Here is a 193,981-nt window from a genome sequence, read left to right as displayed (position 1 = left end):
AAATGGTATCAAGGGGAAAACCGCCCTTGACACCATTTCACCCGCCTGTTGAAGAATGGTTAAGGTTGGAATGATAAATATCATCAGGTTTCTTTAAAAAGTGTTGCATTTAATATTGCAATTTAAGTACTATAATTTTAACCGGGCTTGAAGAAAAACTTTGGAGAATATATAATCTATGTTGTTGATTAATTTATAACGAGGCGATAAATGTCCCACCACTTCTTATAAGTGGTGGGTAACGGTTAGCCTTTCAGGCAGTGAGCTATCTTGCGCCTCGTTGAAACACCACCGAGGTAAGAAAATTTTTCTACAACCGAAAAATTTTCTTTGAACCGAGATGTTATAATACTTGGGAGAGTAAAATGAGTATAGATAAATTAAAGCTAGAAATAAAAAATGAAAACTTAAACAAGCTCTATCTTTTTTGTGGTGAGGAAGAATACCTAAAAAAATTCTACCTGGGCAAAATTGAAGAAATTATTCTAAGAGATGATCAAACGGGTTTAAATAAAATAGCAATAGAGGGAAGGGCCGAGAGTTCAAAGATAATTGAGGCCTGTGAAACAATGCCGTTTTTCGGAGAAAAAAAACTGGTCGTTGTTAAAAAGTCCGAACTATTTAACTCAAAAAAGTCAAGCTCCTCTAAAGATAATAAAAAGGATGAATTGATTGAGTATTTACAGAATATACCCCCTTATACCTGCCTTGTTTTTTATGAGGAGGATATTGACAAAAGGCTGAAGATGGTAGCTGCTGTGAAGAAGTATGGTATGATGGTGGAGTTTCCGTTTCAAAAGCCGCCGGAACTTGTAAAATGGGCTATGAAGGTTTTTAGGTCCTACAACAAGGTGATTGATGAGAATACCGCATCATACCTTATAGATATATGTGAAACCGGAATGACTGAAATACTAAATGAAATAAACAAGGTTATTCTTTATTTGGGCGATAGGCCGGAAGTGGCTATTGATGACATAAAAAAAGTCTGTACAAAGTCAATAAAGAGCAGAATATTTGACTTAATCGATGCTATAGCCGAAAGAAAGCTTGATACTGCCTTGAAGCTGTTAAACGATATGATGATTTTAAAAGAGCCACTGCCCAAGATTTTATTTATGATAGCAAAGCAATTGAGGCAATTATTAGAACTAAAGCTATTATGCAGTAAAGGTATGGATGGGAAGGAAGCCTGCTCTAAGATGGGTCTAAACCCTTATGTGGCAAAGAAAATGATCCGGCAGACTAGCTGTTTTTCTCAGGATAAACTGAAAAAAGCAATACAGGAGGCCCTTGAATTGGATCTTTCAATAAAGACGGGAAGGATAAATGACAGAACGGCTGTGGAAATACTAATTTGCAATCTGGCAGCTGAATAAAGCGGTAAATGTAAAAAAGCTCCGGGAAGAACCCGTGAGCTTTAATAATCAGGACTTAAGTAAAAAACGTACTTTCAAGTACATTTTTTATTTAGCGGCAGCATTTAATGCCTTAGCGAGCTTTGATTTTCTTCTCGCAGCGGTGTTTTTATGAATAATATTCTTTGCTGCTGATTTATCTATAGTCTTTATGGCAACTTTAAGAGCATTTGCAGCATCTGAATCATTGCTTGCAATAGCTTCTTTACATTTCTTTATATTTGTTCTAAGTACTGATTTTCTAATGCTGTTTTTAAGAGTTTTTGTCTCTGAAACACGTACTCTTTTAATAGCGGATTTAATATTTGGCAATTCCTTCACCTCCTGCGAGTTATTCGACAAAGAGTATTTTAACACGATATAAATCAAAATGCAAGGGCAAAATCACATTTTTTGCATAAATAAAGACGGATAGATCAAAATGCGCTGATTATTATAACAACTGGGTATCTGTCACTTAATAGGGACATTTATTACCTCGTTATAATGTAGGTATTTATTAATAATAATTGAGGAAAAATAATGTTTATGTGGGATAAGAGAAAATATTACTTTTTATTAAATAGGCAAGGGAGGATTATTGAGTGAAAAGGAATATAAGAACAGATCTTGTGCTGGAAGCCCATGAGCTATTGAAGGAAAATGAGTTTAACAATGAAAGAAGGGATCCGCCGGGAGTTGATATCGAAAATGCAGGTACAGAAGATATAAAGATAACCAGAGTGAAAGTAACATCACCTACCGGAGAAGTGGCTATTGGAAAACCGATGGGTAATTATATCACCCTTGAGGTGCCTAGGCTGAAGGAAAATGACCAGGTTTTGTACGAAGAAACCTGTAAGGCTCTTGCTATGGAATTGGTGCGTATATTGAAGCTTAGAGACGACTCGACAATCCTGGTTATAGGACTGGGAAACTGGAATGTTACACCGGACGCATTGGGGCCGAAAGCAGTCTCCGGGCTTATGGTCACAAGGCATTTGCTTGAATATGTTCCCGAACAGGTGGACAAAGGGGTAAGACCGGTGTGTGCAGTGTCGCCAGGTGTATTGGGTATTACCGGTATAGAGACGGGCGAAATTGTGAAAGGTATTGTAGATAGGGTTAAGCCCGATGTTGTAATTGCCATAGATGCATTGGCTTCCAGAAAGATGGAGAGAGTAAATACCACTATTCAGATTGCAGATACAGGAATTGCTCCGGGCTCCGGAGTTGGCAATAAAAGAATGGAGCTTTCCCGAGAAAGTCTAGGAGTCCCGGTTGTTGCAATAGGAGTTCCGACAGTAGTGGATGCCGCAACCATGGCAAATGATACAATTGACCTCGTTATAGACAACCTCATAAAAGAAGCAAAAGAGGATGCTCATTTCTACAATCTGCTTAAAAACATAGACAGAGGTGAGAAATACCAGTTAATACAGGAGGTGCTGCAGCCCTATGTCGGCAATCTTGTGGTAACTCCAAAAGAGATTGATGATGTTGTTGACAGAATTGCAAAGGTAATTGCCAACGGCCTCAATATTGCGCTTCATCAGGGCATTACATTAAATGATGTAAACCGATATGTCCAGTAAATATTAGACGGATTTCCAATAAAATATACATTATAATAAAACTGTTTTTATACGATAATATACACAACACAATTTATGTGTTGCATATTTCAGTTTTCTATGTTGTCTAGAGTATAAAAACAGTTTTTTATTTGGCCTCTTGGAATGAAATGAAAGAGGCCAAAGCGAAGGGACTCGATGTTCCGAGCTTTTAATGTAAAATGCTTGTGGCAAAATATTGGAGTTAAACGGTCAAATCTTTTAATTTGACTTAGAGGTCTTTTAATAGTATGATTTTTAATATGAATGGCTATAAGTGGGGAAGATTATGAACATAAAGGCTTTTCTTATGAAGATACGAAGGTTTTATTTACGCCTTCCACTAAGGATGAAGATAATCATTTTGGCAGTGGTTTTTGCAATTCTGGCCGTAGGGGGTATCGGTGTTTATAACCGAGAGCTGTCGATGGGGCCCAAGGACAGCAATGATTACTTAGGAGAGAATGGCAATAAAACGGCTATCAACCCTGGAAATATAGGTGGGATAGGCAATATAGATGAACCTAAACCTAAAGAGGTAATTGTGGTGATAGACCCGGGGCATGGAGGAGAGGATCTGGGAGCTTATAACGGGATTCTTTACGAAAAGGATATAAACCTTGATATTTCTTTAAAGCTGGGAAAGCTTCTTGAGGATATGGGGATCGAGGTAGTGTATACTAGGAAGACAGATGTATTTGTTGACCTTGAACCGAGAGTTGACCTTGCAAATAAGCTTGAGGCTACTCTTTTTATTAGTGTACACAGCAATTCTATGCCGGATAATTCGGAATACCGGGGGACGGAGACTCTTTACTGTCCTTCGTTGAATCCTAAATATAGTAAAATGGATGGGAGAAAGCTTGCCATAATTGTTCAGAAGGAATTGGTAAAGACACTTGGTACTGTAGATAACGGTATAATTGAAAGACCCAATCTGGCAGTATTAAGAAAGACTATGATGCCGGCAGTAATAGCTGAAATTGCCTATATTTCAAATCCGTCGGATAGAGCAAAGCTGTCTGATGATGCGTTCAGGAAGAAGTCTGCCCAAGCTCTGGCCAATGCGGTGATAAACGCACTTGATGAGATGGGTGCTGTTAAAGATGAAAATGGGACTTATACAATAATCGAGGATTAATGATCATAAGAATTTCACAAACAGATTTAATAAAAAAAGGAAGGGAAATCTCTTTCTTTTTTTGTTGTGTAAATGTATAATTTTATGTATAAGCTTGGTAAATAAATCTTTGCATCATAGATGAGGTTCATTTGGTGCGATTTATAAGGACTTGGTTCGTACAAACTATATAAAACTGTATGAGGTGAATATGAAAACTATATGGAAATACTTTATGATTCTTATTACTGTTGTTTTGTTATGGAATCAGGTTATACTTAAGCCATTTAGGATTCTATCCACATTCTTCCATAAAGCGGGACATGCTATTGTGGCGTTTCTTTTCGGTCATGGTTTTGATGCTTTTGGTGTTGCTTTTGGGTCAATGGGAGATTCAATGGTTAGTGCAGAAGGATGGTTTCCATCTTTTATGGTATCCAATGGAGGTTATTTGGGAAGTTTACTGTTTTTTGTACTAATTATGTTTTTAAAAAGGACGAGCGCTAGAAAATATCTTCTGGGGAGTTTGGCAATTATATACCTTTTTATTTCGATAAGCAGTCCTTCACTTAGGGGAACTGTTTTATATGCGGCAATATTTGTAGCAATTGCGGTTGTTCTGTATATGATTCAAAGAGACGGCATAGAAGAAATTGTTATTGATGTGGTAGCAATGTCTTCCATTGCATATATTATTTATGAGACATTGGTTTCCACTGTATTGTTTAAGATAAATCAGTATTTTTCGATTATACAGGGATGGAGTTCCGGTACACCTTTAGATATAACAAGATTGAGAAATATTACCGGGTTGCCGGAATTGTTGTGGGCAATAGTCTGGATTGCAATTTCGGTGCTGGTGTTGAATGCGGTGGTTTTAAAGACAGTTAAGACTAAAAAAAGATAAAAAGATAAAAAGAATTGTAAAGCAAATTGAAGAAAATAAATTAATTATATAGTATCAAAGATTATATAGTATTAAAGTTAAACAGATAAGCTGTTAGATTTACAATTGTTTGATGGAGGGAAAAAACAAGTGGAAATAGACAAGAGAATACTTGAGCTAAGGGAGGTTCTAAACTACCACAGCCATAAGTACTATGTGGAAGATGCACCGGAAATAAGTGATTTTGAATATGATGCTCTTTATAGGGAACTTGAGAAGCTTGAAGAGGAACGGCCGGATCTTATTACCCCGGATTCTCCTACCCAGAGGGTGGGGGATAAGCCCCTTGAAGGATTCAAAAAGGTGCTACATGCTGTGCAGATGCAAAGTCTTTCTGATGTATTCAGCAGGGAAGAGCTTTTGGCATTTGATAGAAGGGTTAGGGAAGCTATAGGAGATAACACAGAGTATGTTGTCGAGAAAAAAATTGATGGGTTGTCAGTTTCCCTAATTTATGAAAATGGTGTATTTACAAGGGGAGCAACCCGAGGTGATGGTTTGGTTGGAGAAGATGTGACGCAGAATCTCAAAACCATTAAATCAATACCTCTGAAATTAAAGAAACAGTTGCCTTTACTGGAGGTAAGGGGCGAGGTATTTATTTCGAAAAAGGATTTTATCAGAATAAATGAGGAGCAGGAGTCGGCAGGCCAACAGCTTTTTGCAAATCCAAGAAATGCCGCAGCCGGATCTTTGAGACAGTTAGACCCTAAAGTGGCTAATCTAAGAAAGCTTGATATATTTATTTTTAATATACAGAGAATTGAGGGTGAAAGTTTAGAAACCCATTCCGATACCCTTGATTTTCTAAAGGAGCTGGGATTTAAAGTAAGCCCGGGCTACAAGGTATGTCAGGATATAAATGCTGTTTGGGACGAAATAAACCGCATTGGCGATGAGCGGGGAGATATAGGCTTTGAAATTGATGGCGCTGTAGTTAAGGTAAACTCGTTATCCCATAGGGAAGTTTTGGGCTCCACAATCAAGACTCCAAGGTGGGCGGTGGCCTATAAATATCCTGCGGAAGTGAAAGAGACTGTTGTTACGAAGATATGGGTAAACGTAGGGAGGACGGGAGTGTTGACACCAAATGCTGTTTTTGATCCGGTTAGACTTGCCGGTTCTACCGTGAGCAGAGCAACACTTCACAATATGGATTATATAAGGGAAAAGGATATAAGAATAGGTGATACGGTACGTATTAGAAAGGCAGGAGACATAATTCCCGAAGTTGTGGATGTGGTTTTTGAAAAGCGCAGCGGAAATGAAGTTGTGTTTAATATGCCTGAGCAATGTCCTGTATGCGGTGCAGATGTAGTGAGAGAAGATGGGGAAGCGGCATACAGATGTACCGGGATAGAATGTTCTGCCCAGCTTTACAGGAATATAGTCCATTTTGCTTCAAGGGATGCAATGAATATTGAAGGTCTTGGACCTGCGATTATTGAGTCTCTTCTTGGAAAAGGACTCATAAAGGAAATAGCAGATTTGTATTATTTATATAAAGAGAAAGAAACCCTTATTAAAATGGAAAGAATGGGCAAAAAGTCTATCGAAAATCTCCTTACTTCGATAGAAAAATCAAAGCAAAATAATATCGATAGATTGATATTTGGCTTTGGGATTAGGCACATAGGACTTCGGGCAGCGCAGCTATTAAGCGAAAATTTTGAGTCTCTTGATGCCATTATGAATGCATCTTCTGAAGACATTGAGGCAATACCTGAGTTTGGCAGCAAGATGGCAAAAAGTGTTGAACAGTTTTTCAGTCAGAAGCAGATTAGGGATACTATAGAAAAGCTTAAAGCCGCTGGAGTAAATACCATAAGCTTTGGCAAAAAGAAAATTAAAGACAACAGGTTTGAGGGAAAAACCTTTGTGCTTACCGGTACACTTCCGAGCCTTACTCGAAAAGAAGCAGAAGAGATTATAAAGAGTTTTGGAGGAAAGACTTCAGGGAGTGTGTCTAAAAAGACCGATTATGTACTGGCTGGCGAGGAAGCAGGAAGCAAGCTGGAAAAGGCTAAAGACTTGGGCATTGAAATAATTGATGAGAATAGCTTCAGACAAATGATAGAGTAGCACACACCTTTAGTCTTCATTATATTATATAGAGATATTAAAAAGAGTATAATTTTTTCTTATATATATATATATATATTAATAAATTTTTATTAAGGGGGTACATATGTTTAAAACTGGTATTAGTTGTAACTCAGAGGGGAAAAGAATCGAAAAACACTTTAAACGAGGTGGAGGAGAAGCTTTTAATGGTGATTGCGGGAAACTTCTTTATTTGAGGTGCGATATATCTGTGCCATTGGTGTCGCACTCCAACTTTTGGAGTTAGGGAATAGGGTGTTGGTTATGGAAAATGAGTTTTTATTGTATCTATTCTATTGTTCAGCAATAGTATTATTACTGATACTTGTATTTATCCTGCTAACCATTAAAAGGAAAAGGAAGCTCAAGAAAGCAATTAATACTATGAGTATTAATTACGGTAATGTATGTGTGTTTTTCGATGAGAACAACAATGTGACTGTAATTCCTTACGCAAGAGACAAACATGGGGTTGGAAGAGCTGTGGAAAGTCCTATATTCTTAAAGGCACCCTATAAACCTTTAGAACTTGGAGAAGCAGTAAGGTCTTCTATGGCAATGTGCAAAGGCAAGATAATTCATTCCGACGATCAGCTTATGAGCAAGCTTAAATGCAAGTCATGGAATGAATTTTCAAAAGGGAAAAGGAACATCTCCATTTACTACAAGGAAGAGCTTGGCATCGTACTTAATACAACAAAAAAAGGTTCTGATGGTTCATACAGTTTTAACTTTAGGGGCTATGAGAAGGTTCTTAAGAATGATGTAAGTGACAATGAGCTGGGAGTTGTTATAATGAATCTGCTTGAAAGATGTAGATCTTGATGGCTGGCATGCAATAAGTTACATATAATGCATATAATGGTTGACAATATATAGGGTGTCACATATAATTATTATGTGTACACTCAAACGTATCAACATAAGTTCTCCTCTTTGTTGGAGGGAACCGGCGGTCTTTTTTGAGGCCGCTTTTTTATTTAATCCATCCGGTTCTCATAATTGACGCATTATTGCTCATTATATATAATAATCAATATATTGATGCATATTTCAAGAAGCTTATAGAATGCAGCATTTCGAAGAAATTTATGCCACAGACAGCTAATTAAACATTGTCTTTCGACATTAGGAAGGGAATATTATTGGATCAAAGCTTAATTTAATAATAAAATATAAATTGTGTATCAATAAAAAGCTTGATTTACTAACATGATTTGATGTCTAATATAGGAGGAACAAAGATGAGGGTTAACAAAAAAACATTGGAACATGTGGCAAACCTTGCAAGGCTGAACTTTACTGATAAAGAAAAGGAAAAGCTTATGCTGGATATGGAAAATATTATATCCTATATAGACAAATTGAATGAACTTGATACGTCGGAAATTATTCCAACAGATCATGTCATACCAATAAAGAACATTTTTAGAGATGATGAGGTTCTAGATTCATATCCTAAAGACAAAATGCTGATGAATGCGCCGTCAAAAGAGGACGGATGTTTTAAGGTGCCCAAGGTGGTTGAATAGCTGTATTCTCGGATAAGGGATAAAAATGGGGAGGGCAAGCAGTGGAACTTTACCAACTTACGGTTCACGAGATGTGTGACCTTATAAGAAGTAAAAAGGTCAGTGTTGTAGAGCTTACACAGTCGCTACTTGATAGAATAAATGCAGTTGATGCAAAGATCGAAAGCTATATAACAGTTCTTGGGGATGAGGCATTAAATAGGGCTAAGAAAGTGCAGGAGAGGATTGATAAGGGCGAAGCAGTATCACCTCTTGCAGGTATTCCAATGGCATTAAAGGATAATATTTGTACCAAGAATGTAAAAACAACCTGTGCTTCGAAAATGCTGAATAATTTTATACCGCCCTATGATGCAACAGTATCGAAAAAGCTTTATAATGAGGATACGGTACTTTTGGGCAAGCTCAATATGGATGAGTTTGCCATGGGGTCATCTACTGAAAACTCCTACTTCAAGATTACACGAAATCCATGGAATGTTGAAAGGGTTCCGGGAGGCTCAAGCGGCGGTTCGGCTGCATCTGTTGCCGCTGGAATGACGGGATTTGCCCTAGGGTCGGATACAGGGGGGTCAATAAGACAGCCTGCCTCCTTTTGTGGTATTGTAGGGATGAAGCCTACCTATGGCGCGGTTTCGCGTTTTGGACTGGTGGCTTTTGCATCTTCCATGGATCAGATTGGCCCTTTGACTAAGGATGTGACAGATTGTGCCATTGTATTAAACGCCATAACTGGTTATGACCCGATGGACTCCACTTCTGCCAATATAAAGTATCCTGATTATTCAAAGGCCTTGATAAATGATGTAAAAGGGATTAGGATCGGAATACCAAAAGAATATATAGCAGAGGAGACAAATCCCGAGGTAAAAAAGGCTGTTTTGGATGCGGCGGAGACTTTGAGGAAGCTTGGGGCCCAATTGGAAGAGTTTTCTCTTCCCTTGACGGAGTATGCTATTCCGGCCTATTATCTTATCTCATCTGCTGAAGCTAGCTCCAATCTTGCAAGATACGATGGCATAAAGTATGGATACAGAGCTGAAAAATATACAGATTTATTGGACTTATACATACAAACAAGGAGTGAAGGGTTTGGTGTCGAAGTAAAGAGAAGGATATTGCTTGGGACATATGCATTAAGCTCCGGTTATTATGATGCATACTACAAAAAAGCACTTCAGGTAAGGACATTGATTAAGAATGCTTTTAATGAGGCATTTGCAAAATACGATGTTCTGCTCGGGCCTACGGCACCTACCACTGCCTATAAGATTGGGGAGAAGAAAGACAACCCTCTAGAAATGTATCTTGAAGATATATATACGGTATCGGTGAATATAGCGGGGCTGCCGGGACTTACAATACCATGCGGCTTTGACATTAGCAATCTTCCTATAGGGCTGCAGCTGATAGGAAAGCCCTTTGATGAAAGTACTTTACTGCGTGTAGGATATACTTTTGAGCAAAACACTGAGTATCATAAAAATAGGGCGAGAATTTGAGGTGAGTGTTGGTATGGAATATGAAATGATTATAGGATTGGAAGTTCATGTTGAGCTTTCGACAAAATCGAAAATATATTGTTCGTGCACCACAGATTTCGGAGGAGATGCCAATACCCACACATGCCCTATATGCACCGGTATGCCGGGAGTTCTTCCGATTCTTAATAAAAAGGTGGTGGAATATGCTGTAAAGACAGGTCTTGCTACAAACTGCACTATTGCAGAATATAGCAAGCAGGATAGGAAAAACTATTTTTATCCCGATCTTCCCAAAGCATATCAGATTTCTCAGTATGACCTCCCTATTTGCCAAAACGGATATATTGATATAGAGGTGGAAGGAAAGACAAAGAGAATTGGAATCACAAGAATACATATTGAGGAAGATGCCGGAAAGCTTATGCATGATGAGCATGAAATAGGAACACTTATTGATTATAATAGATGCGGTGTACCGCTTATTGAGATTGTTACCGAGCCGGACATGCAATCGGCACAAGAAGCCAAAGCTTTTGTCGAAAGCCTTAGGGCTATACTTCAATATATTGATGTTTCTGACTGCAAGATGCAGGAGGGTTCGTTGAGAGTCGATGTTAACCTTTCGGTAAGGCCTAAAGGTCAGAAGGAATTTGGTACTAGGACGGAAATGAAAAACTTAAACTCCCTAAGGTCAATAGTAAGAGCAGTTGAAAGTGAAGCAAAAAGACAGATTGCGGTTATCGAAGATGGCAAAATCATTGTTCAGGAAACCAGACGATGGGATGAACATAAGGGTATAAGCTACTCCATGAGGACCAAGGAGGAGGCCCATGACTATCGATATTTCCCCGAACCGGATCTTATGCCGATAGTAGTGGATGAAAAGTGGAAGGAAAAAATCAGAAAGAGTCTGCCTGAGCTTCCCGATGCGAGAAGAAGAAGGTATATTAATGAGTTTGGGCTTCCTGAGCACGATGCTTTGATTATTACAGGTTCAAAGGCCCTTGCCGATTTCTTTGAAGACGCGGCGATAAAAAGTAATAATCCAAAGGCTGTGAGCAATTTTATCCTGGGGGATGTTTCAAGAATCCTCAATGAAAAAGGTATGGAAGCTGAAGACATACCTTTTTCGGCAGAGGACTTAGCAAAGCTCGTGGGTTTGATTGAGAAGGGAACAATAAGCGGAACTATTGCCAAAAAGGTATTGGAAAAGATGTTTGAACAGAACAAGGATCCGGAGACCATTGTCAGGGAAGAGGGGCTCGAAGTCGTAAGTGATGAGAAAGTACTCGCAGAAGTTGTAAAAAAAATAATTTCAAATAATTCTCAATCGGTTGAGGACTACAGGAAGGGGAAGGACAAAGCCTTTGGGTTCTTGGTTGGACAGGCTATGAAGGAGACCCGGGGAAAAGCAAATCCTCAGCTTATAAACAAGCTTTTAAAAGCAGAACTTGATAATAAAATTCTTTAGTATGATATGCGCCGATATTTTTGATTTTGGCGCAGGAGGTTTGGTTATGAAAAAGAATGCATTAATTAAATATGTAGTTTGTACAGCGATAATCATTTTGGCTTTTTTAGTTAACAAAACAGCGGGATATATACTTCTTTTTGCATTTCTCGTCTATATGCTGTATATAGAAAGAAGTATTTTTTTCGAAGCGGCTGCAAGTCGGGCTTATCGAAAGGGAGATATCGATAAAGCAATCGGATGGCTTGAAAAGGCTTGCAGAGTTGCAAAAAACAAACCGTCAGTTAAAATCCTATATGGATATTTGCTTCTTAAGACAGCGAAGTTGGAAAAAGCCGAGAAGGTTTTTGAGGAGCTTATGAATTCAAATATTGACAGCAACAGTATGATGCAGGCAAAGTCCAATTATGCATTGGTTCTTTGGAAAAAAGGACAACTGAAAGATGGTATAAAAATGCTGGAGGATGTGTTTTCGAACTATAAAAACACAACGATATACGGCAGTCTAGGATATCTTCTTATTTTGGATGGAGATATGAACAAGGCGTTAAGTTTCAATAAAGAGGCTTATGAGTACAATAACTCCAACGCAGTTATACTTGATAATTTGGGGTATACATACTATAAAATCGGCAATATTAAAAAGGCTGAGGAATTATATGAAAATCTTGTCAGTCTTAATCCCTCTTTTCCTGAAGCATACTATAACTATAGTTGTATTTTAAAGGATTTAGGTAGGATGGAGAAAGCACTGGAAATAGGAAAAAAGGCCAAGGACTACAGGTTGTCGTATCTGAGCAATCTTGACGAGGAAGAGCTAAATAGACATTTAGAGGAATTGGAACATTTGACTTCTACAAATTCCAAATAATCAGAATGGTTCCAATATACAATGAAAGACTCTGTATTTCAAAGAAATATGTCATTAATTATGGCTAGATCCAAAAAAAATAGGAAGGAGACCTTGTATACAATAAACATTTTGTATATAATTAGAGTTGCTTGGAAGCCAGTAAATTAGCTGTTTATAGTTATCAGGTCTTATTACCTGGTGATAATATACTCATTAATTGAATGGTTAAAGTAAAGTGTTCATGATAATAGCATGTGGTATTATGAAAGGAGTAGAGTTTATGGGTTTCTTAGAACAAATAATTGAAAGGGCAAAATCAAACATTAAAACCATTGTTTTGCCGGAGAGTACCGATTTGAGAGTGATTAAAGCTGCATCTATGATAGTGAAGCAGGGAATTGCAAAGGTTGTACTTATAGGCAATGAAAATGAAATTAAGAATCTGGCGGGAGATATTGATCTTGAAGGAGTGATAATAGAAGACTCCGTAACCTCACAAAAGTCAGAGGATTATGCAAATACATTATATGAGATGAGAAAATCAAAGGGGATGACTATTGAGACTGCAAGGGAAACAATGAAGGATCCCCTTTATTATGGCGTCATGATGGTTAAGAAGGGCGAAGCGGATGGTATGGTGGCAGGTGCTGTCAATTCTACTGCAAACACTCTAAGACCTGCTCTACAGATATTGAAGACAGCTCCGGGAACCAAACTTGTATCATCCTTTTTTGTTATGGTTGTACCCGACTGTGAATATGGTCATAACGGAACTTTTGTATATTCCGATTGCGGTCTGGTGGAAAATCCGGATGCAGACCAGCTTTCAGAAATTGCGATATCTGCATCAAAATCCTTTGAGATTCTGGTGGATGCAGAACCTCAAGTGGCAATGCTTTCCTATTCATCTTATGGCAGCGCAAAGAGCGAGTTGACAGACAAGGTAATTAAGGCAACTCAGCTTGCGAAGGAGAAGGCTCCACACCTTGCCCTCGATGGAGAGCTTCAGGTAGATGCGGCCATTGTTCCGGAAATCGGACAGTCTAAGGCAAAAGGAAGCAATGTGGCAGGTAAGGCCAATGTTCTTATTTTCCCGGATCTTGATTCCGGAAATATTGCGTACAAGCTTACACAGAGATTGGCAAAGGCTGAAGCATACGGACCGATAACACAAGGTTTGGCAAGACCGGTAAATGACCTTTCAAGAGGATGCAGTGCTGAGGATATAGTTGGAGTTGCGGCAATTACTGCAGTTCAGGCCCAATATGTCAAGATATAAATCCTATACAAGCCTCAAAGGATTGAAGATGAAGCGTTTAATAGTAGAAACATGTATTTACCATATTTATAAAAAATAGAACAGGAGTGAGTTATTTAATGAATATTTTGGTTATTAATACCGGAAGTTCATCATTGAAGTATCAGCTGATTGATATGGCAAACGAATCTGTGCTTGCAAAAGGTGTGTGTGACAGAATTGGTCTTGAACACTCCTTTTTAAAGCATTCAAAGACTGGCGGAGAAACTACAGTTATAGAAAAGGACCTGTATAATCACAGGCTTGCTATACAAGAGGTAATTTCAGCTCTTACAGATGAAAAGATCGGAGTTATAAAGAGCATGTCGGAGATTTCTGCCGTTGGTCATCGTATTGTTCACGGCGGAGAGAAATTTAAGGAATCGGCTATAATTGATGAAAATGTAATGAAAGCAATCAACGATTGTGTTGAACTAGCGCCGCTTCACAACCCATCGAATATAGTCGGGATCGAGGCCTGCAAGCAGATAATGCCTGATGTTCCGATGGTTGCTGTGTTTGATACGGCTTTTCATCAGACAATGCCAAGACACGCATATGTTTATGCGCTTCCTTATGAAATATATGAGAAGTATAAGCTGAGAAAATACGGATTCCATGGGACCTCCCACAAATATGTGGCCCACAGGGCAGCGCAGATGCTGGGCAAGCCTATTGAGAGCTTAAAGCTGATAACCTGCCACGTTGGAAATGGAGCAAGTATTTGTGCTGTAGACGGTGGGAAATCTATTGATACTTCAATGGGATTTACTCCTCTTCAAGGTTTGTGTATGGGAACTAGAAGCGGAAACGTTGACCCGGCAGTTATAACATATTTGATGGAAAAGGAAAAAATGGATATTAGTGATATAAACAACTTCCTCAATAAAAAATCCGGTGTTCTTGGAATTTCAGGCGTAAGCAGTGACTTCAGAGATGTCCAGGAAGCAGCTGAGAATGGAGACGATAGATCACAGCTGTCATTAGATATTTTCTGCTATGGTGTTAAGAAGTATATAGGCAAATACATTGCCGTATTAAACGGCGTTGATGCGGTGGTGTTTACTGCAGGTATTGGTGAAAATAATGATTATATAAGAAGAGAAGTTTTAAAAGATATGGACTTTTTCGGAATTAAAGTAGATTGGGATAAAAATGAAGTAAAGGGCAAAGAAACTGATATTAGTGCTCCCGATGCAAGAGTAAAAACTCTAGTTATTCCAACCAATGAGGAACTGGAGATTGCAAGAGAAACTGTAAGGCTAATAAAATAATGTTTTAAAGTTTACAAGCCTGTTTCTTCGGAAATGGGCTTTTAACTTTGCTTTCTTTTTTATCTGCAACCTTTCTAGTATGAATGCTTTAAATATGTTAATAATATTAAAATAATATTAAGAAGAAATTCTGAAAAAAGATGAGCAAAATTATTTTTGTTCGTGAGAGCTAATCTATCACATAATTCTTGACATGTGAGTTATTAGTTAGTATAATAATCTTTGTCGGTTTTAAGAGGTGACTTTTATGAAAATTGATATATCTAATATTCTAAAGCATAATGGAGCGTCATTGAATCTAGACTTTAATGAAACAGTTGGAGTCAATGAATTTATGCCCGAGGAGTTTGACTTTAGTGAGCCGATAAGCTTTAAAGGCACTTTGGTAAATGCGGGCGGAATTATAAATCTTGACGGTGTGCTTTGGGTAACTTACAGGACGAAATGTTCCAGATGTTTGAAGGATATTGAGTCGAAGATGCATATTGTTGTAAAAGAGGATTTTGTTGAAGAGGGTAATGACAAAGCCGAGGAAGAATATACATACCAAGGTAAGTTTCTTGAACTGGAAAAAGTGATGATAGATAATATCATATTGAACCTTCCGGTAAAACAGGTCTGTGATGAGGCCTGCAAGGGATATTGCCCGAAGTGTGGTGCGGATCTTAACGAAAACGAATGTAAATGCATAAATGAAGATATAGACCCGCGGATGGAAGTTTTTAAGAACTTTTTTATAGATAATTAATCATGGTTTTTATTTAAGTTAAAATTGAAACAAAATCGAGTACCTTCGATGTGTACAAGATTTTATTTATATACAAGGTTTGTTGTATTGTGACGAGGAGGTGTAATTCATGGCAAATCCAAAACGTAAATGGTCTAAAGCGAGAACAGGTAAGAGAAGGTCTCATTGGAAGTTATCAGCACCTAACTTAGTTGAATGTCCACATTGTCACTCCTTAAAGCTGCTCCATAGAGTATGCAAAGAGTGTGGGCATTATACAGTAAGGCATAAAGGTGAACGTAAGTCAATTGAGGTTCTCAACGTAGAATAGAGTAAAAGCAGCAGATACAACTGCTGCTTTTTGCTTATAGTATAATTTGCTATTCTTAAGCATACGTTTAGTAGAAAATGGGGAGGTTTTGGGTTGAAGTATAAACCTATACCAATTAAAAGGGTTTTGCCCGGAAGCATTGCAGAAGAATCAGGCCTTCAGGAAGGAGACTTTTTACTATCCGTTAATGGCGAAAAAATAAGTGATATCTTTGACTATAGGTTTTTAATTGCTGAGGAGAACCTTGTCCTTGAAATACAAAAGGAAGACGGGGAAATCTGGGAAATAGAGATTGAAAAGGATGAATACGAGGATTTGGGCATTGAATTTGAGAGCCTAATGATTGATGATGCCAAAAGCTGCAGGAATAAATGTATTTTTTGCTTTATAGACCAATTGCCCAAAGGGATGAGACAGACTCTTTATTTTAAGGATGATGACTCCAGGTTGTCATTTTTTATGGGAAATTATGTTACTCTGACAAATATGAGTTTTAATGACATAGATAGGATAATAAAATATAGAATGTCTCCTATTAATGTTTCGGTTCACACATCAAACCCCGATCTAAGGGTGCACATGTTAAGAAATAAGACGGCTGGGGACGTAATGGAGAAAATTAAGAGACTCATAGACGGAGGAATAACGGTTAATTCCCAGATAGTTTTGGTAAGGGGAGTAAATGATGAGAAAGAACTGGATAGGACTCTTGGGGATCTTGCGGCACTTTATCCTGGTCTAAACAGTATTTCTGTTGTGCCTGTAGGCATCACAAAGCATCGTGAGGGATTATCTAAGTTGAAGCCCTTTGATTCGGAGTCATCCCGGGAAGTCATAGAACAGGTTGAGGCTTGGCAAAGGAAGCTTCTTTCAAGATATGGGTCAAGGATAGTATATCTCGCGGATGAGTTTTATATCATGGGTGGGCTTGAGATACCGGATTATTGTGTTTACGAGGACTTCCCACAGATAGAAAATGGTGTCGGTCTTATTGCGATGTTTAAAAAGGAATTTTACGATTATATTGGAAAAGTAGAGTTTAAATCAGAAAAGAAAAGGGAAATAGCTATTGCGACTGGAGTTTCTTCTTATAAATATATAAAGGAATTGGTAGATATTCTTGAGAAAAAATATGAAAATTTGAACATTCACGTTTATAAAATAAAGAATCGTTTTTTTGGAGAAAATGTTACTGTGACTGGGCTTCTTACAGGACAGGATATAGAGGAACAACTATTGGGGAAAAATATCGGAGAAGAACTTTTGATCTCGGAATCTATGCTAAGGTCCGGTGAAAAGGTGTTTCTCGATGATTATACTGTTGAAATGCTTGAAGATAAATTAAAAACAAATATAACGATAGTTAGTAATAGTGGAAAAGAATTCATTGAAAAAATCCTTGGAATGGTTTTATAATATTATGGTTTGATTTTTAACTATTTTTATTTATATGGAGGGAGATAAGTTGCCAAAGCCTATTGTTGCGGTAGTAGGAAGGCCTAATGTGGGCAAATCGACTTTTTTTAATTACCTTGTAGGAAAAAGAATTTCCATTGTGGAAGATACACCGGGAGTAACCCGTGACAGAATATATGCAGAAGTTGAATGGAGAAACAGGAAATTTACACTGATAGATACGGGTGGTATAGAGCCTTATTCTGAAGATACGATAATGCAGCAGATGAAAAGGCAAGCTGAGATAGCGATTGATACAGCTGATGTCATTGTATTTATGGTGGATGTTAAGGATGGGATTACTGCCTCGGATAAAGAAGTAGCCACCATGCTTAGGAAAACCCAAAAGCCTATCATCTTGGCAGTTAATAAAGTGGATCAGGTTGGAGAACCTCCAGCAGATGTTTATGAGTTCTACAATCTGGGGATTGGTGAAATAATGACAATTTCGTCTATTCATGGATTGGGAATGGGAGACTTGCTAGATGAGATATTTAAATATTTGCCTGAGGAAGATATAGAGGATTACGAAGAGGATGTAATAAAGGTTGCGGTAGTAGGAAAACCTAATGTTGGTAAATCTTCCCTCATAAATAGGATTATTGGAGAGGATAGAGTTATTGTAAGCGACATTCCAGGTACAACACGAGACGCTATTGACACCTTTATTGAAAATGAGCATGGCAAATTTGTTTTTATTGATACTGCCGGTATTAGAAGGCAGAGTAAGATTAACGAAAAAATTGAAAAGTACAGCACCATAAGGTCTTGGACAGCAATTGAGAGAGCAGATGTTTGCTTAATATTAATAGATGCCCAAGAGGGTGTTACCGAGCAGGATACGAAAATAGCCGGATATGCTCACGAACAGGGAAAAGCTTCTGTTATAGTGGTGAACAAGTGGGACTTGGTGGAAAAGGAAACCGGAACGCTTGAGGAATACAGAAAAAAGGTTCATGAAAAACTAGGTTTTATGCTCTACGCTCCTGTAATTTTTATATCGGCTATGACAGGGCAAAGGGTTGATAAGACTTATGGACTTATAAAGTACGTATCCGAACAGGCAGCCATGAGAATTTCCACTGGAGTATTAAATGACCTTCTGAATGAAGCTACTGCAATGGTGCAGCCTCCGTCAGACAAGGGAAAAAGATTGAAAATTTATTATATGACTCAAGCATCTGTTAAGCCACCTACATTTATTCTTTTTATAAACGATATGAAGCTTATGCATTACTCCTATGAGAGATACCTTGAGAACCAGCTTAGAAAGAGTTTTGGATTTGAAGGTACACCTATAAGGTTCATATTGCGGGAAAAGGAAAGGGAGTGATAGCATTGCTTTGGCTGGTATTGAAGGCTGTATTGGCTGCTCTGATAGGGTATCTTCTAGGGAGCGCAAATACATCGCTTATTGTTGGCAAATTTTATGGTGTGGATGTAAGAAAGCACGGGAGTGGAAATGCCGGTATGACTAATACCTTGAGGACTCTCGGAAAGCTTCCGGCTTTGCTTGTAATTGTTGGGGATATGCTAAAGGGGATTTTGGCATGTATTATTGGATACTATATCTTCAGAATTGGATTGGATTTATCAGAGCTTAATTATGCTGTAGATATTAACAGAGTAGGATTGTTTGCCGGAGGTTTGGGAGCAATATTAGGGCATAACTGGCCGCTTTATTTTGGTTTTAGAGGCGGAAAGGGTGTATTGACCACTTTCGCAGTGGTGTTGCTTGCAGGACCGTATCAAGGGCTTATCCTCTTAGGTATATTTCTGGTAGTAGTTGCATTGACCAGATATGTGTCCTTAGGTTCAATAATGGCTGCATTGTGTTTTCCCTTTCTTGCTGCTTTTATGGAAAAAGATATTTTATTTACTTCGTTTGCTACTTTTGTAGCTCTTCTTGTTGTAATCAGGCATCGTTCCAACATTGTAAGACTGTGTAAAGGTACTGAAAACAAGTTTGGTGCAAAAAAAGAATGAGTAAGGAGAGGCGAAATATGGACAAAAAGATATCTATAATTGGTGCGGGAAGCTGGGGAACTGCTCTGGCGGTGTTGTTGGCCAACAAAGGTATAAGTGTTAACATGTGGTCAGTTTTTGAAGATGAGATTAAGATGCTGAACGAAAAGAGAGAGCATGTACATAAATTGCCGGGTACTATTATCCCGGAGAATGTTACATTCACCTCGGACCTAGAAAAAGCCGTAGGTGATGCTGAGGTTCTGGTCATGGTGGTTCCTGCTCAGACAGTGAGACAGACTTCAAAAGATATATCAAAGTATATAAGAAATGATACGATAATTGTGAGTTGTTCTAAAGGCTTGGAAGAGGGAACGGGGCTGAGAATGTCCGAGGTAATAGGGCAGGAAATAAAGAATGCAAAGACTGTTATACTATCGGGTCCAAGTCATGCCGAAGAGGTAGGAAAAGGCATACCTACAACAGTTGTGGCAGCATCTGAGGATATAGAAGCGGCGGAGCTTATTCAAGATATATTTATGGCTCCGGAATTTCGAGTGTACACCAATACAGATGTTGTTGGAGTTGAGCTTGGAGGAGCATTAAAAAACGTAATAGCGTTGTGTGCCGGAATATCGGATGGCTTGGGGTTTGGTGACAATACCAAAGCTGCTCTTATGACCAGAGGAATAACGGAAATATCAAGGATTGGCGTTTCTTTAGGAGCTAATCCGCAGACTTTTGCCGGACTTACAGGTATAGGTGACCTTATTGTAACATGTACCAGTATGCACAGTAGAAATCGGCGTGCCGGGATTTTAATCGGACAGGGAAAAACGGCAAAAGAAGCCATGGAGGAAGTAAAAATGGTTGTTGAGGGTGTTACAACGACTAAAGCTGCCTATGACCTTGCACAGAAGCAAAAGGTACCGATGCCCATAACCGTTGAAGCATATGAAGTATTGTTTAATGGCAAGGACCCAAGGCAGGCAGTGTACGACCTTATGATGAGAAACAAGAAAAATGAGGTTGAGGAATTGGATGCAAAATGGCTCTAATTAATGGCTAGCTAAAGCCAGTAAGAATTGTGTATTGCAAAGTGAGTAGATTTAAAGACAACTACTCACTTTTTTTTGTCCTTTTTGTAATAATAAAAGAATATAGACAATATATTTATAGTGATAAGAATACTAGTACTCAAAACTTAAGATGCGTTTTTTACGGTAAATGGTCAATAAAATGCTTGTTGATTATTAATGAACGCACTAAAAACGGTATTACCGCAATACTTGGCTTAAGTTTCGGGTGAAAAACAATTGATGGTAGCAGGTTTCAAATAAAAGTAAGGGGGGTTTGCGGGTGGAAAAATATAATATATACCAGCAAATAGCAGAAAGAACGCAGGGAGATATATATATAGGTGTTGTAGGTCCGGTGAGAACAGGAAAGTCCACATTCATAAAAAGGTTCATGGACTTATTGGTTATACCTAATATAGAAAATGAATTCTCAAGGGGAAGGGCAAAGGATGAACTTCCACAAAGTGCTTCAGGGCGTACGATAATGACAACAGAACCGAAATTCGTCCCAAATGAGGCCATTAGGATTGAGCTTGATGAAAATGTTCAGTTTAAGGTAAGACTAGTAGATTGTGTCGGGTATATGGTAAAAGGTGCTATGGGGCATATGGAAAACGATACTCCCCGAATGGTGTCCACACCTTGGTTTGATGAGCAGATTCCGTTTGTTCAGGCAGCAGAAATCGGCACGAGAAAGGTTATCAACGACCACTCTACCATTGGATTTGTAATTACAACTGATGGCAGTATAACTGATATTGATAGGGAGGACTATATTGAAGCCGAAGAGCGTGTAGTAAAGGAATTAAAGGAGATTAACAAACCTTTTGTAATACTTTTGAACTCAATAAATCCATCGAATCCTGAGACAGAAAGTTTAAGACAGGAGCTCGAATTAAAGTACAATGTTCCGGTAATAGGCACCAACTGTGCACAGCTTAGAATCGAGGACTTGAACAACATAATGGAGAGAGTTTTGCTTGAGTTCCCGATAAGCGAGATTGGAGTCAATATACCAAAATGGATTGAGTCCCTCGAAGATGACCACTGGCTCAAAGTTGACATGATAAATGCGGTTAAACAGGCTTTTGGCGGAATTACAAGGATTCGAGAGATTAAGGGAAGTGTAAGCAAGTTCGACGAATTTGAATTTATAAAGCGTGCTTATATTGACAGCGTAAACCTTGGCTCAGGAACTGCTTATGTGGAGATTAATGAACAGGACGGGTTGCTTTATCGCATATTGAGCGAAGTGACCGGGCTTGAAATTGATGGTGAACATAGGCTCATAGCACTTTTGACGGATCTTGCAAAGGTAAAGAAAGAATATGACAAGGTTCAAGATGCCCTTCGTGAGGTTAAACTTAAGGGATATGGTATAGTATCTCCCCAGATAGAAGAGATGTCTTTAGAAGAGCCTGAAATAATAAAGCAAGGAAGCCGTTTTGGGGTTAAACTTAGAGCAAGCGCACCTTCAATACATATGATAAGGGCAGATATTGAGACGGAAATAGCTCCTTTGGTGGGAACAGAAAAACAGTCGGAAGAACTGGTTAGCTATCTTCTCAAGGAGTTTGAAAGTGAACCGGAAAAACTGTGGCAATCAAATATCTTTGGAAAATCATTGCATGAACTGGTAAGTGAAGGACTCCAAAACAAGCTTTATAGAATGCCTGAGGACGCACAACTAAAACTACAGGAGACGCTGCAAAAAATAATTAACGAGGGAAGCGGAGGACTTATCTGTATTATTCTGTAAACTAATTATGCGAGGAAAGTAATCAAGAAGTCTTGATAAATGCTGCAAAGTGCTGCCATATACAAACTGTTATGGAAGTACTTTGCTTATTTGCTTTTAGCAAATTTAGAAAAAATGTTAATATAATATATGCAATAATATATACAAAACAAGGTGAGAAAATTTCTCGACAAACGAAGAATTTTCTTTGAACTGGGGTGTTATAATTGCAAAGTTCATTGGAAAAAAGTACATAGTAAAAGAATATGCATTAAAATATAGAATAAAGACTTAAACTATGATAATATATATAAAGTGAGCAGGTATTGTTTATACAAATATTAATCTAAAAAATATTTGCAGTTTAGCTACATAATGTATGTGCCAATTAATAGCAAAAATGTTTTTTACGATGCTCTAACCGGGCGAAATATCGGTATTTACTTAAGAAAATATATTGAACTCCAGGATATTTGAGCCTGACCAGTAAAATTAATACAATAAGTTAAAAAACGGACATAGAACAAGCAAAATGGCGCAATTTGAGCTATAACGTAATATTTTCACTAAAAATAGTAATTATTTCATGTTGTTTTTTTTTAGATTAATTTATAATATAATTTATTGTATAAGCAATATCTAATTATCATTAAAGGGGGAAAAAAACTATGCTCAAAAAGGTAATTGCGTTAATGTTGGTTGCTGTTATGGCTTTAAGTCTGGCAGCATGTGGTGGTGACGAACCACAGCCTCAGGGTTCTCCTGATGGTGGAAACACTCAAGCGTCACCAGATTCAGGTAATGCTGCAAAGGATCCAGTAACTTTGACACTCTGGATTATGCCTAACAGTAACACACCAGACCAGGATTTCCTCGGTGTAATCAAACCATTCACTGATGCTAATCCTCACATCACAGTTCAGCCTACAGTTGTAGACTGGGGTGCAGCTTGGACAAAGATCACAGCTGCTGCTACAAGTGGAGAAGCTCCTGATATTACTCAGTTAGGTTCAACTTGGACAGCTGCTATCGGAGCAATGGGTGCATTAGTAGACCTCAATGGAAAAATCCAAAAAGATATCTTCGTTGACTCAACTTTACAGTCAATCGGTATCAGAGGCAAAGATGAAATGTACGGTATGCCTTGGTTCTCCGAAACAAGAGCTCTTTTCTACAGAACTGATGCAGCTGAAAAAGCTGGTGTAAATCCTGAAGCAGATTTTGCAACATGGGATGGATACAAAGCAGCTCTTAAGAAACTTAACGGTATTGAAGTTGACGGTCAGAAATTACCTGCATTAGGTATGCCTGGTAAGAACGACTGGAACGTTATCCACAACTTCGCATGGTGGATTTACGGTGCTGGCGGAGACTTGATCAGCGAAGATGGCTTAACAGCTACATTCTCAACTGATGAAGCTCTTCAAGGTATCAAATTCTATTCAGAACTTGCTGTTGAAGGTTTAATGGATAAGCCTTCACTCGAAAAGAATACATCCGATATCGAGTCCACATTCACAACTGGTGGATACGCTACATCATTCCTCGGTCCTTGGAACATAGCTACTCTTAAGAGAAATAAAGCAGAACAAGGTATAGACATTGTTGACAAAGTAGCAGTTTCTATGGTTCCAGCAGGTCCAAAAGGAAGAGTAGCATTCTTGGGTGGAAGTAACATTTCCATATTCAAGTCATCAAAGAATCAGGAAGCAGCTCTTGAACTTCTCAAATACTTAAGCTCAAAAGAAGCTCAGGTTGAATACTCAAAAGTTACTGGTATGCTTCCAACTGTTAAAACAGCTTACGAAGATCCATACTTTGAGTCTGATGCTATGATGAAGGTATTCAAGGATCAGATGCAGTATGCTAAGCACTACGCATCAATTCCTGGTTGGGCTCCTTCAGAAACTTACTTCCAACAGGGTCTCAGCAAAATCTGGGATAACGCTATGGGAATCGAAGGTGCATACGACTACGAAAAGACTAAAGCAATCGTTAAAGAAGTTGAAACACAGATCAACACTGTATTGAAAGAAAACAAAGTTGACTAATACAAGTAAGTAGTAGTTCTTAGAAACAAATACTTTTAAAAGAGTATTTATAAAGTTAATTGAGTTTAGTGCAGAGCAGAAATGCTCTGCACATACTCAATACTTTTATTATATTCTGTATTGTCAAAATGTGATAATAATTGTGGGAGCTTGATTATATGGATATTCAATTAAAAAAATCTGGTATAGGGGTTAAAGAGAAGAAGTCAAGTCATCTGCTGTATTCTATAAAGCAGAATTTATTCGCATATGCTATGTTAATACCTGCCTTTGTGGCGATGCTGTGCATTCACTTTATTCCTATGATGCAGGGTATATATATATCATTTCTGAATCTTAATATGATGACAATGACTAAGTTTCTAGGAGCACCGTTCATAGGTCTTAGGAATTACTATGAAGTCCTTTTTAATCCAGATAGTTTAATTAGGACAGGTTTCTGGTATGCTCTTAGAAATACAGGTATTTATACCTTTATAGTTACATTTTCAACATTTGCTCTAGGAATTATATTGGCGATGTTGGTAAACAGGGAATTTAGAGGCAGGGGTATTGTAAGAACCGCACTTCTTATGCCATGGGTTGTACCTTCCTATGTTGTTGGTATAGTGTGGGGTTTTTTATGGAGACAGGACTCCGGTATGATAAATATTATTTTGCATGACTGGTTGCATATACTGTCCGAAAAGCCATATTGGTTGCTGGGACGTAATCAGATTTGGGCAATAATTATACCTACAATCTGGAGAGGGCTTCCTCTTTCAATGATTCTTATGTTGGCTGGTTTGCAGAGTATATCTCCTGACTATTATGAAGCAGCTGATATTGATGGTGCTAACGGTTGGCAGAAGTTCTGGAATATTACTCTGCCTTTGTTGAAACCGATTCTTGCTATCAACGTCATGTTTTCTCTTGTATCGAATATTTATTCCTACAACATCGTTGCAATGATGTTTGGTAATGGTGCCGGTATACCTGGTGACTGGGGAGATCTTCTGATGACAAATATTCAAAGAAACTCATTCCAGTTGTGGCAGTTTGGTCCGGGTGCAGCGGCATTAATGATTGTAATGTTCTTTGTTCTTGGCATTGTTGCGTTGTGGTATGCATTCTTTAAAGATGATTTGGTGGTGAAGTAATGGCAAAGACAGGTTATTTTGAATCGATGAAAAGAAAAAAGAAAATGAAAAATACCTTATCCAATATACTTCTTGCTATAATGGTGGTATTGTCATTGGGGCCGATAGTGTTTATGGTGATGACATCGCTGATGGATCATAATGCTATCGCAACGGGTAAATGGATTGTACCTAATCGTTTTTCAAACTATGTTGAAGTGTTTGAGAAACTGCCCTTTGGTATTTATTTTAGAAACAGTCTTATTGTATGTTCATGTGTTATGATTGTGGCACTTGTTATTGCAACTCTTGCAGGATATGCTTTGGCAAGATATAAATTCCCGGGTTCAGGCTTTTTCGGAATTCTTATTCTTTCAACACAGATGCTTCCTGGAATGATGTTCTTGCTTCCTCTTTATCTCGACTTCGTAAAAATAAAGGAAGCGACCGGAATACAATTGACAAACTCAATTCCTGGGCTTGTAATAATATATTCTGCGTTTTATGTTCCTTTTAGTATCTGGATAATTAGAGGATTTTTTGCATCTATACCGGGTGAGCTTGAAGAAGCTGCCAGAATAGATGGATGTAACAAGTTTTCAGCATTCATAAAGGTAATGCTTCCTTTGGCTGTTCCAGGAATTATTGCAACTGCAATATACATTTTCCTTATGGCTTGGGACGAATTGCTCTTTGCATGGGTACTGCTTAAAGACGCTAACGTGCTTACTATCCCTGTTGGTATCAGAGCATTTATTGCTTACACAACAGCAAGGTATGACTTGTTGATGGCAGCGGGTAGTGTAGTTACTGTTCCTGTACTCATCATGTTCTTCACTATGCAGAAGAAGTTTATCAGCGGTATGACTGCTGGAGCTGTTAAGGGTTAATCCCTAGTTTTATAAAAATAATATAATAATAAAAAAAATCAATTTCTTTTTGAAACATGATTTGTATTCAATAAAAAGCTTTAATTAATTTTATCTGGGCTTTGGCGAAATTTAATTTTGTCGAAGCCTAAACTTATATCTGGGGGTTGGGGAAATAGTTTGAAATTATTTCAATCGAGTATTACAATATATATTGTAGTTGAATAAATGGAATGTAGAAAGATTCAAAAATAGAAAGAACGGGTGTTGAGGTTTGAATACAGATTTAAGTGTTTCATATTCAATTGCAGTGTTTATTATAGTTCTTTTGGGGGCTTCTGTTTTAAACCTATTAAAACAACATTATATATTCCAGATTACAGGAATAGCTTTTCTGTTTATGGTCGGCATTATTAGAATGACATCAATCATTCAAAACGGTTCTGTTGCTTCACTATCACAATTGTATTTTACTTTACTTCCTATTCTTTCAGGAATAGGTGCCTGTCTTGTTTCAATGTCTCTTGGTTTTTGGATATTTCCGATTATTAGACGAAAAATTAATAACTGATCAATATATGGCAGTCTGCCCGAATAAGCTTTAAAATATACTTTATGTTAACTTATCCATCCGTATCCTATTTTTCCTTAGTATAAATTACATAGAGGAAGATTGTATTTCTTTATAGAATTATTATGTAAACCTGATATAATTGAAATTGAGGAAAGAGAGGAGGGGAGTTATGAAGAAGTTAGCATTTTTACTAGCTGTATTAACACTTGTATCACTCATGGCAGTTCCTGGGTTTGCCTCAAGCGGTCAGTATTATTCAGGTCTTTGGGGAATGACCTCTAATGCATTCATAGCTGTGGATGGAAGGATTTTGTCGCTCGAAAGGAATCCTGTCACTATCGAAGGAAGAATTTTAGTACCGGCAAGAACTACTTTTCAGGTAATGGGAGTTAGGACTGAATGGTATCCTTCTTATCAGGTAATAGAGATGACCAAAGGTAACAAGACCATTACAATGAGTATTGGAAATAGGGTAGCATATTCAGATGGTTCTATAAAGTATATGGAAGCCCCGCCTATTCTTGTAGACGGTACGGTCATGGTACCAATTAGATTTGTTGCTGAAAGCTTTGGAGAGAATGTAGGCTGGGATGCAAAAAATGTGATAGCTTATATAGGAAAACAACCGACAGAAATACCTTCAAGAGGTGGCCTTAATACTGATAGAACATACAAGGTTGTTATTGATGCCGGTCACGGGGGAACTCAATCAGGGGCTGCGTACGGAGGAGTAAAAGAAAAGGATTTGAATCTGGATATTGCCAAACGGCTAAATGCCCTGTTGCAAGCTGAAGGTATAAAAACATATATGACCAGAGATAATGATACAACATTGGATCTGTATTCAAGATCTGCTCTTGCAAACAAGGTCGGTGCTGATTTGCTTGTGAGTGTGCACAACAATGCAGGAAACAGTAAGACTTCAGGGTCTATGACGTTATACCATCCGGACAGAAGCAAGACAAAGGGCAATCTTTCTACGTATGAATTTGCACAAATAGTTCAGAAGAATTTGAATAAAACCTTGAAATCAAAAGATATGGGAGTTATTCAAAGACCAAATCTAGCGGTACTAAGAACAGCAAACATGCCTGCGGTGATAGCAGAAATAGGTTATATGACTAACAGTACAGAGCTTGCAAAACTAAAGACAGATTCATATAAGCAGCAAGCTGCAGAAGCATTAAAGGATGCTGTAATTGAGAGTTTGGAAAAAATGTACAAATAGTCAATTGCGAAATGGTAAGAACATATATTATCAATCCGCAATACTAAATGATAGAGCTTATCGTTTAGTGTTGCTTTTTTTTACTTATTGAAGTAAAATTTTAGCTGACATCTAATTGATATTTTCACTATGAGAGAAAATAAATTTATTTATGGATACAGAGGAGATGCAATGAAAGTAGCAGTTGTAGACGGACAGGGTGGAGGTATTGGAAAAACCATTGTTGAAAAACTGAGAAGGGAATTGCCTGAAGGTACGCAAATCATAGCTTTAGGAACAAATGCTCTTGCTACAACCCTTATGCTAAAGGCTGGAGCTAGTGAAGGTGCATCAGGGGAAAATGCAATAGTATTTAATGCTCCGAAGGTAGATGTTATTGTCGGTCCTATAGGGATAATTTCAGCAAATTCCATGATGGGAGAGCTTACTCCACTGATGGCTGGTGCAATAGCAGAAAGCCCTGCAAAAAAAATACTTATACCCCTTAATAGATGCAATATTGAAGTGGCAGGCGTGAAAAATGAGCCACTGCCATATTATATTGACACTGCTGTTAATATGATTAAAAAATATATAGAAGAGTAAGTGGGCGCAGCTTTTTAGTATATTTAGCAAGTATTTTTAGTTAATATTATTACTGTAGCATGTACATAAAGCTCGTGATATTTTCATGGAGCAAATCCGGATCCAACTTGCCGTTTTCGGCATCCTTATACAAATTTATATATGCCTCACGAGCCCTTCTTATATGCTTCTTCTTGCTTAAAGGCCAGTCATGGCTCTCTTCATATGCTTTTATATCGTCAATATAGGATTTTATTATCTCAAGCTTTTTTTCATTTGTCATTTGAAGAACCTCCTTTTTTATGAATGAGTATAAAAACTTAGCCAATTATAGGTTTTTCGTTTTAGTATTTATTTATTCAAGGCAAAGTTTTCTTTAATATATAGTGCTTCGAAAAAGAATTTATTAGGAAATTGTGCTAAGACATAACTTTCTTTTAAGACGGACCTATTTGTGTTATAATTATTAGGTGTTAATAAAGCATAAAAAACATATGAGGTAAGGGATAAATGAACGAAAAAACACTTAGAGTATTGGAGTTTGACAAAATAATTAATAAGCTGGTAAGTCTTACTGCATCTCCATTAGGCAAGGAATTGGCGGAGGAGCTGCTGCCCGAGGCTGACTTTAGCATGGTACAGAAGGCGTTGAAGGAAACCAGCGACGGTGTGACTTTTATAGCAAGAAGAGGAAGCCCTCCTATGGGGGGAATTCATGATATTAGGGATAGCTTAAGAAGGGTTGAAATTGGTTCAGTTCTAAGCCCCGGAGAGCTTTTAAAGACTGCTGGAGTTCTAAGAGTGGTAAGAAATCTTAAAAGCTATGCAAATGATGACAGGATTAAAACAGACGATGACAATGTGGTAAATGAGCTTATAAGGTGCCTTGAATCCAATAAACGGATAGAAGACAGGATTTACATGTCGATATTAAGCGAGGAAGAAATAGCCGATAATGCGAGTCCCACGCTTGCCAATATAAGAAGACAGATACGCAATGCTCAGGAGTCAATAAAAGAAAGACTCAATGATATCCTCAGATCATCCAAGTATCAGAAATATATGCAGGAGTCCATAGTTACTTTAAGAGGTGATAGATATGTAATTCCCGTTAAGCAGGAATATAGGTCTGAAATACCTGGACTTATACATGATTCATCGGCTAGTGGAGCGACTATTTTTATTGAACCTATGGCAGTTGTTGAAGCAAACAACAACATAAGAGAGCTAAAGATCAAGGAGCAGGCTGAGATTGAGAGAATATTAGGAGAATTGACGGAAGAGGTGAGGGGAATTGTTGATGCCCTTAAATCCAATGTTTCTCTTCTTGGTAGACTCGATTTTATTTTTGCAAAGTCAAAGCTCAGCCTTGATTATAACTGTGTTTGCCCTGTACTAAACGATGAACATAAAATATTAATAAAAAAGGGAAGACACCCACTTCTAGACAAAAAAGCTGTGGTTCCAACCGACTTCTGGATTGGAGAAGATTTTAACACCCTTGTAGTAACCGGACCTAATACCGGAGGAAAAACAGTTACTTTGAAAACAGTAGGTCTATTTACCCTCATGACCCAGGCAGGCCTTCATATTCCGGCAAATGAGGGAACTAGGATGAGTATTTTCAAAAAGATTTATGCGGATATAGGGGATGAGCAGAGTATTGAACAGAGTCTTAGTACTTTTTCCTCGCATATGAAGAATATAGTTGGAATAATGAACGATGTGGATGAAGACTCCCTTGTTCTATTTGATGAGCTTGGAGCTGGAACAGACCCGACGGAGGGGGCAGCTCTTGCGATGTCAATACTTGAGTATCTAAGAAACAGGGGCAGTACTACGGTTGCCACTACTCATTACAGTCAGCTGAAGGTGTATGCTGTCACCACAGAATTTGTGGAGAATGCCTGTTGCGAGTTTAATGTGGAGACTCTAAAGCCTACTTATAAGCTCTTGATTGGGGTTCCCGGAAAGAGCAATGCCTTTGCCATATCAAAGAGACTGGGACTTTTTGACGATATTATAGAGCGGGCGAAAGAGTTTTTGACAAAAGACGACATAAAGTTCGAAGACATGCTTATGTCCATTGAGAAAAACTTAAGTGAATCGGAAAATGAAAAGATGAGAGCAGAAAGCTACAGACTTGAAGCGGAAAAGCTGAAAAAAGAGGTGGAACAACAAAAAAAGAGGCTGGATGAAAATAGAGACAAAGTCTTACAGGAAGCCAAAGCAGAAGCAAGGAAAATCCTTCTTGAAGCGAGAAGGGAATCAGAAGAAATTATTTCAGAAATGAGAAGGCTTGAACAGGAGATCCAAAACGAACAGAGACAAAAGGAAGCGGAGGCTATGAGGCTCAAGCTAAAAAGAAAGATTGATTCTATTGAGGAAACATTGGCTATGCCTCTTATTCCAAAGAGCACTCTGGTAAAGCCTCCGGAAAATCTGAAGCCTGGGGATAGTGTTTTGATCGTGAACCTGAACCAGAAGGGAACAATTATTACTCCTCCAGACAAAGACGGAGAGGCAGTGGTGCAGGCAGGAATAATGAAAATAAATGTTCATATATCAAATCTAAAATTGGTAGATGAACAGAAAAGCGTGCTGAATAAGTCCGGGATCGGAAAGATAGGGACATCAAAGGCAAAAAACATATCAACTGAAATTGACCTTAGGGGATACAGCTTGGAAGAAGCCATCGAAAGTGTTGACAAATATTTGGATGACGCGGCTATTTCCGGGCTGGGGGAAGTATCTATTATTCACGGAAAGGGAACTGGGATACTGCGAAACGGCATACAGAAGTATTTAAAATCAAATTCCCGGGTTAAATCCTTCAGACTTGGAAAGTACGGGGAAGGTGAGTCGGGAGTTACGATAGTCGAACTGAAATGATGTTATTATTTTACTTGGAATTTTATAGTGTTATAACATGCTAAACATAAATTGTAGTGTGTGTAAAATAGAACATGCAGATATGTTGACAATCATATGTAAAATAAGGTATTTTATAATTAGTTCGACAAACGCACAATTCAATTTGAGTGCTTGCAGATTCCAGTAGCTGCAAGCACTCTTTAAGTTATTTCCTCTTTTTACCCACATATTTAATTAAAAATAGCTTGCATTATGATAAAGTGTTTAATATTATATAATATAAATATAAAAGTGTTATGTTTTTTAACTAATAAAATTCTTTTTTCTACATTTTTTCAATAGGATGGTTAGTATGGATAAGAGAGTGAAATTAATTATAAAGTTGGTTCTTATTTTTGGTGGAACATTTCTGGGAATATTGCTGGGGTTGAGGCTTGCAGTTTATCTGGCGCCGTTTGTTATTGCTTTTGCTATTGCTTCATCAATTGAGCCTGTGATCAAGTTCCTTATGAAAAAGCTAAAGCTTAGCAGAAAAATTGCAGCACTGGTATCCTTGCTTTTGGTCCTCTTGATTATAGCGGTACTGCTTCTCCTGTTGGTCTCAAAACTATATAAGGAAATAGCGAGTCTTTCAAACTCTCAGCCAGACTATTTTAAAGAAGTATATCAAAACATATCGAATTTGATAAACAGAGGCTTGAACATTTATTTCGGTCTTCCCAATGAGGTTATCGCCCAAATTTCAAATATGGTTTCAAACCTTTCGAATTCCATTTCCAGTGTGGTGGATTCATTTGTGAAGGGAATTTACAATACGGCAGTATCGATACCTCAGATGATGGTATTTGTGCTTGTGACAATTTTATCAACCTACTTTCTTTCCAGTGATAGAGACAAGATTTATGACTATATCAAGCATAATTTACCTGAAGCATTTTTAAATAATGTAATAAGTATAAAAGACAATATGTTTGTGGCCTTGTTTGGATATATTAAAGCGCAGCTAATACTAATGTCAATTACTTTTTGTGAGCTTTCTATCGGCTTTTCAATAATAGGTATAAAACACTCTATTCTCCTAGGGTTGGTTGTTAGCTTTATAGATGCCTTCCCGGTACTCGGGACAGGAGGAGTCCTGGTCCCCTGGGCCATATATGAGTTTTTAACCAAGGACATTAGGATGGGAGTGTCGCTGCTGATTTTGTATATTGTAGTGCTTGTTATAAGACAGATGATAGAGCCTAAGATAGTCGGCCACCAGATAGGGCTCCATCCTTTGGTGACGTTGATGACGATGTACCTTGGGATGCAGTTCTTGGGTTTATTCGGGCTTATTTTAGGGCCTATTGTGGTATTGCTTTTTAAAAATATTATTTCAGGAATGATAAAGCAAAAAAGCCTTAAAGAGCTAATAAACGATTTCAATAAAAAATAAAGGTGTTGTGGCAATAAAAAGTGTATTAAAAAGATAGAGAAGTCAGAAAGCCGAGAATAATTATTTACAGCTTTCTGATTTTAGCTCTTTTCCTAACTTCTTTATTGCTTTTTTTTCAATTCTTGAAACATAAGACCTTGAAATTCCCAACATTTTGGCTATTTCACGCTGAGTCTTACTTGTGCCGTTTAAAAGTCCATACCGTAGTTCCAAGACCATTTTTTCTCGAGCCTTCAACACGTCTTTCATTTTGTTGTAGAGACGTTTAACTTGCATCTTAAGCTCTACTTCTTCAACTACTGATTCCGATTCATTGCCGATAACGTCAATAAGAGCTATTTCGTTTCCATCCCTATCAACCCCAATAGGGTCCTGAAGGGAAACCTCGCTTTGAGTTTTCTTACTGGAACGGATATGCATTAAAATCTCGTTTTCGATGCATCGAGCTGCATAAGTTACAAGTCTTGTACCTTTTTCGTGATTAAACGTGCCGATCGCCTTTATTAATCCAATGGTTCCAATTGAAATTAAATCATCACTATCACCTATAGTAGAATTGTACTTTTTTACAATATGAGCAACGAGTCTTAAATTTCTTTCAATAAGTATGTTCTTTGCTTCTTCATCTCCGCTTTTTAAAAGCTTTAAATAGTGTTGCTCTTCTTCAGGACTTAAAGGATGGGGAAATGAATTGATATTGGAAATATAGCCTGAAAGAAAGAATATATTATTTAGTATCTCTATAAATGAGGAAAACAATATATAAAGCAAGATAAGGCACCTCCAATAAATTGGCTACCTTATAAGTATATGTAGCATAAATATTTTAGGTGCCAGTACAAAAATTAATTTAAAAACCCTTTTTCAAGATAGTTTTAGCAATTTCCTCGAAGACAGGAGCAGCTATTGTTCCTCCGCTTTTTCCATCTTCAATAAATACCGAGACCGAATATTTTGGATCAAGTCGTGGAAAATAGCCGGCAAACCATGCATGTACCACTTTTTCTCCATTAATGTATTGACCTGTTTCGGCACTTCCGGTCTTTCCGCCAGCACCACCGTATTCACTAAGGTTTGCTCTGGTTCCGGTACCGCTGACTGTAACTTCCTCCATGAGCTGCTTTATTTTATCGCATACCTCTTTGTCAATTATTCTTTCACCCTTGTTTTTCTTAATCACCTTTACAGTATTTCCTTTACTGTCAACTAGGGAATCTACAATGTTTACCTCATTCTTAATTCCACCGTTTGCAATAGTGGCAACCATGTCTGCAACCTGAAGGGGAGTCGCCAAGACATCCCCTTGACCTATGGAGATATTGGCGGTATCTCCGTAGGTGAAACTGTCGGGGGTGGGAAGGTTGCCGGCCGATTCTTCAACTCCTTGGGCATCAATGCCGGTGATTCTCCCAAAACCAAATTTACTTGCAGTGTCTATTATGTTTTTTGGACCAACTCTAATTCCCAGCTCAATAAAGTACGGGTTGCAGGAGGAAGCAAAGGCTTCATGCAGATCTATTAATCCATGGCCGCCTCTTCCAAAGGCAGAGCATCTAAACTCCTTATCTCCCAAAACCACATATCCCGGGCAGTAGTAATACATTGACGGATCAATATTTTTGCTGTAGGCACTTGCTAAGTCGATAATTTTGAATATGGAACCAAGATTGTAGGATGCAACTGCTCTGTTAAACAGCTCTTTATCTCGGCTCTCAAGATATTTCTCGACTTCGTTGGGGTTATAATCGGGCTTGCTTACCATAGCAACAATATCGCCGGACTTAACTTCTTCTATTACAACAGCACCTTTAAGATTATACCTGTCCATAACATCTTCCGCGGTTTTCTGGATATTATAATCAATGGTTAGTTTTACATTCAGCTTTTCATTTTTTTCGCCGGAATTTATAAATCGATAGCCAAAGCCTTTTAAAGGATTATCCTTGGCATCGGTTATGACTCCGACACTGCTTTTGGAGTCCTGCTTAAGATAATTCTCATATGCTTTTTCAAGGCCTGTTTCTCCCGTCATGTCAATTTTATTTAGATAGCCAAGGACATGCTTGGCAGGAGTGTTGTCATCGTACCTTTCAAGGGAGTATATAAAGGATATTCCATGAACTCTTTCTTTTATAAGAAGATCTTTTTTACTTTCATCGGCTCTAATTTTTATGGGTTCTTTACAAATTTGAACCTGTCTATTAATTTCGTTGAAATTAAGCTCTAAGATGTTTGATATATTTAGGAGATCGCTATCATTGTCCTTAAGGTAAAGCGGCTGTATTACCACATCTATTTTCTTTTTTCTGCTGGTAAGAGGAATGAGATTTCTGTCAAGTATATCTCCTCTCGGCACATCGATGGGGAGGTTGGATACCTTTTGGGCAGTTGCCTGTATGAAAAGCTTTTCCCCCAAAATCAGCTGTATATAGACTACCCTTAATATAAGCAGCATGATTGAAAGGGTAAACACTGTAAGAAGAATTTTATTGCGTTTAATAAACATAGGATGCCCCCTTTTTTTGATATTAGTATTATTAATTAATTTTTCCAAATGAAGGGGCTTTTATACTTCACTTGTATGAATGAAAGAGGCTAAAAAAACTGAAGTCCATGATAGGACTTCAGTTTAGGACAATTTTATTATATTAACCAACTATTTTTTAGCTCGTTAATTTAATTGATTTACTCATTAGAACTGCTTTTTCGTCGTAGCATTGTATACTCCTGTACATCCTCTTTCATAGGCATGTATACCGTCATTTGAGGGTGAGGGGCAATGTCTATATCTTCGCCGTCAATATTTTTCATCCATTCAATCTTTTGAACAAAGAAGTCGCCTTTGGGGTTTACCACTTCAATTTCTTCGCCTTTATACATTCGGTTTCTTTGTTCTATAGTTGCTATTTTTGTAGTCTTATCGTATTTTTGAACAACCCCTACAAAGTCATAATCCCTTATATATGAACTGGTGGCATAAATCTGATCGTTGGGTCCGGGCTTGTTGAAGAAAAAGCCGGTGGTGAATTCTCGGTGGCTGACTTTACAGACCTCTTCAAAAAGCCGAGGGTCAAATTTATAGCTGTCTTTATTTTGATAGTAGGCATCTAGCGCTTCGCGGTATGCCTTTACCACTGTTGCGACATAAAAGGAGCTTTTCATTCTTCCTTCAATCTTGAGACTGGATACTCCGGCTTCTATTAGCTCAGGTATATGTCCAATCATGCAAAGGTCTCTGGAATTGAAAATAAATGTTCCTCTTTCGTTTTCATATACTGGGAAGTATTCATCGGGTCTTTTTTCCTCCATCAAGTAGTATTTCCATCTGCAGGGATGGGCACATAGTCCTCTGTTAGAATCCCTGCCGGCCATGTAATTGCTCAGAAGGCACCTTCCGGAATAGGAGATGCACATAGCGCCGTGGACAAAAGCTTCAATCTCCAAAGAATCGGGAGTATTTTCTTTTATTTCCCGTATCTCATCAAGAGAGAGTTCTCTTGCAAGTATTACTCGCTTTACACCTTGGTCATGCCAGAATCTGGCGCTCATAAAGTTGGTATTGTTGGCCTGGGTACTTAAGTGTATTTCCATATCGGGGGCCATTTCTTTTACCATTGAGAGAATACCGGGGTCCGACAGTATTATGGCATCGACTCCAATACTACTGACTTCTTTTATATATTCGGGAATTTTCTTTAAATCTTGGTTGTGAGGAAATATATTCATGGTTATATATACTTTTTTTCCTTTATCGTGGGCAAATTCCACTCCAGATTTCAAATCATCAAATGTAAAATTGTCGGCATAGGCCCTGAGACTAAATTCTTCTCCACCGAGGTAAACGGCATCGGCACCATATAAAACAGCCATTTTTAGTTTTTCAAGGTTGCCGGCAGGCGCAAGCAGTTCAGCTTTTTTCATATACTTCACTCCTAATTTATTGGTAAAATTCTGCCATAGATACTTTGAAAGACGAAGTTATTTTTTGAAGCTTATTGCCACTCCATCGCCAATAGGCAGAATACTTGTCTCCAGTTCATCCATGCTGCAAATAGTCTTAAGATAGTCTCTCAATCTTTTTACAATGGTCTTTTTCCTTCTTACAACAAGTTCATCCTTTGCAATCATTCCCTTATATAGGATGTTGTCCGATATAAGAAGACCTCCGCTCCTCAAAAGCCTCAGACATTCGGGAAGGAACTCCGGGTACTGGCCCTTGGCAGCATCCAAAAAAACCATATCATATTCATGTTCAAGGCATTTCAGGACATCTAAAGCATCTCCTTCGATTATGTTTATTACATCCTGAAGACCGGCTTTTTTTATATTCTCTCTGGCTCTTTCTAGCATCAATTCATACCTGTCAATAGTATCAATTCTTCCTCCGGGCTCTAGCACAGTGGAGAAAAGGATGGCAGAATAACCAATGGCGGTCCCAACTTCTAAAATACGGGAGGGCCTGAGAGTAAGGCCTATTACCTTAAGAAGTGATGCAACTTCCGGATGCACAATGGGCACATGATTCTCTTTGGCGAAGTCTTCAAGCTCCGACAACAGCCCGTCATTTTTTTTAATTGTTTTTCTAATATAGTCGTTTATATAATCATAACAGATCATTTTATTCAGTCCTTATAAAAATTATAAAAATTGTGAGGATTTTGTTGAAATCCTCACAATAGTTTTATATGGTATTGCTTAATCCGCTTCGTATTTTTTAACAGCCTCCAGATGCTCAGCTAAGGTCTTTGAAAAATGGTGACTTCCATCTCCTTTAGCCACAAAGAACAGATACTCTGATTCTTCATCCGGGTACAGTGCTGCTTCTATAGCAGCAACACCTGGGGAGCATATAGGTCCCGGCGGTAGCCCTTCAAAAATATATGTGTTATATGGGTGGTTAATCTGGGTATCCTCATCGGATAACTTTTCTTTCATCTTGCCCTGAGTATTATATAGAATATACTGTATGGTAGCACAGGACTGAAGCTTTCTAAGCTCAGGGTTGGAAGACTTCATCCTGTTGTGAAATACGCTGGAAACGATTGCTCTTTCTTCGGAGAGAGCCGTTTCTCTCTCTATTATGGATGCAAGAATAATTACTTCATCTATTGTCATGTTCAACTCTTTTGCTCTTTCATAGTATTCCGGCTTGAATTTTGCATCGAAGTTGTCGAGAAACTTTTCAATTATTGCCCTCTCTCCTCCTTTTGGATCGAAGAAATAGGTGTCCGGGAAGAGATAACCTTCAAGTCTGTTTTCCCTTTCGGGGATATCTTTTAAAAACTCATAGTCGAACTCTTCGGTATTGCAGGCTTCAAGAAAGTCCTCTTTGTCGATAACCTTTTTTTCACTCAAAGTATCGGCAATTTGTGTTATATTTTTTCCTTCAATTATGGTGACAGTAGTTGTAACTGGGTTGCTGCAGAGGACTTCCATAATTTCTTTATAACTAAAGTTACTATTTACAATATGCTTACCCGATTTGTAACGGCCGTCATAACCATTGAATTTGGAAATGAACTTAAACCAAAAAGGATAACTTATTACGCCTTCTTTCTTAAGTATTTCTGCAATGTCGCTGGTATCAGAACCACGAGGAATTTCAACTTGAATGCCATTTTCAGGGTCTATTTTTGCAATAACCTCCTCGTAGTCAATTTCTTTCTCGTTTACGAAATATGTGTAAGAAGCCAGGGAGCTTATTGTAAATATAATAAGGAAGACAAGAAAGTACAGAAATAAAGACGCTAATCTATTCTTGCGCTTCTTTGCTTTCTTATTTGGTGCTACCTTACTGTTTCCACTCATTATTCTCACCACACAATAATTTTTTTATTACATAAATGTTCTTTATGCTGCATATTAATGGTATTACTCTTTTTTTCTTGACTTTGCCCTAAGGTCTGTATCGAGGATTTTTTTCCTTAACCGTATGTTCTTCGGAGTAATTTCCACCAGTTCGTCATCTTCAATGAACTCCAAACATTGCTCCAAACTGAGCGTTACAGGGGGCGTAAGTCTTAAGGCTTCATCGGAACCGGATGCCCTCATGTTTGTAACATGTTTCTTTTTGCAAACATTTATAACAATATCTTCATTCCTGGAGTTTTCTCCAACTATCATGCCCTCATATACCTTTGTCCCGGGCGAGATAAAAAGAGAACCTCTTTCCTGTGCATTATAAAGACCGTAGGTAACAGCTTCGCCGTCCTCCCATGCAACCATTGAGCCTCTTTGTCTTCTTGATATTTCTCCCTTTAAAGGTTCAAATCCATGGAAGACATGATTCATTATACCATTTCCTTTTGTATCAGTCAAAAATTCTGACCTATACCCGATAAGGCCCCTTGAAGGGATTTTAAACTCAAGCCTCATATAACCCTGCTGAGAAGAATGCATATTTATCATTTCAGCCTTGCGGGTACCCAACTTTTCCATAACGACGCCCATAAAGTCCTCAGGAACGTCAACAATCAGGTGTTCCATGGGCTCAAATACTTCGCCGTTGACTTCTTTATAAATAACATTTGGTTTGGACACTTGAAATTCGTAGCCTTGACGCCTCATAGTCTCAATCAATATTGAGAGATGAAGTTCGCCCCTTCCGGACACCTTGAAGGAATCCGGAGAATCAGTTTCTTCGACTCTAAGGCTTACGTTAGTTTCCAGCTCTCTAAAGAGCCTGTCCCTTAGATGTCTTGAAGTAACAAACGTTCCTTCACGCCCTGCGAAAGGGCTGTTGTTTACACTAAAGGTCATAGAAATCGTAGGCTCGTCAATATCAATAAAAGGTAATGGGTCAGGTTTATTGGCATCACAAACTGTTTCACCAATGTTAATATCGCTAATGCCGGATACTGCAATAATATCTCCCATCATCGCAGAGTCTGCTTCAATTCTTTTGAGGCCACTAAATACATAGAGCTTGCTTATCTTTACATTTTCAACACTTCCGTCCTTCGTACACAACACAGCAGACTGTCCTGTCTTAATGATGCCTCTTTCGACTCTTCCCACTGCTATTCTTCCCACATACTCATCATAATCTATATTTGAAACCAGGAACTGAAGCGGTTCGTCCATATAACCGCTAGGAGCAGGCACATGATTTATCAAGGTTTCAAACAGAGGAACAAGGTTTTTCGGTTCATCATCTAAGCTGTGTACAGCATAGCCTTCTCTCGAAGAAGCGTATACAATTGGGAAATCAAGCTGCTCATCATTTGCTCCAAGCTCAATGAACAACTCTAAGACTTCATCGATAACTTCGTTGGGTCTTGCTTCAGGCCTGTCAATTTTATTAATGACAACTATGGGTTTTAGGTTAAGCTGAAGAGCTTTCTTGAGTACGAATCTTGTTTGAGGCATGGTACCTTCAAAGGAGTCAACCAATAAAAGGACGCCGTCAACCATTCTAAGTACGCGTTCAACCTCTCCGCCGAAGTCAGCGTGACCCGGAGTATCTACAATGTTAATTTTGGTATCCTTATAAGTCACAGCAGTGTTTTTGGATAGAATAGTGATACCTCTTTCTCTTTCGAGGTCATTGGAGTCCATTACTCTCTCATGAATCTGTTCATTTTCTCTGAATATACCGCTTTGTCTCAGCATTGCATCTACGAGTGTTGTTTTCCCGTGATCAACATGGGCTATTATAGCGACATTTCTAATGTTTTCTCTAATATTTTCCACAAAAATCTCCCTCTAAATCGTTAAAAATTCATTATTTTATAATAACTATACTATTTTAAAATAGGGATTGTATCTTGTCAATAAAATAGGAATACTGAAAAAAAAGTGAAGCAAAAAATAAAAAAGTTATATTTATTATTGATAAAAAAACAACAATGTGTTATACTACTAGACGGAAAAAACGCACGCAAGCTTGATTTATGGGATAGTGCCGACAGGTTCCCCATAAAGATGAAGGTTGCGGAGGTGTAAAACTAACGGAGGTGTTTTAAATGTCAGTTATTTCAATGAAACAATTATTGGAAGCAGGTGTTCACTTCGGTCATCAGACTAGAAGATGGAACCCAAAAATGGCTGAATACATTTTCACAGAGAGGAACGGTATCTATATTATAGACCTTCAAAAGACTGTGAAAAAGGTTGAAGAGGCCTACTATTTTATCAGGGAAGTGGCAATGAACGGCCAAGGAATTCTCTTTGTAGGTACAAAGAAGCAGGCTCAGGATTCCATAAAGGAAGAAGCTCAAAGGGCAGATCAGTTCTTCGTAAATGCAAGGTGGTTGGGTGGAATGCTCACCAACTTTAACACAATTAAAGGAAGAATAAACAGATTAAAAGAGCTCACTAAGATGGAAGAAGAAGGCGTTTTTGACGTTCTACCAAAGAAAGAAGTTATAAAGCTTAAGGGTGAAATGGAAAAGCTCGAAAAGTATCTCGGTGGAATCAAAGACATGAAGCAGCTTCCAGGAGCATTGTTTGTAGTTGACCCTAGAAAAGAAAGAATTGCTATTCTCGAAGCAAGAAGGCTAGGCATTCCTGTAGTTGCAATTGTAGATACCAACTGTGACCCGGATGAAGTTGATTACGTAATTCCTGGAAACGACGATGCTATCAGAGCTGTTAAATTGATTGCATCAAAAATTGCAGATGCTATTATAGAGGGAAGACAGGGCGAACAGCTTTCAGTTCAAGGCAGTGCTGAAGAACAGGCTGAAGAAATCGTTGAGGAAGAAGTTGCTGCAGAAGTGTAAGAATTTTCCGACTTCAGCGGGTATGCTGCTGAAGTCGGATTTTAGGTTTCTTTATGTTGGAGCAAAAGCTTTTAGGTTGATGCTCTAAGCTTTTGTTAAAGGTATAAAAACATCTTTAATGAGAATAATATTCAAAAATCATTTTATAAATTGTGAGAAATTAATATTGTTTGGAGGAATTCAGAATGATTACTGCTGAAATGGTTAAGCAGCTTCGTGAAAGAACCGGTGCAGGCATGATGGATTGCAAGAAAGTTCTTTCAGAAGCAAATGGTGATATGGAAAAGGCTGTTGAGCTTTTAAGAGAAAAAGGATTGGCAGCAGCAGCTAAGAAAGCAGGAAGAATTGCTGCAGAAGGATTGGTTGATGCTTATATCCATGGTGATGGTAGAATAGGCGTATTGGTTGAGATTAATATTGAGACTGATTTTGCTGCAAAAAATGAAGATTTTAAGGCCTTTGTAAAGGACGTTGCAATGCATATTGCAGCAAGCAAGCCTGAATACATAAGCAGAGAAGAAGTTCCTGCCGATAAGCTTGAAAAAGAAAGGGAGATCCTCAGAGCTCAGGCACTAAATGAGGGTAAACCTGAAAAGATTGTTGATAAGATGGTAGAAGGAAGAATAGAAAAATATTATAAGGAAGTATGTCTTTTAGAACAGCCATTTATAAAAGACCCTGATAAGACAATACAACAACTTCTCAATGAGAAGATAGCTGTTATAGGCGAGAATATCAATATAAGAAGATTTGTAAGATTTGAAAGAGGCGAAGGTATAGAAAAGAAGGAAGATAACTTTGCTGAGGAAGTTATGAAGCAAATAGGTGGCTAAATGTAAGGTGATTAAGGGAACATATAAAGTTACTTTATATGTTCCCTTTTTAGGGATTTGGCCTCTTGGAATGAAATGAAAGAGACAAAAGCGAAGGGCCTCGATGTCCCGAGCTTTTATTGCTGCTATTTTTGGGATAATCACCGATTATATCAAAAACACCCTATTATTTTTAAAAATGGTTTTCAATTGTAAGGTTTGTGTGTTAGAATAACATTAAGGAGCGGAGGATTTTCTTTAATGCAAAAAGCAAAGTATAAAAGAGTCATGTTGAAAATAAGCGGTGAAGCTCTGGCCGGAGAAAAGAAGCTGGGAATTGATACCGATACTATAAATGAGATTTCAAAAAATATAAAAGAAGTGTACGATATGGGCGTTGAAGTTGCTATTGTTGTAGGAGGTGGCAATTTCTGGAGAGGGAGAAGCGGAAAGGGAATGGACCGTACCACAGCGGACCATATGGGTATGCTGGCAACTGTCATTAATTCTTTAGGGCTTCAGGATGCCCTTGAGTCCCAAGGGGTGCCTACTAGGGTTCAAACAGCCATCGAGATGCGGCAGATTGCAGAACCGTATATACGAAGGAAGGCTGTAAGGCATTTGGAAAAGAGAAGGATTGTTATTTTTGCCTGTGGAACAGGTAATCCGTACTTTTCAACCGATACTACCGCTGCTTTGCGTGCGGCTGAGATTGATGCAGAAGTTATATTGCTGGCAAAGAAGGTTGATGGAGTATATGACAGTGATCCTAACATAAACCCCGATGCAAAGAAGTTTGATAAGCTTTCCTTTATGGATGTGATTAACAAGGGTCTGGGTGTAATGGATTCTACTGCTGCTTCACTTTGCAAAGACAATAATATTCCAATAGTAGTTTTTGGTCTTAATGAGCCGGGAAATATTGTTAAAGCTGTACAGGGTGAGAACATCGGTACAATAGTAATGTAAATAGAGGAGGAATATGTCAATGGAAGAGTATAAGAATATTGAAGAAAAGATGAAGAAAACCATCAACGTATTAAAAGATGACCTTAATACTATCAGAGCAGGCAGGGCAAATGCATCGATATTGGATAAGATAATGGTTGAATATTACGGTGCTGCTACACCGATTAATCAGCTTGGCACTATTTCAATACCAGAGCCAAGGGTTATAATGATCCAGCCTTGGGATGCCCAAATACTGAAGGAAATTGAAAAGGAAATTCAGAAATCTGATATTGGCATAAATCCGAATAATGATGGCAAGGTTATTAGATTGGTATTCCCTCCGCTTACTGAGGAAAGAAGAAAAGAACTTACAAAGCTTGCCAAAAAGTACGGAGAAGACTCCAAGGTTGCCATAAGGTCAATAAGAAGAGACGGAATTGAAAAAATGAAGTCTATGAAAAAGAACAGCGAAATTACCGAAGATGATCTCAAGAACGCAGAAAAGGACATTCAGAACCTTACAGACAAGTATATTGCAGAAATTGATAATATAATTGAATTAAAAGAAAAAGAAATACTAGAGGTTTAGTCATGAAGGCCCAAACAGTTATTGGTTTCACATTGGGAGAGGCAAGAAAGATATTAAATTCCGCAGGAGGGAAAATTGCTTCTATCAGGGTGACATCTCCGCCTAAGGCTGAACTTGCCGATATTGACGACTATTACAGAGTGATAAATGCAATTGACAAAGGTGAAGAAGGTATTGAGCTTATTATTTGCAAACCCCTCTAATAATTAGAGGGGTTTTAAAATTCTGACGGTGAAATGAATTTATTGCGTTTACTGAAGCTTATATATATAATATAATAATAATCGGTAGCAAAAGTATTTTTGTCATCAGGTTTTGGAGGTTATAATGAATGTTTTGAAAAACATGTTTAATAAAAAAAATCAAAAGAAAAGCAATATAGATTATAATAGATTGCCGGCCCATATTGCCATTATAATGGATGGGAATGGAAGGTGGGCAAAGAAAAGAGCTCTTCCCCGTTCTGTCGGTCACAGAGAAGGTGCTAAAACTCTTAAGGAAATAAGTACATTTTGTGGAGAAATCGGAATTAAATATCTAACCGTCTATGCTTTTTCGACAGAAAATTGGAAAAGACCGAAAAGCGAAGTCGATGCTTTGATGAATCTCCTTTTAGACTATCTAAAAAATGCGGAGACTCATATTGGGGGCAAAAATGTACGAATACAAGTTGTTGGCGATATCAGTGTGTTTGACGATAAGATAAAGAAAGAAATAGACAGGGTAACAAAACTCACTTCCCAAAATACCGGGTTGACTTTGAACATTGCTTTAAATTATGGCAGTAGGGATGAGATTGTCCATGCGGTAAGAAAAATAGTACAGGAAGTTACCCTTGGCAAACTGGAAGTCGATAACATTAATGAAAAAGTATTAAATGATAGACTATATACCGCTACGACTCCGGACCCTGATTTATTGATACGTCCCGGAGGAGAGAAAAGGTTGAGCAATTTTCTGTTGTGGCAGTCTGCATATACTGAATTTTGGTATACCGATGTGCTCTGGCCCGATTTTAAAAAAGAGCATATCTTGGATGCTATTATTGAATATCAGAAGAGAAACAGACGATTTGGAGGGATATGAAGTTGCTAAAAACCAGAGTGGCAAGTGCTCTAATAGCAGTTATTATTTTGATCGCAGTTGTATGTTCGGGACAAATAATTCTTGGGATATCGGTTTTTTTGGTCTCCATTCTTGCTATGCATGAGTATTTTAAATCCTTGGAGAACGCCGGTTATAAGCCTGTCAGGGCAGTGGGGTATGTGGCGTGTGCCAGTATTCTTCTTCTTTGTTGTGAACGAGTATCGAAAATACTATGTCTTGAGCAGCTGGTATCTTTAGAAGCATTGATATTTGCTGTTTTTATTATGATTGTAGTTCTATTTTCCTTTATAATTTTTTTACATGGCAAATACAACATCGTGGATATTTCACTGACTTTTTTCGGTGTTTTTTATATAACATTTTTATTATCTTTTATAGTTCTTATACGGAACTTAAATAACGGTTTTTTCTTTGTCTGGCTAATATTTATCGGAGCTTTTTCCACTGACACCTTTGCATATTTTTCAGGACGTTTTTTCGGAAAACACAAGCTCATGCCAGCTATAAGCCCTAAAAAAACAGTAGAAGGGTCTATTGGCGGAGTAATAGGTTGTGCATTGACAACCATGCTTTATGGCTTGTATTTAAATAAAAGTGGCTCTATTGACTTTATTCCATATTATCACTTTTTGCTTATAGGGGTTTTGTGCGGCATTATATCCCAGATGGGAGATTGGGCAGCTTCTGCAATAAAACGATATGTGAAGGTTAAGGATTTCGGAAATATAATGCCGGGGCACGGCGGAGCCCTTGACAGGTTTGACAGTATATTATTTACTGCTCCTGCGGTATACTTCTATTTAAGCTGGATTATTTAGGTTGCTCAATGGATAAGCAGAAGGAGGAGAATATGGTAAACAGAATTTCAATTCTTGGCTCTACAGGTTCCATAGGTGTTCAGACCTTGGACGTAGCCAGAAATCTAAATATAAAAGTTGATGGATTGGCGGCAAATAAAAACATAGATTTGCTGGAAAAACAGGCCCGGGAGTTTTGTCCTAAGATAGTTGCAGTAAAGGATGAAGAGGGGGCAAAGATTTTAAGTGCGAGGCTTTCGGATACTGATTGTAAAGTGGTAAGTGGCATTGACGGGCTTAAAATGGTGGCATCCATTGATACTGTGGAGACTGTCGTTACCTCTATTGTGGGAATAGCCGGTCTTATTCCTACCATGGAGGCTATAAAGCATAAAAAGAATATAGCTTTGGCAAATAAGGAGACCCTTGTAACGGCAGGACATATTGTTATGTCTGAAGCCTCAAGGATGGGGGTTATGATTCTTCCGGTAGACAGTGAACATTCTGCTATTTTTCAAAGTTTAATGGGTAATAATAAAGAAGATGTGTCAAAAATTATTTTGACTGCATCAGGAGGTCCCTTCAGGGGCAAAAAAAGGGAGCAGCTTGAGAATGTCACGCTTAAGGAGGCACTAAAGCACCCAAACTGGAGCATGGGCAGCAAAATAACCATTGATTCGGCTACTATGATGAATAAAGGATTGGAAGTTATTGAGGCTCGATGGCTTTTTGAAATGCCCCTAGAGAGTATTGAGGTTCTGGTTCATCCTCAGAGCATCATTCATTCAATGGTTGAATACAAAGACGGTTCTATAATAGCCCAGTTGGGATCACCGGACATGAGACTTCCGATACAGTTTGCACTTACATACCCGGATAGGAGACCAAACAACTTTTCAAAGCTGGACATAATTAAGAACGGAAGTCTTACCTTTGAGGCTCCTGACCTTGAAGCTTTTCCATGCCTCGAACTTGCTTTTGAGGCATTAAGAGACGGAGGCACTATGCCAGCAGTGCTCAATGCAGCAAATGAAGAAGCTGTGGGGTTGTTTATGGAAGAGAAAATCAGGTTTTTGGATATTCCTCGGATCATAGAAAATGTAATGGGGAGACATTCAATTAAGTCGGAGCCGAACCTTGATGACATAATTGATATTGATTTATGGGCAAGAAATATGGTTAGAGAAGCAGTTAAATAAATATTCTCATATTATAGTTATTTATTGAGCTTATTTGTTGTAGATGTGCAATTTACACATATACATGATAATAGAAAGCTTTGTTCGCATAATATATTATTAATAATGGCTGATACAATCATTTTCAGGAGGTTTTTATGAGATTTTTATTGGTTATTCTGGCTTTTGATTTCATTATTATTATTCATGAGCTTGGACACTTTATTGTTGCTAAACTGTCAGACATAAAGGTTGAAGAGTTTTCTCTTTTTGTAGGTCCGAAGCTTTTTTCTATCAAACGCGGTGAGACGGCTTATACATTGCGCTTGTTTCCGATACTTGCGTATGTGAAGATGGAAGGAGAAGAGGAGGAATCGGATAGTGAACGGGCTTTTAATAACAAGCCTGCATGGGTGAGGGCTGCGGTGATAGCGGCAGGTCCGCTGGCCAATCTGATTTCCGCATTTCTGATAATATCAATAGTATATTTTACTACGGGCTATACCACAAGAACTGTAGGTAATGTTCAGGAAGGTTCTGCAGCTTATAATGCCGGTATCATGGAAGGAGACACTATTGTAAGCTACGACGGCAAGAGAATATATGATCCTTTAGAGGTTATTCAGTTTTTGTATATCTCAAAAGGAAAGGGCGCTGAGATTGAGTTTTTTAGAAATGGAACTAAGATTGAGAAGAGTATTCAGCCAACAATAGAAAGGGTTTACCAGTTGGGTTATTATCCTGAATCAGAGGCGAATTCTAACGTTATTGCTGAGTTGGTTAGCGGCGGTGCTTTAGAAAAGGTCGGTGCCCAACCCGGCGATAGGATTGAGAAGTTGAATGATGTCGAAGTTGATAATATTGACGAAATAAAGAATTTTTTGAAAGAAAACGGAGAACAACCGATTCGTGTAACTATTTTGAGGGACGGAAAGAATGAGATCTTTAATGTTGTGCCAAAATTCGTTGAGAATTATTATCTGGGAATAGCTTTTTCTCGGGAAGAGGGAGGCAATATTTTAGGTGGTATGAAAAATGGCGCACTATTTACCTATTCAAACATACGTATGGTGCCTTACAGCCTTTACTGGCTTGTGACAGGCCAGGTATCCATAAATCAAATGACAGGCCCGGTTGGGATTGTCAGTACTATGAATGATGTGGCACAGCAAAGCGAGACCTTTGGGGATGCATTCCTGAATATTCTTCTGTGGACTGCATTAATCAGTGCTGCTATTGGTGCTACAAACCTTGTGCCTTTCCCGGCACTCGACGGAAGCAAGCTTCTTATTCTTGCTATAGAGGCAGTGAGCAGAAGAAAAATTCCTGTGGAGAAGGAAGCAATTATTACATCAATAGGATTTGTTATTCTGATAGGCCTTTCAATATTTGTAATGGCTAATGACATAATGAGGTTTGTAATCAAATAGAAAAGTATAAATATTATTGGAGTTACAGGCAATATTTAGAAAAGGAAGAAGAGTATCAAAAATGGATTATATCAAAAGAAAACAAACAAGAATGGTTAGCGTAGGAGATGTATATATAGGCGGTGATGCCAAAATTACTGTTCAGTCCATGACCAACACCGATACGAGGGATGTTGCATCTACCGTCAATCAAATTAAAATGCTTGAGGATGCGGGTTGTGACATTATAAGGGTGGCTGTTGTGGATAAGGAAGCAGCTGATGCAATAAAGTTCATAAAAAAATCTATTAGGATTCCGCTGGTGGCCGATATTCATTTTGATTATCGGCTTGCCATATCCAGTATGGAAAATGGAGCTGACAAGATAAGACTCAATCCGGGGAATATAGGAGATAAGGAAAGGGTAAAGAAAGTTGTGGAGGTTGCAAAATCCAGGCAGATACCCATCCGCATAGGAGTAAATTCCGGATCTCTTGAAAAAAATATCGTCGACAAATATGGTGGAATTACTCCGGAAGCAATGGTAGAAAGTGCATTAGGGCATGCTCGAATATTGGAGGAACTGGACTTTTATGATATAGTGATTTCCTTAAAGGCCTCAAATGTACCCATGACCATTGCCGCCTATCGGTTGATATCCGAAAGAACCGATTACCCGTTGCACATCGGTGTTACCGAGGCTGGGACAGTTTTTAAGGGAACTATCAAATCCTGTGCCGGTTTGGGCTGTCTTTTGTCGGAAGGCATAGGGGACACAATGAGAGTATCACTGACTGGGGACCCGAAGGAAGAAGTTGTGGTAGGTCATGAACTGTTAAGAGCCTTAGGGATTGAAAAAGGTGGAGTTGAGTTTGTTTCATGCCCCACTTGCGGAAGATGCCAAATAGACCTGATCAGAATAGCAGATAAGATTGAGGAAGGCCTTGGAGGGCTAAGCAAAAATATCAAAGTAGCAGTTATGGGTTGTGCAGTAAACGGACCGGGTGAAGCTAAGGAAGCCGATATTGGAATAGCTGGAGGAAAAGGTGAGGTTCTACTATTCAAAAAGGGAGTAATAGTTCGTAAGATTCCTCAGGAAAGGGTAGTTGAAGAACTTATGGAGGAAATACTGAAGATGTAGGAAGGGGTTTGGGTGTATGCAAAATGTATCGATAAAGGATAAAAAGCTCTCGGATCTTTTCCCGGAAGTAATTAGTAATGACAGTGTTAGAGAGCTTTTTGATACTGCAAGGATTCAAAATATAAATGTCTATAAAAAATCCAGGAAACTGGAAATTTTTATTGTTTCGGACACTTTAATACCTGCAAAGACCCTCGACAGTGTGGAACAGAGCTTTAAAAGACTATTTGAGCTGGAACAGGTTCATATCAGGATTTCCTTTAATGTGGAGCTTTCAATAGAAGAGGTGCTCAATGAGTACTGGGACAGCATACTTTATATCGTCAAGAAAAACATTGCGTTATGTCGGGGGATATTAAGCGGATGCAAGTGGAAGATTGAGGATAATAAGCTGTGTATTTACCTCAAGACAAAGGGAACGGAGATTTTGAAATGCAAGAATTGCCATGCTTTGATTGAAAATATAATACAAGAGTGCTTTGGATTGCGAATAAGGGTTGAGTTTAAGGATTTTGAAATAAGTGAGGATAAAATAAACGAGTATATTGAGTTTAAGGAGAATGAGGAGGCAAAGGTTGTAACCAATACGGTTATTAAGAGTGCACCAAAGCCTGCGAAAACCTCCAGTGAAGCAAAGAGCAATACAACTTTTGCCACAGGGGACAAGTCGGAGGTTATTCTGGGTAAAAGCTTTAATGACAGCGTAATGATTATGTCCGAGGTGACACAGGATTCCGGTAGGATTGCTATTAGAGGTGAGATAATAAGCACGGAAACAAGGGAGTTAAAAAGCGGCAAGTTGCTATACATATTTGATGTAACAGACCTTACCAGTTCTATCACTGTTAAGATCTTTCTGGATAAGGACAAGTCCGGGAGCGTTATAGAAAGACTTAAGGAAAAGACTAATGTAAAGATTCGCGGAGAAGCCCAGTATGATAAATTCTCAAAAGAGCTGACAGTAATAGCTTCGGATATTGTTCAGGTTTCCACAGAAAGCAGAAGCGATAATGCTGATGAGAAGAGAGTTGAGCTTCATCTCCACACCCAGATGAGCGCAATGGATGGAGTTACGTCGGTTAAGGAACTGATAAAGCGTGCCGCCCAATGGGGCCACAAGGCAATTGCCATTACTGACCACGGAGTGGTTCAGGCTTATCCCGATGCCTGTGATACAGCTAAAAAGAACAAAATAAAGGTTATATACGGAATTGAAGCATATCTGCTTGATGATTCCGTACCTATCGTCTATCATTCTAATGGATATCCTGTTGATGGAGAGTTTGTGGTATTTGATATAGAAACAACCGGTCTTTCGACTGATAAAGATAAAATAACGGAAATTGGTGCAGTAAAGATTAAAGAAGGTAAAATTGTTGATACCTTCAGCACATTTGTTAATCCTGAAATTCCTATACCGGAGTTCATAGTTAAGTTGACCGGTATAACTGACGATATGGTCGCCGATGCTCCAACCATTGAAACGGTTTTACCTGAGTTTATTGAGTTTGTGGGTAATTGTCCGTTGGTGGCTCATAATGCAGTTTTTGATACAGGATTTATCAGGCATAATGCTTGCCTTATAAACAAGAATGTAGACAATCCGGTGATTGACACCCTTGAATTATCTAGACAGATGTTTCCCGAGCTTAAAAAGCATAAGCTCGACATAGTTGCAAAGCATCTTGGGGTTTCACTGGAAAATCATCACAGGGCTCTTGACGATGCCAAGGCATGTGCAGGTATTTTTGTTAAATGTCTTGAGATACTGGACAAAAAAGATGTTAAAACGATTGATGATATACAGAATGCCTTTGAGGGTTGTTGGAATTATCAGAAGGCAAATTCATATCATGCCATTATACTTGTGAAAAATTATGTAGGTCTTAAAAACCTGTACAAGATTGTATCCCAGACTCACTTGGAATACTTTTATAAGAGGCCAAGGCTTCCGAGAAAGCTTTTAATGATGCACAGAGAAGGTCTTATTTTAGGGAGTGCATGTGAGGCGGGAGAGCTTTATCGTGCAATTCTTGATAATAAGAATGACGACGAGATTTCCAGGATTGTCAGATTTTATGATTATCTTGAAATACAGCCTCTAGGCAACAATCAATTCCTTTTGGACAATGGAAAGGTAAACAGTGAGGAAGACTTAAAAAATATAAACAGAAAAATCGTCGCTCTCGGAGAAAAGTACAACAAGCCAGTGGTTGCCACCTGCGATGTTCATTTCATGGATCCTAAGGATGAGGTTTTCAGAAGAATACTTATGGCGGGACAAGGCTTTTCCGATGCAGATAATCAAGCGCCGTTGTATTTTAGGACCACTGATGAAATGATGAAAGAATTTGACTACCTAGGTGAGGAAAAATGCTATGAGGTAGTTGTAACCAATACAAATTTGATTGCAGACCAGTGCGAAGATATAATTCCCGTACCGGATGGAACCTTTCCTCCAAAAATTGATGGTGCGGAGGAGGAAATAAAGACCCTCGCTCAAAATAAGGCTACCGAAATATATGGTGAGACTCTTCCTGAGATTGTGGAAAAGCGTATGGAAAAGGAGTTAAACTCAATAATAAAGAATGGCTTCTCAGTTATGTATATTATTGCGCAAAAGCTTGTATGGAAATCCTTGAGTGATGGATATCTTGTGGGTTCGAGGGGATCTGTCGGATCATCATTTGTTGCGTATCTCATAGGTATAACTGAGGTTAATTCCCTTCCGCCCCACTACGTATGTGAGAGCTGTAAATATTCTGAGTTTATTGAGGACGGAAGCTACGGTTGTGGTTTTGACATGCCGGAAAAGACATGCCCTAATTGCGGAAGAGTTTTAAAAAAAGATGGGTATGATATTCCCTTTGAAACCTTTTTGGGTTTTGACGGGGACAAAGAGCCGGATATTGACTTGAATTTCTCAGGAGAATACCAACCAGTAGCCCACAAATACACCGAAGAGCTTTTTGGTGTGGGACATGTTTATAGAGCCGGTACAATCGGAACAATCGCAGAGAAGACAGCCTATGGCTTTGTAAAAAACTACCTGGACGAAAGAGGCATAGTGACCACTAATGCAGAAATTAACCGACTTGTCAAGGGGTGTACCGGTGTAAAGAGGACTACCGGACAGCATCCGGGGGGAGTCATGATTGTTCCTCAGGATAGGGAAATTTATGAGTTTTGCCCGATACAGCGCCCGGCAGATGATACGACCTCGGATATTATCACGACCCATTTTGATTATCATTCTATCAGCGGAAGGCTTTTAAAGCTCGATATACTGGGCCATGATGATCCTACTGTTATAAGAATGCTTGAGGATTTGACCGGTGTTAACGCCAGGACGATTCCCATAGGTGAGAAAAAAACAATGGGGTTATTTAGCAGTACCGAATCATTGGGAATAAGTCCCGAAGACATAAATAGTCCGGTGGGAACCTTTGCGATTCCTGAGTTTGGAACCAGGTTTGTACGGCAGATGCTTGTAGATACCAAGCCAACAACCTTTTCTGAGCTTATAAGGATTTCAGGACTTTCTCATGGAACAGATGTCTGGCTTAACAATGCTCAGGACCTGGTGAGAAATAATATTGCGTCATTGCCGGAGGTTATATGTACCAGGGATGACATAATGCTAAATCTCATACATTATGGTCTTCCCGATAAGACAGCATTTAAGATTATGGAAGATGTCAGAAAGGGTAAGGGACTTAAGGAAGAGTATGAGCAAATAATGAGAGAGAAAAAAGTACCGGACTGGTACATTGATTCCTGTAAGAAAATAAAATACATGTTTCCGAAAGCCCATGCAGCAGCGTATGTTATGATGGCCTTCAGAATTGCGTGGTTTAAGGTTTACTATCCTGAGGCATTTTATGTGGCATACTTTACTGTAAGGGCGGATGAATTTGATGCTGCTATGATGTGCCATGGAAAGGATAAGGTAAAAAACAAGATTAGGGAATTTGAGCAAAAGGGAAATAATATGACCCAGAAGGAGAAGAATACTCTTACTATACTTGAGGTTGCTAACGAGATGTATGCAAGGGGCATAAAGTTTTTGCCCATTGATATCTACAAATCCGATGCAGTAAAGTTTCAGATCGCCAAAGAAGGTATCAGGCCTCCGCTAAATGCTCTTCAGGGGCTTGGCAGTTCGGCAGCACAGAATATAGTAGAGGCAAGAAATGGCGGAGAGTTTTTATCTGTAGATGACCTGAGGGTAAGGGCGAAAGTAAGCAAGGCAGTTATAGAAATTTTGCAGCAAAACGGGTGCCTTGATGGTTTGCCTGAGAGCAATCAGATAAGCTTGTTTGGATGATGAAATGTTGTATATGGAGGAATTACTTTGAAGAAAATTTTTATGTCGGTTATGATTCTTCTGTGTGCTGTTTTACTGACCTGGGCTGAAGGTGCAGCATTTGAGGGAGAAAGAATAGAGATAAACTTTAAAGTCGGAGATGAAATCTTATACATCAACGGTGAAGATGTGAAGGTTGAAAAACCTGTTGTTATCAATGGAGTAACACTCGTGCCCTTAAGGGTTATTACAGAAGCTTTTGGTGCCGAGGTTGATTGGAATGGACAGCAAAGATGTGTCACTTTAAGCTACAGCCAAGTTTCAATTAAGCTGTATATTGACAATAAAGAAGCATATGTGGACAAAAATGCGGTAGAACTTTTAGAGGCTCCGAGGATAATAAATGACAGGACAATGGTTCCGCTCAGATTTATAGCAGAAAACTTTGGGGCAGATGTGGAGTATAATGAGTATACAAAGCAGATCACCGTTATAAAAATAAAAGCAAATGCGCACAGTATAAAGGATTATAGCCTTATTATAAAGAAAACAACCAAAGAGAAAGTGGGAGACAGTTACTACGGGTGGTCAATAGATTTAACGAAAAATTTGGAATTAATATACAGAAGTTTTAATGGTAATATAAATATATTTGCGTACAGTGATACAAACGATTCTATCATGCTCGGCATATTACCGCAGGGTGAAAGGACAATTGATAGCCTTCTTTCCTCTGCTCTTGTAAGACTAGAATACGATTATGGTTTTACTCTAATAAGGCATGAAAAGAACGATAATTATGCTAGAGTGGTTTACAGAGAAAGCCCGTTTACCTATGAGGACAGGTATTATATTAATGACGGCAAAGTGTATTATATTAACTTGTCTTTTGAAGATTACGATAACGCCACTTATGTGACTAATCAGGAGGTTCAAAATTTTCTTGATTCTTTCAGCACAAAATTTGTGAATGACGGACGTATTGAAGATCTTTCGGATGTTACGGAAGATGGGTTTAGACCGTATAGAAATAAAGACTTGGGATTTTCAATAGATGTGTTAGCCAACTGGATAGAAATGGAATTTGGAGAAGCGGATTATGAAGAATCATCAATTATGGCCAAATTTATAGATGATTTAGGTAACTATGTTTATATTACTATGTATCCTTACGATGAAGGCCTTTCGTTGGATGATGTCGTAAAGATGGAGACTGATTTTATCAAAAAAGAATACAATCCTGAGTTATATAAGCTTGAAAGTATAAAGGATATTGAAATAAGCGGCAAAAAAGCAAAGGAGCTACTGTATGAAATAAAACATGATGATAGGACCGAATATATGATTTACATATTTATGGTGGGTGAAAACTATAAATACAATGTCGGCTGTCTCTTGACTCAAGATACTTATAATGACGAAAAGAGCAAGCAAAAAGTATTAGATATGCTGCATTCCTTCAAATTTGATGAGCCTGATTCTGAGGATATTGTTTATATAGAGGATAGTAGATTCGTTGACATTGCAGAAGACTATATAACATTGGAAAATGACAGGTATATGTGGTCAATGAAAGTGCCTTCGACATGGATGCCGTGGCTGGACGACAATGGTGATGACTTGGTAGAATATATTAATGATGGTTTGTACATGAGTATTAAATTGACTACTTTAGAGGGAGCGTCCTTCAACGACTATATCAACCAGTTTACTGATAATCTAAAGGGTTCGTCTGAAGAATCAAGCATTAGTGTAGACAGTATCGAGGATGTTGTGATGAAAGGTGTAAATGCAAAGAAATTCGTCGTATTAAAAAAGGATAGTTGGGGTGAATATAAACAGTGGATATACACCTTCGACAAAAATGGTAATGTCTATACTGTTTACTTTACCATTGAAAGATTAAGAGCCAGTGAGAATAACATAAAAATACTGGAAAGGATATGGGAATCTATGAAATTTGAATAATAATTATATTTAATGCTAATAAAATGTTGATAATTACAAATAATAATGTTATAATACTTTTGGACTAAAGCAAATAGTAGCTTATGGTAAAGAGTGGGTCGGGCCCACTCTTTCGTATTATTTGAAGGCTTGGAAGGTTATGAAAGCCTTAAAGTTGGCAAGCTTGACAAAGCAAAAAGACGCTGAAAATTACAATAAAGAATAATGTGGCGTTGGCCATGCTAAAGCCCAATTCTATCGGAGGTTTGTATGACGAAAAAAGGAATAGAAGAAATTGTTACTGAAATTGCCAATCCAATAGTAGACAGGTACTCCTTTGAGTTGGTAGATGTTGAGTTTATAAAGGAAGGCTCAAATTGGTATCTGCGTATATATATTGATAAACCGGGCGGAATAACTATAGATGACTGTCAGATTGTAAGTGAGGAAATCAGTGATATACTGGACAAAAAAGACCCTATACCGCAGAGCTACTTTCTGGAAGTATCTTCACCGGGGCTTGATAGGCCACTTAAAAAAGACTCGGATTTTGAAAAGTTTATAGGAGAGCTCGTAGAAGTCAAGCTTTTTAAGCCTATTGAAGGGAAGAAGATATTCGAAGGAGAGCTTGTGGGATATAGGGACAACAAGATTATTATAAAAAAGAATGAAGAAGAAAACATGGAATTTGAACGGGATAAGGTTGCAATTGTGAGGAGAGTCATAAAGTTTTAATTTAAGCTGACAGGATTTAGAACAGGTCACTTTAGGTGATAATTTTGATATTATTAACATGAAAACTAAATAAGGAGGCTCTAAAATGAGTGCGGATTTAATTCATGCATTGGAACAATTGGAAAAGGAAAAAGGGATTGATAAGGATATAATAATTGAAGCTATTGAGGCTGCTCTTATTTCAGCTTATAAGAGAAGCTTTGGCTCATCTCAGAATGTGAGAGTATCTGTTGACCGTGAAACTGGGGATTTTAAGGTTTTTGCCTTAAAGAAGGTTACTGCCAATCCCCAAAATGAGTTATTAGATATATCTATAGAAAATGCTAAAAAAATAAATCCAGACCTTGAAGAAGAGGATATTGCTGAAATAGAAGTAACTCCAAGAAAGTTTGGAAGAATAGCGGCTCAGACCGCCAAACAGGTGGTAGTACAGCGTATCAGAGAAGCAGAAAGAGGAATTATTTTTAACGAGTTCTCAAATAAAGAGGGCGAAATTGTTACGGGGATTGTTCAAAGAATAGAAAGAAAAAATGTAATTATTGATCTTGGAAAAGCGGAGGCGGTGTTGGCTCCTGCAGAGCAAATACCCGGTGAAGAATACAAGTTTAATGACAGGATAAAAACATATATAATAGAAGTGAAAAAGACTACTAAAGGGCCACAAATTATGGTGTCAAGGACACATCCCGGAATAGTTAAGAGACTGTTTGAACTTGAGGTTCCTGAAATATATGAGGGAATTGTTGAGATAAGGAGTATTTCAAGAGAGCCTGGTTCAAGAACAAAAATTGCCGTCTACTCTAAAGATGACAATGTGGATCCGGTGGGAGCATGTGTCGGTCAGAAGGGTACCAGGGTTCAGGCTATTGTTGATGAACTTCGCGGTGAAAAGATAGATATAATAAAATGGAGTAGTAATCCTGAGGAATATATTTCCAGTAGCCTCAGTCCTGCTAAGGTTGTAAGGGTTGACATAAATGAAGAAGAGAAGAGTGCTAAGGTAACTGTTCCTGATTTTCAGCTTTCACTGGCGATAGGTAAGGAAGGACAGAATGCAAGATTGGCTGCAAAACTAACCGGTTGGAAAATTGACATAAAGAGTGAATCGCAACTTAGAGCTACAATAGAGCAGCAACTCTTGAATTTTAACGGCAGTTACAATGCTGAAGCAGAGCGTATAGAGGATGAGCTCTTTACGACAAATGTCGTGGAAGACAGTGAGGAAAATATTGTTGACTATACAACAGAGGATATAATTGAAGATGTAGTCGAAGAAACTACAGAAGATGACATGGATGATATAGAAGAATAATTTTAGAATTCCACGTTAATATATTTTTAAGTTTGTTCCTTACGATTCATCTACTGGAAACAGGAGGAACTTTATATACTTTAAGCTTGATTTTGGGAAGTGGTGAATGGTGAAACAAAAAAAGATACCAATGAGGATGTGCCTTGGTTGTCAGGAGATGAGACCTAAGAAAGAACTTATTAGAGTAGTTAAAAACAAGGAGAATGAGATCTCTTTGGATTTCAACGGAAAAAAACCCGGCAGGGGGGCGTACCTCTGCAAGAGTGTTTCTTGCTTTGAAAAAGCCAGAAAGGGTAGAAAGCTTGAGAAGGCCTTCGAGACATCTATTGATGAAGAAATATATGAATTATTAAAGAAAGAGTTGGAGGCGGGTAATGACTGAAAGGATATACTCTTTTCTGGGCTTGGCTAGAAAAGCAAATAAACTGGTGTCAGGAAATGAAACCTGTGAAAGATTATTGAAAGCAGGAAAAGTAAGCTTGATAATTGTGGCCGAGGATGCTTCGCTAAGCACAAAAGAAAAGTTTATTAATGCCTGCAATTACAGGAACGTGGATGTAAGAATATTCGGTAATAAGGAGATGTTGGGCAAATTTATCGGGAAAGATATAAGGTCGGTGATAGCAATACTTGAAAACGGATTTGCAAATAGGATAATACAAATGATTGATGATGCAAAAATTGGATGCGGGGGTGAAGCTATTGGCAAAAAAGAGAGTTTATGAGCTTGCAAAAGAACTTAACACAACAAGTAAAAGATTAATGGAAAAATTGGAAGAAATACAGATAGTTGTCAAGAACCATATGAGCCTTTTGGAGGAAGAGGAGTTGGAAGCTTTATATGATCATATTGGTGTTATCAGGCATAAAGATGATAAAGCTGAAACAGATGATAATAAGAGTACTTCCGCTCATCCAGTTGTTCAACACAGCAGCGAGGCCGTGAAGGAAAGCAGAAAAGACGCTAAAAAGGCGCCAAGAATTATTAGGACAACGGAGATTTACCTTGACTCAAAAGGTGAAGAATTAAAGGAAAATAATAAGAATGAGGCAAAAAAACCAAGAAAGGTTGAAGACAGGCGAAAGAAAAATGATTTTGTCAAAGTGTCAACTGATACTTCTGGTTTAAGGCCTGGTTTTGTGAGAGAAACAAAGCCGGACTATGTAAGGATTCTTGAAGAACAGAAGAAAAATGAAGCACCAAAAGCACAGACTAGTGAGAAGAAAGATATGGATAAAAATAATGTAAAACAGGATTTGCCGAAGGAGGCGATTCCTGTACAGGATATAAAGAAAGATGATGTGTCCAAACAAACTGCTGAAATTAAGGATGGCTCTATGAATATGGAAAGTAAAGTAATTGAAGAAGTAAAAGCTACCTCTGCGGAGAGCGTTAATGATGTGCCGGTAAACTTGGAAAGAAATAATAACGATAAAAAACCGAATGACAATAAGCAAATTCCAACGGAAAACAGTGCAACAAATAATGAAGAAAGTAATACTGCGGCGGCTGTGAGTAAAAAAGAAACGGATAATAAAAATGACAATAGAAAGAATGACATAAAAAGAAATAATGTAAGGCATAACGATGCTAGACAAAATGCCAGACAAAATGCCAGACAAAACGACAGACAAAACGACAGACAAAATGACAGAAATGATAATAGAGGCGGCAATGCAAAGAAAAATGAATATAGAAATTCCGACATGAAGAGAAATGATTCCAATCGTACTCAGGGTGGCAATTTTGGAAATAGGCCGAATAATAACAGAGCCGGTTCCGATAGAAACCGGGATGCTGGTCGTCCGGTCTCAAAGAAGCCTTTGGAAATACCAAAAGTAGAGCTTACTGCTGCCCAAAAGGAAGAATTGAATTCACAGCGTTCTGAAAGACGTGATTTTAATAAAGATGTTGAAAAGGATTCAAAGAGAGAACTTAAGAAAGAGCAGCCCAGAACCGGAATCAATGGCGGAAGAAATAAGAATGCCAAAGTAATAAAGAATGTTTTAAACACTAAAAAAGGAGTGTCTGAAGTATTATCCGATGATTTTGAAATTGAAGAGTATTACTTTAATGGTGTAAAGAAAAGCAGAAAGGTGAAAAAGAAGAAGGAAGAAAAGATAGAGGAGAAATACATTCCGCCAAAAGCTGTTCTTACATCAATAAAAATTCCTAATCCTATTACTGTGAAGGAATTGGCTGAGGCACTTAAAAAGACATCTGCAGAAGTAATAAAGAAGCTGATGGCTTTGGGAATCTTGGCAACACTCAATCAGGAACTTGACTTTGATACGGCCGCAATCGTTGCGGATGAATTTGGAGTGAAGGCAGAAGCGGAAGTCGTTATCAACGAAGAAGATATTCTCTTTGACGATTCCGACGATTCCAATGATCCTGACGCAGTACCAAGGCCTCCTGTAGTAGTTGTTATGGGGCATGTTGACCATGGAAAAACATCACTTTTGGATGCAATAAAGAAAACTAATATTACTGAAAGTGAAGCAGGTGGAATCACACAGCATATTGGCGCTTACATGGTTAAACTAAACAATAGGAATATTACATTCCTTGATACACCTGGTCACGAGGCTTTCACAGCTATGAGAGCTAGGGGGGCGCAGGTTACTGATGTTGCCATTTTGGTTGTGGCGGCAGATGATGGTGTTATGCCTCAAACAATTGAAGCAATAAACCATGCTAAGGCTGCAAATGTAACAATTATTGTTGCAATTAATAAAATTGATAGGCCGGGTGCAAATCCTGATAGAGTTAAGCAGGAGCTGACAGAGTATGGACTTGTTCCGGAGGAATGGGGCGGCGATACAATTTGCGTTGAGGTATCCGCAAAGAAGAGAATCAATATTGACCAGTTATTGGAAATGGTTCTTCTGGCAGCAGATATGCTTGAGCTTAAGGCAAATCCCAATAAGCAAGCAAAAGGTACTGTTATAGAGGCAAAGCTTGACAAGGATAGAGGACCTATTGCGACTATTCTTGTACAGAGGGGAACGCTAAATACCGGAGATTCCATTATAATCGGTGCTACCGCCGGAAGAGTAAGGGCAATGACGGACGATAAGGGCCATAGGATCAAAAAGGCCGGACCTTCAACACCGGTTGAGATTCTTGGAATGCATGAAGTTCCCGAAGCTGGAGAAACTTTCTATGCAATAACTGATGAGAAAATTGCAAAACAATTGATAGAAAAGAGAAAACTAAAACAGAGAGAGCAGCATTTGAAATCAACTGCAAGAGTCACTCTCGATGACTTGTTCAATCAAATAAAAGCGGGTAAGGTTAAAGAACTGAATATTATTGTAAAGGCCGATGTTCAGGGTTCCGTTGAGGCTGTAAAGCAATCCTTGGAAAAGCTCAGCAATGAAGAGGTTAGAGTCAAGACCATTCATGGAGGTGTTGGTTCGGTTACTGAATCCGATGTTACTTTGGCACAGGTGTCCAACGCTATTATAATCGGATTTAATGTAAGACCTGCGGCAAATGTTATTGAAGTGGCAAAGGAAGCTGGAGTTGACTTGAGGCTTTACAGGATTATATACAATGCAATTGAGGACATAGAGGCTGCCATGAAAGGAATGCTTGACCCAACCTATAAGGAAGTTGTGCTTGGGCATATTGAAATAAGACAGATATTTAAGGTTTCCGGTATAGGAACAATTGGTGGAGGCTATGTAACCGATGGTAAGGTAATAAGAAATTCTGATATTAGATTGGTTAGGGACGGAATTGTAATCCATGAAGGAAAGCTTGCATCATTAAAGAGATTTAAGGATGACGTGAAAGAAGTAGCTCAGGGATTTGAGTGCGGTTTATCCATAGAAAGGTTCAATGATTTAAAAGAAGGAGACGTAGTTGAAGCCTTTACTATGGAAGAGGTAAAATAATCTATGGACTTGAACGAAATAATACAGACACGCAATATGTTTTAGGAGTGTTTTTAATGGAGAGAATTGAACGTATATCAGAAGAAATAAAAAGGGAAATGAGCACAATTATCCAAAACGAGTTAAAGGACCCAAGGCTTTCTAAGCTTATAAGCATAACTCATCTTAGTGTTACAAAAGATCTGCGTTATGCGAAGGTTTATGTCAGTGTTATGGGAAGTGACGAGGAAAAATCAAATGCATTGGAGGGCCTTAAAAGTGCAGCCGGTTTTATTAGACGTGAAATCGGACGTCGAGTACAAATAAGATATACTCCCGAGATTCATTTTGAGCTTGATAATTCCATTGAAAAGGGAGCATATATCACTAGGCTGATTAATGAGACATCGGTTGAGGATAAATAGCTCGAGATATCCTGCAAAAACTAAAGGAATTTATGGTATTCCATAAAAATGCCGGATTAGTTGATGAGAGGTATGTATGATAGAGAACGAAATTATTTCTTTAATTAAAGACGCGGATGCAATTGCTATTTTACCCCATGTTTCGGCGGACGGAGATGCACTAGGCTCAAGTCTGGCTCTGGCATTGGCACTGAATGCACTGAATAAGAAACCAGCGGTTTATTTTGAAGAAGAAATGCCTAATACGTATAGTTTTTTACCGGGCAGGGAGTTTGCCGAGGTATATAGTGAGAAGCCTGATAAATACGGGCTTGTAATAGCACTGGATACTGGTGATATGGAGCGGCTGGGAAAAAGAGCGGCAATATTTAACGATGCCGACAGTACCGTCAATATAGACCACCACACTACGAATACACAGTTTGCCCAGCTGAATTTGGTAAATACAAACTCATCGGCGGTCGGTGAACTGATATACCAGCTTATCAAGATGATGGGAATCGACATAGATAAGGATATTGCCACATGCCTTTATGTTGCAATAGCTACAGATACTGGGGGGTTCAGGTACAGCAATACAACGCCTGTTACCCACCAAATAGCCGCCGACTTGATAAACAACGGTGTGGATGTTTCCTATATAACACAGACGGTGTTTGAAACCCTATCCTTGCAAAAAGTAAAGCTGATGGGAAAAGCTGTTGAAAGTCTTGAATTGCTTGAAAACGGAAAGCTCGCGATAATAAAAATTACCGATGATTTACTAAAGAATATCGGGGCAAGGGAAGAGGACTGTGAAGGTATTGTCAACATAGGAAGAAATATAGAGGGTGTGGAAGTAGCGGTGGTAATAAGACAGCGTGAAGGCGGTGACCTTAAGATAAACTTCCGGTCGAAAAACTATGTTGATGTCTCAGCTATTGCAAACAGGCATTCCGGTGGCGGCCACAAGAGGGCAGCCGGATGTACGATAAAAGGCGATATAAATGATATAAAAGAAATGCTCATAAAGGAGATACAAGAAGTCTTATAGGTTATGAATGGAATATTGAATGTTTTAAAGCCCCCAGGTATGACTTCCTTTGATGTGGTAGCATACCTTAGGGGAATCCTAAAAATGAAAAAAATCGGACACACAGGCACGCTTGACCCCGGTGCGGCAGGTGTGCTTCCTATTTGTACAGGCAAGGCTACAAAAGCAATTGAGTATCTTACCGATAAAGATAAGGTTTACAGAGCGGAGCTTTTGTTAGGTGTGTCCACTGATACACAAGATGCATATGGAAAAGTCATAAACACGCTGGAGGTAAAGGCTTCTCATGATGAGATTGAAAGGGCTATTAAGTCCTTCGAAGGGAGCTACAGTCAGTTGCCCCCTATGTATTCGGCAATCAAGATGAATGGGAAGAAGCTCTATGAGCTTGCCAGAAGCGGTATTGAAGTAGAACGAACTCCAAGAGATGTTAAGATACATTTTATTGATATTTTGAATATCACCGGCAACCGGATTGTTTTTGATGTGGGTTGTTCTAAAGGTACTTATATAAGGACTTTATGTTCGGATATTGGAGATAGGTTGGGATGCGGAGGCCATATGGCTTTTCTGGTAAGGATGAAGGCCGGTAGTTTTGATCTTGAAAATGCTTTGACCCTAGAAGAGATAAAGGAAATGGCCCGGGAAGGAACCTTTGAGAAAATGCTTACTGGCATAGATGTAGTTTTTAAGGACTACGACAGAATCTCTCTTAATGAAAAGGATAAAAATAGGTTTTTGAACGGTGGATTTGTGGGCCTTAGCGAAGGCAAATTTACCCCAGCTCAAAAAATTAGAGTGTATGATCACGATGGGGCTTTTTTGGCTTTAGGAGAGACGGTTTCCGACAGGAATGGGAAGCTAAATCTTAAGGTTGATAAGCTTTTTATATAGCTGTGTAAAAAAAAGTAGTTATTTTGTAGTTGGAGTTGTAGAAGGAAAGCATATGAAAGTCGTATATGGAGCGGAAGGCAATTACAATTTTATAAGACCAACGGGAATAGGGCTTGGAAATTTTGACGGTTTGCATGTAGGGCACATGGCTTTGATAAACAAACTAATAAGCGAATCGGAGCTTAATTCTTTAGATTCGGTGGTATATACCTTTAGCAAGCACCCGGAAAACATAATGCGAAAAGAGTTGTTTACTCCGCTAATTACTGCAATGGACAAGAAAGTGGAGCTGCTTGAGAAGACCCGGTTGGACTATTTATATTTTGAAAAATTCGATGAAACCTTTTCAAGAATGAAGCCTGAGGAGTTTGTAAAAGATATTCTTGTGGGAAGATTGAATATGAGGCTTGCGGTGGCAGGCTTTAATTATAGATTCGGCTACCGAGGCCAGGGTGATACCGAAATGTTAAGTCAACTAGGAAGAGAGCTTGGCTTCAAGGTCATTGTTATTGAGCCCATAAAGTTGGGGGATGAAGTAGTAAGTAGCACCAAGATAAGGAGCTATATTTTAGATGGTGATATGGATAGGGTGTTTACACTTCTTGGAAGGCATTATTCCATTGCCGGAAAGGTTGAAGAGGGAAGAAGGATAGGAAATACCATAGGGTTTCCTACTGCAAATATTTATCCCGAGGCTTATCTTGTTCTTCCGTGTAATGGTGTATACATAACGAAGACCCTTATAGACGGCAAAATGCATCCTAGCATTACAAATGTTGGGTCCAATCCTACATTTGGAGGATTGGACAAGATTTCCGTCGAGACATACATACTGGATTTTGATAAGAGCATTTATGGAAAGAAAGTGGAAGTCTTTTTCATTGCGAAACTAAGAGACCAAATGAAGTTTGGCAGCGTAAAAGAACTTACAGACCAAATAGAGAAGGACATAGGTACGGCAAAAAACTACTTTGGCAGTTGATTTTTTATTGTAAGTAACTGTAAAAAGGATGGGAAGGGAGGTAAATATGCCTCCCTGTTTATCTATACATCTTTTTTAGCAGACATGCAGATAACATACCGGTTACAAATGTCAATACCAGTACTCCTGTAGCTTGTGCAATACTTAGATCAAGTGTCCGTGTATCCTCATGCTCAGTTTGCTTCATATGAGTTCTTGGATATTTTCTGTAATATCTAACCTGATTCATTGAAATCCCTCCAATATTATTATCTTCAATATCTAAGCTTTTTATTTAGCTAATAATAAACAACTATATAATAAACATTGGACACTGATTTTGGATACTATGACAAATACAAATAAACATTTGATTCTATTAATACAATTACCTTGCAAAAAAACTTGACTGACAAATATTGAATAAAGGTGCATTTTTTTATTATACTATTAACATACGTTATTTCGTCTTAGGTTTTACGAATTGAGTTTGATTGAACTACTATTTTTATAGAAAAGATAACATGCATAAAGAGAGGATTGATTTAATGAATAATTTGATTTCAGAAAGTATAGTATCTGAAATTGCATCTTTTAATGGAATAAAGATTTACAGGGTTAAAAGCCAGAAATTCAAAACCAATTCAATTAATATTTTTTTCTATGACAATTTGACTCGGGAAAATGCGGCTAAAAATGCACTGCTCCCAGCGGTTCTAAGAAGAGGGTGTGAGGGTTATCCCACGATAAGGGACATCTCTCTTTACCTTGAAGAGCTCTATGGGTCTGTGTTTGACTGTGGCGTAACAAAGAAGGGAGAGCATCAGATTATTCAGTTCTATATTGAATACATCTCCAATAAATATGCAGGACCGGATATTGATTTGACAAAGAAGAATTTTGATCTTCTTCTAAACATAATAACAAAGCCCGTTCTTGAAAACAATGCCTTCAAGAAAGAGTATATAGAGCAGGAGGCTCAGAATTTGAAAGAACTTATCGAGAGCAGGGTAAACGACAAAATGCAATATGTCGTAGAAAAATGCCTCGAGGAAATGTGCAAGGATGAGCCCTTTGGAATATACGACTACGGAAGTGTGGAGGATTTGAAGGAAATTAATGAGATAAACCTTTATGAACACTACAAATACTTCCTTGAAACACTGCCTGCATATGTTTTCATTTCCGGTGATATTGAAGATGAAGGAGTGAAATACATAATAGACGGTCTTTCGAAAATAAAGAGGGGAAATATTAAATCAATTGATAAGACCAAGGTAGAGGTCAATGTGGGAGAAGTTAAGAACATAACTGAAAAAGTGAGTGTAAACCAGGGAAAACTCTGTCTGGGTTTTAGAACCAATACACCGCCTGACAACAAGGACTATTATAAACTAGTTGTGTACAATAGCATTTTAGGTGGCGGACTCCATTCAAAGCTTTTCCAGAATGTCAGGGAAAAGGCGGGGCTGGCATACTATGCGTTTTCTCGTCTTGAGAAGTTTAAGGGCCTGATGGTAATAAGCAGCGGTATTGAAATAAAAAACAAAGATAAGGCATTGGAGATAATATATAAGCAGCTGGAAGAGATAAAAAACGGCAATATTTCCGACTACGAGTATGAGGCATCCATCAAGAGCATAGAAACGGGTATTAAGTCTCTAAAGGACAGCCAGCTTCAGATCGTAGACTTTTATTTCAGCCAGTATATAGTAGGAACCAACGACACTCCCGATGACATTATTGAAAATGTAAAGAGAGTAACCAAAAAGGATATAGTGGATATTGCCGAAAGAATAAAGCTAGATACGGTTTATTTTCTAACATCGAAGGAATAAAAGAATAGCAGAAATAAATAATGGATTACACAGAAGTGACAAATAGAAGGGAGAATTCTTAATAATATGAATATTAGAACTATTGAATATAAAAATATCGATGAAACGGTATATATACATGAGCATTCAAGCGGTCTAAAATCCTTTGTGGTGCCCAAAAAAGGCTATTCTAAGAAGTATGCAACCTTTGCGACTCATTACGGTTCTATCAATAATGAGTTTGTCATGCACGGTGAAAAGGATGCTATTCGGGTTCCTGACGGAATTGCCCATTTTTTAGAGCATAAGCTTTTTGAGCAAAAGGACGGCAGCGTTATGGATAAATTTTCACAGCTAGGTTCAAATCCCAATGCATATACCAGTTTTGCTCAGACTGTTTATCTGTTTTCATGTACCGATAGATTCAAGGAAAATTTTCAGCTTCTCTTGGATTTTGTTCAAAATCCCTTTATTACAGAGGAGAGTGTGGAGAAGGAAAAGGACATAATCGCCCAGGAAATAAGAATGTATGAAGATGATCCGAACTGGAGAGTTTTCTTTAATTTGCTGGATGCTTTTTACGTAAATAACCCTGTAAAGATTGATATAGCAGGAACAGTTGAAAGTATAAGCAAAATAGACAGGGAAGTTTTATATAAATGCTATAATACCTTTTATCATCCTTCTAATATGATGATTCTGGTGGTAGGAGATGTTGAACCGGAAGAGGTGTTCAAGCAGATTGAGGATAGTGTTGTGGCAAAGAGCAGCAAGCCCGAAATAAAGAGGATTTTTCCCGATGAACCCAAAACAATTAACCGGGAATATGTTGAGCAAAAGCTTGCGGTTGCCATGCCAATGTTTCAAATGGGATTTAAGGACACCGGTTTTAATTCAAAGGGAATTGAGGGCTTAAGGCGAGAGATTGCAATAAAGCTCATTCTTGAAATGATAATGGGCAGAAGTTCAAGCCTTTACAACGACTTGTATAATGAGGGTCTTATCAATAATACCTTTGATTTTGATTACAGCATTGAGGAAAACTATGCCTATTCGGCCTTTGGGGGCGAGTCAAAAGACCCTTTGGCGGTAAAGAAAAGAGTGGTGGATGAAATTAAGAAAATTCAAAGTAGAGGACTTGATAAAGAAAGCTATGAGCGGATTAAAAGAGCTATGAAGGGAAGATTTATGAGGCAGCTCAATTCGGTGGAAAGGATTTCGCATACATTCATTTCGGTGTATTTTAAAGAGGTAAGTATGTTTGACTATCCGGAGATTTATGATAATATGTCTTTTGATTATGTAAAAGATGTATTTGGAGAGCATTTTAATTTGGATAATTTAGCAATATCGGTGATAAATCCGGTATAGAGAAAAGGGGAAAAAAGATGAATACTGTAAATATTGTGAAGTTTCCGAAGCTAGGGTGGGAGTTTGTTATTGATAGGGTTGCCTTCAATATTTTCGGTATACCTGTCTACTGGTACGGAATAATTATTGCATTGGCATTTTTTCTTGCAGTTGTTCTAGGTCTAAGAAACAGCGAAAAATTCGGCATAAAATCCGATGATACAATTGACCTGGTTTTGTGGGCCGCACCTATAGCTATTATATGTGCAAGGCTTTACTACGTTGTTTTTAATTGGCATGAGTTTGGTGGAGATATTAAGAAAATAATTAATATCAGAACCGGAGGATTGGCAGTTTATGGAGGGTTAATCGGTGCAGTAATTACAGCATATATTTTTGCAAGAGTAAAAAATATAGATTTTCTGAGCCTTGCGGACCTTGGAGCTCCATACTTTGTTTTGGCCCAGGCAATCGGCAGGTGGGGGAATTTTGTGAATCAAGAAGCCTTCGGTGCAAATACCAATCTTCCCTGGGGAATGTACAGTGAGGCGGTGGAACGCTACTTAACGGATTTGGGCGACAGTAGCCTTAATCCTTTGATGCCGGTTCATCCAACATTTTTATATGAATCTTTATGGAATTTAGGAGTTTTCTTCTTCTTGATTTGGTACAGGAAGAGGTACAGGGTACGCGGCGAGTTGTTTTCCTTCTATATGCTCTTATATGGTATAGGCAGAGCTTGGATTGAAGGGCTTAGGACTGACAGCCTCTATATTGGCGCTTTCAGGGTTTCACAGCTTCTTGCCATTGCTTTTTCAGTAGCTTTTGCCGTGATAATTGCTATAAGACACAGGACTTCAAAAGGAGAATTGGTTTATAATGCTGCTATTGGACCTAAGGACATAAAGGTTTACGAAAATAAGACAGAATACGACACCAAAGAGGAGAAAATGGAAGAAAGTGTTGGAGAGGGCGAAATTGACAATAAAAAAGTTCTATAATTGACATGTTTATATCAAATATTACAATATTATTACATTTTTCGAAGGGTATTGACTCGCAATTACTATTTTTTTATAATGAAGGGACAAAAAACAAACATGAATGTCAGAAAATTAGTTTTAACGTCGTGTAATTATACAAAAGATAAATGGTGGTGTAGTAAATGCAGTTTAAGATTCAAGATTTACAGAGTGAATTGAACAATATGATTGACAACGGTGACGATTACTCAAAAATATATGAGCTGAGTGTGAAGCTTGATATGCTTATCGTCCAGTACTATAACGAATTGCTAGGGAGGAAGAATCCAAATTAAATTAGATAAAGAACGATTTATGAAGCTTCAAATGGTTAAATTCTGGAATTGGTTGACACTGCTTCAATATAAAAATATAATTATAATGTGATTATTAGTAGTTTGACTACTGTCAGGCAAAGATTGTTAGAAGGGCTTGGCAGTAGTTTTTAATTATTGATATTAATACATATTGACGGATTATATATTAACTGTTAGAAGGTGACATTTCATGTATTTTGTTGAAAAAACTAAAAACTCCAATATCGTAAAAAGATTTGACTATTTTCTGTTTTTGGCGGTTACTTTTTTGTCTGTTATTGGAGCCTTTGTTTTAAAAAGTGCGGTAGCTACAATGCCCAGTGGACGGAGGATGTTTCTGGTGCAGATGGGAAGTATTGTAGTAGGTACAATATTGGCTCTAATTATTAGTTTACTGGATTATAAGGATTTTAAGATACTGGGAATTCCGTTCTATATCTTCACGGTAGTATTATTGGTACTGGTTCTTTTCATTGGTACGGGAGAAGAATTGGGAAGCCGAAGCTGGCTTAATATAATGGGTTTTAGCTTGCAGCCATCTGAGCTTGCAAAGATATCTATGGTACTTATTTCATCTGTTTTTCTGGAGAGAATATATGACGGACAAAAAAACAGAACTGCTAATATCATAAAGTTTGTCATATACACTAGCATACCGATAGTGCTGGTTATGGCACAGAAGGATTTTGGCACTACCTTGGTATTTGTATTTGCGGTTTTTGTAATGCTGTTTGTCTTTGGAATCAGCTATAAGTATATTTTAATGATGATGGGGGCTTGTGTAGCATCTTTGCCGATCATATGGTTTTTTGTACTCAATGATAACAGAAGGAACAGAATAAGGGTTTTCCTAAATCCTGAATTGGATCCTTTGGGGGCAGGATGGAACGTTATCCGGTCAAAAATAGCGATAGGCTCCGGGCAGATTTTCGGAAAAGGGCTTTTTAAGGGAATTCAGACCCAGAATTCTCTGGTACCCGTAAAGGAGTCAGATTTTATTTTTTCAGTAGTTGGTGAGGAATTGGGATTTGTTGGAGCAGTTATAATTCTGGCCTTGGTATTTTTCATTCTTATGAGATGTTTATATATTGTAAGAAATGCAAGGGATAGATATGGGGCATTTCTAGTTACCGGTATAACTGCTTTTTTTGCAATACACTTTATAGAAAATATCGGCATGAGCATTGGACTTCTGCCGGTTACAGGTATTCCGCTGCCTTTTGTCAGTCAGGGAGGAAGTGCTATGCTGACCAATTATATTGCTATCGGGGTGGTTCTTAGTGTGTCGGCAAGAAGACAGAAAAGCTTTTATTGATTGGAAATAGAATATTAATCATTTGTGGGGTAAAAGCTATATATTTATAGCCTAAAGATAGGACTTGTTTCCTATCTTTTGTTTTTTTTATAGGAAATTTTCAAAATGGACTTGATTATTGGGCGATTTTAAACTAAAATTGAAGTATAAGTGGTGGAAAGTGGTGCAAAGTGGTGGACAGTTCCAAAATGTGAGGTGAAATTGTTGTTCTATGGTGAATACCAGCATTCAGTTGATGCAAAGGGAAGGGTTATTATACCTTCCAAGTTCAGAGAGGGACTTGGGGAGAGGTTTATATTGACCAAAGGCCTGGATAACTGTTTGTTTGCGTATTCGTTGGAAGAATGGGGCAACTTGGAAGCTAAGCTTAAATCACTGCCTTTCACTGATAAAGATGTAAGAGCGTTTGTGAGGTTTTTCTTTGCCGGTGCCGCTGAAGCTGAAGTGGACAAGCAGGGAAGAATACTTATACCGCAGAATCTAAGGGAGTATGCAGCACTGGAAAAGGATGTATATATAATTGGTGTATCAACTAGGGTTGAAGTATGGGATAAGAGCAAATGGGAAAGCTATTCTGGAGATGAGAATATGAGTGCCGACAGCATTGCTGAAAAGATGGCGATGCTTGGAATCTAAAGTCGCCGATGAAGATGCAGAATTTTGATATGGGAGTTGGTTAGCTTAAATGGAATTTCATCACAAACCGGTTTTGCTCGAAGAAACCATTGAAAACCTTGATATCAAGCCGGATGGAGTATACATAGATGGCACCTTGGGTGGTGCAGGTCATTCTAGCGAAATATTAAGAAGGCTTGATAAAAACGGTACATTGATTGGTCTGGACCAGGACGAATTTGCGCTTAAAACATCACAAGAGAAATTGACCCAATTGAACTTAGAGGCAAGAATTATTCTCGCGAATACAAACTTTGTAAACATCAAAGAAGTCTGCGAAAAAAACAATATTGATTCTGTAGACGGCATACTTTTAGATCTTGGGGTTTCCTCCCACCAGCTTGATGAGGCTTCCAGAGGGTTCAGCTATAATAAAGATGCCCCCTTGGATATGAGAATGGACAGAAGAGGAAGTCTTACCGCAAAGACAATAGTTAATGAATACGATAGGGAGGAAATAAAGGCAATAATTCGGGACTATGGTGAAGAAAGATGGGCATCAAGGATTGCAGATTTTATTGTGGCGGCAAGAAAGAAGAAGGAAATTGAGACAACAGAGGAATTGGTTGACATTATTAAGGCGGCAATACCGGGGTCTGCAAGACGGGAAGGTCCTCACCCCGCAAAAAGGACTTTCCAGGCATTGAGAATAGCAGTGAACAATGAGCTGGGAATACTGGACAAGACCATTGAAGACGGAACAGAGCTATTAAAGTCCGGAGGCAGGTTTTGCATAATAACATTTCATTCTCTTGAGGACAGGATTGTTAAGGATGAGTTCAATAAGAAAGTAAATCCATGTATTTGTCCAAAAGAATTTCCGGTTTGTACATGTGGAAGAAAACCATTGGCATCGCTTGTAAACAGGAAACCGATAATTCCGGATGAGAAAGAGCTTCAAGTTAACCCGAGATCGAGAAGTGCAAAGCTTAGAGTGTTAGAAAAAATTTAATATAAAACAGACACGAGAACCAAAGATAAAAGCAAAAGATATACCAAAGATAAAATTAATTATTAATTTACGAAATCAAATTTAAAGAAAAAATAACAAAAGATAAAATTATAAGAATAAAAACAAAAGAAAAAGTAAAAATTTAAAGCAAGAACTCACACAAAAGATAAAAAGTTTAAACTAGGATTAAAAAACAAAAGAAAATCAAAATTTACAGACAAACAAAAGATAAGGTAAGAGTAAACAAAAGAAGAAGCCAAACTGAAAAAGAGAAAGATTAAGAAACATTACAAAAGATAAAGCCTTACGGCAGACGGTTTTATGATTGATTATTCCGGGTGGGGATGCTTTTAGCTAGCCCCCGGATTTGTTGTCTGTTTTATGGGAATATAATCAGTTTGAGGTGAATACATATGTTAGAGGATAAGAATTACATAAACGGAACAGCGGCGAGAAAACTTGAATATGACGTATATGAAGAGAATAAGGTTCTAAGTGCTAAGAAGAAGCAGAGGACTAACAACAAAATTAAGATGAAGGTTATTTTTTGTCTGCTGATTGTGTTTGCTATGGGATCCTTGGCAATGTATAGGTATTCCTGTATAACTGAGGTGAACTACGAAATTGACAGGCAACTTACAGCCTATAATGAAATAAAGAATGAAAACATCAGGATAAAGGTTGAAATAGAAAACAGCGTTGATATACAGAAGATAAAGGAATTTGCAGAAAAAGAACTTGGTATGCATAAGCCTGACAAACACCAGATTACATATGTAAAGGTTCCTCAAAGCGACCTTACTATAGTATCTGAAGCAGCAAAGCAGGAGGAAATAAAAAATGCCGGCGTATTCTCTGCAATTATAAACAAGGTTAATTTGCTTGCCAATCTGTTGTATTGAGCATGTTTTTTTTAGAGAAGGAAATGAAAAATACAGCCGGTATAAATGAATATGTTTGTGTCTTTTGTAAAACTGCACGTTAAATTTTTAAGTAAACCGCTGGCATCTTATAAGATGGTTTATGTCTTGTATTTGGGACAAAAGAGTTTATTTAACTTAAATTTAGTGGGCAGTTTTTTGTAGTATTAAAAACAGTATTGGGGGGATTTTGGTTGGCAGGCACAACTTTGGTGATGAAAAAGAGGCTTTTGGCTGTATTATTGATATTTACTTTTTTGATAGTGTGCTTAGTGGCAAGAGTTGGATGGCTTCAGATTGTTAAAGGTGAAGAACTACAGAAGAAGGCTTACGAACAGCAAAACAGCGACAGAGAAATACCTCCGAGAAGAGGTTCAATACTTGATAGAAATGGCAAGCAGCTTGCTATGAGCGCTAATGTTGACAGGATTGTGGTAAATCCTACAGAGATAGATAAGTCGCCGGAGGTAAGAAGACAAGTTGCGCAAAAGCTTGCAGAGTTTTTGGATTTGGATGAGGAAACGGTATTAAAGAAGATAAATAAGACCAATAGCCGATATGAGATAATAAAGAAAAGAGTCGAGAGGAGTATTGGCGATCAGATAAGACAGTGGAAAAGCGAAGAAAAAATCAAAGGTTTATATATCGACGAGGACTCAAAACGATATTATCCGAAGGGAAATCTTGCAGCTCATATTATAGGATTTGTTGGAGAAGATAACCAGGGGCTTGACGGCATTGAGAAGACAATGGAAAAGTATCTTAAGGGAGTACCCGGGAAAATCTTGAGTGAGGTTGATGCCAGAGGGCGTCAAATGCCAAACTATGAGAATAAACGCATTGATCCTCAGGATGGATTGAATGTGGTGCTAACAATAGATGAAACCATTCAGTACTTTGCTGAGGAAGCTTTACAGAAAGCTATAGATGATAACAAGGTGGCAAACGGAGCTTTTGCCATTGTAATGGATCCTAGAAACGGTGAAATTTTGGCTATGGTTTCAAAGCCCGACTTTAATCTCAACGATCCCAGAGCGTGCCCACCATCTCAGGACCCTTCCACATGGACCGGAACCAGTCAGAAGGATATAGACATTCTATATAAGACCGTATGGAGAAACAAGGCGGTTTCGGATACCTATGAACCGGGATCTACCTTCAAAGCAATAACCACTGCGATAGGATTCGAAGAAGGTGTGGTGACGCCCGAGTCCAGAACCAGTGACAAAACCATTAATGTCCAAGGACACAATATTAATTGCTGGAAACCCAACTTCCATGGAGAGGAATCTTTCAGGGAAGCCGTATACAATTCCTGTAACCCTGCCTTTGTTAAAGTGGCATTGGATGTAGGTGTTGATAAGTATTATAGTTATCTTAGGGCCTTTGGATTTTATGACAAAACGGGTATAGAACTTCCCGGAGAAGCAAAGGGAAGCTTCCATGCAAAACCGAAGGATATTGACCTTGCGGTTGCTTCCTTTGGGCAGAGATTTACCGTTACTCCGCTTGAAATGATTGCTGCCTATGGGGCAATCGCCAACGGAGGCAAGCTTATAAAACCCCATCTTGTAAAAGAAATTGTTGACTCAGAGGGGAACGTAGTAGAAAAAATCGAGCCTGAGGTTGTGAGAAATGTTGTTTCAGAACGAACTACAAAAGAACTTCTGGAGGTTTTGGAAGGAGTTGTATCTGAAGGAACCGGAAGAAATGCGTATGTTAAAGGGTATAGAGTGGCAGGAAAGACCGGTACTTCGGAAACTATTGAGAAAGGGGTGTACATTGCTTCCTTCTCAGCCATTGCTCCGGCAGACAATCCTCGCATATGTGTTCTGGTAGCTCTGGATAATCCGAGAGGCGAAGTGTATTATGGAGGAACTATTGCGGCGCCGATAGCGGGTAAGATAGTGGAGGATACATTAAGTTACCTCGGTGTTGAAAGAAGGTATAATGAAAAAGATATGGAAATGATAGCAGAAGAGGTATATGTTCCCGATATAAGAGATAAAACTATAGATGAAGCAAAAAAGATTCTAAAAGAGTATGGACTTGAATATAGAATAGAAGGGGACAGCACTGACGGAAATACGATTATAAAAGAGCAAACTCCTAAGCCTGGTGCGCAGCTTGCAAAAAAATCTGTTGTTATTACTTATACCTATGAACCGGAAGAGGAAATAACGGTTGAAGTACCGGATGTGACCAATAAGACAATAGATGAAGCAACGAAAGCTTTAAATGCTGCAGGACTTAACATAAAAGTCGTGGGCAACGGGAATGCAATGAAGCAAAGCATTGAACCCGGAACCAAAATAGCCCAGGGCGAAGTAGTCGAAGTTGAGTTTGTATTCCTTGATACGCATTAAATATGTATTTGGCAGTTATATTGGTTTTGGATATTGCAGCATATATAACGGAACATTATACAGAGAATTAATTATGGGAACGTAGGATGAAACGGAGAAAGCGTAATTTGACGGGAGGATTTTTATGAAACTTAAAGACCTTGTTAAGGGATTGAATGTGGTTGAAGTAGAAGGTGATATGGATATTGAGATTGTGGATATTGCTTATGATTCCAGAAAAGCAAAAGCGGGTTCTCTCTTTGTCTGCATAGAAGGCTTTAAGGTGGATGGACACAAGTTTGTTCCCCAGGCAATAGAGAATGGAACCAGAGCTTTTCTGGTTGAAAAGGATGTTGATGTTCCTGATGATGCGTCGGTTATCAGAGTTGAGGACACAAGATATGCTCTTGCCAGTGTAGCCGACATTTTTTTCGGACACCCGTCGAGTCGGTTTAATCTTGTAGGAATTACGGGAACGAAAGGCAAGACTACCACTACATATATGATCAAGTCAATTCTTGAAGCCTTTGGACAGAAGGTTGGACTTATTGGTACAATATCAAATATGATAGGGCATGAGGTGCTCCCGACAGACAGAACAACACCGGAAAGCTATGATCTTCAAGAGCTTTTTTCTGAGATGGTACAAAAGAATGTAAACAGTGTTGCAATGGAAGTGTCTTCCCATGCGCTTGAGCTTCACAGGGTGAGCTGCAGTGAATATGACATAGGAGTGTTTACGAACCTTTCCAGAGACCATTTGGATTTCCACAAAACCTTTGAAAATTATCTTAATGCAAAAATCAAACTCTTTAGTATGTGCAAAAAAGGCCTTATAAATATAGATAATGAGTTTGGACCAAAAGTGGTCGACAGTGCGAAGTGTGAGGTCTATACGATGGGTATAGACAACAAAGCGGATATTAGAGCAGTGGATATTGTACACCATTCGGACAGTGTAGATTTTACAGTTGTTTCGCCTTGGTTTACCGGAGATATTATGGTAAATATTCCTGGAAAATTCAGCGTATATAATGCTTTGGCTGCAATAGGAAGCTGTGCTCTTATGGGAGTTCCCTTTGAATATATCAAAAATGGATTGGAACAGGTGACTGTTCCGGGAAGGGCTGAAGTGATTGATGTCAAAAGAGATTACACCGTTATGATTGACTATGCCCATTCTCCTGACAGCCTTGAAAATATTTTAACCACAGTAAAGGGGTATGCTCCCGGAAGAGTAGTATGTGTATTCGGATGCGGGGGTGACCGCGACAAGACCAAAAGGCCGGTTATGGGCAAAATATCGGGAGAAATAGCGGATTTCACCATTATAACCTCGGATAATCCAAGAACGGAAGATCCGGAAGCAATAATAAGGGATATTGAGGAAGGAATAAAAAATACAGGTGGCTTATACACCACAATTACCGATAGGCGTGATGCTATAAAATATGCTTTGATGAATGCGAAGCCAAAGGACATAATTCTCCTTGCAGGTAAGGGACATGAAACATATATAATATTAAAGGATAAAACAATTCATTTTGACGAGAGGGAAGTAGTAAGGGATATACTGAAGGAACTCAGCAGCAATAATAATTAAGCAGCCTGGAGGGAATATAAATGGAGACTTTAAAGTGTGAAGAAATAATAAGAGCAGTTGGGGGGACCTTAATATCCGGGGAGATCAATACTGATTTTAATAATATTTCTACCGACTCAAGGAATATAAAAGAAGGGGACTTATTTGTTCCCCTTGTAGGAGAAAGGTTTGACGGACATAATTATATTGCCCATTCCCTTGAACAAGGAGCTTTAGGCAGCTTGACCCAAAGAGAAATGGAGAGCGCCAATGACAAGGTTTTGATAAAGGTTTCGGATACACTTAAGGCATTAAGGGATCTTGCGACGTATTACAGACAGAAATATAAGATCCCTTTTGTGGGAATCACCGGAAGCGTGGGCAAAACAAGCACTAAGGAAATGGTATCGGCAGTGTTGTCAAAAGGTTTCAATGTGCTAAAAACCCAAGGCAATTTTAACAATGAAATCGGTGTACCTCTTACAGTTTTCAACCTTGACAGATCCCATGAGGCTGCCGTTGTGGAAATGGGCATGAGCGGTTTTGGTGAAATAAGCCGTCTTACATCAATAGTAAAGCCCGATATTGCAATAATAACCAATATAGGAGTATCCCATATAGAAAAGCTGGGCTCAAAAAATAATATATTAAAAGCAAAAATGGAGATTTTTGAGGGCTTAAATGAGAAAGGTTTGGCAATACTAAATGGTGATGACAAATTATTGTATGGATTAAATAACCTTTTGAAGTTTAGAACGGTATTTTATGGGATGGAAGAAGAACTCGATTATCGGGCGTACAATCTCGAGTCTTTGGGAGAGCGGGGATCTACCTTTGATATTGAGCTACAAGGAAAAGAATACAAAGTGAGAATTCCTGTACCGGGAATTCATAATGTTTACAATGCCCTTGCGGGTATTGCAGCGGGGATTGAGCTTGGTATATCGCCGGAGAAAATAATTGAGGGCATCGAGGAGTTTTCGCCGGGAAAAATGAGGCTTAATATTTTAAACCATAAAGGTTTGAAGATTATTAACGATGCCTATAATGCAAGTCCCCAGTCAATGGAGGCTGCGATTAATGTTTTAAAGGACATATCTTGCGAAGGCAGGACCTTTGCTGTATTGGGCGATATGCTTGAGCTAGGAGAAATATCCCATAGTGCCCACGAGGAAGTAGGAAGATATGCTGTATCAAAGGGAATAGATTATATTGTGGCTGTGGGGGAGTATAGAAAAAATATTGCCCATGGCGCGATTGAAGCAGGTGCAGGAGAGGAAAGGGTTTTTGATTTTAAGGATAATGCAGATGCAGCTAGGTTTTTGAAAGAGTATTTAAAGAGCGGAGATGTCCTTCTGGTGAAGGGATCAAGGGGTATGAGAATGGAGGAAATAGTTAATATATTGACTTGCTGAGCTTAAAGGTGTAAAGTTGGAGTGATATAAAATTACATCAATAATCCGTAGTAAGTCGGTTATTTGGTATTTATGGGGGAGATTGGAATTGGAATTACCGTTTAATATTTCAACACATGTTTTTGTATTTATACTGAGTTTTGCTTTTTCATTGGTATTAGGTCCTATACTTATTCCAATGCTGACGCGATTAAAATTCGGTCAGACAGTAAGGGACGATGGACCGAAATCCCACTATAAAAAGACAGGTACGCCAACTATGGGTGGAATGATCTTCCTCATACCTGTTGTTGTTCTTGCAGCTTTTTATGCAGGACATGACAAGAGGATACTTCCTCTTATTTTTGTAACTCTTGGTTTTGGGCTTATTGGTTTTATAGATGACTTTATTAAAGTAGTAAAGAAAAGAAAAGACGGACTTTACTGGAATCAAAAAATGTTGGGTCTTCTTTTGATTGCTGTCACTTTTGCTATTTATGTGTCTAAGACTCAGATTTCCGATATCATAATTCCTTTTTTGGGAATGGAGAAAACTGTGTCGCTAGGATGGTTGTTTGTGCCCTTTGTTGTGCTTGTTTTAATCGCTTCAACAAATGCAGTGAACATTACCGATGGGCTAGATGGGCTGGCAGCAGGGGTGACCCTAATAATAACTGTATTTTTCACCATAGTGGCAATGACAAGAGGTGAATGGGAGTACATAAAAATATTTTCATCTATAGTTGCTGGAGGATGTCTAGGATTTTTGGCATTTAACACATACCCTGCCAAAGTGTTTATGGGAGATACAGGTTCACTGGCGTTAGGCGGGGCAGTTGGTGCCATTGCAATTTTGTTGAAAATGCCTCTTATATTATTTATTGTTGGCGGTATCTATGTTGTTGAGGCGTTATCGGTTATGATACAGGTGCTTTCGTTTAAATTAACAGGAAAAAGAGTTTTCAAGATGGCGCCTATTCATCACCATTTCGAACTTTCCGGGTGGAGAGAAGTAAAGGTGGTTTGGGTATTTTGGGGAATAACGATGCTTCTTTGCATCATTGGATTCTTTGCATTGAGACTGAGGTTTTATTAATTTAAGCAGTCTCTTAAAGTGAAATCCGATAATAAAGTATTAACTACTTTTAAGGCTGAAGCTTTAGAGGGGGAAAATAATGAAATCTACAACTAAAAAGCCGTTTGATTTTTTGATATTTCTAACTGTTTTGATAATGCTTACTATTGGCTCTATAATGGTATTTAGCTCCAGCGCTCCCCATGCATATAACTATATGAGGGGTGACTCGTATCATTTTTTGAAGAAACAGCTGTTATATGTTCCTTTGGGGCTTTTTGCAATGTTTGTTACAATGAATATCGACTATAGAAAGCTTGGTAAATTGTCACCTATTATCATGCTTGTAAGTCTTGGAATGCTTTCGGTTGTGTGGATTGATGGAATCGGTGCTACTCGTAACTATGCAACAAGGTGGTTTGATTTAGGGTTTGTTGACTTTCAGCCGTCAGAATTTGCAAAGCTTGCCATGATACTTTTCCTGTCTTACAGTCTTTCCAAAAGGCAGGATACCCTTAAATACTTTTTCAAGGGTCTTGTTCCGTACCTGATACTGATAGGTATTCATGCATTGTTGCTGCTTTTGCAGCCTCACATGAGTGCAACAATTATTATAGGTCTGGTATCATGCATAATTCTCTTTTGTGCAGGGGCGAAGATTAAACACTTTGTATTAATGGGAGCACCCGCTTTGGCTGCTGTAGGTTATTTGATTTTTACTTCTAAATACAGGATGAAGAGGGTTACCTCCTTTTTAAATCCGTGGAATGACCCGACGGGAGCGGGCTGGCAGGTTATTCAATCCCTTTACGCCATTGGTTCCGGCGGATTGTTTGGAAGAGGATTGGGAAACAGTCTTCAAAAATTCCTTTATATCCCGGAGCCGTATAATGACTTTATTTTGGCGGTACTGGCAGAAGAATTGGGCTTTATTGGGGTTGCTCTTGTGCTGTTACTGTTTCTCATTTTTATATGGCGCGGGGTCAAGGTTTCTATGAATGCACCGGACGCTTTCGGAAGTCTGGTGGCTATAGGTATAACCTCACTGATTGCTGTTCAGGCAATCATAAATGTTGCGGTTGTTACATCTTCCATGCCGGTAACCGGAATGCCGCTTCCATTTTTTAGCTACGGAGGAACTTCCCTTATTTTCCTTATGTCTGGGGTAGGTATACTTCTTAATATTTCAAAGTATGCAAATTATGAAAGAATTTGAGGTGGGTTGATTTTGAAGGTGATTATAAGTGGGGGAGGTACAGCGGGACATATTAATCCCGGGCTTGCGATTGCCAGGTACATTAAGAGAATGAAGCCTGATGCCGAAATTCTGTTTGTTGGGACCGAGAGAGGACTTGAGACCAAGCTTGTACCGAGAGAGAATTTTGAGATAAAGATGATAAAGGTGAGGGGTTTTAGAAGAAAGCTTTCCTTAGATACTCTTGTTGCAGTGAAGGAACTGTTTCAGGGGCTTTCGGAGGCAAGAAAGATAATAAAGGATTATAAGCCGGATTTGGTGATAGGAACTGGAGGGTATGTTTGCGGACCGGTATTGTTCAATGCTTCAAGATTGAGAATACCAACTCTTATTCACGAGCAGAATGCTTTTCCGGGAGTGACAAACAAGATACTGTCAAAGTTTGTTGACAGGGTGGCAATAAGCTTTAAGGACGCGGAAAAGTATTTTAAAGACAAATCGAAAGTAGTGTTTACCGGAAATCCCATAAGAAGTGAAATGCTAGAGGTGGACAGGGAGACTGCTCGCAAAAAGCTTGGAATATCGAAGGATGTGCCCCTAGTTGTAATATTTGGAGGAAGCAGAGGTGCTGAAAATATAAACAGCACAGTGGCAGAGCTTATCAAAAGACATAAAAATGATTTGGGATTTCATTTGATATACGCAACTGGTGAGGCACAATATGAGGGTATAATGAAGAAAATCGGGGATGTAAAATCGCAGAATATTAGTATTCTGCCATACATATTTGATATGGCAAATACCATGGCAGCGGCAGACCTTGCGGTATGCAGGGCAGGTGCAATAACAATAAGCGAGCTGACAGCCTTGGGTGTTCCTTCAATATTGATACCATCTCCCTATGTTACGGCCAATCATCAGGAGCACAATGCCAGGGCCCTGGAACAGCAGGGAGCCTCGGTAGTGATTCTGGAGAAGAATCTGAGGCAGGAAATATTATACGAGCAGATCACAACCCTTCTTAAAGACAAAGATATGCTCTCTAAAATGGCCCAAAATGCCAAGAAGATGGGTATTACAAATGCAACGGAAAAGATTTTTGCAATAATAAAAGACATAATGAAGAGCGAAGCAGCCCATTAATCATCAGGACTCGAAAGGAGTCCTTTTTTTATGCCTCATATAATCACTAAAGTAACATTTTTGTAAACCCAGCATAAAATAATTATATATGTATAGTTATATTTATATTTATACAATGAGAAAAAGACGGTTTGGGGTTAACCACCGAATGTTACGGAGGTGTATTATGAGTAAGTTGATTGTGACAGGTGGCCAGAAACTAAAGGGTGAAATAGTTGTTGAAGGCTCAAAAAATGCTGTTTTACCGATACTTGCGGCCACAGTTCTTAACGATGGTATAAGTGTCATAAAGAATTGTCCAAGGCTTCGAGATGTGGAAATTATGTTTGAGATTTTAAGGAAATTAGGTTGCAAAGTTAAGGTTGAAGAAGATGTTGTCACAATTGATTCTTCAACAATCAACAGCACCGAAATTCCGGAAGATCTCGCGGTGGAAATGAGGTCTTCAATTATTTTTTTAGGACCGATACTTTCAAGGTTGGGGAAAGTGACTATTAGCTACCCGGGTGATTGTAAAATCTTATTGGCACATTTTCATTCTAAAATTGGTTGAATTTAGCATGTAAAGAAAAAATAACTTAACAAAGAATATGTAAATATATATATGATATCAGTAGTTGTTATAATTTGCTAATTACTGACTTTTTTAGCTGCCCTGCTTCATCAAAGACTAGAGACGGTAGATATTATGTGCAATTATATTTTTTTATCAATTCTTAGGATAGATGGCGTTAATGGAAAAGATTAATGAAAATAAATTTTAGGAGAAATGGAAACATGAAAAGGAATTTGACAATTGGGTTTACAATTATAATTATTGTGATTATTTCAATAAGTTGTATAGCTTTTGGATCACCTTTAAGAAATGACAACGAGAAGGGAAAAGACACACTATTAAGTCTTGAGGAATATGAAAAAGAATATGGTAAGAGTGATACTATTGTACATTTATCAGAAGGTGAAATAACTGATGAAGATTATTTTGGGGACGGTAGCTTGATTGTAAAAGGTAAATTGAAAGATATAAGGGGAGTTATTTTTTCAGTTGGAGAATCCCCTTGCATAGTATATGAACTTGAAGTTACTGATACGATAGTCAATAGTACAGGAAAAGAGCATAAAATAGTTAACTTTGTTATTCCTGAAATGATAATTCCTCGTTTGGAAGACAAGTTGCAGATGGATCAAGAATCGTTGTTTTATCTGTGAGCCATTTCCTCATTTGAAAGAAGAGTATTATGGCCTTATTAGCATTACTAGGGGAATAGTGAACTTTAGTGAGAATAGCGAGGATAAAGAAAGTTATAAGCAGCTCAAAAAGAATTTAACAGAGAGAAAGAAAGACTTTGATAAGAAAAATAAAAAGAATAAAAAGAACCGATAATAAAAGAGAAAAAGCCTCTTTTTCCCGATAATGAAAATGGTGACAGGGAAGAAGGGGCTTTTTTACAAATTTACATTACTCTTGCCACAACCCTTAGGATTGAACTGTCCGCCTTTATATTAAGAGGAAGGGCTATAACTTCAAACTTTTGAGCATCAAGAAGAGCTTCCATGTTTGTGAGATTCTCGAGGATGAAAATTTTGCTTTTTAGAAGCAGTCTGTGAACCGAAAAAGGTGGTTTATCGGGAGAAGGGGTATCCATGCCGAGGATTTTGATTTTTCTTTCGGTCATAAATTCTGCAAATTCCATATCTACAACAGGATGCTCATTGAAATATTCCTTTGTACCGAATTTATGGTGCAGCCCGGTATAGAGCAGCAAGATACAGCCCTCTGTTATTATGTCTTTGTATTCTTTTTTTAATTTGATTATCGGTTCATTTCTTACGTCAATTATACAGCCTTCACCGATAAAGGATTCCAATGGGTAGTCACAAATATACTCCTTTGAATCGGTAAGATGCATAGGAGAGTCAATATGGGTACCGGAGTGCATATCTATTTGAAGCCTGTGATTGGTGTAACCGTCTTCTTTAGGCTTTTTTGAATTAATAAGCCGCGTTTCTTTATCCCCGGGATATGCCGGAAGGTAATCTTCAATTTTATGTGTAAGATCAATAAGCTTCATGAGCCCATCTCCTTTATATAATCTGTATTTTATATGTAGTCAAAAATATATTTTTTTCTTGGATCTTTTCTATTCCAGTATAGCATAATTTCTACCTTCTTTATTTATTTTCTTATACATGTTAAAATAAGTAATTGAAATTGGGAGAAAGAGATGGGAGAATTTATGGACCAGGAAAGCTTTTTTAGGCTTTTGGCTGACAAATACAATATATATTTGAATCCTCAGCAAAAAGAGGCTGTTGTGCGGATTCAAGGCCCCTCTTTGTTGCTTTCGGTGCCGGGAGGGGGAAAAACTACTGTAATTGTGTCCCGGTGTGCCAATATGGTTTTAAACCATAAAATAGATCCGAGAAAAATACTTACACTGACATTTAGCAAAGCATCAGCCCAAGATATGAAGACACGGTTTTGTGATATTTTCGGCAAAGAATTGGCCTGTAATATGGTGTTCTCAACAATTCATAGTTTTTGCTATTCGGTTGTACGTTTGTATACTGAAAGCAAAAATAAGCCTATGCCACAAATTATTGAAGGAAATGAAAGCCCAATTAATAAAAATCAGATATTAAAGCAGATTTATCTGGATATCAACAACGAGTATATCAGCGATGACAGGCTTGAGGATTTGTCCAACTCTATCAGCTTTGTTAAGAATATGCTTTACAATGAAGAGAATATAAGGCAATTGGATGTTGGAATTAAGAATTTCATTGATATTTATAATGCCTATGAAAAGCGTAAAAAGTATGAAGGAGGCATAGATTATGACGATATGCTTACCGGCACTTATCTGCTCCTTAGGAGAAATGCTGAAATTATCAATATGCTGAGAGAAAAATATCATTATATTAATGTTGATGAGTCTCAAGATACATCCTTGGTTCAGCATGAAATTATAAAGCTTATTGCCCATCCAAGAAACAATATTTTCATGGTTGGGGATGAGGACCAGAGCATCTATGGGTTTAGGGCGGCCTTTCCTAAGGCCCTTCTTGATTTTAGGAAAACCTATCCCGGTGCTAAAATTTTATTGATGGAAAAAAACTATCGCTCCACAAAGAAAATTGTGATTCCGGCTAATACTTTTATAAAGCAGAACAAAGGGCGGTATCAAAAGGAGATGTATACTGAAAATGAAGAAGGCGAAGCTATTGTATTTAAGCATGTAAACAGTCGTAATGAGCAATATGAGTATCTGACCTCGGTTTTGATGAGTCAGAGCAATTTGTCGGACTGTGCTGTTCTTTACAGAAATAATATTTCTGCCATTCCACTGGTGGATTATCTGGAATACAACAATTTACCTTTTTATATTAGAGATTCGAATATTCACTTTTTCAAGCATTGGGTGGTTAATGACATTCTTGCATTTATACGGCTTGCATTAGATCCTTGCGATGTTGAGGCTTTCGGGCAAATTTACTACAAAACCAATGCGTTCTTAAGCCGTGAAATGTTTGAATATGTCGTGCAGAACATGGGGAAGGGTAAGGGTGCCCTTGAAACTTTGCTTAATTGTCCCCAATTACCTAAAAGTACTTTAGAAGCTGTTAAGTTATTGGATGACCGGATTGGAACTATTGATTATTTTAAGCCTTTGAAGGCCATAGAATTTATTGAGAAGGAATGTGAATATGAAAAGTATATTCGCAGGGCATCAAAGGAAATGGGTTATTCGGTTGAAAGCCTTAATTATATTATTGACAGTCTCAAGTCAATAGCTTCAAGGGTTAATTCTTTCGATGAATTTTTCCAAAGGCTTTCGATACTAAAGTCGGCGGTTGAAAACTCCAGCAAATACAGAAATAAAAATGCAGTTGTTTTGACTACCATACACTCAAGCAAAGGCCTGGAATTTGACAGGGTATATATGATTGATCTGGTGGACGGGCAATTCCCGTCATCAAAAAGCATAAGCGATTGCAAGGAAGAAAGCTATGCATTGATGGAGGAAGAAGTGCGTCTTTTCTATGTGGGTGTGACCAGAGCCAGGAAGTATCTTGAACTTATAACTTTTTCAAAAGCAAATAATAAGCCGGTCGCAGCATCAAGATTTGTTCATCGTTTTAATCTTGCTCAAAAACAGGCTGAACATGAGGATATACCCAATGAAATTTGCGAAGGGGCTGTATTAGAGCATGTGAAATTCGGGCAAGGCTTGGTGACTAGGCTTGATGAAGCTAAAGATTTAATTGTAATTGAATTTGAAAGCGTGGGGACTAAAATGCTTTCCTTAAAAACATGTATTGAAGGAAAAAAGATACAGATTCCAATGCCTTCCCAGGTCGATTATAGTTAAGCATAAGAAAGCAGTATGACCGGATAATTTCTCATTAATATAAATCGGAAACATAGATACCTTTATAAATGCGTTTGTGGATACAATTTAATAAATAGAATAAGCGCATTTATATAGCATATATGTTTCCGAATGTTATGTTGTGCTGTTAGAGGGCATTTAGAAAACCTACCAACCTTAGGGACTGCCAAATATTATGTCTAATTATTAGCAGCCGCATTTGTCATAATCTTTTCCGTTGAAGAACAGTAAGAGGAAAAGAATAATGAAAAACAAAATTTCGCTGTTATCATTGAAAAAATTCTTTTTGAAGATACCTGACATTTTATTCACCTCCGCGAATCTCAATATACTACATTCTATTCAGTTGGATGTAAACGGGTGCTTGTTAGAGAAAAGCATTTTGAATAAAGTAGATTTTTTTGGGTTAATAGAAAGGCTTACAAATATTCATACTGAGCTTATTACAGATAATACTGAAGTATATTAATTGGAGAATGAAGATTAAACCTTATAAAATAAAAGCTCAGGGCATCGAGCCCCTTCGCTTTTGCCTCTTTCATTTCACTCCAAGAGGCTAAAATAAAAAAAGAGGAACATTTTTCCTCTTTTTCACTATGGTGCGGACGGTGGGACTTGAACCCACATGCTCGCGCATACGCCCCTCAAACGTACGTGTCTGCCAATTCCACCACGACCGCATGTTTTCTCGATTCAGCATAATAAATTATACTAGCATTAGTTCTGTATGTCAATACTTTTTTAAATAAATTTTTAATAAAATTTTTGGATTTTTGAATTTATAGTTGAAATAATAGAACACTATTGTTAGAATATACAAAGTATTAAAAAGGGAAGAGAGTTGGTGAGATAAGTGGAGAAGGGTTTGATTCAGGTTTATACCGGTGATGGAAAAGGCAAGACAACAGCAGCTATTGGACAGGGCATAAGGGCTCTCGGAAGAGGTTATACCGTATATATGGTGCAGTTCTTAAAAAGTCAGGATACGGGGGAGTTAAAAGTTCTTGAGAAGTTGGAGCCCGGTTTTAAAGTGTTTCGTTTTGAAAAAAAGCACGGTTTTATATTTAACATGGACGAGAATGAGATTGCAGAGCTGAAAAATGAAGTTAAAGCTGCATTTGACTTTGTTAAGACGGTACTTCAAAACAATGAATGCGATATATTGATCTTGGATGAAATAATGGCAGTCATGGGTAATGGATTGATTGATATCGACGATGTAGCTGATGTTTTAAGAAACAAGCCTTCCGGTGTTGAAATAATTTTGACTGGAAGGAATGCTCCGGATAGAATCCTCGAATTGGCTGATTATGTATCTTGCAATATGTGTGAAAAGCACCCCTTTGAGGAAGGGATTGGTGCAAGAAAAGGAATAGAGTATTAAGTAAGCTCAATTCTTTAACGAGTGTTTTCAGGATTTCAAGCGGAGAAGTTGCTCCCCGCTTAAAACCCAAAGCTATAATCTTTATTGCTGTGGCTTGTGCTACGTTATATTACCAGTGATGCAATCCTGTCAGAGTGGTAATCATGAACCAGACAGGATATTTCTGATTCCGAAGCGGTAGCCAGCTTGATATCGATTCCTTCGTCTGCAAAAATCTTGAAAAGCTTTGCGGCGAAGCCCGGGATGTCTTTCATTTTCCCACAGGATACCGATACTTTTGTGTTGTAGGCATCTACTTCAATCAGAAGATCTTTAGCACTCTTTCTATACCTGTTTATTGCAATAAGCGCTCTTGAAAGATCTTCCGACGGAAGACAGAAAGATATGTTTACATGTCCTTTGTGTGGAGAAGTTTTACTTATCATCTGGATATTAATGCTTTCGTCTGCTATGGAAGTAAAAATACCGGAAATAAGTTTCATGTCATCTGGGATATTGCGAATCATTATAAGTGCCGTACCATAAGACATATCAATATTTGCATCCAACTTTTGCGACATGCAAACACCTCCTGGCAGAATTCTATTTACTTTCAATAAGCTCATCCATGCTATACATGCCCGGCTTTTTATCATGTAAAAACGCTGCGGCGTTTAAGGAGCCTTCGGCAAATATGTGTTTTGATGTAGCAATGTGATTTATCTCAATTATTTCATCATTGCCGGCAAAGATTACAGAGTGGTCACCAACGATGGTACCGCCTCTTACAGCATGTATACCTATCTCTTTTTTATTCCTCTTTTTTCTTCTGGAGTGTCTGTCATAAATATATTCCTGCTGCTCAGTCAAAACGGAGTTTATTGCATCGGCTATAGCCAATGCGGTTCCGCTGGGAGCATCAATTTTTTGATTGTGGTGTTTCTCGATAATTTCTATGTCGAAATTGCCTTCAAGTACTTTTGCAGCTTTTCTAACCAGGTCAAGCAGGAGATTTACCCCTATTGACATATTGGCTGAGAAAAATATAGGTATATTCTTTGATGCTTCGTGGAGCATTTTTATCTGGGAGCTGCTAAGACCGGTTGTTGCTATAACTGCCGGTATTTTCTTTGCAACTGCAAATTCAAGCAGACCTTGTAAAACAGAAGGATGAGAAAAATCGATAATTACATCAATTTTTATATCGCATTTATTTAAGTCAGTATAAACAGGGTAAGGATTCTGTATTGATGTATTTATATCAAACCCAGCAGCAATTCTTAAGTTTTCCTTTTCTGACGCAAGCTTGCTGATCACTTGACCCATCTTTCCGTTACATCCGCTTAATAATATGTTTATCATTTGAATAGCACTTCCTTTTTTACATTAGTACGTATAAAAATAATGTGAAACGCCGTATTAGAACGGCGTAATTTTAAATCAAGCCATAATCCTTAAGGGTTTGCTTTAATACATCCAAGTTTTTCTCACTCATATCTGTAAGAGGCAAACGGCACTTTCCAACTTCCATACCCATAAGATTCATTGCTTCTTTAACCGGGATAGGACTTACTTCGATGAACAATGCTTTGATGAGATCTAAAAGCTTTAGCTGGATTTTTCTGCTTTCTTCAATGTTTCCGTCGAGGAATGTGGCCACAAGATTGTGAGTTTCCTTTGGAATAATATTTGCCATTACAGATATTACTCCCTTACCTCCTAAGGCAAGAAAGGGGACCACCATATCGTCATTTCCGGAATACACAGTGAAATCAGGAGGGCAGATGTTTACAATTTCACCGACCTGGTTTATGTTGCATTCCTTGATAGCAACTATGTTTTCTATCTCGGACAACTGCTTTACAGTCTTTGGGTCCATGTTCAAGCTGGTTCTACTTGGTACATTATATAAAACCACAGGAATTTTGATACTTTGTGCAATCAGTTTAAAGTGCTCGTAAAGACCCTTTTGGGTTGCCTTGTTATAGTAAGGGGTTACACTTAGTATTGCATCTGCACCAACTTCTTCGGCATATTTGCTCAAACTGATTGCATGGTGGGTATCATTGCTTCCTGTTCCCGCTATAACCGGAACTCTTTTATTTACTCTTTCTACAGCATATTTTATAACGGCCTTATGCTCTTCATCAGGCATTGTGGATGCTTCTCCGGTGGTTCCGCAAATTATAATCGAGTCGATACCTTCTTTTATTTGGAAGTCAATGAGTTCTCCCAACTTGTTAAAGTCAACGCCATCTTCTGTAAATGGTGTTATTATTGCTACACCAGCACCGGTAAATATTGGTTTTCTCATAATCGACATCCTTTCACTTTATTATTCTAGCGATTTTACATGGCTAATATATAATAGGGTAAATCAATAATTATTTGTTCCACATTTTAATTAGTTCCTGTGCGATTTGAACAGCATTTGTGGCAGCGCCTTTTCTAATATTATCTGCAACAACCCAGAGGTTTACACCGCTTTCAACACTTTCATCACGACGAATTCTTCCAACAAAGGTTTCGTCTTTTCCGGTAGCATCAATAGCCATTGGGTAAACATTGTTGGCAACGTCATCTTGCACAATGATTCCAGGTGCATTTCTCAAAACTTCTTTCAATTCATCAAGATCATATTGTTTTTCAAACTCAACATTTATTGATTCACTGTGACCGTTAAATACAGGTACTCTTACGGTGGTGGCAGTTATTTTTAAACTATTGTCTCCTAATATTTTTCTTGTCTCATGTACCATTTTCATTTCTTCCTTTGTATAGCCATTGGGAAGAAAAACGTCAATATGAGGCAAGCAGTTACCGGCAATCGGATGAGGGAACTTCTTTGGAGCTTCTCCCTTAAGACCGTTTTCAAGGTCATTATATCCGCTAAGTCCGGCTCCGGATACAGCCTGGTATGTGGAATAAACTATTCTTTTTATTTTGTACTTATCATGTAAAGGCTTTAATGCAACAACTGCCTGTATGGTGGAGCAGTTTGGATTGGCTATTATGCCTTGGTTCCAGGAAATATCCTGAGGATTAACCTCCGGTACTACAAGGGGAACTTTTTCGTCCATTCTCCAACAGCTGCTATTGTCTACAGCCACACAACCTTTTGAAGCTGCTATAGGTGCAAATTTCTCACTGGTGCTCGCCCCAGCAGAGAATAGTGCAATATCTATTCCTCTGTCAAAGGATGTTTCAGTAAGCTCCTCTACGGTGTATTCCTTGTTATTGAAAACTATAGTTGAACCGGCGGAGCGGCTTGAGGAAAAGAAATATATGTTTTCTATGGGCAAGTTTCTTTCTTCCAGAACCTTAACGAATGTTCTGCCAACCATTCCGGTAGCTCCAACTACTGCTAAATTTACCTTTTTCATAAGAATAACCTCCTGATATATATTATAAAAATTAAAAATTGGATTTTGGTTTGATAGTATGACGTATCACCTGTATTGGCCTTAAGAACACTAAAAAAGCTGGTATGAGTACCAGCAGTTCATCTAAGATTTTAGTGCAAATATACAACTAAGCTTTATGAACTGATAGCGCTCCATCAAATCAATTGATGACAGTTATACAGCTATTAACCATATAACCAGACTGTACCTTTTTGAGCAGATACACTCTTCGGCAATTGACCCTTTCAGCCTTCGTCATTAGAGCTCAAACTCTTCGGAAAACCTACTATTGAAAACTGCACCTCTATCAAACATTGTAATAACACTATTAACTTTATTTTCATCTATTCTATCATCTAAAATATTATATGTCAAACTATTTATTTTTGTTATTTTTAATTTGAAATTTTTAGATATAGCATGCTCGTTTTTTGGGTTAATATACCTGCTTTATAACTTTACAATTCTGTTACAAAGCAGGGAATTGGAAGCTTTTGTCGAACTAATATTGATATAATAGTTTTATACATTAAGCAAGCTTGATGGTATAATGACATAAAGCGAAATACAAAAGATAAGTATGGAGGAGAATATGAAAGAGCGTTTGTTGTCAAAGTCTAAAATAAAGTGGATGGCACTTCGGTTGGCATTGCTATCTCTTGTGTATGTGTCGTTGTTTTTTTCACAAAGTTTTATGGTCTACGCATATGAGGGGGTTCCGAATAAAGTTAGGATTGGCCTTCTTTTTAATGATTCACAGACAGGTCAGTATTCGTCGGTTTCAAGCTTTACAGTAGATGCCCAAAATGGACTTCAATTCGGATATTCTTCCGGGGATAGATTTACCTGCCTTATAAAGGAGTCTTCCGGTAATGCAGTGACAATAAGAAAAGATGCGTTTTTTCTAAAAGGAAGCAGTGGACTTACCGAATACAATCCTTCTTCGGGAAAAACTCCTTCGGGAGAGTTAATTGGAGCCTATCATATAAAAATAGGAGAAGATTATAAAGATTATGATGCCCTTTACACAAGCCTTACGGAAATCAGGCAGAAAGGTGTAGATGCCTATCCGGTATACGCTGACAGCTGGCAGATCTGGACAGGTTTTTATGTTGACGAAAACGACGCACAAAAGGCGATAATTGACAATATTGATCCGGTTTTAAACACTGGGGAGTATAGTGTTGTGGATCCATCCATGTCAAGAATAACTGTTCTGTCGAAGGACGAAAAGGTAATGCTTATGTTTGACTCAATATACTATGCGTTTCAGGTACAGCCTGAGAATAAAGATGAGAACTGCGTATTAAGGATCAATGGAGATGATAAGAAGAGATATCGCGGTGCTTTTGAAATTCTAAGACTGTCCGGAAGTGATATGACGGTCATTAATGTGATTAATATTGAAGAATATTTGTATGGGGTTGTACCCTATGAGATACAGGCAAGCTCCCACCCTGAAGCTCTGAAATCTCAGGCGGTTGCGGCAAGGACCTATACGGTGAACAACCTGAACAAATACAAAAGACTTCAATTTGATTTGTGTCCTACTGTGTATTCTCAAGTATATAAGGGGTTCGACGGAGAGGCGGCATCAACAAATAAGGCAGTTGATGATACGAAGGGAAAGATAGTTACATACAACGGAAAGCCTGCTTCAGTATTCTATTTCAGTTCCAGCGGAGGTAGGACAGAGGACGTAAAAAATGTTTGGGGAAGTGAGGGATACCCGTATCTTTTAAGTGTTGAAGATAAATATGAGTCGGGAGACTCTTGGCACTACAATTGGGAGGTTTCCTTTACCGCACAGAAGATAAAGCAGATAATGGTTGACCGCGGCTTTAAACTAGGAGATATACAAGGAATTTATATAACGAAGAGATCTGAGGCGGGAAGAGCAACTGAGGTAATAGTAAAGGGTAGTCAAGGAGAAAAGGTTTATACAAATGGTTCCACAAGAAATTTCTTAAGCCTTGACAGCCAGTGGTATGATATTACGACAGACGCAGACATCTTTGTGAAGGGAAATGACGATGAATCAACTAAGACACAGCTTGGAGGAACAAAGGTAATGACAGCTTCAGGATTGCAAACCATAAGTTCTTCGAGCGGCAAGCTAAATGTCGTCAACTCAGCCGGTATGAAGGTTGTTCCATTGATTCCAACAAACTACACGTTTAAAGGAAAAGGTTGGGGACATGCAGTGGGCATGAGTCAAGAAGGGGCCAAGGGGATGGCTAAGGCTGGATTTACCTACGAAGAAATATTGTCCCATTATTTTCCAGGTACCAAGGTTGAATAACCTTGATTTTGAATAATAATTAATAACCTGCTCCGGAATATTTTCCGGAGCTTTTATATGGCTTGTTGGAGTTTTTTTGCATTTGAACCTTGCATGAAAGAAGGATTTAATGTATTATTCTATATAAATCGCATAAAATATCTTAAAACTATGTAAATCGAATTATCGAAAAAAATAAATATATTGGTAATTCTATCGTTAAGACATTGTCTTACAATAAAATAATATGAAACGGTGTTAAATTGACTATGAAGGTTAGTGATTTTTATTATGATTTACCGCAGGAATTAATTGCGCAGGAACCAACTGCCAAAAGGGATATGTCAAGACTTTTGGTATTGGACAGGGAAGCGGGAGGAATATGCCATAAGCAGTTTAAGGATATTGGCGAGTACATAAACAAGGGTGATTGCTTAGTTTTAAATGACACCAGGGTTATCCCCGCAAGACTCCTTGGAGAAAAGGAAGGCACCGGTGGAAAAATTGAGTTTGTTCTCCTGAAAAAGATTAATGGGGATGTTTGGGAAGTTATTTTAAAGCCGGGGAAAAAGGCAAAACCGGGGTCAAGGTTTGTATTTGGAAATGGTGAGCTTAAGGCTGAGGTTATAGAAATAATTGAAGAAGGAAATAGGCTTGTCAGATTTGAGTATGACGGTATTTTTGAACAGATTCTTGACAGAGTTGGCATTGTTCCGTTGCCTCCTTACATAACGAAAAAGATTGATGATGCGGAAAGGTACCAGACTGTATATTCAAAATACAGAGGATCTGCTGCTGCTCCTACTGCAGGACTTCATTTCACTGTGGAGCTTTTGGAGGAATTGGCCAACCGAGGTGTCAATATTGCTTATGTGACGCTTCATGTGGGCCTTGGCACATTCAGGCCGGTAAAGGTTGAGAATTTGCAGGAGCACAAAATGCACAGCGAGTTTTACCGGATAAATGAAGAGGATTGCAATAAAATAAATGCGGCAAAGGAAAACGGTTGCAAAGTAATTGCAGTGGGGACGACGAGCTGCAGAGTGCTTGAAACGGTAGGAGATGAAAAGGGTAGATTGAAGCCTCAAAGCGGGTGGACTGATATTTTTATTTACCCGGGATATGAGTTTAAAGTGGTAGATTCATTAATAACCAATTTCCATTTGCCGGAATCGACACTTATTATGCTTGTGAGTGCTCTGGCTGGGCGTGACAGAATAATGGAAGCCTATAACGCTGCCGTCAGGGAAAAGTACAGGTTTTTTAGCTTTGGCGATGCTATGTTTATAAAGTAAAAATATTATAGTAAATATTAATAAGGATTAGGAAGAAACATGAGTGCTATTAGATATGAGTTAATAAAAAAATGTAAACAGACTGGTGCCCGTTTGGGGAGAGTATATACTCCTCATGGGTATTTTGATACTCCGGCTTTTATGCCGGTGGGTACGCAGGCAACCGTTAAAGGTATGTCTCCGGACGAAATGAAGAGTATTGAGGCACAGATAATATTGAGTAATACCTATCACCTTCATATGAGGCCCGGAGAGGATATAGTGAAGGAGGCCGGGGGCCTTCATGGTTTTATGAACTGGGACAGGCCGATTCTTACTGACAGTGGCGGCTTTCAGGTATTCAGTCTCAGTGATTTGAGGGATATTAAGGAAGAAGGGGTGACTTTCAAGTCACATATTGACGGTTCAAAGCATTTTATTTCTCCTGAGATGGCAACGAAAATACAGAATGATCTTGGGGCCGACATAATAATGGCTTTTGACGAATGTATTCCATACCCTGCGGATTATGACTATGCAAAGAAGTCATTGGAGAGAACCACCCGATGGGCCAAAAGGTGTAAGGATGCCCATCAAAACCCAGAAAAACAGGCTCTTTTCGGGATTGTCCAGGGAGGAATGTATAAGGAACTGAGGGAACAAAGTGCCTATGAACTGCTGGAATTGGATTTTCCCGGATATGCCATCGGAGGATTGAGCGTGGGAGAGCCGGCGGAAGAAATGTATTCAATGCTAGATGTTACAGTTCCGTTGCTTCCTGCGGACAAGCCAAGATATTTGATGGGAGTGGGAAGTCCTGATTACCTGATTGAAGGAGCCATAAGGGGAGTTGATATGTTTGACTGCGTACTTCCCACAAGAATCGGCAGGAATGGTACGGTTATGACTAGCAGGGGGAGAATGATAATAAGAGATGCAGTCTATGCACGAGATTATACCCCAATGGATCCAGAATGCGATTGTTATGCCTGCAGGAATTTTACCCGCTCATATATAAGGCATCTTTTAAAAAGCGGAGAAGTTCTCGGAATAAGGCTTACCACATGGCATAATCTGAGGTTTTTGATTAATCTCATGAAAAATGTCAGACAGGCTATAATGGAAGATAGGCTTCTGGATTTTAGAAATGAGTTTTTCAATAATTTTGGATACAAAAAGATATAATGGATGCACCTAATTTAACAATATGGTAATAATAAATAAAATAAACAATAAATTAAGAGGAGGTTTGTTATGCCAACAGAAGGAGCAGGTTTTCAGGAACTATTAAGCGCGTTGATTTTACCGTTAGCCTTTGTTCTCATCATGTACGTAATGATATTTCTACCTCAAAAAAAGAGGGATAAGAAGCACTCGGAAATGCTCGGAGCACTTAAGACTGGAGATGATATTATTACAACCGGAGGTATTATCGGAAAGGTAATAAATATCAAGGATGATGAGATTACTATAGAGACTAGCGTTGAGAAAACCCAAATAAAGCTTATTAGAGCGGCAATAAGCAGAATTGTAGAATCTAAGGAAGCGTAATATACATAAACCTTACAGTATTGTCTGTTATAAAAAGAGGGTAGCCTAATGGCTACCCTCATAAACATAGTTCTTGAAACTGTAATTCATGCCTGAATTATTGTCCCAGTTCTCCAAATCATCTTTAAAGGCCATATTAATGTTACCTGCCCTTTTTACAGGAAATAACAACTCGTACTTCTGATGGCCCATCTTGTGCATAGAATAGGATTCGGTATCCTCCCAAGCCAGGTTATTTCCATAGCCGATTACTGCATACAAATTCTCAGCATCATTTTTGGCCAAGATACCGCTGTATACCAGTCGAAATACATTTTTTGCGTCTTGAATTTCAACACCGTTATTCGAATAAGAATTATTGGCCTCATACATATTATTTCCATAAGGCTCCGTTGTCATGTCCAGCGAAAACTCTTCGTTGAACGGCTGAAACTTTCTGGTCTTGTTTTGGGCAGGCTCCATATCGTTATCAGACTTCATGCTGCCCTCTGTATTGAATAAAAAATCAAAGAATCCCATAATTGAACCTCCAGTTTTATCAATTCTTATTTTGCATTTCACTGGTTTAACTTAAAAAAGCAATAATGTTCTGGAGCTTTTCATATATAGTTTAATCAGTTCAAGCAATATTTATTTTATTAATTTATAGTTTATGGTGTTTTTTTATTGTATGTATACCAGAATAAGTTTTAGCATTTTCACAAAGTGTTGGATATATTAAAAGGTGTTTGAAAAAAACAATATGGAATTCAATAAATTTCCATTTCAAATTATTTGCTTTATTGGTTCTAACTTTCGAACAAACATAATAGATTGTAGTATAAAAAAATACATCTATTGGGGGGGTTATATGATTAATAAAACTGGCCAGGCGGCAAAGAATATATTAAATGAACACTCAAATATTGTTACAATTATAAAAGGAATACTGGTGTCATATTTGTTTACTTTGCCAATGTTTGCTATATTTGCGTATTTTCTTAAATTTACAGATTTTCCGCTAAAATACATGTCAACTGCTGTTATAATTACGACATTGTTAAGTATAGTGATTGCAGGATGGATATCTACCAAAAATGTAAAAAGTAAGGGATGGCTTAATGGTGGAATTGTGGGATTTATATATATGCTGATACTGTATCTTGCAAGCAGTATAGTTTACAGAGAGTTTAATATAAACAGCTATGTATTGATACTTCTTGGTATTGGAGTATTGTCGGGAAGTATAGGGGGTATATTCGGCATTAATTTGAAACGATGACAACATTATTAAATATTATTAAGAGCCATATAAAAATAAAATGAAAAACAAAAAAATATAATAATAAATGTATAGACAATTAACTTTCATTGTGTTAACATTAGATAGAATTAAATAATAAACCTTTAATTAAGTCCAGAGAGACTCAGAAGGTAAGATATTTTATTGAATAATATACAATACGATGGTTCTATACGTTTATTGTAAAGTAGCTTCTTGCCGACTGGTAAGAAGCTTTTTTAGAGCCTTTTGCCCAATTGGAATCCGACAAAATATAATTATATTAAGTATAATATCGGAGTGTTGAATATGATGGATAAAGCTGAAATAATGGATGAAAGTGGAATTGTGAGGGCTGTAACAAGAATAGCCCATGAAATTATTGAGAAGAATAAGGGTGTCGATGATATTGCGTTAATAGGCATTCAAAGGCGTGGAGTACCTCTTGCAAGGATGATCGCGGAGAAGATTAAGGGCGTAGAGGGAAAGAAAGTTCCGGTAGGCATTCTCGATATAACGCTTTATAGAGATGATTTAAGTATGCTTTCGGAACATCCAATAATAAACGGTACAGAAATAAACTTCTCGATAAACGGTAAGAAAATTGTTCTTGTAGATGATGTAATATATACGGGAAGGACAGTAAGAGCAGCTATTGATGCGTTGATGGATTCGGGAAGACCAAAGATGGTCCAGCTTGCGGTAATGATAGACAGGGGACACAGAGAGTTGCCGATACGACCGGATTATGTCGGGAAAAATGTTCCAACCTCCAAATTCGAAGTGGTAAATGTTAAGCTTTATGAGGTTGACGGAGTTAATTGTGTAACTATAAGTGATATAGAAAAAGGTATAAGTCATTAGGGGTATAAGAATTATTTGTTAATTATTTAGGTTTTAAGGGAAGGGTACGTTTATGAAAAATCACAAAAATATCTATATTAATAGAATAAAAGAAAAAGAGAAGATATGTACTATTATTCCCATTTTTAAATATGAAGGTTTAATTATTTATTTAGAAGAGAATACAGGCATCTTTAAAAGATAGTAAGGAATACCATTATCCTTACTATTTTTTTGGGGAGATTTGATACTAATAATAATACTAATAATAATTAATAATAAAAAAGTTTATTTAAGAGTGAGGTGTAAAAATGGCTTTAAAATCAAAAGACCTCTTAGGACTTAAGGATTTGACAGCTGAAGAAATTCATTACATTTTAAATACGGCAAAAACAATGAAGGTTATTCTTTTATCAAAAAACAAGAAGACTCCTCATTTGCAGGGCAAATCAATAATTACCCTGTTTTATGAGAACAGTACAAGAACAAGATTATCCTTCGAACTTGCCTCAAAGTACATGAGTGCAAGTGCCGCAAATATTTCTGTAGCAAGCAGCAGTGTTGCTAAAGGTGAAACACTTATAGATACGGGCAAAACAATTGACATGATGGGAGCAGATGTAATTATACTGAGACATTCCATGTCGGGAGCACCCCACCTTCTTGCAAGAAATGTAAATGCATCGGTTATAAATGCCGGTGACGGGATGAATGAGCACCCAACCCAGGCACTTCTCGATATGTTTACCATTATTGAAAAAAAGGGAAGTCTTGAGGGATTGAAGGTTGCCATAATCGGTGATATATATCACAGCAGAGTGGCAAGAAGCAATATCTGGGGTATGACAAAGCTTGGAGCCGAAGTAAGTGTAGCTGGGCCTTCAACCCTTATACCTCCGGAGTTGGAGAGGACTGGTGTCAAGGTCTTTAATACAGTTCAGGAGGCATTAATTGATGCTGATGTGGTCATGGGCCTCAGAATTCAGTTAGAAAGGCAGAAAAAAGGCTTGTTTCCAAGCATAAGAGAGTATTCGAGATTTTTCGGATTGGATGAAAAGCGTCTGAAGCTTGCAAAGGAGGATGCTTTGATATTGCATCCGGGACCGGTTAACAGAGGCGTTGAATTGCCATCATCGGTAGTTGACTCAGACAAATCGCTTATAAATGAACAGGTTACCAATGGAGTTGCTGTAAGAATGGCTCTTCTTTATCTTTTAACGAGGAGGGATAGTGATGAGAGTATTAATTAAAGGCGGACATGTTATAGACCCAAAAACCAATACAAACGGTATTATGGATATTTTAGTTGAGGATGGAATAATAACTGAGATAGGCAAAGATATTGAGATTCCAAACGGTGATATTATCTATGCTGAGGGCAAGATGGTATTACCGGGGCTAGTGGATGCCCATTGTCATCTGAGGGATCCGGGTTTTGAATATAAGGAAGACATAGAAACGGGAACTATGAGTGCAGCAATGGGAGGATTTACTTCCATAGCTTGTATGCCCAACACAGACCCTGTTTGTGATAATGAGGCAATAGTGAAGTATATTATAAATAAGGCAAAGCAAGACGGATTTGTTAATGTATATCCTATAGGAGCAATATCTAAGGGGCAAAAGGGGGAAGAGCTTTCGGAGATAGGTGAGCTAAAATTTGCCGGAGCCGTAGCAATCTCCGATGACGGAAAGCCGCTAAAGAGTTCATCCCTAATGAAAAAGGCTCTGGAATACTCGTCCATGTTTGATATAGCTGTAATATCCCATTGCGAGGAGATGGATATTGCCGATGGCGGTGTAATGAACGAAGGATATTGGTCAACGATAATGGGACTTAAGGGTATACCTTCGGCGGCTGAAGAAATAATGGTAGCAAGGGATATTATACTATCTGAATATACGAAGGTTCCGGTACACATAGCCCATGTGAGCACTGAACTATCGATAGACCTTATAAGACATGCTAAAAAGCGCGGAGTGAAAGTGACCTGTGAGACTTGTCCCCACTACTTCGTTCTTACCGATGAGGCTTGCAGCGGATTTAATACTCTTGCAAAAGTTAATCCTCCGCTAAGGACCAAAAAAGATGTGGAGGCTGTGATTGAAGGGCTAAAGGACGGCACGATTGACATGATTGCCACGGACCATGCGCCTCATCATAACGATGAGAAAAATGTTGAATTCAATTTGGCTGCAAATGGCATGGTTGGTTTCGAAACAGCCTTGCCGCTGGCGATAACCTACCTTGTAAAACCGGGACATCTTACTATTAGCCAATTAGTTGAGAAGATGTGTGTCAACCCTTCAAAACTGCTCGGTATCAATAAAGGGACTTTAGAGATAGGCAGGAGTGCAGATATAACTATTATTGACATAAACGAAGAGTTTGTGGTGGATATCAATAACTTCAAATCAAAAAGCAAGAATTCACCTTTTAATGGGTTCAAGCTCAATGGAAGCGTATATTATACCTTGGTAAACGGCAATGCCATTGTTAGAGAAAAGATACTGCTATAGGGATTTTACAAAAAAATGTGTGATGTTAATTTGCCGTTTTGATAATGATATTTTTGAATCATGCTATAAAAGGAGATTGAAATTATGTTTGTTGATATGTTGATTGAAAAGATTAAAGAAAAGGATAATCCTTCTGTTGTTGGATTGGACCCAAAGATTGAATATGTCCCGTCTTTTATAAAGGAAGATATGTATAAAGAACATGGGAAAAATTCAAAAGGAGCAGCGCAGGCCATTCTGCTCTTCAATAAATATATCATAGATGCGATTTGTGATATTGTGCCTGCGGTTAAACCCCAGCTTGCATATTACGAAATGTATGGTTTGGAAGGTATAAAGGCCTTCTACGAAACCTGCAGGTATGCAAAGGATAAAGGACTTTTAGTTATTGCCGACGGAAAAAGAAATGATATCGGTTCTACCGCAGAGTGCTATTCTTCGGCATATATCGGCAGAACAGTCATTGATGAAGATATAAGTGAAGCTGCTTTTGATGTGGATGCGCTTACGGTCAATCCGTATCTCGGTGTGGATGGGATTAAGCCTTTCATAGATGACTGTATTAAATACAACAAGGGAATATTTGTTTTGGTCAAGACATCAAACAAGTCATCCGGGCAGCTTCAGGATTTACTTACTCAGGAAGGTAAGAGTATTTATGAGGTTGTTGCAGAGCATGTTGAGTCATGGGGTGCAAACAAAAAAGGAAAATACGGATATAGCAGCGTAGGGGCAGTAGTTGGAGCAACTTATCCAAATCAAGCAAAGATACTTAGAAAGATTTTGAAGAGTTCTTATATACTGGTTCCGGGTTATGGTGCTCAGGGCGGAACAGCTAGAGATGTAGCCCATTCCTTTAACAGTGATGGACTTGGAGCAATTGTTAATGCGTCAAGAAGTATTATGTGTGCCTATAAGTCTGAGCAGTGGAAGGATCTTTACAGCGAAGAAAAATTCTATGAAGCATCAAGAGCTGAAGCAATAAGGATGAAGGAAGATATTAATAGTGTGTTGCATAACTCAAAGTAATTTTATTTAGAATACGAGGTGGTATATTATGAAGGCTATTCTGGCGCTTGAAGACGGCACAATTTTTCATGGTGAGAGTTTTGGAGCAGAAGGAGAAGTAATCGGAGAGATAGTTTTTAATACAGGTATGACAGGCTATCAGGAGGTTTTAACAGATCCGTCCTATTGTGGACAGATTGTAACAATGACCTATCCTTTGATAGGCAATTATGGGGTGAATAATGAAGATATAGAGTCGAGTAAGCCGCAGGTAAAGGGCTTTATCGTCAGGGAGCTTTGCCAGAGCCCCAGCAATTGGAGATCTGAAGAGACACTGAATAACTACCTTAAAAAAAATAACATAATAGGGATTGATAAAGTTGACACGAGGGCTCTTACCAGGATTTTGAGGGATAAGGGAACAATGAAGGGCTTAATTACAACGGATCCCGATTTCAATTTTGATGAGAAAATTGATGAGATAAGAGCGTATGTTATAAAGGATCCGGTTATGTGCGTCACAACAAATGAGGTTTTGCACTATAAAGGTGATGGATTTAAAGTTGCATTGATAGATTTGGGATTAAAGCAAAATATTGTACGTTCCCTATTAAAAAGAGGCTGTGACGTACATGTGTTTCCTGCCAATTCCAAAGCAGAAGATGTCCTTAGCATTAATCCAGACGGAATAATGCTTTCAAACGGACCGGGTGACCCGAAGGATTGTGTGGATACAATTGATACTATAAAGGAGCTCATGGGCAAAAAACCTATGTTTGGAATTTGCCTTGGACATCAGTTGACAGCCCTTGCAAATGGAGCAGATACCGAAAAACTCAAATACGGTCATAGAGGAGCTAATCATCCTGTGAAGGATATAGAAAAGGATTTGACGTATATTACTTCGCAAAATCATGGATATACTATTGTTGAGTCATCCATGGATAAGTCAAGGATGCTAGTAAGCCACATAAACATGAATGACGGAACTGTCGAAGGGGTAAGATATACGAATGTGCCGGTGTTTACTGTGCAGTTCCATCCGGAGGCTTCTCCGGGGCCTGAGGATACGGCCTATCTCTTTGATGAGTTTATTGAGATGATGAAAAGGAATTCACAATAAATAGCTGTTGTAGCAAGTATTTATAAGCTTTAAAGTTTTACTCTGGTGATCATTGTTGAAAGAAGATTTAATATATTAAGGGGGAAATTTAATGCCTAAAAGGGATGATGTAAAGAAGGTCCTGGTTATTGGTTCGGGTCCTATTGTAATCGGGCAGGCGGCTGAGTTTGACTACGCTGGGACCCAGGCCTGCAGGGCTTTAAAAGAAGAAAATATAGAGGTGGTGCTGGTTAACAGCAACCCTGCTACGATAATGACAGATACAAACATAGCTGATAAAGTATATATTGAGCCTCTTACAGCAGAGGTTGTAAAGGATATCATATTAAAAGAAAAGCCGGATAGCGTACTCCCGACTTTGGGAGGGCAAACAGGGCTGAATCTTGCAATGGAGCTTGCAGAGTCAGGGTTTTTGCAGGAAAATGGTGTAAAGCTTTTGGGAACTGCTACCGAGGCGATAAAAATGGCCGAGGACAGACAGGCCTTTAAGGATACCATGGAAAGAATAGGCGAGCCCTGTATTGCCAGCAAGGTGGTAAATACAATTGAGGATGCATTAGACTTTGCAAAAGAAATCGGATATCCGGTTATTGTACGTCCCGCTTATACCTTAGGTGGATCTGGTGGCGGCATAGTGTACAATGAGTCAGAACTAAAGGAGATCGGAACCAATGGTCTAAGGCTCAGTAGAGTACACCAGGTTCTTATTGAAAAATGTATCTCCGGTTGGAAAGAGATTGAATATGAAGTGGTGCGAGACAGCAAGGGCAATGTAATCACCGTATGTAATATGGAAAATATTGACCCCGTGGGAGTTCACACCGGAGACAGCATAGTTGTTGCTCCTTCTCAGACCCTTGCGGACAGAGAATATCAGATGCTTCGTTCCGCGTCACTAAAGATAATTTCAGCATTGGGAATAGAGGGAGGCTGCAATGTTCAGTTCGCTCTTCACCCCACAAGTTTTGAATATGCGGTAATTGAGGTTAACCCAAGGGTGAGCCGTTCCTCTGCATTGGCTTCAAAGGCAACAGGTTACCCCATTGCAAAGGTTGCTTCCAAAATAGCTATAGGCTACGGTCTTGATGAAATTAAAAATGCAGTAACAGGAAAGACTTATGCATGCTTTGAACCGACTTTAGACTATGTTGTGGTCAAGATACCAAAATGGCCTTTTGACAAATTTGTAAAGGCAAAGAGAACATTAGGCACACAAATGAAGGCTACCGGTGAAGTAATGGCAATAAGCAGTTCCTTAGAAGGAGCCTTGATGAAGGCGTTGAGATCACTGGAATTGGGTATTTTCACCCTGGAGCAGGACATCTACAAAAAGTTTAGTGATGAGGAAATAAGAGAAAAGATAAAGGATATTAATGATGAGAGACTTCTTGTTATTGCCGAGGCAATAAGAAGGGGTATAACAATAGAGGAAATTAACGATATTACAAAGATAGATTTGTTCTTCCTGAACAAAATAAAAAATCTGGTTCTTATGGAAGAAAAATTAAAAACCATGAAGCTTTCGGATTTTAATCAGGACAGCTTGAGAATGGTTAAAAAGATGGGATTTACCGATGCAGTTATAGCAAAATATGTTGGCTGCGATAAAAAGGAAGTTGCTAATAAGAGAAAAGAACTTAATGTTCGTGCTGTTTATAAAATGGTTGATACCTGTGCGGCAGAATTTGAGGCTGCGACACCCTATTATTACTCTACTTATGACGAGTGTTGCGAGGTTAAAAAATCCGATAATAAAAAGGTGTTGGTAATAGGCTCGGGTCCTATAAGGATAGGGCAAGGTATTGAGTTTGACTACTGCTCGGTTCATTCGGTATGGGGATTAAAGCAAGAAGGTTATGAGACTATAATTGCAAATAATAACCCTGAGACGGTAAGTACCGATTTTGACACGGCCGACAGACTGTACTTTGAACCATTGACTCCTGAAGATGTGGAGAACATTGTAGAGAAAGAAGGAATAGAGGGAGCCATTGTCCAGTTTGGTGGACAGACAGCTATAAAGCTCACAAAGGCCCTTGAAGAAATGGGAGTCAAGATTTTTGGTACCGAACCAAAATATATTGATGCTGCCGAGGACCGTGAGAAATTTGATGAAATTCTTGAAGAACTGGGCATTCCCAGACCGAAGGGAAAGACAATATTTACCCTTGACGAAGCTTTGGAAGCAGCAAATGAATTAGGTTACCCCGTGCTGGTAAGGCCGTCATATGTACTTGGTGGGCAGGGTATGGAGATAGCCTACAGCGACAAAGATATCATAGAATTTATGGATATTATTAACAGGGTAAAACAGGAGCATCCTATCCTGATAGACAAATATATGATGGGAAAAGAAATTGAGGTTGACGCCATATGTGATGGTGAGGCAATTTTGATACCCGGTATAATGGAACACTTAGAAAGAGCCGGTGTTCACTCAGGAGATAGCATATCTGTTTATCCAACACAGACAATAGGAGAAAAGCTTAAGGAAAAGATTGTGGATTATACCGAAAAGCTTGCCAAAGCGCTAAAGGTAATTGGCTTGATCAATATACAGTATGTATATTACAATAATGAGCTTTATGTTATAGAAGTCAACCCGCGTTCAAGCCGTACTGTTCCATATATAAGCAAGGTAACCGGAATACCTATGGTAAACATTGCCACAAGGATAATGATGGGCAAAAAGCTTAAGGATTTCAATTACGGAACAGGACTTTATAGGGAATCGGATTATGTAGCCATAAAGGTTCCTGTGTTCTCCTTTGAAAAGCTTCATGACGTTGATACAAGCTTAGGACCTGAAATGAAGTCCACCGGTGAAGTTTTGGGTATAGCAAAGACGTTCCCGGATGCGCTGTATAAGGGAATTGTTGCAACGGGGATCAAGCTTCCGCAAAAAGGCGGCGCAATACTGATGACCGTGAGGGATACCGACAAGCCGGAGATTATACAGCTGGCAGAAGAGTTTGAAAAGCTGGGATTTGAGCTTTATGCCACTGGCAAAACCGCCAACATGTTGAACAATCAGGGGATTGCCACCAATGCCGTCAAAAAGATTGAGGAAGGTGAACCAAATCTGCTGGATTTGATTGAGTCGGGCAAAATAAGCCTTATAATTAATACTCCTACAAAAGGCAGAAAGCCTGAAAGGGATGGCTTTAAAATAAGACGAAAAGCTGTTGAAATGTCGATACCTTGCCTTACATCCCTCGATACTGCAAGAGCGGTGTTGGAATGTATAAAACTAGGAAAAGAAGAAAAAGATCTTGGAGTTATAGATTTGAGTGTATTTAATAATTAGTAATCGGAGGATGCCATGTCCAGGGTATTAAACGAAAGAATTGAGAGTATTGAAAAGATAGCAAAATCGATTTATAGGATGACCGTTAAATCTGAGTATATATCAGCAAATGCCCGGCCCGGACAGTTTGCAAATGTAAAGTGCAGCGAGGGAATAAACGCACTTTTAAGAAGGCCGATAAGCATATGCGACGTTGATAAAGACCGAGGAACATTTGATATTGTATTTCAGATAAAAGGAATCGGTACCGAATATCTGTCCCAGAAAAGGGTTGGAAGTGAGGTGGATTTGATTGGTCCTTTGGGAAGTCCGTTCCATATATCCGAAGAGTATAAACGTATTGCAGTGGTAGGGGGAGGAATAGGCATATTCCCCCTGCTTTACCTGCTAAAAGAGATGAAAGAAGCAGACAAGTCTGCCTTTTTAGGATTTAGAAGCAGTGATTATGTAGTAATGACTGAGGAGTTTGAATCTGCCTCGGACAGACTTTCTATATCTACAGATGACGGGAGCATGGGCTATAAAGGAATAATTACGGACCTTCTTGCCGAGGATATTGCCGACAGGGGATTTGACATTATTTATACCTGCGGCCCCATGCCGATGATTAGAAAGGTAAAAGATATGGCCCAAAAGGCCGGTATCAAATGCCAAGTGTCCTTGGAGCAGAGGATGGGATGTGGAATTGGGGCGTGTCTTGTGTGCGCGTGCAAAACCGGAAAGCCGGATAATTGGGAATACAGCCATGTTTGTAAAGATGGGCCTGTTTTCTGGAGTGATGAGGTGGTTTTAGATGACTGAAAAAAATATTGATTTAAGTGTTGATATTGCAGGATTGAAGCTTGAAAATCCTGTTATAGGAGCTTCCGGAACTTTCGGATTTGGCAGGGAGTTTGCCGATTATATGGACCTTAATAGGATTGGAGGAATATCGGTAAAGGGACTTACATTAGAAAAAAGGCAAGGAAACAAACCTCCAAGGATTGCAGAGACCCCGGCTGGTATTCTAAATAGTGTGGGGCTTCAAAATCCGGGGGTTAAAGCTTTTATAGAAAATGAGATTCCCTTTCTAAGAAAGTTTAGTACCAAAATAATCGCCAATATTGCCGGTAATACTATAGAAGATTACTGTAGCATGGCAGAACAACTGTCGGATGCTGACATTGATGCCATTGAACTGAACGTTTCCTGCCCCAATGTAAAGAAGGGCTGTGTTGCCTTCGGGAATTCCACGGCAGGTATAAGCGAGATTACCGGCAAAGTAAAAAAATACTGCAAGAAGCCGCTCATAGTAAAGCTTACTCCAAATGTTACCGATGTTAAGGAAATAGCTGTCGCAGCAGAAGATGCCGGAGCTGATGCGATATCTCTTATAAACACAATTTTAGGGATGGCCATTGATATACACAGGAAGAGGCCGATACTGGCCAACAATGTAGGAGGGCTTTCCGGTCCGGCCGTAAAACCAATTGCAGTGAGGATGGTCTACGAAGTAGCCAGTGTTGTAAAAATACCTGTTATCGGAATGGGCGGAATATCAAGCGGTGAGGATGCGGTTGAGTTCATGCTGGCAGGCGCAAGCGCAGTAATGGTGGGAACAGCTAATTTTATTAATCCGACCGCATGTGTTGATGTTGTGGAAGGAATAAAAAACTATCTCAAAATGTATAACCACAGCAGTGTTTATGAAATAATAGGGAAGTTACAACTTAATTGATAAAATGATATAATAATATATATTGCAATTAATCTGATTCTGTGTAAATTGCAAAATAACTACTGCAAGAAGGTGATGGCAATAAAAACCAGAGTTATATTCGTTCGTCATGCTGAGGCCGAAGGCAACTTTAACAGGGTGTTTCACGGTTGGACCGATTCATGTATTACCGAGAAGGGACATCTTCAGGCCCAAAGAGTTGCCGAAAGGCTTAAAGATGTTGATATTGATGTTATTTATTCCAGTAGCCTAAAAAGGACACTTCAAACTGCCCAATATATTGCTGATGTAAAAAACCTCCCTATAATAAGGACCGACAAGCTCAAGGAAATAAACGGGGGAGAATGGGAAAACAAGGGTTGGGCAGAGCTTCCCCATTTGTGGCCCGAAGAATATGACAGTTGGGAGAACAGGCCTCATGAACATAAAATGCCTGGCGGAGAAACCATGGTCGAATTCCAGAAAAGATTGATTGATGAGGTAGAATATATCCTCAGCAATAACAAGGGAAAGAATATATGTGTGGTTACCCATGGAACAGCCATAAGGTCTATGATGTGTTATTTTAAAGGTTGCGATCTTACAGAAATGATAAATATCCAATGGCATGACAACACTTCGGTGACTGTACTGGATTATGAGGATGGAAAATTTGATATAGTGCTCGAGGGAGACATTTCTCATCTGGGTAAGGAGCTTTGCACCGTACTAAATCAGGAATGGTGGCAGGAGTACAATGAAAAATATGAGAAAAGGAAGCAAAAGGAGAGTATATAAAGTGCGTTTTAGCATTATAGCAAATTAGTATTAATTGTGTTAGAAGGCACTGGAAAGAGAGAATCCCAATGAAGTTTCTTTTTTTTACAGATTCACACATTAGAGGAACAACACCAAAGAATAGAAAAGATAACTTTTATGAGACTTTAAAAAATAAATTCTATGAAGTGGGTGATATCTCCAAGCAGCTTAGGGTTGATTATATACTGCATGGAGGGGATTGGTTTGACAGACCTGACATCTCTCCTTCTATAGTCAGGGAATTTGCTGTTATTATTAAGAGCTTTGACAAACCTATCTATACTGTTGCAGGCAATCATGATATTTACGGTCATAATCCTGAGACTGTCGGAAGGACAATGCTCGGCCTTCTTGAAGGTACTGGGATCATAAATCTTATAGATTATGATGATGAAGTGATTTTGGAAAAGGACGGAATACGAGTTCAGCTCACTGGAAAGTCTTACAATTATGATATAGACGGTGAGAATTTCAGGAACTATTACATTGTAAAAAAGCGCGAGGATGTGGATTATGCCATAAACATAGTACACGGGATGCTTCTTTTGAAGCCCTTCTATGAAGGCATTCAATACACACTATTGGATGATATAAAAGAAACACAAGCGGATATAACTTTTGCCGGTCACTATCATAGTGGCTTCGGTGTTAGAGAAATTGACTCAAAGTACTATATAAATCCGGGAAGCATTGTAAGGGTTTCGAGTAGTCTGACGGAGATTGGCAGAAGACCTGAGGTGGTTTACCTAAAGCTTGATAGCGACGGAATACATATAGAAGAAATAGAGTTAAAAACAGCCCGCCCGGGAGATGAAGTGCTTGACCGGGAAAAGCTTGAGGCCGCAAAGGACAGAAATTTAAAACTGCATCAGTTTTATCAGGGTATTGAGGCATCGGGAAAGTACAAAAAAATAGATATTTCTCAAATTGTTGAAGAAATTGCGTCAAATGACGAGTTGAGCCGGGAGGTTAAGGAAGAAGCATTAAGAAGGATTGGAATTGCACGGGAGAGTTTTTCAAAAGGACAGGATGAAGAATGATCAGGATAAACAAGATAAAGATTGAAAATTTCCAGTCACATAAAGATACGGAGCTTTCATTTTCCGATGGGCTCAATGTTATTGTAGGACCATCGGATCAGGGAAAGTCTGCAATTATCCGTGCTATTAAATGGGTTTTGTATAATGAACCCAGAGGCACCGATTTTATAAGGCAGGGAGCAAATTTTTCAAAGGTTTCTCTAGAGTTAAGTAATGGTTATGTCATTACAAGGGAGAGAACACCAAGTAAAAACAGGTATACCCTAAAAGACCCTGAAGGAAATGTAAGTATATTTGAGGGGTTTGGCAATGAAGTACCTTTGGAGATTGTAAAGGCCCATGGAATTCCAAAGGTTGTGTTAGACATGGATATTCGTGCCAGCCTCAACATCGGAGAACAGCTTGAAGGACCTTTTCTTTTATCCGAGTCCGGTGCTATCAGGGCAAAGGCCATAGGAAGGCTCACAGGGCTTCATATAATTGACCAGTCAATAAGAGACTGTGCTACGGATATAAGAAGGGAAAATCAGACCTGTGACAGGGTTCGGAATGAAATTGACGGCATTGATAAAAAACTTGAAGAATATAAAAATATAATGGAATTGGGCAACAGACTTGAAGATTCCGAAAAGATAATTGCAAAAATGGAAGCTCTGATGGCAAAAGTTGATGTACTCGAAAATAAAAAACATTCCCTTCAAAGCATTGATACGGAATATTTGGCTGAGAGTGAAATTCTGTCAAGACTTGATAAATTGGAAGAATGTGGCGTGTATTTAAAAAGTACGGAACTTGGCTTGTTGAGACTGAATCAGACCCTTAGCATAAAAAATAGATATTCTGATATTTTAACTAGTATAGCAGATATGGAAAAGGTGCTGGAGAAAACGAGCACTGTAAATGAGGCAATAGTGCTTATCAATGAAATATTTGGGTTGTCGTCGAGATATGCCCAACTGAATAAGGTACATTCGGAGTTGGGCAATATTAATAAGCAGCTTGGTCAAGCTGGGGATATCCTTGATGGAACATCAAATATTATCGGCGTTGATTCTGTGGTAAAAAAGATATCTGACAGCGTTTTACTGCGTTCTAAAATGGAACAGATACGGGATAAATTGGTAGTTTTTGACCAAGAGATAGCGGTAGCCAAAAATGACATATCTTCTTTTGAAAATGCAACTTATGTGCAAAAAATTGCAGATTCTGTGGATAGAAAGCTGGAAGTTTTAAAGAAGTTAGAAGAGGCCAGAAAAGAATACAATATAGCTTCCGGAAGTCTAAAGGACGGGTGGGACTTTTTGGAGAAAAATAAAAGAGAAATACAGGATAATCTTGATAGATATATCGACATTCTTAGAAAAAATGGAGTATGCCCCCTGTGCAAAAGCAGCATTGGTGATGAAAAGCTTGAAAATATAATAAGACATTATGAGGAGGTGCACTGATGTCTGACTATGACAAAAAACTCAATCAGATTAAGGAGAATTTGGATAAAGCAAAAAACTTAAGAATCCGGGCTGAGGCAAGGCTGGAGCAGCTTAACAGGCAAAAGGAAGAAATACTGGCAGAACTCAAGGAGCTGGGAGTTGAGCCCGAAAACTTAGACAGTGAAATTGCTAAGCTTAAGGAGGAAATCGAGAACCTGATAAAAAAGGCAGAAAGTTTGTTGCCGGAGGAACTTGTAACGAGATAATAGACGTCCTCCTTTTCTATTAGGGTGCGAATACCGATTTGTTATAAAAAACAATTGACAATTTGTACATAACGGTAAATAATGATATTGAAATATAAAACTGCAATGAGGTGTATGATTTGAAAAAAAAGGTAGGTATTATTTCGCTGGGCTGTCCAAAAAACCTTGTTGATAGTGAAATAATGCTGGGATTACTTAAGAAAAATGATTTTGAAATCACATCCGACAGGGAGAAAGCCAATATTATAATTGTAAATACATGTGGCTTTATTGAGTCTGCAAAAGAAGAGTCTATAAATACTATTCTTGAGATGGCAAGTTACAAGAATAAAAATTGTGAGCTGTTGATAGTTGTCGGCTGTCTTGCTCAAAGATACAAGGATGAGATAATAAAAGAAATACCGGAAGTGGACGCTGTTATAGGTGTTTCTGGATATAGCGAAATAGCAAAGGTTATCGATAAGGTTTTTAGTAGGGATAATAAAGAAAAAGCTATGTTCCATAAAGACACTTTGAATGTGGAATATTTGAATAATGAGCGTTTGCTGTCCACAAATAGCGGATATGCTTATTTGAAAATATCTGAGGGATGTGACAATTGTTGTACTTACTGTGCTATTCCTTCTATCCGCGGACCACACAGAAGCAGAAGCATGGAGGACATAGTTTTAGAAGCTAAGTCTCTTGCTGAGAAAGGGGTCAAGGAAGTAATTCTGGTAGCCCAGGATGTTACCGTTTACGGTAAAGATCTTTACGGTCAAAAAAAGCTTGTGGAATTGCTGAGAAAAATCAGCAGTATACAGGAAATAGACTGGATAAGACTTTTATACAGCTATCCGGAAGAGATTGATGACGAGCTGATAAAAGAAATTGCAAATAACAAAAAAATTGTGAAGTATTTGGACATACCCATTCAGCATGCAAGCGACAAGATACTGAAGCTAATGGGAAGAAGAAGTACCGGCGAAGGTGTTAGGAATATTTTGGATAGATTAAAAGCATCAATTCCCGGTCTTGTTTTAAGAACATCACTGATAGTCGGTTTTCCCGGTGAAGATGATAAGGATTTTAAAATACTTTATGATTTTGTCAGAAAGTACGAGTTTGACAGACTTGGCGTCTTTACTTACTCTAGAGAAGAGGGAACACCTGCCTACGATCTAAAACCGCAGATTAAAAAGAGCGTTAAGGAGTCAAGAAGAAGTGATATAATGCAGCTTCAGAAGGAAATTGTTCAAAGAAAAAATGAAAGTAGACTGGATCAAGTATATAAAACCCTTGTGGAAGGGGTAGCTGAAGACGGCATTTTCTATTATGGACGTACTTATGCGGAAGCTCCGGATATAGATGGTTCAATTTACTTTACCAGTATCGAGCCTCTTAAATTTGGAGAATTTGTGAGTGTTAAGATATTAAATATTGATGATTATGATTTAATAGGAGAGGTTATAGATGAATCTTCCAAATAAACTGACTATATCAAGGATTATTTTGGTTCCTGTTTTTATGCTATTGATAATACCGATTCCCGACTGGATTGTAGACAGCAGTTTTTTATCCTTTGCGCATTCACAGCTTGAAGATATAAACTATTTCATTAAGAACTACGGAAATTATATTGCAGCTATGTTGTTTTTTGTAGCAGCAAGCACCGACGGGTTGGACGGGTATATAGCTAGAAAACGAAAGCAGGTAACGAATTTCGGAAAGTTTTTAGATCCTATAGCCGACAAGCTTTTAGTTACAGCTGCACTTATTGCGCTTGTGGAAAGAAATGACCTATCATCATGGGTTGCCATAATAATAATCGGCAGGGAGTTTATAATTACGGGACTGAGGCTTGTAGCCGCAAGTGAAGGAATTGTTATTGCAGCTAGCAAGTGGGGTAAAATCAAGACGGTTACGCAGATTATTGCCATTCTAGCGGCACTTGTAAGGGGTTATTTGGTAGAGGCTCTGCACGGAATCCCAATAGACAAATTCTTAATGCTGATTGCTGTGGTTACCACCATATATTCTGCCTATGATTATATTATTAAAAATGCCCATGTTATTAACCAAGATAAGTAACATAATAAGTAAAGAGTCAGAGTTTTTTCTCGGGCTCTTTTTTTATTCAAATTCCCAACTGAAATCAAGTATATACTACGAACATGTAATGTAGAAGCATATAGGAAAAGGTCATGAAGCCGGAAGAATATATGGAGTTGATGCAACTGTGGCATGGCTCAGATCGCATGTAGCAGAGGAGACTCAATACAAGAGTATGTTTATTGGGGAGAATGCAAAATTCAATACCAGAATATGGACAAGTGAATAATTAAATTGGTAATCAGTTGAAGTTATTTTAGATTAATTTTAGATAAAATGATATATGTTATACTGATAAAAACTTTTTAGTTATTCTCGCTTCTTGAGTTCCCATTAGTTAAGGCTATTTTCCGATAGCCTTTTTTGCTTTGTTTTGATTTTTTTTTGAGAAAAATTGAGGAAATTATTGCATATGTTAAAAATATATTATATACTTTTAACATCAACGATTAGTACCAGGTAATAATTATGATAAAAGTTTATATAATATATAATAAGAGATATGTACTAAATGGTAATTAGTACAGCAAGAAAAAACCACATTGCTCCGGGATATGAAACTTTTTAATTAACCTGGCGAAAAAAGAGGTGAACACATGAGCAGGTCGTCATGTATGAAGAAGGAGAGGCAGGCTATACTCCTCGAAAAGCTTGAGCATGACCCCTTTCTTACAGATGAAGAGTTGTCCGAAATGTTTGGTGTGAGTGTGCCTACAATAAGGCTTGATAGACTGGAGTTGGGTATTCCAGAGCTAAGAGAAAGGATAAAAAATGTAGCACAAAAAAACTACAGCAAGGTTAAGTCACTGCAAGTTAAGGATATTGTTGGAGAACTGGTTGATATCACATTGGGGCAGGGGGGTATTTCCATACTTGAAACCAACTCTAAGATGGTTTTTGAGAAAACAAGGATTATACAGGGACATTATATATATTCACTGGCAGAATCCCTTGCCATCGCAGTGATAGATGCCCATGTGGCCTTAGTCGGAGTGGCAAATATAAAGTATAAGATTCCTGTATATGCCGGGAGTAAACTTGTAGCCAAGGCTGAGGTTAAAAAGGCAAAGGACAATAAATTTATAGTATGGGTAAAGATTTCAGAGAAAAATGTTGAAGTTTTTAGGGGTAAATTTATTTTGGTATCCCTTGAAAAAATTTGAAATCTGTAGTAACTTAGTGAAGAGAATTTATATGACTATTGGTTGTAGGAGTGAATATTTTTGATTATATTGGTTGATGCAATGGGTGGAGATAATGCGCCCGATGCTATTGTAAATGGATGTTTGGATGCTATTTCTGAGGCTCAAGGCTTTGAAGTATTGCTTATAGGTGACGAGGAGAGAATCCGGGAAATATTAAACAAGAGAAGCTATGATGAGTCTCGAGTGAAGATTCATCATGCCACTGAGGTTATCACCGTAGAAGATACACCTACAAAGGCAATCAGATCTAAGAAGGATTCTTCCATGGTAGTAGGCTTCAAGCTTTTGAAGGAGAAAAAAGGAGATATATTTCTATCTTGCGGCAACAGCGGAGCACTTATGGCAGGTGCACTGTTTATACTCGGGAGAATAAAAGGGGTCGATAGGCCTGCAATTGCAGCAATAGTACCTACTAAGTCCGGGAAAGGTCTCATTATTGATGCGGGACTGAATACCGTTTGCAAGCCTGTTAATTATCAACAGTTTGGCGTTATGGGTTCGATTTATATGAAAGAGATGCAAGGTATTGACAATCCGAAGATTGGTTTGCTAAACATTGGAGCTGAGGTAGGAAAGGGAAATGAGACGCTGAAACATGCGTATTCGCTTCTTTCAGAATCAAATATTAATTTTGTGGGAAATGTTGAGGGAAATGATGTGCCTTTAGGCAAAGTTGATGTCGTTGTTTGCGATGGGTTTACAGGAAATGTATTGCTTAAATTCTATGAAGGTGCCGGTTCGTATTTTTTCAAACTGATAAAGGAAATTTTGTATAAGAACTTAAAAACAAAGTTGGCGGCCCTAATGATAAAGAAAGACATGAAAGTAATAAAAATGATTATGGATGCTGATGAAAACGGGGGCGCTCCAATATTAGGTGTCGATGGTCTTGTGTTGAAAAGTCATGGAAGCTCAAATGCAAAAACTATCAAAAATGTAATTATTAAGGCAAGCAAGTTCGCAGAGACGAAGGTATTGGATAAAATAAGGCAAGAGTTTGTTAATATGGAGGTTGAGGATATTGAACAGGACTTATAATTGTGGAATTTTAGGATTGGGAAGTTGCCTTCCGGAAAAGGTGATTACAAATAGTGACCTGGAAAAAATGGTAGATACATCGGATGAATGGATTACTAAGAGAACCGGAATATCAGAAAGAAGAATATTGGATGAGGATATACCGACGCATAAGCTGGGAGTGGAGGCTGCAAAAAAGGCTCTGGCCGATGCAGGGCTGAAAGCAGAAGATCTGGATTTGATAATTGTGACTACAGAGACGCCCGATTATCTTTCTCCATCCATGTCCTGTCTTATTCAAAGCGAGATTGGAGCAACCAAGGCAGCTGCCTTTGATCTTAACGCAGCATGCTCAGGATTCATTTATGGGATGTCTGTAGCCAATCAGTTTATTAAATCGGGATTTTACAAATATGTATTAATTATTGGCTGTGAGGGACTTTCGAAAGTAACCGATTGGAAAGACAGAAATACTTGTGTGCTCTTTGGCGATGGAGCAGGAGCGGTACTGTTCGGACCGGTGGAGGAGGACTATGGAATAATTACAACCTATACAGGAGCTGCAGGTGAGTTGGGTAAAAATATCACCATACCCTGTTGCTTTATTGGTCCCCAGGATATTGAAGTGAGAACAGGAGAAAATAAAAGGACGCTGTGGATGGATGGCGGCGAGGTTTTCAAATTTGCAGTAAAGATAATGGAGCATGCGGCAAAAAAAGTACTGGAAGATTCAGGCCTAACTATGGATGATATAAAGATGATTGTACCTCACCAGGCAAATATTAGAATTTTAGAAGGTGCAGCAAAGAGACTCAATATACCAAATGATAAGGTGTTTTCAAATCTTTATAAGTACGGTAATATTTCGTCTGCATCCATACCTGTGGGATTGGATGAGGCATATAGAGAAAAGATTTTTTCAAAGGGAGATAGTATTATTTTAGTTGGTTTTGGTGGCGGCCTTACTTGGGGTTCAGCCATAATTAAATGGAATAAATAACTCATAGTACAATTAAGCAGTAAATACTTTGTTTTTAATACTGGAGGGAGAGATATGGGAAAACTAGCATTTTTGTTTTCCGGACAGGGAGCACAATATGTAGGAATGGGCAAACAAATAGCTGATGAGTATAAATCTGCTGATGCTATATTTGATGAGGCCTCGGAAGCTTTAGGCTTTGATGTGAAGAAGATGGTTTTTGAAGGTGATGACGAAACCCTCAAGATAACCGAGAACACTCAGCCCACTATTTTGACAACAAGCGTGGCTTTGCTTCAGCCTCTTTTAGAGAAGGGCATAAAGCCCGATGTTGTGGCAGGATTAAGTCTTGGAGAATATTCAGCCCATGTTGCGGCAGGTACAATGACTTTTAAGGATGCTGTATCGTTGGTGAGAAAAAGAGGTAAATTCATGCAAGAAGCAGTGCCTGTTGGAGTGGGTACTATGGCAGCTATACTGGGACTTGACAGCCAAGCAGTGAAGGAATGCTGCAAAAAGGCATCGTCGGAAGGAATTGTAGAGCCTGCAAACTTTAACTGCCCTGGTCAAATAACTGTTGCGGGAGAGATAAAGGCTGTAGAAAAGGCTGTGGAGATTGCAAAAGAGATGGGAGCAAAAAGAGCAATGCTTCTTGCGGTAAGTGCCCCATTCCACTGCAGCATGCTAAAACCGGCAGGAGATAAGCTTGAAGTGGAGCTTGAAAAAGTGAGCCTCAATGACATGCAGGTACCTGTAGTAACAAATGTAACTGCAGAATATATTTTAGATAGTTCCAAGGTTAAGGAACTTCTGGTAAGGCAGGTAAGCAGCTCCGTATTGTTTGAAGATTCTATTAAAAATATGATTGAAGATGGTGTGGATACTTTTGTCGAGATAGGTCCAGGCGAAGTATTAAGCGGTTTTGTTAAGAAGATCAACAAGGAAATGAAAACTCTCAATGTTGAGGATATTGAATCTCTTAATAAAACACTGCAGGAACTTGGAGCTTGATAGAATAAAGGTGCTTATAACGGCAATGAGAGGTGAATAGTATGCAATTGAAGGGGAAAACTGCAATTATAACCGGTGCAGGCAGAGGTATTGGGAAAGCTATTGCATTAAAACTGGGTAATATGGGGGCAAATATTGTTCTTAACGGTACACCCGCTTCAGACAGCGTTGATGCGACTGCGGAGGAATTTAAAGCTGCCGGAATAAATGTTGTTATTACAAAAGGGGATGTAAGTAACCCTGAAGATGTTGAGAATATGGTTAAAACAGCAGTGGATACTTTCGGAAGAGTTGATATACTTGTAAATAACGCGGGTATAACCAGAGATATGCTTATGCTGAAAATGTCTGAAAAGGATTGGGACGATGTTTTAGATATTAATTTAAAAGGTGCCTTTCTTTGTACAAAAGCTGTTTCAAAAATCATGTTAAAGCAAAAAAGTGGTAAAATTATAAATATTACCTCTGTTGCAGGTGTTATGGGTAACGCGGGCCAGGCTAATTATTCCGCATCTAAAGCAGGTTTGATAGGTCTTACAAAGTCAACTGCAAAGGAATTTGCTTCAAAGGGGATTTGCTGTAATGCTGTGGCGCCGGGTATAATCATAACCTCCATGACCGATGTTTTACCTGACAAAGTGAAGGAAAATTATTTGAATAACATACCGCTAAAAAGGTTTGGGACGCCTGAAGAAGTGGCAAATGTTATTGGTTTTCTTGCATCTGATGATTCAAATTATATAACAGGTCAGGTAATAAATATTGACGGCGGACTGGTAATGTAATAATATCTTATTGTAGCACTATTTGGTCAAAATCAATAGAGTTTACATTAAGAATCAACCAAAACCCCCTGTGGAAGGAGGTGAATGATAGTGTTCGAAAAGGTAAAGAAGATTATTGCAGAGCAGTTAGGTGTTGAAGAAGATGAGATAGCAATGGAATCATCTTTTATAGACGATCTAGGTGCGGACTCACTTGATATTGTTGAATTGATAATGGCTCTTGAAGAGGAGTTTGACCTCGAAATCCCTGATAGCGAGGCTGAAAAGATTTCAACAGTAGGCGATGTTGTTGAGTACATTAAGAATAATTCATAAAAAAGTCCCTGCAAAAGGGACTTTTTTATGATAAACCGATAGTTATTGAGAATTGAGAAAAAATAACTGTTAATTATCATATAAATAGTTAACTTTGTATATATGAATGCAAGTATTAATACAGGAGGTTTAACAATGAAGAAAAGAGTAGTTGTTACAGGTCTGGGAGTTATATCTGCATTGGGAACGGATATTAATGAGTTCTGGAACGCGATAAAAGAAGGTAAATGTGGAATATCCTCAGTAACCAAGTTCGATGTATCAAATATGACTACAAAGGTTGCAGCTGAAATAAAGGATTTTGACGCTACCAAGTTTATTGATAGAAAAGAAGCAAAAAGGATGGACACTTATTGCCAGTATGCAATGGCTGCTTCTAAAATGGCTGTAGAAATGTCAGGTCTTGACCTTGAAAAGATAGACAAAGATAGGTTCGGAGTAGTTGTAGGTTCGGGAATAGGCGGGATAAGCACATTTGAAGAACAGTTAAGGGTCTTTATGGAGAAGGGTCCTGGCAGAGTAAGCCCGTTCTTTATTCCTATGATGATTTCAAATATGGCAGCTGGGCAGATTGCCATACAGTTTGGAGCAAAAGGCTTTAACGAGTGTGTTGTAACTGCGTGTGCAACATCAACAAATGCCATTGGCGATGCCTTCAAAGTTATTCAGCGGGGAGATGCTGATATCATGATTACCGGAGGAGCGGAGGCTTCCATAACGCCTTTATCCTTTGCCGGTTTCTGTTCAATGAAAGCTATGTCCACAACAGAGGACCCGGCTCTTGCCTGCAGGCCGTTTGATGCCGAAAGGAATGGATTTGTTATGGGAGAAGGCGCTGGTATCCTCGTAATAGAAGAGCTGGATCATGCAATAAAGAGAGGAGCAAATATCCTTGCTGAGATTGTAGGATATGGATCTACAAATGATGCATATCATATTACAGCTCCGGCTCCTGAGGGCGAAGGTGGAGCAAGATGCATGAGATTGGCTATAAATGATGCCGGATTAAATCCTGAAGATATAGGTTATATTAATGCACACGGTACATCTACCGAATACAATGACAAGTTTGAAACTGTGTCTATAAAGACTGTATTTGGAGACCATGCAAAGAAGCTCGCTGTTAGTTCTACCAAGTCAATGACAGGGCATCTTCTTGGTGCGGCTGGTGCAGTTGAGGCTATTATTACCATCCTTGCATTGAGGGATAGTTTCTTGCCTCCAACAATCAATTACAGGACACCAGATCCGGAATGTGACCTTGACTACGTACCAAACCAAGGAAGAAGTGCCGAAATAACCTATGCATTGTCAAACTCTCTGGGATTCGGCGGTCACAATGCAACTATCGCGCTAAAGAAATACTGTTAATAAATTCAATTTGATTACAAAGACCTATTTGGGGGAACGGTTTATTCCGTTCCCCTAAAGTTGTAAAGTATTATAATATATTTTTTCATCGAGAAATGTATATTATTGCCTTTGAAGGATGGGAGGAACGATGTTTAATTTAGACAGTTTTATGGGCAAGATAAATGAACTGGAAGGAGTAATTGATTATTGCTTTGAGGACAAGATGAAGCTTGTATTGGCCTTGACTCACAGTTCCTATGCCAACGAATGCAAGGATGAAAAGATATCAAGCAATGAAAGGCTTGAATTTTTGGGTGATACGGTTTTAAACATGGTTGTCAGTGAGTACATTTTTACAAACTGTTCATACTTGGCAGAAGGAGAAATGACAAAGTTCAGAGCCAATGTGGTATGTGAACGTACTTTGGCAGAGTGTGCACAAAACATAAGCATTGGGAAATACCTCCTTCTTGGAAAGGGTGAGGAAAACACCGGTGGAAGGACAAGGGTCTCCATACTTTCCGATGCCGTTGAGGCTCTAATAGGAGCTATATACATAGACGGTGGCTTGGAGAGTGCAAGAGCCTTTATACTAAAACAACTGGGCAAATCAATAAATGAATCTATTCAAGGGACAATTTTTATGGATTATAAGACCCAGCTTCAGGAAATTATTCAGAAAACCAATGACCATAAGATCGCATATGAGATAATTGAAGAAAAAGGGCCTGACCATAGTAAAGTGTTTGTTGCACAGGTAAAGGTAGATGAAAAGGTAGTAGGAGTAGGAGAAGGCCGAACAAAGAAGGAAGCAGAGCAAATGGCTGCAAAGTCTTCTTTAAAGAATATTAATGCATAAAAGATTCGGATTTAAAATTAATAAAAAATGATTTAAGAGGGAAAATAATGGCTTCTAAGCATATTGTTATACCTATTTTTGTTCCCCATAAAGGATGTCCCTTTGACTGCATATTTTGCAATCAGAAAAATATAAGCGGTCAAAAAGATGATATGACCGAAGACAAGATGATATCGATTATTGAGTCCCATATCCGGTCTGCCTGCGAAGATGCATACATCGAGATAGGCTTTTATGGAGGAAGCTTTACAGGTATAGATAGAGAAGAACAATATAGATATCTGGAGACGGCCAATAGATATATAAAAAAAGGCAGGGTTAAAGGTATACGACTTTCTACCCGGCCGGACTATATAACTAAAGATATTCTTGGTTATTTAAAGGAATATTCTGTTAGTACAATAGAACTGGGAGTACAAAGCCTTGATAATGAAGTTCTTCAAAAAAGTTGCAGGGGGCATAGTGTTGAAGATGTTTACAATGCCTCAGCTCTTATTAAGGAAATGGGCTTTATTCTTGGAATACAGACGATGATAGGACTTCCGGGGGACAGCAGAGAGAAGGCTCTTCAAACTGCAAAAAAAGTTGTTAATATAAGTCCTGATATTTTAAGGATTTATCCCACACTGGTAGTTCGGGATACCTATCTTGAAAAAATGTATACTGAAGGCCAGTACACTCCTTTAGAGCTTGATGAAGCAGTTGAACTTTGTGCCGAGCTGCTTTATGTTTATGAAAAGAACAATATAAATGTGATAAGAATAGGCCTTCAGCCCACCGAAAGCATAAACGAGGGTGGGGACGTGATAGCTGGGCCCTTTCATCCTGCATTCAGGCAATTGGTGGAATCAAGAATGGCTCTTGATACTATTGAAAGAGCAATTATAGAAAAAAATCTGTCGAATAAAAGCAGTCTGGTAATTTGCACCGGCAAAAAAGAGATATCGAATGTCATAGGTCAGGGGAGAAAAAATGTAGAATATTTGAGAAAAAAGTACAAGTATGATAAAATAATTGTCATAGAATGTAATGGTGGACATGAACTTTATGATATAAAATATTAATTTTATAATATTGTTTGTTACTTTGGATTGTTATAAAATAGTATTAAGCTAGAATTTATCTAACGTTGGTTATCATATATTTAAAGAGAGAACCAAGTTTGTTTTATTTTATTTAATTTATATAAGTTATATTTTATCGAGGAGGAAAAGTGTATGGAAGTATTAAAGGTATCAGCTCAATCGCAGCCGAAGATGGTCGCTGGAGCATTGGCAGCAATTCTTAGAGGTAAATCGACAGCAGAAATTCAAGCAGTGGGGGCAGCAGCGGTAAATCAAGCTATTAAAGCAATAGCAATCACAAGAGGGTTTGTGGCACCAAATGGTATAGACATCATTACAGTTCCAGCTTTTTCATCTATTAGTATCGATGGGGAGGAAAGGACTGCGATTAAGTTCTTGGTCGAACCTAGATAATTTTATTACATAATTATTGTTTTGAGGCTGTTCTAATATAGGACAGCTTTTTTAATTTGGTTTTTTGAGATAAAATCTAATTATAGGTTTTGAGGCATAAATATATAAAAAATCTTATTGGGAAAAGGACAGGAGGAAAAACATGTGGATAAGCCGACAGTAGGAATACCTCTTGGAGATATTGCGGGTATAGGGCCGGAGATAGTGGTAAAGGCACTAAAGGATAAAAACATTTACCGTTCCCTTACGCCTGTTGTTATAGGAGCTAGGGACGCAGTTCGGCAGGCATTGGAGATTTGCGAGCTTGACAGTCGAATAAATGTTATAGATGAAAATCTTGGTGGTATGGTGTCGGATTGCAGTACGATTAATCTAATTGACACTGGAGATATTGATATGTCCGGTATCAAAATGGGACAGGTCCAGGAGCAATGTGGTAGAGCTGCCTTCGATTATATAAAACGAACTGTTAAGCTTGCTATGGATGGAAGAATAGATGCTGTGGCAACGACACCCATAAACAAAGAATCCTTGAAAATGGCAGGAGTAGATTATATCGGACATACGGAAATTCTGGCAGGACTTACCGATACCAAGGATCCTTTGACTATGTTTGAGGTGCAAAACTTAAGAATATTTTTCCTAAGCCGTCATGTGTCTTTAAGGCAGGCATGCGATCTTGTTACAAAGGAAAGAGTACTGGACTATATTGAAAGATGTACCACAGCATTAAGGCTCCTGGGTATCAATGAGGGAACAATGGCAGTGGCTGGGCTTAATCCCCACAGCGGAGAACATGGACTTTTCGGCAACGAAGAGACTTATTCTGTGGTGCCGGCCGTAAAGGAAGCAGCTTTGCGAGGATACAGTGTCGAGGGTCCAATTGGTGCTGACTCGGTGTTTTATCTTGCAAATATAGGTAGGTATAACTCGGTACTCTCCCTGTACCATGATCAGGGGCATATTGCTGCCAAAACCCTGGATTTTGAGAAGACAATTGCAGTTACTATAGGACTTCCTTTTTTAAGGACGTCTGTTGATCATGGCACAGCCTTCGATATTGCCGGGACAGGAAAAGCCAGCGCCGTAAGCATGGTAGAGGCTTTACTTGTGGCCGGAAAATATGCCCGAAGCTATAAAAATAATATTTCGTAAAATAATGGTTTTGGCTTGCCGGAAATATTAATCTGAGATAATATTGCTGTGTTGATTATATAAAAAATTATGTTAGAATAATTAATGTATAAAAATTTGAGGTTTTTATTCTAAAATTACCGAGGTGTTTTATTTGCATCTAAAAAGACTTGAAATTCAAGGCTTTAAATCCTTTGCAGACAGGATTCAACTTGATTTTAATTCCGGCATTACTGCGGTGGTGGGACCAAACGGAAGCGGTAAAAGCAACATTTCCGATGCAATAAGGTGGGTACTTGGAGAACAGAGTGCCAAAACCTTAAGAGGCGGGAAGATGGAGGATGTTATATTTGCGGGTACCGAACACAGAAAGCCTTTAGGCTTTGCTGAGGTTTCCCTTACCTTTGACAACTCTGATGCCATGCTTCCTATTGATTTTAGTGAGGTTACCGTAACCAGGCGCGTGTACCGCTCTGGAGAAAGTGAGTATATGATAAACAAGACCCAATGCCGTCTCAAGGATATTTATGAGCTGTTCCTTGATACCGGGGTTGGTAAGGACGGTTATTCCATAATCGGACAAGGTAGAGTTGATGAAATACTCAGCACAAAATCCGAAGAGAGAAGGAATATTTTTGAAGAGGCATCCGGGATTATGAAGTACAAGGTCAGAAAGCTCGAGGCGGAGAGAAAGCTGGAAATGACAAAGCAGAATCTTCTTAGAATAAATGACATTATTACAGAGCTTGAGAACCAGCTGGAGCCATTAAGAGAGCAATCCGAGGTGGCAAAAAAATATCTGAACTTAAGGGATACCTTGAAGGAGCTAGAGGTAAATGTATATATAGAAAATATTACCAAATTCAAGGAGAAGATAAAGGAGTTCGAAGACAACTATGTTTCAATAAAGGACAATATAGACAGTGAGAACAAAAAGCTGGAGGATATTACAAATCTCAATCAGAAAAATTTAAGTATTTTAAAGGATATGGAAGGCAAACTTGAGACTGCAAAACAGGAGTTTTATGCTATTGATGGAAGCCTTGAAAAATCAAATTCGGAAATAAGGCTAAATGAGGAGAAAATCAGCAATCTGTTCTCAAATATTGCACGTCTTGACGGAGAAGTAGCTGAGGTTGAGGAGAAAATCAAGGCTATATCGGAAGAAGAGGTTGCAAAGAATGACAAAATCCTTTATCTAAACGAAAGATACAATGAGTATTCCACAAAGCTCGAAGAGTATGATAAAAAGCTTCAGGCCATTATTGCCACATTGAATGACAACGAGAGATATATTGAGAACTTGAAGACTGAGATAATGGAAATGCTCGATATACAGTCGGACAAGAAGACACAGATCAACAATATAAAAAACCACATTGAGGGTATCAAAAAAAGGCAAGGGAGTATTGACGGAGAGGTATATCAGTTAACTCTTGATAAAGACAGGGAGAGCATGAAGAAGGAAGAACTGTCGGAGAGTATCTACAAGGCAAATGAACTGATTAAAAATATAAAAGAGTGCCTTGATGAATTGAATGAAAAGAGAAAGGATCTTGGCATAAAGCTGGAAGAGGAAAAGAGGAAGCAGAATCATGTCAGGTCCCAAATACAGATAATGACCTCCCGACAAAAGCTTTTAAAGGATATGGAGAGAAACCTTGAAGGCTATAACCGGAGTGTAAAGGTTATTTTGCAGGCATGCCAGCAGTCAAAAGAGTTTGGTAAGGGTATTCACGGTGCGCTGGCGCAATTGTTCACTGTTGATAAAAGGTATGAGACAGCGATTGAGATGTCACTGGGGGGAGCTTTACAGAATATTGTTACTACCAGCGAGGAAGACGCAAAAAGGGCAATAGAATATTTAAAGAGAAACAATTTGGGAAGGGCAACCTTTTTGCCTATATCTGCTGTAAAAGGGAAATATCTTGACAATAGTATTGTAAATCAGTTAAAAGGCCATGAAGGCTTTATTGGTGTTGCATCCGACCTTATTGAATGTGACGAACAGTACAGGGGAATAATTTTGAGCTTTCTCGGTAAAGTGGTGGTGGTAGAGAGTCTGGATGCCGGAATAAAGATGGCAAGAAGGTTTGGGTACAGCTTTAGAATAGTATCCCTAGACGGTGATATATTAAGTACCACCGGTTCTATGTCCGGAGGAAGCAAAGAGAAAAGAGAGTCCGGGATCTTAAGTCGAAACCGGGAGGTCTCAGAGCTGGAAGAAAGCATAGCAAAATTTAAAGCAGACGATGAGACGATTGAAAAAAGCGTTGAGAACCTAAGTAGAGAGCTGACGGATGTTATAGAGAAAATATCTCTAGAAGAAAGTAGTCTTAAGGACAATGAACTGATAAAAATTAGAGATGAGAGCCATTTGTCACAGGTTGAGGAAAATATCAAGAGAAGTCTTGCAAGAATTGATATGCTCAAGCAAGAGAAAGAGCAGCTCATAAGGCAGGAAACCGATACTTATCAAGAGCTCTCAAAATACGAAGATGAGCTGATCAAAATAGAGAACGATATTGCTCAGAAAAAAGATATAGTATCCCGGTATCAGGAGAAGAACAAAGAGGAGCAGTCGATAAGAGATGCACTGCACACCGACATTACCGACTACAAAATTTCGGTAAACTCAATTACGGAGAGCATAGAAGGTGTAAAGGAAACATTGGAAAGGCTCGTAAATGAGAAAAACGCTCTTGTAAAGGGAATAGAAAAAAAGAAAGCCGAGAAGGCCAGAAATGAACAGGAAATAAAATCCCTTGAAGAAAAAAATGAGGGATTGGGTAAGCTGATTAAGAAGTATGAAGAGGAGAAATCCGGGAAGACTTTTGAAATAGACAGGATTACGGAAGAGAAAAAGGTTCGGGAGGAAGAGTCGGCGGGTATTATAGACCAGATAACCGAAATAAACAAGAATATACTCTTGCTTCAGGAGGAATACGGCAGAATTGAGGTTAAGAAGGCTAGGCTGGAGTCCGAAATGGAGTCTATTCAAAACAGGATGTGGGACGAGTATGAGCTGACCTATACCAATGCATTGGAGCTCAAAAAGGATATTGGAAGCATAACACAGGCACAGAAGAAAATTAGCGAATTAAGAAATGAGATAAAAGAGCTCGGCCCTGTTAATGTGGCTGCTATTGAAGAGTATATAAAAACTAAAGAGCGTTTTGAATTCATGTCGGTACAGAAAAACGATATGGAGCAAGCAGAGGAAAAGCTTCACAAAGTAATAAATGAAATGGTTTCCATAATGAAGAGACAGTTTATGGAGCAGTTCAAACTGATAAATGATAATTTTAATATGGTATTTAAGGAGTTGTTTGATGGCGGAAGGGCGGAGCTAATTCTTTTAGACAAGGAGAATGTACTTGAAAGCGGTATTGAGATAGAGGTGCAACCTCCCGGAAAGAAGCTTCAGAACCTTATGCTCTTATCGGGAGGAGAAAGGGCATTTACTGCAATTGCCTTGCTTTTTGCCATCCTAAGGCTGAATCCAACGCCTTTCTGCGTACTGGATGAGATTGAAGCGGCGCTGGACGATGCAAATGTGTACAAGTTTGCTCAGTATTTAAAGAAGTATTCCAATGTAACTCAGTTTGCTGTTATTACCCACAGAAAGGGGACTATGGAAGCTGCTGATACCCTGTATGGCGTAACAATGCAGGAGCACGGTGTTTCAAAAGTGGTTTCCCTTAAGATGGGGGAAAAAGTAAGCTAAAAATATTAAGAAATTCAGATGGAGGATAAGTAAGATATGGGTTTTTTTGACAAGCTGAAAGAAGGACTAAAGAAGACAAAAAATACAATCACCGAGAGAATTGACAAGGTTTTGGTGTCTTTTGGTAAAATTGACGAGGAGTTGTTTGAGGAGCTGGAAGAAATACTTATAACTTCCGATGTAGGAATCGACACAAGTATGAAGATTATTGAAAATCTTAAAAGCAGGGTCAAGGAGACAAAAACGACGGACCCTGCCAAGGTAAAGGAGCTTCTTAAAGAAGAACTATCCCAAATTCTAAGCCAGGGAGAGTCGGAGCTAAAACTTGATACGACTCCGAGCGTCATATTGGTGGTTGGAGTAAATGGTGTTGGGAAAACCACATCCATTGGGAAAATTGCAAATCTTTTAAAGTCAAAAGGAAAAAAGGTTATTCTTGCTGCAGGGGATACATTTAGGGCTGCAGCTATAGATCAGCTTGAAATATGGTCCAACAGGGTCGGTGTAGAGATAATAAAGCATTCGGAGGGATCGGACCCGGCGGCTGTTGTTTATGATGCGGTGCAGGCAGTAAAGGCTCGAAAGGCTGATGTATTGATCTGTGATACAGCGGGAAGACTCCATACGAAGAAAAATCTCATGGAAGAGTTAAAAAAGGTATTCAGAGTAATTGACAGGGAGCTTCCTGGGGTTTCGCGAGAGGTTTTGCTTGTACTTGATGCCACTACGGGGCAGAATGCCATCTCACAGGCAAAAACTTTCGGTGAGGCAACCGACGTTACCGGAATTGTACTCACAAAGCTTGATGGAACTGCCAAGGGCGGTATAATAATTGCTGTAGCATCAGAACTGAATATTCCTGTGAAGCTTATTGGTGTAGGAGAGCAGATAGATGACCTGCAGAGATTTGATGCAAAGGAGTTTGCTGAGGCGCTCTTTTCGTAGAGAGAATATTAAGTATATGAGTTTGTTGATGGAGAAGAACATGGAAAAGGAAAAGCTGATACAGATTCTATGGGACTATCTTCACATGAACCATAGATTGGAAAAGTCGGATTGCATAGTTGTACTGGGAAGCCATGACACAAGGGTTGCCGTGAGAGGAGCAGAAGTCTTTTTGGAGGGTTTTGCTCCTCTAATTGTCTTCTCAGGAGGATATGGCAAGCTTACAAAGCATATATGGAACAGTACCGAAGCGGAAAAGTTTGCCCGGATAGCGATAAACATGGGAGTGCCGGAGGACTTCATCCTGATAGAGGATAAATCCTCAAACACAGGCGAGAATATTCTGTTTGTAAAGGATTTAATAGATATAAGGCAAATAAAAGCCGAGAAGCTTATTGTGGTCAACAAGCCATATATGGAAAGAAGGACCTATGCCGCATTTAAAAAGCTCTGGCCGGAGACTGAGGTGCTTGTTACATCTCCGCAAATGGGAATAAAGGAGTATTTGGCAGGCTATGGCAGCGGGGAGATTACGGAGGATGAAGTGATTAATGTGATGGTTGGTGACCTGCAGAGAATAAAGTTGTATCCCGAAAAAGGCTTTCAAGTACATCAGGATATCCCCAAAGAAGTATGGGATGCATACTTGAAGCTCGTTGAGATGGGATACACAAAGCATCTATGCTAAAACATTGAATACCCAAAGCACCTATGCAAAATATGAGGGGATATTTGATGGACTGGTACAAGATTAGCTATCTGCTCATATTATGAAAAAGGATATTAAGCTGTTGGTTTTTCGATTATAGGGGCATTGGTTATGAGTGCTGAGCGTGGAAATAAAGAGGTTAAGGTTGAAACGAGAACCATTACAGAAATTGAAAGTGAGCCCATTTATCCCACCGGTCGTTGTGGTCCTGTGCTTGCAAGAATTCCCGTTGTTGTTTCCCAATCAAAAGTACATATAGACATTGAATCAAAGGTCTGCTTTGACCATTCTGTTATAGACATCTACAGCCATTCAAGGAATGTATATCTAACTGAGTGCAAGCTGTTGAACTTGGGGAGCAAAAGATATGGTAAAATTTACCTGAATGGTTATGTAAGTGAAAATATAGCGTATGCCGCAAATTGCTTGAATGATAGGGGATATGAAGATAACAAAAGTACATCGGCCGACATGCTTTATAAAACATTTAAGCTACCTTTTGAATGTGTAACCAAAATTGAGTACTGCACCTGCCCTGTATTTAAAACTTCCAACAAATTTATACCCGTCGCATTGCCGGATAAGGAAAATAATCTGGAGGATTCTTATTTTACCGATGAAAGACTGTTTTGCGAATTGGACGAAGCGTCAATATGTGAGTCGAATGTGGCAAGGAAAAAAAGGTTTTCAGGGATTAATAGAGGGGAAGATATATGTGCATTTGATACCCTGACGGAGTATATGGTATTATCAATGACGTTTACACTACTGCAATGGCAGCAGGTAAGAATTCCAGGATATTACCCTAATAATCCCCAATGACATGCTATAAAAATGACATGCTATAAATCTATGACATAATTAAATTTAGCAGTAGCAGCAGCGTGGTTTACATAACACATATTAGTGTGCTCTTTCATATATTATTAGTAAGTGATATAAAAATATCACTTAAACCTATTTATATTCAGGAGGTTGCAAAATGGATAAAGAGTACACTTGTAAAGCTGGAGTAATTAAATCGGAAACTCTTACTGAATGCTCAAACGAATTTTTGACTCCAAAAGGGTTTTACGGACCATTTGTTGGAAAAATACCTGTAGTTCTTGCCGAACCCGTTATACAGATTGATGTGGAGTCGGTTATTCAGTTGGAAGAGCCTGCTTTGGAAATCAAAAGAATCAAAAAGAACCTGTTTATTAATCAGTGTAAACTAATTGACACAGGATTCGATTATGAAAGCAAATCAAAGAAAACCGGCAAACTGTTTCTTAGCGGATACGTTAGAAAAAATATTGAATATGCCACTGCTGACTGCGTTAATGAATGCAAAGGTGGAATAAGTGGGAAGATAAAACATACAACTGTAAAGGTTCCGTTTAGCTGCGTAACTAAGGTCAAATTCGATGTTCCTCCGGTAATCTGCCAGACAGGTCCTGCAAAAGAAATTGCTTCATTTACTGACAATATAAAAGGTAAAGACTTTTGCGGACAGGAAATTATCGGCAGTGATCCCTGTGAGATGGGCTTTGTGCACTCTGAGTGCTTCAATGAAAAGGTATTTTGCGAACTCGAAGAAGTAAAAATCTTTGAAGATGATATTTTGAAAGATCCTAAAGGCCTCGGGTGTGATGGCAAGGAAGAATTCATCTTCGATAAAATTATTGAAAAGATGGTCATATTTGTAAGGTTGAAGCTTTTGCAAAAGCAGCAAGTTAATATACCGGGGAAGGAAATAAGTGATCATAAGAAGATTTCAACATGTGATGAATAGAGATTTTTATGACGAAATGAGGAAGCCGTCTGGCTTCCTTTATAGTTTATAAATTCAATAAAAAAATATATAAAATCTTTATTCTCCCGATGTAGAATTAACTATAATGTGATAAAATACATAACACAATAGTTTTATGAGATACTGATTGGATGAATGGAGGAGTTACTTTGGAAAAGATAAAAATAGGTATTGTGGGATACGGCAATTTAGGCAAGAGTGCCGAGCTAGGAATAATACAGAATAAGGATATGGAGTTAGTAGGCATTTTTACAAGAAGGAACCCGGATTCAATAAAGGCATTGACTGAAGGTGTGAACGTGTATTCTATTGATAGTGCAAAAAATATGACGGATAAAATAGATGTTATGTTGCTTTGTGGCGGAAGTATGTCGGATTTGCCGGTGCAGGGACCGGAATTTGCGGAGATGTTTAATTTGGTGGATGGATTTGATACCCATAATAAAGTCCAGGAATATTTCGAATCTGTGGATGTGAAGGCAAAACAGTCAAAGAAGGTTGCTATTATAGCTTGCGGATGGGACCCGGGAATGTTCTCATTGAGCCGCTTGTTTGGAGAGGTTATCCTGCCTGAAGGAAGAACCTATACTTTTTGGGGTAAGGGTGTAAGCCAGGGCCATTCCGATGCCATTAGAAGAGTTAAGGGTGTGTTGGATGCAAGACAGTATACCATCCCGGTTGAAAGTGCTATTGAATTGGTAAGAAAGGGAGGAAACCCTGAACTTACAACGAGGGAAAAGCATATCAGGGAATGTTTTGTAGTGGCAGAAGAAGGGGCAGATAAAGAAAGAATTGAAAGAGAAATTAAAACCATGCCGGACTATTTTGCAGATTATAATACAATTGTGCATTTTATCACGGAAGAAGAATTAAAAGAAAAACATAGCGGAATTCCCCATGGAGGATTTTCAATAAGAACGGGCAAGACAGGTGTCAATAATGAAAATAACCATACTATAGAATATAGTTTGAAATTGGGTTCCAATCCGGATTTTACAGCCAATACTTTGATTGCATATGCCAGGGCTGCTTACAGACTAAACAAGGAAGGTGTTTGTGGAGCGAAAACCGTTTTTGATATTCCGCCAGCATATCTTTCACCAAAATCTGCTGAAGAGCTCAGGAAGGGTTTATTATAAAAATAATAGGGATAGACAGGGATGTGAACACTTCCCTGTCTATTTGTATTTTGGCCTCTTGGAATGAAATGAAAGAGGCAAAAGCGAAGGGACTCGATGTCCCGGGCTTTTATTTTGACTCTTTAAATTATGCTTTACGGTGTTCTATAAGGTCAATTGTGCCGAGGACAATATGGGCTAGCCCAAAACCGGTTATGCCCCATGAAACTTTAGATGAAAGCGGTTTTAGTGATAATCCTGTTGCTGTAACTACAGTTCCCAGAATTGCTGGTATCATTCCTTCACGAATTTTCATAAAAATGACCTCCATGAGTTATTGAGTTTGTTATTATTTTGTGTAGTTTGACGGTTTTAATCCTTGGGAATAATTAATTTTGATGAAGAATATTATTAGATTTTGAATTTATAGTTTTAGATGTGTTGGTTTGCTGATTAATGTTGTACAATTGATATTGCTAAAAAGGATTGCATAATTTAAAATATATATGTTGCGAAAAAAGAATTCATTATTTATGATCACAGGATGGGATTTGATGAATTGTATTATAGTAGAGAAAAAAACATGTTGAATCAATTCCATTATGTTATATAATATAATAATATACTTATAAATAGATTATATTATTATTTATAAACATTTATTACATAAAGTCATATGTGCGCATTTAAAATTGACAAGGAGGAACAAAGTAATGGACGCTCAAGTTGAAGGCAAGGTAAATGAATTAAATTCAACAGAAGAGGTTGAAAAAATATATTCAAACTTTATTCAGGATATTATTAACGAGGATAATGAAACGAATAGATTCGGCAGAAAAGTGCATACAAGGTTTCCACCAGAACCGAACGGTTACCTTCATATAGGACATGCGAAATCAATTTGTCTTAATTTTGGAATTGCAGATCAGAACGGTGGCCTGTGCAATCTGAGATTTGACGATACCAATCCTTCGAAGGAAGACACTGAATATGTTGAATCCATCCAAGCCGATGTCAAATGGCTGGGATTTGACTGGGATGATAGATTGTTCTATGCATCCGATTATTTTGACAAGTTGTATGATTACGCAATCCGTCTGATTGAAATGGGAAAGGCTTATGTTTGCGATTTGAGTGCTGAAGAGATAAGGAAATACAGAGGAACTTTAACCGAGCCCGGTAAGGAAAGTCCTTATCGTAACAGGAGTGTTGAAGAGAATCTGGATTTGTTTTTGAGAATGAAAAATGGAGAATTTGAGGACGGTTCTAGAGTGCTGAGAGCAAAAATAGATATGGCTTCTCCCAATCTCAATATGAGAGATCCGGTAATCTATAGAATTATGAAGGCAAATCATCATAGGTCCGGTGACAAGTGGTGCATTTATCCGATGTATGATTTTGCTCATCCTATATCCGACTCTCTTGAGGGAATAACTCATTCTATCTGTACCCTAGAGTTTGAGGACCATAGGCCTTTATACAACTGGTTTATAGATACCCTTGATATGGAGTGCAAGACCCGTCAGATTGAGTTTGCCCGTTTGAATTTAAACTATACTGTAATGAGCAAACGAAAGCTATTAAAGCTTGTGCAGGAAGGGTATGTGAGGGGATGGGATGATCCTAGGATGCCTACTATATCAGGATTAAGAAGGCGTGGATATACCCCTTCATCTATTAGGGACTTTTGCTCCCGTATAGGGGTTGCCAAGAGCAATAGTACCGTTGATATATCGCTTCTTGAGCACTGTATCAGAGAAGAGCTTAATCAAAAGGCTACAAGGGCAATGGCGGTATTGAGGCCTCTTAAGCTTGTTATCGACAACTATCCTGAGGGAGTAGTTGAGGAGTTTGAGGTTCAGAACAATCCCGAGGATCCGGATTCGGGAACAAGAAAAGTGCCTTTTTCGCGGGTTCTTTATATTGAGAAGGATGATTTCTGTGAGAATCCTCCAAAGAAATATTTCCGTCTAGCCCCTGGACAGGAGGTTCGACTCAAAGGTGCCTATATAGTAAAATGCGTAGATGTTGTAAAGGATGATAAAACCGGAGAAATAATAGAAGTACATTGCACCTATGATACTGAATCCCGAGGAGGAAATGCTCCCGATGGGCGCAAAGTGAAGGGTACCATTCACTGGGTTTCGGAAGCCCATGCCATTGATGCCGAGGTACGTTTGTATGACCATTTGTTTAATGTTCCAAATCCCGGTGCCGATGAAAACATCGACTTTATTGATCAGTTAAATCCTAATTCTCTGGAAATATTGCATTCATGCAAGTTAGAACCGGGACTCGCCAATGCAAAACCGGGAGATATGTTCCAGTTCCTCCGTTTGGGATATTTTTGTGTTGATTCCGAGGATTCTAAGGCGGACTCACTGGTATTTAACAGAACAGTATCGCTTAAGGATACTTGGGCTAAGATAGCAGATAAAGGATAAAGGTTGTTAAGAATAAAAAAGCGAGGAAGCTTTGAGCTCAACTCGCTTTTTTTAGTGGGCAAAATCCAATTAAATTCATAATTAAACTCAGAAAGTAAAAAACTCATACTTTCTTCTCCACTCCTGGGTTGCACCCGGAGCAATATCCACATTTATAAATACTTCCGGACTTACAACATGGGTAGTACCCCATACAGCGACTTTAGAAATCTCAAATTCACTGTATTCCCTGATACCTGTCCTTTCAGGCTCATACAACAGTTCCCAATAATGCTGCTGTACAGCTTTAAAGCCCTCTGTCTGACAGTAAAAATCCTCTTTGGGCACGCTGTTCCAGCGAATTTCATTGCCCTTAATGGTCATGACATCAGGAGTTTCCTTTGGATTGACATCATAGGGGAATTTCAGAACATATCCGCTTCCTATTCTGTTGTTGTTTACGGAAAAGAAATTATGACAGTACTCCTCGGTTTTTATGGGCTTACTTCCTACGTTTTCTAGACGATAATCTATGGTCAGTACGTTGTCTTTTACAGAGATAGTCTTAGTCATTTTGACGGCGTACCCATTGCAATCTACAGGTTCTACATTGAATACCACTGTATCAAAATCCTTTGAAATCCTAACGGGGAAAGGATCAACTTCATATTTGTCAAAGAAGAAGTAGTCCGACTCATCCGGACGGGTCAAAAGACCGGTTCCGAGCTTTGGAAACTTTTCTTGTGGCTTTATCTCGTCGTATCCTATGGGAGTACTTATTCCAAATTCATTGCATAATCCGAAGCCACCGGAACCTTGGCCGGGGATCTCGGATTCCGGTACACAAAAGGAGTATTTGTTGTCTAACACTATTTTGGTGATAAAACCGGTCCAATCAAAACGGGAACCGTTATATACCGAACCCGGATGGGCGATTTGAATACTTAACCTATTGCTTTCCAAATTTATATGTGTATTTTCTGTATTACTCATGTACATTGAACCTCCTGATAAATAATATATCAGTATTTTAACACAAAAATATGAGTTTAAAAACACAAAGCAGTCAACTTATGTAAGCTACTTTTTTATCTTTAAAAATATTATTACAGCCATAATCACAGCAACTGCGGAGATAACAATATTAAAAATCAGTTTGTAATTGTATTCCGGCGTGTTATCCGGCACTTGGTGGGGCTCCTCTTTAATCTCCTTGATGTTTAGAACATCATATCCTTCATCTAAAATATACTCGCTATAGCTTGAGATGTCATAGCTTTTTGGGGTTGAAATTTCGCTGTTACCAAACTTAAGAGTATACTCCTTTGCCCCCGAACCTTCAAATACCAACTCATCAAACAGATATTTTGCTTCGATTCCCTGTATGTTTATCGGTTTGTCATCTTTGTTTTCTATTACTATCTCGGCAGTATCAGAGGCAACTCTGTAAGGTTCTATGGGAAGGGTCAAATCGGTGTATTGCGTATCATTGAAATTAAGATTGTAAAGTGTTTTGGATGCCCTGCCATCAAAGGTTACTTTTCTTTTGAAGGTGCTGTCTGTCTTTAAGGTAATGCTGCTTAATTTTAAATTTTTGAAATTGTTGATTTTTATTACAGTTTCATTTTCTTGCTCAACAACACTGTATTCAGGGATAATAGTTTCTGAAAAATATTCTTTTTCGTAGGAAACCATATTGTATTTCAATTCCACCGAAGAAAAGGAAATCTTCTCAAGATTGTTCGGTATTTTAAAACGGTAATGGGTGTATTTTTTTACGCTGTCAAAGTTTATTTCAAGTTTCTCGATTCCGTCTACGCTGTACAAAATATCGTCCTGAACCTTTTCCCAATTGATATTGTCATAGCTTCCGAGGATTTCTACTTTCTTTGCGAAGCCGTTCCTATCGGTTTTTATCTCAAGGGAGGTTGCTGTCACATCCCCATCCGGCAGTCTTTCAAGAGTATAGTCGTAGTAATAGTACTCGTCTTTCACAAAGGAGTTAATAAGCTTCATTGCATAGCTCCTTTTTGTCTCGACTTCGCTTTCTGTAAAGCTATTTAAAAAATAAGGGATGGGCTCGTTGTTTTCATCATAGAGAGCCAAATCTGCCATGTTTGCACTGATATTATTGTAAATTTTTGGTGTAATCCGAACCGCCTTGTACTTTTGGCTGCCCATATTTTCAATGCGAGCGCTGTAAGAAAAGTCGAGGGCATACACAGTTGAGCTAAAAAGTAAAGCAAATAAGACGGTGCTAATTAATGCTTTTTTTATCATCGGGCATTACCTCACATAAATTTTCTAATTTTTTATTGAAATACTGATATATGAAGGATATTGCAATAAGTATTACACCAAACACAAAGTAGGACAATATCCTATAACCCTGGGTCAAGAAAGCAAGGTCAATAATGAAGAGCTTTGCAACTGAAAGAATGGACAGTGCAAGACCGAAACGACGGATAAAAACATATCTTTTAGCAAATCCGAATATTATCCATGCAAGGGCTGTAGAAAGATAAATAATGCTTATTGCTGCATTGTTGAATTCAAGTCTGTATTGGGTTATTAGATTTTGTGTCAGTATTATTACGAAGTAAAGAGATATTACAAGAGGGTACCACTCAATACCCAGTTTATGCTCAATTACAAAATACAATACCAGATCCCTTGCGGCAAGAATAGACAGAAAAGCTATCACAGCAAGTTCCAAGGTTCCAACAATACTGATGGCCAAAGGCATTTCAACCATGTATCCTTCTACTGGCGAAGTGAAATTCAAGAAAAAGAGGGATAGCAATGCCAGAACATAAATTGTCATGGAAATGCCCTTCATAACATTGTCACACAGCACCTTTATCCTTGGAAGGGTATATGCTGTTAGGAAGCTTGTCAAAATCATTGCCGAAACAATCATATAGTTTAAATCAAATTTGGTGTCTTGAATATACTGGGACAAAAAGGGCCTTAGTTCGTTATTAATTATATATAGTAAAAATATCAACAGATTGATGGATGAGGCATACTTAAACAGCAGTGATGCCGTGCTTGCCAGATTCTTTTTGTATATGAGGGCCCCTAAGACGATAATGCTGCCTAAAGTTATTGCAAGATACTTAAAGGTAAAGAGAGAATCATGGTAGAGTAGTACATCAGAGTATATAAAGGTAAATAGGCATAGGAGTGAGATTGCAACTCCGGCTCTTTTAAAGCCTTTTATTTCTTTGTATATGCCATAGGAAAGCAGAGCAATGCCCTCAATCAACCAACCTAAAGACAGCCATACCTTGCCGAATTGGAAAGGTATTACCAATACTACAAAGGTAAGTCCTGTGAGATAAAAGAGCGTGGTAACTTTCTTTTCCTTTGACATATTTTTCTCAATAAACCGTCCCAATGCCAAATAAACAATTGAGAAGGTAAGGGCAAGAAGTCCGGTAAAGTCTTCGAGATTAGACGCATAAAATGCCCAGTAAAGAAGAAGGCTGCTGATAAATGTATTTAACGACAACAGCACAATGTCAGAATTTTTAAAGCTTAGTTTTTGCTTGAGGGTTCCTGCTACAGGTATGAGAGTATAGATTACAAAGGCGAATAAAATATACATTATGGTTATGATGGAATCGGACGAAAAGTGTGGTTTTGAGAAAAGTCCGCCAAACATTATTACTGAAATATATATGGAACCTATAACATTTAACACAAATCCTATATATGCTGTTGCAATCCATTTTTTATTGACGGAGATTATAAGTGCCAAGATGTTCAGAATGACAAAGTAAACCATAGCTCCATACACTATTGCATCCCTTCCGGCTATGGAGAATATAGGAAGGTATCCTCCAATCAGTGCAAATGCCGATATGGTCTGGGAATTGTACCTCTGAGAGAGGACAAAGGCCCCTGCGGTTATAAGAATACACAATCCTAAAGCAGGATACATTTCCAGTATATCAAACTGAAAGTAGCTAATGGAGAGAGCCACATACAATACTGCCAGACCTCCGCTTGTTATGCCCAATGAAAAGACATTAGGTTTTTTCCGGTTCAATATTTCACCGGCTATGAGCAGCACAATGCCGACTGCAAAGGTAAAAACACTCTTTAAGGTATCGGGCAGTCTGAAATATGTAAATTGCGATGCTGTAATTACGCCTATAATGAGTAAAAAGATACCCAACTTATTGATGATATTAAGCCCTATAAGGGATTCAATATTGTTCTGCTTTGCTCGAGCTTTTATTTCCTGTTCTGTAACCTGCTCCTGCCTGAGCTTGGCGATTCCTTCAGCTCTATTCTGGCTGAAGGCTCCTGTTTGTCGCATAATTTCTTCACGGGCCTTGGTTACTTTGAAATTAAGGAGTTTTCTTAACTCATCAAGCCTTACGAAGATATCATCCTGAAGGCTTACTCTACTGGCTTCAAGCTCCCTTGTCATTTCATCAATACGTCTTTTTACCGATGCTTCAAATCTTGCCAGCCTGTTTATTTCTCCTTCTATATGTGACTTATAGTAAATATCCATTCTTTTTTCTGCGGTATTTAGAATTTGAATTTTTTCATTGTAGAACTGTTCATATAGTATATTTCTTAGATTTTTGTTTTCTTTTGAAAGCTTCTCGTTTGTGCTTTCCTCCTCTTTTAGGCTCAATTTATACTTTTCTAGCTCTGCTTTTAATTTTTCATTTTCTGTGACAAGGTCGTTGGATTCGATGTTGGCAACTTCATTTTCAAGACTTGAGAGGATTTCTTTTTGTCTTGCTATAATGCTTTTTAAGTTATTAACCATTGAAATCAGCCTCCTTTCAAATAGCACAACGTTTAACAGGCTAATAAGCAAAATCAATAAAAACTTTGCACTTATTCTATCATATTTAAGTATTATATGGCAATTATTTATATTGTGCACGAAATTATGTGCGGAAGTTTATTATTTTTAATTTTCCCCACTCAAAATATTCATATGTTGCGAATAAATAAGTCAAAGAGTAAAATTAATATATGAGCAATACTAAGCGAATGGAGGTATGTTTACAGTTTCTATCTACAAAATTACAGGTACCTAAAAAGAGTATAGGGGTTTTGGTGAAAAAGGGGGAGGTGAATTTAGGACATATCGTGTTAATTCGTCTAAAACAAGATTATTTGGTATTTATAAGGTTTTAAAAGGAGGTAGCATATGAAAATCAAAAGATTTTTGGCAAAGATGACAGCTCTTGTAGTATTAATAGGAGTGTTTTCTGCATTACCCTTGAATATGGGCAAAATATATGCTGATTTTGAGATTGTTTATGATAGTTTTGAAATTAACTATGATGGATGGTGTAATATAGGAGATAACACAGTTTTAACGGCGGTTGAAAACCAAGGAAATAATGCTACAAGAGGTATGATGGTAACAAATCGCTCAAGCGAAAATGACGGAGCCTATTCACAAAAGGGTCTTTATCTTGATGGTGGCAAAGAATATAATTATAGCGTTTTTGTAAAGCATGATGGAACTGATATTGAAACCTTTAACCTTTCTTTAAGTTATCAAGATGCAGAAACTGGGGAGAGAAATTCGGAAATAATTGCAACCAAGGATGTTGTTGGCGGAGAATGGGTTGAGCTGTCAACAAAATACAAAGCCCCGGACACTGCGTTGGACATTACTTTATCAATTACAACCAATAGTACTTCAGATTTCATTTTTGATGATGTGACTATAACTCAAAACAGAAAAATTGAAGCGAACACAGTATCCGCAGCAAACGGTAATGCGGGATTAAAGGATATGTATGCAAACTATTTCAGAGTTGGTTCGGTACTTAACTCCGGAACAGTAACTAATTCAACAATAACAGCGATGATTTTGAGAGAGTTTAACAGTATTACTCATGAAAATGAATTGAAGCCGGATGCTACACTGGTTCAATCCGGTTCAACCAATTCAAATATTAGAGTTTCTCTAAATCGTGCAGCAAGTATTTTAAACTTCTGTGCACAAAATAATATAGCTGTTAGAGGTCATACATTAGTTTGGCATAGCCAGACACCTCAATGGTTTTTCAAGGATAATTTCCAAGACAACGGTAATTGGGTATCCCAATCAGTTATGGATCAGCGTATGGAAAGCTACATAAAAAATATGTTTGCTGAAATACAAAGACAATATCCATCTCTAAATCTTTATGCCTATGACGTTGTAAATGAGGCAGTAAGTGACGATGCTAACAGAACTAGGAATTATGGTGGGGCCAGAGAACCGGGTTATGGAAATGGAAGATCCCCATGGGTTCAGATCTACGGAGATAATAAGTTTATTGAGAAAGCCTTTACATATGCAAGAAAATATGCTCCGGCAAATTGTAAACTTTACTATAATGATTACAATGAGTATTGGGATCATAAGAGAGACAGTATTGCTTCAATGTGTACATCTTTATACAACAAGGGATTACTTGACGGTGTGGGAATGCAATCCCATATTAATTCGGATATGAGTGGTTTTTCAGGTATACAAAATTACACAACAGCCCTGCAGAAGTATATAAATATAGGCTGTGATGTTCAAATTACAGAGCTTGATATAAGTACGGAAAAGGGTAAATTCAGCAAACAGCAACAAGCTGACAAATATAAAGCCGTTTTCCAGGCAGCTGTCAATGCAAATAAAAATTCCAGCAAAGGAAAGGTTACAGCTGTTTGTGTATGGGGGCCTAATGACGCCAATACCTGGCTTGGATCAGAAAATGAACCTCTCTTGTTTGATAGAAATACCCAACCAAAGGCAGCTTACAATGCAGTAGCTTCCATTATTCCGCAGTCGGAATGGGGTGATGGTGATAATCCGATTGGCGGTGGCGGTACACCGGAGCCAGATGAGCCGGATGAAAACGGATATTACTATCATGATACATTTGAAGGCAGCTTGGGTCAATGGACTAGTAGAGGAGCTGCAGAAATTATGACAAGCGGCAGAACATCTTATAAAGGCGCAGAAGCACTATTAATTAAGGATCGTACAGCTGCGTGGAATGGAGCACAACGGGCATTAAGGCCTATAACATTTGTTCCTGGAAATAAATATTGTTTCAGCTCTGTTGCAATGTTTATTGAAGGCGGTACTTCGGCAACATTCTGCATGAAATTGCAATATGTGGATGCAAATGGTGATGCTCAATATGATACAATAGATATGAAGACTGCAGATGCAAACCAATGGGTACACCTATATAACCCAGAATACAGAATTCCTGCCGATGCAAGGGATATGTATGTTTATGTAGAAACAGCAGAAGACACCATGAATTTCTATATAGATGAAGCAATTGGAGCAGTTGCAGGAACTGTAATTACTGGACCTTCTGAGACAAAAATTAAGCTTGGGGACATAAACTTTGACGGTTCCGTTAATTCCACTGACTTAATGTTAGCGAAGAGAGAGGTATTAAAAATAATCTCTCTTAGCGATGAAGCTAAGCTTGCGGCTGACGTTGACCGGAATGGAAAAGTAACTAGTACTGACCTCATGCTTATTAAGCGTTACATTTTAAAAATAATTAGCAAATTCCCTGGTGAGGAAACACCAGAACCAGAACCGGAACCGCAAAAACCTCCTTTTAATTATGAGGCTGCTGTGCAGTATCGTCCGGCTCCGAATTCTTACTTGACTGCATGCTCCAAGCCGGGAAAAGTTGTTAAAGAAACATATTCAAGCATAAACGGAACCAAAAGTCTTAATGTATATCTTCCTTACGGTTATGATTCAAGCAAAAAATATAACATATTCTACCTCATGCATGGTGGCGGAGAAAATGAAAATACGATTTTTAGCAATGATGTTAATTTACATCTCATCCTTGATCACATGATTATGAACGGCGATCTTGAGCCTATGATTGTAGTAACACCTACCTTCAATGGCGGAAACTGTACAGCTCAGAATTTCTATCAGGAATTTAGAGCAAATGTAATTCCTTTTGTAGAAGGTAAGTACTCTACCTATGCAGAGTCAACAACTCCTGAAGGGATAGCTGCTTCAAGAATGCACAGAGCATTTGGAGGATTCTCAATGGGGGCAGTTGCAACTTGGGCAGTAATGGTTAATTGTCTTGATTACGTTGGATATTATATGCCCCTTAGTGGTGATCACTGGTCAGGAAATTCTCCTCAGGATAAGGCAAATTCCATTGCCTCTGCAATTAACAAGTCCGGGCTTTCGAAGAGACAGTACTTCGTCTTTGCAGCAACCGGTTCCGATGATATTGCATATCCTAATATTGGGCCTCAAATTGAAGCTATGAAGTCGCTGTCACATTTTGATTATACTTCAGATTTCTCCAAGGGTAATTTCTACTTCCTTGTAGCTCCAGGGACTACTCATTGGTGGGGATATGTAAGACACTATATTTATGACGCACTTCCATATTTCTTCCACGAATAAAGAGGGGAAATGAGGTTTGAAAGTAAAGACTGCACGAGGGATAAAACCCTTAGTGCAGTCTTTGTTATATATTGTCCGAGAAACCTTTGGCATTTACAAATTATCACATATATTGAGATGTTGTTAAGAGGAATAATGTATGTTATTATTCATATATATTTATGTATATAATTAAGATATGGGATATAATTTAGTTTATGGAGGACGCTGGTTTTGGATAACAGATTTGAATCAAACAAGAATATTACGTACAAATCAAAGAATCAAGTAGAATTTATTCAATTTAGCAACTTGCTGAAATATGAAAACGTTATCACCCACTGCTTTACGACTCGACGGGGCGGAGTGAGTGAAGGCCAGTATGAATCTCTGAATATGGCATTTAACAAAACCGATGATAGAAGAAATGTTGAGGAAAACTATAAAAGAGTGGCAAGCGCGCTGAATCTTGACATTGAGAGTATGGTTTTTTCAAATCAGGTACACCAAAACAGGATTCGTGTAGTGACAGAGGAGGACCGGGGAAAAGGCATAATCAGAGAGAGCGATATTATAGGTTATGACGGTCTTGTTACCAATTCGAAAGAAGTTACTTTAGTTACATTTTATGCCGATTGTGTTCCGGTTTTTCTTTTTGACCCTGAAAAGACGGTTATTTCAATTGCCCATTCCGGATGGCGCGGTACAGCGATGGGAATATCAAAGGAGGCAGTGGGGAAAATGAAAGAGGTGTTTTCCTGTGAGCCTCGAAATATTGTTGCGGCAGTTGGGCCGTCCATCGGAAAATGTTGCTTTGAGGTGGGAGACGAGGTATATGATGAGTTTAAATCAAAAATTGAGTGGAGTACGGAATATTGTGACATAATAGATAAAAAGTGGCATTTTGACCTTAAGGCAATAATTAAGAAAACTTTATTGGATGAGGGAGTTAGAGAGGAAAACATTGTCTTTAGTGAAATATGTACCAAATGCAATAAGGATATATTCTTTTCCCACAGAGGGGATAACGGCAAAACAGGGACGATGGCCGGAATTATGAAGGTAAATGGATAGATTTTATGTATAGGCAAAATAAGCAAATAAAGAGAGACACAAAGGAAAAGTCCCAGAGGAGTTTATATTTACGAAGAATACGAACAGGGAGAGATACACTTTGAAAAAAAGAGCGTTGTTAGTTATCGTGATAGTGATTATTAGTTCTGTTCTTTCAGCTTGCAACATTGACTTAAATAGCATATTGGGAGAAGAAGAAAACGACGATTACGGTTTTTTAAAGGGCGGGATGGATGATGTATTGGATACGGGGCCTGTAAAGAACGGTGTTTTGAATCTGTTTTCCACCAATCCCGACACCCTCAATCCCATTTTGACTGCCAATGCTTATGTAAAGGAGTATTCCTGCTTTGTATTTGAAAGTCTTGTCAGGGTAGATGAGAATCAGAAGGCTGTGCCGCTTCTGGCCGAGAGCTGGGAAGGTTCTGATGATGGGTTGGTATGGACATTCTATTTGAAGGAAAATATATATTGGCACGATGGTATACCTTTTTCAGCCGAAGACGTGGAATTTACCGCAAATACAATAATGAATACAGGTGCAAACAGTCCATACAAGGCCCACTTCGAAAATATCGAAAGCTTCTTAGCGCAAGACAGCAGGACCTTTAAGGTGCTTTTGAAAAGTCCCAATTCTTTTACGCCCGAACTCATGACTTTTCCCATAATTCCAAAGCATTATTTCCTTGGGGAAGATATTTCGACTACCCCAAAGAATAACAGTCCGATAGGCACCGGACCTTATAAGTTTTCGGAATATAGGGAAAACGAGTATATCAGACTTATGGCCAATGAAAATTGGTGGAATAGTGGTGACGATGGAGAAAATGAGACTGGCCTGCCCTATATCGAAGAGATCAATATAAAAATATATGACAGGAATCAATCTGTAATAAATGCTTTTCAGTCTCAGGAAGTAGACGTTATTACCGCAGACAGAACCAGTTGGGTAGGTTATAGCGGAAGAACGGATATAATTTTAAAAAAGCATGTTAGTAATGAGTTTGAGTTTATTGCGTTTAATCTCTCCAACAAAATACTGAAGGAAAAGGAAGTAAGAACGGCTATAGCATATGCTATTGACAGAGGACAGATTATAAGCAGTATTATGCCGGGAGAGGCTGTGGCGTCGGATTTGCCTGTTATTCCCGATACGTGGCTCAACGATACCAATGTCATATCCTATGAAAGAGATGTGGAGAAGGCAAAACAGATACTTGTTGACAGCGGATGGAAAGATAATAACGGTATATTTTACAAGAGGATTAACGGTATAAACACCCCCCTTGCACTGGAACTGATGGTAAATGATGACAATGAAGTCCGGATGGCTGCTGCGGACATAATTAAAGAGCAGCTCAAAGAAGCGGGGATAGACATAAAGATCACCAAGGTTAAATGGGAAGAAGAGTTGGACAAGGTGCAAACCGGTAAGTATGATATGGTGTTTATTGGGTGTACTGTAATGTCGATTCCTGACATATCTTTCCTGTACTCGTCGGCAGAAATCGGTACAGGGCTTAATGTTTCGGGTTATAGTAATGAAGAGGTTGACAGGTATCTGTCCTTGATTCTAAAAGAGAAAGATCCGTCAATGAAAAAAGCCTATTTTATTAACATGAAGGAAATAATAAATAAGGATTTGCCTTACCTAGGACTATACTTCTATAATGATGTGGTTATCTATAATAAAAGATTAAGAGGTGAGTTTAACCCAAGTATATGGGGTAGATACTACGATTTTACCAAATGGTATATACCTGTTGAGTGAGATGTGATGTGTCTAATTAAACTTTACATCATAATGGAAAGCGTATATAATTTTACTGACAAATCTAAAAGGAAGGCTGGGCGTATATGATCTTTATAATATTGATAGCTGTTTTTGTAGCTGTCGACCAATTCACAAAGTATATTGTAATCTGCAATATTGAATTTGGAGACAGGATAAGTGTAATTAATAACTTTTTTTATCTCACTCACTGGAGAAATACCGGTGCTGCTTGGGGGATCATGCAGAACGGAAGATTTGTGCTTGTCCCTGTTACAATAGTGCTTTCGGTCTTACTGGCATACTTTATTTATAAAAACAGCAACAAGTTTTTTAGATTTTCACTAAGCATGATTCTTGGGGGAGCATTGGGCAATCTCATCGACAGGATATTTAGGCCCGATGGCGTTGTGGATTTTCTTGATTTTCAATTTGGAAGCTACCATTTTCCTGTTTTTAATGCTGCGGATACCTTTGTAGTAGTGGGAACCATATTGCTGGCCTATTATACTTTGTTTGTATCCAAGGAATAATATTATTTAAATAAATAAGCATTTGAGGTTTAGTGCATAAAATTGAGGCGTGGAGAAGTTATGGAAGAAATTATATTTATTTCGGAAGACAATGGAATAAGGATTGATGCGTGGCTTTGCGGCAAGCTTAAGGATTATTCCAGGTCATATATACAGAAGCTTGTCAATGATGAAATGATACTTGTCAACGGAAAACCAGTTAAGTCCAACTATAAGTTGAAGCCTAAGGATGAGATACTGGCGAAAATACCAAGTCCGCAGGTTCTTGATGTGGAGGCGGAGGACATAAGTGTCCCCATATTGTACGAGGATGAGGACATTGTAGTGGTGGATAAGCCCAAGGGTATGGTGGTGCATCCGGCGGCGGGAAACTACTCCGGTACTTTGGTGAATGCGCTGTTGAATCATTGCGGAGACAATCTTTCCGACATAAACGGCATTATTAGGCCTGGTATTGTTCATAGGATCGATAAGGATACATCCGGAGTCCTGGTTGTAGCCAAGAGTAATACTGCTCATGAGGGTTTGTCCCGCAAGCTAAAAGATCATGACATTGAAAGGGTTTACGTAGCGCTGGTTCATGGCATAATCCGGGAGGAACAGGGCAAAATTGATGCACCCATAGGAAGGCATCCTGTGGACAGAAAGAAAATGGCTGTGAATACCAAGAACGGTAGACGCGCCGTGACCCATTTTAAAGTGCTTGAGAGATTTAAAGATGCCACTTATATTGAGGTCACTTTGGAAACAGGAAGGACGCATCAGATACGTGTGCACATGTCCTATATAGGATATCCAATTATCGGGGATACGGTCTATGGAAAGAAAAATGATGTATATGATATAAATGGACAGGCCCTTCATGCAAAAAAGCTTGGATTTATCCATCCCATAAAGGGAGAGTATATGGAGTTTGAGTCACCGGTTCCCGAGTATTTTAAAGAGCTTCTTGCAAAGATGTAGAAAAAGATTTTTTGTTTTATACAATATTCTTTTCAACACTAGTAATTTGTGTTATAATACAACGTGTAAATTTCACTATAGGGGGAAAGCAAATGAAACATATTAAGGTTTTAAACGGATCAACATTAAAAGACAGCTTGAAAAAGGGTGGATGCGGCGAATGTCAGACTTCCTGTCAGTCAGCTTGCAAGACTTCCTGTACTGTAGCAAACCAAAGCTGTGAAAAGAAATAATCCTTTACATAAAGGGTAGAAAATAATAAGTATCTGTTTTGCACAATTAATGAAGTGAAAAGTGAAAGAAGTATTTCGCTTTTCACTTTTTTAGCACTTGGAATGAAGCCAAAGAGGCTAAAGCGAAGGAATTGTATATTATAAGGTGGTAAAGTAAGATGACAATGATTCATAAGTTTTCGTTAATGGACACCAATATAGTTGTTGATGTCAACAGTGGTGCTGTCCATGTGGTAGATGACATATCCTTTGATATATTAGATTTCTATAAGGATTATACTGTTGATGAGATTAAGGATAAGCTTGCTGATAAATACAGTGCCGATGAGATTGAAGAAGCTCTAAGGGAGATTGAAAGTCTCAGGTCGGAAGGGCTTTTATATTCCGAGGATCCTTACAAGGACTATATTCCATCCATGAATAGGAAGTCCGTTGTGAAGGCGCTATGTCTTCATATATCCCATGACTGCAATTTAAGATGTAAGTATTGTTTTGCATCTACTGGAGATTTTGGCGGACAGAGAACCATGATGAGTTCGGAAGTGGGTAAAAAAGCCATTGATTTTTTAATCTCAGAATCGGAAAATCGAAGAAATCTTGAGGTAGACTTCTTTGGCGGAGAGCCGATGATGAACTTTGAAGTGGTCAAAGAAATTATTGAATATGCAAGGCACAAGGAAAAGGAACATAATAAGAATTTCAGATTTACATTGACGACGAATGGTTTGCTTTTGAATGACGATAATATAAAGTATATAAATGAGAATATGCACAACATTGTACTGAGCATTGACGGACGTAAGGAAGTAAACGACAGAATGCGCAAAAGAATTGACGGCAGCGGCTGTTATAAGGATATTTTGCCGAAGTTTAAGCATGTGGCAGAGTCTAGAAATCAGGATAATTATTATGTTCGTGGAACCTTTACTAGGGAAAATATGGATTTTTCCAATGATGTAATCCATCTGGCCGATGAAGGTTTCAAGCAGATTTCAGTTGAGCCTGTAGTGGCTGCGAAGGACAGCGGATATGATTTAAGGGAGGAAGACCTTCCCCAATTGTTTGATGAGTATGAGAAGCTGGCATATGAGTATGTAAAAAGAAGCAAAGAAGGGGAATGGTTTAATTTCTTCCATTTCATGATAGACTTAAGTCAGGGACCATGCATCATCAAAAGGTTGAGCGGCTGCGGTTCGGGCCATGAGTATCTTGCGATTACTCCCGAAGGAGACATCTACCCCTGTCACCAGTTTGTGGGCAATGAGAAGTTTAAAATGGGTAATGTCAAGGAAGGAGTCCTTAATAGGGACATTCAGAGCTATTTCAAGAACTCAAATGTATATACCAAAAAAGAATGTGATAGCTGTTGGGCAAAGTTTTACTGCAGTGGAGGTTGTGCGGCTAATTCATTCAATTTTCATAATGACATCAATAAAACGTACAAAGTTGGCTGTGAATTGGAAAAGAAGAGAGTTGAATGTGCATTGTGGATAAAAGCGCAGGATATCTAAAGCATAACCATCATTTTTGGGAGGTTTGTTATGGGCCTTATAAGATTAGCGGATTTAAAAAACAATGAAGAAATCCATTCGCTTTTTGAAGTAGCGGACAGGCAGCTTGCTGCTTTGGGATATACCGAGCATTCCTTTAGGCATGTTGGTTTGGTTTCTAAGGAAGCAGGAGAAATACTTGAGACATTGGGGTTTTCTGAACGGGAGGTTGAGCTTGCTAAAATTGCGGGTTATCTTCATGATATCGGAAATGCGGTAAATAGAATAGACCACGCCCATTCGGGGGCAATACTGGCTTATAATATTCTAACTAAAATGGGCATGAGCTATAGTGAAGCAGCGGAGATAATGTTAGCTATCGGAAATCACGATGAGAATTCGGGAGCCCCTGTAAGCAATATTTCTGCAGCTCTCATCATTGCAGACAAATCCGATGTTCACAGAACCCGGGTCAGAAATAATGACATAGCGACCTTTGATATCCATGACAGGGTAAACTATGCTGTTGAAAGCTCTGATTTATATGTGGATAATGAAAAGAAGTTGGCTGTGCTGGAACTGCAAATAGACACAAAAATCTGTCCTGTTATGGATTATTTTGAAATATTTTTGGTTAGAATGACAATGAACCGAAGAGCTGCGGAGTTTTTGGGACTCAAATTTCAGCTCATAATCAATGGAACTCACCTTCTTTAACCTGTGCTTTCTGCGGATGGTAAAGATTGGTGCCATGAAACTTTACTGAGAAAAAAAGTATATTGACTCGAATTTGTTGTAGTTATATAATAACCACATGTGAAAAGATTATTAAAGGGGGAATTTTACAAATGAAATTAAGCAGCGGGCTTAAGAGCTTCTTGATTTTGGCAATTATTGCAGCTATGACCGCTATTGTTCTTGTCGGATTTAATGTTCCGGGAATAAAGTATACTATAGGCAAGGCGTATGATAGCATCCGATATGGAATTGATATAAGTGGTGGTGTCAGTGCTGTTCTTTCGGCTCCTGAAGGGGTAACACCTACTGATGATCAGTTGGAAACTGTGAAAGGTATAATAGATACAAGACTTGAAGGTAAGCAGATTTACGACAAGACTGTAACGGTGGACAAGGTTAACAGAAGGGTACTTGTTGAAATACCATACAAAAAAGGCAGTGAGTCTTCCGACCCATATGAGACAATTGCCGATATTGGTGCTACGGCAATGCTATCCTTTAGAGAAGTTGATGAAGACAAGATAGATCCTGAAACAGGAGATTATGTAATGACTGACAGGATAGTTCTTCAAGGTAGCGAGATAGAAAGTGCCGTGGCTGAGACAAATCCCGAAACGCAAATGGCTTATGTAAGATTGATATTTAGTGATGATGGAGCTAAAAAGTTTGAAGAGGCAACCGAAAGATTGGTTGGCAAAAAAATTGCTATATATCTTGATGACCAAATGGTTTCAGCTCCTATAGTTAACGGAAAAATTACCGGTAAGGACAAAGCGGTAATCGAACTTGGAGCTTATGACCCGCAACAGTCTATAACACAAGCAAAAGAGCTTGCAGCTATAATCAGATCCGGTGCTTTGCCTTTTAAGCTTGAGGCAAAGGATGTTAACCACATTAGCCCGATTGTTGGTGAAAATGCACTTAATATAAGTATATATGCAGGGGCAGTTGCAATTCTTTTAGTATGGTTGTTTATGCTGCTGTATTACAGAGTTCCTGGATTGGTAGCAGATATCGCGCTTCTTGGACAGGCTGCAGCTGTTATACTAATACTTGTTTTGAGCGGTATGTCCCTTACTCTTCCGGGTATAGCAGGTATGATTCTTACCGTCGGTATGAGTGTTGACGCCAATGTAATTATTTTTGAGAGAATTAAGGAAGAAATTAAGAGCGGCAAAACTGTTCAGGCTGCTGTTGATTTGGGCTTTGATAGGGCGTTTACTGCAATACTTGACGGTAACTTGACCACATTGATAACTGCAGTGATTCTCTATTACTTTGGAACAGGAGCAGTTAGATCCTTTGCTATTACTCTCGGACTTGGTGTAATTCTTAATTTCCTTACTGCCATATTTGCAACAAAGATTGTATTGAAATCTTTGGCAGAAATTCGTGCTTTAAGAAAACCATGGCTATTTGGAGCTAAAGGAGGTACTGCAAATGTTTGATTACGTCGGTAACAGAAAGTACTTTTTCATATTATCCTCTGCGTTGTTACTAATTGGTTTGGTTGCGTTGATATTCAGGGGAGGACTTAATCTGGATATTCAATTCAAGGGAGGAACTCAAATAGAAATAGAGATGGAAAGCGGAGATTTTGATACTGATAAGGCCGATAAAGTAGGAACAGAGGCTATCGGAAAAAGTATTCATACACAAAAATCTCAAACATTGGATTCAAAAAACAGCAATGAAAGTATCAGTTTTCTTGTTGTAAAGTCAAGCGGTAAGCTTACGGATGATGAGCGCAACAAGGTTCTTACAGCATTAAAATCCGAATTTAATGTAAAAGAAGACGGTGAAATGATAGTAAGGGATGTTGATCCTTCAATAGGATCCGAATTGCTTACTAAAGGTTTGATTGCAGTCATTTTGTCTACGTTATTGCTCATTTTGTATATTGGGATAAGATTTAATATCATGTCAGGACTTTTAGCAGGCTTTACTGCTGTTGTGGCAGTAATACACGATGTTCTGATGATGGTTGCGGTATATGCGGTATTCAATATACCTGTTAATGATTCTTTTATAGCGGCGGTATTGACTATATTGGGATACTCTGTTAACGATACCATAGTAATATACGACAGAATAAGGGAAAACAGCAAGATATCCAGAAAGGAATCTATAAAGGATCTTGTAAACAACAGTATCGCTCAGAGTATGTCAAGAACAATAAATACTACTGTTTCTACATTAATATGTGTAATAACAATTTATGTATTTGCTGTATATAACGGAATCGGCTCAATGCAGGAGTTCACATTCCCATTGATAATCGGTCTTATCAGCGGAACTTATTCTACAATATTTATTGCAAGCCCGCTATGGGAATTGTTGAAGGAAAAGCAGGCAAAGAAAAAGGCTGCTGCAAGGCCCGCAAAAGCATAACTGAGCTTATGATTTAAAAATAGATTGGGTAGGGGTTAAGACTTCTACCCAATTTTTGTTTATATCAATTTTTATATTGAAATTATTGATTTATAACTATGACTGTGCTAATATTTAACTATATTCAGGTGGTATCAATATGAACCACACTGTAGATATTAATTGAAAAGAATTGTATTGTAAGAATATTTTCTGCTTTGATCCGAAAAGGGGACAGAGACAGGGTGATTTGTGAAGAATATATTGCCTTTGTTGTCGAATATTGGTCAATCCTGTCGGATTGACTTTTTTAGTTTGACAAAAAGTATTTTGATTAAAGTTAAAACAAGCTAGATAGCATAATGATGTGTTGGATGAAATGCAAAGTGGTAAATAAAAGAGTAGTAAGTAAAAAAGGGAAGGTATGATTATGAATAACAAGTTTACAACAGCAAGTTTTCTGGAATCGAAAAAGCAGGGCAGAAAAATCAGTATGCTGACAGCTTATGACTATCCGACAGCTAAAATTTTAGATGAAGCCGGAGTAGACTCCATACTGGTAGGAGATTCCCTTGGAATGGTGGTCTTAGGATACGAGGATACTACTCGGGTAACAATGGATGATATGGTACATCATACAAAGGCAGTGGTGCGTGGGGCTAAAAGGGCGATGGTTGTTGCAGATATGCCGTTTTTATCATACCATACAGGAAAGAATGACAGTGTCAAAAATGCCGGAAGGCTTGTGTCCGAAGGGGGCTGCAAGGCCATTAAGCTTGAAGGCGGCGAGGACATAATTGAAGATGTTAAGGCCATTATCAGTGCAGGAATACCTGTAGTTGGGCATCTTGGATATACTCCCCAGTCGATAAACGTTTTTGGAGGGCATAAAGCACAGGGCAAGACTATTGCCACAGCGAAAAAAATATACCGTGATGCTCTCTTGTTGCAAAAAGCAGGGGCTTTTTCCGTGGTGTTAGAGTGTGTACCCTATAAACTTGCGGCGTTTATTTCTAAAAGGTTGGATATACCTACAATAGGAATTGGTTCGGGTCCTGACTGCGATGGACAGGTTCTCGTCATACAGGACGTAACCGGAATGTTTAGGGACTTTACTCCAAAGCATGTCAAGAAATATACCGACATGGGAGCTGCCATAGACATGGCAGCAAAAAGCTATATAGAAGAAGTGCAAAATGGAGTATTCCCTACAGAAAAAAATTCTTTTACGGTGGATGATTCGATTATTGAAGAGCTTGAAAAAATTAAATTTGATATATAGATGATGTATATATTAATATGTACTATCGGACATAAAAATATATAAGGGAGAAATAGTATGAGAGTAATTGAGGCAATTAGCGATTTAAAAGCTATAGTGAGAACTCAGAAGAGTATGGGTAGGACAATTGGTTTTGTGCCTACAATGGGATATCTCCATGAAGGACATTTATCTTTGGTGAATATGTCGCTGCAAAACAATGATTATACGATTATGAGCATTTTTGTAAATCCGACACAGTTTGGTCCAAATGAGGACTTTGAGCGTTATCCACGGGATATGGAAAGAGATTTGAGGCTTGCGGAATCGGCAGGAGTTGATGTGATTTTTGCTCCATCTGTTAAAGAAATGTATCCGGACGGATATAAGACTTATGTTGGTGTTGAGGGCATAACCGAAGTCCTTTGCGGTAAAGCGAGGCCGGGACATTTTAAAGGTGTTACAACGGTCGTAACCAAGTTGTTTAATATCATTGAACCTCACAGGGCATATTTCGGACAGAAGGATGCCCAACAGGCAGCAGTAATTAAGAAAATGGTCAGAGATCTTAATATGAATGTTGAAATTATAACCTGCCCTATAGTGCGCGAAGAAGATGGACTTGCTATGAGCTCGAGAAATGTATATCTTAGTCCCGAGGATAGAAAATCGGCCGTAGTACTTTCAAAATCCTTGATGGAATCCGAGGAGCTCATAAAAAAAGGCGAAACTAATGGTGGCAAAATCAGAAAATATATAATTGACAGAATACAGACAGAAAAAAATGCAGTGATTGATTATGTTGAATTGGTAAATGCAGATACTTTGGAAAGTGTTGATGAGATTAAGGGGAGAGTTCTAATAGCGTTGGCTGTTAAATTTGGGAGTACAAGGCTGATAGACAATATAATTGTGGAGGTGTAAGAAGTATGTTTATAACATTGATGAAATCTAAGATTCATCGTGCCACAGTAACTGAAGCGAACTTAAACTATGTGGGGAGCATTACAATTGATGAAGATTTGATGGATGCTGCCGATATAATTGAAAATGAGAAGGTTCAGGTTGTAGATAATAACAATGGAAACAGGTTCGAAACTTACGTTATTAAAGGAGAAAGAGGAAGCGGGATGATTTGCCTCAATGGTGCAGCTGCAAGGCTTGTGCATCCCGGCGATTTGATAATTATAATTTCCTATGGAATATTTGAAAGGCAAGAAGCCAAGTCCTTTAATCCAAAAATACTGTTTGTAGATGAAGCAAATAAGATATTCGACATCAAAAGCCAAGAAAAGCATGGTGAAATATGAAGGTTAAGAATTGAAAAATCCCTTTTCGGGATTATTCAATTCTTAACCTTTTCCTGCTGCAAAATCAATAACGAGACCTCCAATTATTGCTTCTGCAAGAATGGTAAAGCTGGTTTTTACAATCAAAGTTCCTAAGTAATAGGTATAGTCGTTTGAATAAAATACAGTCTGATACATGAGAATTGTCAATGCTCCAAGCAAAAACATTGCAATGAAAGCGTAAGTTCCGTATTTTATGATAAGTTTTGAAAGACGGTTTATTTTATTAAATTCTTTTGCTATCTTGTCGATTTTTTTCATATTATTTAATTGCATAACCGATCAGCACCCCTTCTACATGATATAAATAATAATAATAATAATCCCCTTAGGGGATTTTTTGAGATATTTCTTGAAATAATGTTCACATAAAATATAAACTTCATAGTCGACATAACCCACATACAGTTGTAAAAGCGTTCAAAAAACAGTTAGGAATGTTACTGTGCTTTATAAATGTTAACATAAAATACATATATCATCAATGCAAAAAGTTTACCATCAAAGGAGCGAATACAATTATTTATAAACTATATTGAAGAAATTTACGATAATAATAAAAATGAATATTGAATTGGGGGGATAATGTGTCAAAGACATTTTTACCTTTAAGAGAATTGAAACCGGGCATGAGAATTGCCGAAACAATACTGAATGATTATGGATCAATAGTGATCTCGGAAGGGACAATATTGGATGATCACATGATAAAGAAGCTCGTTAACCTTAAGTACGGTGAGGTTAGGGTAATAGAAAGGGATCAGAATTTTGTTGTTTCTGAAATTTCCGAGAGCTTCAATGCTTCGTATAATTCGAGCGTTAATTCCTTTAAGAGTGTTCTTTATGATGCAGCTATCGGAAAGAATATTAATATGGAGAAGGTCGACAAAGTTGTTACTTCTGTGGTTGCAAGATTGAATGAAAAAAGGGATATAGTAAGATGTATAAATCAAATCAAAAGTGCAGATCAATATACTTACACCCATTGTGTAAATGTGTCGCTTCTGTGTATGTTGTTGGGGAAGTGGATGGGATTTAGCAAGGACAAGCTTCTTATGCTTGTTCAGGCAGGTCTGCTCCATGATATAGGCAAATCAAAAGTGCCTAGGGAAATCCTAAACAAACCCTCAACACTAACGCCAGAAGAATATGAAGAGATAAAAAAACACACCATTTACGGCTATAGAATACTTGAAAAGGAACACGAGGTAGACCAGGAGGTACGTATTGCTGTTCTTATGCACCATGAGAAGATAGATGGGAGCGGTTATCCTACCGGCGCTAAAGGCGATAAAATAAATATGATGGCAAGAGTGATAGCAGTAGCGGACATTTATGATGCTATGACATCAAACAGAGTGTATAGAGAGAAAGAAAGTCCTTTTGAGGTATTTCATATAATGGAGGAGGAATCTGTTGGTAAGCTTGATGTAGCTGTGGTCAATGCTTTTCTCAACAATATAGCAGCATACTATATTGGGGATTTTGCAAAGCTTAATACAGGTGAGATATGTGAAATTGTGTATATAAACCCAAGGCATGTATCAAGACCAATTATAAAAGTTGATGACAGATATATTGATCTTATGGAGGAAAGGGAGCTAAAAATACTAGAAATATTATAACGAGGCGATAAATGTCCCCACTTCTATAAGGGGAAGGTAGCGATTTGCTTTTTAGGCGGTGAGCATTCTTACGCCTCGTTGAAACACCGCTGAGGTAAGAAGATTTTTCTATGTCCGCAAGTGAAAATATTATGTTTTTTTTGGAAGGAAACCTGTGGTTTTTGTATAATATAAATAAATACAGGTTTTTTTATTTGTAGGGAGGTGTAACTTGCAATGCTGATACGTGAAGAATTAGAGAAGCTTGAAGCTGATGTTTTGTCACCTTATGCGGCAAAAAGCGCCGAATCCCTTGGCAGAGAGCATGAAGAGAAAGAATGTGAAGTAAGGACCCGTTTCCAAAGAGATAGAGATAGAATATTGTATTCAAAGGCTTTTCGAAGATTAAAACATAAAACACAGGTTTTTCTTTCTCCTGAAGGAGACCATTACAGGACGAGATTGACTCATACCCTTGAGGTTTCGCAGATAGCAAGGACTATTGCAAAGAGCCTCAGATTAAACGAAGATTTGACGGAGGCAATATCCTTAGGGCATGATTTGGGGCATACGCCCTTTGGCCATGCTGGTGAGAGAGTTCTAAATGAGATATGCCCTCATGGGTTCAAGCATAATGAGCAGAGTCTTAGGGTGGTAGATATACTGGAAAAAGACAATGGGCTGAACCTTACGTGGGAAGTAAGAAATGGAATACTAAATCACACCGGAGATACCATTCCTTCAACACTAGAGGGACAGATTATAAGGTATGCCGATAGAATTGCATATATAAATCATGATATAGATGATGCCATAAGAGGGGGGATTATATCGGAAGATAGTCTTCCGAAGGAGTGTACTAATGTCTTGGGCAATAATTCCAGTCGAAGAATAAACAATATGATCGTAAATATTATCAACAATAGCAAGGGCAAGAACACAGTAAAAATGAACAGTGAATTTCAGGGGGCAATGAATGAGCTGAGGGAATTTATGTTCAGCAACGTGTATGTAGGCTCAAAAGCTAAAAAGGACGAAATGAAAGCTCAAAATATTATAAAGGAGCTTTACAACTATATAAAAGAAAGACCGGATTTTCTGTCGGAGGAAGCGGCAAAAATGCTTCAATACTCAGATATAGACAGAGTTGTTTGTGATTATATTGCCGGAATGACCGACCGATATGCGGTAAAAAAATTTTACGAAATATTTATACCTGAATCATGGCACTAAGCGTACACAGCCCAATAACCCTTGTTTTTGGGCTGAATTTATGTTAAACGTATAAATTGGCAATAAAGTTGAAAGAATATCTAAAAATATTTGTTTTTAATTAAAAGAAGGAAAATTTATTTTTATGAAGAATAAAATAAAATCGTATTATGGTATTTTTGATTTTGCTTCCATGATAATAAAAATCCGACATATTTGCTTGGATCAGAATTAAATTTACTGATTAATAAAAAAAGAAGGAATATCAATAAATATGTCGAAGAATATAGTTGAACGATGATAAACAGCTTATTTAACAAATAATTAATTTTTATAAAGGAGTTGTTTTAGGAAAGAAGAGTATAGAATGTATACACATTATCCAGAAGAATTGATTGAAGAAATTAGAATTAGCAATGATATTTTGAGTGTTGTGGGGGAGTATGTTAGACTCGAAAGAAAAGGCAAGAATTATTTCGGCCTATGTCCATTTCACAATGAGAAGACTCCTTCATTTAGTGTAGACCCTGGCAAGCAGCTATATTATTGTTTTGGATGCGGCAAAGGTGGAAGCGTTATACAGTTTGTTATGGATGCAGAGAATCTTGACTACATTGAAGCAATCAAGCTGCTGGCAGAGAAGGCGAGGATACAGCTGCCCGAAGGAGATAATGAAGAAGAAAGAACCATCGCCCAAAAAAAGCAGGAGCTTTTGAAAATCAATATTGAAGCAGCTCGGTTTTTCTATGAGCAGCTTAATGAGAAAAGAAATTCTGCTCCAAGAGAGTATTTAAGCCAAAGAAAGGTCAGCGGAAGTATTGCCAGAAAATTTGGTTTGGGTTATTCACCTGAGGAATGGAATGCTTTATACAATCATTTAAAGAAAAAAGGCTACGGTGAAGACATACTCTTAGACAGCGGACTGGTTTTAAAAGGCAAAAACGGCGGTTGTTACGATAGGTTTAGAGGTAGAATTATATTTCCAATATTTGATTTAAGGGGAAATGTTATTGGTTTTGGCGGGAGAGTCTTGGACAAATCTACTCCAAAGTATATGAACTCTCCGGAAACATTGGTTTACAATAAAAGGAAAAATCTATATGCTCTGAACTTTGCCAAGAATTCGGGTGAAAAAAGAATAGTAGTAGTTGAAGGATATATGGATGTAATATCCCTATTTCAGTTTGGAATAATAAATACTGTAGCTTCTTTAGGTACTGCTCTAACTGAAAGTCAGGGACGATTGTTGAAAAAATATGCAGAAGAGATAATTATATCCTATGATGCGGATACTGCGGGTAAGGCTGCTACAATGAGAGGGCTCGATTTGTTGAACGATATCGGCTGCAATGTAAAAGTTCTTCTTATACCTAAAGGAAAGGATCCTGATGAGTTTGTCAAGAAGAACGGAGCTCAAGCCTTTAATAAGCTGATTGAAAACGCACTTTCATTGGTTGAGTATAAAATAAAGGCTTTAAAATCTACTATAGATACAAATACTACTGATGGAAAGATAAATTTTCTTAATAAGACGGCAGATTTGCTGTCAAAGATTGACAACAATATGGAAAGAGAAATGTATATTAAGAAAATTTCAAAGGAATATGATATAAGTCAGGAATCGATATATGCAGAAGTACTGAGAAGAATAAAACCCAGAAAAGGTTTTAAACCAATGTTGGTAAAACCTAACAATAATAGGTTTAAAAGTGAGGAAAGCAACGAAAAAAGCACATATCATAGTATTATTGATTGTGAAAGAATGTTGCTATGCCTACTTAGCATTGATAATTCATTATATAAAGTCATCAAGGATAAGGTAAATGTTGATGAATTTGAAAATGAAAAAAATAAAGAAATGGCAAAGATTATTTTTAAACGCTTTGAAGATAAGAAGGGAATAGTTCCGGCGGAGCTAATAAATTTGGCCGGTGATGAGTCTTCAAGCATATTTGCGAGATTAATACAGGGGGAATGTAATTTTGATGATAACATAAAGGCAGTTATGGACATAATTAAAAAAATGGAATTATACCGTCTAAGGAACAGACAGAAGGAGATACTTCAATTGCTTTCATCCGAAAACTTGTCAGCTGAAGATTCGGAAAAGTTGAAGTTGGAGTTGAAGTCAGTTTTATTGAAAATGAAAAGTATATAGAGAGATACATCTTAATGAACGGAGGGGCAGTAAGTGAAACCCAATAGCGATAAAAAAGCGATTTTGCTTGAGCTTATTGAAAAAGGTAAGCAAAAAGGAATGCTCACATACAAGGAAATAATGGATGCGTTTGATGAAATTGACATCGATCCGGAGCATATTGAAAAAATTTATGAGACACTAGAAAATATGGGGATAGACGTAGTAGGAGATATCGATGCGGAAATGGAGGATATCCAACTTACGGAGGATGATCTGGACATTTCTGTGCCCGAGGGTATAAGTATAGATGACCCTGTTAGAATGTATTTAAAGGAGATTGGTAAAGTACCTCTTTTAAGTGCTGAGGAAGAAATTGAACTGGCTCACAGGATGGAACAGGGTGATGCCGAAGCTAAAAGAAGGTTGGCTGAGGCAAATTTGAGGCTTGTTGTAAGTATTGCCAAGAGATATGTAGGAAGAGGTATGCTTTTTCTTGATTTAATTCAGGAGGGAAATCTGGGACTTATAAAGGCAGTAGAAAAGTTTGATTACAGAAAAGGCTTCAAATTCAGTACTTACGCTACATGGTGGATTAGGCAGGCAATTACAAGAGCAATTGCAGACCAGGCGAGAACCATCAGGATACCTGTTCACATGGTTGAGACAATCAACAAGCTTATAAGAGTTTCCAGACAGCTTCTGCAGGAACTGGGGAAGGAACCTCACCCTGAGGAGATTGCAAAAGAGATGAATATGCCTGTAGAAAAGGTAAGGGAGATAATGAAAATATCCCAGGAGCCTGTTTCTCTTGAGACGCCTATAGGTGAAGAGGAAGACAGTCACCTTGGGGACTTTATACCTGATGATGATGCTCCGGCACCATCGGAGGCAGCTGCTTTTACACTTTTGAAAGAGCAACTGATAGATGTTTTGGATACTTTGACTCCTCGAGAAGAGAAAGTTCTAAGACTTCGATTCGGGTTGGATGACGGACGGGCTAGGACCCTTGAAGAGGTTGGAAAAGAGTTCAATGTCACCAGGGAGAGAATTCGTCAGATTGAGGCAAAGGCATTGAGAAAGCTGAGGCATCCCAGCAGGAGTAAAAAGCTTAAGGACTATTTGGATTAATGAAAAGAGTCAGGAACTGTTACCTGGCTCTTTTTATTTGGCCTCTTAGAGTGAAATGAAAGAGCCCAAAGCGAAGGGACTTGATTTTCCGAGCTTTTATTTGGCCTCTTGGAATGAAATGAAAGAGACGAAAGCAAAGGAACTCGATGTCCCATGATTTTAGCGGAATTTGTAAAGTAGAATCGAGAAAAACTGTTTTAACGGATTTGAGGATAAAAAATATCCCGTAAATTAGCTATGCGCCTATTTCCGGGATCTAGGGGAGTATAATTAATATACTAGTAGTATATTAATAGATGCAAAAAGAAAAATCAAGCGATTTTTTAAATTAATTTTAAAAAGTGTTTAACATGTTTATACACCAAAGGAATACTGTTAAGAACTGTTTGGCAAATTATTCAAAACAATGAGATTATAATATAAACTGTATAAAAAAACATTGTTCGAAGCAATATAAGAATAATATAAAATATATTTATAATGGAGATGAATAACATGGATGAGATGAACAGAAATGAAGTGGAAATTACAACTTACGACAGGTTGCTCAGGGCATGGGAAAATTCAATGGAGTTGGTAAGGGATTATGAGATGTATTCTAAAAGAATAGAGGATGAGAAGATAAAGGATGTTTTCAAAAAGTATGCAGAGGATGAAGGAAAACACGCAACTGAACTGAGGGAACTGTTGCTCCAATATAGAAACAAGACTCCTAAAACCACCAATTAGTAATAAGAGTGTTCGATTTGTGGATAGTAAATAGTTTACGAAAAAAATTATACCACGAAAATGAGAGTAATAACTAAAAAACAAGAGAAAAACGGCTGTAAATGCTTAAAATGGCAATAAAACAATTCTTGACCTTGGAGGGATGCATAAGTATAATATATTTTGTGCTTAGCAAGTAATTGCTAAGGCAAATATATTCCTCAATAGCTCAGTCGGTAGAGCATGCGGCTGTTAACCGCAGGGTCGTAGGTTCGAGTCCTACTTGAGGAGCCAAACGGGCCTTTAGCTCAGTTGGTTAGAGCAACCGGCTCATAACCGGTTGGTCCGGGGTTCGAGTCCCTGAAGGCCCACCAAAACAATAAAATAAGGAGTCCAGAAGGACTCCTTATTTTATTGTTTTATCTCGATAAAGGTGTCAAAGTTTTGGGTTGGTTCTCTATGACTTGACACAGGGGTACTTTTTTTGATGATGATGGCTTGGTATGGTGGCTCTGTCATGCCGGTGATTGCTGTTTCAAAAGGTTTTTCTATGTCCTTTGCATTATGAAGTCTATGGCTTTGTATCATCGAAACATCCCCTTTTTATTAATTTAGAAATGTTTTTATACTATTTATTATGCGCCAAAAATCCAATATAATTGTTATCATACTGTATAAAACTTTTTTGACGAAAGGAAGTTGTCATGGAGTTAAAGGGACGTTTGAAACTTATTGCCGATATGACCCCAAAATGTAATATTGCTTGTGATATTGGGACGGATCACGCATATGTTCCCATTTATCTTGTAATGAATAAAAAATGCCAAAGGGCAGTTGCGTGTGATGTCAGAAAAGGCCCAATAAGCATTGCAAACAAAAATATACTTGAATATGGTCTGACACAGTACATAAGCACCAGAATTGGATACGGATTGGAACCCATAGAGGATGACGAGGCTGATGTTATTATTATTGCGGGAATGGGCGGATTGATAATAAGGGAAATACTAACAAAAGATTTTGCCAAGGCCAAAAAGGCGAAGACGCTGATTATTCAACCGATGAATTCAATAGAATTGGTACGACAATGGCTTTACGAAAACGGTTTTGATATTTTTGACGAGAGGCTTGCAATGGAGGAAGACAGAATATATAATGCGATGGCTGTAAAATGGACGGGAAATGTGAAAATAAAAGAGGAAGTATACTATTATATTGGTGAGAAGCTTTTTGAAAATAAAGACCCGCTTTTAACAGTGTTCATTGAAAAAAAGATAGGACATATGGATAGAATTATTCTTGAAATGGAGAAGATGAACGATAAAAACTCCAAAACAAGATTGGACAGCATTAGAATAAGAGATGAAATATCAAGGCTTTTTACGGAATATAAAGACAAAAGCTAAAAGGAGTGGTTTTATGAGTATTAAAGCAAGGGAGATAATAAGGTACATGGAGGAACTGGCTCCAAATAATCTTGCGGAGGATTATGACAATGTCGGACTGCTTATTGGAAGCAGGGAAAGCATCATAGAAAGAATCCTTGTATGTCTTGAGGTGTCTTCTAAGACTGTAGATGAAGCTATAGCCAAAAAAGCAGATTTGATTATCTCACATCATCCGGTCATATTTAAAGGCCTTAAAAGGATAAATGAGGACGATCCAAAGGGTAATATTATTTATAGGCTAATAAAAAACAATATTGGAGTATATAGTGCCCATACAAATTTGGATGTTGCCTATGGAGGAGTTAACAATTACCTTTCTTCCCTTTTAGGGCTTACAGAAATAAGCAATCTTAAAGATTACAAGGCGGAAAAGCTTTATAAGATAGTTGTATTTGTTCCCCATGAAAGCGTAGATTCGGTCAGAGAAGCAATGAGCCGGGCTGGGGCGGGATGGATAGGCAATTACAGTGACTGCTCCTTTATGACAGCCGGAACGGGGACGTTTAGACCCTTAGAGGGCACAAATCCCTATATAGGCACAACGGGCAATCTTGAGAAGGTTGATGAGTATAGGGTGGAAACCGTAATCGCCCAAAGGGACCTCAAAAAAGCAATTGAAGCCATGATAAAGGTTCATCCTTATGAGGAAGTGGCTTATGACATTTATCCCCTTGAGATAAAAGGCAGGCAGTATGGTATGGGTAACGTGGGAGTACTTGACAAGCCAAAAAGCCTTGAGGAGTTTATAGCTGTTGTGAAAGAAAAGCTTAGTGTAAAAAATGTCAGAGTAATTGGCGATATTGACCGGGAGGTTGGAAAAGTGGCTGTATTCTGTGGTAGCTTTGACCGGGAAGTATTAGGTGCTGCAAAGTCAAAGGCAGATGTGCTGGTTACCGGAGATGTAAAGTATCACGATGCTATGGATATGCTGGAAATGGGAATGTGCGTTATAGATGCCGGACATTTTAATACCGAAAGAATTATTGCAGACAGGCTTGTAGAATTAATATCAGAGAATTTCCCTCAAATTGAGGTTGTGAAGAGCAATATGGAAGAGGACCCATTTAAAATTTGTTGACATTAGTATTCTATGTGCGTATAATATATTTTGCCGATGGAAACTAAAGATTTTGAGTAAGCCAGATAGTCGCGGGTACAGTGCCGAAAGGCCGTACACGAGGAAAGTCCGGGCTCCATAGGGCAGGGTGCCGGGTAACTCCCGGTGAAGGCGACTTCAAGGAAAGTGCAACAGAGATATACCGCCTGCTGAAGATTGAAGCTATTAGCTTTTGGTTTTCAGCATGGCAAGGGTGGAAAGGTGAGGTAAGAGCTCACCAGCGGTATGGTGACTTACCGGCTATGTAAACCCCACCTGGAGCAACACCGTATAGAGGGACGTTAAGGTGGCCCGCTAGTCCCGGGTAGGTGGCTGGAGCTATATAGAAATATATAGCCTAGATAGATGACTATCAAATACAGAACCCGGCTTATAGACTTACTCAATTCTAAATATCAAAAACACCCGCTTTTAAGGCGGGTGTTTTTGCATGGCGTGAAATATAGATAAATTTATGCTTCCTTAGTGGATAACTGATTGATGAGCTTTGTAGCTTTATTAAGGTCTAAGAGCGCATTTCTGTACTTTAGAGCCGATTTTATTTTGTTTATAAGTATCAATTTGTTAATATGGTCTAATGGTTTTATGATATAATCGAATACACCAAACTCAAGAATTTTTTCGATATTCTCCGTATTGTCCAGATTTGATGCAACAATTACGGGGATTTCCTTATAATAAGATGTTTTTGAGAATTCTTTCAAGAAATCATATCCATCCATTATGGGCATAACTACATCAAGCAATATAAGGTCGATATTGCGGCTTTCAATAAGTTCTAGAGCTTCACGCCCATTTAGAGCAGAAATTATGCTGTATCTTTCGGCATAAAGGTAATTTTTGATAATAGCATTATCAATGATATTGTCATCAATTACTAGAATTGTATTGATCATAGTACTACCCCTTTTAGTATTAATCTAATCTTATGATAAATATATTCTATAATTTAAGAAAAAACCCTTTGGTAATATATGTAAGTAGCTAATATTACTTTTATATGAAAAAGATCTGTAACAGTTCAAATTATGTTAAAAAAATTGTATAATAAGATTTTGGGATGCATTTAATGATTTTGATTGTTTGACGATAATTGGTTTGAATCATTTTGGAGCCGGAGGTGAGGCTGGTAATATGAACTATTGTGAGAAGGAATTGATTGGCAAGGCTAAACAGGGGGATGTTGAGGCGTTTGAGAAGCTTATAGAAGGGTGTCAAAAGAAAGTATTCAATATTGCCTTTAGAATGCTGGGGAACTTTGATGATGCCAGCGAATTATCCCAGGAAGTTTTTTTGAAAGCGTATAAATCCATAAAGAATTTCAAAGGCGATTCCCTATTTAATACATGGATATATAAGGTTACAACGAATGCCTGCCTCGATGAGATTCGTAAAAGAAAAAATAAGAAAGTGGTTTCTCTCGATGAGGATATTGAAATTGGTGGAAATGAGATGAAACGTCAGATAAAGGATGATTCACCGGGACCTGAATTGACAGCTGAGGATAATGAGCTTAAAAGGGCTGTAAAGGATTCAATAAATATGTTGTCTGAAGAATACAGGACGGTTATTGTGCTAAGAGATATTCAAGGCTTTAGCTATGAAGAAATATCCGGCATAATAAAATGTCCGGAAGGTACGGTTAAATCGAGAATTAACAGGGCGCGGCAGGCTCTAAAAAAAATACTTCAGCAAAAAAAGGAACTTATAAATGAAGAATACGTCAAATAATATTGAAAGGAGGGTTGGAGATGAAAAGTTGTAGTGAAATAATTGAATTATTATCTTTATATATAGATAATGAGTTGGATAATGAAACTAAAAATGAGATCGATGAGCATATAAAAACTTGTGAAATCTGTAAAAGTGAGCTTGATGCACTAAAAGAAATTGTCGGTGCATTGGGTTCTTTCGAAGAGGTTGAGCTTCCTTCCGGATTTAGAGAAGAGCTTCATGAGAAACTTATGGCAGAAAAGAATAAGAATGAATTAAAGAGTAAGACTGTACCTTTTAAGAAAAAGTTTGTTGGTTTTTCATCCTCTATCGCTGCAGGACTTATTATGGTTTTTGTCGCCGGAAGCCTAATTATGACCCGGGGGTTATTTGGTAATGCTCCAAAAGATAGCAGCGGAGTATCAATGAGTTTAAATCGGGATAAAATTTCAGGAACTGCTCTAAATGACAATAGCCAGTCGGATGAGTATGGAAATGAGAACAATTACCAGGTAGAAACTTCATTCAACGGACATGATATATCCATGAAAGCCAGACAATATGATGGTGGGAGTGATGCTGTCGGAGAGGAAGGAACGAAGGAGTTTGCGGATAATTCTATCAATTCAACAGCCCCTGCTCCGGAAGATGCATCAACTTACGGTATTACTGTTGCAGGTATACCTATTTATGATGTGTATATTACAATCAACTCATCGGACATTGAAAAAGAAATTGATAACATTAATAATATTGCCATTTCGTGCAATATAGAAATTGAAGTAAAAATGGAGAAATCCGCTCCGGAATATGATGCCGTTTCCAGCCCGAAGGAGAATAAGAAGGTGCTGAGTTTTGACATGGACAGTACAAAATATAACGATTTTGTAAATAAGCTCAAGGAGAAATATGGCAACAACCTTTCCTTAGATGAAGAAACGAATGGCGAAGGTACGATGAAAAAAGTTGAAATAACAGTACTTAAAGAGTAGTATTTATCTTGAATAAGCAAATTCTTCATGCAAAGGAGGATATTTTAGACTGTTTGTCGAATATATCATCATTACGATTTTAAGTTCGTTTTTCAAGGATTGAATTGTCAACAAGTCTAAGGAGGGATCATAATGATGAATGTCGAGCTGTCTAATTGGATTCCGGTTCAGAAAGAAGAATATGTACTGTCTGTTAAAGAGAAGGAGGAGGTTTTCAGACGGGGTGCTGTTATCAGTATTAAGCATGGATATATTTTTGAGCCAATCCTATCGGTTATACAAAAGACTGAAGGTGAGAGCCTATATTTTAGAATTCCCGAAGAATTCTTGAAAAATAATGTATTTAAAGGTGATATTGTTTCCTGCCAAGTTATGCAGGGAGAGTATGAATACATTGTTAATGGGACAATAAGTGGATTTGAGCTAACTTATCCATGGCTGGTACAGGTTTCAATAAAAAGTGTCAGCAGAGTAAAGAATAATAGAAATGCTAAAAGGTACCTTACTAATTTTCAATCAAAATTCTATCCAAAGGGAGCAGGCGATAATATATATGCCATAATCAAGAATATCAGTATGACGGGCGTGGGCGCAGTTTTTAGAGAAGAAATTGAACCACAAAGTCTTGTAAATGTGTTTGTAAATGCTTCCATAGATAAAGTACAGTCTTTGGAATTTAAAGCGAAAGTAAACAGAATCATAAATAGAGAGCTATACAATGAGTATGGTCTTGAAATTGTTGAAATAGATGAACTCAATAAAGACAAACTCGACAAGCTGATTTATCGCCTTGAGTGCAATGAAGCTGAGTTTGTATCCAATAGTCTTAAATAAGTACAACGATTTTCTTCGGTCTAACTTTTTAAAACACGGGCAATAAAAAAAATTAAGGGACAGCTGTTTACTGCAGTCCCTTTTTTGTGTACAATTATGGGGACAGGATTTTGAGACATAAAACTAAAAAAGGTGATGATTAAAATTGATTATAGATACAGTGGTAAAGAGGATTGAGGACGGATATGCAGTTTTGGTATCCGATGATTGTGGTCTTGAAGTAAGCATTCCTGTAAAGAAAGGCCAAAGGGCGTATATGAAAGGAGAAAGCATTTCTCTAATTATTGAAAATGACGGTTCGGTTAAACACATGGATAAACAAGCAGAAAAAAGAAATCCTACTAATGAAGGATAATGTTTTATAATAATTGCAGAAAATTCAAAATTCAAAAGGTCGACTGAAGATAAAGAAAGCTGAGAGGTTTAAACAATGAGCAAGCAAAAATTGATGGCTATAGACGGAAACAGTATTATCAACAGAGCCTTTTACGGGCTTCGTGAACTGCTGGTGACATCCGACGGTACATATACCAATGGAATCTACGGATTTATAAATATGATGCAAAAATTTATTGAAGAGGAGAAGCCTCAATACATTTGTGTTGCGTTCGATCTTAAGGCTCCAACCTTTAGGCACAGCAGATACGAAGGATATAAGGCAAATAGGAAAGGTATGCCTGAGGAGCTTCGGGTTCAGGTTCCTCTTTTGAAGGAAGTATTGGATGCAATGAATATACGAAGGCTCGAGATGGAAGGATTTGAAGCCGATGATATATTAGGCTCCATTTCATTGTGCGCCGAAAAAAAGGGACTGGAAGTAATACTGGTTACGGGGGACAGGGATGCCTATCAATTGGTGGGACCTTCAACGAAACTTAAGCTTCCCAGAACAAAAGGCGGAAAAACAGATGTTGAGGAATATGACTACAATAGGATTGTAGAAGTATACGGAATTAAGCCGGAACAGTTTGTTGACGTAAAGGCTTTGATGGGAGATGCTTCCGATAATATCCCCGGTGTTCCCGGTATTGGCGAAAAAACGGCCTTAGATCTTATAAGAGAGTATAATAACCTCGAAAATCTTTATAGCTCATTAGACAGCGTCAAAAAGAAAGGACTTAAGGAAAAGCTTGAGACTTTTAAAGAACAAGCATTTATGAGCAGGGAGCTTGCCCTGATTGAAAGAAATATGCCGTCTCTTTGTGATATTGAAGATCTAAAGGTTGTGGAAATTGATAGGAATAAGACCTATGAGATATTTAAGAGGCTGGAGTTTAAAAGCTTTATTGATAAGTTTGGATTAAATGATGCCCAAAGCGAAGATAGCTTAGAACTGGATATTAAGATTGCAAAAAACAGTGATGAGCTTAAGGAATTAAAAAATAATATTCTAAGAAACAGAAAAGTATATATCTATTATTTGATTGATAAAACGGGAAGCTTTTCACAAAAGCTTGCGGCTTGTGCAATTTCATCACAGGAAGATGAAGCGTGGTATGTGGACTTTGAAAACAATATTAATGAGGATGAGTTTTTCCGGCAGTTTAAGGACATTTTAGAGGATGAAAGCATAAAAAAATACGGTCATGATTTTAAGAACTTTATAGTATATTTAAATAATCGGGGAATTGACTTTAACGGTTTGGCCTTTGACACCATGATTGGAGCTTATATAATAAACTCGTCAAAGGATACCTATGCAATATCCGAGCTGGCGATGGAGTATTTAAACCTGAATATCAAGGCCGTTGAGGAGCTGTCGGGAAAAGGCAAAAATTTTACTCTATACCGGGATATGCAACAGGACGACCTTTCAAAGACCGTGGGCATTTATCCTTATGTTATAAATAAAGTCAATCAGAAAATGGATAATATTCTTAAGGAAAACGACCAGGAACAGCTCTATTATAGTATCGAGCTTCCGCTGGTAAGAACCTTGGCGGATATGGAATATCACGGCTTTAAGGTTAATGTCAATGCCCTTGTTGAGTTTTCAAAAGAGATGCAAGAAAAGATAGATGTTATTACAAAGGAAATATACTCGCTGGCAGGAGAGGAGTTTAATATCAACTCTCCAAAACAACTGGGAGTTATCCTCTTTGAGAAACTAGGACTTCCGATTATTAAGAAAACAAAAACCGGATATTCAACCGATGCGGAAGTATTGGAAGAGCTGTCCGACAGGCATGAAATTGTAGAAAAAATATTGGAATACAGGCAGCTTATGAAGCTGAAATCTACTTATGTAGAAGGACTTCTGGCGGTTATAAATCCTCACACTGGAAAGATTCATTCAAGTTTCAATCAGACGGTGACAGTGACAGGGAGGATAAGCAGTACAGAGCCCAATCTTCAGAATATACCGATAAAACTTGAGATGGGAAGGAAAATACGGAAGGTCTTTATTCCTTCAGATGAGAATTATCAGCTCCTTGATGCGGATTATTCTCAGATTGAGCTTCGGGTTCTGGCCCATATAACCGATGATGAAAACATGATAAATTCGTTTTTAAACAATGAGGATATTCATACTTCGACGGCTTCAAAGGTTTTCGGAATACCAAAGGAAGAAGTTACTTCTATAATGAGGTCCAGAGCAAAAGCTGTCAATTTCGGTATTGTTTACGGAATAGGGGACTTCAGTCTTGCGAAGGATCTGAAGATAAGCAGAAAAGAAGCTAGAATGTATATAGACGGTTATCTGGACAGATATCCCAATGTAAAGAAATATATGCATGATATTGTAGAAGAGGGCAAAGAAAAAGGTTTTGTAACCACCATGTTCATGAGGAGAAGATATTTGCCGGAGCTCAAGTCCCGCAACTTCAATATAAGATCCTTCGGAGAACGTATTGCAATGAACACTCCGATCCAGGGAAGTGCCGCGGATATAATCAAGATTGCAATGGTAAAGGTGCATGGAGAACTCAAAAAGAGGAAACTTAGGTCAAGGCTCATACTTCAGGTTCATGATGAGCTTATTATTGAGGTGTTCAAAGAAGAAAAGGAAGAGGTTGAAAAAATTCTATCCGAAGGCATGCAGAATGCTGTCAGCCTGAAGGTGCCGTTAATCGTAGAGGTTAAATCAGGTAACAACTGGTACGAAACTAAGTAATAAAATATAGAGGGATGTTGAAATTGAAGACAATTGGAGTTACTGGCGGAATTGGAAGCGGAAAAAGCACAGTATCAAAGATTTTGGGTGAGCTCGGAGCCCAGATAATTGATGCTGATATTATCGCAAGAGACATTACCCTAAAAGGCCGGGAAGCATATCAAGAGATTGTAGACTGCTTTGGGGCTCAAATACTTGCTCCGGACGGAGAAATAGACAGAAAAAAGCTTGCCGCAGAGGTTTTTAATGATAAAGACAAACTGGAGGATTTAAACAGCATTACTCATAGACATGTGGCTCAAATCATTTGGGAAAGACATGAAGTTTTAAAGAAATTGGGGAAAACTGTTGTTATAGATGCACCTATTCCGATAAAACATGGTTTTCTTGATGTTGCGAAGGAAATTTGGGTGGTAGTCGCAGATAGAGAAAACAGGATAAAAAGGGTAATGGCTAGAAGCGGATTAACCTATGAACAGGTAGTCGAAAGAATAAATGCACAGTTAAGTGATGAATATTATTGTAGTCTGGCCGATGTAATAATTAAAAATGATAGTACTTATGAAGAACTTAGAAGAATAGTTGAGGCAAACTACAATAAGTGACTTCAACGTATGAATCAATGTATATGTTTTACGATATCCAAAATCAATGTAAAATGTTTATCACAAAATATATAGCTAATAAGATTTCGTTAAGGTGGGTATTTTTGTGGCTAATAGATTTAAAAGAAATGTGAAGCTGATTTTTATTTTTGCAGTGGCATTGATTGCTATTGTGTTTATTCTCGAAGGAGCTATTAAAATGCTGTATCCTTTGAAATTTAAGGAATATGTTTACAGGTATTCTTCTGAATATGATTTGGATCCGTACCTTGTTTTTTCAATTATTAAGGCAGAGAGCAGCTTTAACCCCGATGCGACCTCCCATAAAAATGCTCGGGGCCTGATGCAGGTGACCGATGATACGGCATTCTGGATTGCAGAAATGATGGGGATAAAGGATTTTAAAGTGGAATATTTATATGACCCTGAGACAAACATAAAGTTTGGATGCTGGTTGCTTAATAATTTAGAGAGACAGTTTGATAGCCCTGTCCTTGTGGTAGCATCATATAATGCCGGCGCTTCATGTGTGCATTCATGGCTAAACAACAGCAAGTACAGCAAAACGGGGAAGAGTCTTGATAGTATACCTTACAAAGAAACTGAAATCTACACTAAAAGAGTAGAAAATTACTACAGCGTATATAAAATGCTTTACGAGAAAGATATTTAATGATATTTTATTGTTTGTGGAATATATAATTATTACAATTGGAGTGGGTTGTTATGTCGAATAATAAAAGTGTATATGAAAGAGAACTTCTCTATGCCACAGATAATGAAAATGAACTTGGAATTGTGCATTTAGAAGTAATGGGCACAAATAAGTTGGGAAGGGTTCAGGCTGTGATAGAGAGTAAATCAAAGCATTCTGCCTTAGACTATATTGACTCCATCGTTGATATAATACAAAAGGATGTATTCAAGAGGCTGGATATTGATGTCGCTAAAAAAGTAGATATTTATGTGAAGCTGGATGAAGAGGACCGAAAAGATCATGACATGAGAAATTATGTAAAAGTAGTATTTAGTGATGAAGGTGAAAAGCAGTTTGAAAATGTCGATGATATTAGTATTTGATGAATAGACTAAATCGATGATGCACGCTTTGACTGTCCATCGGATCTAAAACGTATGGCATTGGAATGCTTAGTGTCGTTGCTGTCGGAACATATAACTTTGATATTTTTGTGATGAGTTTTATAGCATTCATCGCAGTATATGCCCGAACGTATGCTTTTTCCGCAGCCTTCGCAGAATAGGAAATGATTTTCCTTTTCTAGGATTTCAAGCCTGCTTTCGCGCAAGTAACGCTTGATTTTCTTTACAGAAATATTAAGATCTGCTACTACGTCAAAGATTTTGGCACACGGGTGCAAATTGAGATAATCCTTAATTCTTTTGAAATCCGACTCGTCACTTTCATAGCAGATAGGGCATACTCTAAAAAAGCCGTTTGGATTATATAGTTTTCCGCATATTTCACAAGTTATAAGATCTATCATAGAACTCACCCTATTCTAATTATTTTAATATTATCCTATAATACAATTATACACCGATATTGCTCCTGTGTTAATGGTTATAATGTCTTAAATTAAGCGGAAACGACTAGTACAGAAGTCCTATGATTGTGATAATGAGATGCTATTAAATAAGTATAATGTGTTAAAGTGGGGGAAAGCAGTGAAAAAATACAATTTTGGCTACCTCTTTGTAATGATTACTGTAATTTTTTTCAGTACATATGAGGTTGTAAGCAAAACAATTATGGGTAGGGTTAACCCTTTTCAAATTAATTTTTTGAGGTTTTTTATCGGAGGCTCTCTGCTCTTTTTGTTTTTATTGATAAAACGTGATTTAAAAATAGACAAAAGGAGCATGGGGATTGTTGCTCTGGCAGGAATCCTAAACGTAGTATTTAGTATGAATCTGCTTCAACTGAGCCTAAGTACTGCTTCAGCTAAAGCATCCATAGTGGCGGTTATTTTCAGTAGCAATCCAATATTTGTATCCATATTTGCAGCTATTATGGACAAGGAGCGAATACCTTTATTTAAGGTCGTGGGGATGTTTCTGGGAATGCTTGGCATAGTGGCTATAAGTACCGATGGACAGGCTTTTCAGGATATAAATATATTAAGCCCGCTTCTTGCTTTGATGTCGGCAGTTTTATACGGACTATATACCGTCGTAGGTAGAAGGGCATCATCTAAAATCGGCAGTCTTAAGATGAATGGGTATTCGTTTCTAATCGGCAGCCTTGTTTTGCTTCCTATTTTATTAATAAGGGACATTCCGGTTTTTAAATTTGATTATACAGCTTCTCTTCAGGTTATATATCTTTCGGTTTTTGTTACCGGTATAGCGTACCTGACTTATTTTATGGGGCTGACGCGTACAGGTGCCGGCAGTGGATCTATGGTTTTCTTTCTAAAGCCTGTTTTAGCAAGCGTGTTTGCAATTGTGTTTCTTAATGAGAAAATTACCTTAAACCTTGTATTGGGCACTGTTCTTACCCTCTTAGGGATGGCTGTGATGCTTTATTGGGAGAGAATAAAGCAGAAGTTTGTATAGGTTTGCATAATGGGTAATTGACAAAAATTAAAAATAAATATAGAATATGAGTATGTAAAGGGAAAATATTCTATCGTTTTGAGGTTAAAGAAGTACGATGAATGATATTATAAACGGATTCGTTAAGGAAAAGAGAGTTAAAGGCTTACGTCAGCAGAGAAGTTTTATTTATTTCAGATGGATGACTTTGTTGCTTATAATACCTCTTTTTTTTCTAGTTTCCGATTATCCTCAAACAGAAAAAAGTTTCTGGCAGACTTTTTTCCTAGCAATTCTATATAATGGATTTCTAACCTTGCTTTATTTGTTCAAGAAACCGAATAATTTGATAAAGAAGCTGATAAATCTTTCCTTTTATTTTGATGTTATTCTAATTTGCACTTTCTCCTACATATTTAAGGGTATTGATTCGGATATATACATACTTCTATTTTTCATAATTGCATATTATGGCATTGGTAAAGATATCTTGAGTACCATAAATATCAGTGTTTTTAGTATAATTTTTTACTCGCTATCATCCATTTTGGTAAAAGCGGATAATATCGAGCAGATAAACTTCTTAAAGCTTGCCATAAGAGATTTTTTTATACTACTGACGGCATACGGTGTGTCAATAGTTATCTTGGAGGTCAAAAAATATGATGAGATGCATAAAAGGGAATTTAAGCTAGCTAGGACGGATAAGCTCACAGGGCTTGCCAACAGGCATATGTTGGATCAGAAGCTTGAGGAAGAAGCTCTTTACTGTGAGTATTCAAAAAAGCCACTAAATATACTTATGTTTGATATTGATAATTTTAAAAAATTCAATGACGCCTATGGTCATGTTTGGGGAGATAAGCTCCTGGCGACTTTTGGAGGTATAATAATGCAGAGTATCAGAAAGACGGATATTCCTGTTCGTTATGGGGGAGAAGAGTTTTTGATTCTGATAAGGGATCTTGACCTTGAGCAAGCCAAGAGTGTAGGGGACAGAATAAGACGCCAGCTTGAAAAGCAAAACCTGTTTGTTGGCGAAGGTCAAAAAATGGCCAAAGTGACTGTAAGCTGCGGTATTGCCCAGTTTCCGGTGCACTCTGATGATATCAAAAAGGTTGTTGATTATGCTGATCGAGCTCTGTACTATGCAAAGGAAATAGGAAAAAATATTGTTGTAAGCTATGATGAAATAGGAAAGCTGAGGGAAGCGGTACAAGTTGATATGGATACGTATTTAAGTAAGTAAAAAGCTCGGAGTCATTGAATGAACATGCCTCTGAGCTTTTTTTTACAATGTATTTTTCTTTATTTATAGTTTTCTTCCTACTGCAAGAGCCACGGGCTCAAGCTCTTTCATAAGCTGTTCAAATCTCGAAGGGATCAAGGACTGCTGACCGTCGCAAAGAGCGCAATCCGGTTGACTATGCACTTCAATAATTAATCCGTCGGCTCCTGTTGCTATTGCACCTTTTGCAAGGGGATCTACATATTTCCATGTACCTGCTGCATGGCTGGGGTCAAGCACTATCGGTAGATGGGACAGCTCCTTTACTACAGGAATGGCACTCATATCAATAGTATTTCTAGTGGCAGTCTCAAATGTTCGTATGCCCCGCTCACAAAGTATTACGTCCGGATTGCCCTCGGAAATAATATATTCGGCAGCCATTAGCCATTCTTCGATGGTTGCGGACACTCCTCTTTTCAGCAGTACAGGCTTTTTATGCATTCCAACTTCTTTGAGGAGTCTAAAATTTTGCATGTTTCGTGCTCCGATTTGAATGATGTCTGCATAGGAGGCGACAAGGTCCACATCTCTTGTGTCCACAACTTCGGTGACAAGCTTTAATCCTGTTACCTCACGAGCAGTGGCCATTATTTTAAGGCCGTCCTCCTCTAGGCCTTGGAAGGCGTAAGGGGATGTGCGAGGCTTGAAGGCACCTCCGCGAAGTATTTTGGCTCCTGCTGCTTTTACTCTTTTAGCTGTTTCCACATAGATTTCTTCGTTTTCAATTGCGCAAGGACCGGCCATAACTATCACTTCGTTGTCTCCGACTCGAACATCGCCTACCGTAACAATGGTTGGATCATGCTTCAACTCCTTACCGGCCAGCTTATATGGCTTCATGATGGGAACGAGGCTTTCAACTCCCGGCATAGTAGATATGGAGTGGGTGTTAAGAAGTCTTCTGTCACCAATTGCTCCAATTATTGTTTTTACATCTCCGACGATAGGATGAGTCTTAAAACCCAGATCCAAAAGCTTTTTTTCCACACTGTCAATTTGTTCTTTTGTAGCATTCTGGTTCATAACAATAATCATAGTAAAAACCTCCATATATTATTATTTTTATTTTTTACTTCAAAAGTCAAAAATAGAAGCTCGGGACATCGAGTCCTTTCGCTTTGCCTCTTTCATTTCATTCCAAGAGGCAAAATAAAAACTCCTCATCCCTTATTCTTAAGGGACGAGGAGTGTATTCTCCACGCGGTACCACCCAAATTGGCATAATGCCCACTCATTATTGTACGGGACTACACATATATAATCCGATACAACCTTTCTTTTAACGGCGAAAGCTCCGGTTAAGCCTACTTTAGCGGTTTAATTCGCTTTTCAGCCAACAGCTCAGGCGGTGAACTTCAATTATACCTCTTTTACCGGGCTCGCACCATCCCCAGCTCGCTTGAAAAGAATATACAATCTACTTTACCCCATCATTGCTTTTATTATCAATCATTTTACCATGTAATAGGATATCAGTCAATAATAATTTTCATGAAATTTGAAAAATTTACAAGGAGGTATATAGTCTTTTATCTGTATGCTTTAATATAAGAATGTATCACCGCTATTTAGGCTTAATGCATCTTCAGTATATTTTTCGCTGTCTACTGACGGTTCTTTTACTTTATCTAATAAATTCTTTATTTCTGATAAATAGAATAATCTTCGTTATTCTGAAGTGTGTAACCAAAACTGTATAATTTAATAATTAAAAAACTTCATAAAATTGTTGTAAATTATACTTTTTTAGTATAATATTAAGATATACGCATTTCTTTTCTTGGTTTTTGGATTTCATATCGGAAAGGTTGAATATTTATGATGAGTTCAATTCAAAAGCATATTTCTTATTTGAAGGTTTAAATTCTATGCAGAAAATTCATATTAAGGAGGTTTTTCTGATGGAAGGCATGCAAATTGCAGTATTTAGTCTAAATGATGAGATTTGTGGAGTGGATACCAGCCAAGTTAAAGAGATCGTCAAGTATGAAGAAGTTTCAAAGATGCCAAGGATGCCTAGATTTATTGATGGAGTTATTAATCTTAGGGGAAGTGTAGTTCCGATTGTTAACCTCAACAAAAGGTTTAAGTTGGGGGACATGGAGGTTGGTAAAAAAACAAAGGTTATAATTACAGACATTGAAGACAAGCTCATTGGTTTTGTAGTAAATGATGTTTTTGAGATAATTAGGTTATCTGCCGATGAAATAGAACCAACCCCGGATATTATCAAGAAGGTATATAATGACTATCTCAAGTGTGTTGGGAAAAAGGGCGAAAAGTTGATCTCCATTCTGGATTTGAGCATTATATTGACCGATAGTGAGATTGGAGAACTTGAAGAAGATATTGATGAAGAAAATGAAGACAGTGACAATAGCGACAATGAAGATAATGACAGTAATGACGATAAATAGTCGGAAAAAGATAAAAATTATAAGCGCATACATTTAATATAGTTTGTATGCGCTTTTATAATGTTCGAGAATCTAGATTTTATTTGGCAGTACGCGGCAATCAATTAGTAGGTTTTAGTTTATACATTAAATCTAAAGAGAGTAACATCGCCGTCTTGCATAACGTACTCTTTGCCTTCGGAACGGACAAGGCCTTTTTCCTTTGCCACATTGTATGAGCCAAGCCTTGTAAGGTCATCATAAGCAACGACTTCAGCCCGTATAAAGCCTCTCTCAAAGTCAGTGTGAATTTTTCCGGCTGCCTGGGGAGCCTTTGTACCTTTGACTATAGTCCATGCCCTGACTTCTTGTGGACCAGCAGTGAGAAAACTGATAAGCCCAAGAAGCTTGTAGCTTGCTTTTATCAGTCGGTCAAGCCCGGACTCCGATAATCCCAATTCAGTCAAAAATTCTGCTTTTTCATCGTCCTCCAGTTGGGCAATTTCTTCTTCAATCTTTGCACATATAACCATTACTTCCGAGCCTTCGCTTTTGGCGTGATTAGTGAGCTCTTCCAACAGCGGGTTGGGCTTATCGGAATTTATATCATCTTCAGATACATTTGCTGCGTACAAGACAGGCTTTGACGTCAGAAGAAAGAGTTGATCTACAAGCTTTTTCTCCTCAATGTCGGTAAAGCTCATTGAGCGTACAGGTTTACCTGCTTCAAGGGTCTTCATGATCCGTTCGTAGAGCTCCAATTCTACCTGAAACTTTTTATCTCCCGACTTTAACATTTTGCGTGTTCTGTCTATTCTTCTTTCCATGACTTCCATATCTGCAAGGACCAATTCCATTTCAATGGTCTCCACATCACGAACAGGCCCTACGGAACCTTCGACATGTACAATATTGCTGTCTTCAAAGCAACGGACGACATGGACTATTGCGTCGACCTCCCTTATATGGGACAAAAACTTATTGCCAAGGCCTTCGCCTTTGCTTGCCCCTTTTACAAGACCTGCTATATCCACAAATTCTATGGCAGTGGGTGTGACCTTTTCCGGATTATACATTTCGGCAAGCTTATCAAGTCTTTCATCGGGGACAGCCACAATCCCTACATTTGGCTCAATTGTACAAAAGGGGTAATTGGCCGATTCTGCACCGGCTTTTGTTATAGCATTAAAAAGAGTACTTTTTCCTACATTAGGTAGTCCTACTATTCCCAATTTCATTTAAAACATCTATCCTTTCGTATACAGGCTAATACTTCAAAAAAGTGAAATCCACAAAGCAATATTATATAGCATTTGGAATGTCAATGCAATAAACTAAATTCAAGACAAAATAGCTGAAAAACGTTCCGGCAGCAACTTTTTAAGTATATTTATTATAACAAAGGAGACACCTATTGTATAAATGGGGTGAAGAGGGAAAACATATCTAGGGTTTCCTTCCAGCACAAACATCATTGCATTAAAGTAAAGGAATATCAGGAGAATAAACGTGGTAAAGTCAATTTTTCTGTGTCGTATAAACCGTACCACGGCATATATAATAAATATGAAAAGTACAATGTAAAAAGGTCTGTACAGCAATTTTTCAAGCTTGACAGCCTTTGAGGTTATTGGATGCCACTGGTTAATACCTATGGTTAGTGCCCACATAATATCATCGGTTTTATACCAGTATGAATTGGCAATGCGAAGAAAGGCCAGTTCAACAAACCTTTTAGGATTTTCCTTTATCCACTCCTTTGCAAGTTTATTGCCTAGCTTGTGAATTGCCATTTCATCAAATCCATCCTCAGTTTTGTACTGTAGCATTGGACTGTCGGGGTATTTAAAGGGATCACTCCAGGACCCGGTTGCATAGTCGTTGTTATTTACATAAAAAACATAGCCTCCGTTTGTTGAGAAAACCGGTTCGCCGAAAACAACATAATTTCTTATCATCCATGGAGCAATTACCAATCCAACCGATACTGCAAAGGCAGCGACATACTTGATTTTATGCTTTAGCCCCACATCTCTGCGGATAAATTCATACAGGACAAATATTGTCGGAATGAATACTCCGATAGGTCTTACGAGGGTTAAATAGCCAATCAAAAGACCGATGATAAAAGGGTTGTTTTTATTAAAAAATAAATAAATAGAAAGCATTAATAGAGCGGAAAACAAAATTTCCGAGCATATGATGCTGTTGTACGCTATTGCAAGGGGTGATAAGGCAAAAATGAGCAAGGTCAAAAATGCAATTTTGCTTCCGAAAAACTTATCGCAAAGCTTGTATGTCAAAAACATAATAAGAGTAGAAAGCGCAACGTTAAACAGCTTTGCTACCATAAAATCTGCACCGAATATGAAGTAGAGGATAGCCAAAGTTCCGGGATAACCTATGGGTCTAAAGGCTGTCGGAACTCCCGGTCTTCCGGTGTAATAGGGGTAAATTCCGTTCAGAAAGCCTTTGCCTTCTGCTATTTCCTTTCCTTTAACATGATACCACATGAAGTCGGTTTCCGGGTATGTTGGCATGGCAAAAATCCAGATAAGCCTTAATATTACACCTATAAGTATTACTATAAGGTATTTGTTTTTTTTGATGTAATCTATAAACTTGGAAATCATATCTTCTCCTTGAAATTCTCCTTTGTATTTTTGAATATTTATTGTCGTGTCACTTGTTAATAATTGTGTTGACTCTATATTGTACATTGTACTTTTGATAAACATTCTATGTCAAGGATTATTATACAATATTAAAAAAGCAATGTACAAAGCATAAATCATATTAGATTATCAAAAAGAGACTTCAAAATATAACATTCATAAAATTTAACTTGCATTTTTAGTATTTTCCATGCTACAATAGTTTTAAGATTAGATTAGTTGAGCTTTAGTTTGAAGAGAAGAGATGAGAAGAGACGAGGATGTACAATCTATTTGTATCGTACTGCCGGATTCTTCGATCCGGCGTTTTTAGTTTAGTCTGCTCTCATATCTTCCTTAGTAATAAGGAGGAGTCGAAATGTTTTATCCAACCATGGACGAAGTTAAGACAATGGCAAAAGAATATAATATTATACCGGTTACAATGGAAGTATACGCTGATATGGAGACACCTATAAGCCTGTTTAAAAGGTTTGAGGAAAGCAGTCACTGTTTCTTGTTGGAAAGCGTTGAGGGCGGTGAAAAGTGGGCTAGATACTCTATCATCGGCAAAAATCCATTCCTTATTGTAAAGAGCTACAAAAATAAAACTATTATCAAAGAGAGAAGCGGATCTCAAAAGGAAGTTGAAGGAAACCCTGTAAAAATGATAAAGGAATTGATGGAGAAATTCAAAGGTGCAAGTCTTCCAAATCTTCCAAGGTTCAATGGGGGAGCGGTGGGCTATTTCGGGTATGACCTTATCCGTCACTACGAGAGTCTCCCCAATATTCCCGAAGATGACATGGGGCTCCCGGAAAGTCATTTTATGTTTACTGATGAGGTGCTGGTATATGATCATCTCAAACAGAAAATTCACATAATTGTAAATCTGCATGTTAACGGCAATTTGGAACGGGCCTACAGAAGCGCAGTTGATCGAATAAAAGCTATACACAAAGAGATTTTAGATTCAAAGTGGAAAACTACAGACTACTCTGTTTCTAATTACAGTAAAAAAGATAAAGGGTTTGAGGTAACTAGCAACATTTCAAAAGAATTCTTTTGCAAAAATGTGTTGAAGGCAAAACAGTATATAAAGGACGGAGACATATTTCAGGTGGTTTTATCCCAGCGATTGTGTGTTGAGACCGACGAAAACCCTTTTAATATATACAGGTGCTTAAGATTAATAAATCCTTCTCCTTATATGTATTATCTTAAATTCGGTGACTATAGGATAGTAGGTTCTTCCCCCGAAATGCTGGTCAGGGTTGAAAATGGAATTGTGGAAACCTGTCCTATTGCGGGGACACGGAAAAGGGGCAAAACTAAAGAGGAAGATGAGGCTTTGGAAAAAGAGCTTTTGTCCGATGAGAAGGAGCTGGCTGAGCACGTGATGCTGGTAGACTTGGGGAGAAACGATATCGGAAGAGTATCAAAATACGGTACTGTAGAGGTAAAAAACCTTATGCACATTGAAAGGTATTCCCATGTAATGCACGTGGTGACAAATGTACAGGGAGAGATTCGTGAAGACAAAACGCCTTTTGATGCCCTTATGTCCATTCTTCCGGCCGGTACCCTTTCCGGAGCACCGAAGGTCAGGGCTATGGAGATAATAGATGAGCTCGAGACTGTAAAACGAGGTCCCTATGGCGGGGCGATTGGATATCTCAGCTTTAACGGAAATCTTGACAGCTGTATAACCATAAGGACAATTATATTAAAGGACGGCAAGGCTTATGTTCAGGCTGGGGCCGGTATAGTTGCGGATTCGGTTCCGGAAAAGGAATATGAGGAATGCTACAATAAAGCAAAGGCACTTCTTAAAGCTATAGAAGAGGCGGGTGAAATAAAATGAAGGACAATATATTGATTATTGATAATTATGATTCATTTACCTACAATTTGTATCAGTACATCGGAGAAATCAGCCCATTTATTGAGGTTTTCAGAAACGACAGAATAACCTTGGGAGAAATCGAAGAAATGAATCCCACCCATATAATTATTTCTCCCGGGCCTGGTTTTCCGAAAGATGCCGGGATATGTATTGAAGTGATAAGGAAATTTGGCGAGTATATACCGATCCTGGGGGTATGCCTTGGACATCAGGCAATAGGAGAAGCTTTTGGAGGAAAGGTAGTGCATGCAAAGGAGCTTATGCATGGCAAGGCATCGGAAGTTGATGTTGATAGAGAATGTTTGATATTCCGAAATATGCCTGAAAAGATCCGGGTGGGAAGGTATCATTCCCTTATAGTACAGAAGGAAGGACTTCCTGAATGTTTGAAAATCACTGCCGTTACACCGGATGAAGAGATAATGGGAGTGATGCATAGAAGCTATCCGGTATTTGGGATACAGTTTCATCCTGAGTCAATTCTTACTCCGGAAGGAAAGGAAATTTTGAGGAATTTCATTAACATAAGAAGAGTTGAGAGCTAATTTATACATTTAAACTTAAAATGAATAGAAGAGTTGAGAAGAGAGGAGAGGTCAAAATGTTGAAGAAAGCAATTTCAAAGCTGGTTGAAGGAAAGAACTTAAGTGAGATAGAGATAGTTGAGGCATTAAACTGTATCATGGAGGGCAATGCAACACCAGCCCAGATAGGCAGCTTTATAACGGCATTGAGAATTAAGGGAGAGACAATTGAAGAGATAACCGGATGTGCTAAGGTAATGAGGGAAAAGGCTGACAGAATATGTCCGAATGTAGAGTATTATATTGATACCTGCGGTACAGGGGGAGATGGAACCAATACCTTTAACATATCAACGGCATCGGCCTTTGTAGCGGCCGCAGGCGGTGTATATGTCGCAAAACACGGAAACCGGTCGGTATCCAGTAAAAGCGGCAGTGCAGATGTTCTTGAAGCTCTGGGCATCAATATTGACCTTAGCCCGCTTCAGGTAAAAGAATGTATAGAGAAGGTGGGGATAGGATTTATATATGCTCCTATGTTCCATAAATCAATGAAGCATGCTGCAGGTCCGAGAAAGGAATTGGGAATTAGGACAATATTCAATATACTTGGCCCTTTGACCAACCCGTCTAATGCCAAAGGACAGGTGCTGGGGGTATTTAATCCAAATCTTACGGAAGCTGTGGCCAATGTCCTGTTGAATCTTGGTGTTGAAAGGGCCCTGGTTATACATGGCATGGATGGCATGGATGAAATTACGACAACGACTTCTACCAAGGTGTCGGAGATACGGGATAATGAAGTCATTACTTATGAATTGACTCCTAAGAACTATGGTTTTGACCTAGTGTCGCGAGAGGATTTGATGGGAAGAGATGCAGAGGACAATGCACAAATAATTAGGGGGATTTTTAATGGTGAAAAGGGCCCTAAGAGAGATATTGTTGTGCTAAATTCAGCGGCAGCATTATATGTAGGAAAGATTGCATCAAGCATTGAAGAAGGGATTGGACTTGCGCAAGAAATAATCGATTCCGGGAAGGCATTAAGAAAGCTTGATGAGTTTGTTGAGTTTACAAACTCGTTTCTTAGCTATAATGAGCTATCGGGATGAAGTTAAAGGTCTTTGAGGGTAAGGAGCGAACAGGGATCAAATACAAGTCAAATTAGGAGGAAAAACATGATACTGGATGAAATTGTAGCACAAAAGAGGATTCAGCTTAAGGATGATATGAGTAGAATTACTATAGAAGGTTGGAAGCAAAGAGTAAAAAGGCCGGGAACTCATAAACCTCTGGACTTTTACGGGGCTTTAAAGAATAGCGGGAATATTTCCATTATTGCCGAGGTGAAGAAGGCTTCTCCGTCAAAAGGGATCATAAAAGAGGACTTCGATCCGCTAAGGATCGCAAAGGAGTATATTGAGTCTCAGATTCAGGCAATATCGGTGCTTACTGAAAGGAACTTTTTCAAGGGCAATGAAGACTACCTTGTAAAGATTAGACAATCCTGTCCTCTTCCCATTTTGAGAAAGGATTTTATAATCGATTTGTGGCAAGTGTATGAGTCTCGATGCATAGGTGCCGATGCAATATTGCTTATTGTATCCCTGCTTTCCGACGAGGATTTGAAAAAATTTCAGGTTGTGTCCAACATACTGGGAATGCAGTGCTTGGTTGAGGTCCATGATGAAAGAGAGCTTGACAGGGCTTTAGAATCCGGTGCAAGAATAATCGGAATAAACAACAGGGATCTTAGGACATTTGAGGTGGATCTTAAAAATACTGAAAAACTCATGAACCAGATACCTAATGACCGGGTGGTAGTAAGCGAAAGCGGTATTAAAGGTGTGGAGGATTTGAAATATCTAAAGGAGCTCGGGGTGGATGCGGTTTTGATAGGCGAAACCTTTATGAGGGCTCAGTCCATAAGTGAAAAAATAAATGAGTTTAAAGCGGTGTAATTATGACTAGTGTTAAGATTTGTGGTCTTAGAAGAAAAGAGGATATAGATTATGTAAATTTTTACCGGCCTGGATTTGCGGGCTTTGTGTTTGCAGAAAGCCGACGTAAGGTTTCTGCGGAAACGGCAATGCTACTTAGAAAAGCTCTTTTGCCACAAATAAAGTCCGTGGGAATATTTGTGAATGAAGAAGAAAAGGCTGTGGCAGAGATTGCAGAGTATACAGGGTTAGACTGTGTCCAGCTTCATGGAGACGAACCGCCGGAGTACATTGGAAAGCTAAAGGATTTATTAGGCAAAATAACGAAAAAGAAGATTGAAATATGGAAGGCTATTCGCGTAAAAAATAAAGAATCCCTTGAAATTATGTCTGCATTTGATGCAGATGCTTTTCTTTTAGATGCTTACGTCGAGGGGAGTTATGGTGGAGCAGGGAGTGTGTTTGACTGGCAGCTTGCTTCTGACATTGCAGCCAAATATGGCAGGATTATCCTTGCAGGCGGTCTTAATCCTGAAAATGTTAAGACTGCTGTGGCAAGGGTAAAGCCTTATGGGGTGGATGTCAGCAGCGGCGTTGAGACTGAGGGATTTAAGGATGCTGATAAAATACGGGATTTTATTGACAGAGTTAGGGAAGCGGATGATGAAATACTCTAGATAAGTATTTGTCATAAGTTCCGCTTTTTTTATTTAGCCTCGATCTTATTTCTGTTGTTTACTTGAGAATTTATGGATTATGTGTTAGAATTGTGACTTGAGAGGTGATATGAATGCTAATCGTGGGGATAAATGGAAGCCCAAACAAGGAAGGAAACACAAAATATCTTATTAATACTGTGCTGGAAGAGGCAAAAAGCCATGGAGCAGAGACAATGATTCTTGAAGTAAAGGATCTTTTAAATTCTGTTAAGAATCCCTTTTGCGTTGTTTGCAGCAATCCCTGTTCCGGTATATGTTACAAAGGCACGAAACTGGAAGAAGCATATGAAACTTTGAAAAAGGCTGATGCAATAGTAATGGGAAGTCCCGTATACTTTGGAAGCGTTTCGGCGCAGCTTAAAGCCTTTTTTGATAAGACCAGAAAACTTAGAGGAGAAAAGGCTTTCTACAATAAATTCGCATGCGGAGTGACTGTAGGAGCATCAAAATATGGAGGACAGGAAACAACAATGAAAGCTCTGCATGATATAATGCTTGTTCATGGTATGACAATTGTCGGGGACGGATATATCGAAGATGATTGCGGTCACCATGGAGCTTGTGCTCAACAGCCTGCAGCGAAGGATGAGTTTGCCGTTAGGCGTGCAAAGATACTTGGAAGAAGATTGGTGGATGTCTGTAAGAAGAGGGAAGGGTCATAAATTATAATAAGGCTACCCGATTGAGAATTGGGTATAAATTATAGAGTGTTTTGATGATATGGGGGTTATATTACCCCCAGTTTTTATGCATATTTATAACCTTTTTGTTGCAATGGAGTTTGCTGTAAGTGATTGTAATGAATTTAGCAAATATGCAAATACTACAGCATAAAACTACAATAAAAAAATACTTAAAATTTATGTTTATTAGTGTTATAATCAATATGATAAGTTTTCGAAGACAACTGTTTTTTGCTTTATCGCTAAAAAAAGTTTATAATTATAGGAGTATTAAATGTTTAATAAAAGAATTAGTATTTTTACCGGACATTTTGGGAGCGGTAAAACAGAAGTATCTGTTAATTATGCTCTCAAGCTAAAAGAGCAGAACCTAAACACTGCAATTGTTGACTTTGATATAGTTAATCCGTTTTTCAGGACTACTGATGCTAAAAGGGAGCTTGAATCAAAAGGCATCTGGGTTGTTTCGCCTCTTTATGCCAACACAAATGTCGATATTCCGGCACTGCCGGCAGAGATATATACATTGTTTGAAAAAAAGGAATACAATGTTGTTTTTGATGTGGGTGGTGATGACCTTGGAGCGAGAGCTTTATCAAGGTATAAAGATGAAATAGAAAACGATGACTATGAAATGTATTTTGTTATCAATACTAGAAGACCTATGACTGATACCGTTGACAAGATTGAACGGATGATTTGCGAAATAGAAGGTGCATCCCGGCTAAAGGTATCGAAGCTTGTGAATAATACAAATCTTGTTGGCAAGACGACTGTTGAAGATGTAATTGAAGGGCATAAAATGATAAAAGAATTGTCTCAAAAACTAAACATACCTATTGCATTTGTAAGCGGCTTTCGCGAAATTGCAGATGAAGTAAAAGAAAGAGAAAACGTTGATGTATTGTATTTGAACGGTCTGATAAAATTACCATGGGATTAATGGAGGGGCTGTAATGAATAATATGAAATTACGAGAGTTTCTTTCTGAAGGCTCTATAATTAGGACAAAGCATTGCAACTCGACCAGTTGGGTAACAAACGTCGTTTTTGCCATTAATGATGATTGGATTGAGATTGATATCGGGCTTGAAAAGGACTATATTGATAACATAATTATGGTCGGAGACATAATGAAATGCAAGTATACCAGTGGGGATTATGAGTTTACATTAATTGGATGGGTTACTAAAATAAGGTTGGATATTCCGCAGAGCATTACCATTAAGGTTCATGATGTAGAGAAGTTTGCAAACAGGCGTGATAACTACAGATATGATATTTATTTGTGTTCTGTTATAAAGAACAGTAAGAATGACAATAAAGGTGTGTTTGCCATTATGACCAATTTGAGTCAGGGCGGAGCTGCTTTTATTGCTAAGGAAGATATTGAAAAGGAATTGGAAATTCTCGAGAATCCGCAAGGAGAGCGAAATTTCTACTTTGAAGTATATGTTAATCCTAAAAAGCAACTTTGCTTTACTGGTGTTATAAGAAGAAAAGGAAGTAATGAAAAGGGATTTGAATATGGTGTAAAAATTTTCGATATTGATTTTCAAAACGAGAAAATCTTGAACGAATTAATAGATGAACTTGAAAAAAAAGATAAAGAGTTCTATAATAAACGGAGTAGCTTTTGGTCGAAGAATAGTAAGTATAATAGATAATGGGGGATTTTGATGGCTAGAGTTATTTTTGATGAAAACAGATGCAAGGGATGTAAATTGTGCACAACAGTTTGCCCTAAGAAGATAGTTGTTATGAATGAGGATAAATTAAACCAGAAGGGTTTTCATCCGGCAGGAGTTATAGATATGGACAAGTGCATAGGATGTGCTTTTTGTGCGACGATTTGTCCCGATTGTGTTATAGAAGTTTATAAGTAAGTTATGTAAATAAAGTTTGTAATGAAACAGATTAGGGGGACTTGGAATATATGGGAGAAAAATTATTAATGAAGGGAAACGAGGTTATTGCAGAAGCTGCTTTAAGAGCAGGATGCAGGCATTACTTCGGATACCCGATCACACCACAAACTGAAATTGCGCATTATTTGGCCAAAAAAATGCCGGAGCTTGGAGGAACTTTTATTCAAGCAGAAAGTGAAGTTGCTGCCATAAACATGGTTTATGGTGCTGCCAGCGCAGGAGCAAGGGTTCTAACTTCGTCATCCAGTCCGGGTATAAGCTTAAAACAGGAAGGATTGTCTTATATTGCCGGTGCAGAGCTTCCTGCAGTTGTTGTTAATATTGTAAGATGCGGTCCGGGTCTTGGGGGAATATTGCCTGCACAGTGTGATTATTTCCAAGCTGTAAAAGGTGGGGGTCATGGAGACTATAAGATGGTTGTACTGGCACCTTCCAGCGTTCAGGAATTGTATGAGTTGACTGTGGAGGCATTTAACATTGCTGACAGGTATAGAATTGTATCAATGATCATGGGTGACGGAATTTTAGGACAGATGATGGAATCTGTTGAGTTTAAAGATGTTGAAAACATTGATAAAGCCGATAAATCCTGGGCTACTACAGGTACACAGATGAAGAGGGAGCACAATACTACAACCTCAATATATATTCAACCTGAAGTGTTGGAAAAGCACAACCAAAAGCTGCAGGCTAAATACAGATTAATAGAAGAAAAGGAAACCCGTGTTGAAAGCTATAATTGCGAGGATGCAGATATTATTGTAACAGCCTTTGGTACAGTTGCAAGAATAGTTAAGAATGTTATAAAAATGGCTCAGAAGGAAGGAATAAAGGTTGGCTTGATTAGACCTATAACCTTGTGGCCTTTCCCGACAGCGGAATATGAAAAATATGCAGATGTGCCGAAAGCATTTTTGTCGGTAGAGCTTAATGCAGGTCAAATGGTTGAGGATGTAAAGATGGCTGTTAACGGCAAAAAGCCTGTGTATTTCCATGGAAGAATGGGTGGAATGATACCGACACAGAAGGAAATACTGGACAAGATAAAGGAAATTCTGAATAAATAATGATTTGAAACTCTGATCGAGCATTTTATTTTGGAAGGGGAAGAAAAATGGATACAGTTTTTAAAAAACCACATGCTTTAGTGGATGTATCTATGCACTACTGTCCCGGATGTACTCATGGGATAGTCCATAGACTTATAGCTGAAGTTATAGATGAGCTTGATATTGAAGGAAAGACAATAGGTATCTCACCTGTTGGATGTACTTATAACAATTATGAGTATTTTAATTGTGATATGGTTCAGGCGGCTCATGGTAGGGCTCCGGCCGTTGCGACCGGTGTAAAGAGAGTTAATCCTGATAATGTTGTATTTGCCTATCAAGGAGACGGAGATTTGGCTGCAATAGGTACGGCTGAAATCGTCCATGCTGCTACAAGAGGCGAAAAAATAACTGTTATATTTGTAAACAATGCTATTTACGGAATGACATCCGGGCAAATGGCTCCTACAACATTAATTAATCAGGTTACAACCACCTCTCCTTTAGGTAGAAATCCGGAGCTTCACGGATATCCGATAAATGTTTGCGAGCTTCTCGCTACACTTGAGGGTGCAGTGTATATAGAAAGGGTTTCAATGCATGACATAAAGAATATTAAGAATGCAAAGAAAGCCATAAAGAAGGCATTTCAGGTTCAGATGGCGAACTTGGGTTTCTCAATTGTTGAGGTTTTATCCTCCTGTCCTACAAACTGGGGATTGAATCCTGTAGAGTCCTTGAAATGGATACAGGATAAGATGATTCCGGTTTACCCGTTGGGGAATTTTAAGGGCAAGGATTTGGAGGTGTAAGTTAAATGGCAGATCAGCAGATTATTATGGCAGGTTTTGGTGGACAAGGAATACTATCGGCAGGAAGAATTCTTGCCTACGCAGGAATGTTGGAGAATAAAAATGTATCATGGCTTCCGTCTTACGGTCCGGAAATGAGGGGCGGTACTGCCAATTGTAATGTTATAATTTCCGATGAGGTAATAGGTTCTCCTATTCTAAATACAGCTACAACTTTGATAGTTATGAACGGTCCATCCCTTGACAAGTTTGAGAATGCGGTAGAGAGTGGAGGAATAATTATTAAAGACAGTTCCCTGGTTCAAAGGACACCGGAAAGGAAGGATGTAGAGGTTTACGGCGTACCTGCTACCGAGACTGCCTTTAACATGGGAAATCCCGCTTTTGCCAATATAATTCTTTTAGGAAAGCTAATAGCTCTTACAAATATAGTGTCTAAGGAGAATTTTGAAGTAGCTCTAAAGAAGACACTGCCTAGTAAGAAGCACAGCTTGATTCCCGTAGAAATGAAAGCCCTTGAGTTCGGTATGCAGTATTAATGTTAGTGGAGTTTTAGTTTTATAGCTTTTGATAGACTTAAGTAAAAATAAATAGTTGATAAAAGCCCCCCTAATAAAAGGAGGGCTTTTTATATTAACAGTATTTCAAAGTCGGAAATTTATACATTAAAGAGAAGCTCACCGTATGTCGGGAACGGCCACATCTTGGCATCAGTCAGTGTTTCTAGTTTGTCAGCTACAGCACGCAGTTCATTCATCCTCACAAACACATCATCTCTATACACGCAGGCTTTTTGATATGTGTCCCCGGTGAAATGTGCTGCATCTGAAGTTGCTTTTTCAAGGGCAGTCAAATTCTTTTTGAGGTCAGTAAGCAGTGAGGACACTTCTTCCAAAAGCTCTGCCTGAACGCTGGTGTCAGCTTTAACACCGGCTGATTTAACAGAGCTTATTGAATCGGCAACTTTTGTAATAAAGGAGATAACAGCGGGGATAATATCCCGTTTGGTCATTTCTATCATAGTTAATGCTTCGATATTAATTGTTTTCATGTAGTTTTCAAGGAAAATTTCATATCTGGAGTGCAACTCTAGTCTACTTAAAACATTATGATTTTCAAATACATGAATACTTTTTTCTTCTATTAATGCTTTTGTTGCTTCGACTGTCGAGCATATATTGGGAAGACCTCTTTTTTTGGCTTCTTCAATCCAGTCATCGGAGTAATTGTTGCCATTGAATATTACTCTTTTGTGGTTTTTCACTATTTCTTTAAGAACATCATGAATCTCTGCATTCAAGTCTTTTGCTTTTTCAAGCCTGTCTGCAATTTGGCGAAGTTCTTCGGCAACTATGGTGTTAATCACAAAGACAGGGCCTGCAATTGAAGCGGATGAAGGAACCATTCTAAACTCAAACTTGTTTCCCGTAAATGCAAAGGGAGAAGTTCTATTTCTGTCGGTGGCATCCTGCGGCAGAACAGGAAGTGTTGTTACCCCGATTTTCAGACGTTTTGTCTGTTTTGAAGATTTTGCTCCTCCATTATTCTCAATTTGCTCAAGGATATCCGTAAGCTGTTCGCCCAGGTATATAGATATTATTGCCGGAGGTGCTTCATGGGCTCCGAGACGATGATCATTACCGGCATTTGAAGCCGCGCATCTAAGAAGTTCTGGATACTCGTCCACAGCCTTTATTACTGCACAAAGGAAAATAAGAAACTGTGCGTTTTCGTGGGGTGTACGGCCCGGATCCAACAGGTTTTGCCCATCATCGGTACTCATGGACCAGTTGTTATGCTTACCGGATCCGTTAAGCCCTGCAAAAGGCTTTTCGTGGAGCAGGCAAACAAAGCCGTGCCTGTGGGCAACTTTTTTAAGAACGTCCATTATCAGCTGGTTGTGATCGGTGGCAATATTGGCTGTATTGAAGATTGGGGCAAGCTCGTGCTGCGCGGGAGCCACCTCGTTGTGTTTTGTTTTTGCTGAGACACCCAGTTTCCAGAGCTCTTGATCCAATTCCTTCATAAAGGACGATACTCTTTCCTTTAAGGTACCATAATAGTGATCTTCCATTTCTTGTCCCTTTGGAGGCATTGCACCAAAAAGCGTTCGACCGGTATAGATAAGGTCTTTACGTTGGTCATGAAGTCTTTTGTCAACCAAAAAATATTCCTGTTCGGCACCTACTGTAGTAATTACTTTTTTGGTGGTTGTGTTTCCAAGAAGTCTAAGTATACGAAGGGCTTGAGTTGATATTGCTTCCATAGAACGAAGAAGAGGAGTCTTTTTGTCCAGTACTTCGCCGGTATACGAACAGAAAACTGTTGGAATATAAAGAGTGCTATCCTTTACAAAGGCCGGTGATGTACAGTCCCAAGCAGTGTATCCTCTAGCCTCGAAAGTAGCTCTTAAGCCTCCGGAAGGAAAGGAAGATGCGTCGGGTTCACCTTTTATAAGTTCTTTTCCTGAAAATTCCATTATGACTTTTCCATCCGGTGTGGGGGAAATAAAGGAGTCGTGTTTTTCTGCTGTGATTCCAGTCATAGGTTGAAACCAGTGGGTATAATGTGTTGCACCTTTGTCAATTGCCCAGTCTTTCATTGCGTTTGCAACTATTTCTGCTATTTCGCGATCTAGAGGAATACCTTCATCTATAGTCTTCTTTAATGCCTTGTACGCAAGTTTTGGAAGGCGTTCTCTCATTGCAGCATCATTAAATACATTTGAACCAAAAACTTCTGTTAATGAATATGTCTGTAATTCATCATTAACCATTATCTAAATCCCCTTTCAATAGTAGATAGAATATAAAATTACCAAAAACTGTAATAATCAATTATAAGAAAAAGGCGAATCAAAAGAATCATGAAACGCCTTTTTTTGTCGTAGCTCAATATTCATTGCACATAAACAAAAAGACAATTTTTTCCGACAAATAATTTGTTTTAATCATATAATATATAATAATGGGTTTTAATGAAAAAAGCAAGTCGTTATATAAAAATCATTTAAATATATGCATGATCCAATATATTATAATAAATGTACTCAATATCTTCATCGGTATAGTTTCTGTATATATGTTCGTGATTTGAAGCTAATTCAAGTATACCTTCTATTCTATGAATATGACCGTTTTCAGTTTTGATAGGAAGACCGGTAAATCCCGAGAAATAGTGGGTATGTCCGTTATACGATGAAATACCATAATATGCATGGATATGAAAGATTTCTATACCGATTATATTGTCGGTGTAACCTATTATCCTGTGATTATGCCTGTTGGCGGTCTTTGATTCGAACTTATATCTGTGTATATGAGGATACATGAATATAGCCTCCTTAGATTCAAATTTTAACTAAATTCCAAGACTCTAAATATAATTTATACAAAGCAGTTAAATTTATTATTCCAATTTATGTAACTAACAAAAGAGCAAAATAAAACTGCTTCAGAAGGATATGTGCTATCCTTCTGAAGCAGTTATAAAATTTACTGATTATCTAATTAACTAAAATCTTAGTTTTGTACTACGGAATTGTTGGTGTCATTGTCGATTACAATATAGTATCTTTGATTCATGTATTTATCTTTTCCGGTAACTGTGTAGGTTTCAATCGGGTATTTATATATAATGATATCTTTGGCATAACCCATATAAGATGTTAAAATATCACCGACTCCGATACTGTGCTTCATATATTTGTTTAGCGTTGAAATGAGACTTGGAAGCTTGTCGATATTGGATATTGTCCCATGCTGTTCAATAAATGCTTTGATAAAA

General features: G+C 38.3%; 176 protein-coding genes, 3 tRNA genes, 1 other RNA gene, 1 riboswitch and 1 other annotated feature (1 of these 182 running past the window's edge). Of the genes, 150 read left to right on the top strand and 30 right to left on the bottom strand.

Annotated features, from left to right (window positions below):
* The first annotated feature begins 365 nt into the window (after positions 1-365).
* Positions 366-1,379, top strand: coding sequence for a DNA polymerase III subunit delta (gene holA, locus EFD62_RS05975; protein WP_128705849.1), 1,014 nt, complete (start codon positions 366-368; stop codon positions 1,377-1,379).
* An 87-nt stretch (positions 1,380-1,466) separates the two neighbouring features.
* Here the strand turns inward: holA and rpsT are convergent, their stop codons facing one another.
* Positions 1,467-1,730 (bottom strand): 30S ribosomal protein S20, encoded by a 264-nt coding sequence (rpsT, locus tag EFD62_RS05970; protein ID WP_069193454.1) that lies wholly within the window; start codon positions 1,728-1,730, stop codon positions 1,467-1,469.
* A 272-nt stretch (positions 1,731-2,002) separates the two neighbouring features.
* Between rpsT and gpr the strand changes: the two genes are divergently transcribed.
* The 24 genes from gpr to EFD62_RS05850 all read left to right on the top strand — a co-directional run bounded on the left by gpr (position 2,003) and on the right by EFD62_RS05850 (position 28,810).
* Positions 2,003-2,992: a GPR endopeptidase gene (gene gpr, locus EFD62_RS05965; RefSeq protein WP_069193455.1), complete on the top strand. Its 990-nt coding sequence runs from the start codon at positions 2,003-2,005 to the stop codon at positions 2,990-2,992.
* A 307-nt stretch (positions 2,993-3,299) separates the two neighbouring features.
* Positions 3,300-4,151: an N-acetylmuramoyl-L-alanine amidase family protein gene (locus EFD62_RS05960; RefSeq protein WP_128705848.1), complete on the top strand. Its 852-nt coding sequence runs from the start codon at positions 3,300-3,302 to the stop codon at positions 4,149-4,151.
* A gap of 190 nt (positions 4,152-4,341) precedes the next feature.
* Positions 4,342-5,037 carry a M50 family metallopeptidase gene (locus EFD62_RS05955; protein ID WP_069193457.1) on the top strand — a complete coding sequence of 232 codons (696 nt, stop codon included), beginning with the start codon at positions 4,342-4,344 and terminating at the stop codon, positions 5,035-5,037.
* A 129-nt stretch (positions 5,038-5,166) separates the two neighbouring features.
* Positions 5,167-7,158, top strand: coding sequence for an NAD-dependent DNA ligase LigA (ligA, locus tag EFD62_RS05950; protein WP_069193458.1), 1,992 nt, complete (start codon positions 5,167-5,169; stop codon positions 7,156-7,158).
* A 285-nt stretch (positions 7,159-7,443) separates the two neighbouring features.
* Positions 7,444-8,004, top strand: coding sequence for a hypothetical protein (locus tag EFD62_RS05945; RefSeq protein ID WP_069193459.1), 561 nt, complete (start codon positions 7,444-7,446; stop codon positions 8,002-8,004).
* Between the two features lie 419 nt (positions 8,005-8,423).
* Positions 8,424-8,711, top strand: a complete 288-nt coding sequence (gene gatC, locus EFD62_RS05940) for an Asp-tRNA(Asn)/Glu-tRNA(Gln) amidotransferase subunit GatC (RefSeq protein WP_069193460.1) — start codon at positions 8,424-8,426, stop codon at positions 8,709-8,711.
* A gap of 41 nt (positions 8,712-8,752) precedes the next feature.
* Positions 8,753-10,213 (top strand): Asp-tRNA(Asn)/Glu-tRNA(Gln) amidotransferase subunit GatA, encoded by a 1,461-nt coding sequence (gene gatA, locus EFD62_RS05935; RefSeq protein WP_069193461.1) that lies wholly within the window; start codon positions 8,753-8,755, stop codon positions 10,211-10,213.
* A 13-nt stretch (positions 10,214-10,226) separates the two neighbouring features.
* Positions 10,227-11,666 (top strand): Asp-tRNA(Asn)/Glu-tRNA(Gln) amidotransferase subunit GatB, encoded by a 1,440-nt coding sequence (gene gatB, locus EFD62_RS05930; protein ID WP_069193462.1) that lies wholly within the window; start codon positions 10,227-10,229, stop codon positions 11,664-11,666.
* A gap of 46 nt (positions 11,667-11,712) precedes the next feature.
* The gene (locus EFD62_RS05925; protein WP_069193463.1) at positions 11,713-12,537 is read left to right on the top strand and encodes a tetratricopeptide repeat protein; all 825 of its coding nucleotides are present in this window, start codon (positions 11,713-11,715) and stop codon (positions 12,535-12,537) included.
* 262 nt (positions 12,538-12,799) lie between these two features.
* Entirely contained in the window at positions 12,800-13,798 is a 999-nt protein-coding gene (gene pta, locus EFD62_RS05920) for a phosphate acetyltransferase (RefSeq protein WP_069193464.1), read from the top strand.
* Positions 13,799-13,896: 98 nt separating this feature from the next.
* Positions 13,897-15,090 carry an acetate kinase gene (locus EFD62_RS05915; protein ID WP_128705847.1) on the top strand — a complete coding sequence of 398 codons (1,194 nt, stop codon included), beginning with the start codon at positions 13,897-13,899 and terminating at the stop codon, positions 15,088-15,090.
* Between the two features lie 247 nt (positions 15,091-15,337).
* On the top strand, positions 15,338-15,838 hold the full coding sequence (locus EFD62_RS05910) for a YceD family protein (protein WP_128705846.1): 501 nt from the start codon (positions 15,338-15,340) through the stop codon (positions 15,836-15,838).
* 109 nt (positions 15,839-15,947) lie between these two features.
* Entirely contained in the window at positions 15,948-16,148 is a 201-nt protein-coding gene (gene rpmF / locus EFD62_RS05905; protein WP_069193467.1) for a 50S ribosomal protein L32, read from the top strand.
* A 93-nt stretch (positions 16,149-16,241) separates the two neighbouring features.
* Positions 16,242-17,564 (top strand): DUF512 domain-containing protein, encoded by a 1,323-nt coding sequence (locus EFD62_RS05900; protein WP_069193468.1) that lies wholly within the window; start codon positions 16,242-16,244, stop codon positions 17,562-17,564.
* A gap of 49 nt (positions 17,565-17,613) precedes the next feature.
* Positions 17,614-18,936 carry a ribosome biogenesis GTPase Der gene (gene der / locus EFD62_RS05895; RefSeq protein ID WP_128705845.1) on the top strand — a complete coding sequence of 441 codons (1,323 nt, stop codon included), beginning with the start codon at positions 17,614-17,616 and terminating at the stop codon, positions 18,934-18,936.
* A gap of 5 nt (positions 18,937-18,941) precedes the next feature.
* Positions 18,942-19,589, top strand: coding sequence for a glycerol-3-phosphate 1-O-acyltransferase PlsY (gene plsY / locus EFD62_RS05890; RefSeq protein ID WP_069196233.1), 648 nt, complete (start codon positions 18,942-18,944; stop codon positions 19,587-19,589).
* Between the two features lie 17 nt (positions 19,590-19,606).
* Positions 19,607-20,626, top strand: a complete 1,020-nt coding sequence (locus EFD62_RS05885; RefSeq protein WP_069193470.1) for an NAD(P)H-dependent glycerol-3-phosphate dehydrogenase — start codon at positions 19,607-19,609, stop codon at positions 20,624-20,626.
* A gap of 301 nt (positions 20,627-20,927) precedes the next feature.
* Complete coding sequence (gene spoIVA / locus EFD62_RS05880; protein ID WP_128705844.1) at positions 20,928-22,406, top strand: stage IV sporulation protein A; 1,479 nt, start codon at positions 20,928-20,930, stop codon at positions 22,404-22,406.
* A 647-nt stretch (positions 22,407-23,053) separates the two neighbouring features.
* Positions 23,054-24,436, top strand: a complete 1,383-nt coding sequence (locus tag EFD62_RS05875) for a sugar ABC transporter substrate-binding protein (protein WP_128705843.1) — start codon at positions 23,054-23,056, stop codon at positions 24,434-24,436.
* 158 nt (positions 24,437-24,594) lie between these two features.
* Positions 24,595-25,575, top strand: a complete 981-nt coding sequence (locus EFD62_RS05870) for a carbohydrate ABC transporter permease (protein WP_069193473.1) — start codon at positions 24,595-24,597, stop codon at positions 25,573-25,575.
* Entirely contained in the window at positions 25,575-26,444 is an 870-nt protein-coding gene (locus EFD62_RS05865) for a carbohydrate ABC transporter permease (protein ID WP_128705842.1), read from the top strand. Before EFD62_RS05870 ends, EFD62_RS05865 begins: the two co-directional genes overlap by 1 nt.
* 253 nt (positions 26,445-26,697) lie before the next feature.
* A complete protein-coding gene (locus EFD62_RS05860) occupies positions 26,698-26,994 on the top strand; it encodes a hypothetical protein (protein ID WP_128705841.1) in 297 nt (98 codons plus the stop codon).
* Positions 26,995-27,166: 172 nt separating this feature from the next.
* The gene (locus EFD62_RS05855) at positions 27,167-28,225 is read left to right on the top strand and encodes an N-acetylmuramoyl-L-alanine amidase (protein WP_069193476.1); all 1,059 of its coding nucleotides are present in this window, start codon (positions 27,167-27,169) and stop codon (positions 28,223-28,225) included.
* A 171-nt stretch (positions 28,226-28,396) separates the two neighbouring features.
* Complete coding sequence (locus tag EFD62_RS05850; protein ID WP_069196234.1) at positions 28,397-28,810, top strand: DUF3842 family protein; 414 nt, start codon at positions 28,397-28,399, stop codon at positions 28,808-28,810.
* 49 nt (positions 28,811-28,859) lie between these two features.
* Here EFD62_RS05850 and EFD62_RS05845 read toward each other — a convergent pair whose 3' ends face one another.
* A complete protein-coding gene (locus tag EFD62_RS05845; RefSeq protein WP_069193477.1) occupies positions 28,860-29,072 on the bottom strand; it encodes a hypothetical protein in 213 nt (70 codons plus the stop codon).
* 227 nt (positions 29,073-29,299) lie between these two features.
* Here EFD62_RS05845 and EFD62_RS05840 point away from each other — a divergent pair, with 227 nt between their 5' ends.
* Both EFD62_RS05840 and ytvI read left to right on the top strand, forming a co-directional pair.
* Positions 29,300-31,681, top strand: coding sequence for an endonuclease MutS2 (locus EFD62_RS05840; protein WP_069193478.1), 2,382 nt, complete (start codon positions 29,300-29,302; stop codon positions 31,679-31,681).
* 334 nt (positions 31,682-32,015) lie between these two features.
* The gene (gene ytvI / locus EFD62_RS05835) at positions 32,016-33,098 is read left to right on the top strand and encodes a sporulation integral membrane protein YtvI (RefSeq protein ID WP_069193479.1); all 1,083 of its coding nucleotides are present in this window, start codon (positions 32,016-32,018) and stop codon (positions 33,096-33,098) included.
* 60 nt (positions 33,099-33,158) lie between these two features.
* Here ytvI and sigK read toward each other — a convergent pair whose 3' ends face one another.
* From sigK to typA, 6 genes are all read right to left on the bottom strand, one after another.
* A complete protein-coding gene (sigK, locus tag EFD62_RS05830; protein ID WP_069193480.1) occupies positions 33,159-33,869 on the bottom strand; it encodes an RNA polymerase sporulation sigma factor SigK in 711 nt (236 codons plus the stop codon).
* A gap of 79 nt (positions 33,870-33,948) precedes the next feature.
* The gene (locus EFD62_RS05825) at positions 33,949-35,604 is read right to left on the bottom strand and encodes a peptidoglycan D,D-transpeptidase FtsI family protein (RefSeq protein ID WP_069193481.1); all 1,656 of its coding nucleotides are present in this window, start codon (positions 35,602-35,604) and stop codon (positions 33,949-33,951) included.
* Positions 35,605-35,783: 179 nt separating this feature from the next.
* Positions 35,784-37,019 carry a peptidase U32 family protein gene (locus tag EFD62_RS05820; protein ID WP_069193482.1) on the bottom strand — a complete coding sequence of 412 codons (1,236 nt, stop codon included), beginning with the start codon at positions 37,017-37,019 and terminating at the stop codon, positions 35,784-35,786.
* A gap of 57 nt (positions 37,020-37,076) precedes the next feature.
* Positions 37,077-37,715, bottom strand: a complete 639-nt coding sequence (locus EFD62_RS05815; protein WP_069193483.1) for an O-methyltransferase — start codon at positions 37,713-37,715, stop codon at positions 37,077-37,079.
* A 78-nt stretch (positions 37,716-37,793) separates the two neighbouring features.
* Entirely contained in the window at positions 37,794-38,906 is a 1,113-nt protein-coding gene (mltG, locus tag EFD62_RS05810) for an endolytic transglycosylase MltG (protein WP_069193484.1), read from the bottom strand.
* Positions 38,907-38,969: 63 nt separating this feature from the next.
* Positions 38,970-40,790: a translational GTPase TypA gene (gene typA / locus EFD62_RS05805; protein ID WP_083225090.1), complete on the bottom strand. Its 1,821-nt coding sequence runs from the start codon at positions 40,788-40,790 to the stop codon at positions 38,970-38,972.
* Positions 40,791-41,062: 272 nt separating this feature from the next.
* On the opposite strand from typA, the gene rpsB reads away from it, so the two are divergent.
* The 21 genes from rpsB (at position 41,063) to EFD62_RS05700 (ending at position 65,321) form a co-directional block, all read left to right on the top strand.
* Positions 41,063-41,821, top strand: coding sequence for a 30S ribosomal protein S2 (gene rpsB / locus EFD62_RS05800; RefSeq protein ID WP_069193486.1), 759 nt, complete (start codon positions 41,063-41,065; stop codon positions 41,819-41,821).
* Between the two features lie 185 nt (positions 41,822-42,006).
* Positions 42,007-42,654 carry a translation elongation factor Ts gene (tsf, locus tag EFD62_RS05795; RefSeq protein WP_069193487.1) on the top strand — a complete coding sequence of 216 codons (648 nt, stop codon included), beginning with the start codon at positions 42,007-42,009 and terminating at the stop codon, positions 42,652-42,654.
* Between the two features lie 240 nt (positions 42,655-42,894).
* Positions 42,895-43,602 (top strand): UMP kinase, encoded by a 708-nt coding sequence (pyrH, locus tag EFD62_RS05790; protein WP_069193488.1) that lies wholly within the window; start codon positions 42,895-42,897, stop codon positions 43,600-43,602.
* 19 nt (positions 43,603-43,621) lie between these two features.
* A complete protein-coding gene (gene frr, locus EFD62_RS05785; protein WP_172406013.1) occupies positions 43,622-44,173 on the top strand; it encodes a ribosome recycling factor in 552 nt (183 codons plus the stop codon).
* Positions 44,174-44,175: 2 nt separating this feature from the next.
* On the top strand, positions 44,176-44,376 hold the full coding sequence (locus EFD62_RS05780; RefSeq protein ID WP_069193490.1) for a hypothetical protein: 201 nt from the start codon (positions 44,176-44,178) through the stop codon (positions 44,374-44,376).
* Between the two features lie 133 nt (positions 44,377-44,509).
* Entirely contained in the window at positions 44,510-45,259 is a 750-nt protein-coding gene (locus EFD62_RS05775) for an isoprenyl transferase (protein ID WP_407921084.1), read from the top strand.
* Positions 45,256-46,098 carry a phosphatidate cytidylyltransferase gene (locus tag EFD62_RS05770; RefSeq protein WP_235832575.1) on the top strand — a complete coding sequence of 281 codons (843 nt, stop codon included), beginning with the start codon at positions 45,256-45,258 and terminating at the stop codon, positions 46,096-46,098. Before EFD62_RS05775 ends, EFD62_RS05770 begins: the two co-directional genes overlap by 4 nt.
* A 32-nt stretch (positions 46,099-46,130) precedes the next feature.
* On the top strand, positions 46,131-47,276 hold the full coding sequence (locus tag EFD62_RS05765; RefSeq protein ID WP_069193492.1) for a 1-deoxy-D-xylulose-5-phosphate reductoisomerase: 1,146 nt from the start codon (positions 46,131-46,133) through the stop codon (positions 47,274-47,276).
* Positions 47,277-47,413: 137 nt separating this feature from the next.
* Positions 47,414-48,685 (top strand): RIP metalloprotease RseP, encoded by a 1,272-nt coding sequence (gene rseP / locus EFD62_RS05760; RefSeq protein ID WP_069193493.1) that lies wholly within the window; start codon positions 47,414-47,416, stop codon positions 48,683-48,685.
* Positions 48,686-48,746: 61 nt separating this feature from the next.
* Entirely contained in the window at positions 48,747-49,805 is a 1,059-nt protein-coding gene (gene ispG, locus EFD62_RS05755; RefSeq protein WP_069196236.1) for a flavodoxin-dependent (E)-4-hydroxy-3-methylbut-2-enyl-diphosphate synthase, read from the top strand.
* Positions 49,806-49,821: 16 nt separating this feature from the next.
* Positions 49,822-54,132, top strand: coding sequence for a PolC-type DNA polymerase III (locus tag EFD62_RS05750; RefSeq protein ID WP_069193494.1), 4,311 nt, complete (start codon positions 49,822-49,824; stop codon positions 54,130-54,132).
* A 27-nt stretch (positions 54,133-54,159) separates the two neighbouring features.
* The gene (locus tag EFD62_RS05745) at positions 54,160-56,079 is read left to right on the top strand and encodes a copper amine oxidase N-terminal domain-containing protein (protein ID WP_069193495.1); all 1,920 of its coding nucleotides are present in this window, start codon (positions 54,160-54,162) and stop codon (positions 56,077-56,079) included.
* 249 nt (positions 56,080-56,328) lie between these two features.
* Positions 56,329-56,793, top strand: a complete 465-nt coding sequence (rimP, locus tag EFD62_RS05740; RefSeq protein ID WP_069193496.1) for a ribosome maturation factor RimP — start codon at positions 56,329-56,331, stop codon at positions 56,791-56,793.
* Positions 56,794-56,878: 85 nt separating this feature from the next.
* Positions 56,879-58,105 (top strand): transcription termination factor NusA, encoded by a 1,227-nt coding sequence (nusA, locus tag EFD62_RS05735; protein WP_069193497.1) that lies wholly within the window; start codon positions 56,879-56,881, stop codon positions 58,103-58,105.
* Positions 58,106-58,214: 109 nt separating this feature from the next.
* Positions 58,215-58,487, top strand: coding sequence for an RNase P modulator RnpM (gene rnpM / locus EFD62_RS05730; RefSeq protein ID WP_069196237.1), 273 nt, complete (start codon positions 58,215-58,217; stop codon positions 58,485-58,487).
* On the top strand, positions 58,480-58,830 hold the full coding sequence (locus EFD62_RS05725) for a L7Ae/L30e/S12e/Gadd45 family ribosomal protein (RefSeq protein ID WP_069193498.1): 351 nt from the start codon (positions 58,480-58,482) through the stop codon (positions 58,828-58,830). Before rnpM ends, EFD62_RS05725 begins: the two co-directional genes overlap by 8 nt.
* Positions 58,775-62,008: a translation initiation factor IF-2 gene (gene infB / locus EFD62_RS05720; protein ID WP_069193499.1), complete on the top strand. Its 3,234-nt coding sequence runs from the start codon at positions 58,775-58,777 to the stop codon at positions 62,006-62,008. The genes EFD62_RS05725 and infB overlap by 56 nt, the downstream gene beginning before the upstream one ends.
* Positions 62,009-62,064: 56 nt before the next feature.
* Positions 62,065-62,412 carry a 30S ribosome-binding factor RbfA gene (rbfA, locus tag EFD62_RS05715; RefSeq protein ID WP_069193500.1) on the top strand — a complete coding sequence of 116 codons (348 nt, stop codon included), beginning with the start codon at positions 62,065-62,067 and terminating at the stop codon, positions 62,410-62,412.
* 76 nt (positions 62,413-62,488) lie between these two features.
* Positions 62,489-63,445, top strand: coding sequence for a DHH family phosphoesterase (locus EFD62_RS05710; RefSeq protein WP_128705840.1), 957 nt, complete (start codon positions 62,489-62,491; stop codon positions 63,443-63,445).
* Between the two features lie 3 nt (positions 63,446-63,448).
* Positions 63,449-64,339: a tRNA pseudouridine(55) synthase TruB gene (gene truB / locus EFD62_RS05705; protein WP_069193502.1), complete on the top strand. Its 891-nt coding sequence runs from the start codon at positions 63,449-63,451 to the stop codon at positions 64,337-64,339.
* A 52-nt stretch (positions 64,340-64,391) separates the two neighbouring features.
* Positions 64,392-65,321, top strand: coding sequence for a bifunctional riboflavin kinase/FAD synthetase (locus EFD62_RS05700; RefSeq protein ID WP_069196238.1), 930 nt, complete (start codon positions 64,392-64,394; stop codon positions 65,319-65,321).
* 58 nt (positions 65,322-65,379) lie between these two features.
* Here the strand turns inward: EFD62_RS05700 and EFD62_RS17745 are convergent, their stop codons facing one another.
* Entirely contained in the window at positions 65,380-65,550 is a 171-nt protein-coding gene (locus EFD62_RS17745) for a hypothetical protein (protein ID WP_170176842.1), read from the bottom strand.
* A gap of 298 nt (positions 65,551-65,848) precedes the next feature.
* Here EFD62_RS17745 and yfmF point away from each other — a divergent pair, with 298 nt between their 5' ends.
* The 17 genes from yfmF to EFD62_RS18015 all read left to right on the top strand — a co-directional run bounded on the left by yfmF (position 65,849) and on the right by EFD62_RS18015 (position 83,786).
* Complete coding sequence (yfmF, locus tag EFD62_RS05695) at positions 65,849-67,138, top strand: EF-P 5-aminopentanol modification-associated protein YfmF (RefSeq protein ID WP_069193503.1); 1,290 nt, start codon at positions 65,849-65,851, stop codon at positions 67,136-67,138.
* A 66-nt stretch (positions 67,139-67,204) separates the two neighbouring features.
* Positions 67,205-68,488 carry an EF-P 5-aminopentanol modification-associated protein YfmH gene (gene yfmH / locus EFD62_RS05690; protein ID WP_176720918.1) on the top strand — a complete coding sequence of 428 codons (1,284 nt, stop codon included), beginning with the start codon at positions 67,205-67,207 and terminating at the stop codon, positions 68,486-68,488.
* A gap of 17 nt (positions 68,489-68,505) precedes the next feature.
* Positions 68,506-69,468: a prolipoprotein diacylglyceryl transferase gene (lgt, locus tag EFD62_RS05685; protein WP_128705839.1), complete on the top strand. Its 963-nt coding sequence runs from the start codon at positions 68,506-68,508 to the stop codon at positions 69,466-69,468.
* A 164-nt stretch (positions 69,469-69,632) separates the two neighbouring features.
* On the top strand, positions 69,633-69,785 hold the full coding sequence (locus EFD62_RS05680; RefSeq protein ID WP_069193505.1) for an aspartyl-phosphate phosphatase Spo0E family protein: 153 nt from the start codon (positions 69,633-69,635) through the stop codon (positions 69,783-69,785).
* 211 nt (positions 69,786-69,996) lie between these two features.
* On the top strand, positions 69,997-71,121 hold the full coding sequence (gene rodA, locus EFD62_RS05675; RefSeq protein ID WP_069193506.1) for a rod shape-determining protein RodA: 1,125 nt from the start codon (positions 69,997-69,999) through the stop codon (positions 71,119-71,121).
* Positions 71,122-71,325: 204 nt separating this feature from the next.
* Entirely contained in the window at positions 71,326-71,757 is a 432-nt protein-coding gene (mraZ, locus tag EFD62_RS05670) for a division/cell wall cluster transcriptional repressor MraZ (RefSeq protein WP_069196240.1), read from the top strand.
* Between the two features lie 49 nt (positions 71,758-71,806).
* Positions 71,807-72,748: a 16S rRNA (cytosine(1402)-N(4))-methyltransferase RsmH gene (gene rsmH, locus EFD62_RS05665; RefSeq protein ID WP_069193507.1), complete on the top strand. Its 942-nt coding sequence runs from the start codon at positions 71,807-71,809 to the stop codon at positions 72,746-72,748.
* A gap of 413 nt (positions 72,749-73,161) precedes the next feature.
* Positions 73,162-73,650 carry a cell division protein FtsL gene (locus tag EFD62_RS05660; protein ID WP_069193508.1) on the top strand — a complete coding sequence of 163 codons (489 nt, stop codon included), beginning with the start codon at positions 73,162-73,164 and terminating at the stop codon, positions 73,648-73,650.
* 212 nt (positions 73,651-73,862) lie between these two features.
* The gene (locus tag EFD62_RS05655; RefSeq protein WP_069193509.1) at positions 73,863-76,034 is read left to right on the top strand and encodes a PASTA domain-containing penicillin-binding protein; all 2,172 of its coding nucleotides are present in this window, start codon (positions 73,863-73,865) and stop codon (positions 76,032-76,034) included.
* Between the two features lie 124 nt (positions 76,035-76,158).
* A complete protein-coding gene (locus tag EFD62_RS05650; protein WP_069193510.1) occupies positions 76,159-77,616 on the top strand; it encodes a UDP-N-acetylmuramoyl-L-alanyl-D-glutamate--2,6-diaminopimelate ligase in 1,458 nt (485 codons plus the stop codon).
* 20 nt (positions 77,617-77,636) lie between these two features.
* Positions 77,637-79,010 carry a UDP-N-acetylmuramoyl-tripeptide--D-alanyl-D-alanine ligase gene (locus EFD62_RS05645; protein WP_069193511.1) on the top strand — a complete coding sequence of 458 codons (1,374 nt, stop codon included), beginning with the start codon at positions 77,637-77,639 and terminating at the stop codon, positions 79,008-79,010.
* 88 nt (positions 79,011-79,098) lie between these two features.
* Positions 79,099-80,085 (top strand): phospho-N-acetylmuramoyl-pentapeptide-transferase, encoded by a 987-nt coding sequence (gene mraY, locus EFD62_RS05640; protein WP_069193512.1) that lies wholly within the window; start codon positions 79,099-79,101, stop codon positions 80,083-80,085.
* Between the two features lie 79 nt (positions 80,086-80,164).
* Complete coding sequence (ftsW, locus tag EFD62_RS05635; RefSeq protein ID WP_069193513.1) at positions 80,165-81,280, top strand: putative lipid II flippase FtsW; 1,116 nt, start codon at positions 80,165-80,167, stop codon at positions 81,278-81,280.
* Between the two features lie 12 nt (positions 81,281-81,292).
* On the top strand, positions 81,293-82,402 hold the full coding sequence (murG, locus tag EFD62_RS05630) for an undecaprenyldiphospho-muramoylpentapeptide beta-N-acetylglucosaminyltransferase (RefSeq protein WP_069193514.1): 1,110 nt from the start codon (positions 81,293-81,295) through the stop codon (positions 82,400-82,402).
* Positions 82,403-82,568: 166 nt separating this feature from the next.
* Complete coding sequence (locus EFD62_RS05625) at positions 82,569-82,955, top strand: UDP-N-acetylglucosamine 1-carboxyvinyltransferase (protein WP_069193515.1); 387 nt, start codon at positions 82,569-82,571, stop codon at positions 82,953-82,955.
* A gap of 224 nt (positions 82,956-83,179) precedes the next feature.
* Positions 83,180-83,611 carry a hypothetical protein gene (locus EFD62_RS05620; RefSeq protein WP_235832573.1) on the top strand — a complete coding sequence of 144 codons (432 nt, stop codon included), beginning with the start codon at positions 83,180-83,182 and terminating at the stop codon, positions 83,609-83,611.
* A gap of 13 nt (positions 83,612-83,624) precedes the next feature.
* Positions 83,625-83,786, top strand: a complete 162-nt coding sequence (locus EFD62_RS18015) for a hypothetical protein (RefSeq protein ID WP_235832572.1) — start codon at positions 83,625-83,627, stop codon at positions 83,784-83,786.
* Positions 83,787-83,856: 70 nt separating this feature from the next.
* Here EFD62_RS18015 and EFD62_RS05615 read toward each other — a convergent pair whose 3' ends face one another.
* Positions 83,857-84,474 (bottom strand): cyclase family protein, encoded by a 618-nt coding sequence (locus EFD62_RS05615; RefSeq protein WP_069193517.1) that lies wholly within the window; start codon positions 84,472-84,474, stop codon positions 83,857-83,859.
* A 153-nt stretch (positions 84,475-84,627) separates the two neighbouring features.
* Here EFD62_RS05615 and EFD62_RS05610 point away from each other — a divergent pair, with 153 nt between their 5' ends.
* Positions 84,628-86,775 carry an ATP-dependent helicase gene (locus EFD62_RS05610; RefSeq protein WP_235832571.1) on the top strand — a complete coding sequence of 716 codons (2,148 nt, stop codon included), beginning with the start codon at positions 84,628-84,630 and terminating at the stop codon, positions 86,773-86,775.
* 618 nt (positions 86,776-87,393) lie between these two features.
* On the opposite strand, the gene EFD62_RS05605 is transcribed toward EFD62_RS05610, so the two are convergent.
* Positions 87,394-87,476: transfer RNA gene (locus EFD62_RS05605), tRNA-Leu, on the bottom strand.
* Positions 87,477-87,649: 173 nt separating this feature from the next.
* On the opposite strand from EFD62_RS05605, the gene EFD62_RS05600 reads away from it, so the two are divergent.
* The gene (locus EFD62_RS05600; protein WP_069193519.1) at positions 87,650-88,180 is read left to right on the top strand and encodes a cob(I)yrinic acid a,c-diamide adenosyltransferase; all 531 of its coding nucleotides are present in this window, start codon (positions 87,650-87,652) and stop codon (positions 88,178-88,180) included.
* A 104-nt stretch (positions 88,181-88,284) separates the two neighbouring features.
* Here EFD62_RS05600 and EFD62_RS05595 read toward each other — a convergent pair whose 3' ends face one another.
* From EFD62_RS05595 to EFD62_RS05580, 4 genes are all read right to left on the bottom strand, one after another.
* Complete coding sequence (locus EFD62_RS05595; protein ID WP_069193520.1) at positions 88,285-88,740, bottom strand: ACT domain-containing protein; 456 nt, start codon at positions 88,738-88,740, stop codon at positions 88,285-88,287.
* Positions 88,741-88,762: 22 nt separating this feature from the next.
* A complete protein-coding gene (dapB, locus tag EFD62_RS05590; protein WP_069193521.1) occupies positions 88,763-89,521 on the bottom strand; it encodes a 4-hydroxy-tetrahydrodipicolinate reductase in 759 nt (252 codons plus the stop codon).
* Between the two features lie 73 nt (positions 89,522-89,594).
* Positions 89,595-90,473 (bottom strand): 4-hydroxy-tetrahydrodipicolinate synthase, encoded by an 879-nt coding sequence (gene dapA / locus EFD62_RS05585; protein WP_069193522.1) that lies wholly within the window; start codon positions 90,471-90,473, stop codon positions 89,595-89,597.
* 70 nt (positions 90,474-90,543) lie between these two features.
* Complete coding sequence (locus EFD62_RS05580) at positions 90,544-91,542, bottom strand: aspartate-semialdehyde dehydrogenase (protein ID WP_069193523.1); 999 nt, start codon at positions 91,540-91,542, stop codon at positions 90,544-90,546.
* A gap of 158 nt (positions 91,543-91,700) precedes the next feature.
* A riboswitch (Lysine riboswitch) is annotated at positions 91,701-91,878 on the bottom strand.
* Positions 91,879-92,155: 277 nt separating this feature from the next.
* On the opposite strand from EFD62_RS05580, the gene EFD62_RS05575 reads away from it, so the two are divergent.
* The 4 genes from EFD62_RS05575 (at position 92,156) to yajC (ending at position 96,669) form a co-directional block, all read left to right on the top strand.
* The gene (locus tag EFD62_RS05575) at positions 92,156-93,865 is read left to right on the top strand and encodes a SpoIID/LytB domain-containing protein (protein ID WP_069193524.1); all 1,710 of its coding nucleotides are present in this window, start codon (positions 92,156-92,158) and stop codon (positions 93,863-93,865) included.
* 248 nt (positions 93,866-94,113) lie between these two features.
* Entirely contained in the window at positions 94,114-95,139 is a 1,026-nt protein-coding gene (gene queA, locus EFD62_RS05570; protein ID WP_069193525.1) for a tRNA preQ1(34) S-adenosylmethionine ribosyltransferase-isomerase QueA, read from the top strand.
* Between the two features lie 39 nt (positions 95,140-95,178).
* The gene (gene tgt / locus EFD62_RS05565; RefSeq protein WP_069193526.1) at positions 95,179-96,303 is read left to right on the top strand and encodes a tRNA guanosine(34) transglycosylase Tgt; all 1,125 of its coding nucleotides are present in this window, start codon (positions 95,179-95,181) and stop codon (positions 96,301-96,303) included.
* A 69-nt stretch (positions 96,304-96,372) separates the two neighbouring features.
* On the top strand, positions 96,373-96,669 hold the full coding sequence (gene yajC / locus EFD62_RS05560; RefSeq protein WP_069193527.1) for a preprotein translocase subunit YajC: 297 nt from the start codon (positions 96,373-96,375) through the stop codon (positions 96,667-96,669).
* A 45-nt stretch (positions 96,670-96,714) separates the two neighbouring features.
* Here yajC and EFD62_RS05555 read toward each other — a convergent pair whose 3' ends face one another.
* The gene (locus EFD62_RS05555) at positions 96,715-97,188 is read right to left on the bottom strand and encodes a carbohydrate-binding protein (RefSeq protein ID WP_069193528.1); all 474 of its coding nucleotides are present in this window, start codon (positions 97,186-97,188) and stop codon (positions 96,715-96,717) included.
* 331 nt (positions 97,189-97,519) lie between these two features.
* Here EFD62_RS05555 and EFD62_RS05550 point away from each other — a divergent pair, with 331 nt between their 5' ends.
* The 32 genes from EFD62_RS05550 (at position 97,520) to EFD62_RS05390 (ending at position 132,524) form a co-directional block, all read left to right on the top strand.
* The gene (locus EFD62_RS05550; protein ID WP_069193529.1) at positions 97,520-97,930 is read left to right on the top strand and encodes a TIGR04086 family membrane protein; all 411 of its coding nucleotides are present in this window, start codon (positions 97,520-97,522) and stop codon (positions 97,928-97,930) included.
* Positions 97,931-98,239: 309 nt separating this feature from the next.
* A complete protein-coding gene (pyrR, locus tag EFD62_RS05545) occupies positions 98,240-98,794 on the top strand; it encodes a bifunctional pyr operon transcriptional regulator/uracil phosphoribosyltransferase PyrR (RefSeq protein WP_069193530.1) in 555 nt (184 codons plus the stop codon).
* A gap of 290 nt (positions 98,795-99,084) precedes the next feature.
* On the top strand, positions 99,085-100,023 hold the full coding sequence (locus EFD62_RS05535) for an aspartate carbamoyltransferase catalytic subunit (RefSeq protein ID WP_069193531.1): 939 nt from the start codon (positions 99,085-99,087) through the stop codon (positions 100,021-100,023).
* Positions 100,007-101,293 (top strand): dihydroorotase, encoded by a 1,287-nt coding sequence (locus tag EFD62_RS05530; protein ID WP_069193532.1) that lies wholly within the window; start codon positions 100,007-100,009, stop codon positions 101,291-101,293. Before EFD62_RS05535 ends, EFD62_RS05530 begins: the two co-directional genes overlap by 17 nt.
* Before the next feature lie 84 nt (positions 101,294-101,377).
* Positions 101,378-102,322 carry an orotidine-5'-phosphate decarboxylase gene (pyrF, locus tag EFD62_RS05525; RefSeq protein WP_069193533.1) on the top strand — a complete coding sequence of 315 codons (945 nt, stop codon included), beginning with the start codon at positions 101,378-101,380 and terminating at the stop codon, positions 102,320-102,322.
* 28 nt (positions 102,323-102,350) lie between these two features.
* Positions 102,351-103,424, top strand: coding sequence for a carbamoyl phosphate synthase small subunit (locus tag EFD62_RS05520; protein WP_069193534.1), 1,074 nt, complete (start codon positions 102,351-102,353; stop codon positions 103,422-103,424).
* Positions 103,425-103,515: 91 nt separating this feature from the next.
* The gene (carB, locus tag EFD62_RS05515; RefSeq protein WP_069193535.1) at positions 103,516-106,731 is read left to right on the top strand and encodes a carbamoyl-phosphate synthase large subunit; all 3,216 of its coding nucleotides are present in this window, start codon (positions 103,516-103,518) and stop codon (positions 106,729-106,731) included.
* 15 nt (positions 106,732-106,746) lie between these two features.
* On the top strand, positions 106,747-107,532 hold the full coding sequence (locus tag EFD62_RS05510) for a dihydroorotate dehydrogenase electron transfer subunit (protein ID WP_128705838.1): 786 nt from the start codon (positions 106,747-106,749) through the stop codon (positions 107,530-107,532).
* Entirely contained in the window at positions 107,525-108,448 is a 924-nt protein-coding gene (locus tag EFD62_RS05505) for a dihydroorotate dehydrogenase (RefSeq protein WP_069193537.1), read from the top strand. Before EFD62_RS05510 ends, EFD62_RS05505 begins: the two co-directional genes overlap by 8 nt.
* Before the next feature lie 75 nt (positions 108,449-108,523).
* Entirely contained in the window at positions 108,524-109,225 is a 702-nt protein-coding gene (locus EFD62_RS05500) for a histidine phosphatase family protein (protein ID WP_069193538.1), read from the top strand.
* 68 nt (positions 109,226-109,293) lie between these two features.
* Complete coding sequence (locus tag EFD62_RS05495; protein ID WP_069193539.1) at positions 109,294-110,286, top strand: metallophosphoesterase family protein; 993 nt, start codon at positions 109,294-109,296, stop codon at positions 110,284-110,286.
* Positions 110,283-111,734: an AAA family ATPase gene (locus EFD62_RS05490; protein WP_069193540.1), complete on the top strand. Its 1,452-nt coding sequence runs from the start codon at positions 110,283-110,285 to the stop codon at positions 111,732-111,734. The genes EFD62_RS05495 and EFD62_RS05490 overlap by 4 nt, the downstream gene beginning before the upstream one ends.
* Positions 111,734-111,982, top strand: a complete 249-nt coding sequence (locus EFD62_RS05485; RefSeq protein ID WP_069193541.1) for a hypothetical protein — start codon at positions 111,734-111,736, stop codon at positions 111,980-111,982. The genes EFD62_RS05490 and EFD62_RS05485 overlap by 1 nt, the downstream gene beginning before the upstream one ends.
* Before the next feature lie 119 nt (positions 111,983-112,101).
* Positions 112,102-113,451 (top strand): 30S ribosomal protein S12 methylthiotransferase RimO, encoded by a 1,350-nt coding sequence (gene rimO, locus EFD62_RS05480; protein WP_128705837.1) that lies wholly within the window; start codon positions 112,102-112,104, stop codon positions 113,449-113,451.
* Complete coding sequence (gene pgsA / locus EFD62_RS05475; protein WP_069193543.1) at positions 113,435-114,052, top strand: CDP-diacylglycerol--glycerol-3-phosphate 3-phosphatidyltransferase; 618 nt, start codon at positions 113,435-113,437, stop codon at positions 114,050-114,052. Before rimO ends, pgsA begins: the two co-directional genes overlap by 17 nt.
* 617 nt (positions 114,053-114,669) lie before the next feature.
* Complete coding sequence (gene fapR / locus EFD62_RS05470) at positions 114,670-115,236, top strand: transcription factor FapR (protein ID WP_069193544.1); 567 nt, start codon at positions 114,670-114,672, stop codon at positions 115,234-115,236.
* A gap of 60 nt (positions 115,237-115,296) precedes the next feature.
* Positions 115,297-116,316, top strand: coding sequence for a phosphate acyltransferase PlsX (gene plsX / locus EFD62_RS05465; protein WP_128705836.1), 1,020 nt, complete (start codon positions 115,297-115,299; stop codon positions 116,314-116,316).
* Positions 116,300-117,295, top strand: coding sequence for a beta-ketoacyl-ACP synthase III (locus tag EFD62_RS05460; RefSeq protein ID WP_069193546.1), 996 nt, complete (start codon positions 116,300-116,302; stop codon positions 117,293-117,295). Before plsX ends, EFD62_RS05460 begins: the two co-directional genes overlap by 17 nt.
* Positions 117,296-117,349: 54 nt before the next feature.
* Complete coding sequence (gene fabD, locus EFD62_RS05455; RefSeq protein WP_128705835.1) at positions 117,350-118,285, top strand: ACP S-malonyltransferase; 936 nt, start codon at positions 117,350-117,352, stop codon at positions 118,283-118,285.
* Between the two features lie 41 nt (positions 118,286-118,326).
* A complete protein-coding gene (fabG, locus tag EFD62_RS05450) occupies positions 118,327-119,070 on the top strand; it encodes a 3-oxoacyl-[acyl-carrier-protein] reductase (RefSeq protein WP_069193548.1) in 744 nt (247 codons plus the stop codon).
* Positions 119,071-119,157: 87 nt separating this feature from the next.
* Positions 119,158-119,385, top strand: a complete 228-nt coding sequence (gene acpP, locus EFD62_RS05445) for an acyl carrier protein (protein WP_069196242.1) — start codon at positions 119,158-119,160, stop codon at positions 119,383-119,385.
* 135 nt (positions 119,386-119,520) lie between these two features.
* Positions 119,521-120,756 carry a beta-ketoacyl-ACP synthase II gene (gene fabF, locus EFD62_RS05440; RefSeq protein ID WP_069193549.1) on the top strand — a complete coding sequence of 412 codons (1,236 nt, stop codon included), beginning with the start codon at positions 119,521-119,523 and terminating at the stop codon, positions 120,754-120,756.
* A gap of 130 nt (positions 120,757-120,886) precedes the next feature.
* On the top strand, positions 120,887-121,597 hold the full coding sequence (gene rnc / locus EFD62_RS05435; protein ID WP_069193550.1) for a ribonuclease III: 711 nt from the start codon (positions 120,887-120,889) through the stop codon (positions 121,595-121,597).
* Positions 121,598-121,644: 47 nt separating this feature from the next.
* On the top strand, positions 121,645-122,661 hold the full coding sequence (locus EFD62_RS05430) for an elongator complex protein 3 (RefSeq protein ID WP_069193551.1): 1,017 nt from the start codon (positions 121,645-121,647) through the stop codon (positions 122,659-122,661).
* Positions 122,662-122,814: 153 nt separating this feature from the next.
* The gene (locus EFD62_RS05425; protein ID WP_069193552.1) at positions 122,815-123,075 is read left to right on the top strand and encodes a stage V sporulation protein S; all 261 of its coding nucleotides are present in this window, start codon (positions 122,815-122,817) and stop codon (positions 123,073-123,075) included.
* A 144-nt stretch (positions 123,076-123,219) separates the two neighbouring features.
* Positions 123,220-124,230: a 4-hydroxythreonine-4-phosphate dehydrogenase PdxA gene (gene pdxA, locus EFD62_RS05420; protein WP_069193553.1), complete on the top strand. Its 1,011-nt coding sequence runs from the start codon at positions 123,220-123,222 to the stop codon at positions 124,228-124,230.
* A 133-nt stretch (positions 124,231-124,363) separates the two neighbouring features.
* The gene (smc, locus tag EFD62_RS05415; protein WP_069193554.1) at positions 124,364-127,936 is read left to right on the top strand and encodes a chromosome segregation protein SMC; all 3,573 of its coding nucleotides are present in this window, start codon (positions 124,364-124,366) and stop codon (positions 127,934-127,936) included.
* A 36-nt stretch (positions 127,937-127,972) separates the two neighbouring features.
* The gene (gene ftsY, locus EFD62_RS05410; protein ID WP_069193555.1) at positions 127,973-128,881 is read left to right on the top strand and encodes a signal recognition particle-docking protein FtsY; all 909 of its coding nucleotides are present in this window, start codon (positions 127,973-127,975) and stop codon (positions 128,879-128,881) included.
* Between the two features lie 28 nt (positions 128,882-128,909).
* Entirely contained in the window at positions 128,910-129,569 is a 660-nt protein-coding gene (locus EFD62_RS05405) for a YdcF family protein (protein WP_235832570.1), read from the top strand.
* 132 nt (positions 129,570-129,701) lie between these two features.
* Positions 129,702-130,412: a DUF7852 domain-containing protein gene (locus EFD62_RS05400; RefSeq protein ID WP_069193557.1), complete on the top strand. Its 711-nt coding sequence runs from the start codon at positions 129,702-129,704 to the stop codon at positions 130,410-130,412.
* A 160-nt stretch (positions 130,413-130,572) separates the two neighbouring features.
* Positions 130,573-131,364 (top strand): CsxC family protein, encoded by a 792-nt coding sequence (locus tag EFD62_RS05395; protein ID WP_069193558.1) that lies wholly within the window; start codon positions 130,573-130,575, stop codon positions 131,362-131,364.
* A 170-nt stretch (positions 131,365-131,534) separates the two neighbouring features.
* Positions 131,535-132,524 (top strand): diaminopimelate dehydrogenase, encoded by a 990-nt coding sequence (locus EFD62_RS05390; RefSeq protein ID WP_069193559.1) that lies wholly within the window; start codon positions 131,535-131,537, stop codon positions 132,522-132,524.
* Positions 132,525-132,651: 127 nt separating this feature from the next.
* Here EFD62_RS05390 and EFD62_RS05385 read toward each other — a convergent pair whose 3' ends face one another.
* The gene (locus EFD62_RS05385) at positions 132,652-132,819 is read right to left on the bottom strand and encodes an asparagine synthase (protein ID WP_069193560.1); all 168 of its coding nucleotides are present in this window, start codon (positions 132,817-132,819) and stop codon (positions 132,652-132,654) included.
* Positions 132,820-133,216: 397 nt separating this feature from the next.
* Here EFD62_RS05385 and EFD62_RS05380 point away from each other — a divergent pair, with 397 nt between their 5' ends.
* Positions 133,217-134,947 carry a glutamine--tRNA ligase/YqeY domain fusion protein gene (locus tag EFD62_RS05380; protein WP_069193561.1) on the top strand — a complete coding sequence of 577 codons (1,731 nt, stop codon included), beginning with the start codon at positions 133,217-133,219 and terminating at the stop codon, positions 134,945-134,947.
* An 87-nt stretch (positions 134,948-135,034) separates the two neighbouring features.
* Here EFD62_RS05380 and EFD62_RS05375 read toward each other — a convergent pair whose 3' ends face one another.
* From EFD62_RS05375 to EFD62_RS05365, 3 genes are all read right to left on the bottom strand, one after another.
* On the bottom strand, positions 135,035-135,919 hold the full coding sequence (locus EFD62_RS05375) for a hypothetical protein (RefSeq protein ID WP_069193562.1): 885 nt from the start codon (positions 135,917-135,919) through the stop codon (positions 135,035-135,037).
* 87 nt (positions 135,920-136,006) lie between these two features.
* Positions 136,007-137,206 carry a hypothetical protein gene (locus tag EFD62_RS05370; protein WP_069193563.1) on the bottom strand — a complete coding sequence of 400 codons (1,200 nt, stop codon included), beginning with the start codon at positions 137,204-137,206 and terminating at the stop codon, positions 136,007-136,009.
* On the bottom strand, positions 137,184-139,718 hold the full coding sequence (locus tag EFD62_RS05365) for a DUF2339 domain-containing protein (protein ID WP_128705834.1): 2,535 nt from the start codon (positions 139,716-139,718) through the stop codon (positions 137,184-137,186). Before EFD62_RS05365 ends, EFD62_RS05370 begins: the two co-directional genes overlap by 23 nt.
* Positions 139,719-140,108: 390 nt before the next feature.
* Here EFD62_RS05365 and EFD62_RS05360 point away from each other — a divergent pair, with 390 nt between their 5' ends.
* The 13 genes from EFD62_RS05360 (at position 140,109) to panD (ending at position 155,079) form a co-directional block, all read left to right on the top strand.
* Positions 140,109-143,357, top strand: a complete 3,249-nt coding sequence (locus EFD62_RS05360) for an endo-1,4-beta-xylanase (RefSeq protein ID WP_128705833.1) — start codon at positions 140,109-140,111, stop codon at positions 143,355-143,357.
* Between the two features lie 213 nt (positions 143,358-143,570).
* A complete protein-coding gene (pgeF, locus tag EFD62_RS05355; protein ID WP_128705832.1) occupies positions 143,571-144,410 on the top strand; it encodes a peptidoglycan editing factor PgeF in 840 nt (279 codons plus the stop codon).
* A 100-nt stretch (positions 144,411-144,510) separates the two neighbouring features.
* Positions 144,511-146,181, top strand: a complete 1,671-nt coding sequence (locus EFD62_RS05350) for a peptide ABC transporter substrate-binding protein (RefSeq protein WP_128705831.1) — start codon at positions 144,511-144,513, stop codon at positions 146,179-146,181.
* Between the two features lie 86 nt (positions 146,182-146,267).
* On the top strand, positions 146,268-146,714 hold the full coding sequence (lspA, locus tag EFD62_RS05345) for a signal peptidase II (RefSeq protein ID WP_069193568.1): 447 nt from the start codon (positions 146,268-146,270) through the stop codon (positions 146,712-146,714).
* Positions 146,715-146,774: 60 nt separating this feature from the next.
* Positions 146,775-147,677, top strand: a complete 903-nt coding sequence (locus EFD62_RS05340; RefSeq protein ID WP_069193569.1) for an RluA family pseudouridine synthase — start codon at positions 146,775-146,777, stop codon at positions 147,675-147,677.
* A gap of 92 nt (positions 147,678-147,769) precedes the next feature.
* Positions 147,770-147,910 carry a six-cysteine ranthipeptide SCIFF gene (gene scfA, locus EFD62_RS05335; protein WP_069193570.1) on the top strand — a complete coding sequence of 47 codons (141 nt, stop codon included), beginning with the start codon at positions 147,770-147,772 and terminating at the stop codon, positions 147,908-147,910.
* 158 nt (positions 147,911-148,068) lie between these two features.
* Positions 148,069-149,421 (top strand): thioether cross-link-forming SCIFF peptide maturase, encoded by a 1,353-nt coding sequence (gene scfB, locus EFD62_RS05330; protein ID WP_128705830.1) that lies wholly within the window; start codon positions 148,069-148,071, stop codon positions 149,419-149,421.
* Between the two features lie 30 nt (positions 149,422-149,451).
* The gene (locus EFD62_RS05325) at positions 149,452-150,117 is read left to right on the top strand and encodes an HD domain-containing protein (protein ID WP_069193571.1); all 666 of its coding nucleotides are present in this window, start codon (positions 149,452-149,454) and stop codon (positions 150,115-150,117) included.
* A 131-nt stretch (positions 150,118-150,248) separates the two neighbouring features.
* Positions 150,249-151,586 (top strand): protein translocase subunit SecD, encoded by a 1,338-nt coding sequence (secD, locus tag EFD62_RS05320; protein ID WP_128705829.1) that lies wholly within the window; start codon positions 150,249-150,251, stop codon positions 151,584-151,586.
* Positions 151,579-152,529, top strand: coding sequence for a protein translocase subunit SecF (gene secF / locus EFD62_RS05315; protein ID WP_235832569.1), 951 nt, complete (start codon positions 151,579-151,581; stop codon positions 152,527-152,529). Before secD ends, secF begins: the two co-directional genes overlap by 8 nt.
* 409 nt (positions 152,530-152,938) lie before the next feature.
* Positions 152,939-153,790 (top strand): 3-methyl-2-oxobutanoate hydroxymethyltransferase, encoded by an 852-nt coding sequence (gene panB / locus EFD62_RS05310; RefSeq protein WP_128705828.1) that lies wholly within the window; start codon positions 152,939-152,941, stop codon positions 153,788-153,790.
* 57 nt (positions 153,791-153,847) lie between these two features.
* Positions 153,848-154,693, top strand: coding sequence for a pantoate--beta-alanine ligase (panC, locus tag EFD62_RS05305; protein ID WP_128705827.1), 846 nt, complete (start codon positions 153,848-153,850; stop codon positions 154,691-154,693).
* 5 nt (positions 154,694-154,698) lie between these two features.
* A complete protein-coding gene (gene panD, locus EFD62_RS05300; protein WP_128705826.1) occupies positions 154,699-155,079 on the top strand; it encodes an aspartate 1-decarboxylase in 381 nt (126 codons plus the stop codon).
* 42 nt (positions 155,080-155,121) lie between these two features.
* On the opposite strand, the gene EFD62_RS05295 is transcribed toward panD, so the two are convergent.
* Positions 155,122-155,394 (bottom strand): hypothetical protein, encoded by a 273-nt coding sequence (locus EFD62_RS05295; protein WP_069193577.1) that lies wholly within the window; start codon positions 155,392-155,394, stop codon positions 155,122-155,124.
* A 311-nt stretch (positions 155,395-155,705) separates the two neighbouring features.
* Between EFD62_RS05295 and EFD62_RS05290 the strand changes: the two genes are divergently transcribed.
* From EFD62_RS05290 to EFD62_RS05260, 7 genes are all read left to right on the top strand, one after another.
* Positions 155,706-156,743, top strand: a complete 1,038-nt coding sequence (locus tag EFD62_RS05290; RefSeq protein WP_128705825.1) for an HD-GYP domain-containing protein — start codon at positions 155,706-155,708, stop codon at positions 156,741-156,743.
* Positions 156,744-156,959: 216 nt separating this feature from the next.
* Positions 156,960-157,955 (top strand): deoxyguanosinetriphosphate triphosphohydrolase, encoded by a 996-nt coding sequence (locus EFD62_RS05285; RefSeq protein WP_128705824.1) that lies wholly within the window; start codon positions 156,960-156,962, stop codon positions 157,953-157,955.
* Between the two features lie 346 nt (positions 157,956-158,301).
* Positions 158,302-160,092: a DNA primase gene (dnaG, locus tag EFD62_RS05280; RefSeq protein ID WP_069193578.1), complete on the top strand. Its 1,791-nt coding sequence runs from the start codon at positions 158,302-158,304 to the stop codon at positions 160,090-160,092.
* A gap of 33 nt (positions 160,093-160,125) precedes the next feature.
* Entirely contained in the window at positions 160,126-161,202 is a 1,077-nt protein-coding gene (rpoD, locus tag EFD62_RS05275) for an RNA polymerase sigma factor RpoD (protein WP_069193579.1), read from the top strand.
* A gap of 495 nt (positions 161,203-161,697) precedes the next feature.
* On the top strand, positions 161,698-161,931 hold the full coding sequence (locus EFD62_RS05270; protein WP_069193580.1) for a ferritin family protein: 234 nt from the start codon (positions 161,698-161,700) through the stop codon (positions 161,929-161,931).
* A gap of 197 nt (positions 161,932-162,128) precedes the next feature.
* Positions 162,129-162,204, top strand: a tRNA-Asn gene (locus EFD62_RS05265).
* A 3-nt stretch (positions 162,205-162,207) separates the two neighbouring features.
* Positions 162,208-162,284, top strand: a tRNA-Ile gene (locus EFD62_RS05260).
* Between the two features lie 37 nt (positions 162,285-162,321).
* Here the strand turns inward: EFD62_RS05260 and EFD62_RS17740 are convergent.
* Positions 162,322-162,498 carry a hypothetical protein gene (locus EFD62_RS17740; protein ID WP_170176841.1) on the bottom strand — a complete coding sequence of 59 codons (177 nt, stop codon included), beginning with the start codon at positions 162,496-162,498 and terminating at the stop codon, positions 162,322-162,324.
* 116 nt (positions 162,499-162,614) lie between these two features.
* On the opposite strand from EFD62_RS17740, the gene EFD62_RS05255 reads away from it, so the two are divergent.
* From EFD62_RS05255 to rnpB, 3 genes are all read left to right on the top strand, one after another.
* The gene (locus EFD62_RS05255; protein WP_069193581.1) at positions 162,615-163,316 is read left to right on the top strand and encodes a tRNA (adenine(22)-N(1))-methyltransferase; all 702 of its coding nucleotides are present in this window, start codon (positions 162,615-162,617) and stop codon (positions 163,314-163,316) included.
* Positions 163,317-163,329: 13 nt separating this feature from the next.
* Entirely contained in the window at positions 163,330-164,436 is a 1,107-nt protein-coding gene (locus EFD62_RS05250; protein ID WP_069193582.1) for a Nif3-like dinuclear metal center hexameric protein, read from the top strand.
* Positions 164,437-164,489: 53 nt separating this feature from the next.
* Positions 164,490-164,864: RNase P RNA component class A (gene rnpB, locus EFD62_RS05245), an RNA gene on the top strand.
* 63 nt (positions 164,865-164,927) lie between these two features.
* On the opposite strand, the gene EFD62_RS05240 is transcribed toward rnpB, so the two are convergent.
* Positions 164,928-165,371 (bottom strand): response regulator, encoded by a 444-nt coding sequence (locus EFD62_RS05240; protein ID WP_069193583.1) that lies wholly within the window; start codon positions 165,369-165,371, stop codon positions 164,928-164,930.
* Between the two features lie 238 nt (positions 165,372-165,609).
* Between EFD62_RS05240 and EFD62_RS05235 the strand changes: the two genes are divergently transcribed.
* From EFD62_RS05235 to EFD62_RS05200, 8 genes are all read left to right on the top strand, one after another.
* Positions 165,610-166,206, top strand: a complete 597-nt coding sequence (locus EFD62_RS05235) for an RNA polymerase sigma factor (protein ID WP_069193584.1) — start codon at positions 165,610-165,612, stop codon at positions 166,204-166,206.
* 20 nt (positions 166,207-166,226) lie between these two features.
* A complete protein-coding gene (locus EFD62_RS05230) occupies positions 166,227-167,180 on the top strand; it encodes an anti-sigma factor family protein (protein WP_069193585.1) in 954 nt (317 codons plus the stop codon).
* 132 nt (positions 167,181-167,312) lie between these two features.
* Positions 167,313-168,014 (top strand): PilZ domain-containing protein, encoded by a 702-nt coding sequence (locus tag EFD62_RS05225; RefSeq protein ID WP_069193586.1) that lies wholly within the window; start codon positions 167,313-167,315, stop codon positions 168,012-168,014.
* A gap of 145 nt (positions 168,015-168,159) precedes the next feature.
* Positions 168,160-168,369: a hypothetical protein gene (locus tag EFD62_RS05220; RefSeq protein WP_069193587.1), complete on the top strand. Its 210-nt coding sequence runs from the start codon at positions 168,160-168,162 to the stop codon at positions 168,367-168,369.
* Positions 168,370-168,444: 75 nt separating this feature from the next.
* Positions 168,445-171,129, top strand: coding sequence for a DNA polymerase I (gene polA, locus EFD62_RS05215; protein ID WP_069193588.1), 2,685 nt, complete (start codon positions 168,445-168,447; stop codon positions 171,127-171,129).
* 23 nt (positions 171,130-171,152) lie between these two features.
* On the top strand, positions 171,153-171,734 hold the full coding sequence (gene coaE / locus EFD62_RS05210; protein WP_128705823.1) for a dephospho-CoA kinase: 582 nt from the start codon (positions 171,153-171,155) through the stop codon (positions 171,732-171,734).
* Between the two features lie 106 nt (positions 171,735-171,840).
* Positions 171,841-172,407, top strand: coding sequence for a lytic transglycosylase domain-containing protein (locus EFD62_RS05205; RefSeq protein WP_069193590.1), 567 nt, complete (start codon positions 171,841-171,843; stop codon positions 172,405-172,407).
* 53 nt (positions 172,408-172,460) lie between these two features.
* Positions 172,461-172,814, top strand: coding sequence for a hypothetical protein (locus EFD62_RS05200; protein WP_069193591.1), 354 nt, complete (start codon positions 172,461-172,463; stop codon positions 172,812-172,814).
* Positions 172,815-172,822: 8 nt separating this feature from the next.
* Here EFD62_RS05200 and EFD62_RS05195 read toward each other — a convergent pair whose 3' ends face one another.
* Positions 172,823-173,239 (bottom strand): flagellar protein, encoded by a 417-nt coding sequence (locus EFD62_RS05195; protein WP_069193592.1) that lies wholly within the window; start codon positions 173,237-173,239, stop codon positions 172,823-172,825.
* A gap of 181 nt (positions 173,240-173,420) precedes the next feature.
* On the opposite strand from EFD62_RS05195, the gene EFD62_RS05190 reads away from it, so the two are divergent.
* A complete protein-coding gene (locus EFD62_RS05190) occupies positions 173,421-174,311 on the top strand; it encodes a DMT family transporter (protein ID WP_069193593.1) in 891 nt (296 codons plus the stop codon).
* Between the two features lie 97 nt (positions 174,312-174,408).
* Positions 174,409-175,539, top strand: a complete 1,131-nt coding sequence (locus EFD62_RS05185; RefSeq protein ID WP_069193594.1) for a GGDEF domain-containing protein — start codon at positions 174,409-174,411, stop codon at positions 175,537-175,539.
* A 63-nt stretch (positions 175,540-175,602) separates the two neighbouring features.
* Here the strand turns inward: EFD62_RS05185 and aroF are convergent, their stop codons facing one another.
* The gene (gene aroF, locus EFD62_RS05180) at positions 175,603-176,616 is read right to left on the bottom strand and encodes a 3-deoxy-7-phosphoheptulonate synthase (RefSeq protein WP_069193595.1); all 1,014 of its coding nucleotides are present in this window, start codon (positions 176,614-176,616) and stop codon (positions 175,603-175,605) included.
* A gap of 138 nt (positions 176,617-176,754) precedes the next feature.
* Positions 176,755-177,024 (bottom strand) — a binding site (T-box leader).
* 458 nt (positions 177,025-177,482) lie between these two features.
* Between aroF and EFD62_RS05175 the strand changes: the two genes are divergently transcribed.
* Complete coding sequence (locus EFD62_RS05175; RefSeq protein WP_128705822.1) at positions 177,483-177,998, top strand: chemotaxis protein CheW; 516 nt, start codon at positions 177,483-177,485, stop codon at positions 177,996-177,998.
* A 119-nt stretch (positions 177,999-178,117) separates the two neighbouring features.
* Here EFD62_RS05175 and ychF read toward each other — a convergent pair whose 3' ends face one another.
* Positions 178,118-179,215 carry a redox-regulated ATPase YchF gene (gene ychF / locus EFD62_RS05170; RefSeq protein WP_069193597.1) on the bottom strand — a complete coding sequence of 366 codons (1,098 nt, stop codon included), beginning with the start codon at positions 179,213-179,215 and terminating at the stop codon, positions 178,118-178,120.
* A 102-nt stretch (positions 179,216-179,317) separates the two neighbouring features.
* The gene (locus EFD62_RS05165) at positions 179,318-180,610 is read right to left on the bottom strand and encodes an ArnT family glycosyltransferase (protein WP_069193598.1); all 1,293 of its coding nucleotides are present in this window, start codon (positions 180,608-180,610) and stop codon (positions 179,318-179,320) included.
* 400 nt (positions 180,611-181,010) lie between these two features.
* On the opposite strand from EFD62_RS05165, the gene trpE reads away from it, so the two are divergent.
* The 12 genes from trpE to EFD62_RS05105 all read left to right on the top strand — a co-directional run bounded on the left by trpE (position 181,011) and on the right by EFD62_RS05105 (position 190,734).
* On the top strand, positions 181,011-182,495 hold the full coding sequence (gene trpE / locus EFD62_RS05160) for an anthranilate synthase component I (RefSeq protein ID WP_128705821.1): 1,485 nt from the start codon (positions 181,011-181,013) through the stop codon (positions 182,493-182,495).
* Positions 182,492-183,082 carry an anthranilate synthase component II gene (locus EFD62_RS05155; protein WP_069193600.1) on the top strand — a complete coding sequence of 197 codons (591 nt, stop codon included), beginning with the start codon at positions 182,492-182,494 and terminating at the stop codon, positions 183,080-183,082. Before trpE ends, EFD62_RS05155 begins: the two co-directional genes overlap by 4 nt.
* A 56-nt stretch (positions 183,083-183,138) precedes the next feature.
* Positions 183,139-184,176, top strand: a complete 1,038-nt coding sequence (gene trpD / locus EFD62_RS05150) for an anthranilate phosphoribosyltransferase (protein WP_069193601.1) — start codon at positions 183,139-183,141, stop codon at positions 184,174-184,176.
* A gap of 66 nt (positions 184,177-184,242) precedes the next feature.
* The gene (gene trpC, locus EFD62_RS05145; RefSeq protein ID WP_069193602.1) at positions 184,243-185,025 is read left to right on the top strand and encodes an indole-3-glycerol phosphate synthase TrpC; all 783 of its coding nucleotides are present in this window, start codon (positions 184,243-184,245) and stop codon (positions 185,023-185,025) included.
* Positions 185,026-185,027: 2 nt separating this feature from the next.
* Positions 185,028-185,681, top strand: coding sequence for a phosphoribosylanthranilate isomerase (locus EFD62_RS05140; RefSeq protein WP_069193603.1), 654 nt, complete (start codon positions 185,028-185,030; stop codon positions 185,679-185,681).
* Between the two features lie 113 nt (positions 185,682-185,794).
* The gene (locus EFD62_RS05135) at positions 185,795-186,385 is read left to right on the top strand and encodes a flavodoxin family protein (RefSeq protein WP_069193604.1); all 591 of its coding nucleotides are present in this window, start codon (positions 185,795-185,797) and stop codon (positions 186,383-186,385) included.
* Between the two features lie 295 nt (positions 186,386-186,680).
* A complete protein-coding gene (locus tag EFD62_RS05130) occupies positions 186,681-187,349 on the top strand; it encodes a hypothetical protein (protein ID WP_128705820.1) in 669 nt (222 codons plus the stop codon).
* Positions 187,350-187,362: 13 nt separating this feature from the next.
* On the top strand, positions 187,363-188,073 hold the full coding sequence (locus EFD62_RS05125) for a PilZ domain-containing protein (protein ID WP_069193606.1): 711 nt from the start codon (positions 187,363-187,365) through the stop codon (positions 188,071-188,073).
* A gap of 12 nt (positions 188,074-188,085) precedes the next feature.
* Positions 188,086-188,292 carry a 4Fe-4S binding protein gene (locus EFD62_RS05120; RefSeq protein WP_069193607.1) on the top strand — a complete coding sequence of 69 codons (207 nt, stop codon included), beginning with the start codon at positions 188,086-188,088 and terminating at the stop codon, positions 188,290-188,292.
* Positions 188,293-188,342: 50 nt separating this feature from the next.
* Entirely contained in the window at positions 188,343-189,401 is a 1,059-nt protein-coding gene (locus EFD62_RS05115) for a 3-methyl-2-oxobutanoate dehydrogenase subunit VorB (protein WP_069193608.1), read from the top strand.
* Positions 189,402-189,448: 47 nt separating this feature from the next.
* The gene (locus EFD62_RS05110; RefSeq protein ID WP_069193609.1) at positions 189,449-190,195 is read left to right on the top strand and encodes a thiamine pyrophosphate-dependent enzyme; all 747 of its coding nucleotides are present in this window, start codon (positions 189,449-189,451) and stop codon (positions 190,193-190,195) included.
* 5 nt (positions 190,196-190,200) lie between these two features.
* Positions 190,201-190,734, top strand: coding sequence for a 2-oxoacid:acceptor oxidoreductase family protein (locus tag EFD62_RS05105; protein WP_069193610.1), 534 nt, complete (start codon positions 190,201-190,203; stop codon positions 190,732-190,734).
* Between the two features lie 119 nt (positions 190,735-190,853).
* Here the strand turns inward: EFD62_RS05105 and EFD62_RS05100 are convergent, their stop codons facing one another.
* The 3 genes from EFD62_RS05100 to EFD62_RS05090 form a co-directional block, all read right to left on the bottom strand.
* A complete protein-coding gene (locus EFD62_RS05100) occupies positions 190,854-192,971 on the bottom strand; it encodes a glutamine synthetase III family protein (protein ID WP_069193611.1) in 2,118 nt (705 codons plus the stop codon).
* 233 nt (positions 192,972-193,204) lie between these two features.
* Positions 193,205-193,525, bottom strand: a complete 321-nt coding sequence (locus tag EFD62_RS05095) for a YmaF family protein (RefSeq protein WP_069193612.1) — start codon at positions 193,523-193,525, stop codon at positions 193,205-193,207.
* Between the two features lie 191 nt (positions 193,526-193,716).
* Positions 193,717-193,981 carry the 3' portion of an LCP family protein gene (locus EFD62_RS05090; protein WP_069193613.1) on the bottom strand. Its footprint extends 869 nt past the window's final position, so only the last 265 of its 1,134 coding nucleotides appear in the window; its start codon lies beyond the right edge, outside the window; the stop codon is at positions 193,717-193,719.

It is taken from the genome of Acetivibrio mesophilus, assembly GCF_004102745.1.
In the GTDB taxonomy this organism is placed as follows: Bacteria; Bacillota; Clostridia; order Acetivibrionales; family Acetivibrionaceae; genus Hungateiclostridium; species Hungateiclostridium mesophilum.
This window is presented reverse-complemented; position numbering and strand designations above follow the sequence as displayed.

Bases quoted from the DNA above. Each gene is read 5' to 3' on its own strand.
- holA (WP_128705849.1), top strand. From the start codon at position 366: ATGAGTATAGATAAATTAAAGCTAGAAATAAAAAATGAAAACTTAAAC.
- EFD62_RS05680 (WP_069193505.1), top strand. From the start codon at position 69,633: ATGCAGTTTAAGATTCAAGATTTACAGAGTGAATTGAACAATATGATT.
- pyrR (WP_069193530.1), top strand. From the start codon at position 98,240: ATGATGGATAAAGCTGAAATAATGGATGAAAGTGGAATTGTGAGGGCT.
- scfA (WP_069193570.1), top strand. From the start codon at position 147,770: ATGAAACATATTAAGGTTTTAAACGGATCAACATTAAAAGACAGCTTG.
- queA (WP_069193525.1), top strand. From the start codon at position 94,114: ATGAAGGTTAGTGATTTTTATTATGATTTACCGCAGGAATTAATTGCG.
- EFD62_RS05855 (WP_069193476.1), top strand. From the start codon at position 27,167: ATGAAGAAGTTAGCATTTTTACTAGCTGTATTAACACTTGTATCACTC.
- EFD62_RS05095 (WP_069193612.1), bottom strand. From the start codon at position 193,525: ATGTATCCTCATATACACAGATATAAGTTCGAATCAAAGACCGCCAAC.
- EFD62_RS05850 (WP_069196234.1), top strand. From the start codon at position 28,397: ATGAAAGTAGCAGTTGTAGACGGACAGGGTGGAGGTATTGGAAAAACC.
- EFD62_RS05200 (WP_069193591.1), top strand. From the start codon at position 172,461: ATGTCGAATAATAAAAGTGTATATGAAAGAGAACTTCTCTATGCCACA.
- EFD62_RS05485 (WP_069193541.1), top strand. From the start codon at position 111,734: ATGTCTGACTATGACAAAAAACTCAATCAGATTAAGGAGAATTTGGAT.
- fapR (WP_069193544.1), top strand. From the start codon at position 114,670: ATGAGCAGGTCGTCATGTATGAAGAAGGAGAGGCAGGCTATACTCCTC.
- EFD62_RS05645 (WP_069193511.1), top strand. From the start codon at position 77,637: ATGGAGACTTTAAAGTGTGAAGAAATAATAAGAGCAGTTGGGGGGACC.
- EFD62_RS05425 (WP_069193552.1), top strand. From the start codon at position 122,815: ATGGAAGTATTAAAGGTATCAGCTCAATCGCAGCCGAAGATGGTCGCT.
- EFD62_RS05550 (WP_069193529.1), top strand. From the start codon at position 97,520: ATGATTAATAAAACTGGCCAGGCGGCAAAGAATATATTAAATGAACAC.
- rpmF (WP_069193467.1), top strand. From the start codon at position 15,948: ATGGCAAATCCAAAACGTAAATGGTCTAAAGCGAGAACAGGTAAGAGA.
- ftsW (WP_069193513.1), top strand. From the start codon at position 80,165: ATGAAATCTACAACTAAAAAGCCGTTTGATTTTTTGATATTTCTAACT.
- panD (WP_128705826.1), top strand. From the start codon at position 154,699: ATGTTTATAACATTGATGAAATCTAAGATTCATCGTGCCACAGTAACT.
- EFD62_RS05765 (WP_069193492.1), top strand. From the start codon at position 46,131: ATGGTAAACAGAATTTCAATTCTTGGCTCTACAGGTTCCATAGGTGTT.
- EFD62_RS05100 (WP_069193611.1), bottom strand. From the start codon at position 192,971: ATGGTTAATGATGAATTACAGACATATTCATTAACAGAAGTTTTTGGT.
- EFD62_RS05580 (WP_069193523.1), bottom strand. From the start codon at position 91,542: ATGAAAAAGGTAAATTTAGCAGTAGTTGGAGCTACCGGAATGGTTGGC.
- EFD62_RS05885 (WP_069193470.1), top strand. From the start codon at position 19,607: ATGGACAAAAAGATATCTATAATTGGTGCGGGAAGCTGGGGAACTGCT.
- EFD62_RS05870 (WP_069193473.1), top strand. From the start codon at position 24,595: ATGGATATTCAATTAAAAAAATCTGGTATAGGGGTTAAAGAGAAGAAG.
- pgsA (WP_069193543.1), top strand. From the start codon at position 113,435: ATGAATCTTCCAAATAAACTGACTATATCAAGGATTATTTTGGTTCCT.
- EFD62_RS05725 (WP_069193498.1), top strand. From the start codon at position 58,480: ATGACTGAAAGGATATACTCTTTTCTGGGCTTGGCTAGAAAAGCAAAT.
- EFD62_RS05595 (WP_069193520.1), bottom strand. From the start codon at position 88,740: ATGTCGCAAAAGTTGGATGCAAATATTGATATGTCTTATGGTACGGCA.
- trpC (WP_069193602.1), top strand. From the start codon at position 184,243: ATGATACTGGATGAAATTGTAGCACAAAAGAGGATTCAGCTTAAGGAT.
- lgt (WP_128705839.1), top strand. From the start codon at position 68,506: ATGAATACTGTAAATATTGTGAAGTTTCCGAAGCTAGGGTGGGAGTTT.
- EFD62_RS05815 (WP_069193483.1), bottom strand. From the start codon at position 37,715: ATGATCTGTTATGATTATATAAACGACTATATTAGAAAAACAATTAAA.
- secD (WP_128705829.1), top strand. From the start codon at position 150,249: ATGAAATTAAGCAGCGGGCTTAAGAGCTTCTTGATTTTGGCAATTATT.
- rbfA (WP_069193500.1), top strand. From the start codon at position 62,065: ATGGAGAGAATTGAACGTATATCAGAAGAAATAAAAAGGGAAATGAGC.
- EFD62_RS05250 (WP_069193582.1), top strand. From the start codon at position 163,330: ATGAGTATTAAAGCAAGGGAGATAATAAGGTACATGGAGGAACTGGCT.
- EFD62_RS05840 (WP_069193478.1), top strand. From the start codon at position 29,300: ATGAACGAAAAAACACTTAGAGTATTGGAGTTTGACAAAATAATTAAT.
- EFD62_RS05155 (WP_069193600.1), top strand. From the start codon at position 182,492: ATGAAGGACAATATATTGATTATTGATAATTATGATTCATTTACCTAC.
- EFD62_RS05505 (WP_069193537.1), top strand. From the start codon at position 107,525: ATGACTGAAAAAAATATTGATTTAAGTGTTGATATTGCAGGATTGAAG.
- EFD62_RS05235 (WP_069193584.1), top strand. From the start codon at position 165,610: ATGAACTATTGTGAGAAGGAATTGATTGGCAAGGCTAAACAGGGGGAT.
- EFD62_RS05240 (WP_069193583.1), bottom strand. From the start codon at position 165,371: ATGATCAATACAATTCTAGTAATTGATGACAATATCATTGATAATGCT.
- EFD62_RS05780 (WP_069193490.1), top strand. From the start codon at position 44,176: ATGAAGGCCCAAACAGTTATTGGTTTCACATTGGGAGAGGCAAGAAAG.
- EFD62_RS17745 (WP_170176842.1), bottom strand. From the start codon at position 65,550: ATGAATCAGGTTAGATATTACAGAAAATATCCAAGAACTCATATGAAG.
- carB (WP_069193535.1), top strand. From the start codon at position 103,516: ATGCCTAAAAGGGATGATGTAAAGAAGGTCCTGGTTATTGGTTCGGGT.
- EFD62_RS05495 (WP_069193539.1), top strand. From the start codon at position 109,294: ATGAAGTTTCTTTTTTTTACAGATTCACACATTAGAGGAACAACACCA.
- EFD62_RS05620 (WP_235832573.1), top strand. From the start codon at position 83,180: ATGAAAAGGAATTTGACAATTGGGTTTACAATTATAATTATTGTGATT.
- EFD62_RS05865 (WP_128705842.1), top strand. From the start codon at position 25,575: ATGGCAAAGACAGGTTATTTTGAATCGATGAAAAGAAAAAAGAAAATG.
- EFD62_RS05650 (WP_069193510.1), top strand. From the start codon at position 76,159: ATGAAACTTAAAGACCTTGTTAAGGGATTGAATGTGGTTGAAGTAGAA.
- EFD62_RS05270 (WP_069193580.1), top strand. From the start codon at position 161,698: ATGGATGAGATGAACAGAAATGAAGTGGAAATTACAACTTACGACAGG.
- ftsY (WP_069193555.1), top strand. From the start codon at position 127,973: ATGGGTTTTTTTGACAAGCTGAAAGAAGGACTAAAGAAGACAAAAAAT.
- EFD62_RS05625 (WP_069193515.1), top strand. From the start codon at position 82,569: ATGAGTAAGTTGATTGTGACAGGTGGCCAGAAACTAAAGGGTGAAATA.
- pta (WP_069193464.1), top strand. From the start codon at position 12,800: ATGGGTTTCTTAGAACAAATAATTGAAAGGGCAAAATCAAACATTAAA.
- EFD62_RS05400 (WP_069193557.1), top strand. From the start codon at position 129,702: ATGAGTGCTGAGCGTGGAAATAAAGAGGTTAAGGTTGAAACGAGAACC.
- trpD (WP_069193601.1), top strand. From the start codon at position 183,139: ATGTTGAAGAAAGCAATTTCAAAGCTGGTTGAAGGAAAGAACTTAAGT.
- EFD62_RS05535 (WP_069193531.1), top strand. From the start codon at position 99,085: ATGGCTTTAAAATCAAAAGACCTCTTAGGACTTAAGGATTTGACAGCT.
- rodA (WP_069193506.1), top strand. From the start codon at position 69,997: ATGTATTTTGTTGAAAAAACTAAAAACTCCAATATCGTAAAAAGATTT.
- EFD62_RS05385 (WP_069193560.1), bottom strand. From the start codon at position 132,819: ATGAAAATTCGTGAAGGAATGATACCAGCAATTCTGGGAACTGTAGTT.
- yfmH (WP_176720918.1), top strand. From the start codon at position 67,205: ATGAATATTAGAACTATTGAATATAAAAATATCGATGAAACGGTATAT.
- dapA (WP_069193522.1), bottom strand. From the start codon at position 90,473: ATGAGAAAACCAATATTTACCGGTGCTGGTGTAGCAATAATAACACCA.
- yajC (WP_069193527.1), top strand. From the start codon at position 96,373: ATGCCAACAGAAGGAGCAGGTTTTCAGGAACTATTAAGCGCGTTGATT.
- EFD62_RS05750 (WP_069193494.1), top strand. From the start codon at position 49,822: ATGCAAAATGTATCGATAAAGGATAAAAAGCTCTCGGATCTTTTCCCG.
- EFD62_RS05820 (WP_069193482.1), bottom strand. From the start codon at position 37,019: ATGAAAAAAGCTGAACTGCTTGCGCCTGCCGGCAACCTTGAAAAACTA.
- EFD62_RS05500 (WP_069193538.1), top strand. From the start codon at position 108,524: ATGGCAATAAAAACCAGAGTTATATTCGTTCGTCATGCTGAGGCCGAA.
- mltG (WP_069193484.1), bottom strand. From the start codon at position 38,906: ATGAGTGGAAACAGTAAGGTAGCACCAAATAAGAAAGCAAAGAAGCGC.
- yfmF (WP_069193503.1), top strand. From the start codon at position 65,849: ATGAATAATTTGATTTCAGAAAGTATAGTATCTGAAATTGCATCTTTT.
- EFD62_RS05255 (WP_069193581.1), top strand. From the start codon at position 162,615: ATGGAGTTAAAGGGACGTTTGAAACTTATTGCCGATATGACCCCAAAA.
- fabF (WP_069193549.1), top strand. From the start codon at position 119,521: ATGAAGAAAAGAGTAGTTGTTACAGGTCTGGGAGTTATATCTGCATTG.
- EFD62_RS05530 (WP_069193532.1), top strand. From the start codon at position 100,007: ATGAGAGTATTAATTAAAGGCGGACATGTTATAGACCCAAAAACCAAT.
- EFD62_RS05910 (WP_128705846.1), top strand. From the start codon at position 15,338: ATGAAAATTGATATATCTAATATTCTAAAGCATAATGGAGCGTCATTG.
- EFD62_RS05770 (WP_235832575.1), top strand. From the start codon at position 45,256: ATGAAGTTGCTAAAAACCAGAGTGGCAAGTGCTCTAATAGCAGTTATT.
- EFD62_RS05700 (WP_069196238.1), top strand. From the start codon at position 64,392: ATGAAAGTCGTATATGGAGCGGAAGGCAATTACAATTTTATAAGACCA.
- panB (WP_128705828.1), top strand. From the start codon at position 152,939: ATGAATAACAAGTTTACAACAGCAAGTTTTCTGGAATCGAAAAAGCAG.
- EFD62_RS05520 (WP_069193534.1), top strand. From the start codon at position 102,351: ATGAAGGCTATTCTGGCGCTTGAAGACGGCACAATTTTTCATGGTGAG.
- rnc (WP_069193550.1), top strand. From the start codon at position 120,887: ATGTTTAATTTAGACAGTTTTATGGGCAAGATAAATGAACTGGAAGGA.
- EFD62_RS05295 (WP_069193577.1), bottom strand. From the start codon at position 155,394: ATGCAATTAAATAATATGAAAAAAATCGACAAGATAGCAAAAGAATTT.
- EFD62_RS05285 (WP_128705824.1), top strand. From the start codon at position 156,960: ATGCTGATACGTGAAGAATTAGAGAAGCTTGAAGCTGATGTTTTGTCA.
- EFD62_RS05375 (WP_069193562.1), bottom strand. From the start codon at position 135,919: ATGAGTAATACAGAAAATACACATATAAATTTGGAAAGCAATAGGTTA.
- EFD62_RS05195 (WP_069193592.1), bottom strand. From the start codon at position 173,239: ATGATAGATCTTATAACTTGTGAAATATGCGGAAAACTATATAATCCA.
- tsf (WP_069193487.1), top strand. From the start codon at position 42,007: ATGATTACTGCTGAAATGGTTAAGCAGCTTCGTGAAAGAACCGGTGCA.
- EFD62_RS05165 (WP_069193598.1), bottom strand. From the start codon at position 180,610: ATGATTTCCAAGTTTATAGATTACATCAAAAAAAACAAATACCTTATA.
- EFD62_RS05510 (WP_128705838.1), top strand. From the start codon at position 106,747: ATGTCCAGGGTATTAAACGAAAGAATTGAGAGTATTGAAAAGATAGCA.
- EFD62_RS05960 (WP_128705848.1), top strand. From the start codon at position 3,300: ATGAACATAAAGGCTTTTCTTATGAAGATACGAAGGTTTTATTTACGC.
- rseP (WP_069193493.1), top strand. From the start codon at position 47,414: ATGAGATTTTTATTGGTTATTCTGGCTTTTGATTTCATTATTATTATT.
- polA (WP_069193588.1), top strand. From the start codon at position 168,445: ATGAGCAAGCAAAAATTGATGGCTATAGACGGAAACAGTATTATCAAC.
- rsmH (WP_069193507.1), top strand. From the start codon at position 71,807: ATGGAATTTCATCACAAACCGGTTTTGCTCGAAGAAACCATTGAAAAC.
- lspA (WP_069193568.1), top strand. From the start codon at position 146,268: ATGATCTTTATAATATTGATAGCTGTTTTTGTAGCTGTCGACCAATTC.
- EFD62_RS05710 (WP_128705840.1), top strand. From the start codon at position 62,489: ATGATAGAGAACGAAATTATTTCTTTAATTAAAGACGCGGATGCAATT.
- dapB (WP_069193521.1), bottom strand. From the start codon at position 89,521: ATGATAAACATATTATTAAGCGGATGTAACGGAAAGATGGGTCAAGTG.
- truB (WP_069193502.1), top strand. From the start codon at position 63,449: ATGAATGGAATATTGAATGTTTTAAAGCCCCCAGGTATGACTTCCTTT.
- scfB (WP_128705830.1), top strand. From the start codon at position 148,069: ATGACAATGATTCATAAGTTTTCGTTAATGGACACCAATATAGTTGTT.
- EFD62_RS05340 (WP_069193569.1), top strand. From the start codon at position 146,775: ATGGAAGAAATTATATTTATTTCGGAAGACAATGGAATAAGGATTGAT.
- EFD62_RS05380 (WP_069193561.1), top strand. From the start codon at position 133,217: ATGGACGCTCAAGTTGAAGGCAAGGTAAATGAATTAAATTCAACAGAA.
- EFD62_RS05120 (WP_069193607.1), top strand. From the start codon at position 188,086: ATGGCTAGAGTTATTTTTGATGAAAACAGATGCAAGGGATGTAAATTG.
- EFD62_RS05490 (WP_069193540.1), top strand. From the start codon at position 110,283: ATGATCAGGATAAACAAGATAAAGATTGAAAATTTCCAGTCACATAAA.
- EFD62_RS05125 (WP_069193606.1), top strand. From the start codon at position 187,363: ATGAATAATATGAAATTACGAGAGTTTCTTTCTGAAGGCTCTATAATT.
- EFD62_RS05610 (WP_235832571.1), top strand. From the start codon at position 84,628: ATGGGAGAATTTATGGACCAGGAAAGCTTTTTTAGGCTTTTGGCTGAC.
- EFD62_RS05955 (WP_069193457.1), top strand. From the start codon at position 4,342: ATGAAAACTATATGGAAATACTTTATGATTCTTATTACTGTTGTTTTG.
- frr (WP_172406013.1), top strand. From the start codon at position 43,622: ATGGAAGAGTATAAGAATATTGAAGAAAAGATGAAGAAAACCATCAAC.
- EFD62_RS05915 (WP_128705847.1), top strand. From the start codon at position 13,897: ATGAATATTTTGGTTATTAATACCGGAAGTTCATCATTGAAGTATCAG.
- secF (WP_235832569.1), top strand. From the start codon at position 151,579: ATGTTTGATTACGTCGGTAACAGAAAGTACTTTTTCATATTATCCTCT.
- EFD62_RS05945 (WP_069193459.1), top strand. From the start codon at position 7,444: ATGGAAAATGAGTTTTTATTGTATCTATTCTATTGTTCAGCAATAGTA.
- fabG (WP_069193548.1), top strand. From the start codon at position 118,327: ATGCAATTGAAGGGGAAAACTGCAATTATAACCGGTGCAGGCAGAGGT.
- trpE (WP_128705821.1), top strand. From the start codon at position 181,011: ATGTTTTATCCAACCATGGACGAAGTTAAGACAATGGCAAAAGAATAT.
- EFD62_RS05185 (WP_069193594.1), top strand. From the start codon at position 174,409: ATGAATGATATTATAAACGGATTCGTTAAGGAAAAGAGAGTTAAAGGC.
- nusA (WP_069193497.1), top strand. From the start codon at position 56,879: ATGAGTGCGGATTTAATTCATGCATTGGAACAATTGGAAAAGGAAAAA.
- pyrH (WP_069193488.1), top strand. From the start codon at position 42,895: ATGCAAAAAGCAAAGTATAAAAGAGTCATGTTGAAAATAAGCGGTGAA.
- aroF (WP_069193595.1), bottom strand. From the start codon at position 176,616: ATGATTATTGTTATGAACCAGAATGCTACAAAAGAACAAATTGACAGT.
- tgt (WP_069193526.1), top strand. From the start codon at position 95,179: ATGAGTGCTATTAGATATGAGTTAATAAAAAAATGTAAACAGACTGGT.
- EFD62_RS05110 (WP_069193609.1), top strand. From the start codon at position 189,449: ATGGATACAGTTTTTAAAAAACCACATGCTTTAGTGGATGTATCTATG.
- EFD62_RS05405 (WP_235832570.1), top strand. From the start codon at position 128,910: ATGGAGAAGAACATGGAAAAGGAAAAGCTGATACAGATTCTATGGGAC.
- gatC (WP_069193460.1), top strand. From the start codon at position 8,424: ATGAGGGTTAACAAAAAAACATTGGAACATGTGGCAAACCTTGCAAGG.
- EFD62_RS05105 (WP_069193610.1), top strand. From the start codon at position 190,201: ATGGCAGATCAGCAGATTATTATGGCAGGTTTTGGTGGACAAGGAATA.
- EFD62_RS05115 (WP_069193608.1), top strand. From the start codon at position 188,343: ATGGGAGAAAAATTATTAATGAAGGGAAACGAGGTTATTGCAGAAGCT.
- EFD62_RS05825 (WP_069193481.1), bottom strand. From the start codon at position 35,604: ATGTTTATTAAACGCAATAAAATTCTTCTTACAGTGTTTACCCTTTCA.
- EFD62_RS05175 (WP_128705822.1), top strand. From the start codon at position 177,483: ATGGAAGGCATGCAAATTGCAGTATTTAGTCTAAATGATGAGATTTGT.
- infB (WP_069193499.1), top strand. From the start codon at position 58,775: ATGATGCAAAAATTGGATGCGGGGGTGAAGCTATTGGCAAAAAAGAGA.
- EFD62_RS17740 (WP_170176841.1), bottom strand. From the start codon at position 162,498: ATGATACAAAGCCATAGACTTCATAATGCAAAGGACATAGAAAAACCT.
- EFD62_RS05925 (WP_069193463.1), top strand. From the start codon at position 11,713: ATGAAAAAGAATGCATTAATTAAATATGTAGTTTGTACAGCGATAATC.
- EFD62_RS05140 (WP_069193603.1), top strand. From the start codon at position 185,028: ATGACTAGTGTTAAGATTTGTGGTCTTAGAAGAAAAGAGGATATAGAT.
- ispG (WP_069196236.1), top strand. From the start codon at position 48,747: ATGGATTATATCAAAAGAAAACAAACAAGAATGGTTAGCGTAGGAGAT.
- EFD62_RS05225 (WP_069193586.1), top strand. From the start codon at position 167,313: ATGATGAATGTCGAGCTGTCTAATTGGATTCCGGTTCAGAAAGAAGAA.
- EFD62_RS05230 (WP_069193585.1), top strand. From the start codon at position 166,227: ATGAAAAGTTGTAGTGAAATAATTGAATTATTATCTTTATATATAGAT.
- EFD62_RS05845 (WP_069193477.1), bottom strand. From the start codon at position 29,072: ATGACAAATGAAAAAAAGCTTGAGATAATAAAATCCTATATTGACGAT.
- EFD62_RS05575 (WP_069193524.1), top strand. From the start codon at position 92,156: ATGAAAGAGCGTTTGTTGTCAAAGTCTAAAATAAAGTGGATGGCACTT.
- EFD62_RS05370 (WP_069193563.1), bottom strand. From the start codon at position 137,206: ATGATAAAAAAAGCATTAATTAGCACCGTCTTATTTGCTTTACTTTTT.
- EFD62_RS05325 (WP_069193571.1), top strand. From the start codon at position 149,452: ATGGGCCTTATAAGATTAGCGGATTTAAAAAACAATGAAGAAATCCAT.
- EFD62_RS05395 (WP_069193558.1), top strand. From the start codon at position 130,573: ATGGATAAAGAGTACACTTGTAAAGCTGGAGTAATTAAATCGGAAACT.
- EFD62_RS05615 (WP_069193517.1), bottom strand. From the start codon at position 84,474: ATGAAGCTTATTGATCTTACACATAAAATTGAAGATTACCTTCCGGCA.
- EFD62_RS05875 (WP_128705843.1), top strand. From the start codon at position 23,054: ATGCTCAAAAAGGTAATTGCGTTAATGTTGGTTGCTGTTATGGCTTTA.
- EFD62_RS05660 (WP_069193508.1), top strand. From the start codon at position 73,162: ATGTTAGAGGATAAGAATTACATAAACGGAACAGCGGCGAGAAAACTT.
- EFD62_RS05360 (WP_128705833.1), top strand. From the start codon at position 140,109: ATGAAAATCAAAAGATTTTTGGCAAAGATGACAGCTCTTGTAGTATTA.
- EFD62_RS05130 (WP_128705820.1), top strand. From the start codon at position 186,681: ATGTTTAATAAAAGAATTAGTATTTTTACCGGACATTTTGGGAGCGGT.
- EFD62_RS05430 (WP_069193551.1), top strand. From the start codon at position 121,645: ATGGCTTCTAAGCATATTGTTATACCTATTTTTGTTCCCCATAAAGGA.
- ychF (WP_069193597.1), bottom strand. From the start codon at position 179,215: ATGAAATTGGGAATAGTAGGACTACCTAATGTAGGAAAAAGTACTCTT.
- rimP (WP_069193496.1), top strand. From the start codon at position 56,329: ATGACGAAAAAAGGAATAGAAGAAATTGTTACTGAAATTGCCAATCCA.
- gatB (WP_069193462.1), top strand. From the start codon at position 10,227: ATGGAATATGAAATGATTATAGGATTGGAAGTTCATGTTGAGCTTTCG.
- pyrF (WP_069193533.1), top strand. From the start codon at position 101,378: ATGTTTGTTGATATGTTGATTGAAAAGATTAAAGAAAAGGATAATCCT.
- panC (WP_128705827.1), top strand. From the start codon at position 153,848: ATGAGAGTAATTGAGGCAATTAGCGATTTAAAAGCTATAGTGAGAACT.
- EFD62_RS05555 (WP_069193528.1), bottom strand. From the start codon at position 97,188: ATGGGATTCTTTGATTTTTTATTCAATACAGAGGGCAGCATGAAGTCT.
- EFD62_RS05365 (WP_128705834.1), bottom strand. From the start codon at position 139,718: ATGGTTAATAACTTAAAAAGCATTATAGCAAGACAAAAAGAAATCCTC.
- EFD62_RS05135 (WP_069193604.1), top strand. From the start codon at position 185,795: ATGCTAATCGTGGGGATAAATGGAAGCCCAAACAAGGAAGGAAACACA.
- rpsB (WP_069193486.1), top strand. From the start codon at position 41,063: ATGTCAGTTATTTCAATGAAACAATTATTGGAAGCAGGTGTTCACTTC.
- dnaG (WP_069193578.1), top strand. From the start codon at position 158,302: ATGTATACACATTATCCAGAAGAATTGATTGAAGAAATTAGAATTAGC.
- ytvI (WP_069193479.1), top strand. From the start codon at position 32,016: ATGGATAAGAGAGTGAAATTAATTATAAAGTTGGTTCTTATTTTTGGT.
- fabD (WP_128705835.1), top strand. From the start codon at position 117,350: ATGGGAAAACTAGCATTTTTGTTTTCCGGACAGGGAGCACAATATGTA.